Origin of the sequence: Aquimarina muelleri DSM 19832 (assembly GCF_000430665.1) — a bacterium.
GTDB classification, from domain to species: Bacteria; Bacteroidota; Bacteroidia; order Flavobacteriales; family Flavobacteriaceae; genus Aquimarina; species Aquimarina muelleri.
On record NZ_AUML01000001.1, the window covers coordinates 115344 to 285581 of the forward strand.

General features: G+C 31.8%; 152 protein-coding genes, 1 tRNA gene, 1 pseudogene and 3 riboswitches (1 of these 157 cut by a window edge). Of the genes and pseudogenes, 98 read left to right on the top strand and 56 right to left on the bottom strand.

The window, feature by feature from the left end; all coding sequences use genetic code 11:
- The 3 genes from H527_RS21075 to H527_RS0100540 all read right to left on the bottom strand — a co-directional run.
- Positions 1-1589, bottom strand: the start of a protein-coding gene (locus H527_RS21075; RefSeq protein WP_081414526.1) for a reprolysin-like metallopeptidase. 2065 nt of this gene lie to the left of the window's left edge; only the first 1589 of its 3654 coding nucleotides appear in the window; it begins with the start codon at positions 1587-1589; its stop codon lies off the left edge, out of view.
- Between the two features lie 351 nt (positions 1590-1940).
- Positions 1941-4409, bottom strand: coding sequence for a hypothetical protein (locus tag H527_RS0100535; protein WP_027410897.1), 2469 nt, complete (start codon positions 4407-4409; stop codon positions 1941-1943).
- Positions 4410-4531: 122 nt separating this feature from the next.
- Positions 4532-5134 (bottom strand): ribonuclease HII, encoded by a 603-nt coding sequence (locus H527_RS0100540; protein WP_027410898.1) that lies wholly within the window; start codon positions 5132-5134, stop codon positions 4532-4534.
- Between the two features lie 135 nt (positions 5135-5269).
- Here H527_RS0100540 and H527_RS0100545 point away from each other — a divergent pair, with 135 nt between their 5' ends.
- Positions 5270-7264 (top strand): putative porin, encoded by a 1995-nt coding sequence (locus H527_RS0100545; protein WP_027410899.1) that lies wholly within the window; start codon positions 5270-5272, stop codon positions 7262-7264.
- A 20-nt stretch (positions 7265-7284) separates the two neighbouring features.
- Here H527_RS0100545 and H527_RS21080 read toward each other — a convergent pair whose 3' ends face one another.
- The 9 genes from H527_RS21080 to H527_RS0100590 all read right to left on the bottom strand — a co-directional run bounded on the left by H527_RS21080 (position 7285) and on the right by H527_RS0100590 (position 15426).
- On the bottom strand, positions 7285-7686 hold the full coding sequence (locus H527_RS21080; protein WP_035087064.1) for an HIT family protein: 402 nt from the start codon (positions 7684-7686) through the stop codon (positions 7285-7287).
- Between the two features lie 49 nt (positions 7687-7735).
- Positions 7736-8674, bottom strand: a complete 939-nt coding sequence (locus H527_RS0100555) for a sirohydrochlorin chelatase (RefSeq protein WP_027410900.1) — start codon at positions 8672-8674, stop codon at positions 7736-7738.
- Between the two features lie 179 nt (positions 8675-8853).
- The gene (gene cobA, locus H527_RS21085; protein WP_035087033.1) at positions 8854-9573 is read right to left on the bottom strand and encodes a uroporphyrinogen-III C-methyltransferase; all 720 of its coding nucleotides are present in this window, start codon (positions 9571-9573) and stop codon (positions 8854-8856) included.
- Positions 9573-10388: a Rossmann-fold NAD(P)-binding domain-containing protein gene (locus H527_RS0100565; RefSeq protein WP_027410901.1), complete on the bottom strand. Its 816-nt coding sequence runs from the start codon at positions 10386-10388 to the stop codon at positions 9573-9575. Before H527_RS0100565 ends, cobA (H527_RS21085) begins: the two co-directional genes overlap by 1 nt.
- Positions 10378-11199: a (2Fe-2S) ferredoxin domain-containing protein gene (locus tag H527_RS22920; protein WP_051316569.1), complete on the bottom strand. Its 822-nt coding sequence runs from the start codon at positions 11197-11199 to the stop codon at positions 10378-10380. Before H527_RS22920 ends, H527_RS0100565 begins: the two co-directional genes overlap by 11 nt.
- Positions 11200-11310: 111 nt before the next feature.
- Positions 11311-11499: riboswitch (cobalamin riboswitch) on the bottom strand.
- Between the two features lie 12 nt (positions 11500-11511).
- Positions 11512-12036, bottom strand: a complete 525-nt coding sequence (locus tag H527_RS0100575) for an AAA family ATPase (protein WP_027410902.1) — start codon at positions 12034-12036, stop codon at positions 11512-11514.
- Positions 12036-12962, bottom strand: coding sequence for an adenosylcobinamide-phosphate synthase CbiB (gene cbiB, locus H527_RS0100580; RefSeq protein WP_027410903.1), 927 nt, complete (start codon positions 12960-12962; stop codon positions 12036-12038). Before cbiB ends, H527_RS0100575 begins: the two co-directional genes overlap by 1 nt.
- Complete coding sequence (locus tag H527_RS0100585; RefSeq protein ID WP_027410904.1) at positions 12944-13966, bottom strand: pyridoxal phosphate-dependent aminotransferase; 1023 nt, start codon at positions 13964-13966, stop codon at positions 12944-12946. Before H527_RS0100585 ends, cbiB begins: the two co-directional genes overlap by 19 nt.
- Entirely contained in the window at positions 13963-15426 is a 1464-nt protein-coding gene (locus tag H527_RS0100590) for a cobyric acid synthase (protein ID WP_027410905.1), read from the bottom strand. Before H527_RS0100590 ends, H527_RS0100585 begins: the two co-directional genes overlap by 4 nt.
- Before the next feature lie 246 nt (positions 15427-15672).
- Between H527_RS0100590 and H527_RS0100595 the strand changes: the two genes are divergently transcribed.
- From H527_RS0100595 to H527_RS0100605, 3 genes are all read left to right on the top strand, one after another.
- Positions 15673-15894 carry a hypothetical protein gene (locus H527_RS0100595; RefSeq protein ID WP_027410906.1) on the top strand — a complete coding sequence of 74 codons (222 nt, stop codon included), beginning with the start codon at positions 15673-15675 and terminating at the stop codon, positions 15892-15894.
- A 128-nt stretch (positions 15895-16022) separates the two neighbouring features.
- Positions 16023-17147, top strand: a complete 1125-nt coding sequence (locus H527_RS22925) for a pentapeptide repeat-containing protein (RefSeq protein ID WP_051316570.1) — start codon at positions 16023-16025, stop codon at positions 17145-17147.
- A 305-nt stretch (positions 17148-17452) separates the two neighbouring features.
- A complete protein-coding gene (locus H527_RS0100605) occupies positions 17453-18031 on the top strand; it encodes a nitroreductase family protein (protein ID WP_035087071.1) in 579 nt (192 codons plus the stop codon).
- 72 nt (positions 18032-18103) lie between these two features.
- On the opposite strand, the gene H527_RS24350 is transcribed toward H527_RS0100605, so the two are convergent.
- From H527_RS24350 to H527_RS21105, 4 genes are all read right to left on the bottom strand, one after another.
- Positions 18104-18544 (bottom strand): hypothetical protein, encoded by a 441-nt coding sequence (locus tag H527_RS24350; RefSeq protein WP_051316571.1) that lies wholly within the window; start codon positions 18542-18544, stop codon positions 18104-18106.
- Between the two features lie 181 nt (positions 18545-18725).
- A complete protein-coding gene (locus H527_RS0100615) occupies positions 18726-19496 on the bottom strand; it encodes a TIGR03915 family putative DNA repair protein (protein ID WP_027410908.1) in 771 nt (256 codons plus the stop codon).
- Between the two features lie 9 nt (positions 19497-19505).
- Positions 19506-20768 carry a putative DNA modification/repair radical SAM protein gene (locus H527_RS0100620; RefSeq protein WP_027410909.1) on the bottom strand — a complete coding sequence of 421 codons (1263 nt, stop codon included), beginning with the start codon at positions 20766-20768 and terminating at the stop codon, positions 19506-19508.
- Positions 20758-21141: a DUF559 domain-containing protein gene (locus tag H527_RS21105; protein ID WP_155837773.1), complete on the bottom strand. Its 384-nt coding sequence runs from the start codon at positions 21139-21141 to the stop codon at positions 20758-20760. The genes H527_RS0100620 and H527_RS21105 overlap by 11 nt, the downstream gene beginning before the upstream one ends.
- Before the next feature lie 169 nt (positions 21142-21310).
- Between H527_RS21105 and H527_RS0100630 the strand changes: the two genes are divergently transcribed.
- Complete coding sequence (locus H527_RS0100630) at positions 21311-22078, top strand: XRE family transcriptional regulator (RefSeq protein ID WP_027410910.1); 768 nt, start codon at positions 21311-21313, stop codon at positions 22076-22078.
- On the opposite strand, the gene H527_RS0100635 is transcribed toward H527_RS0100630, so the two are convergent.
- Positions 22075-23076 carry an App1 family protein phosphatidate phosphatase gene (locus tag H527_RS0100635; RefSeq protein WP_027410911.1) on the bottom strand — a complete coding sequence of 334 codons (1002 nt, stop codon included), beginning with the start codon at positions 23074-23076 and terminating at the stop codon, positions 22075-22077. The genes H527_RS0100630 and H527_RS0100635 overlap by 4 nt on opposite strands.
- Before the next feature lie 75 nt (positions 23077-23151).
- A complete protein-coding gene (locus H527_RS0100640; RefSeq protein ID WP_027410912.1) occupies positions 23152-25554 on the bottom strand; it encodes a sodium-translocating pyrophosphatase in 2403 nt (800 codons plus the stop codon).
- 447 nt (positions 25555-26001) lie between these two features.
- On the opposite strand from H527_RS0100640, the gene H527_RS0100645 reads away from it, so the two are divergent.
- Positions 26002-26694, top strand: a complete 693-nt coding sequence (locus H527_RS0100645; protein WP_027410913.1) for a hypothetical protein — start codon at positions 26002-26004, stop codon at positions 26692-26694.
- 366 nt (positions 26695-27060) lie between these two features.
- Here H527_RS0100645 and H527_RS0100650 read toward each other — a convergent pair whose 3' ends face one another.
- From H527_RS0100650 to H527_RS0100660, 3 genes are all read right to left on the bottom strand, one after another.
- A complete protein-coding gene (locus H527_RS0100650) occupies positions 27061-27591 on the bottom strand; it encodes an inorganic diphosphatase (protein WP_027410914.1) in 531 nt (176 codons plus the stop codon).
- Positions 27592-27805: 214 nt separating this feature from the next.
- Positions 27806-30301, bottom strand: coding sequence for a DUF5686 and carboxypeptidase-like regulatory domain-containing protein (locus H527_RS0100655; protein ID WP_027410915.1), 2496 nt, complete (start codon positions 30299-30301; stop codon positions 27806-27808).
- A gap of 117 nt (positions 30302-30418) precedes the next feature.
- Positions 30419-31396: a pyruvate dehydrogenase complex E1 component subunit beta gene (locus tag H527_RS0100660; protein WP_027410916.1), complete on the bottom strand. Its 978-nt coding sequence runs from the start codon at positions 31394-31396 to the stop codon at positions 30419-30421.
- Between the two features lie 224 nt (positions 31397-31620).
- Here H527_RS0100660 and H527_RS0100665 point away from each other — a divergent pair, with 224 nt between their 5' ends.
- From H527_RS0100665 to H527_RS0100705, 9 genes are all read left to right on the top strand, one after another.
- Positions 31621-32367, top strand: a complete 747-nt coding sequence (locus tag H527_RS0100665) for an electron transfer flavoprotein subunit beta/FixA family protein (RefSeq protein WP_027410917.1) — start codon at positions 31621-31623, stop codon at positions 32365-32367.
- Positions 32368-32432: 65 nt separating this feature from the next.
- On the top strand, positions 32433-33401 hold the full coding sequence (locus H527_RS0100670; protein ID WP_027410918.1) for an electron transfer flavoprotein subunit alpha/FixB family protein: 969 nt from the start codon (positions 32433-32435) through the stop codon (positions 33399-33401).
- An 89-nt stretch (positions 33402-33490) separates the two neighbouring features.
- The gene (locus H527_RS0100675) at positions 33491-34108 is read left to right on the top strand and encodes a bifunctional nuclease family protein (RefSeq protein WP_027410919.1); all 618 of its coding nucleotides are present in this window, start codon (positions 33491-33493) and stop codon (positions 34106-34108) included.
- 53 nt (positions 34109-34161) lie between these two features.
- On the top strand, positions 34162-35859 hold the full coding sequence (locus H527_RS0100680; protein ID WP_027410920.1) for a NupC/NupG family nucleoside CNT transporter: 1698 nt from the start codon (positions 34162-34164) through the stop codon (positions 35857-35859).
- Positions 35860-35996: 137 nt separating this feature from the next.
- The gene (locus H527_RS0100685; protein WP_027410921.1) at positions 35997-36821 is read left to right on the top strand and encodes a thymidylate synthase; all 825 of its coding nucleotides are present in this window, start codon (positions 35997-35999) and stop codon (positions 36819-36821) included.
- Positions 36822-36843: 22 nt separating this feature from the next.
- The gene (locus H527_RS0100690) at positions 36844-37269 is read left to right on the top strand and encodes an energy transducer TonB (RefSeq protein ID WP_027410922.1); all 426 of its coding nucleotides are present in this window, start codon (positions 36844-36846) and stop codon (positions 37267-37269) included.
- Positions 37270-37383: 114 nt separating this feature from the next.
- Positions 37384-38550 carry an ergothioneine biosynthesis protein EgtB gene (egtB, locus tag H527_RS0100695; protein WP_027410923.1) on the top strand — a complete coding sequence of 389 codons (1167 nt, stop codon included), beginning with the start codon at positions 37384-37386 and terminating at the stop codon, positions 38548-38550.
- Positions 38551-38562: 12 nt separating this feature from the next.
- Positions 38563-39537, top strand: coding sequence for an L-histidine N(alpha)-methyltransferase (locus tag H527_RS0100700; RefSeq protein ID WP_027410924.1), 975 nt, complete (start codon positions 38563-38565; stop codon positions 39535-39537).
- A gap of 26 nt (positions 39538-39563) precedes the next feature.
- Positions 39564-39845, top strand: a complete 282-nt coding sequence (locus H527_RS0100705) for a DUF427 domain-containing protein (RefSeq protein ID WP_027410925.1) — start codon at positions 39564-39566, stop codon at positions 39843-39845.
- A 33-nt stretch (positions 39846-39878) separates the two neighbouring features.
- Here the strand turns inward: H527_RS0100705 and H527_RS0100710 are convergent, their stop codons facing one another.
- Both H527_RS0100710 and H527_RS0100715 read right to left on the bottom strand, forming a co-directional pair.
- A complete protein-coding gene (locus H527_RS0100710; RefSeq protein ID WP_027410926.1) occupies positions 39879-40175 on the bottom strand; it encodes an isoamylase early set domain-containing protein in 297 nt (98 codons plus the stop codon).
- A gap of 124 nt (positions 40176-40299) precedes the next feature.
- Positions 40300-41382, bottom strand: a complete 1083-nt coding sequence (locus H527_RS0100715) for an aminotransferase class V-fold PLP-dependent enzyme (protein ID WP_027410927.1) — start codon at positions 41380-41382, stop codon at positions 40300-40302.
- A 65-nt stretch (positions 41383-41447) separates the two neighbouring features.
- Between H527_RS0100715 and H527_RS0100720 the strand changes: the two genes are divergently transcribed.
- Both H527_RS0100720 and fabD read left to right on the top strand, forming a co-directional pair.
- Positions 41448-42389 carry a dihydrofolate reductase gene (locus tag H527_RS0100720; RefSeq protein ID WP_027410928.1) on the top strand — a complete coding sequence of 314 codons (942 nt, stop codon included), beginning with the start codon at positions 41448-41450 and terminating at the stop codon, positions 42387-42389.
- 112 nt (positions 42390-42501) lie between these two features.
- On the top strand, positions 42502-43383 hold the full coding sequence (gene fabD, locus H527_RS0100725; RefSeq protein ID WP_027410929.1) for an ACP S-malonyltransferase: 882 nt from the start codon (positions 42502-42504) through the stop codon (positions 43381-43383).
- A 177-nt stretch (positions 43384-43560) separates the two neighbouring features.
- Here the strand turns inward: fabD and H527_RS22935 are convergent, their stop codons facing one another.
- Both H527_RS22935 and H527_RS0100735 read right to left on the bottom strand, forming a co-directional pair.
- On the bottom strand, positions 43561-45318 hold the full coding sequence (locus tag H527_RS22935; RefSeq protein WP_027410930.1) for a leucine-rich repeat domain-containing protein: 1758 nt from the start codon (positions 45316-45318) through the stop codon (positions 43561-43563).
- Between the two features lie 13 nt (positions 45319-45331).
- Positions 45332-46606 carry a metal-dependent hydrolase family protein gene (locus H527_RS0100735; protein WP_027410931.1) on the bottom strand — a complete coding sequence of 425 codons (1275 nt, stop codon included), beginning with the start codon at positions 46604-46606 and terminating at the stop codon, positions 45332-45334.
- 364 nt (positions 46607-46970) lie between these two features.
- Here H527_RS0100735 and H527_RS0100740 point away from each other — a divergent pair, with 364 nt between their 5' ends.
- The gene (locus H527_RS0100740; RefSeq protein WP_027410932.1) at positions 46971-47621 is read left to right on the top strand and encodes a PQLLE family protein; all 651 of its coding nucleotides are present in this window, start codon (positions 46971-46973) and stop codon (positions 47619-47621) included.
- Positions 47622-47687: 66 nt separating this feature from the next.
- Here H527_RS0100740 and H527_RS0100745 read toward each other — a convergent pair whose 3' ends face one another.
- From H527_RS0100745 to H527_RS0100755, 3 genes are all read right to left on the bottom strand, one after another.
- Positions 47688-50588: a DEAD/DEAH box helicase gene (locus H527_RS0100745; protein WP_027410933.1), complete on the bottom strand. Its 2901-nt coding sequence runs from the start codon at positions 50586-50588 to the stop codon at positions 47688-47690.
- Positions 50589-50830: 242 nt separating this feature from the next.
- Positions 50831-51964 carry a DegT/DnrJ/EryC1/StrS family aminotransferase gene (locus H527_RS0100750; protein WP_027410934.1) on the bottom strand — a complete coding sequence of 378 codons (1134 nt, stop codon included), beginning with the start codon at positions 51962-51964 and terminating at the stop codon, positions 50831-50833.
- Between the two features lie 191 nt (positions 51965-52155).
- Positions 52156-53955 (bottom strand): T9SS type A sorting domain-containing protein, encoded by a 1800-nt coding sequence (locus H527_RS0100755; protein ID WP_027410935.1) that lies wholly within the window; start codon positions 53953-53955, stop codon positions 52156-52158.
- A gap of 185 nt (positions 53956-54140) precedes the next feature.
- Between H527_RS0100755 and H527_RS0100760 the strand changes: the two genes are divergently transcribed.
- On the top strand, positions 54141-55385 hold the full coding sequence (locus tag H527_RS0100760; protein WP_027410936.1) for a 3-deoxy-D-manno-octulosonic acid transferase: 1245 nt from the start codon (positions 54141-54143) through the stop codon (positions 55383-55385).
- Between the two features lie 303 nt (positions 55386-55688).
- The gene (locus H527_RS0100765) at positions 55689-56555 is read left to right on the top strand and encodes a hypothetical protein (RefSeq protein WP_027410937.1); all 867 of its coding nucleotides are present in this window, start codon (positions 55689-55691) and stop codon (positions 56553-56555) included.
- 73 nt (positions 56556-56628) lie between these two features.
- Here the strand turns inward: H527_RS0100765 and H527_RS0100770 are convergent, their stop codons facing one another.
- Positions 56629-57285, bottom strand: a complete 657-nt coding sequence (locus H527_RS0100770) for a DUF2461 domain-containing protein (protein WP_027410938.1) — start codon at positions 57283-57285, stop codon at positions 56629-56631.
- Positions 57286-57299: 14 nt separating this feature from the next.
- Positions 57300-57914, bottom strand: a complete 615-nt coding sequence (locus tag H527_RS0100775; RefSeq protein ID WP_027410939.1) for a deoxynucleoside kinase — start codon at positions 57912-57914, stop codon at positions 57300-57302.
- A gap of 851 nt (positions 57915-58765) precedes the next feature.
- On the opposite strand from H527_RS0100775, the gene H527_RS21115 reads away from it, so the two are divergent.
- Positions 58766-59947, top strand: a complete 1182-nt coding sequence (locus H527_RS21115) for a heparan-alpha-glucosaminide N-acetyltransferase domain-containing protein (protein WP_035087036.1) — start codon at positions 58766-58768, stop codon at positions 59945-59947.
- 570 nt (positions 59948-60517) lie between these two features.
- Here the strand turns inward: H527_RS21115 and H527_RS0100785 are convergent.
- The 3 genes from H527_RS0100785 to metK all read right to left on the bottom strand — a co-directional run bounded on the left by H527_RS0100785 (position 60518) and on the right by metK (position 63199).
- Positions 60518-60859, bottom strand: a complete 342-nt coding sequence (locus tag H527_RS0100785) for a hypothetical protein (protein ID WP_027410940.1) — start codon at positions 60857-60859, stop codon at positions 60518-60520.
- A 525-nt stretch (positions 60860-61384) separates the two neighbouring features.
- Positions 61385-61741 (bottom strand): hypothetical protein, encoded by a 357-nt coding sequence (locus tag H527_RS0100790; protein WP_027410941.1) that lies wholly within the window; start codon positions 61739-61741, stop codon positions 61385-61387.
- A 201-nt stretch (positions 61742-61942) separates the two neighbouring features.
- Positions 61943-63199 carry a methionine adenosyltransferase gene (gene metK, locus H527_RS0100795; protein ID WP_027410942.1) on the bottom strand — a complete coding sequence of 419 codons (1257 nt, stop codon included), beginning with the start codon at positions 63197-63199 and terminating at the stop codon, positions 61943-61945.
- Positions 63200-63601: 402 nt separating this feature from the next.
- A riboswitch (SAM riboswitch) is annotated at positions 63602-63713 on the top strand.
- A gap of 119 nt (positions 63714-63832) precedes the next feature.
- Between metK and H527_RS0100800 the strand changes: the two genes are divergently transcribed.
- Genes H527_RS0100800 through H527_RS0100820 form a run of 5 tightly spaced genes read left to right on the top strand, consistent with a single transcriptional unit; the run spans position 63833 to position 70185 of the window.
- A complete protein-coding gene (locus H527_RS0100800) occupies positions 63833-65128 on the top strand; it encodes an O-acetylhomoserine aminocarboxypropyltransferase/cysteine synthase family protein (protein WP_027410943.1) in 1296 nt (431 codons plus the stop codon).
- Positions 65129-65150: 22 nt separating this feature from the next.
- On the top strand, positions 65151-66113 hold the full coding sequence (locus H527_RS24765) for an alpha/beta fold hydrolase (RefSeq protein ID WP_027410944.1): 963 nt from the start codon (positions 65151-65153) through the stop codon (positions 66111-66113).
- A 12-nt stretch (positions 66114-66125) separates the two neighbouring features.
- The gene (gene thrA / locus H527_RS0100810; RefSeq protein WP_027410945.1) at positions 66126-68540 is read left to right on the top strand and encodes a bifunctional aspartate kinase/homoserine dehydrogenase I; all 2415 of its coding nucleotides are present in this window, start codon (positions 66126-66128) and stop codon (positions 68538-68540) included.
- 44 nt (positions 68541-68584) lie between these two features.
- Positions 68585-69010, top strand: a complete 426-nt coding sequence (locus tag H527_RS0100815) for an OsmC family protein (protein WP_027410946.1) — start codon at positions 68585-68587, stop codon at positions 69008-69010.
- Complete coding sequence (locus H527_RS0100820) at positions 69007-70185, top strand: trans-sulfuration enzyme family protein (RefSeq protein ID WP_027410947.1); 1179 nt, start codon at positions 69007-69009, stop codon at positions 70183-70185. Before H527_RS0100815 ends, H527_RS0100820 begins: the two co-directional genes overlap by 4 nt.
- Here the strand turns inward: H527_RS0100820 and H527_RS0100825 are convergent.
- On the bottom strand, positions 70151-70378 hold the full coding sequence (locus H527_RS0100825; RefSeq protein ID WP_027410948.1) for a hypothetical protein: 228 nt from the start codon (positions 70376-70378) through the stop codon (positions 70151-70153). The genes H527_RS0100820 and H527_RS0100825 overlap by 35 nt on opposite strands.
- A gap of 338 nt (positions 70379-70716) precedes the next feature.
- Between H527_RS0100825 and H527_RS0100830 the strand changes: the two genes are divergently transcribed.
- From H527_RS0100830 to H527_RS0100870, 9 genes are all read left to right on the top strand, one after another.
- Complete coding sequence (locus H527_RS0100830) at positions 70717-70983, top strand: DUF2061 domain-containing protein (RefSeq protein WP_027410949.1); 267 nt, start codon at positions 70717-70719, stop codon at positions 70981-70983.
- A gap of 32 nt (positions 70984-71015) precedes the next feature.
- On the top strand, positions 71016-71642 hold the full coding sequence (locus H527_RS0100835) for a phosphoadenosine phosphosulfate reductase domain-containing protein (RefSeq protein ID WP_027410950.1): 627 nt from the start codon (positions 71016-71018) through the stop codon (positions 71640-71642).
- 52 nt (positions 71643-71694) lie between these two features.
- The gene (cysD, locus tag H527_RS0100840; protein WP_051316573.1) at positions 71695-72636 is read left to right on the top strand and encodes a sulfate adenylyltransferase subunit CysD; all 942 of its coding nucleotides are present in this window, start codon (positions 71695-71697) and stop codon (positions 72634-72636) included.
- 116 nt (positions 72637-72752) lie between these two features.
- A complete protein-coding gene (locus H527_RS0100845; protein WP_027410952.1) occupies positions 72753-74000 on the top strand; it encodes a sulfate adenylyltransferase subunit 1 in 1248 nt (415 codons plus the stop codon).
- A 106-nt stretch (positions 74001-74106) separates the two neighbouring features.
- On the top strand, positions 74107-76197 hold the full coding sequence (locus H527_RS0100850; protein ID WP_027410953.1) for a HEPN domain-containing protein: 2091 nt from the start codon (positions 74107-74109) through the stop codon (positions 76195-76197).
- A 9-nt stretch (positions 76198-76206) separates the two neighbouring features.
- Positions 76207-76974 carry a uroporphyrinogen-III C-methyltransferase gene (gene cobA / locus H527_RS0100855; RefSeq protein WP_027410954.1) on the top strand — a complete coding sequence of 256 codons (768 nt, stop codon included), beginning with the start codon at positions 76207-76209 and terminating at the stop codon, positions 76972-76974.
- Positions 76975-76994: 20 nt separating this feature from the next.
- On the top strand, positions 76995-77597 hold the full coding sequence (locus H527_RS0100860; RefSeq protein ID WP_035087037.1) for a precorrin-2 dehydrogenase/sirohydrochlorin ferrochelatase family protein: 603 nt from the start codon (positions 76995-76997) through the stop codon (positions 77595-77597).
- Positions 77584-78639 (top strand): NAD(P)/FAD-dependent oxidoreductase, encoded by a 1056-nt coding sequence (locus tag H527_RS0100865; RefSeq protein WP_027410956.1) that lies wholly within the window; start codon positions 77584-77586, stop codon positions 78637-78639. The genes H527_RS0100860 and H527_RS0100865 overlap by 14 nt, the downstream gene beginning before the upstream one ends.
- A 104-nt stretch (positions 78640-78743) precedes the next feature.
- Positions 78744-79064, top strand: coding sequence for a 2Fe-2S iron-sulfur cluster-binding protein (locus H527_RS0100870; protein ID WP_027410957.1), 321 nt, complete (start codon positions 78744-78746; stop codon positions 79062-79064).
- A gap of 4 nt (positions 79065-79068) precedes the next feature.
- Here H527_RS0100870 and H527_RS0100875 read toward each other — a convergent pair whose 3' ends face one another.
- Positions 79069-79494, bottom strand: a complete 426-nt coding sequence (locus H527_RS0100875) for a cytochrome c oxidase assembly factor Coa1 family protein (RefSeq protein WP_027410958.1) — start codon at positions 79492-79494, stop codon at positions 79069-79071.
- A 400-nt stretch (positions 79495-79894) separates the two neighbouring features.
- Here H527_RS0100875 and H527_RS23425 point away from each other — a divergent pair, with 400 nt between their 5' ends.
- From H527_RS23425 to H527_RS0100915, 7 genes are all read left to right on the top strand, one after another.
- Positions 79895-81403 (top strand): M12 family metallopeptidase, encoded by a 1509-nt coding sequence (locus tag H527_RS23425; protein WP_081414527.1) that lies wholly within the window; start codon positions 79895-79897, stop codon positions 81401-81403.
- A 163-nt stretch (positions 81404-81566) separates the two neighbouring features.
- A riboswitch (SAM riboswitch) is annotated at positions 81567-81671 on the top strand.
- A gap of 169 nt (positions 81672-81840) precedes the next feature.
- On the top strand, positions 81841-82845 hold the full coding sequence (locus H527_RS0100885) for a homocysteine S-methyltransferase family protein (protein WP_027410959.1): 1005 nt from the start codon (positions 81841-81843) through the stop codon (positions 82843-82845).
- Between the two features lie 10 nt (positions 82846-82855).
- Positions 82856-83209, top strand: a complete 354-nt coding sequence (locus tag H527_RS0100890; RefSeq protein WP_027410960.1) for a four helix bundle protein — start codon at positions 82856-82858, stop codon at positions 83207-83209.
- 3 nt (positions 83210-83212) lie between these two features.
- Complete coding sequence (gene metH, locus H527_RS0100895) at positions 83213-85942, top strand: methionine synthase (RefSeq protein WP_027410961.1); 2730 nt, start codon at positions 83213-83215, stop codon at positions 85940-85942.
- Between the two features lie 614 nt (positions 85943-86556).
- Positions 86557-87510: a methylenetetrahydrofolate reductase [NAD(P)H] gene (metF, locus tag H527_RS0100905; RefSeq protein WP_027410963.1), complete on the top strand. Its 954-nt coding sequence runs from the start codon at positions 86557-86559 to the stop codon at positions 87508-87510.
- A 108-nt stretch (positions 87511-87618) separates the two neighbouring features.
- Positions 87619-88659 (top strand): acyloxyacyl hydrolase, encoded by a 1041-nt coding sequence (locus H527_RS0100910; RefSeq protein WP_229809231.1) that lies wholly within the window; start codon positions 87619-87621, stop codon positions 88657-88659.
- A gap of 12 nt (positions 88660-88671) precedes the next feature.
- Positions 88672-89487 carry a head GIN domain-containing protein gene (locus H527_RS0100915; protein ID WP_081414528.1) on the top strand — a complete coding sequence of 272 codons (816 nt, stop codon included), beginning with the start codon at positions 88672-88674 and terminating at the stop codon, positions 89485-89487.
- Positions 89488-89510: 23 nt separating this feature from the next.
- Here H527_RS0100915 and gldA read toward each other — a convergent pair whose 3' ends face one another.
- Complete coding sequence (gene gldA, locus H527_RS0100920; protein ID WP_027410966.1) at positions 89511-90413, bottom strand: gliding motility-associated ABC transporter ATP-binding subunit GldA; 903 nt, start codon at positions 90411-90413, stop codon at positions 89511-89513.
- Between the two features lie 313 nt (positions 90414-90726).
- On the opposite strand from gldA, the gene H527_RS0100925 reads away from it, so the two are divergent.
- Positions 90727-92031, top strand: a complete 1305-nt coding sequence (locus H527_RS0100925; RefSeq protein ID WP_027410967.1) for a glycoside hydrolase family 1 protein — start codon at positions 90727-90729, stop codon at positions 92029-92031.
- 142 nt (positions 92032-92173) lie between these two features.
- Here the strand turns inward: H527_RS0100925 and H527_RS0100930 are convergent, their stop codons facing one another.
- Positions 92174-92635: an Lrp/AsnC family transcriptional regulator gene (locus H527_RS0100930; protein ID WP_027410968.1), complete on the bottom strand. Its 462-nt coding sequence runs from the start codon at positions 92633-92635 to the stop codon at positions 92174-92176.
- Between the two features lie 260 nt (positions 92636-92895).
- On the opposite strand from H527_RS0100930, the gene H527_RS21125 reads away from it, so the two are divergent.
- The 17 genes from H527_RS21125 (at position 92896) to dnaG (ending at position 114096) form a co-directional block, all read left to right on the top strand.
- The gene (locus H527_RS21125) at positions 92896-93870 is read left to right on the top strand and encodes an NAD-dependent epimerase/dehydratase family protein (protein ID WP_035087038.1); all 975 of its coding nucleotides are present in this window, start codon (positions 92896-92898) and stop codon (positions 93868-93870) included.
- Positions 93871-93922: 52 nt separating this feature from the next.
- Positions 93923-95110, top strand: a complete 1188-nt coding sequence (gene kbl, locus H527_RS0100940; RefSeq protein ID WP_027410969.1) for a glycine C-acetyltransferase — start codon at positions 93923-93925, stop codon at positions 95108-95110.
- A gap of 554 nt (positions 95111-95664) precedes the next feature.
- A complete protein-coding gene (locus H527_RS0100945) occupies positions 95665-96495 on the top strand; it encodes a prephenate dehydratase (RefSeq protein ID WP_027410970.1) in 831 nt (276 codons plus the stop codon).
- Positions 96492-97688, top strand: coding sequence for a pyridoxal phosphate-dependent aminotransferase (locus H527_RS21130; protein WP_051316574.1), 1197 nt, complete (start codon positions 96492-96494; stop codon positions 97686-97688). Before H527_RS0100945 ends, H527_RS21130 begins: the two co-directional genes overlap by 4 nt.
- Before the next feature lie 6 nt (positions 97689-97694).
- On the top strand, positions 97695-98543 hold the full coding sequence (locus tag H527_RS0100955) for a prephenate dehydrogenase (protein WP_027410971.1): 849 nt from the start codon (positions 97695-97697) through the stop codon (positions 98541-98543).
- A 32-nt stretch (positions 98544-98575) separates the two neighbouring features.
- The gene (locus H527_RS0100960; RefSeq protein ID WP_027410972.1) at positions 98576-99658 is read left to right on the top strand and encodes a bifunctional 3-deoxy-7-phosphoheptulonate synthase/chorismate mutase type II; all 1083 of its coding nucleotides are present in this window, start codon (positions 98576-98578) and stop codon (positions 99656-99658) included.
- Positions 99659-100011: 353 nt separating this feature from the next.
- A complete protein-coding gene (rsgA, locus tag H527_RS0100965; RefSeq protein WP_027410973.1) occupies positions 100012-100962 on the top strand; it encodes a ribosome small subunit-dependent GTPase A in 951 nt (316 codons plus the stop codon).
- A gap of 188 nt (positions 100963-101150) precedes the next feature.
- Positions 101151-101603 carry a D-aminoacyl-tRNA deacylase gene (dtd, locus tag H527_RS0100970; protein WP_027410974.1) on the top strand — a complete coding sequence of 151 codons (453 nt, stop codon included), beginning with the start codon at positions 101151-101153 and terminating at the stop codon, positions 101601-101603.
- 2 nt (positions 101604-101605) lie between these two features.
- Positions 101606-101932 carry a nucleotide pyrophosphohydrolase gene (locus H527_RS0100975; RefSeq protein ID WP_027410975.1) on the top strand — a complete coding sequence of 109 codons (327 nt, stop codon included), beginning with the start codon at positions 101606-101608 and terminating at the stop codon, positions 101930-101932.
- 95 nt (positions 101933-102027) lie between these two features.
- Entirely contained in the window at positions 102028-102186 is a 159-nt protein-coding gene (locus tag H527_RS24355; protein WP_155837774.1) for a hypothetical protein, read from the top strand.
- 1 nt (position 102187) lies between these two features.
- Positions 102188-103417 (top strand): 3-phosphoshikimate 1-carboxyvinyltransferase, encoded by a 1230-nt coding sequence (locus H527_RS0100985; RefSeq protein WP_027410976.1) that lies wholly within the window; start codon positions 102188-102190, stop codon positions 103415-103417.
- Between the two features lie 163 nt (positions 103418-103580).
- Positions 103581-104630 (top strand): tRNA preQ1(34) S-adenosylmethionine ribosyltransferase-isomerase QueA, encoded by a 1050-nt coding sequence (gene queA / locus H527_RS0100990; protein ID WP_027410977.1) that lies wholly within the window; start codon positions 103581-103583, stop codon positions 104628-104630.
- Positions 104631-104920: 290 nt separating this feature from the next.
- Positions 104921-105847 carry a chalcone isomerase family protein gene (locus H527_RS22940; protein WP_155837775.1) on the top strand — a complete coding sequence of 309 codons (927 nt, stop codon included), beginning with the start codon at positions 104921-104923 and terminating at the stop codon, positions 105845-105847.
- Between the two features lie 126 nt (positions 105848-105973).
- Positions 105974-107014: a dual-specificity RNA methyltransferase RlmN gene (rlmN, locus tag H527_RS0101005; protein WP_027410978.1), complete on the top strand. Its 1041-nt coding sequence runs from the start codon at positions 105974-105976 to the stop codon at positions 107012-107014.
- Between the two features lie 131 nt (positions 107015-107145).
- Entirely contained in the window at positions 107146-108123 is a 978-nt protein-coding gene (locus tag H527_RS0101010; protein ID WP_027410979.1) for a polyprenyl synthetase family protein, read from the top strand.
- A 603-nt stretch (positions 108124-108726) separates the two neighbouring features.
- Positions 108727-111729 (top strand): T9SS type A sorting domain-containing protein, encoded by a 3003-nt coding sequence (locus H527_RS0101015; RefSeq protein ID WP_027410980.1) that lies wholly within the window; start codon positions 108727-108729, stop codon positions 111727-111729.
- Positions 111730-112134: 405 nt separating this feature from the next.
- A complete protein-coding gene (gene dnaG / locus H527_RS0101020) occupies positions 112135-114096 on the top strand; it encodes a DNA primase (RefSeq protein ID WP_027410981.1) in 1962 nt (653 codons plus the stop codon).
- Here dnaG and H527_RS0101025 read toward each other — a convergent pair.
- Positions 114093-114725 carry a response regulator gene (locus H527_RS0101025; protein WP_027410982.1) on the bottom strand — a complete coding sequence of 211 codons (633 nt, stop codon included), beginning with the start codon at positions 114723-114725 and terminating at the stop codon, positions 114093-114095. The two genes, dnaG and H527_RS0101025, sit on opposite strands and share 4 nt — an antisense overlap.
- A 136-nt stretch (positions 114726-114861) precedes the next feature.
- A complete protein-coding gene (nadE, locus tag H527_RS0101030) occupies positions 114862-115650 on the bottom strand; it encodes an NAD(+) synthase (RefSeq protein WP_027410983.1) in 789 nt (262 codons plus the stop codon).
- Between the two features lie 125 nt (positions 115651-115775).
- Between nadE and gldB the strand changes: the two genes are divergently transcribed.
- Both gldB and gldC read left to right on the top strand, forming a co-directional pair.
- On the top strand, positions 115776-116795 hold the full coding sequence (gene gldB / locus H527_RS0101035) for a gliding motility lipoprotein GldB (protein WP_051316576.1): 1020 nt from the start codon (positions 115776-115778) through the stop codon (positions 116793-116795).
- Entirely contained in the window at positions 116795-117133 is a 339-nt protein-coding gene (gene gldC, locus H527_RS0101040) for a gliding motility protein GldC (protein ID WP_027410985.1), read from the top strand. The genes gldB and gldC overlap by 1 nt, the downstream gene beginning before the upstream one ends.
- Before the next feature lie 328 nt (positions 117134-117461).
- On the opposite strand, the gene yihA is transcribed toward gldC, so the two are convergent.
- Both yihA and H527_RS0101050 read right to left on the bottom strand, forming a co-directional pair.
- Positions 117462-118070 carry a ribosome biogenesis GTP-binding protein YihA/YsxC gene (gene yihA, locus H527_RS0101045; RefSeq protein ID WP_027410986.1) on the bottom strand — a complete coding sequence of 203 codons (609 nt, stop codon included), beginning with the start codon at positions 118068-118070 and terminating at the stop codon, positions 117462-117464.
- A gap of 15 nt (positions 118071-118085) precedes the next feature.
- Complete coding sequence (locus H527_RS0101050; protein WP_027410987.1) at positions 118086-118856, bottom strand: alpha/beta fold hydrolase; 771 nt, start codon at positions 118854-118856, stop codon at positions 118086-118088.
- A 300-nt stretch (positions 118857-119156) separates the two neighbouring features.
- Here H527_RS0101050 and mraZ point away from each other — a divergent pair, with 300 nt between their 5' ends.
- The 18 genes from mraZ to H527_RS23815 all read left to right on the top strand — a co-directional run bounded on the left by mraZ (position 119157) and on the right by H527_RS23815 (position 137419).
- Positions 119157-119624: a division/cell wall cluster transcriptional repressor MraZ gene (gene mraZ, locus H527_RS0101055; RefSeq protein WP_027410988.1), complete on the top strand. Its 468-nt coding sequence runs from the start codon at positions 119157-119159 to the stop codon at positions 119622-119624.
- 73 nt (positions 119625-119697) lie between these two features.
- Positions 119698-120612 (top strand): 16S rRNA (cytosine(1402)-N(4))-methyltransferase RsmH, encoded by a 915-nt coding sequence (gene rsmH, locus H527_RS0101060; RefSeq protein WP_027410989.1) that lies wholly within the window; start codon positions 119698-119700, stop codon positions 120610-120612.
- Positions 120613-120625: 13 nt separating this feature from the next.
- Positions 120626-120937 carry an FtsL-like putative cell division protein gene (locus tag H527_RS0101065; protein WP_027410990.1) on the top strand — a complete coding sequence of 104 codons (312 nt, stop codon included), beginning with the start codon at positions 120626-120628 and terminating at the stop codon, positions 120935-120937.
- A 6-nt stretch (positions 120938-120943) separates the two neighbouring features.
- Positions 120944-122938, top strand: coding sequence for a penicillin-binding protein (locus H527_RS0101070; protein WP_027410991.1), 1995 nt, complete (start codon positions 120944-120946; stop codon positions 122936-122938).
- On the top strand, positions 122935-124398 hold the full coding sequence (locus H527_RS0101075; RefSeq protein ID WP_027410992.1) for a UDP-N-acetylmuramoyl-L-alanyl-D-glutamate--2,6-diaminopimelate ligase: 1464 nt from the start codon (positions 122935-122937) through the stop codon (positions 124396-124398). Before H527_RS0101070 ends, H527_RS0101075 begins: the two co-directional genes overlap by 4 nt.
- A gap of 44 nt (positions 124399-124442) precedes the next feature.
- Positions 124443-125675: a phospho-N-acetylmuramoyl-pentapeptide-transferase gene (gene mraY / locus H527_RS0101080; protein ID WP_027410993.1), complete on the top strand. Its 1233-nt coding sequence runs from the start codon at positions 124443-124445 to the stop codon at positions 125673-125675.
- A 38-nt stretch (positions 125676-125713) separates the two neighbouring features.
- Positions 125714-127051, top strand: a complete 1338-nt coding sequence (gene murD / locus H527_RS0101085) for a UDP-N-acetylmuramoyl-L-alanine--D-glutamate ligase (RefSeq protein WP_027410994.1) — start codon at positions 125714-125716, stop codon at positions 127049-127051.
- 174 nt (positions 127052-127225) lie between these two features.
- Positions 127226-128428: an FtsW/RodA/SpoVE family cell cycle protein gene (locus H527_RS0101090; protein ID WP_027410995.1), complete on the top strand. Its 1203-nt coding sequence runs from the start codon at positions 127226-127228 to the stop codon at positions 128426-128428.
- Positions 128425-129531 carry an undecaprenyldiphospho-muramoylpentapeptide beta-N-acetylglucosaminyltransferase gene (gene murG, locus H527_RS0101095; protein WP_027410996.1) on the top strand — a complete coding sequence of 369 codons (1107 nt, stop codon included), beginning with the start codon at positions 128425-128427 and terminating at the stop codon, positions 129529-129531. Before H527_RS0101090 ends, murG begins: the two co-directional genes overlap by 4 nt.
- A 13-nt stretch (positions 129532-129544) precedes the next feature.
- Positions 129545-130891, top strand: a complete 1347-nt coding sequence (gene murC, locus H527_RS0101100) for a UDP-N-acetylmuramate--L-alanine ligase (protein ID WP_027410997.1) — start codon at positions 129545-129547, stop codon at positions 130889-130891.
- Entirely contained in the window at positions 130888-131607 is a 720-nt protein-coding gene (locus H527_RS0101105) for a cell division protein FtsQ/DivIB (protein ID WP_027410998.1), read from the top strand. Before murC ends, H527_RS0101105 begins: the two co-directional genes overlap by 4 nt.
- Positions 131608-131613: 6 nt before the next feature.
- Complete coding sequence (ftsA, locus tag H527_RS0101110; RefSeq protein ID WP_027410999.1) at positions 131614-132969, top strand: cell division protein FtsA; 1356 nt, start codon at positions 131614-131616, stop codon at positions 132967-132969.
- 69 nt (positions 132970-133038) lie between these two features.
- Entirely contained in the window at positions 133039-135000 is a 1962-nt protein-coding gene (gene ftsZ / locus H527_RS0101115) for a cell division protein FtsZ (RefSeq protein WP_027411000.1), read from the top strand.
- 170 nt (positions 135001-135170) lie between these two features.
- Complete coding sequence (locus H527_RS0101120; protein WP_027411001.1) at positions 135171-135620, top strand: GatB/YqeY domain-containing protein; 450 nt, start codon at positions 135171-135173, stop codon at positions 135618-135620.
- A 61-nt stretch (positions 135621-135681) separates the two neighbouring features.
- A tRNA-Arg gene (locus H527_RS0101125) sits at positions 135682-135755 on the top strand.
- Positions 135756-135865: 110 nt separating this feature from the next.
- Positions 135866-136306, top strand: a complete 441-nt coding sequence (locus H527_RS0101130; protein ID WP_155837776.1) for a hypothetical protein — start codon at positions 135866-135868, stop codon at positions 136304-136306.
- 225 nt (positions 136307-136531) lie between these two features.
- Entirely contained in the window at positions 136532-136957 is a 426-nt protein-coding gene (locus H527_RS0101135; RefSeq protein ID WP_027411003.1) for a hypothetical protein, read from the top strand.
- A 261-nt stretch (positions 136958-137218) separates the two neighbouring features.
- Positions 137219-137419 carry a hypothetical protein gene (locus tag H527_RS23815; RefSeq protein WP_027411004.1) on the top strand — a complete coding sequence of 67 codons (201 nt, stop codon included), beginning with the start codon at positions 137219-137221 and terminating at the stop codon, positions 137417-137419.
- Here H527_RS23815 and H527_RS24790 read toward each other — a convergent pair.
- Positions 137406-137565: pseudogene (locus H527_RS24790) on the bottom strand (IS91 family transposase); the annotation flags it as partial. The gene H527_RS23815 and the pseudogene H527_RS24790 overlap by 14 nt on opposite strands.
- 206 nt (positions 137566-137771) lie before the next feature.
- Between H527_RS24790 and H527_RS0101145 the strand changes: the two are divergent.
- A complete protein-coding gene (locus H527_RS0101145; protein ID WP_027411005.1) occupies positions 137772-139235 on the top strand; it encodes a potassium/proton antiporter in 1464 nt (487 codons plus the stop codon).
- A gap of 681 nt (positions 139236-139916) precedes the next feature.
- On the opposite strand, the gene H527_RS0101150 is transcribed toward H527_RS0101145, so the two are convergent.
- Both H527_RS0101150 and H527_RS0101155 read right to left on the bottom strand, forming a co-directional pair.
- On the bottom strand, positions 139917-140618 hold the full coding sequence (locus H527_RS0101150) for a Bax inhibitor-1/YccA family protein (RefSeq protein WP_027411006.1): 702 nt from the start codon (positions 140616-140618) through the stop codon (positions 139917-139919).
- Between the two features lie 68 nt (positions 140619-140686).
- Positions 140687-141499: a zinc-dependent peptidase gene (locus H527_RS0101155; RefSeq protein WP_027411007.1), complete on the bottom strand. Its 813-nt coding sequence runs from the start codon at positions 141497-141499 to the stop codon at positions 140687-140689.
- 706 nt (positions 141500-142205) lie between these two features.
- Between H527_RS0101155 and H527_RS0101165 the strand changes: the two genes are divergently transcribed.
- From H527_RS0101165 to H527_RS0101190, 6 genes are all read left to right on the top strand, one after another.
- Positions 142206-142691 carry a MarR family winged helix-turn-helix transcriptional regulator gene (locus tag H527_RS0101165; protein ID WP_027411009.1) on the top strand — a complete coding sequence of 162 codons (486 nt, stop codon included), beginning with the start codon at positions 142206-142208 and terminating at the stop codon, positions 142689-142691.
- A 257-nt stretch (positions 142692-142948) separates the two neighbouring features.
- The gene (locus H527_RS0101170; RefSeq protein WP_027411010.1) at positions 142949-143305 is read left to right on the top strand and encodes a hypothetical protein; all 357 of its coding nucleotides are present in this window, start codon (positions 142949-142951) and stop codon (positions 143303-143305) included.
- An 89-nt stretch (positions 143306-143394) separates the two neighbouring features.
- On the top strand, positions 143395-143550 hold the full coding sequence (locus H527_RS23820) for a hypothetical protein (protein ID WP_155837777.1): 156 nt from the start codon (positions 143395-143397) through the stop codon (positions 143548-143550).
- Positions 143551-144446: 896 nt separating this feature from the next.
- Positions 144447-145055, top strand: coding sequence for an HPP family protein (locus H527_RS0101180; RefSeq protein ID WP_081414529.1), 609 nt, complete (start codon positions 144447-144449; stop codon positions 145053-145055).
- Entirely contained in the window at positions 145048-146127 is a 1080-nt protein-coding gene (locus H527_RS0101185; protein WP_027411012.1) for a sensor histidine kinase, read from the top strand. Before H527_RS0101180 ends, H527_RS0101185 begins: the two co-directional genes overlap by 8 nt.
- 5 nt (positions 146128-146132) lie before the next feature.
- Positions 146133-147485, top strand: coding sequence for a sigma-54-dependent transcriptional regulator (locus tag H527_RS0101190; RefSeq protein ID WP_027411013.1), 1353 nt, complete (start codon positions 146133-146135; stop codon positions 147483-147485).
- Positions 147486-147706: 221 nt separating this feature from the next.
- Here the strand turns inward: H527_RS0101190 and H527_RS24360 are convergent, their stop codons facing one another.
- A complete protein-coding gene (locus H527_RS24360) occupies positions 147707-147886 on the bottom strand; it encodes a hypothetical protein (protein ID WP_189457368.1) in 180 nt (59 codons plus the stop codon).
- A gap of 297 nt (positions 147887-148183) precedes the next feature.
- On the opposite strand from H527_RS24360, the gene H527_RS0101200 reads away from it, so the two are divergent.
- From H527_RS0101200 to H527_RS0101240, 8 genes are all read left to right on the top strand, one after another.
- Entirely contained in the window at positions 148184-149488 is a 1305-nt protein-coding gene (locus H527_RS0101200) for a Glu/Leu/Phe/Val family dehydrogenase (protein WP_035087043.1), read from the top strand.
- Positions 149489-149517: 29 nt separating this feature from the next.
- Positions 149518-149937 (top strand): GreA/GreB family elongation factor, encoded by a 420-nt coding sequence (locus H527_RS0101205; RefSeq protein WP_027411016.1) that lies wholly within the window; start codon positions 149518-149520, stop codon positions 149935-149937.
- Positions 149938-149949: 12 nt separating this feature from the next.
- On the top strand, positions 149950-150372 hold the full coding sequence (locus H527_RS0101210; protein ID WP_027411017.1) for a hypothetical protein: 423 nt from the start codon (positions 149950-149952) through the stop codon (positions 150370-150372).
- A gap of 18 nt (positions 150373-150390) precedes the next feature.
- Entirely contained in the window at positions 150391-150780 is a 390-nt protein-coding gene (locus tag H527_RS0101215; RefSeq protein ID WP_027411018.1) for a hypothetical protein, read from the top strand.
- Between the two features lie 11 nt (positions 150781-150791).
- A complete protein-coding gene (locus tag H527_RS0101220; protein ID WP_027411019.1) occupies positions 150792-151634 on the top strand; it encodes a universal stress protein in 843 nt (280 codons plus the stop codon).
- Positions 151635-151980: 346 nt separating this feature from the next.
- Positions 151981-152574, top strand: a complete 594-nt coding sequence (locus H527_RS0101230) for a Crp/Fnr family transcriptional regulator (RefSeq protein ID WP_248601253.1) — start codon at positions 151981-151983, stop codon at positions 152572-152574.
- 56 nt (positions 152575-152630) lie between these two features.
- Complete coding sequence (locus H527_RS0101235; RefSeq protein ID WP_027411021.1) at positions 152631-152969, top strand: hypothetical protein; 339 nt, start codon at positions 152631-152633, stop codon at positions 152967-152969.
- A 5-nt stretch (positions 152970-152974) separates the two neighbouring features.
- Complete coding sequence (locus H527_RS0101240; protein WP_027411022.1) at positions 152975-153553, top strand: NAD(P)H-dependent oxidoreductase; 579 nt, start codon at positions 152975-152977, stop codon at positions 153551-153553.
- A 448-nt stretch (positions 153554-154001) separates the two neighbouring features.
- Here the strand turns inward: H527_RS0101240 and rpe are convergent, their stop codons facing one another.
- The 8 genes from rpe to tamL form a co-directional block, all read right to left on the bottom strand.
- On the bottom strand, positions 154002-154664 hold the full coding sequence (gene rpe / locus H527_RS0101245) for a ribulose-phosphate 3-epimerase (protein WP_027411023.1): 663 nt from the start codon (positions 154662-154664) through the stop codon (positions 154002-154004).
- A 49-nt stretch (positions 154665-154713) separates the two neighbouring features.
- Positions 154714-155121: a BLUF domain-containing protein gene (locus H527_RS22945; protein WP_051316577.1), complete on the bottom strand. Its 408-nt coding sequence runs from the start codon at positions 155119-155121 to the stop codon at positions 154714-154716.
- A 242-nt stretch (positions 155122-155363) separates the two neighbouring features.
- Complete coding sequence (locus H527_RS0101255; RefSeq protein WP_024772554.1) at positions 155364-156227, bottom strand: sigma-70 family RNA polymerase sigma factor; 864 nt, start codon at positions 156225-156227, stop codon at positions 155364-155366.
- Positions 156228-156452: 225 nt separating this feature from the next.
- Positions 156453-158639 carry a polyribonucleotide nucleotidyltransferase gene (locus tag H527_RS0101260; RefSeq protein WP_027411024.1) on the bottom strand — a complete coding sequence of 729 codons (2187 nt, stop codon included), beginning with the start codon at positions 158637-158639 and terminating at the stop codon, positions 156453-156455.
- A gap of 194 nt (positions 158640-158833) precedes the next feature.
- A complete protein-coding gene (gene rpsO, locus H527_RS0101265) occupies positions 158834-159103 on the bottom strand; it encodes a 30S ribosomal protein S15 (protein ID WP_027411025.1) in 270 nt (89 codons plus the stop codon).
- A gap of 161 nt (positions 159104-159264) precedes the next feature.
- Positions 159265-160122, bottom strand: a complete 858-nt coding sequence (gene accD, locus H527_RS0101270) for an acetyl-CoA carboxylase, carboxyltransferase subunit beta (RefSeq protein ID WP_027411026.1) — start codon at positions 160120-160122, stop codon at positions 159265-159267.
- A gap of 63 nt (positions 160123-160185) precedes the next feature.
- Entirely contained in the window at positions 160186-161253 is a 1068-nt protein-coding gene (fbaA, locus tag H527_RS0101275) for a class II fructose-bisphosphate aldolase (protein ID WP_027411027.1), read from the bottom strand.
- 139 nt (positions 161254-161392) lie between these two features.
- Entirely contained in the window at positions 161393-163945 is a 2553-nt protein-coding gene (tamL, locus tag H527_RS0101280) for a translocation and assembly module lipoprotein TamL (RefSeq protein WP_027411028.1), read from the bottom strand.
- A gap of 37 nt (positions 163946-163982) precedes the next feature.
- Between tamL and H527_RS0101285 the strand changes: the two genes are divergently transcribed.
- Entirely contained in the window at positions 163983-164711 is a 729-nt protein-coding gene (locus H527_RS0101285; protein ID WP_027411029.1) for a TrmH family RNA methyltransferase, read from the top strand.
- 13 nt (positions 164712-164724) lie between these two features.
- Here H527_RS0101285 and porT read toward each other — a convergent pair whose 3' ends face one another.
- Together porT and ubiE are read right to left on the bottom strand one after the other, a co-directional pair.
- Positions 164725-165432: a type IX secretion/gliding motility protein PorT/SprT gene (porT, locus tag H527_RS0101290; RefSeq protein ID WP_027411030.1), complete on the bottom strand. Its 708-nt coding sequence runs from the start codon at positions 165430-165432 to the stop codon at positions 164725-164727.
- Positions 165433-165521: 89 nt separating this feature from the next.
- Entirely contained in the window at positions 165522-166250 is a 729-nt protein-coding gene (ubiE, locus tag H527_RS0101295) for a bifunctional demethylmenaquinone methyltransferase/2-methoxy-6-polyprenyl-1,4-benzoquinol methylase UbiE (RefSeq protein ID WP_027411031.1), read from the bottom strand.
- Positions 166251-166454: 204 nt separating this feature from the next.
- Between ubiE and trkA the strand changes: the two genes are divergently transcribed.
- Together trkA and H527_RS0101305 are read left to right on the top strand one after the other, a co-directional pair.
- Complete coding sequence (gene trkA, locus H527_RS0101300) at positions 166455-167804, top strand: Trk system potassium transporter TrkA (protein ID WP_027411032.1); 1350 nt, start codon at positions 166455-166457, stop codon at positions 167802-167804.
- A 1-nt stretch (position 167805) separates the two neighbouring features.
- A complete protein-coding gene (locus H527_RS0101305) occupies positions 167806-169302 on the top strand; it encodes a TrkH family potassium uptake protein (protein WP_027411033.1) in 1497 nt (498 codons plus the stop codon).
- A 196-nt stretch (positions 169303-169498) separates the two neighbouring features.
- Here H527_RS0101305 and tnpC read toward each other — a convergent pair.
- The coding region (gene tnpC / locus H527_RS0101310; RefSeq protein WP_027411034.1) for an IS66 family transposase at positions 169499-170238 on the bottom strand (740 nt) is incomplete at its 5' end.

Consider the following 170238-nt stretch of genomic DNA (forward strand, 5'->3'; position numbering starts at 1 on the left):
GTAAGTCTAAAATTCATAGTTCTACTTACAGAAGGAACCACCTCCCAGGTAGAAGATGTTTGACCTGCAATTACTGTAGGTAATGCTGGCATATATCTATCGGAAGATGCAGTAGGATTTAAAGATCTAAAAGCTGGCCCGTTAGTAGATGTTGCAACAGGAGGCATAGTAGCTGGTTGTGCATCCATCTGCTCCCAACAGTATGTTAAGTTGTTTCCAGAATTGGCATCAGAACCATTACCTTTTAAAACAAAAGGAGTAGAAGCAGGGATAGTGTAATCTTGTCCTGCATTTGCAGTTGGGGCAGCATTACCAGTATTACTTTGTGTACCACATCTACTATTTCCTTGAGAGATGTTTTGCCACATTTCTTGTATACTTATAGCATGAAAATATGCATCACTATTATTTTGTACATTAGGAGAGCAGATACCTGCATATCCCATAATTGTAGATGCGCTTCCTGGTTCTACAGATGCACTAGATCTTTGACAACTGTTATTTTGAGTGTGATTTCCTCCGTATTGATGCCCCATTTCATGTGCAACATAATCTACATCATAAGCATCTCCAATAGGACGACCACTACCAGTAATCCCTCTTGCTTTAGAATTTGTACAAGGAGATCTAAGTTGTGCTAAACCGCCGCCGCCTGTACTAAATGCATGTCCTATGTCATAGTTAGCAGAGCCAATAACATTATCACATACTGTTTGACTTTCGTTTATTAAAGAACCAGCATTATTGTTACTCAAATTATCTGTATTTGCATCTAAAAAAATGATATCTGTATTGTTGTTTACAAGAACCATTGTTAAAGCCAAGTCTTTTTCGAAAATACCATTTACTCTTGTCATGGTAGTGTTTATAGCCGATAATACAGCTTCTTTTTTTACTTGATCAGATGCATTTGAGCTAATTCCTTGGTTGTTTATATGAAATTGAGAATACTCTCCTGTACATGCAATTGCAAGTCTAAAGGTTCTTAATTTGCCATCATTTGCATTTTTAGTTGCATTATTTTTTTGGTTTGGCAAGTTGGATTGTACACTCTCTTCAACCAAGCATTCAAAACTATTGGGGTCTGGAGGTAAGTCTGATTTAGAATAAGAAATATAGTTTTGCTTATCTTTTGTATATGGATCAATGTAAATGGTAGAATGATTACCAGAAGTTATCATTGCATGTAGCCCAACTTTTGAAAAACTGAATCTTGCAAAAGATGTAGGGTCATCGATACCATAGCCAACAAAAGATTTAATACTAGGAAATCTATTTGCCAAATCTTTATCTAGAACAGAAGCTTCTAGAATTCTAAATTTCTTAAGTACTCCTTCATTAGTAGGAAGAGTCATTATAATTCCAGAATTTTTTTGCTGTGTTCTGGACGGAGTGCTTTGTAAAATAGAAGTTAATTCATTGGTGTTTAAAGTAAATAATTGATACTTAGTTGGTGTTGTTTTTCTAAATTCTTTGGGTTTGGTTTGAGCTTTTCCGGATGATATGGGACTCCATAGTTGTGCATTAATACCAATACTCGTCATTAAAAATGCGAGCACCAGTATTTTGTTAAAAATACTTGTTTTCATAATTGAGTTGAATTTGTGTTAGTAAATATGTGTCATTAAGGGTTACAACTCAAATTGTTAAACTTTAGTATATGTGATAAGTAATTTAACATGTTTAAACAGGTATATTGATCTAAATGAGGAAGATATTGGTAAAATTGTATTTTCTTGTATGGGTTGATTGCTTTGAAAACTAGGGTAAAAAAATGAATGATAAATTCAAAAGGATAAATTGTATAATCCTTTATAAAAAGGCGAACGCATCTCGATAAACTTTAAATACAAATACCTTCTTAGCAAGATTGCTCATTTATTATCCCGAAATTTTTGTTTTGTACTCTCTTTATAGAGTTTGAAAATATTTTCTACAATCTAATTAATTTGATAGATTAAAACACTGTTTTCTTCTCCCTGAACAACAAATTCAATATTAGAATCTTTATCTATATTTCCCATGCTTAATACCGAGTTTCCGTAGACAGGAAAGTTTGGAAATAGCTCTCCGTTACTGTCATATAAATACACTTTTTTAGCTTGTATATCGGTAATTGTAATATATATCTTATTATTAATAAAATATAGTTTTGGTTCTGTATATACGCCAAAATCCAATTCTAGAGTTTTACCTTTTATGGTGAGTTTATTTTCAGAGAGGGTTACTAATGTTTTGTTAGTAGCAACAATTAGATTTTCTTCTTGTAAGTTTAGGTTTTGTTTTACAAAAGAACCATCATTTTGTACTTGGATTAGTTCTCCAGTTTTAGTTGTTGACGTAAGCTTTTCCAGATATGGATACCATTCATTTTTAGAAAAATTAATTTTTTCTTTTACATTTATTCTTGTTCGTCCTAATCGATCTAGAATAGTAAGCTTTCCATTCTTTTCTGGAAGTAAGATATAATCTTTGGATCCTATTCTAATATGTTTAGGTGGTAAAATAAGATCTGCTTCTGTAGCCTTAAATCTAAAACCTTTTACTATATCTGCTTCAGCATTATACATAGTAACAGTGTTTCCTTGAGTAATTAAGATACGATATCGTTTGTTCTTGTCATAATCGAATAAGGCAAGTGGTTGTGTAATAAGTTTTTCAAATTTTTTTGGATAAGGTTTTACATCTTTACCATCACGATCTACTAGGTATAAGGTGCTAGAAGTATTAAATAATAACTGGTAACGACCATTTTTATAGATATCAATTTGTTGAATATCTCCTAATATTTCTCCGTCAATTTGTTTTTTCCAATAAATAGACCCTACATCAGAAATAAGGTATAAATTATTTTTAACATCTTGGACAGCAATATCCATTCCTTTGGTTCTATGATTTTTTACAAGAATGGGTTTTTTTAGAATTTTATCTTCTAGAGTGGTAGAAGCTGTTTGGATTACAGATGTAGCAGATCCTTTAGCTCTGTTTTTTTGTAAGATACAATGAATGTGAGCAAAATCATTTTCTTTAATAATCTGTAATACTCCTATTTGGTATTCATCATCTTTAAGGTTTTTCCATTGCTCTGTATGATCTGCTTCTACATTTTTAGCAATATATTGCTTAATGTTTTTAACAGAACCAGTTATTAATATAGAAGATTCACTAGATAGATCTTTTATAGTAGTTTTATAATATTCTTGATTAAATAGTAAAGTTTGATTTAAAATATTGGCAATAACATCCCGAAGAGAATCCATAGTAGAACCAAAAAATATAAACTCGTCTTTAATAAAATAATATTTTGCATCAAAATTTTTAATCAAAGGATTTAGAATGTTAGAAAAAGAAGAGGGGTTGTCGTACTTATAGATAGAAATATTTCTGTAGGATTCAGCTTTGTTTTCTTCCAGATTTTCTTTAATAGTTTCTATGTCTATGGCATTTAAAACCAGTATATTTTCTTTTTCTAGAAAAATCATTCCAATTTCTGATACATTAGATAATATATCATTTAAGTCTGTTGGAATATCTTCCAGATCTCTATCCTGTGCTTTAGATAAATTCTTTTTTAATACATCATAGTCGTTATAGGTATAGGAGATAAATCCTTTTGCAGTGACAGGAGTGACTTTAGAAATTTTATTTTCCTGAGGTAATGTGTTATCAAAAATCCCTATAGTACTGGATAAAGAGTCTTTTTCGATAGCAATACCATCCAGATAGATTGCGCTTTGTTCTATGGTAGCATCAGCAGATATCCAACCACTAAAATTATGTAGAGGTTTTAAATCTGTATTGGGTAATAAAGTATTATGGATATTCTGTAGCTTTTTTCCATTTAATAATAATGATAAAGTATTTTCGGTACCAGAAACGTCATATACTTTTTGTAAATCTTTATCTATAGGCAAAGGAGCTGTTTGCATTCGTATTGCATTTTCTATCAATAATTGAGAGGAAGAAGCTATTAATACACTATCTTTTTTAGTAGCAAAAAATATTTGATCGTTAGATGTTATTTTATATATAGTACGACTTGAATAGCTAATAGTTTCCACCTTTTTTGAAGGTAAAGAGTCTTTATGAATTAAAGAAGGGTTAAATTTTGAAATATAAGTGTACTCGAAATCATTTTTTCCTAAAGGAGAGAAGCATAATAAACCTTCTGTTTGATTTTTTTTATCTAAAACAGAAAGGTCTTTAAAGTATTTAAAAAACTCTAGACTCTTATTTTTTTTAATAAAATCATTGTCTCTCAGTTTACTGGTAGCACCTTCTAAATCATTGATTTTAATAATAATTTGGCTATCTCTAGGGATATAATCTATTAAAGAGTTAGATTGTTGTGATATGTCGTCACAAGAAATAATAATAATTAGTAAAAGAACAGTAACTATTTTTTTCATTGCGCGAATACGTTTTATGTTTCTGGGTTGGGTTATCAAAATAAAAAATCAATTTTCTGATTTAATAATCGAAAAAATACATTAATATACAATGTATTTTTTATTAAGTTCCAAAGATATAATTATTTAAGATCTAGTGCGAACTGTTCAGGTAATAACCTAAAGCTTTTTCTATGATATTTAGTAATACCATACTTGCGAATAGCATCTCTATGTTCTCTAGTAGGGTATCCTTTGTTTTTTTTCCAGTTATACATCGGATACTCTTCGTGTATTTTTTCCATAAAATCATCTCTAAATGTTTTTGCTAAAACAGATGCCGCAGCGATATTCAAGTACTTTGCATCTCCTTTAATAACGCAAGTATGTGGTATATTATGATACGCTTTAAAACGATTTCCATCTACAATAATATGTTCAGGTTGAGGGTCTAATTGCCCGATAGCTTTTTGCATAGCAAGAATAGAAGCGTTTAAAATATTGATTTCATCTATTTCTTCCATAAAGACATGTGCAACACCATAAGTTAAAGAACAGTCTTCTAATAAGGGTTTTAGATGTATTCTTTTGGTTTCACTTAGTTGTTTAGAGTCATTAAGCATAGTATTACTAAAATCATCAGGCAGGATTATAGCCGCTGCAGTAACCGGACCTGCCAGACAACCTCGACCAGCTTCGTCGGTGCCGCATTCAAGAATATTAGGGTTTAATTTTAATATAAGCATAACACGAAGATACAGTATGAATAGAATACCTAAAAAACTATTTTTAAAAATTGAAAAGAAAGTTACTCTAAACAAACAATGAGTACCCTATACTTTCGTTAAAAAAGTATATTTTTGCCACAGTTCAGCATTCTAATGAGAAAAAACGTAGTATTCATAATTATATTTCTATCTGTTTCTATACTTTGGTCGCAAGATAGAAAATTAGAGGAAACAGAAAAAGGTGCAGATATTAGTACCGAAAGATCCCAAGAACCTAAAACTTCCTTAAGAAGACCTAAGGATAAAAAGGAAAAACCTCCTATAACGGAGTATAAAATTATTACGATAGAAAATGATACCACATATTTAGATACTACACTATCTATACAAAAGGATTATAAATTTAATTATCTGCGTAGAGATGATTTTGAGTTATTACCAATACATAATGTAGGACAATCGTATAATAGTCTTGCTAAGCAAGAAGAAAAAGATCATTTGTTACCTCTTTTTGGAGCCCGATCTAGGCATTTTAATTTTATGGAAGTTGGAGATATAAGATATTATCATGTTCCTACACCTCTTACCGAATTATATTTTAAAACTACTTTTGAACAAGGACAGCAGTTAGATGCTTTCTTTACAATAAATACCTCACCACGACTTAATCTTTCTGTCGCTTATAAGGGAGTGCGCTCTTTAGGTAAATTTCAACATGCACTAACCAGTTCGGGTAACTTTAGAGCAACAACAAGTTATGTAACCAAAAATAATCGCTATAGAGTACGTATGCATTTTGTTACGCAAGATTTACTTAACGAAGAAAACGGAGGCTTGTCTCCGCAAGGTATAAATCAATATCTGGCACAAGCAGAATTTGTTGGAGAAGAAAGTGAATTTAAAGATAGAGGATCTATATCGGTTAATTTTCAGGATGCACAAAATAAACTTTTAGGCAAACGTTTTTATTTGGATCATCAATTTGCAATTCTTAAAAAAACAGATAGCACAGCTTCTGGTATATCTGTCGGGCATATTATGGATATTACCGATAAGCGATATTTATTTGATCAGGCAACAATAGCTCCTAATGATCTTTTAGGAAAATCTTATGTATCAGCAAATCTTTCGGATAATGTAGCCTTAGAAGATTTTACTAATCAAGTGTTTTTAGAGTTTAATAATCAATGGCTAGGAACATTGCGAGTATTAGGAGAGAACTCTAACTATAACTATGGATATAATAGTTTGCTAAATAGAGCAGATGGTTCTGGTAATACAACAAGTATTACAAACCGTATTAAGGGAGATGTGTACACTGTAGGAGGAGAGTATAGTAATACCTATAAAGGTTTTAATTTATTTGCAGATGGAAAATCTATTGTTTCTGGGGATTTTGAAGGTACTTATTTTAATGTGGGTGCTGGTTATGATTTAAATGATCAATATGGTGTTTTAACAAAAATAAGTTCAAGCTCTGTAGCGCCAAACTATAATTTTTTACTCTATCAAAGTGATTATATAAATTATAATTGGCAAAATGATTTTAAAAATACCGAAACTCAAAAACTAGAAGTAACTCTTAAAGCAAAAAGAATAGCAGAATTAGAGGCTAGTTACTCTACTATAAATAACTATTCCTATTTTACAAAAAATGCAGATTTAGCAATTGTTCCATTACAATATGTGGATAATATCGATGTGTTAAAAGTGAAATTAACTCAAGGGTTAAAATATTGGAAACTTGGTTTGGATAATACCATTATGTATCAAAACGTACAGGGAGGAGATAATATATATAATGTGCCAGAATTTGTAAGCCGAAACAGTTTGTACTATGAGGATCATTGGTTTAAAAAGAAGGCTCTTTTTTTACAGGCAGGAATAACTTTTAAATATTTTAGTGGATACAAAGCAGATGGGTATGATCCTGTTTTGTCAGAGTTTTATGTCCAAAATGTAGAAGAAATTGGCGCGTATCCACAATTTGATATATTTTTTAATGGTAAAGTAAGACAAACACGTATTTATTTTAAGTTCGAAAATATAGGAGAAGCTTTTCAGCAAAACAATGAGTTTTCTGCTCCAGGTTATGCTACAAGGGATGCCGTGTTGCGATTTGGTTTGGTTTGGAATTTCTTTTTGTAGAGAAATAAAATATTTTAGTTTTATTTTAGTCTTTCGATCATTGTATCAAAATCTTGAACCCATTCTGGGTGAGGTGTCCATTTAAGATTTTGACCATCGCCCCTTTTTCTAGGAACAATATGAAAATGTAAATGAAATACTTCTTGTTGTGCCTCTGCGCCAGAGTTACTAATAATTTGGATATTATGTATTCCTAGTTTTTCTTCATATAGCTTAGATACTTTTTTTACTATAGAAATTACCGCGTTCAATTCTTTTTCGGGAATATCAAAAATATTAGTGTAATGTTTTTTTGGGATAACTAATGTGTGATATTTGCTTGCTGGATGGATGTCTAAAAAAGCATAAACGTCTTCGGTTTCATAAATTTTCCAAGACTTAGCTTCTCTTTTTACAATTTTACAGAATATACAACTGTTCATATATATGTATTTAATAAAAATTATTGTTTTTTTAGAACATAAACAGGGTTCAAATCCCAAGAGCTTTTTTAATTTTATTACTCAAAGAGCTTTTAATTTCCCCAGGTTTTTCGTCCTCTTCAAACAAAATACCTTTTACATTAAGGTGATGTCCTATTTGTTCTTTACCATAATCCTGTTCAAAGCCTACTACTTGTTTACGATATTTACATAACTGACAATTCATATATGCAGTACCTGATTTAGCTTCTTCTAAACGTTCATCAAAAGCTTTTAGTAGTAATTCATCAGTACCAAAAGGAGCTGTATATATATATTCCTGATTCGAGGTAGAATTCATGTCCGTTACATGATTATAAATACGTTCTAATAATATTCCTGTAAAAAAGAAAAAAGGAATAACAATGGTTCTTTTAAAGCCTAATTTCTCGATCATTTGTAAAGATTCATCTACTTTTGGATATGCAGTACCACTATAAGCTGTGGTTGCAAATCCAAATCCCATTCCTTCCCAAAGCATACTGGTTAGCTTACATACATCGCTATTGGCATCTGGGTCTGTAGTGCCTCTACCAATAACAACCAAACAAGTTTCTTTTCGATCTAGTTTGGATAAAGTAGATTCTGTTTCTTCAATTCGTTTTACAGCAAGATCTAATAAAAAAGAATTTACCCCAATATGTTTTCCCATAGCAATGGTTAGGTCACTATGGTAGCTTTGGATGGTATTTAATTCATATGGAATGTCATTTTTGGCATGTGATCCAGCAAATAAAATTACTGGTAATGCGTATATCTTTCTAATTCCCTTTAGATACATTCTCTCTACAGCAGCTTCATAAGTAGGGTGGTTAAATTCTAAAAAACCATAATCTACTTCATAATCTGTTTTATAACGATCCTGAAGTATGGTAACGAGTTTTTTAAAAGAAGTTACGGCAGCTTCTCTACGACTACCGTGCCCACAAAGTAAAATTCCTTCTTTCATTGCTTTTCTTTTTTAATCTAATTTTATCTTTAATCCACATTGTGGAGTTTAATTCTTCAAGGCTTTCCTCAAAAACAAAATGTGTTTTTTGGAAGCATACCTCATGAGTTTACTCCGAGGTTATTGATTTATAATATAAGTGAATCCTATTTTGTGTTAGTATAACAAAATTTGATATACTAAATAGGATTTGCTCCTATAATTAAAACTACAGGCATCTGTAGGGTACTTTTTTTGATTTTTTCTTCAATATTCCCTAAGGTACCAGTCATAATTTCTTGATTAGTTCTGGATACGTTAGAAGCTGCATTTACAGGGATACTATCATCTTTGCATACCTCTAAAAGTTTTGGGATAATTCTGTTAAGGCTTTTAAGTCCCATGTATATTGAAATGGTATTTCCTGCCTTAAGCATATGTGCAATACCTGTAAGTTGTTCAAAAGAGTAATCTGCAGTATGTGCTGTGCATATAAGCATTGCATTGGATTTGTTTCTTTCGGTAATAGGGATATTAAAAATATTGGCTGCAGCAAGTGCGGCAGAAATACCTGGGATTACCTCAAAAGGGATATTTTTTTCGGTCAAATATCGTGCTTCTTCGGCTGCTCTTCCATAAACATATGGGTCTCCAGATTTTAGACGTACGACTCTCTTGCCTTTAAGGTGATATTTGTGCAATAAATCATTGATTTTTTGTTGTCTTTCTAGTTGATCGGAAGCATCCCCAAATTTACGACCGACATATATTTTTTCGGCAACTTTATTTATTGCTAATATAGGATCAGAAACGAGATTATCGTGCAAAATCACATCAGCTTCTTGAATTAGTCGAGATGCTTTTATAGTTAATAAATCCGGATCTCCCGGGCCGGCTCCTACAATAGTTACAGCATACATTATGAAATTAGTTTTAATGGATCTGGGTAAATATATGTATATCCTAAAAGAGTTTTACTTTTGGTGTTGGATATAATTTTAAAGTCTGTTTCTTTTTGTTGAATAAAATTAGGAGGAGTAAGCCCTATGTTTTTAGCTGCAAGAATATAGTATTCCTTTCTAATAGGATGCTTGTCAGCACAACCATTTATGATTTCCCCCCAAACATTCTTTTCTATAACCGCATTTATCAATCCTATGCAGTCATCTCTATGAATTACATTAATAGGTGCGTCTCCATTTTGTACATTTTTTTTATTAGCAAGAAACCGACCAGGTAAACGATCTTCTCCAATAAGACCAGATAAACGAATAATAGTCACCCGATCTTTTAAATGTTCTTGTAATAGCTTTTCTACAGCAGCAACAGCTTTACCAGATTCTTTTTCTGGTTGTATAGCTAATGTTTCTAAGACTTCTCCATTAGTATTTTGATATACTGATGTAGAACTAATAAAGATTACTTTTTGATCTTCAGAAATAAACGGAAGTATATGTTGTATTTGTTCTTGATATATACTTATAATATTAGGAATTCGTTTAGGAGGAAAATTAATAACGATAACTTCACTTTCTTTTAAAAAGGCGATATAGTTTTCTTGTTTAGATTCCCCCAGAGTAAAAAGATGAGGTGTGATTCCTTTTTCTTTTAAAACCTCTAGTTTATTTGGTGTAGTTGTAGAACCTTTTACGGGATCTCCCTTGGTGATGCGATTTATAGCGAATGGCAACCCTAGCCATCCGCAACCTAATACGCTTATTTTTTTAGACTTCATTATTTATTCTAATATTGTTTGGTGACATAGCAAGGTAAACAGTAAGAATGTGCTCCCATGTAGAGGTATCCTTTTCTTTAATCCAAAGTGTTACCAGATGCTTTCCTTTTTTATTTTTTAGGCGAATTGCCTTGGTAAAGATAGTAGTTTTTTTAAGCCAGATTACCTCTGCGATACTTACTTTTCGATCTGCTATTTCTTCTGAAATGTCTTTAGGGATTCCTGCAATTGCTAATTGCAAATCCACTTCTTTACCTGTAATTACAACCTCATAAAGATCTGTGTAATCTACTTGGTGTGGAGATGTTATTTCAATAATCTTATGATCATACTGTTGTATAGCAATAGGTCTAGGTTCTTGAAATAAGTATTTGAATAATGGATAGAGGTGTTGGTCTGATGCAAAAGATCGGGCAATTAAAACTTCTCCTAATTCTGGATCTATTTTAGAATTGAAAACAACTGGAGCTACAGTTTTTTCATTATTGCTAGTTAACATTGACCAGCCTTCTTTATATAACAAGTATTCTTCTACAGGCAGATCTTTTTCTAAATGAGATTTTAGTATAGATACTGCTTTATCGGGAGTAAGATTTTTGTACCAAAAATTACCAGGTTGTACAATCCATGTTGGAGCATCCTCGCATCTACCATTACATCTGGTTTTTATGGTATGTGTGGTATCCCAAAATTTTTTATTACGAAGATAAGCTCTGGCTTCGCGTATGGCGATCTCACCTTTCGCTTTTTGACAAGATCCTCCGTCACAAAACTGGAAGGTAGTGTTTACTTTACTTATGTTTTTTCCCATGATTAAAAGAAATAAAACAGGAAAAGAAGCTAATACAGGAATATGTTTTTTTAGATACTAAAAAATAATAAGAATCCCTGTTTGTAACCAACTCTTTACCCGAGAGTTACTATTATGTTTCGATACATGGCAGGTCTCCTGACTTTACACAATTATGAAGACCTTCCCATAGCCTTGCTACAGTGGTATATAGATCATAATTTTTAAATGTGTATTACAGTTGCGGGAACAGTTTTGGATTTACACCAAATTCCCTTTTCATCTTTTGTTTCCAAAAGAACCATAAATCATTAGCGAAGATACTTTTTTTGATTAAATAATGGATCGTATAAAATCTACACGTTTTGTTAAAGTTGTTTTTGGTACAATTTTAATGGTAAACCCAAGGTTTAGGTATACTTCTGTAAGATAATAATGTATATGTTCTGCTTCTGGATAAGATTGAGGACGTTGGGGGTCATTTACATAAATTTCTTTCCAGAGGGGAAGGAAGAATACAGTAGAGGAGTAGTATGTTTTAAATGGGAATTTAGATATATATTCTGGGATAGAATACGATTTTGTTTTTAGGTATGCAATAATGTCGGGTAATCCACGATCTACAAAAGTGTTTTCTGAAATAAAAGAGTCTAATTCTTTGATGGTTTGTTGGTATACCAAATCAGCAAATCCACTAAGATCTTCCCAAGGAGTTTTATTGCTTTTTATCTTTTGTTGATGGATAATTGTTTTTCTGGAAATTTCTTCAAAACAAGAATACCCATTTTCTTCTAATGTATGGATTAGACTTGTTTTTCCTGTCCCAGGAGCTCCAGTAATAATGTATCTTTTGTGCATTATAAAAAATAGTAGACACTACAAATTAGGAGTACAAATATAAATGTTACTTTTTGATTGATGCTTGCTACTGTTTTTATTTCCTCATCTTTTAAAATTCGATCATTGTTTCCGATAAAAGGTTTGTCTATTAGTTTGCCATGATAATAATTAGGTCCTCCAAATTTACAATCCAGAATTGCAGCAAGGGCAGCTTCGGGATATCCTGCATTAGGGCTAGAATGTTGCTTGCCATATTGTATTACAAAAGAAATTTTATGCAATTTAAATGTAACTAATAACATTAGAAAAGCTGTAATTCTTGCTGGAATATAATTAGCTACATCGTCTAGTTTGGCAGCAAATTTGCCAAAATTTATATATCTCTCATTTTTATAACCTATCATAGAGTCTAAAGTGTTAATCATTTTATAACTCATGGCTCCTGTTACGCCAAATAAGGCATAATAAAACAGAGGAGCAATTACCCCATCACTAAGATTTTCGGATAATGTTTCGAATACTGCCGTTTTTATTTGTTGCGAATTTAATTGATCAGTTTCTCTACCAACAATCCAGGATAATCGTTTTCTGCCTTGTTCCAGACTTTGTTCTAAAGCTTTAAAAACAGCTTTGCCCTCATCTATTAAACTTTTATTTGCTAATGCATAAAAAACGAATATTGAAGTGTATATATTATGAAGTATAGGATATGGGGTAGCTATGACATGCGTTGAATAAAAAAATAAGATAGTGATAGTTAGCAATAGTATAGTGAGTAACCCGCCTTTCTGAAAAGCAAATGGGGAGGTGTTTAGTTGATCTTCGCCATATTGTATTGCATTGCCAAATATCCGTATAGGATGAGGTAACCATCTGGGATCTCCTAGTAGTAAATCGAGAATGTATCCTATGATTAGAGGAGTAATTATTGTAGTATACTCCATTGCTGTAATGCATTAACTAATAGCTCGTTTTTTTTAGGATCTTGACTTGCAATCCTAATATAATGTTCGTCTAATCCTCTAAAATTAGAAGCGTCTCTGATAAGAAGATGGTGCGTATGTGCTAAATAATTTTTAAGAGAGGAGGCGTTAGGTTTCTCTAATTGAACTAAAAAATAATTGGTTTCAGATGGGATAACAGTTAGTCCTTTTATAGTATTTACTTGTTGTTGTAATTTCTTACAATAGTCAAGGAGTATTGCCATATTTGGTTGTAAATCTTTATAGTTTTCGAAAATAAATTTTCCTGCTTCGATTGCCATAGTATTAACACTCCAAGGCATTTTTGATTGCTGAAGTTTTTCTCCTGTTTGTTTACTACATAAAATATACCCTAGTCTTAATCCTGGTATAGAAAATAATTTAGTTAATGATTTTACAATAATAAGATTATTATATTTTTCTAAAAGCAAAACACAAGATTCTGTTTTAAAAGTAAAATCAATATAAGCTTCATCCACTATAAACATTGTATTAGGAAAATTCTTTACCATTTTTTCTATTTCTAATACTGAATTACTAAACCCGTTAGGGTTATTGGGATTACATAAAAACACCAAATCTTCATTAAAAGAAATATTTGTTACCTCAGAGCGATCATAATAACGAATTTTTAAAGCACTTTTTTTACAAGCATCTTCATACTCAGAAAAAGTAGGAATGCCTATTGCTGCTTTTTTACCCCAAAACACAGAGGTAATGTTGTAAAAAGCTTCTGTAGCACCATTAGTGATTAGTACTTGAAAGGCATCTAACTCATGAAATTCTGCTACTTTTTGCGTTAAAACATCGGCATTTGGAGTGGGGTAATTTGCAATAAGGGGTAATTGTTGCCCTAAATACGACAATATTTTTTTAGAAGTTCCTTCATACCAAATATTAGAACTAAAGTTTGCTTTAAACGGTATGTTGTAACGATAGCCGTCATCTCCATGTCCGTATATCATAATATGGTATGCATTTCAGCGATAATAGAATCAATATCCATGTTTTCTTCTAATAAGTTAGCTAGTTTGTCATAATTTTCTTCTTTATAAGCCTTATAATTAAAAAATGTTTTTTTATTTGTAAAATCATGTAAAAGATCTTCAATCACCTCATTATGATCTAAAATGCCATGAATATAGGTTCCCCAACAATTACCTTGTATCGATCCTTCGGGATTGTTACTTATATAGTTTAACGGTTTGCAATCTTGCCCTATAGTTTGCCCCATGTGGATTTCATATCCCATAAGTTTTTTGGGTGAATTTTTATAAGTAAAACTACATTGCGTAGTGGTTTTTTCTGAAGTTAATATGGTGTGTATAGAAAAAATGCCTAATCCGGGAATTGCTTTAATATCGCTTTCTACTCCCAAAGGATCTTTAATTGTTTTTCCTAACATTTGATATCCACCACAAATACCAATAATAGGTTTTTGTAATTCATTGGCTTCTAATATTACTTTAGCAATTCCTTTCTCCCTAAGAAAAATCAGATCTTGTATGGTGTTTTTACTTCCTGGTAAAATAATAATATCTGCTTTGGCTATGTCTTTAGGATCGTTAGAGTAAAAAAGATGTGTTCTGGGATCTTTTTCCAGAACATTAAAATCTGTATAATTAGAAATATATGGCAGTAATACCACTGCGATATTGATTTGTCCAATTGCTATAGTTTGCTGTTTTTTTTGCAAAGCTACAGAATCTTCTTCTTCAATATAAATATCTTTGGCATATGGTATGATTCCTAAAACAGGGATTCCTGTTAGTTTTTTTAACATACTTTTTCCTTCTTCAAATAAAGAAATATCCCCTCTAAACTTATTAATAATAATACCTTTTATCAATTCTTTTTCCCAAGGTTCTAAAAGCGCGATTGATCCATATATACTAGCGAAGACCCCTCCTTTGTCGATATCTGCAATAAGAAAAACATTTGCTTCTGCTGCCTTAGCCATTCGCATGTTTACAATATCTCTATGTTTAAGATTAAGTTCACTAATGCTTCCTGCTCCTTCTAATACAATGGGATTGTAGCTTTGTTGAAGTCTTGTAAATGCGGCTTTGGCTTCTTCAAAAAGATGCATTTTATTATTTCCTAAAAAATATTCTTTAATAGTTTGATCTCCTATAGGTTTACCATGTAAAACAACTTGAGATTTATTTGCTCCAGAAGGTTTTAATAAAATAGGATTCATATCAGTAGAAGACTCAATTTTACAAGCCTCAGCTTGCACTGCTTGTGCTCTTCCGATCTCTAAGCCATCTGTGGTAACAAAACTGTTAAGGGACATGTTTTGTGCCTTAAATGGGGCAGGAGAATACCCTTTTTGTTTAAGCAGTCTACAGATGCCTGTTACAATAATACTCTTACCAACATCCGATCCTGTACCCACAAACATAATAGGGCGTAATTTTTTCATCTTTATTTATGCAATGAATGAACTTCAAAATTAATTAAATAATTGGGTTGATCTGTTTTTTTTTTTTGAATAGAAAGAAAATTCTGTTTTAGGTATTAAAGCTTTTTTGTGAAATTCTTCAAATCGAATAAATATGTGTTTAATCGAAGATTTATTTCTTTGTTGAATGATTTTTAATCTTTTGAAAGCTAGAATAGTAACTTTATTACATATTCAAAAAGAAACGGTTGCTTAAAAATATATGTGATGAACAAGGATATAGATATTTCTGAAATAAGATGGATCATTCGTAATTTAATTGCATTTATAGCGGTTGAAGGAAAAGACTATGTGAGCGAAGCAAAGAAAAAAGAGTATGTGTCGGCTTATGTACATGTATTAATTAAGACTATCTATCTTATGGATGAAAAGCAAGAGTTTTCTATCATAGAAGATATCGCCGAGGATATTGCAAATTATCTCGAGTAATTTTTTTAGAAAAATCCCCCTATATTTTAGGTAAAGGAAGCTTTTTTGTTCTTGTGGAGAGTTTTCTTTTTTATTGTATCAATAACTTTTATATCTTTTCCGTGTTAAATATCCAAATCTATAACACGGTGAACGAACAAGAACATATAGAAAGATTGAAGACTGAAAATAAGTTGCTTCAAGATAAACTAGATAAAATTAATAAAGGGGATCAGAAAAAAAGAAAATTTAGGTGGTGGCTTCTAAAAAAATCTACAGGACCTGTTTTTGGAAACCGACTTAAAAAAAGTGTAAGTGCAGCTATTACTGAATATAAGGAATATAAAACGGTTTCTGTAGATACAGTTTCTGATGTATCATCCAGTGTAATTTGGAGGTTTACAAGAATCGGTTTGTTTGCATTTTTATTTGCTGTAATACCTTCGTTAGTATTGGTTTTTCAAACCAAATTATTGATGAATCAAAATAAATTAATTACCAGTCAAAATAATTTGGTAGAAGCAGACCGTAGATCATCTTTAGTATTTGTAATGGGAGATGTTTTGGCAGATTTAAACGAAGAGTTAAAATATAAAGGCTCTGGAAGTCGTAATATAAGTAGAACACTAGAGGCTAGAATAATTGGTCTTTGTATGGCAATGAAACCATATCGATATATAGATAATGGAGAGTTAATAGAAAATGCTATTAGTCCAGAACGGGGGCAGCTGTTATTTACATTGCTTAAAAGTGACTTGGGGTTAGAGTCATCACAAGATATTTTAAATTCTGCAGAATTTCAGTATACCAATTTTAGAAAAGTAAACTTAGGAAGAGGAGCTAATCTAAAATATGCTCGTTTAGATTATTCAGACTTTACAGAAGCCCAAATGCCAGAAACTAATTTAGAAAGAAGTGATCTAAAGGAGGTGCAAATGAGTAAAATAAATTTGTCAGATTCTAATTTAAAAAGAGCACGTTTGCAGAATGCTAATTTGCAAAAAGCTGAACTGCTAAGTGTTGATTTTACTAGTGCTAATTTATTTGGAGCAAATCTTACTGGGGCGGATCTTACTGGTGCGATATTATGGGGTACTAAACTAGAAAACACAAATTTAACAGATGCAATATTGGATAATGCAATCGTAGATAGAGAAGATTGGATAGATTATATTTCGAATACTTTGGACTTAAAGGGGGCTAGCGGTATAGAAAAGCGATATAAGATCAAAAAACAAGGAAAAAAACAATTTATTCTAGTTCCTAATAAATGATTTTTTCGACTAAATACATGACAAAGATGTATAGGATATAAGAATGAGTTGATTTATCATTAGGTAGGAGAACAGAATCTGCTATTATAATGATTAAACAAAATAGATTTCAGTATAGTCCAAGGCGACAGAAAATACTTGTTTAGATAAGCATGCGATGTTTGTAATCCATATTCCCATAAGAATAAATTGTTAAGCTGTTTACGCAGGTAAATTAGGGCTTTTAGATTTGCAATACAGATTAATTATTGTGGATGCATATTTTTAATTCTGAGAATAATAACTTTACAGAAAAAATAAATTGTATGTTCAAAGAAGATATAAATGAAATTATTAAAAACAGGAGGTCTGTTTTTCCTGCACAGTATAATGATAAACCTGTTTCTGATGCATTTATTAAATTAGTATTAGAAAATGCAAATCAAGCACCTACACACAGATTGACCCAACCATGGCGGTTTAAAGTACTACAAGGGGATGCAAAAGATAGATTGGGTGTCTTTTTATCGAATACCTATACTGATATTACTTCAAATCAAGATTTTTCGCCATTTAAGTTCAATAAAATTATAAAAAATTGTAAATCCTCGAGTGTAATAATTGCAATATGTATGCAGCGAGATTTAAAAGAACGTGTTCCTGAATGGGAGGAAATAGCATCTACCGCAATGGCTGTACAAAATATGTGGCTTACCTGTAGTGCAAATGGTATAGGGTGTTATTGGAGCAGTCCCAAATTAATTGAGTATATGGATGGTTTTTTTGATTTTGAGGAAGGAGAGCGTTGTCTTGGTTTCTTTTACTTAGGTAATCATGATAAAGATATAGAGTTAGTTTCAAAAAGAGAACCTATAGAAAGTAAAGTAGATTGGTTAGATAAATAGAATAAAAAAACCACCTGGTTTTACAGGTGGTTTATAAAAATCATAAGAAAATTTATGATATTTTTAAATTGACTACTGTTGAGTCATCTCTTGAGCGTACTTTTGCATTTTTTCAGCACTAGCAGTCATATATGCAGTCCACTTTTCAGCATCTTCGCCAGTTAGTTTCCCAGCAACTTCTTGAGCTCCAGCAGAAAGATCTTGTGCTTTTTGACCAAGTGCAGCAAAAGCAGTCATATCTTTACTTTCTGCAGCTTTTTTGTATTCAGCCATATATGCTTCATACTTTTCTACGTATGCTTGTACAGTTTCGTCACTAAAATTAGGAACACCGTCAACAGCATCTTCAATAGTTTCAGAAACCTCTTCTGCAGCTTCTTCTACTTTGTTAGCTGCATCTTCTGTAGCTTCTTCTACATTTTCAGCTGCGTCTTTTGCTTTGTCTGTAGCTTCCTTACAAGATATTACTGTTAAGAACATTAGAGCTAAAGCTCCTAAAAACATTTTTTTCATAATAAATAGATATAGTTAATTTGGTTATTTAACGCCAAACATAATACTTTATTTCGTCTATTCGAAATTTAAAATGGGGAAAAAATACACATTAATTATTTAATAAAATATTCTATCATGTTATAATGTAATGTTTTTAGTAAATAAAATTGAATACTGTCTGATTTTAGAGAAGTATAAATCACTGTGTTTTTTCAATTAGGTATTTCCAGTAACGTTTAGGTAGATGCTGTTTGTGTAATTTATTATTTTTACGAGACTTTATAGTAACACTATTAAAGTATGTACTCCATAGTTTCTGAAAATCTTTCTCCTCTGGCAAAAGTAAATCTGATGAAATCTTGAATTTAGTTTTAGAAAAACTATCTATAGCAATAGTTTCGATGGTTTTTAAATTGTAATAAATACCATAGTTTCTTTTAATATCATAAATAATCCATTTTTGATCTGCATAGCGATCTTTAAAATGGGGAATAATTAATGGTAAAACATTAAAATCTGGTTCAACAGTAGCAGTATATATGGCATCTTTTGTTAATTGAAAACGAACAAATGCTTCCATTCTATGTTTTTCTCTCCCAACCATTTTGGCAACTTGACTAATTTTTAAAATATCTTTATTACTAAAATCAATACCTGTACTTGTTTCTTTTGTAAAAATATTTTGGATATAGGATAGCAAAGTGTTTTCTACCCCTTTAATCTCGCTTAAAAAAGCTTTAAAAAAATCTTGTTGTTGATGGCGTGAAGTTTTCAATAGCAATCCTTTCCATACTCTTAGTGCATTATTTTTGTCTGTAATAATATCTTCAGTTATAGTAAATAGTTGGTTGTTGGCTTCAGATTCCTTTCTAATTATGGGGTTTGTTATTTTATGATGATAAACAAAAAAGACACAGCTTAAAAATCCATCAAAGCTTCCGTCATAAATTAAGATAGTTTGAGGGTTCATGTTTTTGTTTTAAGAAAAAAGACTCAATTGTGAATTGAAATATTTGTCATACTTGCTTTTCGAACTTTTTAAGATTTTATTTTTCAAGTCATAAGAGGAAAGATCTTGTTTGTAAAAGTCTTTAGAATTACAAGTTATAAAATATTGCGCCCTATTCATTGCTATTCCTATAGCTTTAAGATGTGTCCAATCTAAATTTCTAAATTTTCTTGCCTCAAGTATTTTGAATACAGATTGCATGCCTATACCAGGGATTCTGGCTAGCATTTGTTTATCTGCTTTATTGATATCTATAGGGAAAAGATGAAGGTTTCGTAATGCCCAACTTAATTTAGGATCGATATCTAAGTCTAGATTTTTGTGGGTATCATTTAAGATTTCAGAAACAGAAAAACCATAGAACCTCAAAAGCCAGTCGGTTTGATAGAGCCGGTTTTCTCGAAGTACAGGGACTTCAGTCCCTAAAGAGGGCAATCTATTATCATTAATTACGGGTATATAGCCTGAGTAGTATACTCTTCGCATATTAAATTTTTTGTAATAATATGTGGCAGAGTACATAATATCTCTATCACTTTCTCCAGATGCTCCAACTATCATTTGTGTACTCTGTCCTGCGGGAGCATATCTGGGGGTACTTTTTATGATTTTTCGTTCTGCTTTGTATTGTAAGATTTCATTTTTTACTTTTTCCATAGGTTTAATAAAATCTTCATGTTTTTTATCTGGTGCTAATAGTTTTAATCCAGATTTTGTGGGTATTTCAATATTAACACTTAGTCGATCTGCGTATAATCCAGCTTCTCGCATTAATTCATCGCTAGCACCAGGTATAGATTTAAGATGAATGTATCCGTTAAAATTTTCTTCTAAACGAAGTTTTTTTGCTACGGAAACTAGGCGTTCCATAGTGAAATCAGAGTTTTTAAATATTCCTGAACTTAGAAACAATCCTTCAATATAATTTCTTCTATAAAAATGAATGGTTAGGTCTACAACCTCTTGAATTTTAAAAGCAGCTCTTTTTATATCATTACTCTTTCTAGTTACACAATAGGCACAATCATAAATACAGTGATTGGTTAAAAGGATTTTTAGTAGAGAAACACAACGCCCGTCTTCTGTATAACTGTGACAAATACCAAACCCAGTGTTATTCCCTAGTCCTTTTTTATTGTTACTTCTTTTTCCTCCACTACTGGAGCATGAAACATCATATTTTGCAGCATCTGCAAGAATAGAAAGTTTTTGACGTATTTTATCAAACGACATAAATAGAATTTGTAGAAGTGTTTATTTCGTTCTGAATAGCTCTTATTATCTCCTCGATATCTGTTAATATTTGATAATCGGTGAAGCGAAGAACAGTTATCCCTAGAGAAGTAATGAATAATTTTTTAGGAGAATCTAAATTATAAATGTCCGAAAATTCATGAGCATAACTGTCTATCTCTATTGCGATTTTTAATTTGGAACAATAAAAATCAAACTTGTAATTTTTTATAACTTTATTTTTCAGAAAGGGAAACCCTTTTTCAATAAGTTTTTGATGTAACTGCTGGATAGAAGTAATTGAATTATCTAACGAGTGTCGTATAACTTTTTCAGATGCTTTTTGATATACAGGTATGGTGTGAGAAATCATAAAAAATAGTTTATGTTGTAATTTTTCCAAATTTATGGAAAAATTCCATACAAAATAAAATTAAAATATGTTAAAATTGGAAATATTCCAAAATCTTGTATATTTGTTGTAAATTATCCCAGATCACAATCCTACTTTATATGATTAAATTATTAAATTTTTCTATTTTATGGATATTTTAACTGACCAAACCATAAAGCGTTTTAAGCAAATTCGCGAAGAGAACCATTATACTCAATCTGATTTTGCAAAGATTTTACAAATCAAAAATTCTACAGCAGATATAGAAAGAGGCAAAACTAAAATTTCAGGAAAAGTTGTCGCTAAATTACTACAGGAATTTAATATTAATCCTTTGTGGTTATTTGGGGACAGTACCCAGAAAAAAATACAATTGCATCTGGGAGATGTCTCTCCTAAAGTTGTGACTATTGATTCGGATAACAATGAAAATATAGTTTTAGTTAATGTAAAGGCTGCTGCAGGATATCCTCATAACGTACAAGATCTAGATTGGTATCAACAATTACCTGCTTTTGATATCCCGTTACCAGAATATCGAAATGCTACTTATCGCGGTTTTCAGGTGGAAGGAGATAGTATGTTGCCACTGCTAGAGCCTAAAGAATGGGTAATTGGTAAAGCAGTTAATAACCTTTCTGAAGTAAGTAATAATGCGATATGTGTAATTATATTAGAGGATAGTGTTGTGGTTAAAAAAATAAGAAAAAATGAAGATATATCTGTAATAACTTTAATTTCATTAAACTCCGAGTATTTGCCATATAATATTCAAACACATCAAATTGTAGAACTTTGGGAGGTAAATAGTAAGTTAAGTTTTAATATTGATGCAAATTCAGATGTTGCTGGTATGAAACAATTACAAGAGGCGATGTTGGCATTAACCTCTGAGGTGAGAAGTCTAAAAAATTAATTTATAAAGCCATGCTCTTTTACATGTTGAATAGCTTCATTAGAATTATGTACAAGTAGGATGGGAGTAGTTTTAAAAGATTGTATTATCTTTTTAATTCTTTTTTCTTTTTTACTATGATTAACATCTCTTAAATAGATTGCTAAAATACGATCAGGATATTCTTCTGCAATTTTTGTATAGATATCTGCATCTTTCTCTCCGCTATCTCCTATTAAAATAAAGTTGAGGTTTGGGTATAATGTCAATAAATTTATAATTTCAGATCGTTTATGTGATTCTTTAGGTTTTGGTGTTTTATCAAAAGGAGTTCTGAAATCTCTTAGTAAAATTGGGCCTTTTGGGAAATGATTTTTTTCTAAAAAAGCACCTAAGTAGTCGTATAAATTCCAGGGGCTATTACTTACATAAAAGAAAGGGTTAATAGGTTTCTTTTTTGTTCCTATCTGTAGTTTTTTATAAAAATCAACAGTTCCTTCTACTGGCATTCGTTTATCATAATTTTTGAAAAGAGTATTGACAGCTACTCTCCATTTTAAAGTAGAAGCAACTCCAGTGTGTAAAATAGTATCATCGATATCGCTTATAATTGCAAATTGAGCATCGTTAGATGGAATTAGCATTTTACCAGAAAATGTATTTTGATTACTTATCTGTTTTCTTATATCATTTGCTTTATAGTTAATTATATAAGAAACCCAGCCTTTGTCATCGGTTAGGGTAGTAAGGTTAGGGATTGCAAGATTAAAATGGTAATATCCTTCAGAATCTGTTGTAGTTTCAAATGTTTTTCCGTTAGAAAGTTTTAATTCAATAAGAGTATTGGGTATTTCGTCACTCTCTAATTGTTTGTAAATGTTTTTAAGAGTTTTGTAAATATTCTGGTTAGAGTCAAAATTCACATTTTCATCTTCAAGAGCTCTTCCTTTGGCATGAAAATTAGTATCTGTTCCATAGCCTTCATAAGTATTAATACGTAATGTTTTTTTCTTAAACATGTAAAAACAGTTTTGCATAAAAATAATCAACCTCGCTCAAAGAGGGAGGTTGATTATAAAGTAAATTTAATATTTTTATTTTATTAAAATTTTAATAGCTTCGATTTCAGCTTTTACTTCAGATTCGGAGCCTCTTAATTCTTGTGTTTTGCGTTTTATTTTTCCGTTCTCTAAAGTCTGAGTAGTCACAGTAGCAATTGCTAGGTCATTTTCTACGTTCATACTAACTTCTACTTTATTTTTAGAAGAATCATCAGTGTACTCTATTACTTTTGAAGTATTATTAGCGGCAACTATAGTTTCTGAGTGATTTCCGCCTAAAATAGGGGCAATTACAAGACCTATTAAACAGGTTAGTTTAATTAAAATATTCATTGATGGGCCAGATGTGTCTTTAAAAGGATCACCAACAGTATCTCCTGTAACGGCAGCTTTATGAGCATCAGAACCTTTGTATGTCATCTCTCCATTGATTTCGACACCTGCTTCGAATGATTTTTTGGCGTTGTCCCAAGCTCCACCAGCATTGTTTTGAAAAATAGCCCATAATACACCGCTTACCGTAACTCCAGCCATATATCCTCCAAGCATTTCAGCAATAGCTTTAGTATCCATTCCAAAAATCATTGGAACGAAAGCGATTACTAAAGGAAATCCAATAGTTAATAAACCAGGTAACATCATTTCTTTTAAGGACGCTTTTGTAGAAATAGCTACACATTTATCGTATTCGGGTTTACCTGTTCCTTCCATGATTCCTGGAATTTCTTTGAACTGTCGACGTACTTCTTGTACCATTTCCATAGCTGCTTTTCCTACAGCATTCATCGCTAATGCAGAGAATACCACTGGTACCATGCCTCCGACAAATAACATTGCTAATACGGGAGCTTTGAAAATATTAATCCCATCAATTCCTGTGAAGGTAACATAAGCAGCAAATAAAGCTAAAGATGTTAAAGCTGCAGAAGCGATAGCAAATCCTTTTCCTGTCGCCGCTGTTGTGTTTCCTACAGAATCTAATATATCGGTACGTTCTCTTACTATTGGTTCTTGTTCGCTCATCTCTGCAATTCCTCCAGCGTTATCAGATATCGGTCCAAAAGCATCAATCGCTAACTGCATAGCTGTTGTAGCCATCATAGCAGATGCTGCTAATGCAACTCCGTAAAAACCTGCAAAGGCATAAGATGCCCAGATAGCTCCAGCAAATAATAAAACAGATGGAAATGTAGAAATCATCCCTGTAGCTAAACCAGCAATAATGTTTGTTCCTGCACCAGTACTGGATTGTTGTACAATTTTAAGAATAGGTGACTTGCCTAATCCAGTATAATACTCAGTTACAGAAGAAATTAATGCTCCCACAGCTAATCCAACTAAAGTTGCATAAAATACGCGCATTGACGAAATTTCTATAAGACCCTCACCAAAGAATTCCATTTTCATAGTTTCAGGAAGCATCCATTTGCATAGTACAAAACAAGATGCTGCTACTAAAATAATAGATGTCCAGTTACCAATGTTAAGTGCTCCCATTACTTGAGCTTCTTTGGCATCGTTACTTTTGATTTTAACAAGCATAGTGCCTATTACTGAAATGATAATACCTACACCAGCAATAGACATTGGTAATAAGATTGGTCCAATACCTCCAAAAACATCTGTAATCGCACCTCCCATGTCTTTAATTACATAGTTACCTAGTACCATAGCGGCAAGTACAGTTGCTACATAAGACCCAAACAAATCGGCTCCCATACCAGCTACATCTCCTACATTATCTCCTACATTATCAGCTATAGTAGCAGGGTTACGTGGGTCGTCCTCAGGAATACCTGCTTCTACTTTGCCTACAAGATCAGCACCTACGTCTGCGGCTTTAGTGTAAATACCCCCACCAACACGAGCAAATAAAGCAATAGATTCTGCTCCTAAAGAAAATCCTGCTAAGGTTTCTAAAACCACGGTCATTTTATCTGTAGAAGTCCATTCGCCTCCCATAAATACATTGTAAAATATAATAAAGAAAGCAGTTAACCCCAATACCGCTAGTCCTGCTACACCAAGTCCCATTACGGTGCCTCCACCAAAAGATATTTTAAGTGCATTTGGTAAGCTAGTACGAGCTGCTTGAGTAGTTCTAACATTTGTTTTGGTAGCTATTTTCATGCCTATGTTTCCTGCAAAAGCAGAGAATATAGCTCCAAAAATAAAAGCAATCACAATTAGCCAGTGTGTGGTGTCGACTATTAAAGAAACAATAAATAATAAGATGCTTACTATTACGACAAATATTGCTAGTAATTTATATTCTGCATTTAAGAAAGCTAAGGCGCCTTCGTAAATATGATCTGAAATTTCTTTCATTTTGCCATCGCCTGCATCTTGTTTCATTACCCAAGATTTTTTGATTAGCATGTAAACTAGCCCTAGTAATGCCAATACAATTGGCATATAAATCATATTTGATCCCATTCAGTGTGTGTTTAAGTTAATTAGTATCTAAAAGTAGTAAAAATACCCTAAACAAGAAAAAGATAGTTGAATAGCAAATAATTACGATTAATCATTACGGTGAGATATTTGAAAAATACACTGTTTATAGGGTGCTGGCTATTGAATTAATCGTATAGTTTTGTCAATGTTTAAAAATAAAAACGAATAGAACTTTTTGTGATAATAAAAATTATTAAACAATATTTTTTTTCGAAATAGAAGAAATATTGTCTGAAAAAAGTTTAATGATATACTTGATGAATATCGAAAAAAATTGGATGTGGCCAAATAAGAATATAGGTTTTTTTGGAGTGTTTCTAATATTCGATGAGACGAGACGATTGTATCTAAAAGTATATTGAAAATTGTGAGTAAAAATGATGTTTTGTACATCTTAATTATAAGTTTAAATTAATATTGAAAATTATGAAAAAAAGTTATTTGAAAATTGTAAGTAAAGCTGTTTTGATCGGTTTTTTTGGAATGTTTATTGTTAGTTGCGAAGGCGAAGATGGAGTGAATGGAATTGATGGACAGGCTGGAGTTGATGGTGTAAGTGGTGAGAATGGTATAAATGGAGCAAATGGAGCAAATGGAGTAGGTTTTGAGGAGTTAACCAAATATGGAGCTGTAACGTTGAATATTTCAGGAACAAGATCAGATGATGTCGATTTTACTCATGCTGGCGAATTGAAATTTACTCACAATGAGTCAGGTAATAATGATGTGGAATTTAATGATCCTAATGTGAATTATTCAGTCGTACGATTTGTGAATTCCCCTGACTCTCATGATAATAGTTCGGTTAGGCTTAATTTAACTGTTAACGATGCGGGCTTATCGACCCAAAACTTTGGTTTTTTCGTAAATTTTAATGGCTATTCTATTATTTCAGATGATTTAAAGTATTTTGAAATATCTGCTGGATATGCGGATTCTAATACTAGTGTGTCTAATTTTAGTATAACAGAATATAGTTTTGATGAGATGACTAATAATCTAAAATATACTTTTACTATGACTGTTGCAGGTGCGAATAATATAACAGGAAATGATATGATAATATCAGGAACTGTTGATGTTATTGTATTAGAGAGTTTAGGAAGAAGACCAAGATAGAGTTGAATAAGAATTAATGTATGGAAAGAGGTTATCAGAAAAGATAACCTCTTTTTTATATAGTAAATATTTTTTTTCATAATCTAAGTTAGATTATGAAAAAAAAATATTTAAAAAAACGTACGTAAATTTATTAGGTTCTAGTTTATAATAGCGTTGATAGTTGTGAAAAATATACATTTAATTATTCCAAGGTGTTTATCCTGCTCTAAATCTTTTCTTTTGGGAAGGGAATGTGCTGAGTTTTGATAAAATTATTAACGCTATTATAAACTAAAGCCTTACTTTAGTGTTTCAAGAGCATAAAAAAATCGCAATATTTTATATAAAAATATTGCGATTTTTTTATGCTCTTGAAAGAGGCAGTTAGTAAATGCTAAATAGTCCATTTGGTTTATTTTCTAGATCTTCAAAACGTTTTACACATGCTTTGATGATTTCTTTAGCTTCATCAACATTGCCCCATCCACCAACATCAACTTTTTTCTTTTCTAAATCTTTGTATACTTGAAAAAAGTGTTCTATTTCTTTTATCAAATGTGGGTTTAGTTCCTTAAGGTCATTAATTCGACAAGCTATAGGATCTGAAACGGGTACACATATAACTTTTTCATCAGGCCCTTTTTCATCAGCCATATGGAATACACCAATTGGTTTTACTTCCATTACACAACCAGGGAAAGTTGGTTCGGTAACTAAAACTAAAACATCTAGTGGATCACCATCCAATGCAAGGGTTTCAGGAATGAAACCGTAGTCTGCAGGATACATCATGGATGAAAAGATCATGCGATCGTATCTAATTTTTTTTATATCAAAATCGTATTCATACTTATTTCTACTTCCTTTAGGGATTTCAATAAGTACATCAAAGCTTTCGCGAGTGGCTGCGCTCATAATTTTATTCTCTTTTTTTAATGGCAGCAAATATAGGGATTACAAGAGGTTGGTTAAAATTTATTATGGTAAAATATTAAGTTTTATATAAATTTTAATGTTAAGATAATCTATAAAGGTTTCGATAACAAATAGATAAAAAAAGATGGTATAAAACTATATTTATGAATTTAAAGTTGTTGTTTTTTAATTTTAGCTTTTGCCCAAAGAACATTTAGAAATGAAATCCAAAAGATCCAGTAACTCCGAATTTACGAGCATCAGGGTTTTCAAAATAATTTCCTCTAAAATGAAAATCAACTCTAAACACTTTAAAAATATTACCGACTCCTAAGCTATATTCCCAGTAAGCTTTGTCTTTAGGAGCTATTAGAAATTCTCCTGAAGGGCTACTTAATAATTTATTAGCATTAGATAAATCCCCCCATGCAGATCTAAATCCAACCAACTCTCGTAGGTTTAATTTTCTTAGTAAAGGTATTCTTGAAAATATTCTTCCATTAAAATTATGTTCCAGATGTAAGGTTGCATAAGTATCTGTTACAAACTCATAAAAATTTAATAAAGGAAAAGTGTTGTGAATAGAAATATATGTTTGATTTCCTGGTATTACACTTAATAAACCAAGGGGTACGTCTCCAAAGGTTTTACCCACTTCGAGGGTGCTGTTTAATTGCCCGAAACCTCCAATGTTCCAGGGTTGTTGATATAAGAACTGTATTTTTTGATAATCGAAATCACTTTCGATAATATCTTTTATCCCTACTCCGTAATTAAGAAATAGAGTTGCATGATTTCCTGAATTAACTATTGTTCTGTCTACACCGTACCCTGCAGTTTTTCGTCCAGGAAAATAAGCAATTGTAGTTGCTATTTCAGTTTGCTTAATTTTTGTTTTAAGAACATTTGTTTCTGGATCATTAAAATCTAAACTAAATAGGGATTGATCTGCTGGTTTTAAAGTTCTAAAAGATCCAGTAATCCCAATAGTTAAGTTTTTTCTGGGTTCTAATTGCATAGCGACAGCCGATAAATTAATGGAGGTTAATCTGTCGTTATCCCCTGTAGATATAATAGAGGATGAAGCCAAGCTTCTACCTTCTACATCATTTGTGTTTGTTAAGCTGGCTCCTAATTGTTCTACATCTCTTCGATTTCCTGCCGAAACAATAAGCCTAGATTTTCTATCTACTAGATATTTACCAGATAAACCGTATTTAAATTTATTGTCTTTAAAACCATAGGCTCCATAACCTTCAATTCTCCATCGATCATTGGCGGTAAAATAAGTTCGTCCTCCTGCTCGTAATCTCCAACCTTCAATATCATTATATCCAACGGTAGAAAATAGAGGTCCAAAATCGAAGCCATTAAACTCGATATACCCTGTAGCTAGTATAGTGCCAATATTATAAAGCCGTTTAAAAGCTTTTACAGTTTTAAGGGTGTCTAGTAGTTTATATACTTTTTGTTCATCTTTGTTTAAAACTTCCATTCTGGCAGCATCCCAAAAAGAATCAGCCCGATTATAAATATCTTGGTCATAGGGGTCTACTTGACTTTGATAGAATTTTTTGTCTTTTTTTATATCAAATTTATAATTGTCATATAAGGTAGTTCTTTTGCCGTAAATACCTCTGGATTTTTCTTTTTTACTAAAAGCAAAATCAGATTGAAAATAATCCTTAGTGATTAGAAAAATAGAATCATTTAATACATCAAATTCTTGTTCTATATAAAGGTCTTTTACCCAGTTTATGTTTGCGCTTTTAGTTACTTCTAAGTTTATTTCTTTAATAGCCCAAGTAGTGTCATTTACCCAAAAATCTCCTTTAAAAGTTAATTCATTTTTTCTTCTGGGGTAATAAATTATGTTATAGCACCACTTGTTGTCAACATATGCACTGTCGGTAAGAATGTAATTATATACGCTAACGCCTGTTCGAGATAATGGACTGGTAAAACTTTTGTCAAAAAATTTTAAATAATTTTCATAAATATCATAGTCAGAATAAAGGTCTTTAACAAAAGCAATTAAAGTTTGATTATCACTAAATCCAGCATTTTTATTTCCTTTAAGAACTTCTTTGTATTCTTTTATTGTGTTATCACCATAAACGTTTGAAAGAGCTTCATTTAGAAAGATTGGTAAATATGTTTTACCAGTTACTCTTGATGTATCGATATCATCAAAAATGAATTCCATACCATTAAAAATTCTACTATTTATTAAAGCACTATCAATAGTATTTAGGTCAAATTCTAATTTCTCATATTTGTTATAGGTGTATTGTTTGAATTTTTTAACTCCATTTTCTCTACGATTCTTCCATATCTTTCTTAGGATATCAATAGCAGGATTATTTTTTTTAGAGGTTTTGCCTTTATAAATAACAACTTCATCTAGTGTAGAAGCTTCTTCCTCTAGGATGATTTCCATATTATAAGTTACGCTACCAGTTAATTTTATGGTTTTTGTCTGAAAACCAATAAAAGAAACTTTAATACTAGAATACTTTTTGTCTGCTTCCATGTAGAATCTACCATTCTCATCAGTAATTGTACCTATAGTAGAATTTACAAATACAATATTAGCAAATGGCACTGGTTGGTTAAAATTATCATATACTTGGCCACTAATTTTGGTCTGTGAATAAGTGAAAGTAAAGCCAAATATGGTAATAAGTACTCCTAAAATGAAATGTTTCATCTAAAGCTATTAAGATTGTTATTTGTGATAATTATTAAGTCGCCACAACTTGTATTCATTTTTTTAATTAATGGTATTCTAGAAAATGAAGTAATGTGTAAATAAAAAGATTTCTTCTTATTTATACATTACTTTTTTTACAGCTTTAATAACATCCTTACTATTTGGTAGCCATTCTTCTAATAATTCAGGAGAGTATGGAGTAGGAGTGTCTGCTGTATTGATTTTTATAATAGGAGCGTCCAGATAATCAAAAATTTCAGATTGTACTTGGTATGTTATTTCAGAAGAGATATTGGCGAGAGGCCAAGCTTCTTCCAGAATAACTAATCGGTTAGTCTTTTTTACAGAAGTAAAAATAGAATCTAAATCCAAAGGGCGAACTGTCCTTAAGTCTATTATCTCACAAGATATATTTTCTTTAGCAAGCTCATCGGCAGCTTTGTAAGCCTCTTTGATGATTTTTCCAAAAGAAACAATAGTAACATCCGTACCGTCTCTTTTGATTTCAGCAACACCAAGAGGGATGGTGAACTCGCCTTCTGGAACTTCACCTTTATCTCCATACATTTGCTCGCTCTCCATAAAAATAACAGGATCATTATCTCTAATAGCAGATTTTAATAGACCTTTTGCATCTTTTGGATTAGATGGGATGACTACTTTTAAACCAGGAGTATTTGCAAACCAGTTTTCAAAAGCTTGTGAATGTGTAGCTCCTAATTGACCAGCAGAAGCTGTGGGGCCTCTAAAAACAATAGGGATATTAAATTGTCCACCGCTCATTTGGCGCATTTTTGCAGCATTATTGATAATTTGATCTATGCCGACCAAAGAAAAGTTAAATGTCATAAACTCTATTATAGGCCTGTTCCCATTCATAGCGCTACCTACGCCAATACCTGAAAAACCTAACTCAGAGATAGGTGTGTCTATAACTCGATCTGGACCAAACTCATCCAGCATACCTTTACTCGCTTTGTAAGCGCCATTATACTCTGCAACCTCTTCGCCCATTAAATATATAGACTCATCTCTTCGCATTTCTTCACTCATTGCTTCGCAAATTGCTTCTCTGAATTGTATGATTTTCATTTAATTGTTTTTTTAGTCGTAATAGGAAATAATAAAAATATGTATTATTTTTCTTTTCTTTAGCAAAAAAATACTTTATGCTAATAGCGAAGGCAAAAGTAGCAATTAAAACCTTTTTGATAGGATGTAACAGTAAAAAATTTACTATGCACGCATAGTAAATTAGACTTTTTATTTGTACATTCGCTTTTATTATTAAATTCTCAAAAAAACACCTATATAAAATGAAAATATTAGTTTGTATTAGCCATGTGCCAGACACAACTTCCAAAATTAACTTTACAGATGGTGATACTAAATTTGACACTAATGGAGTGCAGTTTGTTATTAACCCTAATGATGAATTTGGATTAACTCGGGCTATGTGGTTTAAAGAAAAGCAAGGAGCATCTGTAGATGTTGTAAATGTTGGTAGTTCTGAAACAGAACCTACTTTACGTAAAGCTCTTGCTATTGGAGCAGATAATGCTATAAGGATTAATGCAGAAGCTACAGATGGATTTTATGTAGCTAAGCAATTAGCGAAAGTTGTACAAGATGGAGGGTATGATCTTGTAATAGCAGGAAGAGAATCTATCGATTATAATGGAGGGATGGTTCCTGGGATGGTAGCCGCACTTATCGAGGCTAATTTCGTAAATACCTGTATCGGTATAGAGATAGAGGGAGATACAGCAACTGTTGTTAGAGAGATAGATGGAGGAAAAGAAACTTCTATTGCTAAGTTGCCACTAGTTATAGGAGGACAAAAAGGACTGGTTGAAGAAAGTGATTTGCGTATTCCAAATATGCGGGGGATAATGATGGCTCGTAAAAAACCACTTACGGTAATAGAACCAATTGAAGCAAGTCAAGGAACAAAAGTTGTTAATTTTAAAAAACCTACACCAAAAGGAGAAGTAACATTAATAGATCCTGAAAATGTAGGGCAGTTGGTAGAGTTGTTACACAACGAAGCTAAAGTTATTTAATAAGGTTCAAAAATAAATTCTAAAATAATGCTGAAAATAAAATCAGTACAAAAAATATAAAATATATGTCAGTTTTAGTATATACAGAAAGTGAAGGTGGAAAATTTAAAAAAGCAGCCTTCGAAGTTGCTTCTTATGCTAAAGAAGTTGCTGCTATGCTTGGTACTACAGTAACTGCTATAAGTGTTAATGCAGTAGATGATAGCGAGTTAGCAACTTATGGTGTGGATAAGGTTTTGGCTGTAAAAAATGATAAATTATCTGCTTTTAATGCAAAGGCATATGCAGATATTATAAAACAAGCAGCGGAGCAAGAAGAAGCTAAGGTAATTGTTGTAAGTTCTAGTGCAGATAGTAAATTTTTGTCCCCCTTGTTAGCAGTTACCCTTAATGCAGGGTATGTTTCTAATGTAGTGGCCTTGCCAGAAAATATATCTCCTTTTACGGTAAAACGTACCGCATTTACAAATAAAGCTTTTAATATAACAGAAGTAAGTACAGAGGTAAAAATTATAGGATTGTCTAATAACGCTTTTGGTCTCAAAGAGAATCCTGGGTCTGCAACTACAGAGGTATTTGATCCATCTCTTTCGGATGCTGATTTTACAGTAGAAATAAAGTCTGTGGATAAAGCTGTAGATAAGGTTTCTATTGCAGATGCAGAAATTGTAGTCTCAGGAGGGCGAGGGTTAAAAGGACCCGAAAACTGGGGTATGATAGAGGAATTAGCAGATGTTCTTGGAGCAGCTACAGCTTGCTCTAAACCTGTTAGTGATATGGGCTGGAGGCCGCACTCAGAACATGTTGGTCAAACAGGAAAACCAGTTGCTTCTAATTTGTATATTGCTATTGGAGTTTCAGGAGCTATTCAGCACTTAGCAGGAATTAATGCAAGTAAAGTAAAAGTAGTTATTAATAATGATTCTGAAGCACCTTTTTTTAAGGCTGCAGATTACGGGATAGTGGGAGATGCTTTTGAGGTAGTTCCAAAGCTTATAGAAAAATTAAAGGAATTTAAGACGAATAACGCATAATTTTCATAAATTGTGCCCAATTAGGGGCTGTTTGAACTTATGTAAAAGTCCGCATGTTCAAACAGCCTTTTTTTTATTGATAAATAATTATGAGTTTAGTTCGACTGAACATAAAAGGAATATCTTACAGTCAAACCCAAAATGGCGCATATGCGCTAATTTTAAGCGAGGTGGATGGAGAAAGAAAATTACCAATAGTTATAGGTGCTTTTGAAGCGCAATCTATAGCTATTGCTTTGGAAAAGGAAATTAAACCTCCAAGGCCACTAACCCATGATCTTTTTAAAAACTTCGCAGATCGATTTGAAATCGTTGTAAAACAAGTGATTATTCATAAGCTTGTAGATGGTGTTTTTTATTCTAGTATTATTTGTGAAAGGGATAAAATAGAAGAAATTATTGATGCCAGAACAAGCGATGCTATCGCGTTAGCATTACGTTTTCAAGCTCCTATTTTTACATACAAAAACATTTTGGATCAAGCAGGTATATATCTTAAAGTTAATCCAAAAAAAGACGATGAAACTGATTCTGATAGTCTTTTGGTAGATGAGCTAGTATCGGATGATGTTGAAATGGTAGGGACAGAAACTAGTTACAAAGATCTGTCTATAGATGAGCTTAATCGAATGCTTGGTCAAGCTGTTGATAATGAGGATTATGAGCTGGCTGCCAGAATTCGTGATGAAATTTCTAAAAGAAGTTAGTTGCACAAATCGGTATTAAAGATCTAATGCATTTTTTAAATCACGTAATTTTTATGAAGAAAGGATTACTTACTTTTCTTTTTTCTCTGTTTGCTCTTAATATAATAATTGCACAATCTATAGAGAAAAAATGGATTTTAGACGAAATTAAAGGAGCTTCAGAAGAAGCTTTTAATGTAGAAAAAGGAGATTATCTTAAGCTAGATCAGGGACAATTTTCTTACTCTTTTGAAGGAGGTTCTAAGATGCTTCAAGGTGATTATCTGCAACAAAATAATATTCTGTTATTTTTTCCTGAAACCGCTCAGGACTCATTAATACGGTATAGAATTACTAGTGTAACAGATTCTACTTTGGTGGTTTCTAAAAAAGGAATTTCATATGCTCTTATAGTACAAAAAGAAGCCCCTGTAGAGTTGCTGAATAAAGGAGAGCAGATAGTGCCAAATCAAGGATTTTCTTTAAATAGTTTATGGCGTGGTGTTTTAGGTATGATGGTTCTTTTGATTATTGCATACCTATTTAGTACAAATAAAAAAGCTATTAATTGGAAAACTGTTGGGATAGGTCTAGGGGCTCAGTTATTTCTGGCTTTTGGAGTGTTAAAGGTGAGTTTTGTTCAAAAAGCTTTTGAGCTAGTAGGCAAGATTTTTGTTTTAATTTTAGATTTTACAAGAGCAGGAAGTGAATTTTTGTTGGGAGATATGATGAACGTTGATAGTTTTGGATTTATATTCTTGTTTCAGGTATTACCAACGATCATATTCTTTTCGGCGTTGACTTCTGTTTTATTTTATTTAGGAGTCATTCAAATTGTAGTAAAAGGTATGGCTTGGATATTGACTAAGTTAATGGGAATTTCAGGAGCAGAAAGTTTAAGCGTTGCTGGAAATATATTTTTAGGTCAAACAGAAGCGCCTTTAATGATAAAAGCTTATTTAGAAAGAATGACTCGTTCTGAGATTCTATTAGTAATGATAGGGGGGATGGCAACCGTTGCAGGAGGTGTTTTGGCAGCATATATAGGGTTTCTAGGAGGTGAAGATCCTGTTCTAAGATTAGAGTTTGCAAAACATTTGTTGGCAGCATCTGTAATGGCCGCGCCAGGAGCTATTGTAGTTTCTAAATTACTGTATCCACAGCAAGAACCAATAGATACAGACGTAAAAGTTTCTACAGATAAGATTGGATCTAATATTTTGGATGCTATAGCAAATGGAACTACAGAAGGACTTAAGTTAGCAGCTAATGTTGGTGCAATGCTACTTGTCTTTATAGCATTTATTGCTATGATTAATTTTTGTTTTGGTAAGTTTGGAGAGTTAACGGGTTTAGATCAATTTCTTGCGAATCACACACCATATAACAAGTTTTCTTTAGAAGCAATTTTAGGAACTGTATTTGCGCCTTTAATGTGGTTAATTGGGGTAGCAAAAGAAGATATGATGCTTATGGGACAATTGTTAGGGATTAAATTAGCGGCTAGCGAATTTGTTGGATATATACAACTAGCAGATTTAAAAAACCCTTCCAATGTATTGCATTTTACATATAATAAATCTGTAATTATGGCGACTTATATGCTTTGTGGTTTTGCAAACTTTGCATCTATAGGTATACAAATAGGAGGTATAGGTTCGCTTGCTCCAGGCCAAAGAAAAACATTATCGGAGTTTGGAATGAGAGCTTTAATAGGAGGAACAATAGCCTCTCTTTTGTCTGCTACTATTGCAGGAATGATCATAGGATAACATAAATTTAACGTTATTGTTGAAAACTATTGAACAACTATCCGATAATCAAAAAGTTGAAAGCTGACTCGTTTCTGATTTTTTGTATATTTGAATATATTTTGATGACGAATTTTAATAAGAAGGAGTAAAGGAGAATGAAGCAATATCTTGACCTTGTACGTTATGTATTAGATAATGGAAATGAAAAAGGAGATCGAACTGGAACAGGAACTAAAAGTGTTTTTGGCTATCAAATGCGTTTTGATCTTAGTGAAGGTTTCCCTTTGGTTACCACAAAAAAATTACACGTAAAATCGATAGTTCATGAATTGCTATGGTTTTTGAAAGGAGATACCAATATTAGCTATTTGCAAGAAAATGGAGTGCGTATCTGGAATGATTGGGCAGATAAAAATGGAGATTTAGGTCCAGTGTATGGTCATCAATGGCGTAATTGGAATGATAATGAAATTGATCAAATTCAAGAAATAGTCGAGACACTAAAAAAAACCCCAGATAGTCGACGTATGTTAGTGTCTGCATGGAACCCAAGTGTATTACCAGATACATCTAAATCTTTTTCAGAAAATGTACAAAATGGTAAAGTAGCATTGCCACCTTGTCACGCATTTTTTCAGTTTTATGTTGCAGACGGTAAACTATCTTGCCAATTATACCAGCGAAGTGCTGATGTTTTTTTAGGAGTACCTTTTAATATAGCATCTTATGCACTTTTTACGATGATGATGGCACAAGTTTGTGGTTATGAAGTAGGAGAATTTATTCATACCTTCGGAGATGCACATATATATAATAATCATGTAGAGCAATTAAAGCTTCAGTTGTCCAGAGAACCTCATGAATTACCTAAAATGATACTCAACCCAGAAGTAAAAAATATTTTTGGCTTTGTTTTTGATGACTTTAAGTTAAAAGACTATAAATCACACCCTCACATAAAGGGAGTGGTTGCAGTTTAGGCCCAAATTTAAAAGAACTAATATGAAGAAAACATTACTAATATTTACCTTGTTTCTTACAGGATTATCCTTTTCCCAAGATTCAATAATTTTATCACAAGAGAATGCTAACGAAAAAGGAATTACGCCAATGTGGCCTAAATGTGACCGATCTAGGCAGACTCCAGCACAATGTTTTGATCAAAAGTTAAGAGATCATATCATTCATAATTTTGAATATCCAGATCTTGCCCTAAGCGAAGGGCTAAGTGGTACAGTCACTGTAGAGTTTATTATCAACAAAAAAGGAAAAGTAGAAGTGCTCGAAGTAGATGGAGGACATAGATATTTACAAAGAGAAGCAATCAGGATAATTAGAGCAATACCAAAGATGGATCCAGGTAAATGGGGTGAAAAACCTATCGCTGTAGCTTATGTTGTGCCAATTACTTTTATAAAGCCAAAATAACAATTAAAGCCAAAATATCTTAATTTTAACATTGGATTAACCCTTGTTAAAGGATGTAGAATTATAAAAAACAGTAAATTTGAGTGTATACGTAAGTCGTATACACTTTTTTTTATGACCATTACAGATAATTTGCGTACCTCTTTGTTAAAAACCAGATCAGATACTGAAAAGATTTGCAGTCCTCTCCAAATAGAGGATTATGTAGTTCAGCCAATAGTAGATGTATCACCACCAAAATGGCATCTTGGGCATACTACATGGTTTTTTGAAGAATTTATTTTATCTAAACACGCACAAGGCTATAAACGTTTTCATCCAGAGTACGCATATGTTTTTAATAGTTATTATGAGAGTGTAGGGAAACGAGTAATACGTACTAATAGAGGAAATCTTTCCAGACCTACTGTAAAAGAAGTGTATAAATACAGAGATTATGTTACCTCGAATTTACAGTTTTTTTTAGAAAAAAATCAAGACCCCAAAATAAGGAAATTGGTAGAGATTGGTATTCATCATGAAAAGCAACATCAAGAATTATTACTTACAGATATAAAATATATATTAGGTAATAACCCTTTATTTCCTAAGTATAATGATACTTTTATAGAAAATTCAGTTTTCGAAGAAATTCAGAGTTATAGTACGGTAAATGAAGGAGTTTACGAAATCGGCTATTCTGGAAACGATTTTTGTTATGATAATGAATATGGCAAACATAAGGTGTTTCTGAAAGAGTATGCTATTTCAAATAAACTAGTGACAAATAAAGAATATTTGGAGTTTATAGAAAATGATGGGTATAAAGATAGTTTACTTTGGCACGCAGAAGGGTGGGATTGGATACAGAAAGAAAAAATTAAGACTCCCTTATATTGGTATAAAATAGATAAAAAATACTATCAATATACTTTACAAGGTTTAGTACCTTTAAACACTAAAGCACCAGTAACTCATTTGTCATATTATGAAGCTTTTGCTTTTTCACAGTGGAAAGGAGAACGCTTGCCAACCGAGTTTGAATGGGAAATAGCACAATCTTTTTTTAAGTGGGGAGAGAGATGGGAGTGGACAGAAAGCGCTTATTCGCCTTATCCTAATTATAAAAAAGCTCCTGGAGCACTAGGAGAGTATAATGGCAAATTCATGGTTAATCAAAAAGTGCTTAGAGGAGGATCGGTTGCTACACCTCAAAATCATACTAGAGCGACGTATCGTAATTTTTTTCACCCACACCTTAGATGGCAATTTACAGGATTGCGATTGGTAAAGGATATATAAACTTATTTTCACATGAATTCTAAAGATCAAAAAGTTTTAGTTTCTTCCTTTGTAAAAGAAGTAAATGAAGGTTTAACTGCATTTCCAAAATATTTATCCTCTAAGTTCTTTTATGATGAGGTTGGGGACGAGCTTTTTCAGCAGATAATGGCATTGCCAGAATATTATCTTACTAGAGCAGAATACGAAATTTTTAAAACTCATAAAGCAAATATAATTCATCATTTCGATGCAAAAAATGAAGGTTTTGATCTTATCGAATTAGGAGCAGGTGATGGAAAAAAAACAAAATTATTATTAGAAGAGTTGCTTCAAAAAGAACATAACTTTACGTATAACCCAATTGATATAAGTGAGAATGCAATTGAAGGATTGGTGAAAGACTTAAATCTAGAGATGCCTAATGTTGCTGTTCAAGGACAAATAGGAGAGTATTTTGAGGTTTTAGATCGTTTAAAACAAATGAGCGATCGTAAAAAGGTGATTATGGTACTTGGGTCTAATATTGGCAACCTATTGCATCCAAGAGCTATTCAGTTTTTGAAAAAATTATGCAATGCAATGCATAACGATGACCTTCTTTTTATGGGATTTGATCAAAAAAAGCATCCACAGAAAGTTTTAGATGCGTATAACGACAAATCCGGAGTAACTGCAGCTTTTAATAAAAATATTTTAGCGAGAATTAACAAAGAACTTGATGCTAATTTTAATTTAGATAAGTTTATACATTGGGAAACATACGATCCAGAAAGCGGAACGGCTAAAAGTTATCTTATAAGTAAAGAAAAACAAACAGTAGATATTAATGGTTTGTCATTACAGATTTATTTTGAAGCTTGGGAAAGTATTCATACTGAAATCTCTCAAAAGTATGATGATGATATTGTAAAGTGGCTAGCAAAAGAATCTGGTTTAAAAATAGAGAAGTCTTTTTCTGATAAGAATAAAGATTATAAGAATTATTTAATTTCTAAGGTTAAATAATTAAAAACAAAGTAAAAAAAAGAAAAATGAAAGCAATTTGGAACGGTGAGGTAATAGCAGAAAGTAATAATACCAAAGTGATAGAAAACAACCACTATTTTCCTCCAGAAACTATAAAAAAAGAGTTTTTTAAATCTAGTAACACACATACAAAATGTCCGTGGAAAGGAGTAGCTTCTTATTATACCATACAGGTAGACGGAAAAGAAAATCCAGACGCAGCATGGTTTTATCCAGAGACAAGTGATCTTGCTAAACAAATCAAAGGATATGTAGCTTTTTGGAAAGGTGTTGAGGTAGTCGATTAATACTTCGCAACACCTTTGTTGATGTTGATAGTTTTATATTATCAATAAACTATTGTCTGTGGCGGCATGATCATTCCATCGATATCCGTCGGCCTCTTTTTCATTAGTCCACTCTCCATCTACTACATATTTAAACTCGAAATTAGTGTTCTTAGGGAGATCGAGGGTTCCTTTAAAATCGCCATTCTTTAATTTTTTTAAAACAGTTGCTTTAGTATTCCACTCATTAAACTCTCCAGCTACACTAACCGAGTTAGCACCTTTAGCAGGGACGATAAAAGTAACTTTGCAAATAGGTTTTGACTTTAAATATTGTTTGGTAATTGCCATGATTTTGTTTAAAATTAAATATTGGTTAATAAAATCAAAACTAAGTTACTATAAAATATTAATAATAACAACTGTAAATATTAGATTTACAGTTGTTTAACAGGTGTTTGGAACAATTTGGATATTAACGGTAATAATGTATTTTTTTTAATACCGTTTCTATATCTTCTATGGTATTATAAAGATGTAAACTAATTCGAAGTCCATTTCCTCTAAGTGAAGTTATGATATTCTGATTTTTTAAGTATGCATGTAGTTTTTGGTCTCCTTTTATATTAAAAATAGTACTATGTTTTTTTCGGTTAGCTACAGTATCTTCTAGTAAATTTAATTTAGTGAACTCAGACTTGGCATAACTGCATAATTCATTTAGATGTTCTTCAATTTTTGAAAGCCCAATTTTGGTTAAAAAATTAAGAGAATACTGTAAGCTTCCAAAATTTAAAGTATCTAAATGTCCACATTCAAAACGAGCTTGTAAACTTGTGTAGGACGGGGCATGACTAGATGTAGAAGCAGCATTAGTATAAGAAATAGGAGTTATTTGGTTAAGAATATTGTCGTTAAACAATATGAATCCATTGCCATAGCCACCCAGCAACCATTTGTAACCACTACAACCAAGTATATCGATTCCTGAAGTGCTAAAGTCAAAAACTTTGGTACCGCAAAATTGTGTGCCATCTGCAATAAAAAGTATGTCTGGATACTGGGCTTTTAGTTTTTTAATAAAATCTAAATCTATTATGATACCATTAAGATATTGTACTAAACTAAAAGCAAAAACATTAGGACTATGTTTTTTTATAGCATCTTCTATATTTTTTTCTAAAGAAATATCTATTTTGGCATAAACAGCCTCAAAGTCCTTGTTTTCTGTAGCAAAGTTAATAGATGGATAGTCTCCTTCTAGCAAAAGCACTTTTTTGCTTTTTTCTAAACCATTTAGTATAGTATTAAAGCCTAAAGAAAAATTTGGGGTTAAAATAAGATTGTTAGAAGAACCCTTAAAAAAGGAGGCAATGGTTTTGCGTACGCTATTTAAAAACAGATGTTGTTCATCTCTAAACATACTGCCACCTACAAGAAAATCGAAATCATGTTCTTGTCTAAAATCTAAAAGCGAATCATATAATAATCCTGAAGATGCGGTATTGAGATAAGTGTTTTGGGCTAAAATCGGGAATTCTTTTCTTAAATTCTTCATAACTAACTTTAATGCTTTTTAGTAAAAACTATATCTTTACTAGTCGATACTAAGGTAACATTAATATGTTTTTAAAAAAGAAAGAAATCTCACAAATTGACCCTCAACAACGTGAGTTATATGAACACGCTCGTAAACGTGTCGTTGAGAAAAAAAAACTATTCAGACATTTTATAGTTTTAATAGTTGGCTCTGTATTCTTTATTCTTCTTAATCTGGTTTTTGGTTATGGAAAAGGAATCACATTTTTTGGAACCGATTGGTTTGTTATTGCAATATTGTTTTGGACATTTTTCTTTGCGATACATTTTTGTAACGTATGGTTGTTTAGTGCATTTATGGGTAAAGAGTGGAGCGATCGCCAAATAACAAGATTAGTAGCTAAACAAAAAGAAGAAATTATTTTACTACAAAAAGATGTAGATTTAATGTATCCCAAAGAAGAATTAATTAAAAAGAAAGAGGATTTTATACAAGAAAGAATATCTAAGCCTGTAGAAAAACCAGAAAAACCTAATCGTGTTATTACTATGATTGCAGCGGCAGGAGAAAATAATGCTTTAGGTAAGAACGATGATTTAATATGGCATTTGCCAGATGATTTTAAACGTTTTAAAAAACTTACTACAGGGCATCATATTATAATGGGACGCAAAACCTTTGAGACTTTTCCTAAGTTACTTCCAGATAGAAAACATGTTGTAATTACTCGGGATAGATACTATCAGGCAGAAGGAGCAGTAGTTGTGCATAGTATGAAAGATGCTTTAGATGTATCAAGACGAGATCAGCAGCCATTTATTATCGGTGGTGGCGAAATTTATAAAATGGGTATGGAATATGCAGATTGCATAGAACTCACCAGAGTACATGAAACCTTTGAAGCAGATACATTTTTTCCTGAAATTGATCCCAAAGTATGGGTGATGGTAAAAGAAGAATTTCATGATATTGATGAAAAACATAAATATCCCTTTACGTATTTAACTTATAAAAGAAAAAGTTAGAAAGACCAGATATAGTCTTTAATTTAGTAACATTTCGGACTTCTAAAACACGAAGATCAGCGTTGTAAATATAATCCTTACTTTTGTCGAAATTTTAAATATACGGTATTTTATGAACGCATACGTATTTCCTGGGCAAGGAGCTCAGTTTTCAGGAATGGGTCTTGATTTATATGAAAAATCAGACATAGCAAAAGAACTTTTTGATAAAGCTAATGATATCCTGGGGTTTGAGATCACTAAGGTTATGTTTGAAGGTACGGCAGAAGAGCTAAAACAGACTAATGTTACGCAGCCTGCAATATTTTTGCATTCAGTTATTTTGAGTAAAGCATTAGGAGATAGTTTTAAACCAGATATGGTTGCGGGGCACTCTCTAGGTGAGTTTTCGGCATTAGTAGCTAATGGTACTTTAGGTTTTGAAGATGCTTTACGGTTAGTTTCTAAAAGAGCAATGGCCATGCAAAAAGCATGTGAGTTACAACCTTCAACTATGGCAGCAGTATTAGGTTTAGAAGATGAAGTAGTAGAGGAAGGATGTAGTTTTATAGATGGTGTTGTTGTAGCAGCAAATTACAATTGCCCTGGGCAATTAGTGATCTCTGGCGAAATAGATGCTATTGATAAAGCTTGTGAATGGATGAAAGAAAAAGGAGCTCGTCGTGCTTTAGTTTTGCCAGTAGGAGGAGCGTTTCATTCTCCTTTAATGGAACCGGCAAGAGAAGAGTTAGCAGCAGCTATTGAAGCTACTACATTTAATACTCCCAAATGCCCAGTGTACCAAAATGTAACTACAAAAGCAGTTACAGATCCTGAAGAAATTAAAAAGAATCTGATCGCTCAACTTACAGCTCCTGTAAAATGGACTCAAAGTGTGCAGAATATGATAAAAGATGGAGCGATATCATTTACAGAGGTAGGACCAGGTAAGGTTTTATCAGGACTAGTGAAAAAGGTAGATCGATCTATGGAAACAATTTTAGCCTCAATTTAAAAAATAAATAAAAACAAACCCCAAAAAGAAACGTATTTCTCTTGGGGTTTGTTTTTTATATAATTTGTGATTTTAGTTTTTTTCTATCCAAAAATATACTTCCCGATATAGATTAAATATCATAGAAATAATATACGATATCTTTTAGGAGTTATAATTAATAGAAAGTTATGAGTGTTAGTATGAGCTGACTTTAATTTTTCTTTGCCTTAAATCTTTTATGATTTCCTTAGAAAAATTCATGTCGTTAGTTCGTTTTAAGTTTGGTAGGTAATCAATATCTGCAATGGAGATAACATCAAATTCATTGTCTTCGCCATCCCAAAAAGGAATAATCTGGCTATGAATTTCATCTCCACCATCAGGATTTAATTCGGTGATATCAATTAGTAGTTCCATAGGGATAGCAAGTTCTTTAAAATATGTAATTGCTTCAGGGATTTTATGATAGCCCTCTGCTTCTATATCTATTTTTCTTGCAGTATAAGTTTCTGTAAATTTCCAGATATCAAATTTAGGAAGCAAGACTTCATCTTCATACATTAGCTTTTGTATAATCATTAATTTAAAATTGAAATCCTTTTCAAAAAAACAATTTCCTTTTGGATACTTATCTATTTTAGCTTTTACATCATCATCATACAAAGCTTTAAATCGTTCTTCTAAATGTAAGACTCTCTTTTTTATTTTTTTAAATCCTTGAGGTAAGTCTTTAAATTTATTTTTTTTGATGCTTAAAGATTTAAGATTTAGTTGTAGGATGGACTCAGGTAAAGTGTCGAGCTGGTTTTGGGTAATATCTAAAGATTCTAAATTGTTTAATTCTCCAATCCAATCAGGAAGTTCTTTTATAGTGTTTTTGTTAATGTTTAAAACCTTTAGATTTTTTAGTTCTTTAAGTTCTATAGGTAATTGTGTGATTTTATTATTACTAAGATGTAGTTCTTCTAGAAGCTTTAATTCTTTAATATTGGCAGAAATATTTTCTAGCTGATTATTACTTAGATCCAGTATTTTTATTTTTTTTAATTTACAAATTTCGCTCCAGTCTTTTATAATGTTTCCACTTAGATAAAGCTCTTTTAGGCTACGTAGTTTGTTTAATTTAGGAGGTATTTGTTCTAATTTATAGTAATGCTTGCTAGAAGATGTAATACTTAATGAAGTTAGAAACTCTAATTTATGTATAATATTTAACATTTCTGGATCAACAACATGAAGATTGCTTATAGATAAACTATTTAAGTTTTCCCATTGTATAATTTTTGAATTTAAATCAGGATCTACCATATTCCAGACTGCAAATTCTCTAAGATTAATACAGGTGTAGATAGTGTTGTCTAGTTTACCATGGTCATATCCATAGTATAGTTTGTTTATAAAAGGAGGAGTAACTTCATTTAATCGGTTTAATGGGTATACATCTTTTATTGCATATGGGTGGTTTCGTATATAAGCTTTGATGTTTTGAAGATATAAAATAATATCTAATTTTTGACTTTTAGGAGATATATCATAATTATTGCTGCCAAAATAGGCGTAGACTTCATTATTAGATAATGAACCATACTCTAGAGTAGCTTTATCAAATAAGTTATAGCGTAATATATATTCTTTACTTTTTTGGTTATTAAAAGATTGATTTAAAAAATCAAGCATTCTTTTTTCGGATAATGCAATTATGCTTATTTTAAAATGGAAATGATAATCTCTTTTACTAGTATTGTTATGATATTCAATCAAAAGAATAGAATAGACAGAGGTGCCGTCGTTGTTAATTTCTTTGATTATAATATCCCCAAAATGACAGATAGCAACAGGTGTTCTGGTCTTATGGTCTGGAAAAATTAATTCAATTAATTCGGATGTTAGTTTTGTAACCTCTGGGGATAATATTGGTTTTTTATTTGAAAACCAGTTGAATATATTCTTCATCTAAAAAAGATAATTAGTTTTTATATATTTTTCCATCTTTCATAACAAATACTACATTTTCCATAGTATTTATTTTTTGAGTAGGATCCTCATTTACAGCTATAATATCTGCAAAAAAACCAGGAGCTATTTGTCCTAGTTGATCTTGCATATTAAGGATTTTTGCATTGGTAGTAGTTGCACTTTGTAATGCAGCCATTGCTGGCATGCCAGCTTCTACCATATATCCAAATTCTTTTCCGTTTTGACCATGTTTAAATACTCCAGCATCGGTACCAAAAGCAATACTTACTCCACGATCGTATGCTTTTTTAAATGTATTTTGTATTTTAGGACCAATCTCTAAAGCTTTAGGAACAATGATGGCTGGATAGTATCCATCTATAGTTGCTTTTTCTGTAACTTCTTTACCAGCAGTAATAGTTGGTACCAGATATGCATCATGTTGTTTCATTAAATCCATTGTTTTTTCACTCATTAAAGTACCATGTTCTATAGTTTTTACACCTCCTAAAATGGCACGTTGCATACCTTCATCGCCATGTGCATGTGCTGCTACATGAAATCCATAGTCTTTTGCAGTTTCGCAGATTGCTTTTATTTCTTCTACAGTAAACTGTGGGTTTGAGCTACTTTTGGCTACACTTAAAACGCCTCCTGTAGCAGTAATTTTAATAAGATCAGCTCCATTTTTATAACGTTGTCTTACTGCTTTTTTTGCATCTTCTACACTGTTTATCACACCATCTTTAGGGCCTGGATTTCCAATTAAAGATCTTTTATTGCCATTGGTTGGATCTGCATGACCGCCTGTAGTAGCTAAAGATTTACCAGCAGTAAATATTCTTGGACCTTCTATTTTTCCATTTTGTACTGCTTTTTTAAGCGAAATATTTACACCACTCCCTCCTAGATCCCGTACTGTAGTAAATCCAGCCATTAAAGTTTTTGTAGCAAAAGTAACTGAGTTATAAGCTATATCTGCTTCGTTATCTGTATATTTTTGTAGATAAGCCTTAGGGTTTGTTTCTCCTTCTAGATGTACATGCATATCTATTAGCCCAGGTATTACTGTCTTGTTTTTAAGGTCAATAGTGATATCTTTTTTTTCTCCGGTAATATACCCATTTTCGATTTTGGTAATTTTATTTCCCGAAACGATAATAGTTTTTTCGGTTAATACTTTTCCAGTTTTAGTGTCAATTAATTTTCCGCATTGTAAATAAGTATCCTGAGCTAGAAGTGTAGAGTATAACAGTATAAATACTAATGTGTATATGTATTTCATTGTGTAAAGATTTATTTAAAAGTATATCGGTAAAAGCAACAATTTATAATAAATAGTCGTGATTTAGGAATAGATTAAGATTTCTTTTGGAAAAAACAGGTATAAATGGATACGTTTTTTAGGGATTGAATTTGATACATTACTCTTTTTGGACTATTTCTTGTTTGTTTACTTCATAAAATTTTTAGACTTTGAGAGAAATATTTTTCTGAAAAAAATCAAAAGTGTCGAAAAATGAAACTAAGATAATGTATACTTGTATTTTAATTTTAACAAATAACCTCTTGTTGTGAACAGAGGGTCTTTCTAGTCGATAGGTGAATAATATTTCTAAACATAAATTTTTTAATTTAAATACATATTTATGGTAAATTCAAGAAAATCAGAAGTCGCTTTATTAGAGCAATATCGTATAGTCTTAGAGGGTACCAAAAATCAACCACAAATTGTGTCAGAAATGGAAAAACTAAACTATGACACCAATAAAATAACAGAAGGGCAAGAGTTATTATTACAAGCTCGCAGAGCTTATAATTTTAGCAAACAAGAAGATAAAAAAACGATAAAGGTGTCTGAGGTTTTTAAGAAAGAAAAAGAAATCCTGAATAAACAATTTAAAAAACATCGTAAAAAAGCAAAAACAATATTTCGTAAAAATCCAGAAATCCTTAAAAAACTAGGAATAGATAGTATCGTGCCCTATGTATATATCAATTGGATAGAAAATACTCGTAAATTTTATAAAGAAATAGATTTTGGTATACAACAAAGGTTGATATTATTGAAAATTACAGAACGAGATGTAGCAGATAGTTTGGTACAGGTCGAAAAAGTAGAAATGGCAAGAGCAGAATATTTGCGTGAAAAAGGAAAACTACAAAATGCCAATAAACAAAAAAGAGCTGCTATTGTTAAGGTAACCGATTGGATGTTAGAGTTTTATTTTATTGCAGAGATCGCTTTAGAAGACCACCCGAAACTTGTGGAAGCTCTAGGGGGGAAAAGAAAAAGTTAAAAATGGTATGAGATCTTAGTTTGATATAAGATAAATTATTTTATATCAAACTAAGATTTTTTATCATCATTTTAATAATTCCTCGAGATTTTGTTCTATATATTGTGGAATAGTATTAACATCAATGATCTCATCAGACAATCCTTTTTTCTTTTCTTGAAGTTGTATTATTTTCTCTTCAATAGTATTTTTAGTAATAAATCTGGTGACCATTACATTGTCGGTTTGCCCTATTCGATGGGATCTGGCAATAGCTTGTTTTTCTATAAAAGGGTTCCACCAAGGGTCTAATAGTATTACATAAGATGCTTTGGTAAGGTTTAATCCAACACCACCAGCTTTTAAAGAAATAAAAAATAAAGATACAGCCTCATTTTTTTGAAATTCATATACTACTGCCTCTCGATCCGTTCCTTTAGTTTTTCCTGTTAAGGTTACATACGTTATATTGTGTTGCCTACACCACTCTTGGTATAAGTTAAGGTGAGAAACAAAAGAGCTAAAAACTAATACTTTTTTATTAGCTTTTACCAAAGTACTTAAATAATTAGTAACATCTTGAAATTTACCAGAAAGATTATCAGAGTCAGAGTCTGTTAGTTTTGGATGATTAACAATTTGTCTTAACTTCATTAAGGTATTGATAATGTGTATTTTGTTTTTTTGAGTTGTGTCGATTCCTAATAGTAAATTTCTTGCTGCAGACTTTTGGGATTCATACTCTTTTTCCTGTTCAGAAAGCATTTCGGTATATATAATCTGCTCTGATAATTTAGGAAGATCTTTAGCAACCTGCTCTTTAGTTCTTCTTAATATAAAAGGATCTATAAGGTTTTTTAATTCATTAATGCGTTCTGTGTCCTGATGTTTTTCTATTGGGGTTTTAAAATGATCCTTAAAAAAAGAATAACTACCAAGCATTCCTGGGTTAATAAATTCCATTTGCGACCAAAGGTCTGATAAAGAATTCTCTATAGGAGTACCGCTCAAAGAAATTTTATGAGTAGTATTAATAGTGTTTATTGCTTTAAATATTTTAGACTCTTTATTTTTAATCTGTTGACTTTCATCTGTTATTAAATAAGTGAAATTCACTTTTTTTAATGAGGAAATATCTTTAGATACAGTAGCATAGGTAGTTAAAATAATATCATAGGTTTCTAGATATGGTGCTATTTTTTTGCGATCTGACCCAGTATATTTTACAATAGTGAGATGTGGTGCAAACTTTAATATTTCATGTGCCCAGTTAAAAACCAAAGAAGATGGTAGAACAATAAGAGCTTTAAGATAGGTTTTTACCTCTAAGGGGTCATTAAATAAATCCAGTCTAACCTTTTTAACCTCTTCTTTTACAGGGGTTAATTGTTCTTTTGCAAAAAGTAACATTGCAATAGTTTGTAAAGTTTTTCCTAATCCCATATCATCTGCCAGACACGCACCAAGTTTATGATGATGGTGATTAACTAACCATTGCACTCCCTCTTCTTGATAGGGACGTAATGTGGCTTTAAGTTTAGAAGATTGGGTGTATGGATTTTGCAGAGTATCTTTTATTGGGATTTCTTCTGGAGGGATAACATCTTTTAGTAGTGTATAATTGCTTTTGGGAAGCTGTATGTTTTTGTCTGTTACCTGAGCGAAATCTACCATTTTTTTATACCGGGTCATCCATTCTTTTGGAATAATAAATACGGTGTGGTCATCAATAGGAAAAAAACGATCATTTAATCTTATGTATTTTACAAATTTAGAAAAAGGAATCTCTTGCTCTCCAATAGTAACAAAACCTTTAATATCAAACCAATCTTTTTCTTGTTTACTATTTAAATGAATATCATAAGTAGATGTACTAATAGTTTTATCTTCTATTAACGGTGGTTTTATAACAAACCCCTCTTTTTCCAACTGAGCTTTGTGTAATTTTAACCATTCTAGAATTTCAAAAGGATCATCAGAGTTTTTTGTTTCTAATAAAATATTGCTGTTAATTTCTAAGCCTTTGGATGTTAATAAGCTAATGACTTTATTTTCGGCATCACTATCTCTTTTGATTTGAGTAATTTCTATTTGCTCTCCTTTTTTAAAATCTACATTAGAAACTGTTGTTTTTGTGCTATTATAATCAAATAAGGCTTCGCCATATTGAAAAGTAGCTTTTAATACATAGGTATTTTGAATAAAATCTTGGATTATTTCAATTCCATACGATGTGATATCGTTAGTACTTCTGATATCAAAACCATGCGTTATAACATCTACGTTTTTAATTATAGGAATAATTACCTTCTCTAGATATATCTTAATATGTTTTTTGGCAATAGTAATTTTTTCTTTATCAAAAAAAGGTTTTAGTTTATTAGCATTAAGGTTTTCAATTTGATACATACACTTATCTATAATGATCCAAGAAGGATCATTAAGCAGTATTTGTATATCATGATTTTTTGGAATCAAAAGAGTGTCTTTGTCTTTAAGAGAAAAAGCATACTCAATACCATCTTCTGTTTTTGTAAACTCTAGTATTGGTTGCAAAGCATTATTGCTAATAGAAAGCCTATGGTTTTGAAAAGGATCTTTTCTTTGTGCATTAAAACTTATAGGAAAATCATTAGCAGTAATCAAAGAGTAAAATAGGTATAATTTTTTTTGGATATAATTTAATAAAACATCTTTTACTTTAGGGTCTTTTGCTATCTCTGCAAGAGGTAAATTTTTTCTTCTTTTTGTAATTACAAACCGCTGTTCTAGTGCGCTAATTTTTAATTCAGAACAGATATTTAATAATTGCTCGTGTGGGGTGTCGTTATATATAATTTTGAAACTCTCTAAAGTTTGAGAGGTAGCTTGTTTTTCTCCATATCCAAGATGATTCTCCGTTATTGGTACAACATAAGCGTCTGGTAAGGCGGGAATTCCTGGTAAATTATGATCAACAAGATTATAACAAATACAAAATGAATCCATGTAAATAGATAAAGGGGTTTGAGAGATTAGATATTGAATGAATTAATGTTTTCTAATATTTAAAACAAGATTATAAGAGTGTTGTAAAAGTTCAAAATAACATAAATTACCAAACTAAGCCTATCGAAGATTAATTTATAACCCATTGGTTAAAATCCTATCAGGTTTAGTTTGATGGCTGTATATTACTTTTTAAATATCTTATAATCCTGTTTTTAGATACTTATTAAATAGTAAAAAAATTATTTGTTTACAAAACGGATAACAGTTTTGGTAATAAAATCGATTTGGTCATTATCTAATTCTGTATGCATTGGCAAAGAAATAACCTCTTTTATTAACTGATTAGTCACAGGAAAATCTGCTTCATTATAACGATCATCCTTATATGCTTTTTGGCTGTGCAAAGGAATAGGGTAGTATATTCCATGAGGAATATCATTATCATTAAGATGTTGTGCTAAAGCGTCACGTTTACCATTAGTGATTTTTAGTGTATATTGATGATATACATGAGTGTCATCTGATCCAATAATATTAGGAGTAATAATATGTTCTTGATCTTTAAAAGCATCAGTATATTTTTTTGCTGCATCCCTTCTTGCGGTATTATAATGATCTAAATTAGGAAGTTTTGCTCTTAGTACCGTTGCTTGTATAGAATCTAAGCGAGAATTTACACCGATAACATCATGGTGATATCGTATATACATACCATGATTTACTATACCACGAAGCGTATGTGCTAAATCATCATCATTGGTAAAAATAGCACCACCATCACCATAACACCCTAAGTTTTTAGAAGGGAAAAATGAAGTAGAAGCTACATGACCGATGGTTCCAGATTTAGAAATATTTCCATTTTTAGAATGATAATTTCCTCCAATACCTTGAGCATTGTCCTCTATCACATATAAATTATGCTCCTTGGCGATTTCCATAATAGCATCCATATTTGCAGACTGCCCAAATAAATGTACTGGCACAATAGCTTTAGTTTTAGGAGTAATTGCTTTTCTAATCGCTTCGGGATCAATATTAAAAGAATCTGGTTCTACATCTACTAATACAGGTGTTAGCTGTAGTAATGCAATAACCTCTACGGTTGCTGCAAAAGTGAAATCTGCGGTAATAACTTCATCTCCAGGTCGTAATCCTAACCCCATCATCGCAATTTGTAAAGCATCTGTACCATTGGCACATGGAATGACATGTTTTACATCCAGATATTCCTCTAATTCTTTTTGAAAACTATGAACTTCTGGCCCATTAATAAAAGCTGTTGATTCTATAACATCAAGGATTGACGAATTGATACGCTCCTTGATTTGCTCGTATTGACCTTTAAGATCAACCATTTGTATTTTCTTCATGAATGTATTTGTTGTAACTCGACGAAAATACAAAATAATGATACGATTGCCAATGAGATATATAGATTTGATGTGTTTTTTTTGAAGTTAGTTAAACTTTGTATTTAAAATGTAAAAAAGATTCAAGTTAGCGTGCGAAATATATCTTTATAGCTAGAATTAAAAGATTGAATGACGATTTTAAAATATGTTTATTCTTTAAAGAATTTTATGGTTTTGAAATCTCCAATTTTTAGTAGGTAAATGCCTCTGTTTAAGGATTGCATTTTTTCTGAAAGGTTATATTGTGAATCTGAATTTGTTATGATTATAAAACTCTTAATTTTTTTGCCTGTAATATCATATATTTTTATAGGGAGCTTTTTGGGTAAAGAGTATCCATTTATAGATAAAAAACTTTTGTTTTTAAAAGGGTTTGGGGTTATTTGAATAGACTTTTTTGATTTGTAAAAAGGCTTTTCCTCTTTGTTTGTTATACCTTTTGTAATATCTCCCACTACAAATCCAGAAATAATACTTCTTCTAAAATTATTTTTATTTTCTGAATTTAAAAACAAACTATAAATACCATCATCCAGGGTTTTAGTGTCAAAATAGAAACTATTATTCTTTTCATTAAAGAATATAACCTCAGGTTCGTTTTCTAATAGAGTGCCATCAATTTTAGAAGTCTTGATAATTATACCCCGAACTTTACTACCTATAAGTAGTTGTGTATCCTTTTTGTGAGAATAAAGGTTCACTTTTAATATAGGGTGTTTCGCATTTGTAATCTGTTCTAGAGACATTTTTATTCCGTTGTTTTGTTTTACAAAGGCAGCAAATCTAGAATTACTTTCTAGGGTTATTTTATTTTCTGAAAAAGGAATAACTGTTTTGTGTTTGTGAGTACTATGTTTTTTGAACGATTGTATTTTTTTATGATTCTTATCAAAAGTTTGAAAGTTAGCAGTTGGTTTTTCATGAATAATATCGGCTATAGCGTATTTTGAATTTTTATCCAAGATTATTTTATCATATTCATTTTCAGAATGAATGATGTAATAATTACTTTCAATTTTAATGGGGTTGTCTGTGTTTTTAGGGATAATAGGATTTTTTTTAGAGTTGTTTTCAATATATGCTTTTATGTATGACCAGCTAAATTGACCCAAGCTAATATTCAGATGATCAAAAAGTGCTCTGGGATCATTTTTTTTAAATATATAATCAGCGCCTGGCCTAAGAGTGCTTTTGTATGCCGCGACCCCGTCATTAGCTCCTTCAATAGGAAGTAATAACCCTCCTGTCAATAAAAAAGCAGGAGCAGCGATGGTAGATCCTTTATAGAATCCAGATGCTCCCAGAGTAACAAATTTTTCTGGCTCATTATCAGGATGGTTGTCTAGGTATGGTCGAACTACGTCTCTGCAATAATAGGTGGTGGAGGTTCGTGCACCTTCGTTTAATCCGGTAAGTTTCCACGCCCAGTTTAACCAAGGCATTTGAGAAATGTCTGCTAAGTGTGTGCCCCAAAACGGAGTGCCCAAAGCAAAAGCTTTTGTTACTTTATTCTTTTTCCCATATCTAAACATAGCGGCTTCTGAGGCTTTCCCTCCATTACTATGTGCTACCAGGTAAACTTGGTCGACATTAAATTTTTGAGTAATAATATCTATAGATTCGGCTAATAGCTCCCCGTTTTTCCAAATGCCTCCGCCTCTGGTAGTCGCAACAAAAACAGCTTGATACCCATTTTTATAGGCTTCTCGGTAAAAAGAATTATCAAATAAAAATTGAGATTGATTTAAATCAATATATCCATGATTAAATAAAATAACCTTTCCGTTGTAGTTAGGAGGGATGGCGCCATAATGAATAGTAGATTTAAGTATTGGGCCTATAAAAAAAGGATTCAATTTGTCTGGTTTAGGAAGTTGTACTTCCTTAAAGTTTTGAGCGCACAAGATGGTACATGAAAATAGTGCAATTAAAGTAATTTTTAATTTCATAAGTATTGAGTTTGTGTAAATATTCTATTAAGTTGTTATTAATTTAGTAAAAAAAACAGGATTAAATTATATTTTCTGTATAATGAGTAGTTGAATTCAGATTTTGTTGTTTTCTTTTTTAGTGTTTTCACATTATTTTTTACAGTAAAGAACAGTATTTTAGCAATTCATAAAAATTAAGATTTTTGAGCATTTTATATAACATTTTTATTGCAATATTTAATAGGTTACTTCCTGTAATAGGTCTATTAAGTCCTAAGCTTGAATTATTTGCAAATGGAAGGGAATTAGTTTTTCAGGTATTAAATAAGAAGATCCTCGCTGAGGATCGTGTCCTCTGGTTTCATTGTGCTTCTTTAGGGGAATACGAACAAGGGGTTCCGGTTATGGAGGTTTTAAAGAAAAAATACCCAAATCATAAATTATTGGTAACTTTTTTTTCTCCTTCAGGATATGAAGCAAAGAAAAAAAGTACTTTGGCAGATGTGATTGTGTATCTTCCTTTGGATACCAGATCAAATGCTAAACGATTTATAAAGCTTGTAAATCCAGAATTGGCAGTGTTTGTAAAGTATGAGTTTTGGCCTAATTATTTAAAAACACTACAATCTCACAATATACCTACGGTATTTATTTCGGCAGCATTTAGAAAAGATCAGGCATTTTTTAAATGGTATGGAACTTTTATGCGAAATGTATTAAAAACTGTGGATCACTTTTTTGTTCAGGATGTAATATCTAAAACCTTAATGGAAAAACAAGGTTTTGTGAATTTAACGGTGAGTGGAGATACTCGTTTTGATAGAGTCTCCCGCCAGATTGAAATGGATAACCATGTAGATTTTATATCAGATTTTGTTAATAACAGACTTTGTATAGTGATCGGTAGTTCTTGGCAGCAAGATGAAGAGGTTTTTATAGATTTTGTAAATCATGCACCAGATACTCTTTGTTTTATTATTGCACCTCATGAAATAAAAGAAAATAGTGTTTCTTTATTACAGCAAAAAATCAAAAAGAAAACAGTTTTATATTCAGAAAAAGATGAAGTGATACTGAAAAATAAACAAGTGTTTATTATGAATTCTATAGGATATTTATCCAGAATCTATAGTTATGCAGATATAGCATATGTTGGCGGAGCAATGGGAACAGGAGGGTTACATAATATTTTGGAGCCAGCAACTTTTGGAATCCCAATTATTATAGGTAAAAACTTTGAGAAATTTAGAGAGGCGATACAGCTTCAAAAACTTGCAGGGCTATTTTCTGTTTCTAACGCAGATGAATTTGCTATAATTACTAATAAACTTATTGAAGATAAAAAATTCAGAGAAAAAACAGGTATGATTTCAGGGCACTTTATCAATAGCAATACGGGTGCTACAAGAACTATTTTAGAGTATTTATCTAAATTGATACACTACTAATTTTGTGCAAAATGCTTTTTCCCAGTGCATTTTAAACTCTTGTTATATGTTACTTCTTTGCTTGTTATATCATAGTCGTTTTTTAACAAACAACAGTTTTACCGTACAAATATTTAGTGTTTTAACTTATTTTTATTAGTATAAACCTTGTTTTTTTTAGGGTTGTTTCCCTTTGATATACAGTTGATTAACTCTGTTTTTTAATCAATTTTGATTATAAATTTGTTTTGGGGATTTAGGTAGTGTTTAATGCTACCAATTTTTAAATAAAACAAAATTAATAACTCTAAAAACTTATTAATCATGAAAAATCGATTTTTAAAAACAGTAATAATTGTAATTGTCCTTAGTATAGGATTTATTGCTTGCGAAAAAGAAGAGGTTGTAGAACAGCAACAAATAGTATTAAATGAGGAGCCAACTAAAGATGCTGTGCTTCCTACCGATGTATCCATGCATTCACGTCTTGTGGCAAAAGTGCAAAAACAAGGTCACGAATTTAGCTTTATAGCATTAGGAGAAGAAGATGATATAGTGGTTATAGAAAGATTATATGGGGATGCATTTAGTAATCAAGAAAAAGGGGTAATAAAAAATGAAGAACTAACTCCGTTTGATGTTTTTGTGCAGGTTACTGATAATAATATTGAAGTGCCAGATAGAATTGCAAAAACAGCTAGTAAAGAAGCTTTAAAAGCTTCTAATCGACAAATCCAGAAGTTTGAGAAGCAAGTAGAAATTTTGGATGCTAATTATGTCGAATTGAACCAAAAAGCAGCTTGCTATGATGTAGGGGCAACTAATTTCAGAAATACTTATTGTTATGCACCTGTTTCTTCTACACCTTCTAATATTGAGTTTTGTGATGAGGGAGCAAGAACATCTGCATTAACCAGAGAATCTTATTTTGGTGGATCTTGGAGAGAATTAGATGATACACGTACATGGACAAATGTGATATGCGGAAGAGTTAGAGTGCAATTCTACGCATGGGAAAAAGATGGAATATGGCCTTGGTCTGATTATAAATGGTTTTTAAAATATCAAGTTGATTTTGATAATGGAATATGGTATGCAAATTATTTAACATCAAGTAATACAGAAAGAAAAGTTGTAAGAAAAAGAACTTCTGGTACAGGTTCTTATAGATCTTATACTAGATTTCATTAATTTCTTGAAATCAATTTAGATCAAAAACAAACAAGAGATGTAAGATTTTTTATGTCTCTTGTTTATTTATAAATTATACAGTTACGGCTTGATTAAAATATCGCCTAAATGGAAGCATTTCTTTGTAAACCTTTATGATTTTATCTGTAAAATTGTTGCTAAGGATATCTTCTTTAGATAAAGGATGAATTACAGCAAAAGTTCGATGCTTAAGTAAGTCAATATGCTTATGGTTAGCACTATATCCTTTTGGTGCTGTTTTTAACATGTTTTTATCAAATAACATCCCGCCAAAAGTGGCTTTGAAACTATTTTTATTAAGAATTTTAACTAATTCTTCACCATTATAATCAATAGCTTCTCGAATACTATTAAGAGTTTCATTATCAGGTTTCCAATAGCCACCAGCTAATTCACACTCGTTAATACCTATTTGGATATAAAAATCTCCTTGCTTTGTTCTTTGGTCTAATCCAGCAGCAAAATGATCTTTATACACTGGTTTATTTGGGTGAAAAAGTAAATTATTATTAATACGATTTATCCCTTTTTTTCCAGAAGTAGGGTAGTAAGTAGGATCTATAGCTGCAAATTTGGTGTCTAATTCATCTAACCATTGTATAAAAGAATTTCGAACATCTTGATATCGTTTTCGGTTATCATCCATCCATTCTTTATGATTATTATTTTGTAAATCCTGTAAAAATTGGAAAAGAGTAGTGAAATCCATTTTGCTTTATTTTATTAAAACAACCCATTTAGTTCTGCATCAATACGGTTAATGATATTACCTAAGTCTTCAGGGTTATCTACAAAATTAATATGATCTACATCTACAATAAGAAGATTTCCTTTATCATAATCATGAGCCCATGCCTCGTAACGTTCATTAAGCCTACTTAGGTAGTCAATACTAATTGTGTTTTCGTATTCTCTACCTCGCTTATGGATTTGATTTACCAAGTTAGGAATACTACTTCTAAGATAGATTAAAAGATCTGGACCTTCAACAACACCTTCCATAAGATCAAAAAGAGATCTGTAATTTTCATAATCGCGATTTGTCATAAGTCCCATTGAATGAAGGTTTGGTGCAAAAATATAAGCATCTTCATAAATAGTTCTGTCTTGGATAATATCTTTTCCGCTTTCACGAATTTCTAATATTTGTCTAAAACGGCTATTAAGAAAGTAAATCTGAAGATTAAAAGACCAGCGTTCCATTTTATTATAAAAATCCTCTAGATAAGGATTTTCTAATACATCTTCAAAATGGGCTTCCCATTTATAATGTTTAGCAAGCAATCGGGTCAATGTTGTTTTTCCGGCTCCGATATTTCCAGCTATCGCTATATGCATAATAGATTTTTTTCTTGAGGTGTTTTTGTGAAAAAGGTGTGCTAAATTGGGTGTAAATATAGGGCATTTTATAAGTAACATAAAAAAAAGGATACAAAAGAATTTTGAGGTATTAATAGTTTTATGTATTTCTGGCTTTGTTAGTTTGTAACATAGTATTAGATAATGTTTTTAGGGGGGGCTTAAACAGATATTTAATAAAAAACACTATTCGTCTTTTTGATTAAGTGAGTAATCCCTTCAAGATTGTCTTCGAAAACAAAATATGATTTTGCTCTGAGGTTATTGTCCAAGCAACATGTTTAGAGTTAGTTGTAAAGATTTTTATCGCAACCAAAACATGTGATGTTTCGATATGGTTTTAAGTTTTATTACTGAAGTTTATAGGTGTGGTTTCAAAAGTAGTTATTGATATTTGATTGCTCTATTTTTTATTATAGATCAACTATTTAGAATTTAGATCTTTAGATGAGTTTAGTGGCTTGCTTTTATCGGTTCTTACGTTATAGTTGTATTATGTTTAATATTTAAGCTTAGTTCATAGGTGTTGTTTGATTTTACAATTACAGAGCTATTCTTAATTTATAGGTAGAATAATGTGCTCTTTATCTAAAACATTGTTTGAGTTAGATTTCTGAATAAGATAGATGTTAAATGTTATTGTAATATGTAGAAATTTGTTTGAAAAATAGAGGTGTTCATTGTGTTTGACAATAGAGAAAGTGTATTAATTGTAAATACTTAAAAATCAGTATAGAAATACAAATAAAAATTGGTTAGCTTTGCGCGCTTTTAAGCAATAATAGAACCCAGAACTCGTTTTTGGGAATGACTAACCAAAGATTTCAATAATGACTAAAAGCAATAGTCGATTGCATTTTATGGATGCAATACGGGCATTCGCAATTATTATGATGCTTCAAGGGCATTTTGTGCACTCTCTTTTGGGAGATGTGTATCGGGATAAAAATAACCTTGTGTATACTATATGGGAGTATTTTAGAGGGATGACTGCTCCTACATTTTTTACGATAACTGGTTTTATTTTTACGTATCTATTACTAAAACAAAAAATTACTGGGTTAGAGAATCCCAGAGTGTTAAAAGGAGTGAAACGCGCAATTAAAGTTGTTTTTTGGGGCTATTTGTTGCGATTAAGTTTTTATGCTCTTTTTACAGGAACTGTTAACGCCTCATTTTTTTATGTAGATGTTTTGCAATGTATAGGTACTTCATTGTTGTTGTTGACAGGTATTTATCTTGTTTTGTATCGCCTTAATCAAACTTGGTTTCGAAATACAGTTTTTGGTTTAGGGTTTTTTATCTTTCTTTTTCAGCCTATCTATAGTAGTTTTATATTAGAATCTTTACCTCAAACAGTAGCTAATTATTTCACAAATAAAAATGGATCTATTTTTACATTATTACCTTGGTTTGGTTATGTGTGTTTTGGTAGTTTTATGTCTACTTTTTTTTTAAAGCATGGGGATTGTAAAAGATTTTATTTCTGTGCAACGATAGTTCTTTTTTTTGTTGGGATTTTGTTAGTTTTCTTTTCATCACCAATTTTAATGCTTTGGCATTCATTTACAGAGGTTGAAATTTTTAAAGCTGTAGCCTATAATAATTTTTTGTTTATAAGATTAGGAAATGTGTGTATACTTTTTTCTTTGTTCATTCTGGCGAGAGATTATCTTACTAATAAAATAATAACAAAAATAGGAGGACGAACATTATCTATCTATATCATTCATTTTTTTGTTCTTTATGGAAGTTGGTTTGGGTTAGGACTTAGTAGATTTTTTTATCATAGTTTATCCCCAATACAAGTTTTTGTTGGGGCGTTGATATTTATAGTAAGTATATGTTCGTTGGTTTTGTTTTATTATAAAATTGAAAAAAAACTAAAATTGGGGACTTATAATTTGTTAGATAAGACAATTCAAAAAACTAAAATTATGTCTGAATTTTCTGGAGATTTATTAAGTGATATTATTCGAAAATTTAAAAATAGTAGATATATAAGGAGATAGATTTTTTTTTAAAGAACATCTTATAGTTTTGTAATCAGCTTATTATACTTGGGCAAACAATAAGACTGTTAAATAAAAGGAAATATGTATGCGTATTAGTTTAGGTTTATTTGTTAAAGGATAACTTTATAAGTAATATTTAGGTTTTAGTATAGCTTATTGTTAAACCCATTTATAATTCATTATGTAGCCAAGTATATTTAATAAAGGTGTTCTTGTTATTTTTGGATAGTTAGAATGGGGTTAGTAATGGCTTAATTTTATTTATAGGGGGGATTAGTATCTTTGTAAGAGTTGTTAAGTATGGTAGTAAACCTTATTTTGGTTAGTGTATCCTATAGGTGTATGTTTTTTGTTTGAAAGACAGAATAACAATAGGTGGGCTTTTTAATCCATATTGTGGAGTTTAATTCTTCGAGACTTGCTTCGAAAACAAAATGTATTTTCGGGAGCATACTTCATGAGCTTCCTCAGAGGTTATTGATTCATTGATTTTGACATGACTTTTTAGGTAAAGTTATGTTAGTAGTTTATTCTGTTTTTTACTTTTAGACGTGTTCTTTGTTTTTTTTACCACCCAGATAAAAGAGATTCTTTACTTGTGTGTATATATACGGTGTCTATCTTTCTTATAGAATGAATAGGATTTTTTGCATTAGAAAATCTTTTTTTACTTTTTTTAATTTGCTTTTTAATCTTTCGCCATTCTTTTTCGTTATAAGATTTAATCCTTATAGGTTTGTTTGTAGTTACTGTATCGTGCTTGATTAATTTGTTATTAATTTGATTATCGGATATTTGTAGATTACTTTTGTTAGCTGTATTGATAAGTTTATAATTGATAATACTATTTTGCCCTATAGACATATTGAATACTAAAAGTAATATAATAGTAGTGAAAAATGCTTTCATTTTTTTTTAGATTTTTAGATATTAATAATTTAAAAAATAAAACTTTTATTTAGTTTAAATATAGTGTGTGCTAAATAAGTGTCTGTATTTCAGTTACTAATATAGCTATACTATTTTAATATCAATTATGGTAAAACCACAATATATTATAAGTGTTTATCCCCTAAAAGAGCTTTTTAAACACTATGTTTACTCATTTTTTTATTCAAAAAACACATAAAAAATTGAGCGAATAAAGGTGTGATTTTTTTTTAAAAATACCTTTTATACGATTTACGAATAAAAATCTCGCATATAATCGCATTCTTTTTCTACTATATTTTCTTCATAAAATGAAACAATAGCTATGACTATTCTTTAATTTGATTCATCAATCTAGCGAAAAACCTTTGCAATTATTTATATGTAATTCTCATCCGTAAATCGTATTAGAGAAGAAAAGTTTGTTTTATAATATTAAAAAAAGGAGTTAATCAACGTTGATTAACTCCTTTTTTTAATATTTACAATTAATACTAATTTATTTTACCATCCCGATAAGCGTGATTCTGTACTGTGATCTGGAACATTTAAATAGATAGTATCTATTGTCTTAGAAGAGTAGATATTATTCTTTATGTTAGAAAATCTTTTTTTATTTTTTTTAAGCTGCTTTTTTATTTTTTTCCATTCTTTTTTGCTATAGAAGCTCTTATCTTTTTTTACTGAAGGAGTTTGTACTATTAGTCTATCCGTAGTAGAAATTTTATCAGTACTATATTCTTCTTCCAGAATCTGATTATCAATGTTTTTTACTGAAGTAAATTCATTTTCAAAATTTTGACCAAAAGAGATGCCACACAGTAATAAAAAAGTGATATTTATTGCAAATTTTAATTTCATTTCCCTGGATTTTAATGTATTAATTAATAATGATACATTGAAACTATAAAAAAAACATATCAAAATATTTCCCTCTAAAATAGATATGTTTATATTAACGCGATAAATGTAGTAATATTACTTGATCTTATAATACGAATGAGTCGCATTTTTAAATGGTTTATTAAGAAATAGATAAAAATACAACAAGAACGAATTTTCTTAAATTTCAAAAGCTTTTTTAACCGTGTCTACATAATCTAGTTTTTCCCAAGTAAATAGCTCTACTTTCTTTTCGACTTTACCCGAATATGGACTTTCAAAAACTTTGGTAATAGTTTGAGGCTCCTTACCCATATGCCCATAAGCAGCAGTTTCTTGATAAATAGGGTTTCGTAATTTAAGACGTTTTTCTATTGCAGAAGGTCTCATGTCGAATATCTCTTCTACTTTTTTAGCTATTTCGCCATCTGTCATTCCAAGAGTACTAGTTCCGTATGTATCCACAAAAATAGAAGTAGGCTTAACTACACCTATTGCATAGGATACTTGAACCAATACTTCGTTTGCCACACCTGCAGCAACTAGATTTTTGGCAATATGTCTAGAAGCATAAGCAGCCGATCTATCTACTTTACTTGGGTCTTTACCCGAAAAAGCACCTCCGCCATGCGCTCCTTTTCCTCCATAAGTATCTACTATTATTTTTCGTCCTGTTAAACCTGTATCTCCATGTGGACCACCAATTACAAATTTTCCAGTTGGATTAATGTGGTATGTAATATCGTCGTTAAACAGCTCTTGTGTGTACTGAGGTAACTGTGCAATTACTCGTGGTATTAAGATGGATATGATATCTTTCTTAATTTTACCTAACATTTTATCATCATCCTTGTCAAAATCATCATGTTGTGTAGATACAACTATTGCTACTATTCGTTGAGGTACATTATCATCACTATACTCAATAGTAACTTGGCTTTTGGAATCAGGGCGTAAATAAGGTATATCAACACCTTCTCGTCTTAGTTTAGCTAATTCTATTAAGATTTTATGAGAAATATCAAGAGCCAAAGGCATGTAGTTAGCAGTTTCTTTGGTAGCGTAACCAAACATCATTCCTTGATCCCCAGCACCTTGTTCCTCTTTGTTTTCACGATCCACTCCTTGATTTATATCTTGTGATTGCTCATGAATAAGAGAAATCACACCACAAGAATCCCCACTAAATTGGTAAGCTCCTTTTGTGTATCCAATCGTATTGATTACTTCTCTTGCAATATGTTGTACATCAAGATAGGTTTTGGATTTTACCTCTCCAGCAAGAACTACTTGTCCTGTGGTAACTAAGGTTTCACATGCTACTTTAGAGTCTGGGTCAAAAGCTAAAAAGTTATCTAATAATGCATCACTAATTTGGTCTGCTACTTTATCTGGGTGTCCTTCAGATACACTCTCCGAAGTAAATAAATATGCCATTTTTTATTGGTTTTATTGAGATTTGTTTAAACGAAGTTGCGAAATAAAGCTTTCGATTAGTTTTAATAAATCGAACTGCTTTAGCATTTTTTATACTATTAATCTAGGATTAAGTATTTTGGGTTGCAATCAGTCAAATTTTTCCCGTAAAAATATTTATCAAAGGTAAAAAAAATGATAATACTTAAAAGTATTTAACGTATCATTAATTTTGGGAATATTTCATTTTCTAAAAATTTTGAAGAAATAATAAAGATTTACTTTCTATAAGAAAAAATGATTATCAATTTAGATTATGTAGTTTGATATGGGTTTTCTTTTTAAAAATAATTTTTTGCTAAAAAAGTACGTCGTTTAAAAATATTTACTAGATTTGCTGCCAAGTTTCTTATACATATTAGTAAGTTATTAAGAAAGGTGGAGGGAATAGACCCTGTGAAACCTTAGCAACCCTTTAATTTATTTAAAGAAGGTGCTAAATTCTATCCTATTGATTAATAGGAGAAGATAACTCGATATAATTACATTTTATTAGTAATTGTTATATCCCTTTCTTTTTAATTTTCTATATCCACTCACTGTAAACAGTGTTTGATGTATTTGAATTTTATTTAAAATTTAAAATAGAAAATTATGAGTACACAAAAATTTGCAACAAAAGCTTTACATGCTGGTCATGACGTTTCTGCTAATGGAGGTACCAGAGCAGTGCCTATTTATCAAACTACATCGTATGTTTTTAAAGATTCAGATCATGCAGCCAATGTATTCAATTTATCAGAATCAGGGTTTATTTATACCAGATTAAACAATCCAACAAATGATATTTTAGAGCAGCGTCTCGCAGCTTTAGAAGGAGGTATTGGAGCAGTAGTAACCGCATCAGGTACAGCTGCAATTAATACTACATTACTTACATTGCTTAAAGCAGGAGACCATATAGTTGCTTCTAATAGTTTATATGGAGGGACTTATAATTTATTAAATGTAACACTTCCAAGGTTTGGAATCACTACCACATTTGTAGATCCCTCTAGGCCTGAAAATTTTGAAAAAGCAGTACAAGAAAATACTCGGGTATTTTTTGTAGAGTCTTTGGGAAATCCAAAGTTGGATGTATTAGATTTAAAAGAAATATCATCAAAAGCAAAAGAAGCTAAAGTGCCTTTAATAGTAGATAATACTGTAGCCACACCAGCATTGTTAAATCCGATTGAATACGGGGCTAATATAGTGATTCATTCACTTACCAAGTATATTAGTGGTAATGGAACTTCTCTTGGAGGGGTAATTATTGATGCAGGAACTTTTGATTGGTCTAATGGTAAATTTTCAGAATTTACAGAGCCTTCAGCGGGATATCACGGACTAGTATATCATGAGGCATTAGGCGCAGCTGCTTTTATAGCAAAGGCAAGAATAGAAGGGTTAAGAGATCATGGTGCAGCCTTAAGTCCATTTAATGCATTTCAAATTTTACAAGGCTTAGAAACATTAGAAATTAGAGTTAAAAAACATAGTGAAAATGCTTTAGAATTAGCTAAATGGTTAGAAAACCAAGACGAAGTAGTGTGGGTAAAATATCCAGGACTTAAAAATGACACTTATTACCAGCTAGGACAAAAATATTTGCCAAAAGGACAAAGCGGTATTATAACTTTTGGAGTAAAAGGGGGATTTGATTCAGCAAAAATAATAGCAGATGAAACAAAACTTTTTTCCTTGTTAGCTAATATTGGAGATTCTAAATCTTTAATAATTCATCCAGCAAGTACAACACATCAACAGCTAGATGAAAAACAACAAGAGTCTACAGGAGTAAAAAAAGATTTGATACGCCTATCTGTTGGGATAGAAGATGTAGAAGATCTTAAAGCAGATTTAAAAGCAGCATTTGCTAAAATAATTACAACTGTTAAGTCAAACTAAAAGATACTATCTCGATTTTATTATGCTTCAAAAATTAGATATTTCAAATTTCACTACAATCAAAGGTAAGTGTATTGATAAAATACCTCTTACATATCAGGTATTTGGAAAACCTCTTTATCAAGCACCAATTGTTTTGGTGAATCATGCTCTTACTGGTAACTCTACAGTGTGTGGAAAAGATGGTTGGTGGAGTGGGTTAATAGGAAAAGGTAAATGTATTGATACAAATAAATATACAGTTTTATCCTTTAATATTCCAGGAAATGGATACGACGGTATAGCAGAAAATCTAATAGAAGAATATAAAATATTTAATGCTAGGGATATCGCGGCAATTTTTTTAGAAGGATTAAAATCTTTAGAGATTGATAAGTTATATGCAACAATAGGAGGATCTGTTGGAGGAGGCATTGCTTGGGAGTTAGCAGCTCTTCATCCAAAACTAATAGAACATTTAATACCAATTGCGACAGATTGGAAATCTACAGATTGGTTAAAGGCAAATTGTTTAGTACAAGAACAGATTTTATTAAACTCTAAAAACCCAGTTTATGATGCCAGATTACATGCGATGTTAATGTACAGGTCTCCCGAGTCCTTTAAACAAAAATTTAATAGAACATATAATCAAGAAAAAAACATATATAATGTAGAGAGTTGGTTATTACATCACGGAGAAAAATTAGATGGCAGATTTGCACTTTCCGCATATAAAGAACTAAACTATATCCTTGCAAATATTGATATAACCAAAGGAAGGGAAGGGTTTTTGGAAGTAGTTCAAGAAATAGAGTCTGATATTCATATTATAAGTGTAGACTCAGATATGTTTTTTACCGTTGCAGAAGATAAAATTACATTTGAAAAACTTAAACAAGTGAAACAAAATGTGAATCACAGAATTATTAATTCAGTTCATGGTCATGATGCTTTTTTAATAGAATATGAACAATTAAGTACGTTGCTAAAGGACGTTTTTTAAAGAGAAGAAAAAATGAAGATTTTAAAATTTGGAGGTAAATCTCTGGCTAACGGAAAAGGAATTGAAGCCGTTATCAATATAATCGAAAATAAAGTAAAAAACAGAGAAGATATAACTGTTGTGCTATCTGCAAGGGGTAATGCAACAGATGAGCTAGAAGAGATACTTGATAAAGCAGTTAAGAATCAGGAATATCAAGGACAATTAGAGGCTTTTAAAGAATATCAGGCATCTGATTTTTCAGGAGTTGATTTTACAAAAGAATTTGAAACCTTAGATAAACTTTTTGAAGGAGTTTCGCTTTTAGGAGATTATAGCAAGCGCATAAAAGATCAGATATTATCACAAGGAGAAGTTATCTCGGCCAAATTGATAACTCAAATTTTGAAAGAGAAAAATATTAAGGCACATTTTACAGATAGTCGAGAACTTATTATAACCGATGGTCAATTTGGAGATGCACAACCATTAGATAAACTATCTAAAGAAAACGTAATAAATCATTTTCAAAAATATAATGGAGATACAGTAAACATTGTTACTGGCTTTATTGCATCTAATACTAAAAATGAAACGACTACTCTAGGCAGAAATGGTAGTAATTATACTGCGTCGTTATTAGCAAATTATTTGGAAGCAGAAGAGTTACAAAGTTTTACACACGTAAATGGAATTTATACTGCAAATCCAGATTTGGTGCCAGAGGCAAAAAAGATCGAAAAATTATCATTTACAGAAGCAAATGAACTAGCGTATTTTGGAGCCAATATTTTACATGCCAAAACCATTATACCTCTTATCGAAAAAAACATCCCATTACGAATACTAAATACGTTCGATCACGAAAATCAAGGAACCTTAATTACGGGAGAAGCTAGTGAGAAAGGAATTAAATCTCTTTCGGTTTTAGAGAATGTAGCTTTAATAAATTTAGAAGGAAGAGGATTGTTGGGTCGAGTAGGTGTGGATGCCAGAATATTTAAAGCATTAGCAAATAAAAATATTAGCGTTAGTATTATTTCTCAAGGATCCTCAGAACGAGGTATTGGTTTTGTAGTCGAAGCAGATAAGGCAAAAGAAGCAAAATCTATATTAGAACAAGAATTTGAATCTGATTTTTATAAACGAGATGTTAGTGGGATAACGATAGAAGAAGCGGTTTCTGTAATCTCTATAATAGGTCAGGATCTAAGTACATTTCATAAGCCATACAACGCTTTAATAAAAAATCAGGTGGTTCCATTATTGTTTAATAATACGGTTACAGGTAAAAATGTAAGTTTAGTAGTTAGAAAAGAACAATTACATCGAGCATTAAACGTTATTCATGGTGAAATCTTTGAAATTTCAAAAAAAATAAATGTAGCAATATTTGGTCATGGACTGGTAGGAGGTACATTAGTGGATCAAATTTTGAAATCTCGTGAACAAATTGAAAGTAGAAAAAAAATAAAATTGAACATTTTTGCCATAGCAAATTCTAGTAAAATACTTTTAAATGCGAATGGAGTAGATCAAAATTGGAAAAATGATATAACCAAAAAGGGAGTCTCATATACAATTAATGAAGTGATTAAATTTGCAGACGATAACCACTTAGAGAATCTGATTGCTATTGATAATACAGCAAGTCAAAAATTTACAGAGAATTATATTTCTTTGGTAGAAAGTGGTTTTGATCTGGTATCATCTAATAAAGTAGCAAACACACTGAGTTTTGATTTTTATAAAAAAATAAGAATCAAACTTGAAGAAAATCAAAAGCAGTATCTGTATGAAACAAATGTAGGAGCAGGTTTGCCATTAATTGATACTATTAAGTTATTACATTTGTCAGGAGAGAATATTACCCGAATCAAAGGTGTTTTTTCTGGGTCATTAAGTTATTTGTTTAATACATTTTCAGTAGAAGAAAGACCGTTCAGTGAGGTGTTACAAGAAGCAATAGATAAAGGATATACCGAGCCTGATCCAAGAGAAGATCTTTGTGGTAATGATGTAGGTAGAAAACTTTTAATTTTAGCCAGAGAGTTAGATCTCAGTAATGAGTTTGAAGATATTAATATTCATAATTTGATTCCTGAACCTTTAAGAAAAGGAGAGTCAAAAGAGTTTTTAGAAAAGCTTACAGAATTAGATAAGGTGTATGAAAAAGTTAAACAAGAACAAAATCCAGACCATGTATTACGATATATTGGTGATCTTTGGGGAGATTTATCTCAAGAAAAAGGAAATCTGGATGTAAAATTAGTTTCTGTACCCAAGAGTAGTGCGTTAGGACAAGTAAAAGGATCAGATTCTATTTTTGAAATATACACAGAGTCTTATGGTGATCAACCTATTGTGATTCAAGGAGCTGGAGCTGGAGCAGCGGTAACAGCAAGAGGAGTATTTGGCGATATATTGCGATTAGCAGAAAGAGGATAATAAAATATAAAAACCAATATTATAAAATATAAAAACACAAATAAATGAAAATACAACTTAAAAGAATAGATAATGATTTTTATTTCGAGTTAAAAAATGAAAGAGGACATGTAACTCATATAGATAGTACAGCTCAGGTTGGGGGGCATGATATGGCACCTAGTCCAATGGAGTATGTGTTAATGGGAGTAGCCGGTTGCAGTGCTATTGATGTGATTTCTATTTTAAAAAAACAAAGACAAGAAATTACAGATTATAGAGCTGAAGTAGATGGTACTCGCGAAGAAGTTAATGGAGCAAAGCCTTTTAAAAATATTACAGTAATTGTTTATTTAGAAGGAGATATTGATCCAGAGAAAGCAAAAAGAGCAGCAGAATTATCTTTTGAGAAATATTGTTCAGTTTCAAAAACGCTGGAACCTACTGCTACCATCGAATATAAAGTGATAGTTAATAATAAAGTAGTATGAGTCAGGATAATTTATATTTTGAAACACAAGCAATAAGAACGCAAACCGATAAAACGCAATTTTTAGAGCACTCTACGCCATTGTATTTAACTTCGGGATTCGTTTTCGAAGATTCCGAAGAGATGAGAGCAGCTTTTGCAGAAGAAAAAGAACGTAATCTGTATAGTCGTTTTAGTAATCCAAACACCACAGAATTTGTAGATAAGATTTGTAAATTAGAAGGAGCAGAAGATGGTTATGCTTTTGCTACAGGAATGGCAGCCGTTTTTTCTACTTTTGCCGCATTGTTAAATGCAGGAGATCATATCGTTTCTGCACGATCTGTTTTTGGTTCTACACATACATTGTTTACTAAATATTTTCCGAAATGGAATATAGAGACTAGTTACTTTAGAGTAGACGAAGTAGAGAAATTAGAAAGTCTAATACAGCCAAATACAAAAATTATATACGCCGAATCCCCAACAAATCCAGGAGTAGATGTGTTGGATTTAGAGCTATTAGGCAAACTGGCTAAAAAGCATAATTTACTTTTAGTAATAGATAATTGCTTTGCAACACCTTATTTACAAAACCCAATAAAATTTGGTGCGGATTTAGTAATCCATTCAGCAACGAAATTGATTGATGGTCAAGGAAGAGTTTTGGGAGGAGTAACCGTTGGTAAAAAAGAATTAATACGAGAAATTTATCTTTTTTCTCGAAATACAGGACCATCTTTATCTCCTTTTAACGCGTGGGTATTATCTAAGAGCTTAGAAACATTGGCAGTTCGTGTAGATCGTCATTGTGAGAATGCTCTAAAATTAGCACAGTTTTTAGAAATACACCCTAAAATAAATTGGGTAAAATATCCATTCCTAAAATCTCATCCACAATATGAAGTAGCTAAAAAACAAATGAAATTAGGAGGTAATATTGTAGCTTTTGAAGTAAAAGGAGGAGTGACAGGAGGGAAAACCTTTTTTGATAGTGTAAAAATGTGCTCACTATCTGCAAATCTTGGGGATACCCGAACGATAATAACCCATCCAGCTTCCACTACACACAGTAAATTGGCAGAAGAAGATAAATTAGTTGTTGGTATTACAGATGGTATGGTTCGTTGTTCTGTGGGATTAGAATATGTCGAGGATATTATCAATGATATTGACCAAGCATTAGAGCAAATATAATACATGAAAAAGAGGCTGAATTATTTGTTTTATAACTTAGAATTCGGCCTCTTTTAGTTATTTTTCTATCTTCAGGTTTTGTTTCAGAAAGACTCCATTCTCCAGCTACCAAAGATGCATCTACTTTAACAGGAGAATCATCATCATTTTTACAAGATAAAAATAATGAGGTAGTTGCTAAAAATAAGAACATAACATTTTTTTCATTTTTAAATATATTTTGGGTTACTACTTAAATTTATCAACGAAGTGTATATTACCATGTAGTTAATTCCTTAAGGAGGATTGCTTTTTGGGATCTTTTTAAGGGATATTGATAAAAATATAATAGATTTTTTTTAAAAGATTGTTTATGTAAATAGAGTTTGTATTGATAATCTACTAGGTTACTAGGGTTTTTGTTGAGTATATCATAATTCTGTTATTTTTTTGTAAGAACGTTCTTGTTTTTTGCACTATAAATAAAATATTATGTATACATTTGTTTTATAATCTACTAATCCGATAGGGTAATAGAGTTTTTTTAAAAAAATGATTATAGATCAAATGATATTAGATAAGGTAGCTGCGCAAAAATCAACGTATCAGGATGATAAGTCCACAGAAAAGCCAGTACGTAGTATTGTAAAAGCAATAAGCTGGAGAATAGTAGGTACATTAGATACATTAATTGTATCTTATTTATTAACAGGCGAGATGGCGCTAGCTACATCGATTGCATCTATTGATTTTGTTACAAAAATGATTCTATATTTTTTCCATGAAAGAATTTGGAATCGAATCAAATGGGGGAAATAATTGTTGTAAAAGAAAAAGAAATTTATCAAATCATGAGTTTTACAGAAAAAGAAATAGAAAGCTTAAATAAAACCCTAAAGGATAAAACTCCTTTAGAAATTGTACAATGGGCAGTTTCAAATGCGAAAACGCCTGTAGTAACTACTAATTTTAGACCTTATGAAGCCGCAATTCTAAATGTATGCTCAAAAGCATTGTCTGATATGCCTGTTATATGGTGTGATTCTGGTTATAATACACCTAACACGTATCGACATGCAGAAGAAGTAATTAAATTATTGAGTTTAAATGTTCAGTTGTATGTTCCAAAACAGACTACTGCACATAGAGATGTTATTATGGGAATTCCTGATGTCGAAGATCCTAAACATAAGATTTTTACAGAGCAAGTAAAGTTAGAGCCTTTTAAAAGAGCAATGACAGATTTTAAACCAGATGTATGGTTTACTAATCTTAGAAAAGGACAAACGGCATTAAGAGACTCTCTAGATATACTAAGTATGGGTAAGGACGGGGTATTGAAAGTAAGCCCCTTTTATTATTACAGTGATGCTGAATTGGACACATATTTAGAAGAAAATAATTTACCAAACGAGTTTAAATATTTTGACCCTACAAAAGTATTAGAGAATAGAGAGTGTGGATTGCATACTAACTAATTTAATAGCTTTTTAGAAAATAATATCAAAAACGTAATAGAATAGAAATTAAATGGAAGTGATTGAAAAAAATATAAAAGAACAGGTTACAGGTAAAAAAGTATTAACTGTAAACCCTTTAGAAAGCGAAGCAATTTATATTTTTCGAGAAGTAGTAGCACAGTTCGAAAAGCCAGTATTACTTTTTTCAGGAGGAAAAGATTCTATTACGTTAGTGCGACTGGCACAAAAAGCATTCTATCCAGCAAAAATACCTTTTCCGTTATTACATATTGATACAGGGCATAATTTTCCTGAAACTATAGAATTTAGAGATAGATTGGTAAAAGAACTAGGAGTAGAACTTATTGTTCGTAATGTTCAGGACTCTATTGATGCAGGTAAAGTAGTAGAAGAAAAAGGAAAATATGCCAGCCGTAATAGTTTACAAACCACTACACTTTTAGATGCTTTAGAAGAATTTAAATTTGATGCAGCAATTGGTGGAGCACGTAGAGACGAAGAAAAAGCAAGAGCCAAGGAACGTATATTTTCTGTTAGAGATGATTTTGGACAATGGGATGAAAAAAATCAGCGCCCAGAATTATTTGATCACCTTAATGGAAAAATTGATTTAGGACAGAATGTACGCGTATTTCCTATCAGTAACTGGACAGAGTTAGATGTATGGAGCTATATCGAAAAAGAAAATATTGAAATCCCATCTATATATTTTGCGCATAAACGTAAAACATTTGTTAGAGATGGCATGATTTGGTCTGCAGAAGATGGTGTTGTTTATAGAGAAGAAGATGAGGTGGTAGAAGAAAGATTAGTGCGTTTTCGAACCGTAGGAGATATGTCTTGTACCGCGGCAGTATTATCTGATGCAGTTACCATACATAAAGTCGTAGCAGAAATTAGAGAATCTACAATCTCAGAAAGAGGAGCTCGTATTGATGATAAAAGATCCGAAGCTGCAATGGAAAAACGTAAACAACAAGGATACTTTTAGAGCTTTTTTGTCATTCTCGGCATGTTACATTGAACCTGTCGAAATGCAAAATTTAGCAAATACTAGAATTGAAAATAAAACTAAAACACTCTCTATTAAGAGAAAAATAAATAGCTATGGACGTATTAAAAATAGCAACAGCAGGAAGTGTAGATGATGGTAAAAGTACCTTGATTGGTCGTATCCTATATGATACAAAATCATTAACTACAGATAAATTAGAGGCAATAGAAGCCAGAAGTAAAGCTAATGGATTTGATTATTTAGATTTTTCATTGGCAACAGATGGATTAGTAGCAGAACGAGAGCAAGGAATTACTATTGATGTAGCACATATCTATTTTTCTACAAAAACAAAAAGTTATATTATAGCAGATACTCCCGGACATATCGAGTATACCAGAAACATGGTTACAGGAGCGTCCACTTCACAAGCTTCGATTATTTTGGTCGATGCTCGTAAAGGAGTAATAGAACAAACGTATCGCCATTTTTTTATTAATAACTTACTAAGAGTTAAAGACGTTATTGTAGCAATTAATAAAATGGATTTAGTAGATTTTTCTCAGGAAAAATATGAGGCTATTAAGGCAGATTTCGAAACGTTAATCGCAAAAAGTGATTATAAGGAACAAAACATAACTTTTATTCCAGTAAGTGCTTTACAAGGAGATAATGTTGTAGATAAATCCGAAAATACACCTTGGTATACCGGGCAAACTTTATTACAACATTTAGAAGAGTTAGATGCACAAGATGTATATGAAGAAGCACAAGTTCGTTTTCCTGTACAAACGGTAATCCGTCCTAAAAAAGATGAGTTTCACGACTTTAGAGGATATGCAGGTAAAATATATGGAGGAGATCTTTCTGTAGGAGATGAGGTAACGGTTTTACCTTCATTAACTACTTCAAAAATAAAAGAAATATACTTTTTTGATCAAAAATTCGAAACAGCAGGCAGAGGAAGCTCTTGCACAATTACATTAGAAGACGATGTAAATGTAAGTCGAGGCGATATGATTGTAAAATCATCTGAGAAACCAAGAGTAGAAAAACAATTAACAGCAACCGTATGTTGGATGGATAGTAAAAACTTAAATCCAGGAACAAATTATTATATACAAAGCGGGAGTAGTAGGATTTTAGCCAAAATAAAAAATATAAGCGGTACTATTGCAACAGATTTTTCTGGAGAAGATACTACCAAAAATACATTAAGTTTAAACGAAGTAGGAAAAGTGCAGATACAATTAAGTAAACCTTTAGCTATCGATTCTTATAGTAAGAATAAAGCTTCGGGATCCTTTATTTTAATAGACTCACAAAACAATAATACTTCTGGGGTCGGCTTTATCGAGTAGATAAAAGCCGATTAAAAAAAGAAAATAACACCTTTTTTTAAAGTAAAAATACATCATACAAAAGTCATAACTATGTCCTTTTTTGAGGATAGAAATACGAGAAGAGATGCAAAGTTTTAGAACCGAAATAGAAAACCCAATTGTAGAGAAAGACATTATAGAATTAGCTAATAAAATTGAGCAATTTCATAATGGCAAGATCGATGAAGAAAAGTTTCGTAGCCTTCGTTTGGCTAGAGGGGTATACGGTCAACGTCAGGAAGGTGTACAGATGATTCGTATTAAATTACCGTATGGTAAAGTATTAAGCAATCAATTAAGACGTATTTGTGAGGTATCCGATGAGTATTCCAGAGGTCGTTTGCATATTACGACACGTCAAGACATTCAGATACATTATGTAGACCTTAACAGAACGCCAGAGTTATGGGCAGAACTAGAAAAAGATGAGGTAACTTTAAGAGAGGCTTGTGGTAATACGGTTCGTAACGTAACCGCATCAGAAACAGCAGGGATCGATCCAAAAGAGCCTTTTGATGTTTCTCCATATGCAGATGCATTATTCCGTTTCTTTCTAAGAAATCCTATTTGTCAGGAGATGGGACGTAAATTCAAAGTGTCCTTTTCAGGAACAGATGAAGATACAGGATTATCCTATATGCATGATTTAGGTTTTATAGCTAAAATCGAAAACGGAGTACGAGGGTTTAAAGTAATGTTAGGTGGCGGTTTAGGTTCGCAACCAAGACATGCAGATGAGCTATATAGCTTTTTGCCGTCAGATAAAATTATTCCTTTAATGGAAGGCGTATTAAGAATATTCGATCGTCATGGCGAGCGTAAAAGTAGAGCCAAAGCCAGAATGAAATTCTTAATTAAAGATATTGGTTTAGAAGCTTTTAAGGAGTTGGTAGAGGCAGAGCAAAACGCAATAGTGCAAAAAACAGTTGCGATTGATGCAGACGCTTATAAAACTTCAACTCCAGTAGAAGTGGAGATTCCAAAAGCTGAAATTAAAGATCAAAAAGCTTTTGATTTATGGAGGTCTACGAATGTAATCGCTCAAAAGCAAGAAGGATATGTGGCAATAGGAGTTAAAGTATTATTAGGAGATTTTTATACCGATAAAGCTAGATTATTAGCAGATTTGGTAGAAAAATATGCAGCAGGAGAAATACGTTTGTCTCTGCGTCAAAATATCTTGATTCCTTTTATTAAAGAAACTGCATTACCATTTTTTTATCAGGAATTAGAAAAATTAGGATTTGTAGAATCAGGATATAATAAAGCAGTAGATATAACGGCATGCCCGGGAACAGATACTTGTAATTTAGGAATAGCAAGTAGTACAGGTATAGCAGAAGAGCTGGAAAGAGTTATAAAAACAGAATACCCGCAATATCTTCAAAAAGAAGATTTAGTTATTAAGATTAGTGGGTGTATGAATGCTTGTGGACAACACAATATGGCAAATATTGGTTTTCAAGGAATGTCAATCCGTACGAAAGACAAATTAGTAGCACCAGCATTACAAGTGTTATTAGGAGGAGGAAACCTTGGAGATGGTAATGGCCGTTTTGCAGATAAGGTAGTAAAAATACCTAGTAGAAGAGGTCCAGAGGCATTACGCAGGATTTTAGATGATTATGAAGCAAATGCAGAAGGAAAGCTTTTTGTAGACTATTATGCAGAGAAAGGAGAAAAGTATTTTTATGATCTTCTTACCGATTTGTCTAATGCAGATAACCTAACGCAAGAAGACTTTATTGATTGGGGAACACAAGAAGAATATGTAAAAGCTATTGGAGTAGGAGAATGTGCCGGTGTAGTTATTGATTTAATTGCCACCTTGTTTTTAGAAAGTGAAGAAAAAATAGAGAATGCCAAAATCTCTTTTGATAATGAAGTATATTCAGATGCAGTATATCATGCGTATAATTCTTTAGTAAACTCTGCAAAAGCATTACTATTAGCAGAAAATAAAAAGACCAATACGCACGCAGGTATTATAAGTCAATTTGATGAAGAATTTGTAGCAAATGGCAAAATAAGTATAAAAGGTACTTTTTCAGATTTAATATACCAGCTTCAAAAAAATGCACCTACAAAAGATTTTGCAGTAGATTATATAAAAAGTGCAAAACAATTTTTACAAAAAGTACAAGAATTTAGAGCAATCGAAGTAGAAAACGCTTAAGGTAATAAGATGATTAATAAAACACCAAAATTAACAGTAGTAGGAGCAGGGCCAGGGGATCCGGATCTGATCACACTCAAAGCTATTAAAGCTTTAAGTTCTGCTGATGTGGTGTTGTATGATGCACTCATTAACGAGAGTTTATTGGATTATGCTACTGAAGCAGAAAAAATTTTTGTAGGTAAAAGAAAAGGCTGTTACGCATACCAACAAGAACAGATTAATGAATTAATCGTTAGTAGAGCCAAAAGTCATGGTCATGTAGTACGATTAAAAGGAGGAGACCCATTTATTTTTGGTAGAGGAGCAGAAGAGATAGATTATGTAAGACAATTTAACATAGAAACTAATATGGTTCCTGGGATATCCTCTTCTTTAGCAGTACCAGCATATCAAGGAATACCGCTAACAAAACGAGGTTCCTCAGAAAGTTTTTGGGTAATCACAGGAACAACAAAATCCCATAAATTATCACAGGATGTATGCCTGGCAGCAAAATCAAGTGCAACTGTGGTAATTTTGATGGGGATGAGTAAGTTAAGTGAAATAGTTAGTATCTTTGCAGCCGAAAATAAGCAGGACACCCCTGTGGCAATTATTCAAAATGGAACCACAAAAAATGAACATTTTGGATTCGGAACGATAAAAACAATAGAACAAGTAGTTAAAGATAAAAAACTATCCTCTCCAGCAATTATTGTAATAGGAGAAGTTGTTAAAAAAAGAGTAAAACTTACTTCTATCTATAAAGAGATAAAAGAAGAAATAGTATCTTAAAAGATTCGTATCCCTTTGTGATGGAAGAAAGAAATAATTTATACCCAGTTTTTCTGAAAGTTAAAAACCTTGAAGTACTTATTGTAGGAGGAGGTAATGTAGCAGAGGAAAAACTTATGTTCTTATTAAAGTCCAGTCCAGATGCAAATGTAACTATGGTATCTCCTATGTATAGAGATAATACCGTAACATTGGCAGAAAAATTTGGAGTACAAAGGATACATAAAAAATATAATAAACGTTTTCTAAAAGGGAAACATATTGTAATAGCTACTACAGATATTCCAAAAATTAACATACAAGTGTATAAAGATTGTAGGAAGAAAAGTATATTGGTTAATGTAGCAGACAATCCATCATATTGTGATTTTTATATGGGAGGAATTGTAACCAAAGGAAGTGTAAAAGTGGCAATTTCTACTAATGGAAATTCACCAACCACTGCCAAACGACTACGTCAATTTTTTGAAGAAGTAATACCCGAAAATATTGACGATTTAGTTAAAAATTTAAACGAATATAGAAAAACAATAAAAGGGGATTTCGAAGAAAAAGTAGAAACACTAAACGAATTCACCAAAGGATTAATAGGAAAAAAAGAAGTTGCAAATGATAAAGACTGATATTTTAATAATCGGAGCAGGGCCAACAGGATTATTTACTGTTTTTGAAGCAGGATTACTTAAGTTAAAAACACATCTTATAGATGCATTACCACAACCAGGAGGGCAATGTTCAGAGATATATCCTAAAAAACCGATATATGATATTCCTGGGTTTCCAGAAATACTTGCAGGAGATTTAGTGAATAATCTAATGGAACAGATAAAACCTTTTGAACCTGGATTTACATTAGGCGAGAGAGCAGAAACTATCGAAAAACTAGAAGATGATACGTTTTTAGTAACTACCAATAAAGGAACTAAACATAATGCACCAGTAGTAGCCATTGCAGGTGGATTAGGTTCTTTCGAACCACGTAAACCTCCTATCCCAAATATCACAGATTTTGAAGATAAAGGAGTAGCGTATATTATACGAGATCCAGAGGTGTATAGAGATAAAAGAGTGGTTATAGCAGGAGGAGGAGATTCTGCCTTAGATTGGTCTATTTTTCTGGCAGATGTAGCAAGCGAAGTAACATTGGTGCATAGACGAAATGAATTTAGAGGAGCTTTAGACTCTGTAGAACGAGTAGCAGAACTTTCTAAATTAGGAAAAGTAAACCTGATTACAGAAGCAGAAGTAAAAGAATTAAAAGGAGAAGACCATTTAACTGCAGTTGGTATTAAACATAAAACCAAAGGCGATATTCACTTCGAAACAGATTACTTTATTCCATTATTTGGATTATCTCCAAAATTAGGGCCAATAGGAGATTGGGGATTAGAAATCGAAAAGAATGCTATCAAAGTAGATAACTCTTACGATTATCAAACCAATATACCAGGTATTTATGCTATTGGAGATGTCAATACATATAAAGGAAAACTAAAATTAATCCTTTCTGGGTTTCACGAAGCAGCAATTATGTGTCAAAGCGCATATCAAAAAATTCATCCAGACAAAAAGTATGTAATGAAATATACAACAGTAGGAGGAGTAGAAGGATTTGATGGAACCAAAAAAGAAGCTAAAAAAGAAGTTGTAAAAGCAATTAATTAAGTATAAAAAATAATACTTTTGACCTCACAGACTTGTGCCAAATCAATTTTGGTATCTAAAACTGTGAGGTCTTTACTTATATTTGCGTACAGAAATAAAAAGATATGTCAGACATTACCATAAAAATAAAAGATAGAGAAGGTGTAGTACACGAAGTCTTAGCGCCAACAGATATGGCTATGAACTTAATGGAAGTTTGTAAAGCTTACGAATTACCTGTTGAAGGCACTTGTGGTGGTATGGCAATGTGTGCTTCTTGCCAATGCTATGTTTTATCAGATCATACATTGCCAGAAATGGGTCAGGATGAAGACTTAATGTTAGCAGAAGCCTTTTATGTCGAAGATAATAGTAGATTAGGATGTCAAATCCCGATTACCCCAGAATTAGACGGACTCGAAATAGAACTCGCACCAGAATCATAAGAAACTATTCTAAAACTATAATAGTTTCTTTTATAGGCTTTTTTATTCTTACAGTAATTTTTTGATAGTTCCAGTTTAATCCATTTTTATGTGCTAGAATATCCATTTTAGCCTTTCCCTTTGTGCCTCTAATTCCAACAGTAAGAGCAACTATAGTATTATTGTTGCTATAAGTAACATCCCCTTCTAATAAAAGAAAAAAATCAACAGGAGATAATTCGCCTAGTTTTTCGACTACGCGATTATTTTTTTTAACTATCTCCAAAGCATTGTTTGTTAACGCTGGTTGCGCAAGAACAGAAACATATCTATGCGTAGCATTACCCGTAATCATAAAAAATATAGAAATACAAGCCAATATTCCTATACTTGGTAATAACCATTTCCAGTTTCTTTCCCACCAGTTTCTATTCACTATTAATTCATTCATAAATATCTGTTATATGAGTGCTGTGTATAAAAGACATCTTTTAAAAAGTAATTGTTGCAGGATAGGGATTATACCATGCTCCTTTAGTAGAAGTAGTTACGAATAATTTTTATTGGTTATATAAAAAAATAGCTGATTTTCTTTTCTAGTAAACTCAAAGTAGAACTGCTCAAATAATCGATTTTTTCCTATCTCTAGATATACTGTTAATAATGTTTAGGGCATAAGCCCCACAAAAGAAGAGTTATTACCCTATGCATAAAGGGGGCTTGACCTCTGTTTTAGATACTTTTTGTATACTACTTTTAACAAAAAATACAATTGATTTCCGGACTATCAATTTACAATTTATCGTCTAATTGCTTTACACAAAAAATTAGAACAATAAAAAACTAACAACATGAAATTAAAAACATTTTGGTTGAAATCAAGGATTTCAACCTTAGTACTAGGGGCATTATTAATATTCACTAATTGTGAAAAAGAGAATGAACTTTTTACAGAAGAAACTTCTGAAGAAATTATTGTAACACAAGAAAAAGATATCACAGAGAAAGCTTTTCCAGATAAAAAAGGAAAAGTAACTGAAATAACCTATCAGGGGCAACAATTAATGGTAGAAGAAATGGATGGGGTATATGTGTTTGAAGGAGATATACTCATTACGCCCGAAGAACTTCAAAACGCAAACAAAAGTACAGGGAGAACACAAAATCTTTGGCCAAATTGTATTGTATATTATAGTATAGAAAGTAGTTTACCTAATAAACAGCGGGTATACGATGCAATAGCACATTGGAAAAGTAAAACCAATCTTCAATTTATAAAACGAACCAATCAGACCGCGTATGTAAATTTCCGTAAAGGAAGTGGATGCTCCTCTAGTGTTGGGCGTACCGGAGGAAAACAAAATATTAATTTAGCAGATGGGTGTTCTACAGGTAATACCATACATGAGATAGGACATGCTATTGGGTTATGGCATGAGCAAAGCAGAAAAGATAGAAATACCTATGTAAATATCAATTTTGCAAATATACAAGCAGGTAAAGATCATAACTTTAAAACCTATGTGCAAAGAGGAGAAGATGGAGACGAATATTCACCTACCTTAGATTTTGGTAGTATTATGATGTATGGCTCTTATGCCTTTTCTAAAAATGGAATGCCCACTATTACCAAAAAAGATGGAAGTACTTACAGCGTGCAGCGTACAGCGCTATCTGCATGGGATAAAATAGGAGTCTCGAGAATGTATAAAAAAGTATGCGGTACCGTACCCAACATGAGCGGCTATTACAAAGCAAACGATGGAGGGCATTATTACGTTAGGCATATTGGGATCGATGTATATTGGTTTGGAGAACATCCAAATGGATCATGGGCTAATATATTTAAAGGGAAGCTAGACGGAAATAAAATAACGGGTAATTTTTATGACGTGCCAAAAGGTAAAATACAAGGATCAGGACAACTAAAATTAACCGTTAATTATAACAGTACCAAGATCACTAAAACACAAGGAAGTAACTTTGGAGGATCTGTTTGGAATAAAATGGCTCGCCCGTCTAGTCTTCCAGGAACCAGAACCGCTGGATTTGGAGTACGAAACAATATCAATAATCTAACCGCAAGATGGTATGCTAATGACGGAGGCTATTATTATGTAAGACAAGTAGGAAGTAGGGTGGTATGGTTTGGAGAACGTCATTTTACATCAGGAAGACCAGCTTGGGCTAACGTAGGGTATGGTATCAAAATAGGAAATAATATATACTTGAATTGGGCAGATGTTGCTAAAGGAAACGCCAATGGAAACGGAACTTTGCAACTAAAAATGAATGGAGCTAATACAATGACCAGAGTGGCAGTTACAGGAGGATTTGGAGGCTCAAGTTGGAGCAGATAATAAAATAAGGTACACATATTTATAAAGGCTGTCTGTTTTGGATAGCCTTTATTTTTTTGTATTATAAATAAAATTGATAAAATAAACTTGCATAACAAAAGAGTATGCCTTTTATTTGTAGTCACATTAGCAATTGATGCTATTTAGTTCATAAGTATATAAAATGTTATCAAGAAAGGTGGAGGGAATAGACCCTATGATACCTTAGCAACCCTTTACCTGTTAAAGAAGGTGCTACATTCTATCCGTTAAACGGTATAGATAACGAAAACACATAGCTCAGCTATTTTTTTCCATTTGTTTTTCTTGATACATATATTATTATTCTCTTTTTAAAGAAAGGATGCATTTTGTTGTTTCCAATAATTTGAGGAGGAATACTTGTAAATGATATTTGATAGCATTAAACGAGGTAATCAAAATATTAAAGTGGCTATATGAAAGATATAAACAAAATATTAGAAGAAAGAATTCTTGTTCTGGATGGTGCTATGGGAACCATGTTGCAAAGACACAAGTTTACTGAAGAAGATTTTAGAGGAGAGCAATTTAAAGATTGGCCAGTATCGGTACAAGGTAATAACGATTTACTTAGTATTACACAACCAGAGGCAATAAAAGAAGTACATCGTTTATATTTTGAAGCAGGAGCAGATATAGTCGAAACTAATACTTTTTCTGGAACCACAATTGCTATGGCAGATTATGAGATGGAAGAATTAGTGTATGAACTTAATTATCAATCAGCGAAAATAGCTAAAGAAGTAGCAGAAGAATTTACAGCAAAAGAGCCTCATAAACCACGTTTTGTAGCAGGATCTATTGGCCCGACAAACAGAACCGCAAGTATGTCACCCGATGTAAATGATCCAGGATACAGAGCAGTAACTTTTGATGAATTACGAATAGCGTATAAACAACAAGTAGAAGCATTATTAGATGGTGGAGCAGATATATTATTAGTAGAAACCATTTTTGATACCTTAAATGCCAAAGCAGCACTTTTTGCAATTGAAGAAGTAAAAGACGAAAGAAACATAAAAGTACCGATAATGATAAGTGGTACGATAACGGACGCTAGTGGCAGAACATTATCTGGTCAAACCGCAGAAGCCTTTTTGATTTCTATATCACATATCCCTATGTTATCGGTTGGTTTTAATTGTGCCTTGGGTGCAAGTCAATTAACACCACATTTAGAAGTTCTTGCTCAAAAAGCAAATTTTGCAGTATCAGCACACCCTAATGCAGGATTGCCAAATGCATTTGGTGAGTATGATGAAACACCAGAGCAAATGGCAGAACAAATCAAAGAATATATGGAGAAGAATCTGGTTAATATTATTGGAGGATGTTGCGGGACTACCCCAGAACACATAAAAGCAATAGCAGACTTAGCAAAAAAGTATACACCCAGACCGTTGACTGTGGATAGTTTTTAGTGGATAGATTATGGAGTATAAAGAGTTAGAAGTTTGGAAGAAGTCAAGAATATTAGTTAATAAGCTTTATGAAATTACAAAAACGTTTCTTAAGGATGAATTATATGGATTAACAAATCAAATGAGAAGAAGCGCGATTTCAATACCGTCAAATATCGCTGAGGGATGCGGAAGAAGAACTTCTGCAGATACACTTCAGTTTTTACATATTTCAAGAGGTTCATTGTATGAATTAGAAACACAATCCTATTTGGCTTTGGATCAAAATTATTTTGAAATAAAACAGCATCAGATCCTGTTAGCCCAAATTTTAAAATGTAAAAAGTTATTAAATGGATTTATCAACTATTATAAAAACCTATAAGTCATGATAGAAAATAAATCACAAAACCTATCAACCGACAACTCTAAACAATCAACCAGAAAATACTTAAAACTTTCTGGTTTAGAACCCATGATAGTTTCTGCAGAAACTAACTTTATTAATGTAGGAGAACGCACTAATGTAGCAGGATCGCGTAAGTTTTTGCGTTTAGTAAAAGAAGAAAAATTTGATGAAGCTTTAGATATCGCTAGGCATCAGGTAGAAGGAGGCGCGCAAGTTATCGATATTAATATGGATGACGGCTTGATCGATGGTAAAGAAGCAATGGTACGGTTTCTTAATCTTATTATGGCAGAGCCCGATATTGCCAGAGTACCTATCATGATCGATAGTTCTAAGTGGGATATTATCGAAGCAGGACTACAGGTAGTGCAAGGAAAATGCGTTGTAAATTCGATAAGTCTTAAAGAAGGAGAGGCCGAATTTATTGCACATGCAAAAAAAATAAAGCGATACGGAGCAGCAGTAATTGTGATGGCTTTTGATGAGGTAGGACAAGCTGATAATTACGAACGACGTATAGAGATTTCAAAAAGATCTTACGATGTACTAGTGAATCAAGTTAAGTTTCCTCCAGAAGACATCATTTTTGATTTAAATATTTTTCCGGTAGCAACCGGGATGGATGAACATCGTAGAAATGCTATCGATTTTATTGAAGCAACACGATGGGTAAGAGAAAACTTGCCGCATTGCAGTGTTAGTGGAGGAGTAAGTAATGTTTCTTTTTCTTTTAGAGGTAATGATAGGGTTAGAGAAGCAATGCATTCTGTGTTTTTGTACCATGCAATCAAAGCAGGAATGAATATGGGGATTGTAAACCCTGCAATGCTCGAAGTATATGATGATATTCCTAAAGATCTTTTAGAACATGTTGAAGATGTTATTCTGGATCGAAAAGAAGATGCTACAGAAAGGTTATTAGATTTAGCAGAATCTGTAAAAGGAACTAGTAAAGAAAGAGTTATTGACCTTTCATGGCGAGAAGAGCCTTTGCAAGATAGGATTACAAGAGCTCTGGTAAAAGGAATTGATCAATATATTGTAGAAGATGTAGAAGAAGCAAGACAAAAAGCCGATAAACCTATCGAAGTAATAGAAGGAAATTTAATGATAGGAATGAATGTAGTCGGAGATCTTTTTGGTTCTGGTAAAATGTTTTTGCCACAAGTAGTAAAATCTGCCAGAGTGATGAAGAGAGCAGTAGCTCATTTATTGCCCTATATTGAAGAAGAGAAAAAGAAAAATCCTAAACCAGTAGAAGGTAATGGAACAAATGGGCGTATCCTAATGGCTACCGTTAAAGGAGATGTACATGATATAGGTAAAAATATTGTATCAGTAGTATTAGGATGTAATAATTATGAGATTGTGGATCTTGGGGTTATGGTACCAGCAGAAAAGATTATTCAAACAGCAATCGATGAGCAAGTAGATATAATAGGATTAAGTGGTTTAATAACCCCCTCATTAGATGAGATGGTACACCTTGCAAAAGAAATGGAACGTAAAAATTTTAATATTCCATTGTTAATTGGTGGTGCAACTACCTCTAAAGCACATACTGCAGTTAAGATCGATCCACAATATAAAAATGCGGTAGTGCACGTTAATGATGCATCTAGAGCAGTAACCGTAGTAGGAGATTTATTAAATAAAAGAAGCAATCAAAAATATATAGGAGATTTAAAAGAGGATTACGATAAGTTTAGAGAAGGATTCTTAAAAAGAACAAAGAAAAAAGAGTATTTAAGTATTGTAGAAGCTCGAAAAAATAAATATATAATAGATTGGCCAACTACTGAAATTACAAAACCAAACGAATTAGGTATTAAGGTAATAACAGAATTTGATTTAAAAAAACTAGAACCTTATATAGATTGGACTCCTTTTTTTAGATCCTGGGAGTTACATGGTAAATATCCTGCTATTTTAACCGATGAGGTAGTAGGGGAGCAAGCAACCTCTTTATTCAAAGACGCTAAAGAATTATTACAAAAAGTGTTGAATGAAAAATTGCTAGGTGCCAGTGCTATTTATGGGCTTTTTGAAGCAAATACAGTTAATGATGACGATATAGAAGTTTCTACTGAAGAAGGAGATTTTACATTTAGAACACTTCGTCAGCAATTAAAAAAACATGCAGGCAAACCCAATTTTGCATTGTCAGATTTTATAGCACCAAAAGAAAGTGAAGTTCAGGATTATATAGGATGCTTTTGTGTTACAACAGGATTTGGAACCAAAGAATTAGCTGAAGCTTTTGAAAAAGATCTGGATGATTATAACTCTATCATGATTAAAGCACTAGCAGACAGGTTAGCAGAAGCATTTGCCGAATATTTACATAAAAAAGTAAGAAAAGAGGATTGGGGGTATGCAAATGAGGAAACCTTAAGCAATGATGAATTGATAAAAGAAGCATATAAAGGTATTCGTCCAGCACCAGGATACCCTGCTTGTCCCGATCATCTCGAAAAAATAACCATTTGGGAAATGCTTAAAGTAAAAGAACGAATAGGGGTAGAATTAACCGAAAGCATGGCAATGTGGCCTGCAGCATCCGTATCTGGATATTATTTTGCAAATCCCGAAGCAAGATATTTTGGGTTAGGAAAAATAAAAGAAGATCAAGTAAAAGACTTTGCAGAACGAAAAGATATAGATTTTGAATATGCAAAAAGATGGTTGGCTCCAAATATAGTAGACTAGATACTATATTTTAGGTATACAGCTACATGTGTGCCTGCTTGCAGGCACAAACAAGAACCTCGGAGTACAAAGAAAGAACCTCGGAGTACAAAGAAAGAACCTCGGAGTACAAAGAAAGAACCTCGGAGTACAAAGAAAGAACCTCGGAGTACAAAGAAAGAACCTCGGAGTACAAAGAAAGAACCTCGGAGTACAAAGAAAGAACCTCGGAGTACAAAGAAAGAACCTCGGAGTACAAAGAAAGAAGTAGATAGATAAACAGGGCAAACACATTTAAGATCAGTATATGTTAAGCAGAGGGTTTTTGATTTTTTTTTGTAGGATTTTGTCATTCCAGCGTAGGCTGGAATCTATTTTTCAATCAAAAAAAACGAGACCAAACCTATGTAAATTCAACTTTTCATCTCTAAAATGAAAATAATTTTTTAAATGTGTTTACCCTGATAGATAAAGCATGGATTAGCTTAAAAGAAAATATAAATAATGCGTGAGGGATAGGAGCAAGCTACCATGTAGCGCGGATAGCCCGACCGAAGTGTAACGTAGGGCACGCCATAATAAATAGAAAAATTAATTTTTTTGAATATCTAGAAATTACAGAAATAAAATAAGTAATGAAAGTAACAGATCACATAAAAAATGCAAAAGGAAAAACTTTATTTTCTTTTGAGTTAATACCGCCACAAAAAGGAAGAAGTATACAAGAGTTATACAATAATATAGATCCATTAATGGATTTTAAACCCCCTTTTATAGATGTAACTACTTCGAGAGAAGAGTTTATTTATATAGACAGAGAAGGTCTGTTGGATAAAAAATTAACAAGAATGAGACCCGGTACAGTTGGTATTTGTGCATCGATTACTCATAAATATAATGTAGATGCTATACCGCATGTTTTATGTGGAGGGTTTACCAAAGAAGAAACAGAATACCTATTAGTAGATTGCCATTATCTGGGGATCGATAACGTAATGGCATTACGAGGAGATGCTATGAAGGAAGAAAAGTACTTTACTCCTGCAAAAGGAGGACATGCCTATGCTAATGAGTTGGTGAAACAAATCGTAAACATGAATAAAGGACAATTTCTGCATGAAGTTATAGAAACTGGAAATAAATCTGATTTTTGTGTAGGTGTGGCTGCGTATCCCGAAAAACATATGGAAGCCCCCTCTATGGATTCTGATATTAGAAGGTTAAAAGATAAAGTAGATGCAGGAGCAGACTATGTAGTAACCCAAATGTTTTTTGATAATAAAAGATATTTTGATTTTGTAGAAAGAGCAAAAAAAGCAGGAGTTAATGTGCCTATTATACCAGGGATAAAACCAGTAGCTGTAAAAAAGCACTTACAGTTATTACCACAAGTATTCAAATTAGATATGCCGGATGAGTTAGTTAGAGCAGTAGAAAAATGTAGCTCGAATAAAGAAGTTCGAGAGGTAGGGATAGAATTTGCTATACAACAATCTAAAGAGTTAATGGAGTATGGAGTGCCAGTATTACACTACTATTCAATGGGTAAATCTGATAATATAAAAAAGATTGCAGAAGCTATTTTTTAAAAATATCTTTAAGACTTTGGAAACTATGAAGGGCTATCCTACTTTTGCCAAATGATAAAAAAGATTTGTTTGATTTTTTGTATAGTTCATTTTAGCATCTATAGCCAGATGGATTCTAAAAAAAACTATACCTTGGATGTCAATAATTTTTATGGCACCATATTAAATCACAACCCTGGTATCTCTCATTTAATAACAGGGCATCCATCTGGAATGTTATTATCTTTTCAGCGTAAAACATTTGGAGACGAAAAATGGCAACGACTGTATAATTATCCGGATTATGGAGTTTCGTTTATATATCAAGACATGGATAATGAGTTTTTAGGAACACATTTAGGGCTGTTTGTTCATTATAACTTTTATTTTTTAAAACGATATGCGAATCTAAGAATAGGACAAGGAGTTGGATATAGTACAAATCCATACGATGAAGATGATAATTTTAGGAATATAGCACACGGCACCCATTTATCTAGTGCAACATATGCGCTGTTAAACCTTAGGAAAGAAAATATCTTTAAAAGATTTGGAGTACAAGCAGGATTGGGAGTGGTTCATTATTCTAACGGAAACTCTAAAGCTCCGAATAAAAGTACAAATACCTTATTTATAAATGCGGGAATTACCTATAACCTAGAAGAGAGTAATCCAGAGTACATAGAAAAAGAAAAAGATGCGAATAAAGGAGCAGAGCCTATAGGGTATGGTTTTGTTTTTAGAAGTGGGGTTAATGAAAGTGATGTAGTAGGGTCAGGGCGATTTCCTTTTTATACTTTTGCTGCTTATGCAGATAAACGGTTAAATAAAAAAAGTGCATTACAGTTAGGTACAGAAGTGTTCTTTTCTAAAGCTTTAGCCAAATACATCGATTATAGAGCTGCTGGAGGATTCAATGATGGAACAACAGGAGAGGAAGATTCTAAAAGAGTCGGGATGTTTTTTGGGCATGAATTAAGAGTAAATAAAATTTCGGTAGTGACCCAATTAGGGTATTATGTATATTACCCATACGATTTTGAAGGACAAATGTATCTTAGGGCAGGAGTTCGATATCATTTCACTAAAAATATATTTGGTTCCTTAACTGTTAGATCCCATGCAGCAAAAGCAGAAGCAATGGAGTTTTCGATAGGATACAGATTATAAAAATATAACAATATGTATCTTAGTTTAAGAAAAGAAAATATAAAGACAATAGTATTAGACCCTTTTTTAAAATATACCGTGGTTAGAATTATATTAATTTTAGGAGTATTGTTTTTGTTTAGTTGTGACTCTGAAAATGCTTCAGATTGCTTTCAAAGAACAGGTACTATAGTAAGAAAAGAGATTGTAGTTTCTGATTTTAATCGAATTTTGGTAAACCCAAACATAGAGCTTGTTTTAAAAGAAGGAATAAGTACTTCGGTTATAATTGAAACAGGAGATAATCTTTTAAATGATGTTTCTGCAGCAGTACAAGGAGATCGCTTAACACTTAGTGATGCTAATAATTGTGGGTTTTTTAGAGGTTTTAACCAAACAAAGATTTTTGTTACCGCTCCTAATGTGACCGAAATACGAAGTAATACTCAGTTTGATATTTCTTCAGATGGAGTATTACAATACCCTTCATTGACATTGTTGTCTGAGGATTTTGGGGAAGACACCACAAATACAAATGGGACTTTTACTATGCAGGTAGACAATACCTCTGTCTCGATAGTAGGTAATAGTATAGCTTCTTTTTTTATAAAAGGAATTACAGAAACTTTAAATGTTACTATGGCTTCTGGAACTGGAAGGTTTGAAGGAAGGGGTTTAGTAGCTAAAAATGTTTCGATTTTTCATAGAGGAACCAATAAAGTCATAGTACATCCACAAGAATCTATTACAGGAGAAATACGAAGTACAGGAGATGTGATTTCTGTTACCAAGCCTCCAGTTGTAACTGTAGAAGAGTTTTTTACAGGCAAGCTTATATTTCAATATTAAATAAGTAATAAAACTTAAATAATTTAGGTGTTTTTATTAGTTAATTCTCTAAATAAACTTTCCAGATTTTTATTTTTTCTGGCTAGTTGTAAAATCTTTAACTTATTGTCATGAGCAAAATCAAATACTACACTACGCATATCTTTTGTAGTGTCAAAAATAATTAGGTAACAAAACCCATGTGTATTTTGTACTTCTTTAACATTAGGTAAACCTAATAAAAAAGCTTCTTCAATTCGGTAGTCAAATTCTACCTCTATAATCTGTTCCTTTTTATCTGCTATTTCATTAAGATGTTTATCGGCAACAATTTCTCCCTCATTAATGATAATGACACGGTCACACATTGCTTCTACCTCTTGCATAATATGAGTGGATAAGAATACTGTTTTTTCTTTACCAATAGATTTAATAAGCTCTCTGATTTCTATCAATTGGTTCGGATCTAAACCAGTTGTTGGTTCATCCAGAATTAAAACCTTTGGGTCGTGGAGTAATGCACAAGCCAGACCTACTCTTTGTCGGTATCCTTTAGAGAGTTGATTAATTTTTTTATTAGCCTCAGGAGTTAAGCCTGTTAATGTAATAACTTCTTCAATTCGTGATTTTGAAATTTTGTATATGCGAGCATTAAACTCAAGATATTCTCGAACATACATCTCAAGATATAAAGGGTTATGTTCTGGTAGATAACCAATGCTTTTTTTTACATCAATGGATTTAGATTGTGTGTCAAAACCGTTTACTATAGCTGTTCCTTCAGTAGGGTCAAGATAGGTAGTTAAGATCTTCATCATAGTTGATTTTCCTGCGCCATTTGGACCTAAGAAGCCTACAATTTCTCCTTGTTTTATTTCAAAAGAAATAGAATTAAGTGCTTTTTGAGTATTATAAAATTTAGAAATATTAGATACTACTATGGACATATAAAATGCATATAAATAGGGTTATCTTCAAAAATACATATTTCACATCTGTATTTTATAATAAAAATAGAAAAAAAGACCTTAACACTAAAATAATATTAAGATAAAGAAGTATGAGGTTTTGTGAACTATTTTTATAAGTATAAGAGTACTAGATATGTTGAGATATAAAATACATTGCCTGCTTCAAAAATTAACTTGTAGGGTTCAACAAATCCTTTTTTTAATAATATCACTATTTCTCAAAAAAGGATTGTTTAAACACTAGTTAGATGTCGAGATTCTATTATGTTTCCTATATTTTTTGTAGGAAATGAATAAAAATAAAAACTTCAAGTGGGGAGTTACAATTTCTGCCGCTCAAACCGAAGGGGCTTATGATAAAGATGGAAAAGGTTTTTCTATTTGGGATACATTTACGCAGAAACGTTATAAAATAAAAGATAGATCAAATGCTAGGATTGCTACAGATTTTTATCATAAATATAAAGAGGATATTGACTGTGCTGTAGATATTGGGTTGCAAATATTTCGTTTTTCTATTTCTTGGGCAAGAATATTGCCAGAAGGTTTCGGTAAGATAAACTCAAAAGGGATTGAATTTTATAATAAAGTGATTGATTATTGTTTAGAAGTAGGTATAGAACCTTGGATTACTACATACCACTGGGATTTACCACAAAAACTACAAGATAAAGGAGGTTGGTGTAATAGAGATGTTGTAGACTGGTATGCAACTTATGTAGCTATACTAAGAGATAATTATGCCGATAGAGTAAAATACTGGATATTAATAAATGAAGGAATTGTGTGTATGGGGGCGGGGTATTTTTTAGGAGTACATGCTCCTGGTAAAAGAGGGATTGATAACTTTCTATCAAGTGTACATCATATTTTGTTAGCGCAAGCGGAAGGTTTTAGAGTATTAAAAGAAAAAGAAGGACTTCAAGTAGGAACAGCGTTAAGTTGTACTAAAATTGAAGCTTATAGAAACACAAATGCAGATCAAAAGGCCGTAAATAGAATAGATGCATTAATGAACCGTTTATTTATAGAACCTCATTTAGGTATGGGATACCCCCATGAAGATTTGCCTATTTTAAAACGAATTCCAAAATACTATAAAGAAGAGGATTTAGAAACATTAAAAGTTGATTTTGATTTTTTAGGAATACAGACATATACAAGACAAATCGTTAAATCGGCATGGTATGTTCCTTATTTAGGAGTAATGCAAGTAAAGCCTAAAAAAAGAAATGTAGAAACCTCTATAATGGGTTGGGAGACTTACCCTGAGGGAACACAGTATTTTTTAGAAAGATTCTCTACATATAATCCTGAAAAACCATTGTGGCTATCAGAGTGCGGGATTGCTCTATCAGATAAGGAAGATGATCAGAAAAGAATTGATTATTATAAAAAAGTGATTGATTTAACCAAATCGGTAATGGATAAAGGAATTAACGTAAAAGGGATTTTGCTATGGACCTTAGTCGATAATTTTGAGTGGGCAGAAGGCTATATACCTAAATTTGGAATAATTAGTTTGAACAGAAACACCTTACAACGACAAATGAAAAAATCTGCAATTTGGTTAAAAAAGTATATAAAAGAGTGATAATGATGAATATTAGACACATATAAAATGGTTGTTTTTATTGTGACCATATAAATCATTTTAAGTTTATAGTTTGCAGATGTTTAAGTTTGGTATAAATTTTTATTTCTTGAAGCGGTAGCGATCTTGAGTCTAATAAAAATTATATATAAAATTCAGAAGTGTGTTTTATCTCTTTTAGAACAAACGTACTGTTTAAGACCCCAATGTTTTCAATTTTTGAAAGTTTTGTTTTTACAAAATCATGATACTCTTCGAGACTTTTAGTATGTATTTTTAGAATAAAATCAACCTGACCAGCCATATGATAGCACTCCTGTACTTCTTGCAGGTTTTGTATTTGTTCTTCGAATTTTTCTATAAAAGCTTCATTATGATATCGCATAGAAACCTGACAAATAGTAGTCATGGAGCGATCGATTAACTTTTTATCTAATATAGCAACATACTTTTTGATAAATCCGTGTTTTTCTAATCTTCGTATTCGTTCGTAAACCGGAGAAGTAGTTAGATTAAGGATATTAGCAATTTCTTTAGCTGTTTTTTTAGAATCTTCCTGTAAAATTCTAAGTATAGTAAGATCTGTAGGGTCTAATTCTTCCATTTTATTTCAAAAAAATTACTTTAAAAACATAGTTAAAACCTAATTGAAAGTAAATGTAGCGGATAATATTTAAAAAATAAGCGATTATTACTTAATTTTTAGAGATATATAACTGGAAAATCCTTATTTATTACTTTAGCAAGGGAATAATACTTTGTATTGTCATAATTTTAAAGCAAGAATATATTTTAAAGATGGGCTTTTAAATATTTTTATGGTTTTAATTTTTTGACTTTAATTAATTAAAAGTTTTTGGAAATATGAAAACGGTAGTTTTAGTAATAGGAGCAAATGGTCAGTTAGGATCCGTTTTAACAGAATCTCTTAAAGAAAAATTTGGGAGTCTTAATGTAATAGCTTCTGATTTAAAGTCTAGAGAAGATTATATTGGTAATTTTGAAATAATAGATGCCACCAATATAGAAAGAATTGAAGAAGTAGTTATTCAATATAAAGTTACTCAGATATATCATCTGGCAGCAATTCTTTCTGCCAAAGGAGAAGAAACACCTTTGCAAACCTGGAACATTAATATGCAAACATTATTTAATGTATTAGAGATTTCTAGAAAAAATAATATTGAAAAAGTATTTTTTCCTAGTTCTATTGCAGTTTTTGGAGAAGGCGCTCCTTTAGATAATACTCCTAATAATGCTTATTTGGACCCAGCTACAGTATATGGTATTAGTAAGGCAGCAGGAGAGAACTGGGCACAATATTATTTTATGCGATATGGATTAGATGTTAGATCTATTAGATATCCTGGAGTGATAGGATACCAATCGTTGCCAGGAGGAGGAACTACAGATTATGCAGTAGATATTTATCATAAGGTAGTACTAAACGAAAAATTTAGTTGCTTTTTAAAAGAAGATGCAACACTACCTATGATCTTTATGGAAGATGCAATACGTGCAACTTTAGAATTGATGGATGCGCCAAAAGAAGATATTAAACTAAGAACTTCTTATAATATTTCAGGAATTAGTTTTTCTCCAGCAGAAGTAGTAGCAGAAATTCGTAAATTATACCCTGATTTTAAAGTTACTTATGCTCCTGATTTTAGACAAGAAATTGCATCTCGATGGCCAAACTCTATAGATGATTCTGCGGCAAGTAAAGATTGGGGATGGAAACCTAAATTTGATCTAGAATCAATTACAGAAACTATGATCCAGAAACTAAAAGAAAAATATAAAACAGGATCTAAGAATCAAGAAAATTTAGCATATTGATTTAATATATTTTTTACAACAATACATAAATAATTAAAATAGTTAAGAAATTATGTTCTCAAATATAAAAGACGATTTACAAAAAGAACTAGACGAAATTAAATCTGCTGGTTTATATAAAACAGAAAGAATAATTACAACTCCACAAGGAGCAAAGATTGATACCACAAATACAAAAGATGTTTTAAATTTTTGCGCAAATAATTATTTAGGATTGTCTTCGCATCCAGAGGTTATCGAGGCAGGTAAGAATGCTATAGATTCTCATGGATATGGTTTGTCATCAGTTCGATTCATTTGTGGTACTCAAGATATTCATAAAGAGTTAGAGAGTAAAACAGCTGAGTTTTTAGGAATGGAAGACTGTATTTTATATGCAGCAGCCTTTGATGCTAATGGAGGAGTGTTTGAACCTATTTTAGGAGCAGAAGATGCTATTATCTCTGATGCATTAAACCACGCTTCGATTATTGATGGGGTTAGATTATGTAAAGCAAAACGCTTTAGATACGAACATAATAATATGGAGGATCTCGAAAAGCAGTTAAAAGCGGCAGAAGGATCAAGACGAGTACTTGTGGTAACAGATGGTTCTTTTTCTATGGATGGCACCATTGCACAATTAGACAAAATCTGTGATCTGGTAGAAAAGTATGGAGCAATGATTATGATAGATGAGTGCCATTCTACTGGTTTTTTAGGAAAAACAGGTCGAGGTACACATGAGTATCGAGATGTAATGGGGCGTATAGATATTATTACAGGTACCTACGGTAAAGCGCTAGGAGGAGCATCTGGAGGATTTACGGCTGCAAGAAAAGAAATTGTAGAAATGTTAAGACAGCGTTCCAGACCTTATTTGTTCTCTAATACAGTTGCTCCTTCTATAGTAGGAGCGTCCATTAAGGTATTAGATATACTATCGTCATCAACTACGTTACGAGATAAATTAGAAGAAAATACAAAATATTTTAGGTCAGAAATGACTGCTGCAGGATTTGATATCATACCAGGGGATCACCCAATAGTTCCGGTAATGCTTTATGATGCAAAACTTGCACAAGAGTTTGCTGCAAAACTATTAGAAGAAGGGATTTATGTAATAGGCTTTTTCTATCCAGTAGTTCCACAAGGAAAAGCAAGAATTAGAGTTCAGCTGTCCGCAGGACATGAACGTATTCATTTAGAAAAAGCAGTGAAAGTCTTTACTAAAGTAGGTAAAGAGCTAAATGTAATATAATCTCATATAGCTTTAAAAAAGCAGAAATTATATAAAACAAACTACCCTGTTCATATAATAATGAACAGGGTAGTTTGTTTAAAAAGTATCTAAAATGTTCTTTTTAAGAATTAATTAGTTGAATAGGTTGCTGTTTTTTTTGTAAAGGTCTGATTTAGTAGTGTTCACGAACGTTTGTTAGCAGTTTAAAATGTAGAAGATTCTCAATATACTTATATTTTTGTTTAAAATATTTCACAAAAACGATGCTAAATATTTAGATTTGATGATAATTCAAGTGAATGGATTAAAAAAATAAAAAATATTTTGATTCGTAATAGTTTTAGCTACTTTAGCAATGTAATAATGATACAATAATGAGCAATTTATTTACTTGGAACCGATTTTATTTTTTCTTCTTTTATTTTAAAAGCAAGATCGGGATCACTATGTAAATAGATAAACAAAAATTTATATAACTAAAATCCCGACAAAAAATCGGGATTTTTTTTTGGAATAGATTCATTAATAATATCTGAATGTTTAAAATTATTGAAAAATAATAAAATAAATAAATGAAACAAAAGGTAGCTATACAAGGGGTAAAAGGCTCTTATCATCATGGAGTTGCTCAAGCATATTTTGGAGAAAATGTCGATGTAAAAGAGTGTATGTCTTTTCAAGAATTAGTACTTAGTCTAGAGAACGAAAAAAGTACAGATGCAGTAATGGCTATCGAAAACTCGATAGCAGGATCCATTATTCCTAATTACGCATATATCGATGAGCATAATCTTACTATTAGAGGAGAGTACTTTCAGCCTATTCATCATTGTTTGATGGCATTAGATAATCAAGAGATTTCTGATATAAAAGAGGTGTATTCGCATCCCATGGCTTTGTTACAGTGTAAAGAGTTTTTTAAAGGGCAACCTCATATCAAACTAGTAGAAGATGCAGATACGGCAGATGTTGCTAAAAGAATTCATGAAAAGCAACTAATAGGAATAGCGGCAGTAGCTGGTGAAACAGCAGCAAATATTTACAATCTAAATATTTTAGCAAAAGAGATTCAGACTATAAAATCAAATAGCACTCGTTTTTTTATTTTAAACAAATACAAAGAAATAAAGGTAGAGAAGAAAGAAATAAATAAAGCATCCTTAAAATTTCTAACAGATCATAAAAAAGGAAGTTTGGCAACTGTACTTAATGTAATGAGTGATTGTGGATTAAATTTAACGAAAATACAATCCTTGCCAGTAATTAGTATGCCTTGGAAATATTCTTTTTTTGTAGATGTAACATTTACTGAATATAAAAATTACGAAAAGGCGATGTCAATTTTAAAAATAATGGCACTAGAACTTAAAGTACTAGGAGAATATAAAAATCAGAACGGATGAGGATATCAACTGCAAAAAGATTAGAAACTATAGAAGAGTATTATTTTTCCAAAAAGCTAAGAGAAGTAAGAGAGCGCATAGCTTCAGGAAAACCAGTTTTAAATATGGCAATAGGAAGCCCTGATCTAGACCCTCCAAAAGAAGTAGTACAGGCTATTCAAGAAGAAGCACTTATAGAAGGGGCTCACAAGTATCAAAGCTATCAAGGGATTCCAGAGTTACGCAAAGCAATTTCAGATTTTTATAAAGCAAAATATAAAGTCTCTTTAAATCCAGAAAATGAAATTTTACCTTTAATGGGATCCAAAGAAGGGATTATGCATATTTCACTAGCATATTTAAACGAAGGAGATCAAGTGTTAGTTCCTAATCCGGGATATCCTACTTATACAGCAGTAGCTAATTTAATTGGAGCGAAGCCACTGTTTTATGATTTGGTAGAAAATAATAACTGGGAACCAGATTTTCATAGCCTTTCAAAAATGGACTTAAGTAAGGTTAAAGTGATGTGGGTTAATTATCCAAATATGCCAACAGGATCTTCTGGAAGTATTAATCTTTTTCAAAAACTGATTGATTTTGCTAAAAAACATAGCATCCTATTGGTTAATGATAACCCATATAGCTTTATTTTAAATGAGTATCCTATTAGTATTTTTTCAATAAATGGAGCAAAAGATGTAGCTTTAGAACTTAATTCGTTAAGCAAAACTTTTAATATGGCAGGATGGCGAGTAGGGATGGTAAGTGGTAGCTCTGATAAGATCGAAGCTATACTTAAAGTAAAAAGTAATATGGATAGTGGTATGTTTTTGGGTATTCAAAAAGGAGCTATTGCAGCATTGCGTATTAGTGATTCTTGGTATGATAACATGAATCTAATTTATAAAGAAAGGAGAGAACTAATATGGAAATTAGCAAGTTTATTAGGAGGTAGTTATGATAAAACTACAAAAGGAATGTTTGTTTGGGTTAAGCTTCGTGATGGGGTAAATGCAGTAGAATTTATCGATAATATCTTATATCAAAATGATATTTTTATTGCTCCTGGAGATATTTTTGGAAGCAATGGGAAAGGGTATATACGTTTTTCATTATGTATAGCTAAAGAAAATATAGAAGAAGCAATACAAAGATTGCAAAATAAAAAATTACATTTTATAACTGATATACCGATGATAAATCAAAACTAATAATAGATGAACGTATTCGTAATAGGAGTAGGGTTAATAGGAGGATCATTTGCAATAGATATAAAAGCAACTTTTAACGAAGCTATGATTTATGGTGTAGATAAAAATGAAGAAAATTTAAAGCAAGCATTATCATTAGGGTTTATTGATTGTACGTCTGATTTAGAAAGTTTAGAAAAAGCAGATATTGTTATTGTAGCAATACCAGTAGATGCAACTGTTGAAATTTTATCGATTATTTTAGATAAAATAGGGGATGATTGTTTGGTCTTTGATGCAGGTTCAACAAAGAAAAAATTGTGTGAAACAATAGAAAGACATCATAAGAGAAGAAATTACTTGGCAACACATCCAATTGCAGGAACAGAGTTTTCTGGACCACAAGCAGCTATTGCAAATTTATATAGAGGAAAAACTAATATTATTTGTGAAGTAGAAAAAACAGCATTTAAATTACAAGAAAAAGGGATGGAGATTTTTTCTAGACTAGGAATGCGAATTAGGTATATGGATCCTGGATCACATGATAAGCATATAGCTTATGTCTCTCACCTGTCTCATATTAGTTCTTTTATGCTAGGTAAAACGGTAATAGAAAAAGAAAAGAATGAAAGAGATATTTTTGATATGGCAGGAAGTGGTTTTGCTTCTACCGTTCGTTTAGCAAAAAGTTCACCAGATATGTGGACACCTATTTTTAAACAAAATAAAGAAAACATATTAGAAACTCTAAAAGAGTATATAGCTAATCTTACACATTTTAAAGGATTAATAGAAAATGAGGATTTTTTAGCAATCCATAAAGAAATGGAAGAAACTAATTATATAAAAACAATTTTAAAAGGAATTGCATAGTAATAACACACACACAATAAATAAAAATTAAAATGGAGAATAAGAAAGAACTTAGAAACTGGCTTGATGATTATAATTTAGATCACCCTTTAGTAATAGGTGGGCCTTGTAGTGCAGAAACAGAAGACCAAGTAGTTAAAATAGCACATCAGCTTAAAGATTCTGATGCCACAGTATTACGTGCAGGTATCTGGAAACCAAGGACAAGACCAGGTAACTTTGAAGGGGTAGGTGCTTTGGGGTTAAAATGGCTACAACGAGCTAAAGAAGAAACAGGTATGAAGATAGCTACAGAAGTAGCAAGCCCTCATCATGTAGAGTTAGCTTTAAAACACGGAGTTGATGTTCTGTGGATAGGAGCAAGAAGTACAGTTTCTCCTTTTATTGTTCAAGATATAGCAGATGCTTGTAGAGGAATAGACAACCCCGTATTGATAAAAAACCCTATTAATCCAGATTTATCGTTATGGTTAGGGGCGGTAGAACGTTTTTATACAGCAGATGTAAAAAATCTAGGGGTTATTCATAGAGGGTTTTCTACTTATGAAAAAACTAAATATCGTAATATCCCAGAATGGCAAATACCAATTGATTTACAAAACCGTTTTCCCGATTTACCATTAATATTAGACCCTTCTCATATTGCAGGAAGAAGAGATTTGATTTTTGATTTATCTCAAACAGCATTAGAACTTAATTTTGATGGATTAATAGTAGAAACACATTATGATCCAGATAATGCATGGAGTGATGCAAAGCAGCAGATAACACCAGAGACATTAATTCAGTATATGAAAGATTTAAAAATCCGTAAAGAAGTTGGGGTAGATGAAGCATATCAAAAAGCACTTAGTGAGTTGCGTGCTAAAATTGATATAGCAGACAACCAGTTATTAGATGTTTTATCAAAAAGAATGAGAATTTCTGATGAAATTGGTAAAGTAAAAGCAAAACAGAATGTTGCAATCTTACAATCTAAAAGATGGAATGAAATATTAGGAAAAATGATTCTCGAAGGAGAAGAAAACGGATTGAGTGAGGAGTTTATGCTTCGTATTTACAAAGCAATTCATCAAGAATCTATTAATCATCAGAAAAAAGTGGCGAAAGGATAAAAATAAAGCCATCTGCTATATTCTTAGCAGATGGCTTTATAAAATACACTTTATAGAAGGTTATTTTGTGTTAAAGAAGCACTAGTAATGCGTTATTATCATGGTTATCGTAACGAAAATCACTACAGGATTAGTGATAAAAGCGGATATCCTAGCTTTCAAAAAAAAATATAGTATTTGTTTTTGCTACGGCTACTAAATTATTGATAACTGTATTTTGAAAACAAATTTTATCTCGTAGTTAATTAAAAAATCAATATTTATACAAGGAAATTATATATCAATATGGAGTTTTTTAAATTAAGAAAAAAAATAATAGCTTCAAAAATATTAATATTTGCATCTTTGTACTTATGACAGGTATTGTTTATAAATCTACAGGGAGTTGGTATACGGTTAAAGCCGATAACAGTAAAATATATGAATGTCGAATAAAGGGTAAGTTTAGGATAAAAGGTATTAAAAGCACCAATCCTATAACTGTAGGAGATGTAGTTGATTTTAGATTAGATACAAATAGTGATCAGGAAACTGGGGTTATTGAAAATATTCACGAAAGACAAAATTATATTATTCGAAAATCAGTTAACTTATCCAAACAGACACATATCATAGCATCAAATATAGATGTAGTCTTTTTGTTAATCACTTTAAATAATCCAACTACATTCACAACATTTATAGATAGATTTTTAGTTACTGCAGAGGCATATGGTATTAAAGCTATTTTACTTTTTAATAAAATAGATACTTATAACGAAGAGGAGCTTTTAGAGGTGAAATATTTAGCAGCATTATATAGGAAAATCGGTTATGAGTGTATTGGGATTTCTGCAAAATCTGGTAAAAATGTGGATAAGGTGAAAGACGTTATGACAGGAAAAGTCAGTATGTTTTCTGGACATAGTGGAGTCGGCAAGTCGACATTAGTAAATGCTATTGCACCAGAGTTATCTTTAAAAACAGCAAAAATTAGTGATCAGCACCAACAAGGGCAGCATACTACAACTTTTGCAGAAATGTTTGATTTAAGTTTTGATGCTAAAATTATTGATACACCAGGTATAAAAGGCTTCGGAATTGTAGATATAGAGAGAGAAGAGATAGGAGATTATTTCCCAGAGTTTTTTAGATTAAAATCAGAGTGTAAGTTTAATAATTGTTTACACGTTAATGAACCAAAGTGTGCAGTCAAAGAAGCTTTGGATGCTGAAGAAATTGCTTGGTCTAGATATAAAAGCTATCTCCAAATTTTGGAAGGAGAAGAAGAGCATTATAGGAAAAATAATTATGATGAAGAATAGACTTTATTAGATGTAATTATAAAATAATGTCGATTCCTTAGAAAAGTAAAACTCGAATTATAAAAGAAAATTATTGATTCAAATAATTTTGGATTTATGAGAGGCGTAAATTATATGAAACCCCTAAAGAAAGGTTGTTTTTGTATAAATAGATGTCAATAAAAGTTGTTTAAATTGTCAATTAATAAATGAGAGCAGTAATTCAAAGAGTTTCTAGTGCTTCGGTCACTGTGGATAGCAACATTATTTCAAGTATAAACCAAGGGCTACTTATTCTGATTGGGATAGAAGAGGGAGATTCTGAAGAAGATATATTTTGGTTATCAGGAAAAATATCTCGGCTTAGAATATTTGAAGATGAAAAAAGAGTAATGAATAAAAGTGTGATAGATATCTCTGGTGATGCTATAGTCGTAAGTCAGTTTACCTTACATGCTAGTATTAAAAAAGGTAACAGACCAAGTTATATTAATGCAGCAAAACCTGAAATAGCTATTCCGTTATACGAAAGTTTTATAAATCAGTTAGAATTAGATATGCAAAAAAAAGTTGGTACAGGAGTATTTGGTGCAGATATGAAAGTATCTTTATTAAATGACGGGCCAGTTACCATAATTGTTGATACTAAAAATAAAGAATAATAATGAATATCCAAAATGCACAACAAACCGTAGATGATTGGATTAAAGATCACGGAGTTCGATATTTTAATGAGTTAACCAATATGGCTCAATTAACGGAAGAAGTAGGAGAGGTAGCTAGGATCATAGCAAGGCGTTATGGGGAGCAAAGTGAAAAAGAGAGCGATAAAAATAAAGATCTTGGTGAAGAATTAGCAGATGTTTTATTTGTAGTATTATGTCTGGCCAATCAAACAGGAGTAGATCTTCAAGAAGCTTTTGATAAAAAATTAGATATCAAAACAAAACGAGATCATGATCGCCATCATAATAATGAAAAATTAAAATAATGTTTATTTCTATAATTTCATCTAAAAAATATTGGCTTTCCGTCTGTTTCATAGGGCTTGGTTTTGTGTTTATATTTAGCCTTATAGAATATTTTATGCAATACGGCGTAAGCTCTTTAGATACTTTTGTCGAGCAACGAATCTATAATCAACAATGGATTAGATATATGTTATCCCGACTTGTTGGAGGATTAGCGTATGGTATGATAATGGGGTATTATTTTGAATTAAGAAAAAGAAAATCAAATCGATAGTATGAATTTGAAATTAGACTATATTTCTAATATAGAAAACAAAACACTACAAATTACAGGATCTAAAAGCGAAACGAATAGATTACTTATCTTACAAGCATTATATCCAAATATAAGTATCGAAAATGTATCGAATAGTGATGATTCAGAATTAATGCAAAAAGCATTAAGGAATTCGGATACTATAGTAGATATTCATCATGCAGGAACCGCAATGCGATTTCTTACCGCTTATTTTGCAATAAAAGAAGGAAAAGAAACTGTGCTAACAGGTAGTAAAAGGATGAAGGAAAGACCAATCAAGATATTGGTCGAAGCATTACAACAATTAGGCTGTGAAATCACATATGAGAACGAAAAAGGATATCCGCCAATTAAAATTCACGGAAAAAGCCCAACTACAAATAGTGTTTCTCTGCAAGCAAATGTTAGTAGTCAGTATATATCTGCCTTAATGTTAATTGCTTCATCATTATCAAATGGACTCGAAATTTTTTTAGAAGGAAAAGTAACCTCTGTGCCGTATATTAATATGACATTAAGTTTGTTAAGTGATGCAGGTATAGAAGGGCGTTATGAGAATAATAAAATTACAATAAATTACCATAAAGAAATTTTGCCCAAAAATATAGTTGTAGAATCAGATTGGAGTTCAGCATCTTATTTTTATAGTATAGTGGCATTGTCAGAAAACGGATCTGTAACTATAGGTAGTTATAAAAAACAAAGCTATCAAGGAGACTCTTCTTTAGTTGAAATATATAAAAACCTTGGAGTAGATACTGTTTTTAATCAAAATACAATTACCATAAAGAAAAACTCAAACAATATTTCTGGATTTCCTGAAGCATTAGATTTATCTAATTCACCTGATATTGCTCAGACTATAGTCGTAACCTGTTTTGGATTAGGAGTAGAGTGTTGTTTAACAGGATTACATACACTAAAAATAAAAGAAACAGATCGACTTGAAGCCTTAAAAACAGAAATAGAGAAATTTGGAGGTAGAGTTAATATAACAAAAGATTCTTTGTACTTGGAATCTCATCCAGTATCTATTAAAAAAGAAGTTTATGTAGAAACATATAATGATCACCGTATGGCTATGGCGTTTGCTCCTTTGGCACTTAAAACCTCTTTGTTTATTAAAGATGCCAATGTCGTTTCTAAGTCCTATCCTGATTTTTGGTCAGATTTAGAAAAACTAGGTTTCAGAACGAGTAAATACTAATACGGATTTAGAGCATTTTAATACTAAATTAAGTGATAAGTAAGATGTATTTTATTTAAAAAGAGAAGGGTGGTTTTATTTAAAACAATAAATATATTCTAATTTACTTGACAACGCCTATCTCAAGATTGTATATTTGCATCTTCCAAAAAAACAAACACGAATGAAGTTATCACATTTCAATTTTAACCTTCCGCAAGAATTATTAGCAGAATATCCTGCAGAAAACAGAGATGAATCTCGGCTAATGGTTCTTAATAGAAAGGAACAAACCATAGAACATAAACAATTTAAAGATCTTATAGATTATTTTAGCCCTAATGATGTAATGGTTGTTAATAATACTAAGGTTTTTCCTGCAAGGTTATATGGAAATAAAGAAAAAACTGGAGCTAGAATTGAAGTGTTTTTATTACGGGAACTAAACTCAGAAACACGACTTTGGGACGTACTCGTTGATCCAGCAAGAAAAATACGTATTGGAAACAAATTATATTTTGGTGACGATGAAAGTTTAGTAGCAGAGGTAATCGATAATACTACCTCAAGAGGACGTACTTTACGATTTTTATATGATGGTTCCTATGATGAGTTTAGACAAAAACTTACAGACTTAGGAGAAACACCTCTTCCTAAATACATAAAAAGAGAAGCTGAACCCGAAGATGAAGAAAGATATCAGACCATTTATGCTAAAAATGAAGGAGCTGTAGCTGCTCCCACAGCAGGACTTCACTTTTCTAAACATCTTATGAAAAGATTAGAAATAAAAGGAGTTGATTTTGCTGAAATTACCCTGCATGTTGGTTTAGGAACATTTAATCCAGTAGAAGTAGAAGATTTGTCTAAGCATAAGATGGATAGCGAAGAGGCATATGTTACAGCTCAAGCTGTGGATACTATAAACAATGGAATTGCTAATAAACAGAGGATTTGTGCTGTAGGAACTACAGTAATGAGAGCTCTAGAAAGTTCCGTGTCTTCAGAAAGAACGCTAAACGAATTTGGAGGATGGACTAATAAATTTATATTTCCTCCCTATGATTTTAGTATAGCAAATAGTATGATTACAAATTTTCATACCCCTAAATCAACTTTATTGATGATGGTTTCTGCATTTGCAGGGCATGATTTCCTTAAAGAAGCGTATGAACAAGCTGTAAAAGAAAAATATAAGTTTTATTCTTATGGCGATGCCATGCTAATCATTTAATCATAAAATGAGAGAACATAAAATACCCCCGCTAAATCTTGATTTAGGTGGGGGTTTTTATATGTTTTTAGAAATTAATAAGTAAATAATGTTTTTTGTATGAAAAAGTATTATTTTCGACGCCTTAAAATATTACGGCATAGCCATAATTTATTAGATGCCATAAAACGGTAAATAGTGGTTTTCATCGAAAAACACTTTATGTAGAACTAATAAATGAGGTTTTTATAGATTTGTATTGTTTTTTTGTGTACCCAAATTATAAAAAGAATAATAAACCTAATTATAGTATGAAGAAAGTAATTTATTACATAGTATTTTTGAATGCTCTTTTTTCTTTTTCGCAAACCAAAGTAGGCGATATTCATTTTAATGACATAGATGTTTTTGATAATGATACTGAGTTGATGCTTAACGGAGCAGGAGAAAAAGACAAATTATACGCAATGGCACTTTATCTGGATTTTGAAGTAGATGGCGTAGAGGATGGAATAATGGTAGCAGAAAAAGATGTTACTATGGCGATAACTATTAAAATAATTTCTTCTGTTACGGATAGTGATTTTAAAGAAATTATTAGAAATGGTTTAGAGAGAGCTACCGATGGTAATAGTTATCTGCTAGAAAATCAAATACGTGATTTTTTAAATCTTCTTCCTGGAGAAATAAATAAGTTTGATATATTCAGGATTCTATATGTTAAAGGAGGAACCTTATCTTTGTTTAAAAATAAGGAGAAATTAGGCACAATTAATAGTAAAGAATTTAAAAAAGCACTATTTAAAATCTGGTTGGGAGAAAATCCTGTAGATTTAGAGTTAAAAGAGAATTTATTAGCATCTTATGAACCAAACCCTATTTTAGGTAAATGGAAAACATACGATAAAAAAACAGGAGTTGCTATTAATATAATACAGCTCTATATTATTAAAGATAAGGTATATGGTTCTATACAAAGAATGTTACGTATATCAGAAAGAGATGCCATCTGTTATGAGTGTGAAGGGGCGGATAAAAACCAAAATGTAGAAGGATTAGTAATTTTAAAAAGATTGCAATTAGAAGGAGATAGATATGTAAACGGTAAATTTACAGATATAAATACAGGCAAGGTGTCAGATTGCCAAATATGGATTGATCAGGATGATAAAAATATACTTTATGTTAAGTATAAAGGTGGTGGCGGAGTTCATGAATGGAAAAGAATATTAGATTAGTACTCTATAATAGAAGCTAAGCTAAAAAAACCCTGATAAATAAATATCAGGGTTTTTTTAGCTTATTATAATAAAGAACGATGATGTGGTTAAAGTACCATTTTATCTTTTACTTTTGTAAATAATATGAATGTGAAAAAAAAAGATATAAGAGCGTTAACCAAAGAAGAACTACGAGTTTTCTTTGAGGATAATAATGATAAAGCTTTTAGAGGAAACCAAGTCTATGAATGGTTATGGAGCAAAGGAGCTCATAGTTTTATGGATATGACTAATATTTCTAAAGAAACCCGAGAAATGTTAGAAAAGAATTTTGTTATCAATCATATAAAGGTAGATCAAATGCAGCGAAGTACAGATGGTACTATAAAAAACGCTGTAAGATTGCACGATGGTTTAATAGTAGAATCAGTATTAATTCCTACATCAACAAGAACAACAGCTTGTATATCATCACAGGTTGGTTGTAGTTTAGATTGTAAATTTTGTGCAACTGCTCGCTTAAAAAGAATGAGAAACCTTAATCCCGATGAGATATATGATCAGGTTATGGCTATTGATAAAGAAAGTAGATTGTATCATAATAGACCATTGTCTAATGTTGTATTTATGGGTATGGGAGAGCCTTTGATGAATTATAATAATGTATTATCGGCTATTGATAAAATCACCTCTATAGATGGATTAGCAATGTCCCCAAAAAGAATAACATTATCCACATCAGGGGTTCCAAAGATGATCAAAAAAATGGCGGATGATCAGGTTCGATTTAAATTAGCAGTATCTTTACATTCTGCAATTGAGGAGGTTAGAACGTCTATAATGCCTTTTAATGAAAATTTTCCGCTGGTAGATCTTAAAGAATCCTTAGAATATTGGTATCAAAAAACCAAAAGTAGAATTACTTATGAATATGTAGTTTGGAACGGGATTAATGATAAAAAAGAAGACATTGATGCCTTAATTAAATTTTGCTCTTATGTACCTTGTAAAGTTAATTTAATCGAATATAATCCAATTGATGATGGGGTTTTTCAGCAAGCTTCAAAAACGGCAACAGATAATTATATTAAAGCTTTAGAATCCAGAGGTATTGTAGTAAATGTTCGCCGTAGTCGTGGAAAAGATATTGATGCAGCTTGTGGTCAATTAGCGAATAAGTCTTAAAAAAAACAATTGTTTTTTATATAAATAATTAAGTAGTTAAAATTAATACCTATATATAAGGTATCGGTTTCAAAGAAAAACTATTTGCATTATATTCGCATAAGTTAAGAAACAGAACTAATTACGGTATATTGAAAGTTGTAGAACAAATAAAACTACCAATCGTTGATGAAATGGAACTTTTTGAGCAAAAGTTTTCACAATCAATGACCTCTAAGGTTGCCTTGCTTAATAGAATTACTCACTATATTGTAAATAGAAAAGGGAAACAGATGAGGCCTATGTTTGTCTTTTTAGTCGCTAAAATGGTGTCTGGAGGAAAGGTAAATGAGCGAACATATAGGGGAGCTTCAGTTATAGAATTAATACATACAGCAACTCTAGTTCATGACGACGTTGTCGATGATTCTAATCAAAGGCGAGGTTTTTTTTCTATAAATGCGTTATGGAAAAATAAAATAGCAGTTTTAGTAGGAGATTATTTACTTTCAAAAGGACTATTATTGTCTATAGATTATGGAGATTTTGATCTTTTAAAGATTATTTCAGTTGCAGTTAGAGAAATGAGTGAAGGAGAGTTATTGCAGATTGAAAAAGCAAGAAATCTAGATATTACAGAATCTATATATTATGAAATTATACGTCAGAAAACAGCAACGTTAATTGCAGCTTGTTGTAGTCTTGGGGCTTGTTCTGTAGAGCCTGACTCCGATAGTGTTAAAAAAATGAGAAAATTTGGAGAGCTTATAGGAATGGCTTTTCAAATAAAAGATGATTTATTTGACTATGGAGATACCGTTATAGGTAAACCAACAGGAATTGATATTAAAGAGCAAAAAATGACACTTCCTTTAATTTATACTTTAAACCATTGCTCTAAAGAAAAGAAAAAATGGCTTATTAACTCTGTGAAAAACCATAATAAAGATAAAAAAAGAGTCAAAGAGGTTATAGAATTTGTAAAAATGAGCGGAGGACTAGAATATGCCATTAAAATAATGTATCAATTTAAGAACGAAGCGCTTTCTATCTTATCAGAATATCCAGAATCAGATTATAAATCTTCCTTAGAATTGATGGTAGGTTATGTTATTGATAGAAAAAAATAATACTATAACTATCACGTATAATAAATTGCAATAAAAAATTAATGATAACACAGATGTCTAATTAGTCTTATTATAATATTTTTAGCAATGATTGTAAATCAAGAGTTTAGTTTTGAAATTAAAAACTAGATTTTTTAGTATAAGTAAAGGGTACACAATCAGAGTTTTTGAGACCTAGAAATGAATTTTTATAGGTTGAGGTTAGATTTGCTTATTAAAAAAAATCAAAATAACTCTAAATCATTCAAAGTTTAGGTTAAGCTACCTTAAAAGTTCTGCATTAAGGTTTTTAAAAAACAACCGAAATTAGTATTATACCTGTTGTTGGAGTTATGTGTGTTTACCAGTAAATTTTATTAAATCAATAAAAAACAATTATCCCGTGGTTTAATTACGGTATAACTGTATCTTGTTGTTTACGAATGTTTTATAGTGTTTATTTTTTTATTTACTACCTAAATACACTATATTTATTGAAGTCATAGTTGAAATAATTTTTGTCATATTTATTTAGCGGCTTTACATTTTTGTCTCAAAATGTAGTCGACACTACTTATGCTGAAAACGGGTATTGAATTGAACAATTAACCAAATTTCACATATATGAAAACAAATTTTATTTATTTCACATTATTCTTGTTTTGCAGCTTTGGGCTGTTTGCACAAAAAGGAGGAGTTGTTAAAGCTAACTCAGTAGGTAAATCTGTTTATAAAAAGGATATTCCTGCTTTTTCTCAAATGAAAAATATTATTTCTGCTAAAGGTTTAGGACATGTTGCTCCACCTAAACGTAAAGGAAGTAATACTGTAGTTCCAGGGAAAGGATTTCCTAAAGGAAATGATCCACTTATTGAATTTCAAAAAAAAGCTAATAAAATTGCTATTAGTGCCCCTTTAGCATCTTTTGATGCTCATGTAGGAACAGTTTTAAATGATGCAACAGGAGCGATTGGCCCTAACCATTATGTGTATGCATTTAATTCTGGTTTTGGGATTTTAGATAGATCTGGTAATGTTTTACTTGCAGAAGCATCGTTAGCTACCTTGTTTCCAGGAGAATCACTTGGGGATCCAGTAGTTGTTTATGACAATTTTGCAGGTAGATTTATTATAATGCAATTTAGTAATTCTCCAAACGGATTTTTGATAGCGGTATGTAAAGGACCAGATCCTATCAATGATGGATGGTCTACTTATAGGTTTAATACAGGTACATTTCCTGATTATGAAAAACTATCTATTTGGAGTGATGGGTATTACATTACTGCAAACAAAGATCAAAATGCTCCGGATACTAATAATGTAGTATTTGTAGTAGAGAGAGATAAAATGATTGCAGGAGCAGCTTCTACACAAATGATTAGTTTTCCATTGCCAGGAGCAGAAACTAACGGCTTCTATAGTCCAGGAGGGTTTAATGCGACAGGAACAACACTTCCTCCTGCAGGTGTAGGATGTTCTATAGTGTATATACAAGATGATAGTTGGGCAGGTATTTCAACAGATCATTTAAAAGTGTGGACTACTAGCGTAGATTGGACTACTCCAGCAAATTCTACCATTTCTCAACCGCAAGAGATCACAACAGCCCCTTTTGATAGTGTGTTTGATAACGGATCTTTTCAAAACCTGGATGAGCCAGGAAATGGGCCAGATATAGATGCATTGCAGGCAACTATGATGTATATGACTAACTACAGACGTTTTGGTACTCATAACTCAGTGGTTATGAATTTTGTTGTAGACTTAGATGGTAACGATAGTCTAGCAGGTATACGTTGGTACGAACTTAGGCAAACTGCTGACGGGCAGCCATGGACAATCTACCAGGAAGGAACATATACACAACCAGATGGACTAAGTGCATTTTGCGGAAGTATTGCTCAAGATTCTCAAGGTAATATAGGATTAGCATATACTGTAGTAAGCAGTAGTGTTTATACTTCTTTAAGATATACAGGTAGATTAGCAAGTGATCCAGTAGGTACAATGACAGTCGCTGAGCAAGTTTCAGCTAACGGAGATAGCCAAAATAATAGAAGTGATGGTAGATATGGAGATTATGGGCAAATCACTATCGATCCATTAGATGATAAAACGTTCTGGCATATCAGTGAGTATATGAAAGGACCATCTCCAAACGTTAGAAAGAGTCATGTAGTGGCTTTTAAAATCGAACCAGCAGTAGTAGATAATGAGCCTCCATCTACACCAGCAAATTTATCAGCTTCAGGAACAACTGCTAGAGAAACTACGCTAAGTTGGGAAGCTTCAACAGATAATATCGGGGTAACAGGGTATGATATATATCAAGACGGTACAGTAGTAGCTAATTCTGCTACAAATAACTATACTGTTAATGGGTTAGCTCCCCTTACTACATATTCATTTTATGTAATAGCAAAAGATGCATCAGGAAATCAATCTTCAGCAAGTAATACAGTAAGTGTAACTACTTTAGAAAGTACAACAGGGCCAGGATGTTTAAATGGACTAGTAGCACCTTATAATGAAAGTTTTGAAAGTAATCTAGGTGCATGGACTCAGGCATCTGGAGATAATCTGGATTGGACAAGAAAATCAGGTGGCACTCCCTCTAATGGAACAGGACCTGCAAGTGCAGCAGACGGATCAAATTATTTATTCGTTGAAGCATCAGGAAATGGTACAGGATATCCAAACAAGCGAGCTATTCTTAATTCTCCTTGTTTTGATCTTAATGATGCTACAGCTGCAGTTTTTTCATTCAAATACCATATGTATGGAGCTACTAACTTTGGCTCTTTAGATGTAGAAGCAAGTAATGATGAAGGAGTAACATGGACTAGTATTTGGAGTAAAAGTGGAAATCAAGGAAACTCTTGGCAGACAGCTACCATAGATTTAGCAGCATATCTTGGTTCAGGATTACAATTACGATTTAATCGTTTAACCGGAAACACTTGGCAAGCAGATGTTGCAATAGATGCGATATCTCTTACAGCAGGTACAACTGGAGATAATTGTGCTACAGGCAACTTAACTTTGACTATAACATTTGATAATTATCCAGAAGAGACTTCATGGGTGTTAAAAGATGTTGGAGGAACAGCAGTAGCATCAAAAAGTTATTCGTCATCAAATCCAGACGGGTCTACAGTAACAGAAACTATTAACGCTTTGGCTTCTGGTAGCTATACTTTTACAATATCCGATTCTTTTGGAGATGGGATATGTTGCCAATATGGTAATGGAGTATATACGTTATCAAGTAGTACAGGGGCTATAGCATCAGGAAGTCAGTTTACAAATTCTGAGACTACTGAATTTTGTGCACAAGGGTCAGCAACAAGGTTGGATACTTATGAGTTAACCGATGTTAATACAAACGAAGAAAGGTTTAAATTGTATCCAAATCCAGTAAGTGGCGTTTTAAACATTTCGATAGGAAAAACACCTATCCAAAATTTACAGATTTTTTCTATGTTTGGACAGTTGATTCATAGTGTAGATAATCAAGGAACAAAACAGCAAATAGATGTAAGTGATCTTTCAGCAGGAACATATTTTGTTAGAATTACAGCAGATGAAACTATTGTTACAAGAAGTTTTGTGGTTAAAAAATAATCTTACATAAGAAAAATATAGTTTTAAATAAGGTTGCCTGAAAAGACAACCTTATTTTTTTTGATAATGATCTCATACGATTTACGGATGAGAATTACGTATAAATAATTGCAAAGGTTTTTCGCTAGATTGATGAATCAAATTAAAGAATAGTCATAACTATTGTTTCATTTTATGAAGAAAATATAGTACAAAAAGAATGCGATTATATGCGAGATTTTTATTCGTAAATCGTATCAGTACGAGTTTAGGAAGAATGCTTCTAAAAAAGTATATTTTATTTTTAAGGTAAGTCTAAGGAATTAAAAAAAAAACTCAATGAGGGATTAAAATTAGAAGAAGGGATTGTGTTTGCTGAATTATCTTATTTTTGTTGCATACACAAAAATTAGCACCCCCAGTTTTATGATTCATAAATCGACTATAGATTCAGTATTTGAAGCCGCCCGTTTAGAAGAGGTTATTGGGGATTTTGTACAATTAAAAAAAGCAGGGAGTAACTTTAAAGGATTGAGTCCTTTTAGCGACGAAAGAAGCCCTTCTTTTATGGTGTCTCCTGTAAAACAAATATGGAAAGATTTTTCTAGTGGCAAAGGAGGAAATGTTGTTGCATTCTTGATGGAACATGAACATTTTACATATCCAGAAGCTATAAAGTATTTAGCAAAAAAATATAATATTGAAGTAGAAGAAACGGAGCGAACAGATGAGCAAAAGCAACAAGCAGACGAAAAAGAAAGTATGTATCTGGTTAGTGAATTTGCAAACACTTTTTTTCAAAAAACATTACTTAAAACAGAACAAGGTAAAGCCATAGGGTTATCTTATTTTAAAGAGCGTGGATTCACAAAACATACTATAGAGAAATTTGGTTTGGGATACTCTCCTGATACTTGGGATGCTTTTACTACAGAGGCTATCAAAAAAGGATATAAATTAGAATATCTAGAGAAAACAGGGCTTACTATAATAAAAGAAGAAAAACAATTTGATAGATTTAAAGGTAGGGTAATGTTTCCTATACAATCGATGTCTGGGAGAGTGTTAGGTTTTGGAGGTAGAATATTAACTAACGAGAAAAAAGCAGCAAAGTATCTTAACTCTCCAGAAAGTGATATCTATCATAAAAGTAAAGTGTTATATGGTATTTATCATGCCAAACAAGCAATAGCGAAAGAGGATAACTGTTTTTTAGTGGAAGGATATACAGATGTTATCCAGTTTAATCAAACAGGAGTTACCAATGTAGTTTCTTCATCAGGAACAGCTTTAACATCAGATCAAATACGTTTGATTAATAGGTTAACCAAAAATATCACAGTACTTTTTGATAGTGATGCAGCAGGGATGCGAGCATCTTTAAGAGGTATAGACCTTATTCTTGAGCAGGGAATGAATGTAAAAGTATGTAGTTTTCCTGATGGAGAAGATCCAGATAGCTTTGCTAAGAAAAATACATTAGAAGAATTGACCTTGTATTTAGAAGATAATGCTAAAGATTTTATAAGTTTTAAAGCTTCTTTGTTATTACAAGAATCTAAAAGTGATCCTATAAAAAGAGCAGAGTTAGTTAGGGATATGGTAACAAGCATATCTAAAATACCCGATGTAATTAAGCAAGAGATTTATGTAAAGGAATGTTCAAGAATAATGGATGTTTCAGAGGATGTTTTGTTTGATACTCTGGCACAAATGCATAATACAGATGCAAAAAGTCAACATAAGCAAAAAGAACAGCAACAAAAACCTCTTGAAGTTGTGCGAGGTGAAGCACAAAAACAACCCAAAGTAAATAGACAGTATATATTAGAACGACATATAATAAAAGCATTGTTAATGTATGGTGTTCTCGAGGCAGATTTCGAGGATTTGATATTGAAGGAGAATGAAGAAGGAGAACTTATTTTAGAGCCAGAAATACATAAAATAAAGGTTTTTGAAAAAATATATCTAGATTTACAAGATGATGAAATAGAATTTACAGATCAGATTTTTAAGGACATATATAGAATTTTAATCGAAGAATTAAACTTGGTTGATAAGTTTAAAATAGAAAGTTTTATAAATAAAATTCAACCAGAAATAGCTTCAGAGATTACAGAAATTATGATGAGCGAGGATCGTTACGAGCTCCATAGATGGGTGGATAAAGAAATTCATGTAAAACAAAAAATAGATTCTGTTGCAGACTATGTAAATAATATTATACTAAGTTTAAGAGGGTTTTTGATAGATCAAAAAATAAATGAGCTTTCACAAGAAGTGAAAGCTCAAAATTTTGAAAATAATACGAGTGTTTTAGAAGATATTCGAGATTATCAAACTCTCAAGAAATTATTATATAAAAAGCTAAATCGAGTGATTTAACTAATATGTAATAATCTTGATTGATGAATCAAATCTGCAAGATTGTCTACTTTTAGTTTTTTTAATAGCCTTGTTTTGTAAGTGCTTACTGTTTTTTCATTAATAGACAAAGTGCTTGCAATATCTTTATTTCTTTTTCCTGAAGATAATAAGTTAAGGACCTCTATTTCTCTTGAGGATAATTTCTTGTATTTCACAACCATGTTATTTTCACTGGCATTTCCATTAGCCAGTTGTTTTGTAAGGTTGTCATTTAAGTAAATACCTCCTCTTGCAACACGTTCGATTGCTTTTTTAAGAGTTTTTGTAGGAACTGTTTTTGCTAAATAAGCAGAAGCACCTGCTTTAATAGCACTTAGAGCATACATTTCCTCAGGGTGAGAACTAAAAATAATAACTTTTATTCCAGAAAATTCTTTTTTTATAGTTCTCAATGCCATAATTCCATTGATTTGAGGTAGATCTAACTCCATAATGAGAACATCAGGAGTGTTAGTTTTCAAAACATCATACATTTCGTTTCCATTACTTACTTTACCAATGATTTCATAATCTTCAGAATTGCGAAATAAAGAAACGATCCCCTTCCTAGTGATTGGATGATGATCTGCGATTAATACGGTTGTCATTCTTGTTTGTGAGTATTTTAGTTTAATTTAAGAGTTTAACATTCTTTAGGCTAGGGGTAATTTAAATCTTTGTGCAAAATTACTAAGAACTAGTCCTCATAAACTTTTTTTTATTAATTTATCGACAAAAAGATAATTAAAGCAGTTCAATGGGTATATTACAGACAGGAATAGGGTTCATTTTATGTTGGTTTACGGTATTTAGGTGGATAAAAATTTTAAAAACTTCTTTTTCTCTCCCTTTAAAATCATTGCTATTTTTACCTTCTTCTTTCATTTTCATAGCCCATTCTAATTCATCATAACTAGCTCCGATTTGATCTTCATCACTTCTGCTATCTCCAAATAAACCGTCGGTTGGTGCGGCATTTTGTATAGAAACAGGTACTTTCAAAAACTTAGCAATAGTGTATACTTCACTTTTTAAAAGATTAGCAATAGGGCTTAAATCAACACCTCCATCACCATATTTGGTATAAAATCCTACGCCAAAATCCTCTACTTTATTACCAGTTCCAGCAACTAGATATCTATGTAAACCAGCAAAATAGTATAAAGTAGACATTCTTAACCGGGCTCTGGTATTTGCAAGAGATAAGTCTAATTGTGCGCTATCAGGGATTTTTGGGAATACAGACTTTAATTCTTCAAAAACTGGAGTTAAATCAACATTGGTATTCGATACATTTGTATATTTTTTTTTAAGTTGTGTAATGTGTTCTTGTGCTCGAGTTACTTGGCTTTCTGCTTGATGAATAGGCATTTCAACGCAAAGAGTTTTTAATCCAGTTCTTGCACATAAAGATGAAGTAACAGCACTATCAATCCCTCCGCTAATACCAACAACAAAACCTTCCATATTTGCGTTTATAGCATACTCTTTTAACCAATTTACAATATGATCAATTACTTTTTCTGTTTGCATACTTTATGTTTGTGAATAATATAATTAAAATAAGTTTAATTCAAAAAAGGATACTTGACTATCCTATACTTTGTACTTCGCAATAGGATATAGTATCTTTGCGATCATAAAATTAATAAAAAAAGATGGCGTTCTGGAGGAATAGAGATAATTTAGATAGATATTATAATTTACAAAGGAATATCATTAAAATCTTAAAATTTACTTTGGTTTTTTATGTATTTATTTCTTGTTCAAACGAAAGTGAAGTTAAAAAAGAAATTTCTAAAATACCTATAGAAATAAAGATAGAGCGTTTTGATACGTTATTTGCAAAGGTAACCCTAGAAACTCTTCCTGATCTTAAAAAAGAATATCCATTTTTGTTTCCAGAAAAATATGCAGACAGTATCTGGATTAAAAGGTCTCAGGATACAATACAACAAGAAGTAAATATAGAGGTAGAAAAAACTTTTTTAGACCTTTCTAAAGAAGAAACAGAGCTTTATTCCCTTTTTCAACATATCCAATATTATTTCCCAGAAATTAAAACACCAAAAATAGTTACAATCATTAATGATGTAGATTATCGAAACAAAATAGTACTATCAAAAGGATTATTAATTATTGCTTTAGATACATATCTAGGAAAGGATCACCATTTTTATGAGGGAATACAAAAATATCTAAGACAAAACTTTGAACGAAAATATATGGTTCCAGATATAGCTTCTATGTATGCTAAAAATCAGGTAGGCCCAATTAGAGATAGAACATTTATAGGTAATTTAATCTCTTTTGGAAAAGAGCTGTATATAAAAGATTTACTGTTGCCTGAATTTACTAATGCAAGAAAAATAGGGTATACTGAAGAACAGTATTCTTGGGCAATAACTAATGAAGAATATATATGGAGGTATTTTATAGATAAAAAATTATTGTATAGTACCGATAGTTCTTTAATGCCTAGATTTTTGTATCCAGCACCTTTTTCTAAGTTTTATTTAGAAGAAATAGATAAAGAGGCCCCAGATAGAATAGCTCAGTTTATAGGGTGGCGAATTGTGGATTCATACATGAAAAATAACAATGTATCTTTGCGACAATTAATATTAGCAGATGCTGAAACGATTTTTAATAGATCAAAATATAAACCTAAAAAATAATAACAAGCGTGCATAAATCAGAAATTAGAATAGATATAGAGTTAGATGAAAATCGTATTCCAGAAAAATTAAAATGGACAGCAAAAGATGGAGGTGTAGAGAATCAGGAGACTAAAGCAATGCTTTTGTCTGTTTGGGATAATAAAACAAAAGAAAGTCTTCGGATAGATTTATGGACAAAAGATATGCCTGTTGATGAGATGAAAATATTTTTTCATCAAACATTAGTGGCTATGAGTGATACTTTTTATAAAGCTACTCAAGATGAAAAAATGTCTGCTACTATGAAGGATTTTTGTGATTATTTTGCTGAAAAGTTAGAATTAGAACAAAAATAATCTCAAAACTACTGAAGTCTCGTTGAGGTGTTTTTGAATATATATACTTTTTATATACAATATAAAATCAAATATCGAGGTAATATCATGAGGTTATAAGTGCAAGAACTTGTTTTTATAGTCTTTAGAGTATTGCGTAATATTTTTTTTAAAGAATAAAAAGTTTTTATAGAAGATGCGTTTCTCTCATTTGTTTAAATGAAATCACTGTAAAGAGAATCAGATTATTTTTGGTTTATGCGAAAAATAAAATTTAGATATAGGCCTTCTCGCTATTGATCTGTCTTATTCTAAAAGGCTAGAGATAGAGTGTGTAAAGAAAGATGTCTTAAGAGGATTTTGCTAGCTGATTATTAATGTCTTCTATGTATTTAAGGACATCTTCTTGTCCCAATCCAGAGGATGAGGAGGTTATGAAATAATTAGGCATTTCTTCCCAATAGTTTAGCATTTCATTAATGTAGTTATTTATCTGAACAGGTAGTTTGGTTTTAGTAAGTTTATCTGCTTTGGTAAAAATAATAGAAAACGGCACTTGATTTTCACCTAGCCATTGCATGAATTCCAGATCTATTTTTTGTGGTTCGTGACGACTATCTATCAATACAAAGGCAGAAACAATCTGAGTTCTTTTAGCAAAGTAAGCGGTAATAAACTTTTGAAATACCTTTTTTGAAGATTTAGAAACCTTTGCATACCCATATCCAGGCAAATCAACTAAAAACCAATTTTTATTAATGATGAAATGATTGATTAATTGTGTTTTTCCAGGTCTTCCAGATGTTTTAGCAAGATTTTTTCGATTGGTAAGCATATTAATTAAAGAAGATTTTCCGACGTTGGATCTTCCAATAAATGCATACTCAGGGAGTTTGTCTTTAGGGCATTTGGCAACGTCGCTGTTACTCATTATAAATTCAGCGCTGCTAATCTTCATAGTACTTAATTAAGGTTAAAAGTTGCGTTCTTGTAACCAGTTATGTAATAGTCGGTTAAATTCTTGAGGATGTTCCATCATGGCGGCATGTCCACATTTATCTATCCAGTATAAGTTAGAGTCAGGTAGTAGTTTATTGAAATCATTAGCTACTTCTGGAGGAGTGACATTGTCATTTTTGCCCCATATGATACAAGATGGGATATCCATTTTAGGTAAATCTTTTGCCATATTGTGCCGAATAGCACTTTTAGCAATGGCTAAAGTTCTGATTAATTTATTTCTATCATTAACTGTATTGTATACTTCGTCTACAATTTCTTTAGTAGCTATAGTTGGGTCGTAAAAAACATTTTCGGCCTTAGCTTTAATGTATTCATAATCACCTCGCTTAGGGTAACTTTCTCCCATAGCGCTTTCGTATAGTCCAGAACTTCCAGTTATAACGAGTGCTTTTACTTTTTCAGGAAACATTTTAGCGCATAAAAGTGCTATGTGTCCTCCTAGAGAGTTACCAAGAAGAATTACTTCTTTATCACCATAACCTAATTGATCTATAAAATCGTTAAGATACTTGGCATATGTACTAACCTTGGTTTTTAGTAAAGGCAACGTATAAATAGGTAATTCAGGGATCAGTACCTTGTATCCATGTTCAGGAAAATAAGAACCAACACCTTCAAAGTTACTTAATCCTCCCATCAACCCATGTAAGATGATGATTGGTGTACCTTCTCCCAAATCTAGATAACTAAATTTTCCGTCTTTTTGTAATTCGTGCTTCATTAATACTTCTTACAAGAATTAAACGCAAATATAGCATTTTCATAATTAGTTTCGAGTTTTTTTATGAATACTACAGAATGATTTTTTTATTTTTTTAAAGATGAATTATTTCTTCTTCCTATTCGTTAAAGTCGAGAATTTATAAGCCTTGTTGTAGTGTGTTGATAAACAAAATCTTAAAGTTTAGCAGGGTGGAAGATTGTTGTTTTTGATCACAACTTATTAACAATGTGGTAGATTGTGGTAAAAAGTGGTATTTTTTTCAATATATTTGACTTATTAAACGTTTAGGGAAGTAAAGTGGTAAATCTAATTGGTACATACGAGTGCAAAGCAGACGCTAAGGGACGTTTGATGATGCCTGTTGCTTTTAAAAAGCAACTTTCGGGAGTACTAAAAGATGGATTTGTATTAAAAAGAGCAGTTTTTCAGCCTTGTTTGGAGTTGTATCCTATGGCAGAATGGAATCTTTTAATGCAGAAAATGAATAAACTTAATCGATTTAAAAAGAAAAATAATGACTTTATCAGAAAATTTACCGCAGGAGTTAAAGTGGTAGAGGTGGATACAGCAGGTCGTCTTTTAATACCTAAGGATTTAATAAGTTTTGCTGGTATTACGAAAGATTTGGTGTTGTCGTCGGCTGTAAATATAGTTGAGATCTGGGATAAAGATCAATACGAAAAAGCAATTGAAGACGTGGCAGATGATTTTGCAGATTTAGCAGAAGAGGTCATGGGGTTTGATGATGATATAAGTCTTGATTAGTAGTCTAGATAAAGGATAATTGAAGTGTGCGAAAGGGGATTGCCGCTATTGATAAAAAAAGAAATAAAACAGAATGGAGTATCATAATCCGGTTTTGCTTAAAGAAACAGTAGATGGGTTGGTCATCAAGCCAAATGGAACATATGTAGATGTTACATTTGGCGGTGGTGGCCATTCTAAAGAAATACTTAATCGATTAGGACCCGAAGGTAAATTGTTTGCTTTTGATCAGGACTTAGATGCTTTAGATAATACGATAAAAGATGATCGTTTTATTTTGATAAATGAAAATTTTAGGTTCATAAAGCGATTTTTGCGGTTTCATGGGGTGAGAAAGGTAGATGGGATTCTTGGAGACTTTGGGGTTTCTTCTCATCAGTTTGATGTAGCAGACAGGGGGTTTTCTACTCGATTTGATGCGGATTTGGATATGAGGATGAATCAAAATGGAGAGCTGTCTGCATACAATGTAATTAATGACTATGAAGAAGCAGATTTAAAAAAGATGTTTCTAGAATATGGAGAATTAAGAAATGCTCCAAAATTAGCAAGGACTATAATAGCAGCTAGAAAAGAAGAGCCGCTAAAAACAAGTATAGCGTTAAAAGAAGTATTGAAACCGTTTTTACCAAAACATAAAGAACATAAAATACTAGCGCAAATTTATCAGGCAATTCGCATAGAAGTAAACCAAGAAATAGGAGCTCTTAAGGAGCTTTTGATGCAGACTACAGAGCTTCTTAATCCTAATGGAAGAGTTAGTTTTATATCCTATCACTCCTTAGAGGATAGATTAGTAAAACGGTTTATTCGTAATGGAATGTTTGAAGGAGAACCAGAAAAAGATTTATATGGTAATGTATATGTTCCTTTTAAAAAAGTAGGAGGATTAATTATTCCAGATAATGATGAAATCAAAGAAAATAATAGAGCACGAAGTGCAAAATTAAGAATAGCGGAAAGAGTAAAAGAAGAAAACCCTGCCTAGAATGGAGAAGAGTATGAAGCAAACAATTTATGACATATTAAAAGGAAAGTTTCTTATCGCAGACGATGCGATGAAAAACTGGCGAATGTTATTGTTTCTTTCTTTTTTAGCAATAATAATGATTGCAAGTTCTCATAACGCAGAAAGTAAAGTACATGAAATAGCAAAACTAAATAATGAGGTAAGAGAGTTAAGAACGCAATTTGTAGATGGAAAGACAGAGCTAATGAGGTTGAAAATGGAGTCGTCTATAATAAAAAAGATGGCGCAAAAAGGGTTAAAACGTCCAGCAAAACCACCAAGAAAAATAATAGTAAAAAACTAAACTATTTTGGCAACAAAAGAAAAAAACATATTGAATCGGTTGTATTTTATAGCAGCTTGTATGTTCATCTTTGCAATTGTAGTATTGGTGAAACTGGTAAATATACAATTTGTTGAAGGGGATGCATACCGTAAAAAAGCTCAGGAACGAGTTTTTAAAACCTTTGATATACCTGCAAATCGAGGAAACCTATATGATAGTAAAGGTAATTTGCTTGCGACCTCAGTTCCAAAATATGACATAAGATTTGATGTGCTTACAGTTACAGATAAAGATTTTAGAGTACATATTAAACCACTTTGTGAATCCTTGTCTAAAGAGTTCGGAAAACCTGTTTCTTACTACAATAAATTAATAAGAACCGCAAGAGCCAATAAAAACAGGTATTTACTAATTCGTAGAAATTTGGGTTATTCTCAGTATATGAGAGTTAAGCAATTTCCTTTGTTTGCGTTAGGAGCTAATCGAGGAGGGTTGATCGTTGAGCAACGTACTGTGAGAGAGCATCCTATAGGTAAAATAGCAGAACGAACTGTTGGTTATGAAAGAAGAGACGAAAATGGATACTACACTAGGGTAGGGTTAGAAGGAGCTTATGGGCCTTTTTTAAGAGGAAAAGAAGGCAAAAGAAAAAAACAAAAAATAGCAAAAAATCAATGGAAACCTATTGGAGATGCCAATGAGGTAGAACCTCAGGATGGATATGATGTAGTTTCAACAATAGATGTAAATATTCAGGATATATCTCATCATGCATTATTAGCACAATTAGATAAATATGATGCAGAACACGGTACCGTTGTAGTAATGGAAACCAAAACAGGAGAGATAAAAGCAATCTCTAATTTGGGACGTACAAATAGCGGAAAATACTATGAAAAGCTAAATTATGCTGTAGGAGAAGCTCATGAACCAGGATCTACATTTAAGTTAATGACAATAGTCGCAGCTTTAGAAGATAAAGTAATTGATTCAAGTTATGTTATTGATACAGGAAATGGTCGTGTAAAATTTTATGATAGAGTAGTAAAAGACTCTAAATGGGGAGGGTATGGTAAAATCTCTGCAGCCAAAGCATTTGAATTATCCTCAAATACAGCTTTTGCAAAAATGATTGATGAAAACTATAAAGGTAATCCCAGAAAATTTGTGGATCGATTAATTAATATGGGATTAGGAGAAACTTTAGGATTATCCATTAAAGGAGAAGGAAAACCTAAAATTCCTTACCCAGGAGATGATGATTGGTACGGTACAACGCTCCCGTGGATGGCACATGGATACGGTGTTGCAATAACTCCTTTACAAACATTAGCATTCTATAATGCAATAGCTAATGATGGCGAAATGGTAAAGCCAAGATTTATTAAAGAAGTAAAAACCTGGGATAAAGTTAGAGAGAAATTTGATAAAGAAGTTCTAAATCCAACAATATGTTCTAAGCAAACAGCAAGAGTTGCTAAGGAAATGATGAAAAATGTCGTAAAAAAAGGAACTGCAACTAATATACAAACAGATAATTTTGATATAGCAGGAAAAACAGGTACATGTTGGGGGAATTACGGAAGAGATAAAGAAAGAGAGTATATATCCTCTTTTGCAGGCTATTTTCCTGCGGATAAACCTATTTACTCCTGTATTGTAGTAATACATAGGCCGAATAAAGAAAAAGGGTATTATGGTAGCGAAGTTGCAGCTCCTGTTTTTAAAACAATTGCCACAAAAATATATAATGATATACCAGTAATAGACGAAGTGTCTTATGCTGCTGTAGAAAGTACACCTGTTGTAGAGAGTTACGATAAATACTATCACAATGTTCAAAAGTATAAAACCATAATGCCAAATGTAACCGGAATGCCAGCAATGGATGTTATTTCGCTATTAGAAAATATGGGATTAAAAGTAGAGATAAAAGGATCAGGAAGAGTTAAAAAACAATCTATAGAACCTGGAGTAAAAGTAAAAAATAACCAAACTATAAGATTAGAATTATCGTGACAGAGTTAAAAAATATATTGTATAAAGTAGCTATTAATGCTGTGGTTGGTAACACAATTACAAATGTTAATAAAATAGAGTTTGATTCACGAAAAGTTGGTCAGGAGGATGTATTTGTGGCGATTCGGGGCTCGGTCTCTGATGGACATGATTTTATTGAAAAAGCAATTAATCAAGGGGCTTTAGCAGTAATTTGCGAAAAAACACCTGATGTTATAGTTAATGGGGTTACTTATGTAGAGGTTCAAGATACCCAATCTGCATTAGCAATAATGGCATCTAACTATTATGGTTCTCCGTCAGAGAATTTAAAATTAATAGGTGTTACTGGAACAAACGGAAAAACAACAATAGCATCCTTATTATATATGCTTTTTAAGAAAGCAGGCTTTAAAGTAGGTCTGTTATCAACAGTAAAGATCATGGTAGATATAGAAGAGTATAAGGCAACACATACAACACCAGACTCTTTAATGATTAATCATTATCTCAAAGAAATGAATAAAGCAGGAGTAGAGTACTGTTTTATGGAAGTAAGCTCTCATGGGATTCATCAAAAACGGACAGAAGGATTGGCGTTTGCAGGAGGTATTTTTACTAACCTCTCTCATGATCATTTAGATTACCACAATACATTTAAAGAATATAGAGACGTAAAAAAAATATTTTTCGACAATTTACCAGAAAAAGCATTTGCATTAGTTAATAAAGATGATAAAAATGGAGTTTTTATGCTTCAAAATACTAAAGCAAAACAATATACATATGGTTTAAAATCATATGCAGATTATAGAGGGCAGATTTTAGAAAATAGTTTAGGAGGACTATTGTTAAAGTTAAATGATCACGAAGTTTGGGTAAAGCTAATAGGGACTTTTAATGCGTATAATTTGCTTGCTATTTTTGGAACAGCAGAATTATTAGGACTTGAAACTATAGAGACCCTTCAGTTATTAAGTGATCTGCATAGCGTGAGTGGTAGATTTGAGTATATGATTTCGGAGAATAAAATTACAGCAATAGTAGATTATGCACATACTCCTGATGCTCTAAAAAATGTGTTAGAAACAATCAATGATATAAGAACTAACAACGAAACCTTAATTACTATTGTAGGATGTGGAGGAGATAGGGATAAAACAAAAAGACCAGTAATGGGTAACATTGCAGCAAAGCTAAGTAATAAAACAATTTTTACAAGTGATAATCCTAGAACAGAGAATCCTGATAAAATTATTGAGGATATAGAAAAAGGAGTAGAACCGCAGCACTATAAAAAAACATTATCCATAACAGATAGAAGGCAAGCAATTAAAACAGCATGTCAATTAGCAAATAAAAATGATATCATACTTATTGCAGGTAAAGGGCATGAGACGTATCAGGAAATTAATGGTGAACGTATGGATTTTAATGATTTTGAAATCATTAAAAAAGAACTAAAAAAATTAAACAAATAAATCCTTTTATTCTCTTTAAGAGAGATAATAAAGGTAGGTAATTTATGCTATATTATTTATTTGAATATTTAGAAAGTGAATATCAGTTTCCTGGAGCTACACTGTTTCAGTTTATCACGTTTAGGGCTGCAATGGCAATTATACTATCCTTGTTAATTTCTACCATTTATGGTAAACGAATCATAAATTTTCTAGGAAAAAAACAAATGGGTGAAAGTATCCGCGAGTTAGGACTAGAAGGACAAGTAGAAAAAGCAGGGACGCCAACGATGGGAGGTGTCATAATTATCCTAGCTACACTAATTCCTGTATTGTTATTAGCGAAACTAGATAATATATATGTTATTTTATTGATTGTTACTACATTATGGATGGGGGCTATAGGGTTTGCAGATGATTATTTAAAAATTAAAAGAAAAGATAAAGAAGGGTTAGCAGGAAGGTTTAAAATCATAGGGCAAGTAGGTTTAGGGCTTATTGTAGGGTGTACTATGTACTTGCATAAAGATATTACTATAAAAGAAGAAAAAGTAAAAACACAAACAGAACAAGTATCTTTAAAAGTTGGAGGAGAATCAGGGTTTAATCCCGCAGTAAAATCTACAAAAACAACCATACCGTTTTTTAAAAATAATGAATTTGATTACTCAGATTTAATTACGTGGATCAGTCCAGAGTTAACAAAATATGCATGGTTGATTTTTATACCTATTGTAATCTTTATTGTTACAGCAGTATCTAATGGAGCTAACCTTACCGATGGAATTGATGGCTTAGCAGCAGGATCTTCTGCAATAATAGTTTTAACATTGGCTTTGTTTGCATGGGTCTCTGGTAACATTATTTTTTCGAATTATCTTAATGTAATGTATATCCCCAATTCTGGCGAAATGACTATTTACATAACAGCGTTTGCAGGGGCTTTAGTAGGGTTTTTATGGTACAATACATATCCAGCTCAAGTTTTTATGGGGGATACAGGTAGTTTAACCATTGGCGGTATAATAGCGGTTATAGCTATCGCTATACGAAAAGAGTTTCTTATTCCGATTTTATGTGGGATTTTCTTTATCGAGACAGTTTCAGTAATGATGCAAGTAAGTTGGTTTAAATACACCAAGAAAAAATTTGGAGAAGGGCGTAGAATATTTTTAATGTCACCTCTACATCATCATTACCAAAAAAAAGGAATACATGAAAGTAAGATTGTTGCAAGATTTTGGATTGTAGGTATTTTTCTGGCAATTATAGCAGTGGTTACACTTAAAGTAAGATAAGGTTAAAACAATAAGAAACAGTGAATCATAATTCAAAAATAAAAAAACGTCTTGTCGTTTTGGGAGCAGGAGAAAGTGGGGTAGGAACTGCTATTTTAGGTAAAAATAAAGGTTTTGATGTTTTTGTTTCTGATAAAGGAGTGATCGCCGAAAAATATAAAGAAGTTCTTAGAAATTTTGAAATAGAATGGGAAGAACAGCAGCATACAGAGAATGAAATTATGAACGCCGATGTTGTTATGAAAAGTCCTGGAATTCCTGATAAAGTAGAATTAATAAAAAAACTACAAAAAAAAGGTGTTCCAGTAATCTCAGAAATAGAATTTGCTGCTAGATATACAACTGCTCAAATTATAGGAATTACAGGTAGTAATGGTAAAACAACTACTACAATGCTTACATATCATGTGCTTAAACAAGGTGATTTAAAAGCGAGTATGGCAGGTAATATAGGAGATAGTTTTGCAAAACAAGTAACAAAAAATGACGCCTCCTTTTATGTATTGGAGTTAAGTAGTTTTCAATTAGATGGTATAAAGGACTTTGCTCCACATATTGCAGTGCTAACGAATATTACACCAGACCACCTGGATCGATATGACTATAAGCTAGAAAACTATGTAGCATCAAAGTTTAGAATAGCAATGAATCAAACAGAAGAAGACTATTTTATCTATGATGCAGACAATAAAATAATAGAAGAATATTTAATAAAACACCCCATTCGTTCGAGATTATTGCCATTTTCATTAACTAAAAAATTTGAAAACGGAACATATTTAGAAGATGGAAATATAAAAATAACAATAGATAACAATAAAATAATTATGCCAACAACAGATTTAGCTTTAGAAGGAAATCATAATGTGAAAAATGCTATGGCGGCTTCCACCGTATCCCATTTATTAAAAATAAGAAAAGCCACTATTAGAGAAAGTTTAGAAAATTTTCATGGAGTAGAGCACAGATTAGAAAAAGTTTTAAAAATTAATAATGTACAATACATAAACGACTCTAAAGCAACTAATGTAAATGCTACATTTTATGCTCTAGATGCAATGAAATCAGCTACTGTTTGGATAGTTGGCGGAGTAGATAAAGGAAACGACTATTCAGAGTTATACCCTTTGGTAAACGAAAAGGTAAAAGCAATAATTTGTTTAGGAGTAGATAACTCTAAAGTTATTAATGCATTTGGCAATTGTGTAGATAACATTGTAGAAACACAATCGATGAAAGAAGCTGTAGAATTAGCATATAAAATAGCAGAAAGAAACGAAAACGTACTATTGTCCCCAGCATGTGCAAGCTTTGATCTGTTTAAAAATTATGAAGAAAGAGGAAGACAATTTAAAGAAGCAGTAAGAGAATTATAAAGCAGTAAAGTAGTGCTAATATCCGACCTCTGAGGCACTCGAAGAGGTAGGAGCACAAGATTGGCGTTGAGGAGCGGAACATTAGGGTTGAGGAACACAAGATTGGAGTTGAGGAACGTAAGATTAGAGTTTAGGAACACAAATAAAAATACAATTTAGATAACAAAATATTAGATGACTAAATTATTAGCAGATATAAAAGGAGATAAAATGATATGGGCTGTTTCAGCCTTGTTGGCGTTATTTTCATTTTTACCCGTATATAGTGCTAGTAGTAATTTGGCATATCTATATGGCGATGGTAATACTTTTATTTATCTTATAAAACACTTTGCACATTTAGTTCTTGGGTTCTTGATTATGTACGGCATTCATAAGATACCCCATCATTATTTCAAAGGACTTTCCATTATTATGATACCAGTTGTAGTGATATTATTACTGGTTACAATGGCGCAAAACACAACTATAGAAGGTGCTAATGCAAGTAGGTGGATTCGTGTGCCATTCGTAGGAGTCACTTTTCAAACTTCTACTCTAGCGGCAGTAGTTTTAATGGCTTATGTAGCTAGGTATCTTTCAAGAATTAAAGATAAGGTAGTTTCGTTTAAAGAAACATTGTTACCACTTTGGCTACCAGTTTTTCTAATATTGATTCTAATTTTACCTGCTAATTTTTCAACAACAGCAATACTATTTTCTATGGTAATGGTCTTGGTGTTTTTAGGAGGATATCCATTAAAATATATCGCAATAATTTTAGGTGCAGGGTTTTTGATCCTTACTTTTTTTGTTTTGTTTGCTAAAGCATTTCCAGGGGTTTTTCCAAATCGTGTGGATACTTGGGTGAGTAGGGTAGAAAATTTTGTAGATGATAAAGATACACAAGAAGATTATCAGATAGAACGTGCGAAAATAGCGATTGCCCGTGGAGGAATTATAGGAGCAGGTCCAGGTAAAAGTGTACAAAGAAATTTTTTGCCGCAATCTTCTTCTGATTTCATTTATGCCATTATAATCGAAGAGTGGGGCTTTGTAGGAGGTATTTTTTTAATGTTGTTATATATAATGTTATTACTAAGGTTGGTAATTGTGGCGCATAAAAGTGTGGATATTTTTGGAAAACTGTTAGTTATAGGAGTAGGTCTTCCTATTGTTTTTCAGGCATTAATAAACATGGCAGTTGCAGTAGAGTTGTTTCCAGTCACAGGGCAGACATTGCCACTTATTAGTAGTGGAGGAACATCTATTTGGATGACTTGTTTAGCAATCGGAATAGTATTAAGCGTAAGCGCTAAAAGAGAAGCAATTCTGGAAGAAGAACAAATAAAAGAAAAAGAAGAAAACCCATTAGAGGTTTTGAGCGAAGTTTTATGAGTAAAAAACTGAAAGTTATATTATCAGGAGGAGGAACAGGAGGACATATCTATCCTGCAATATCTATTGCAAATGAAATATGTAAAAGATATCCAGATGCATCGATATTGTTTGTTGGAGCAAAAGACCGAATGGAAATGCAAAAGGTGCCCGAAGCTGGTTATGAAATCATAGGGCTTTGGATAAGTGGTATTCAAAGAAAACTTACGTTAAGTAATCTTATGTTTCCTCTAAAACTGTTAAGTAGTTTATGGAGATCCAGAAAGATTATTAAAAAATTTAACCCCGATGTAGTAATAGGAACAGGTGGATTTGCAAGCGGGCCTTTATTAAAAATGGCTAATGTCAAAAATATACCTGCAGTGCTTCAAGAACAAAACTCATTTCCTGGGATCACTAATAAATGGTTGTCAAAAGGGGTAGATAAGATTTGTGTGGCGTATGATGGGATGGAACAGTTTTTTCCAAAAGATAAAATTATAAAAACAGGAAACCCAGTTCGTCAAGATCTATTAAAAACAGAAGATAAGAGAGGTCGATCGATATTAAAATATAATCTTGATCCAGAAAAGAAAACAATATTGATTATAGGAGGGAGTTTAGGAGCAAGGAGAATCAATCAATTGATAGAAAAAGAACTTGATTTTTTTAAAGAAAAAAATGTTCAGGTAATATGGCAATGTGGTAAGTTGTATTATTCAGATTATAAAAAATATACAAATCAAAAAAATGTACAAGTCTATCAGTTTTTAGATACTATGAATCTGGCATATGCCTCGGCAGATGTGATTATCTCAAGAGCAGGAGCTAGTTCCGTTTCAGAATTATGTATTGTAGCAAAACCGACATTGTTTATACCATCGCCAAATGTGGCAGAAGATCATCAAACCAAAAATGCAAAAGCTATTGTAGATAAAGATGGAGCTTTAATGTTAAAAGAAAGTGAGCTTGAAGATAAATTTCAGCGTACAATTTCAGAACTATTAGAATCAGAAGAGTTACAAAATAAATTATCAAAAGCTATAAAAAAATTGGCATTACCAAATGCTACTTTAGATATAGTCGATGAAATTGAGGAATTAATAAAAAATACAACGAAGTAGAACTAGAGAATAAATGAATAAAAGTTTAGAGAACATACAGAATATATATTTTATAGGTATTGGCGGGATTGGTATGAGTTCTCTTGCTAGATACTTTAAGTCTCTTGACAAAAATGTAGCAGGATATGATAAAACCCCTAGCAAAATTACTTCTGATTTAATTACTTTAGGGATACCTATCCATTTTGAAGATAATATAGATTACATTCCTAAAGAATTTTTAAATATTAAAGACACATTAATAGTATATACCCCAGCAATTCCAAAAGAACATACAGAATTTGTTTACTTTCAAAACAATAGTTTTTTTATAAAGAAGAGAGCTCAAGTTTTAGGGATTATTACCAAAGGGGTCTATACACTTGCGGTAGCAGGTACACATGGAAAAACTACAACCACAGCTATTCTTGGGCATTTGCTAAAAGAATCAGGGGTAAAAGTAACTGCCTTTTTAGGAGGGATAAGTGAAAATTATAACTCTAATTTAATTTTAGAAGGAAATGAGGTAATTGTGGTCGAAGCAGACGAGTTTGATAGATCCTTTTTGCAACTATATCCAGATATTGTAGCAATTACTTCTATGGATGCGGATCACCTTGATATTTATGAAAAAGCAAATGCATTAGAAGAATCTTTTGTAGAGTTTTCTCAAAGAGCAAAAGATCATCTTTTAGTTCGTAATGGATTATCACTTTCAGGAATTACATTTGGTATTGAAGACGATTCAGATTACTGTATTAAAAATATAAGAATAGACAATGGGGTGTATGTTTTTGACCTTAAAACACCCCAAGAATTTATTGAAAATTTGCATTTAAACCTGCCAGGTAAACACAACTTGTTAAATGCTATTACAGCCTTTGCCATTGCGATGCTTTATGGCACCCCAACCAGCTCCTTGGTAAAGGCTTTATTTTCGTTTAAAGGAGTACAAAGAAGATTTAGTTATCAAATCAAAAAAGAAGAAATAGTGTATATAGATGACTATGCACACCACCCTACAGAGATTAATGCATTGCATCAGGCAGTAAGAGAAATGCACCCTAATAAAAAGGTACTGGCAATTTTTCAACCACATTTGTATAGCAGGACCAGAGATTTTGCTTCAGATTTTGCACAAAGTTTAAGTCAATTCGACCAATTATTACTTTTGGATATCTATCCAGCACGAGAATTGCCAATTGAAGGAGTAAATTCGGACTGGTTGTTGAACATGGTAGATATGATAGACAAAAAAAAGATTAAAAAAAACAAGCTAATTACAGAAATAATGAATAGTGATGCTCAAGTAATTTTAACTATTGGAGCAGGAGATATTGGAGAAGAAGTAGGTAGGATAAAAGAAGCGTTGTTGGTATGAAAAATAAATTTTTTACATATTTAAAAATTAGTGCTTTATTGGTGGGAGTTATTATTCTTTTTGCTTTTACTAATAAACGGAATGAGCAAAGAAAGATTAATAAAGTGCTAGTAGAGTTTATTGAAGAACAAGATCCCTATATAAATGAAATAACGGTTAATAAATTGTTAATACAAAATCGTAATAGAGTTACGAGCGTGGGCAAAGAAATTTTAGTTTTGAATACTGTAGAAAAAGAACTAGATGCACATGAAATGATTGAACATTCTGATGTGTATCTTACTGTTAATGGAGAACTTAGGGCAAAAATAAAGCAACGCACTCCAATTGCGAGGATGGATGCGGTTGCTCCTTTTTATATTGATGTTACAGGAAATATTATGCCTTTGTCTGATAGTTATTCGGCACATGTGCCAATAGTTAGTAATGTTTCGGAACGAGAAATATCTAATGTATTTCCATTATTGAAAAAAATTCAGGAAGATGAATTTTTAAAAAAGCATGTTGTAGGAGTAGATCTCAATGCAGATAATGATTATGAGTTAGATTTACGGGTGTATACATTTAAAGTAGTTTTAGGAAAAGTGGAAAATTTAAATAGTAAGATTAGAAATTTTAAAGCATTTTATCAAAAAGCATTAAAAGACAAAAGTCTTGATGCATATAAAAAAGTTAGCTTACAGTTTAGTAATCAAGTGGTTTGCACAATAAAATAATGCCTTATGGAACGAGAAATAAATGAAATAGCGGTAGGGTTAGACATAGGGACAACTAAGATTGTTGCTATGGTAGGAAAATATAACGAGTATGGTAAGATGGAGGTATTGGGTATTGGCAAATCTAAAAGCTTAGGAGTACATCGTGGTGTTGTAAATAATATAACTCAAACAATACAATCTATACAACAAGCAGTACAAGAAGCAGAAAGCGTAGGAGGAGCAAAGATTAGTAATGTAACTGTTGGTATTGCTGGCCAGCATATTCGTAGTTTACAACATAGTGATTATATTACCAGACCAAATGCAGACGCCGTTATAGATGAAGATGATATAGAAAAATTGATTAATCAAGTACATAAATTAGTTATGTTACCTGGCGAAGAAATTTTACATGTTTTACCTCAAGAGTATAAGGTAGATGGTCAAGCCGAGATAAAAGAACCTGTCGGGATGTATGGAGGGAGATTAGAAGCTAATTTTCATGTAGTGGTAGGACAAGTGACATCTATTCGTAATATAGGAAGATGTGTTAAAAGTTCTGGGTTAGAATTGTCGGATGTAACTTTAGAGCCATTAGCATCAGCTAATGCAGTTTTAAGTCAGGAAGAAAAAGAAGCAGGAGTAGCACTAATTGATATAGGAGGAGGAACTACAGATCTAGCTATTTTTAAAGATGGTATTATTCGTCACACAGCAGTAATTCCTTTTGGAGGTAATGTCATTACAGAAGATATCAAAGAGGGATGCTCTATCATTGAAAAACAAGCAGAACTGCTGAAAATAAAGTTTGGATCTGCCTGGCCAGGAGAAAATAAAGATAATGAAATTGTTTCTATTCCAGGACTTAGAGGAAGAGAGCCAAAAGAAATTACTTTAAAAAACTTATCTAAAATTATTCATGCTCGTGTAGTAGAAATTGTAGAGCAAGTTTTTTTAGAGATTAAAAATTATGGACACGAATCTCCAAAGAAAAAATTAATAGCAGGGATTGTTCTTACTGGAGGAGGAGCCCAGCTTAAACACTTAAAACAGTTAGTAGAGTATATTACAGGCATGGATACTAGAATAGGGTATCCAAATGAACATCTGGCAGGAAATAGCAATTCAGAAACTACCAGTCCTATGTATGCAACTGCAGTTGGACTAGTAATGGATGGTTTGGTGCACATGAAAAGACAGAAAAAATTAAATAAAAAAGAAACTGTTGTAAAGGAACCAGTAATTGAATTGAAAGAAGAAGTTTTAGACAACAAAACTGTTACCGAAGAAGAAAACCCAAGAGTAGATCTAAAACCAAGGAAGAATATTTTAGAAAAATGGACAGAGAAATTTAAGGAATTTTTAGATAACGCAGAATAATAAAGTATAGTTCTTGATAGAACAATAAAATATATAAAAAGTAGTAGGAGAACCAGAAAATTAGCAATTATGAGTAATAACGAGGAGTTCGAAAATATTTCGTTTGATTTACCCAAAAATCAATCTAATGTGATCAAAGTAATCGGAGTAGGAGGAGGAGGTAGTAATGCCATTAACCACATGTTTCAGCAAGGAATTAAAGGAGTTGATTTTGTTATCTGTAATACAGATGCCCAAGCATTAGAGAATAGCTCTATTCCAAATAAAATACAATTAGGAGTATCATTAACCGAAGGGTTAGGAGCAGGAGCAAATCCTGAAGTGGGAGAACAATCCGCTGTAGAAAGTTATGAAGAGATAAAAAGAATGTTGGATACCAATACCAAAATGATTTTTATCACTGCAGGTATGGGTGGAGGAACTGGTACAGGAGCAGCTCCGATTATTGCTAAAATGGCAAAAGAGCTGGATATTTTAACAGTTGGTATTGTGACTATCCCTTTTCAATTTGAGGGACGTATGCGTAATGAGCAAGCACAGTTAGGGGTAGAAAAACTTCGAGCTCATGTAGATTCCTTAGTTGTTATTAACAATAATAAACTAAGAGAAGTGTATGGTAATCTTGGTTTTAAAGCTGGGTTCTCTAAAGCAGATGAAGTTCTTGCTACTGCATCTAGAGGAATAGCAGAGGTTATAACACACCACTATACACAAAATATAGATTTACGCGATGCTAAAACAGTACTTAGTAATAGTGGTACAGCAATTATGGGGTCTGCTAATGCCTCTGGTAATAAGCGTGCTCATGATGCTATAGTAAAAGCTTTAGATTCACCTTTACTTAATGATAATAAAATAACAGGCGCCAAAAATGTACTTTTATTAATTGTATCGGGTAAAGAAGAAATTACCATAGATGAGATAGGAGAGATCAATGACCATATCCAACAAGAAGCAGGGCATGGAGCTAATATTATTATGGGGGTTGGAGAAGATGAATCCTTAGAAGACTCCATCTCAGTTACAGTTATCGCTACAGGATTTGATGTAGAACAACAAGACGAAATTGTAAATACAGAAACTAAAAAAATTATTCATACTCTAGAAGATGAGCAAAGAACTGCCGTACAAGATTTGTCTCCTAAATCTACAGGTACACGTACGTCATTGCCTATAGTCGAAGAAGTAAAAAAAGAAAAAATAATAAAACATGAACTAGTAGATGAGGATGAAATAGAGCAAGATACCGGTCTTATACCTACCACAAATCTATTAAAAAACATAGATGTTTCTTATGAAGTAGTAGATCCCTTCTCAGTAGATAATGACTTTGTGATCATTAATGCACAGGATATTATCAAACAGATAGAAGTTAATGATGAAAAAGAGATAAGTAAAGAACAGGAAAAGAAAGATCAATTTGCACTAGCTTTTGATATGCCAGTAGAAGAAAATAAAGAAGAGATAGAAAAAGAAATAAGCTCTTTTAAAGAAAATCCTACTGAAAAAATAGAAGAAGAGAGAGCTATTGTTTTTGATTTAAGTGATGATATTTTAGACTTAGAAGTTAAAGATCCTATAGAAGTTATTCCTTTAGGAGAAAAAGTAGAAGGAGGGGGGCGTAAATATAGTCTAGAAGATTATATGGAAGAAGAGAAACGATTAACAGAAGCAAAACCAGTAAAAGTTATAGAAGAAGATAAAGAAATTCTTTTAGAAAAGAAAACTATTGCCCCTTCTCCTAAAACAGAAAGCACAGAAGATGTAGATCCCATAGATCAGCCTATTTCAGAAACGTTAAAAGCCAGAGCAGCAGAGCGTAGAGCTAAGATGAAAGAATTTAATTATAAATTCAGAAATAGTTCGAGTATTGAAGATATAGAAAAAGAACCAGCTTATAAGCGAGCAGGAATAGATGTAGACAGTAGACCTAATGATTCTGGGTTATCCAGAACTTCTTTAGGAGTAGATGGTAATGATGATATTCAATTACGTAAAAATAATTCTTTTTTACATGACAATGTAGACTAATTAGTTTTCGATGTAAGATATATAAAATTAAATATTTTGAAGTTTTGTATATTTTACTTTCAGAAATACTTAAAAATATTTGTTAAGATGAAACTAAACCGGTAATCCTAGAATAGATTACCGGTTTATTTTTTATCTTCGCAGACCAAAAGATTAAAATCAAACATATCATGAGTTTAGAGCAAAAGGTGATGACCGCAATGAAAGAAGCTATGAAAGCTAAAGATAGCAATGCATTAACATCACTACGTGCAATAAAATCAGCGATTTTATTGGCTCAAACAGAGAGTGGTGCAAAAGAAGATCTTACAGAAGATCAAGAGTTAAAGCTATTGCAAAAGCAAGTTAAACAACGAAAAGATAGTGCCGCTATTTTTACAGAACAAGGACGTAGCGATTTAGCAGAACCAGAATTAGCACAGGCAGCAGTTATTGAACAATTTTTACCAGATCAATTAAGTGAAGAAGAGGTAGAAAAAGTAGTAATAGCCATCATTGCTAAAACAGGAGCATCAGGAATGAAAGATATGGGTAAGGTAATGGGAATGGCAAATGCAGAATTAACAGGAAAAGCAGATGGAAAAACAATCTCTACAATAGTAAAAAATAAATTATCATAACCTAGACTAGGCTTCACAGACCTTTAAAGATCTGAGAAATCTATATTTATAAAAATAAAATGGCCGCGTGGCGCAACTGAATAGCGCATCAGATTTCGGCTCTGAGGGTTGGGGGTTTGAATCCCTTCGCGGTCACAAATCGGACAATATTGTCCAAAGCCAGACAATATTGTCTGGCTTTTTTGTTAGTTATTGTCACCTTAGTGTTTAGAAAACATATCCAATTGAACTTAATGTTTCAAAAAATGAAACTATCCAAACATAATATCAATACTTTCTTATTATCTGCCAATCAAAAAATTGAAGAAAATGCGGAATACGTTTCTGATAGACTTGTCAATGGTGGCGAAATGGATTTTGTTACTTATCCGCCAAATTGCGGTTTTACCCAAGAAGAAAATCTCTCTTTGGAGAAATTAAAAAATGACCCAAATCTAAAAAGTGCGCTAAGAAAAATTTTGGCGGACAACTCAGCAAGTGTTTTATTTGATTTATTCAATATAATTGACGGGACATCAGAACCTGACGAGAAGTTTGGTGAATGGACTGAAATCTGTTTCGTTGACAAAACTGATGAACTGGCTGAAGACTTGTACTTCTTGCATGATAAATTAGGTTCCGCATATTGGGGCTGGAGAGAGTTAAGACCTGATAAAGGTTGGAAACCAGACATATATGAAGGGTAAAAAAACACTAAGTACAACAAAACCTATAATTAATGCGGTGGTTTGGTTTTAGTCAAAAGACTTGCGTATATTTATGGTGTGGCCAAATCTATTGGATTTGACATTTTAAAAATAAAACGCAAACAAAAAGCTTCAGCTTAGCGCAAAGTCGGAAACTTTACAGTTTCTTTGGATCCGCACTAATCATAGCTCAGGTGTTGTGCTTCATGCTTAAACTAAACGAAAATGTTTGAAGAATTAGAAGAATACGAATCAAATGGACATTTCTTTTTTGGAGAGAATGATGAACTTGGAAAGGTTTGTAATGCGCCTAAAAACGGAATCGGAATTTATATTGTTTACGCTTTAAAAAATGGAAAAATTGAATTGATTTACATTGGCTCTTCAGGAAAAATCCATCAGAACGGAACTAAAAAAGTGCGAAAAGGAGGAATTTATGACAGTTTAGTTAATGAAAAACAATTTGACAAACCGAGAAAAACAAGTTGGAAAGAAAAACTGAAAGCAGAAAAAATAGAAGCTTTGGATATTTATTGGTACGAAACGTTTGATGAGAATAACACTGGTATTCCAACAACGATTGAGGGAATTATTATGCAAAGACATTTTGAGGTTTTTGGAGCTTTACCTAAATGGAATAAGGAATTTTAAAAGATAGTAAAAATTGATATTATGCATATATTAGATGCCATTTTATTAACTGGAGTCATTTTCGCTATTTTATGGTTTGTTTTTTTGATCTCTTGTAATGGACAAAATGTAGAAAAAAGACAAACTTACCAATAAAGCTTTAAAGGCTAATATGACTGACAGCAATTTTGAAAGTATAATAAAAAAAGAACTTCAAACATATACGAAAACCCAAAGAATCGGGAAGCTAGTGGACTAAACTCGTCTGAACATTCAGTAATTTTGATTATCAGAAAAGCTACGAATGACTTCCTTAAAAAACTTGAAAAAATTTATAATTCAAATGAATCTTCAGAAACTAAGCTCAAACAAGTTTCAAATATTGTGGATGAACTTCCATGGGACAAATTGGATACTGAAGAAAAAGAACTTGTCGCAGAAGAATTAGCGCCAGCGATTGAAGCCGTAGGGGTTGATCCATAGGCGATTTGGCATAAACTGCCCACGCTGTTTTGAATAATTTATTATATAAACTTTGTGGTAATTCAGGGAGTGTTTTTCGCAATTTAGACACAAACAACCCTCTAATATTTTATACTCATTGCTTCTACTGAAAACAAAAAATCATCTTAAAAACTTTGTCCTTAAATTTATTAGGTAGCCCAGTATATTTATTTATTCGTTGTTTAGGAATAAGTACAAAAGTAATTTTTTAGTAATTAAAGCGAGATGCACTAAAGTGCATAGTTTTAACTAAATTTGAGATCAATAAACTATTTAATAGTTCTGGATTACAAAATACTTAATTTATAATGGTAGATATAAGAGGATAAAAATGAATTTAGCGATTGAAAATATATTATTAGTTGGCTCTATATTACTTTTTATAAGTATTATAGTAGGTAAGACTTCTTATAGGTTTGGCGTACCGACTCTAATACTTTTTTTAGTTATCGGAATGCTAGCAGGTTCCGATGGTATTGGCGATATACATTTTGATGATTCGAAAATCGCACAATTTATAGGAATTGTTTCTCTAAATTTCATTTTATTTTCTGGTGGACTAGATACTAATTGGACCTCTGTAAAACCAATTCTAAAAGAAGGATTTGTTTTATCAACGCTAGGTGTTTTGCTAACAGCTGTTTCACTTGGGACATTTGTATGGTTTGTTACAGATTTTACTATTTATGAAAGCATGCTTTTAGGATCTATTGTTTCATCAACAGATGCAGCAGCGGTGTTTTCCATTTTACGCTCTAAAAATCTAGCTTTAAAAACCAATTTGCGACCAACATTGGAACTAGAAAGTGGAAGTAACGACCCAATGGCGTATGTGCTGACTATTTCTTTTTTAACTTTAGTAGTCAATCAAGATTTAAGTATTGGTTCGATTATCCCATTTTTCTTTAAGCAAATGTTTTTGGGAGGCCTTGCAGGTTTCTCTTTTGGGCGATTTAGTAAATTAATAATTAATAAAATTAAACTTGGATTTGAAGGACTTTACCCAGTTTTGGTTATAGCCCTGATGTTCATTACCTTTTCGGCAACTGATTTTATGGGAGGAAATGGCTTTCTTGCCATATATATATGTTCCGTTTATTTGGGTAATCAAGACTTGATACATAAAGCCACTATTTTAAAAATGTTTGATGGGATGGCGTGGCTCATGCAAATTGTTCTGTTTCTTACTTTAGGTCTACTTGTTTTTCCTTCTCAAATTATTCCTTATATGGGTATAGGACTACTTATTTCGTTATTCCTAATTATAGTTGCCCGACCAGTAAGTGTTTTTTTAAGTTTGATGTTTTTCAAGATGAAGCTTAGAAGGAGATTTTATATTTCGTGGGTCGGTTTACGTGGAGCTGTTCCAATTGTGTTTGCAACCTATCCGCTTTTGGCAGGAATTGAAAAAGCAAATATGATTTTCAATATTGTATTTTTTATTTCAGTTACCTCTATTTTAATTCAAGGAACAACCTTATCTATTTTTGCTAAATGGTTAAATGTTGCTTTACCAGAAAACACAAAACCCATTTTAGAAAATGACAGATATATTCTGGACTTACCAAAATCGGCAATGAGCGAAATATCGATTCCTCCTGAAAGCTATGCTGTTAACAAAAGAATTGTTGATCTGCATTTTCCTAAATCTGCTTTTATTGTAATGATTAAGCGAAATAAAAAATTCGTTCCTCCAGGTGGAGCTACCATTATTCAAGCCCACGATATTTTAGTTATTTTGTTGGATAAAAAGGAATGTTTAGAAGAAGTGAAGAAAGTGCTTATTGAAAATTAAAAAGTTTAAACAACTAAAATCCTACTAGTCAATAGGTAGAGTTTTTATACTTATATATACATAGCTTGTGTCTATAATTTTGAATGTTATAATGTAAGTTTTATAGGTTTCTTCAACAATAAATATTTCTATCTATGAATAAGAATAGTTCATTTTTTTTTGAAATCCTTATTTAAGGATTTTTTGATATATGATATTTTTATTTTTGAGTTTTATATCTTTTGTTATTTCTTTAATTTTTGTCGTATAGTAATACAGGTTAATGATGTGTAACCCATTCTTATAATAATAATTTTGGGTTGTAAATGTGTATTGGTGGTGGTTTTCTGAAGTTTCTTGGCGGTTCCAAAAAATAAAGAGTCATTAATTTTATATTCGAACGGTGTTTACCTCCCATCATTGAATCTGATATGAAACCACAGCAGAAGGAAGCGAGTCTAGATTTTCCTAATATAGCAATGGCAAAATACAGGTGTAACAAGAGCTTGAATGGTATCAAGATTAACTTATTTGTAATATTCCCAAAATCATTTTTGAATAATATCAACCAGAATATCAAATACAACTATGGCAAATAATATTATTACAATAATAGATCTTGGGATCTTTTTTTGTTTTTGAAAAATAAAGAGCAATACATATAGTAGTTGCGATGGTTTTTCGGATTATTTATAGCCTTAATTATTCTCTAGACAGAATACTTAATATATACCAAAACAGTAACATTAACGAAGCAAACAATCCTAAGGATGCTCCTACATATTGATCTTCAGAATATTTGTGTATCATATTTGAAGTTTGGTATAAGATAGAGCCAGAAGCTAAAACAACCATCCCTACACTAAACCAAAGACCTAAATTAAAACCAAAAATCATTCCTGCAACAATCAATCCTATAGCAATAAAAAAACCAATAGCTAACATTGATTTCAAGAAAGAAAAATCTTTTTTAGTAACCAAAACAACCGCCGAAAGACCTGTAAAAAGAGATAGAGTTAAAATCGCAGCCTGATTAAGAATGTTAGTTCCTCCGCTTTCAGCTATCATCATTGCCATACCTATAAGAGGTATAAAAATAAAAGCTTCTGCTATTACATAAATCAACAAACCTAAGTATTGTTGGTTTATATTGTGGTTTTTAAAAGCCATTTTTTCTGCATAGTTTGTAGCTAGCATAAAACCTCCTAACATGATTAGCCATCTCCAACCTTGGGTCATAGAAAAGGCAAAGTTTACTAGAGGTTCTATTTGAAAAAACACCCATTCTACAATTATAAAAAGTAGAACGGCCATAGCAAGATGCGTATATGTTTTTTTATAAAACGCAACTCTTTTTTCATCAGTAAGAGAACTAACAGGTAATATTTGCTGAAATTCTTCCATATTTAAGATAATTAATTAAATTTATTTTTGGCTATAAAGATAGTTGTTTCTTCATAATGACATTTATATTATTTATCGAAATATCTAAAATTAAGCATTTGTAAAACATAAACATAAATTTGAGGAAATTTGCTTTTTAATTCCTTTGGAGACTCCATGAATACTTCGACTAGCACTGCTATAAATTCAAATTTATCGGTATACGCATAATCCCTCAATATCTTTGTTTCTACTATTCTTTTTCGTAACTCAGCAGAACCCAGATGTTTTTCTAACATCAAAAATGTGTCATAAAAAATTTCGCTACTAATGTTACTGTTTTTAATAGAATTGTAATGAATAGCGTGTGTCATCTCATGTATCCCTAAACTTTTTCCTTTATCTTGATGTAAATTTCCTTTTTGAAAATCTTTCCAAGACAGAACCAAAGCTTTAGATCTTGGATTATACTCTCCTATGTTTTCTGTTTGACTTAGAATAGAAAAAAAAGATGTTGGATACAGGATGATAGTACTTAGATACTCTAATAAATAATGTCTCATTCCAAAGGTAAGTTGCGTTACCATTATTGTAACTTGCATGCGCATAAAATCATCAACTACTAATCCTTCTCTTCCTACAAAATTAGTTTTTTCTAAAAACCTAACAGCTCTATGCTCAAAATACTGTTTCTTGTTTTTGTCTAAAATCTTATAAAAATTATTTTCTTCCAAAAATTTTTGTAAATGGATTGGTAATTTTTTGAGAGTAGGATAAAAATGAATAAAGTAGGGTTTACTTTTATACTTTACATAAATCGATTCTGTGTATCGTAAAACATAATATACACAGATCAAAATCACCCCTACTGTAACCGTGATTCCTAATATATTTTGGAACATTGTGTTTTCAGGTAAGACCTCTTGAATAAGTAACAAAAAAATAATTCTATATATATTCAAAAAAAGTAATATGGATTAAGATTAATAAAAATAGTGTTTTAGAAATAAAAGCAATAGTAAAACAACTATTTAACACTTATATCTTATATTTCTTTTATTATCATTAGTGAACAAATAATACTTTTGAAATAGGCTACAATACAAAAAAATAAAATTATATTTTGTGATATTTTAACAATCACAATAGTGTTTCGGAATGAAATTTGATGAATGACTAAGATAGTCAATAGTCCGTTTTAATAATATTTTTATAAAACTTAAACTATGTATTAAATGTTTTCATTTTACAAACACCCAAAAAAAACATTAACTTGTATAGATAATTTATACAATAGTACGATCTCAAAATTACCAACTGAAAATCGAATTAGATATTGTGAATCATTAATTTACCGTACTACAGAGGATTTATCAAACTCGAAATGTGTTATGCAAAAAAAGAAGTTAAACAAGATTTTAGATGCAGCAAAAAAGGAATTAAAAAAACTAAAAAAACTAAATATGTAAAACCACTACTATATCCATAATTTTGATTTAGTTCTTACTGTTTTTGGAAATTTTCAACCCTAAACCCAAATCTTTTTTCATTCTTTATAATTGGTATTTATAATAGTATTATATTGGATTTTATTAAAGGAAATAAGTTTTGAAATACATAGAAATTTTAGTAAAACTGCGCAAAATTATTCGTTCTATTAATTTGGAGAGCAAAAAAATTGAAAAAGAATTAGGAGTAAGTATACCACAGCTTCTGGTGCTTCAGTACCTATCTGACCAAGACGACTACAAAGCTTTTGCTAAAGACATTAAAGCATATATTAATTTAAATGCAAGTACTGTTTCTGGGATTATATCAAGATTAGAAAACAAAGGTTTTGTTGCTCGATTACCCAAGCCAAATGACAAAAGAGCCATATACATAACTCTTACAGCTAAAGGCGCTGAACTGATTCAGAAATCTCCCACCACACTTCAGGAAAAGCTATCCCAAAAATTAAAGAAACTCACTCCTTTACAAATTGATGAGCTAGATAAAAACATAGAGTTATTAACTTCTATTATGGATGTAGAAGATATTGATGCTGCTCCCTTACTTACTATAAAGGAAATGACTAATTCTTCTGAAGAGTAACAATATTTTTCTTTTAATTTAATCCATATTGTGGAGTTTAATTCTCTCAGGCTTGCCTCGAAAACAAAATCTATTTACGAAAATATACCTCGTGAGCTTGCTCCGAGGTTATTGATTTACAAAAAAAGAAAATGTTAATAAAAATTAAAAACACATGTTTAAACTCAAATAGTTTGTATAGAAACTATTTATTTCCTATTTTAGCAAAAGGCCTTTAAGAAAAGTAGGTTTAAATATTGTTTCACTAAAACAAATAAATGAATAAAGATGAGTATCTAGAAAAAGCAATTGCATGGGCAGAAAAAAAATCTACAGTTTCTTTAAGAGCTACTCATAAAGCCTATAAAAGTCCTAAAATATTCACAAGCAAATCTACTAAAGAAATTATTCAAGCTGACTTATCTTTTACAACACACGGAGGAGCTAAACACTATACAGCAGTAGCTTTAAAAGAGGAAGATCCAAAAACGGTAGTTGTTAAATGGAAAGTACTTAGTTTTATGGCTTCTATGAAAAGAGGACAACTACACCTACTTACTCCAAAGGGGCACAAATCATTTACTGAAAAGTTAGTAAATCTTCACAATATAAACGCAATTATTCATTCAATCTAAAAATAAAGCTCTTCTAGAAAACACTTGAGTTTTTAGGTTAGCATACTAAACCCTTAATAAATAATTTAAATTATAATTAATATATAAATATGTCTCAAAAAAACGGAGTATCCGGAGAAAAAAAAGATTCACAAATCATAAGAAAAGAAATTAATTATTGGAAAGCACAAAGTAAAAAAAGAAAGTGTTCTGATTTTTCTGAAATGTCTTATTGGGAAGTGATGAGTACAAACAGTGCCTTATAAAAAATAATAAACACGCATAGTCTCTTTAACAAATTCCAATTCATATTTGTTAAAGAGACTATGCGTGTTTTACTTTTATGTTTTCTTTCAAAAAAATACCAATAACAAATCAATAGTCTAGTACAATACTTTAATTTAAGTAAATCTTCTTCTATTGTATTTATTATATTTCCTAACAGTATTTTTCTTTAGGACATATTGCCGCTTACTGTTGGAGTCTCGTTAGCTTAAATTAAGCTTTTAAAGCTATTAACAATATAACTAAAGCTATCTAACCAGTTTCTATGCTTCTTTATCAATAAGAATCACTTTTCCTTTATCTAATGTATTCTTAACATGATTATATACTACTTCAGAAACATAAGATGATATTGTAGATAACTATATCAATCTTTCTTTAATCCACATTGTGGAGTTTAATTTTCCGAAACTTGCTCGAAAACAAAATATATTTTCGGAAGCATACCTTGTGAACTTGCTCCGAGGTTATTGATTTTTAAAATACTTCATATACACAATTCTAATATTTATAGAATATCATAAATACATTAAAAAAAGCTTTTCATTTTTTTGTTGTAATTGAAAAATTAATCTGGTTAGCTGCATATATTCTAGTTAATACTACTAAAGTAACACTTTCGATTTAAAGAAAGAACCAGAAGAATTTTGAATACGCTAATAGATATTACACTTCTACATACTATTATTCGTAATTTTGAAACCAAAATGAGTTTGGTGAATTTATCGAAATAGATATCTTTTTATAATGGAGCTATAAAAGCGTGTTTTAACATTGTGAAAATTCATTTATACCCTATAGTAAAAAAACAGTTTTATATAAAAAACGAAAAATAAAGCAAAACTTTAAAAAGAGAAAAGCCTTAATATATTAAAAAATGAGTAACAGAAAGATTATAACCGAAAAAGCTAAACGTAATTTTAGGATAACCCGCTATGTTATCTACAAAGAAACAGCAATAGATGCGCGTGAGCAATCCTGGTCATTTTTAGGTGCTTTTATTGGTATTGGTTTGATCGCTTTTATCCAGTCTTATCAGTTTTCACGATTAGAAAACATACTTTTAATAGGCTCATTTGGAGCTGCTAGCGTTCTTATTTTTGGTGCTATTCAAAGCCCACTTGCACAACCCAGAAATTTTATTGGAGGTCAATTAATCTCAGCAGTAATTGGAGTAAGTGTCTTTAAGTTTTTACCTGATATCCTTTGGATAACCGCACCACTTGCGGTAGCTACATCCATTATAGTAATGCAAATGACCCGAACACTTCATCCACCAGGCGGAGCAACAGCTTTAATAGCTGTTATTGGTACAGAAAAAATTAAATCATTAGGATATTTATATGTAATCTCACCTGTATTTACTGGCACATTTATTTTGTTTATTACCGCTATTATGTTTAATAATATGACTAAATATCGTAGTTATCCTACTAATAAAAAATGGACAAGAATTTTTAAAAGTAAGTCAGCGCAAGATGAGTAAAACTGAAGAAGCTTTAAAAGAACGCATCAAAGAACTTACTTGTCTCTATGAGATCTCGTCTATCATTGTAAATGCAGATTTCGAAGAGATGGAAGGAACACTGCGGGCTATAGCATTGAGCTTAAAAAAAGGATTTCAATTTCCAGAAACTACCGAAATTGCTATTGAGACTCCCATCAACTCTTATGAAACAGGAGCAATTAATAAATCGAATTATCTGACTTCAGACATCATTATTTTTAATAAAGTAGGAGGTTGCATCATAGCATCACACAATGATGTTAAACCTAAGTTTCTTAAAGAAGAACAACCTCTATTAGATAACGTAGCTATGAAATTGGGTAATTTATTAGAACGTATCGAAATTCAGAAAAATGAAACGTCTCTCAAAAGACAAATGGAGCGTGCTGATCGTTTAGGCATTTTAGGAGAGTTAACTGCTGGTATCGCTCATGAACTTAATACACCTCTTGCTAATATTTTGGGATTTGCTGAGTTATTGAGAGATGATCTAAAAGAAAACAAGAGAGTCTCAGAAGATCTAGACAAAATCATTCACAATGCAATATTTTCAAGAGAAGTAGTAAAAAAATTAATGTTCTTTGCTTGTGAGATGCCACAAAAAATGCAACAAGTAAATATTGTACCGAGCATTAAAAACGCAATAGCATTACTAGATGCCTCTTTCAAGAAAGCAGAAGTTAAATACATTGTTAAAATTGAAGATGAAGAACTTTTGTTACGTGCAGATAATATTCAATTGACACAAATTATTTTCAATTTGATTATTAACGCCATTTATTTTTCTCCAAAAAATGGATTGGTTACAATTGAAGCATTTCAGACAAGGAAACATATTATTTTGAAAATTTCTGACGAAGGAACAGGGCTAACTGAAGAATCATTAGACAAAGTATTTCAACCTTTCTTCACTACAAAACCTACAGGAGATGGTTCTGGACTTGGCTTGAGTGTTGTACACGGTATTGTTGCCAGTCATAACGGAACTATCGTTGCTGAAAATAACACAAAAAAAGGGGCAACTTTTACGGTAAAACTCTTAAAATCATAAATAAAATGAAATTAAAGAAAGAAAACATACTTATCGTAGATGACGATATCAATATATTAGAACTATTACAAAGACACTTACAATCTTGGAACTACCATACATACAAAGCGATTTCAGTAAAAGAAGCAGTAACAATTCTACGAGATACCCATATAGATTTACTCATTACTGATTTGAAAATGCCTGAAATCGGAGGTTTTGAACTTATTAAGTTTGTTTCAGAACATTACCCTAAACTCCCTAAACTTGTTGTTACTGGCTATCCCTCAGTGCAGGAATCACTCACAGCGATTAAATCTGGGGTGGTAGAATACCTCACAAAACCATTTACAAAAGATGAATTAAGAGCTGCTATTGACAAATCTTTTACAGAGAAAACAAAAGGTGAGTCCTCTGAAATTCATGCTGAACGAAATGGAGGTATGAAAGATGAAATCAAGAAAGATAATGTTTATGGAGAAATTATAGGGAAATCAGAAAAAATTAATAATATAATTCAAACCATCGAACGTGTAAAGGATAACAAAGCTACAATCTTTGTGAGAGGCGAAAGTGGTACAGGGAAAGAACTTGTAGCCCGTGCCATTCATTATCAAGGTAAATTCTCGAGAGCGCCATTTATCGCAGTAAACTGTGGTGGGATTCCAGAAAACCTTTTGGAATCTGAACTATTTGGTTATACAAAAGGTGCTTTTACAGGAGCGGATAAGGAACGAGATGGTTTTTTTCAAGCAGCTAACGGTGGTACTATTTTTCTTGATGAAATAGGTAATGCCTCTACTTCGGTTCAATCTAGGTTATTACGAGTACTTCAAGAAAAAGAAGTTGTAAAAGTAGGTGCTCAGAAAGCAGAGAAAATAGATGTGCGAATTATCGCTGCGACTAATAGCGACTTGAAGGAAATGATTAAAAAAGGAACCTTTAGAGAAGATCTGTTTTATAGACTTACAGTAGTAGAAATAATTGTTGCTCCACTACGAGACCGCAAAGAAGATATATCATTGTTGGTAGATAAATTTCTCTTTAAATATGGTATAGAATACAAAGATCGATTTGTAAAAATAAGCCCCGAAACTTTGTCTGTTTTACTACGTTATGATTGGCCAGGAAATATTCGGGAACTGGAAAATGTTATCCAGCGTGCTGTTATTATGTGCGACAAAGTTATCAAGATTGAACATCTGCCCGACTCATTAAAATTCAATATTGAGTTTCCAAAAGATAAACTACTCCCACTTAAGGAAATTGAGAAACGTTACATACAAAAAGTACTCAATGCTACGGATAACAATAAAACCAAAGCTGCCGAAATTTTGGGTATTGATCGCAAAACAATACGACAAAAACTTTTAGAATAACCCCTTCTTAAGCGATACGATTCTACCCGATAGGGTAATTTTGTACCAGTAGTTATTTCTTTTACATATTAGCTAAAACCAGAAAGTCCTTGCTCCATAAGGGTTTTCTGGTTTTTGCGTTTTTTATGGCATCTAGTGGCATGCACATTGCCTTTAGTATATAAAACATAACAATTATGTATTATGAAATCAAATCCATTCAATATTTGCCCCACTTGTGTTCATGAAAATACTTGTGTACTAACCACCCAAAAAAGCCAAGTATGGTCGTGTAGCGAATATGACGAAGAAACAGTCACAATTGCGACAAAATTAAAACCTAAATCAATAATGAAAAAAGAACCTAAACCAGAGATGGCAATATCATAACGAATTAAATGACAAGTATTATGTTTTATCATAAATCATAAAGATAAATACTATAAAATCAAAGTAAAAACAACAGATGATTTTTTAATATACCTCCAAGAAGGAAATCTTCCTTAAAGATATCTCGAGAATAGGAGAAGTAAACATGACATAATAATTTAAAAATTTAATCAACATGAATTTAAGTTCAATACTAACCACATTTATTCATAAAAAATCAAAGAGCGAAAGTTCAAAAAGTAACACAAACAATAATGCTTTCGCAAATAAATACCAACAAAGACGTATAAGCAATCGTCTTTTTAAATAACGAATTAACAAAAAAAGTAATGGCAATAATAACAGTAACCCCAAGTAAATCAGTGAAAAATGTATTGGTAAAAGGTATGATGGACAATGTGATGGAGCAATTTAATAATGCTGCGGATCATATTAACCTACACCCTAATATTCGTAAAATATTAAGTATTACAAATAATGAGATTATTGTACATTTTCCAGTAAAAATGGATAATGGTGAAGTGGAAATTTTTACAGGATATAGAGTACAACATAATAATGCTTTAGGTCCTTATAAAGGCGGTTTACGTTATCACCCAACGGTAGATATTGATGCCGCAAGAGCACTTGCAATGTGGATGACTTGGAAAACATCTCTTGCTGGTTTGCCTTATGGAGGTGGTAAAGGGGGGATTCAGCTCGATCCTTCTAAGTACTCAGAAGGAGAATTGGAACGCATTACACGTAGATTTACATTTGCACTCGCTGATAATATTGGCCCAGAACATGATATCCCTGCTCCAGATGTAAATACTAATAGTCAAACAATGGCATGGATAGCAGATACTTATATGAGTACACGTCCACCTGCAGAACGTACAGCAAACCAACATGTAGTAACTGGGAAACCAGAAGGAAGTGGTGGTTTAGAAGGTCGTGATCGAGCGACTGGCTATGGAGTATTCTTGAATATAAAATTCTGGATAGAAAATAAAAATGAGACATTACAAGGCAAGAAATTTATTGTTCAAGGATTTGGAAATGTAGGATATTGGGCAGCACATTTCTTAGAAGAACAAGGGGCAAAATTAGTAGCTGTACAAGATGCCTTTGGAAGCCTTGAAAACCAAAATGGTATAAAAGTAGAAGATCTTTTCAACTATAGTAAAGCCAAAAAAGGTAGTATCGTTGATTTTCCAGAAGCTTCTCCTTTAGATACAGAAAGTTTTTTTACTACTGAATGTGACATCTGTATTCCGGCAGCGTTAGGAAACCAGATTACCAAAGAAAATGCTTCTACGATTAAAGCAAAACTAATTGCAGAAGGTGCAAACGGCCCAACAAATGTGGAAGGTGAGAAAATTTTATTAGAGCGAGGAATAACAATTATACCAGATATCTTATGCAATTCTGGTGGTGTAGTAGGAAGTTATTTTGAATGGCTACAAAACCGTAATGGTGAAATGTGGCAACTTGACGAAGTGATAACCAAGCTTGATAAAAAAATGAGAGAGTCTTTCAATAAAGTTTATGAGTATTCAGAAACAGAAGGAATAGGTTTACGTACAGCTGCTTACTGCATTGCTATCAAACGTATAGAGAAAGCATATGTACAACGAGGAATTTTTCCTTGATTATATATTCAATAATAAAAAGAAAAAACATGAAGTATGGAAATTTAATCTTAGAGAAAAAAGAGTATGTGTTTCTAAAACGCATACTTAATATCTCAGGGTATGTAGAAGATTTGAAAATACAAGAATCACTACTTCGTTTGAGTAATGAACTTAAAAATGCTCAAATTGTAGATGACTGTGATATGCCAAAAGACATTATACGCTTTAATAGTGAGATAATGGTTCGTTCAGAAAATGGATGGATAAAAACGTTACAAGTTGTTACTCCAGTAGAGAAAGATGCAAAGCGAGATAAAATATCAATACTCACTCCTATGGGAGCAGCTCTATTTGGGTATTCACAAGGAGATACAGTAATTTGGGATTTTCCTTCCGGAACACAACAGCTTGAAATAGTAAAGGTTACCCAAGACAAAAGTCTCACAAAAATTGAAGTACCTATTTAAAAATCATTGGAAATGGAAGCTATAACGACACAAATTTATAATCACGATACAGACATAGATGTTACACATAAAATAAACACCATAGAGCTAGACAACTGGATCAATCACTTAAAGTATATTAAAAATGAGTTAGCAAACCTTATTGGTTTATGTGGAGATGATTTAAGTAATAAACTTGATACTGAAAATGTTCTTTTAAAATTTCAAAAGAAAGAAGATGAGAACGACAATCTACTTAACGCACTTCATAAATATATGAGTTCAAGAAGAAATATTGTGGAATGCGAAGATACAGAATGTGATATGATCTTTATTACAGAACACGAAAGCTATAGAAGAAGTTATCTCTATCATTTGGATAAATACAGACGGCTAAAAGATGAATTTTTTAGCAAGGTACAAGGTAAATTTACTTTGCTGAATATGAAGCCTTAAGAATAAATATATTATCTATTGGAAACTGATTTGCCATATAAAATTGATACCCAAAGGAGGTTGTGTATCAAAAAAGATCTTATTGAATTGAGTCAATGGATCGATATGCTCTCAACAATTAATGATGAATTAGATTTATTAAAGATAATTGAAAAGCAGTTATTAAAAACTAGTCGTATTGAAGCTAATCTTCAAGCATTACGTAGAAAAAATACATTGATTATGGGTGTGCTTTGTAAATACGAACAAGAACTTAATAAGGAATATGAATATGGGAAAAGAGAATACGATATTATCCGGGCAAAAGAGCACGAAAAAAAACGTGATATCTATTCCGTATTAATTCAAGAATTCTTTCAACTCAAAAAAATGATTTACCATAACCTATCAAAATATCAACGAGGATAAAATCAAAAAAGATGAAAAATATTTTAATCCCTATAGATCTTAAATTTAATAGTTATGATGCTATTGACTATGCTGCTAATTTTTTTAAACACAAGAAATGTCATTTTTACTTTCTAAACACCTTTACCTATGATATTAAGGACTTAAATGCTATAAACCTACTACAGGCAGATGATGATTGGTATGAAAAACCTAAGCAAGATTCAAAAAAAAGTTTGGAACGTGCTATACAAAAATATGTACTCAACAATATGAATAAAGAACATCGCTTTAGTGCCATTTCAGAATGCGCAGACCTAGTTGAGAGCATGAAAAAAACTATCAAAGAAATGGATATCGATTTAGTCATCATTGCAAGAAAAAAGCAAGTTGACGGAAACTATAAAAGGTATAAAAAAAACACAAAGCGTATTATTGAACAGATCAGAGAATGTCCTGTAATGATTATTCCTTCATCTACACATATACAAAAATATCCTGAATTCGTATTGGTTTCAAATTTTAAAGTAGAACTACCAAAAGTTGAACTGGAAAATTGGCTTGAATTAGTAGAAATAGTCAAAGGCAATGTTAAGATAATGGCTCTTACAGGAAAAGAGCAAATGACACAACTTCAGAAAGCAAATCAAAATCGAGTTCAATGTTTGATTGAAAAAATTTCAAAACCCCCTGTTATTGTAGAATATCTAAAAACTACACAAGACCTCAAGAATTTTGCTGAATATAGTTCAGATTATATTATTTGTCTAATGGATAGAAAGCCTAGTTTTTGGAGAAAATGTGGATTAACTCATTCTCTAATCACTAATTTAGGACCTCTTCAAAACACTCCTTTAATCGCATTACATCGCTAAAACTATAAAAAAAATGAGTAATCATAAATTTAATATGTACATAGCTATAATTGGAATAGCAATTATTGGATTATTAAACTGGTTAGTCCCTGCACCTATTTTTCAATAACAATAAATTTAGTTTGCTAACTTTATTCAGAAATTTTTTATATTTAAAAACTTATAATGATACTCCATCGCTATTATCACAACAGACAATATAAGTTTCTCCACCTACTCACAAAAATATTTGCGAATTTTCTATTCAGTTTGTATTTACTAAATTAGTTGTTTAAACAACATAAATAATCTTATACAAGTTCATTGTAAATATTATAACAAACCTATGTTAAACCGAAAAGGGGTAGTGAATAAAAAAATAAATATTGAAAAAATATTAAATGAAATCGGAGAAATTTATTCCCCATTATCCAATGAATGCCAACAGGAATTTATTGGATATTCAAAAGTTTGTACATTCAAAAAAGGGGATATTGTAGTTCGTGAAGGGCAATTTTCTGAAAAAGCGTACTTGATTATACAAGGTTCTGCTAGAGCCTATTATCTAAAAGATGGAAAAGACATTTCAGACTGGTTTACTTTTGAAAATGAGATTATGGCTTCAATAGTAAGTTTTTTTAGTAAAGTGCCCAGTCCTCATTATGTGGAGTTTGTTGAAGACTCTATTGTTCTTGAGTTTTCAAAAGATAATGCTGATAGTCTTTGTAGTAAATATCACGATTTTGAGCGCTTTATTAGCAAAGTTGTTACCCAAACTATGTTAGGTCTGTGCGAAAGATTATATACTATTCAATTCAACAAAGCCGATGAAAGGTATAAACACTTGTTAAACATTTATCCTAACATAACAAACAGAATTCCATTAACTCATATTGCTTCCTATTTAGGAATTACACTTGAAACTTTGAGTAGAATAAGAAACCCTAAAAACCGAATTTGATTTATATCAAATGATACTTCTTTCATTAGTTTGACATTTGTTAAAACAATAAAAAAATGAAAGAAAATAATAAACAACTAATATCAATTTTTGGAAAATGGTGGGAACCTATTAGAAAATGGTTTTACCCAACGTGGTTACTCTATGAACTTTCAGTTCGTTTTTACGATTACGCAGTAGATGTTCATAATTATTTTATTGAAAAACAAGGTTATTTCGTTTCATACATCGGAGAAATAGGTACTCAAACTTTAGCTGTTTTTTGTAGCATAGCTACTTTTGTAATTTGTACAGCTTTTTTAACAGTGTCTGCTTGTTTTATTCTTTATAAGTTTTTTAAAATCAAAAACTTAACAGATGTTAAATTTGAAGAGAAGATTAAAAAATATTTCTAAAGCAGATGAAAAAAATACTAATTATAAATGGACATCCTGATAAAGAAAGTTTCAATTTTGGGCTTTCAGAATCATATAAAAAAGGGGCTAAAAAATCAAATGCTGAAATAAAAGAAATTAATATAAGAGAATTAAACTTCAACCCAAATCTTCAATTTGGATATAGAAAGAGAACAAGTTTAGAACCAGACTTATTAGATGCTCAAATCAAATTAAAGTGGGCAGACCATTTAGTTTGGGTATACCCTGTTTGGTGGAGTTCTGTGCCTGCAATAATGAAAGGATTTTTAGATCGAGTTTTACTTCCTGGATTTGCTTTTAACAAACGAGAAAAATCATTATTTAGTGACAAGTGTTTTACGGGAAAAACTGCAAGAATAATTTGCACATTAGACCAACCTGCATGGTATTACAAATGGATTTATAGAAACCCTAGCCATAACGCCATGAAAAAAGGAACATTGAGTTTTATTGGGGTAAAAAAAGTACGAATTACAACTATTGGACCTATAAGACTTTCTAAAGAAAAGGTTAGAGTAAAATGGTTGAAAAAAGTTGAAAAATTAGGACAAATGAATAAGTGATAATTGACAGTAGCAATAATTACATAAGAAGAGGTGTTGTTCTTTATATTTACAACAATAACTTTTTTAAATAAATTAACATTTTAAATTATTAGAGGTTACAATTCTTCGATAGTGATCTCATGCTTTATTACTAATAAATGGAATTTTATCTATCTCCAGTTTTTATGAAGATGAAAAAAATGCATGATAAGTGGATAATTATATAAAGAATTGGTAATAGTATCTTTTTCAATAGTTAAGTAATCGACACCTTTTTTTGCGTTTCTAAGACATAAGTAATACCAATAGAATCACTTTCTACACTAATTAGATCCGTATGTTTCATTAGGAAATTATATTTGTTGTTTTATTACTCTTGTAAATCTAAGAGTTTTGGGGGTTATTTATCAAAAAATGTAAGTTTCTATTTTAGAAACTTACATTTTTTGATAAATTTTTTATAAGCTTATATAGCTATAATTTCTTTCAATTCTTTAATAGTTTGAGCAGGGTCAGAGCTTTTAAAAACAAAACTTCCTGCAACCAGTACATCTGCTCCTGCATCAATTAATTTTTTTGCATTTTTGCTAGTAACGCCTCCATCAATTTCTATAATAGTATTAGCATTATTTCGTGTAATGATTTCACGTAATTGGATAATTTTTTTATAAGTGTTATCAATAAATGATTGTCCTCCAAACCCTGGATTTACACTCATTATACATACCAAATCAATATCATTAATAATATCTTCTAAAAGACTTACGCTAGTGTGTGGATTAATAGCCACTCCGGCTTGCATTCCTTCCGCTTTAATCGCTTGTAAAGTTCTGTGTAAATGTGTACAAGCTTCATAATGTACAGTTAAGATATTACTGCCTAAATCTGCAAATGTTTTAATGTATCTATCAGGATTAACAATCATTAAATGTACATCAATGGTTTTATTTGCATGTTTTACTATATCTCGCAAAACAGGCATTCCAAAAGAAATGTTAGGTACAAAAACACCATCCATAATATCTATATGAAACCAATCGGCTGCACTATTATTAATCATTTCTACATCGCGTTGTAAATTAGCAAAATCTGCTGCTAGTACCGAAGGGGCAATACGTTTTAAAGCCATAAAAAAGGTTGTTTACGGCAAAAATACTATTTAAGTTTTAAATATAGTATTAAGTAAGCTTCATAAATTTTTTAGTAAGATATGATATACTATCAAAATGCTCTGGATTATTTGTTTTTTCTTTGTTTAAAAATTGTTGTAATTCTTTTTGATTATAATGGTCGGATATTACGGTAAAAGAAGGATTGTATTTGCGAAGAGTAGGGGTTTTTATTTCCTTGTCTAGCATTTTAATAATGTTATAATGCCTTGCATCTTTCTTTATTTTATTAAAGATCATTTTTACAAGGTGTTTTTCTCCCTCAAGGATTTGAAAAAAATTTCTGTCAGAATATATTAATATCCCTATAATGTTTAATTTGTTATTATTGGTTTTAATAAGATCCATAAGCTGTGCTATATCATAACTTGATATTTTGGAGGTAGCTGTGCTAACATAACTGATTACATATCTCATAGTAAAATTTTAAAGAAACCTACTTAAAGGTACAGGTTTTGAGGATAGGTAACTATGGTTTTTTAAGTTAAAGTATTAAAAAAAACGAGTATTTACTTGTTTATTTATTGATATTTATGGGTTACCGTAAAGTAATTAAGAATTGCCATAAAAAAAACCTCCGGTAATCAGCCGGAGGTCATTCATCAATCAAAAAACGAACAGTTATGTTATAAAACTGTTTGTAGTCGCAATTTAGGTATTTATCCTAAATAAGTCTTCAATATTTTACTTCTGGATGTGTGCTTTAATCTTCGTATAGCTTTTTCTTTAATCTGTCTTACACGTTCTCGGGTTAAGTCAAATGTTTCTCCGATCTCTTCAAGAGTCATAGGATGTTGGTCACCAAGCCCAAAATATAGTCTTATTACATCTGCCTCTCTAGGGGTTAATGTTTCTAACGCACGTTCTATTTCTGTTCTTAAAGATTCATGTAATAATGTTCTGTCTGGGTTTGGGGATTCTCCAGAGTTTAGTACATCATATAAGTTAGAGTCTTCACCTTCAACTAGTGGTGCATCCATACTTACATGGCGACCAGAGTTTTTCATAGATTCTTTAACATCATTGATGGTCATATCTAATTCTTTTGCAATTTCTTCTGCGCTTGGAGGGCGTTCATGAGATTGTTCTAAAAAAGCATATGTTTTATTGATCTTATTGATAGATCCAATTTTGTTTAAAGGTAAACGAACAATACGAGACTGTTCTGCTAAAGCTTGTAGAATAGATTGACGAATCCACCATACAGCGTAGGATATGAATTTAAACCCTCTGGTTTCGTCAAAACGTTTAGCAGCTTTAATTAATCCTAAGTTACCTTCGTTTATTAAATCAGGGAGAGTAAGTCCTTGGTTTTGATATTGTTTAGCAACTGATACTACGAATCTAAGGTTAGCCTTGGTTAATTTTTCAAGGGCTCTTTCGTCTCCAGCTTTAATGCGTTGCGCTAATTCTACTTCTTCATCTGCTGTAATAAGATCTACTTTCCCTATTTCTTGCAAATACTTATCTAGCGATGCAGTTTCACGATTCGTTACCTGCTTCGTAATTTTAAGTTGTCTCATCTATTTTACCTTGAAATTTAATTATGAATATTATGGGGCTTTATCTTTTATACGTAAGATGTTATATAAATGTTACAAAATAATTGTCTTTTTTCTTGATTGACTATAAAGAGAAACTGTATGAAATTAATTTTTTACTATAAAAAAATTAAATATGTTTTATAAAAAAATCACTTTTACGTTTTGTAAAAGTGATTTTTTTTATAATTAATAAAAAGAAATAAATTACTCTTCTCTTTTATTTGGTCTAGGTTTTCTGTCATCTCTAGGCTTGTCTCCTTCTGGTCTTGGAGGTCTAGGTAATAGAGCCTTTCTAGAAACTTTTTCTTTACGCGTTCTAGAGTCAATACCAAAATATTTCACATCAAATATATCTCCCATATTTACAACATCACTAACATTCTCAGTACGTTCCCATGCTAATTCTGAAACGTGAAGTAAAACTTCATTACCAGGAGCTTCCATATATTCTACTACTGCACCAAAATCTAACATTTTGATAACTTTAACTTCATAGACGCTATTTACTACTGGTTTAAATGTAATAGAATCAATTTTTGCTAACACAGCATCAATTCCTTCTTGACTTGTACCTAAGATTTCAACTAATCCTTCTTCTGTGATAGGATCTTCATTAATTACAATTGTAGTTCCAGTTGTTTTTTGTAATTCTTGAATTACTTTTCCTCCAGGTCCGATTAATGCACCTATATATTCTCCAGGAATAGTTTTGGTAACCATTTTAGGAGCGTGTGCTTTTACATCTGTGTTTGGTGTAGCAATGGTTTCTATTAATTTACCTAGGATATGTATACGGCCTTCGGCAGCTTGCTTTAGTGCGTTTACTAAAATTTCATAAGAAAGACCTTTTACTTTAATATCCATTTGGCAGGCAGTAATTCCATCTGCAGTACCAGTAACCTTAAAATCCATATCTCCTAAATGATCTTCATCTCCTAAGATGTCAGATAAAACTGCATATTTTCCTGTTTCACTATCAGAAATTAACCCCATAGCAATACCAGAAACTGGTTTTATCATTTGTACCCCAGCGTCCATTAAAGCCATAGTTCCAGAGCATACAGTTGCCATAGAAGAAGAACCGTTAGACTCTAATACTTCTGATACTATACGCACAGTATATGGGCAATCAGCAGGAATCATTCCTTTTAAAGCACGTTGTGCTAAGTTACCATGACCAACTTCTCTACGAGAAGTTCCTCGTATAGGTCTTGCCTCTCCAGTACAGAAAGGAGGGAAGTTATAGTGAAGGTAGAATGTTTCTTCTCCTTCATAAGAAGGCATATCAATTTGATTAGCTTCTCTAGAGGTTCCTAAAGTTACAGTGGCTAATGCTTGGGTTTCTCCTCTTGTAAAAATAGAAGAACCATGAGTAGAGGGTAGATAATCTACTTCACACCAAATTGGTCTGATCTCATCTGTCTTACGGCCATCTAAACGTAACCCTTCATTTAATGTTAAATCACGAATAGCAGCCTTTTCTGCTTTAGAATAGTATTTAGATACTAAATCTCCAAAGTCTTCCAATTCTTCTTCAGAAAAAGTAGCTTTTATTTCTTCTTTTATTTCTGAAAAAGCTAAACCGCGCTCTTTTTTTGAAGAACCCGCTTTAGCAACATTGTATACTTTATCGTACGCTAAATCATGAATTTTCTTAGCTAAATCTTCATCTTCTCTTTCTGGATCGTACTCTCTGGTTTCCTTTTTTCCAAAGGCTTCTGCTAATTTAATTTGCGCAGCACATTGTATTTTTATATGATCATGAGCGAATTTAATAGCTTCCACCATTTCTTCTTCGCTAATTTCTTTCATTTCGCCTTCTACCATCATTACAGAATCTGCAGAAGCGCCAATCATCATATCGATGTCTGATTCTTCTAACTGTGCTCTGGTAGGATTGATGATAAACTCACCATTTATGCGACCTACACGAGCTTCTGAGATAGCACACTCAAAAGGGAAGTCGGATAATTGTATTGCTGCAGAGGCTGCTAATCCTGCCATTGCATCTGGCATAACATCATCATCATGAGACATTAATTGAATCATCACTTGTGTTTCTGCGTGGTAATCTTTAGGAAACAATGGACGCAGTACGCGATCAACTAATCTCATAGTTAATACCTCTCCATCACTTGGTCTTGCTTCTCTTTTAAAGAAACCTCCAGGATAACGACCTGATGCTGCAAATTTCTCTCTATAATCTACTGTCAAAGGTAAGAAATCTACATCACTTTGTTTGTAATTTGAAACGACTGTACATAATAGCATACATTTGCCTGATTGTACAACAACAGAACCATGTGCCTGTTTTGCTAATTTTCCGGTTTCAATAGAGATTTCTCTACCGTCACCAAGGTCAATGACCTCTTTGTAAACTTTTGGAATCATATTTTTTTTTGATTCTAACCTATCGCTTTTATCAAAATGATAAAACTTGATACGTTTAATTAAACATTGGTTTCCGTCTTACTCGGACGGACAAGGTTGTGTTGTTGTAGTTGTACGACCAATGAAAAACTAAGGCATAGATTAATCTTTTTTATTATAAAAACAAAAAAAGAGGCGGGAAGCCTCTCTTTTCATTACTTTCTTAATCCTAATTCCTTTACTATTGCACGGTATCTTAAAATATCTTTTTTAATGAGATAATCTAATAGATCTCTACGCTTTCCTACTAATTTTACTAGAGAACGCTCTGTGTTGAAATCTTTACGATTCTTTTTTAAGTGTTCAGTAAGATGAGTAATTCTGTGCGTGAATAATGCAATTTGACCTTCCGCAGAACCACTGTCATTTTTTCCTTTACCGTGTTTAGCGAAAATTTCTTCTTTAACTTCTTTTGTTAAATACATTCCAATATTATTTAAATGATTTTTATGTATGTCCATAGCACTTTACTATGAGCGTGCAAATATACTGTTTTTTGCTTTATAATTATATTTTGTCTAAAAAAACATAAAAGCTATATTTTATTGTAAATATATTTCTTTTTTATTTTTAGCTTCAATACTTGTTAGTTCATTAATGGGCGATTAAGAATCAAGTTTAGGTATAAATTTATTCTTTGTTTTAGTTCGTGTCTTGGGGTTATGAAATCTAAGAAGCCGTGCTCTTTTAAAAATTCGGCAGTTTGAAATCCTTCAGGAAGTTCTTTTCCTGTGGTGTCTCTTACTATACGAGGTCCTGCGAATCCGATTAATGCTCCTGGTTCAGCAATATTGATATCTCCTAACATAGCGAAGGATGCAGTCGTTCCACCTGTTGTTGGATCTGTGCATAAAGATATATATGGTATTCCCGCATCTGCTAATTGTGCTAACTTTGCAGAAGTTTTGGCTAATTGCATTAGGGATAATGCTGCTTCCATCATACGAGCACCTCCTGATTTGGAGATAATCATAAACGGAATTTTATGTTTTAGGGAATAGTCTGCTGCTCTGGCGATTTTTTCTCCTACTACGCTACCCATCGAGCCTCCTATGAATGAAAAATCCATGCATGCAATAACTAAATCGTTTCCACAGGATTTACCTACTGCTGTTCTTACTGCATCTTTTAGATTTGTTTTGTCTTGTGCTTCTTTAAGACGGTCAACATATTTCTTTTTGTCTTCAAATTTAAGAGGATCTTTAGAGGTGATGCTTTTGTCTAATTCAGTAAATTTTTTACCATCAAATAAGATTTCAAAATATTCTTTGCTTCCAATTCTTACATGATATCCGTCTTCTGGACTAACGTAGAAATTTTTTTCAAGTTGTTCCGCATCTACAATTTTTCCTGTAGGAGATTTGTACCAAAGCCCCTTAGGGACGTCTTTCTTGTCTTCGGTAGCTGTTTGTATACCTTTTTGTGTTCTCTTAAACCAAGCCATAAATTTATATTATATTAAGAAAGCTGAAACTTTGTAAAAAAGTTTCAGCTCTGGTTTTAGTGTTTACAATGTGTTTACATTGTTTAGATCCTCAAATGCTTTTTTAAGACGAGTTTTAAAAGTAACTTCACCTTCTCGTAGCCATTTTCTTGGATCATAATATTTTTTATTAGGTTCTTCAGATCCCTCTGGATTGCCTATTTGTGTTTTTAGGTATTCAATATTGTTTACCATATAGTCGCGTATACCTTCGTTAAAAGCAAACTGTAGGTCTGTATCAATATTCATTTTAATAACTCCGTATCCTATAGCCTCTCTTATTTCTTCTAAAGTAGAACCGCTACCTCCATGAAACACAAAATCGATGTGGTTATGCTCGACTCCATATTTTTCTGAAATAAATTCTTGAGAGTTTTTAAGAATTTTTGGGGTTAATTTTACATTTCCTGGTTTGTATACACCATGTACATTACCAAAAGCAGCAGCAATAGTGAATTTATCACTTATTTTACTTAACTCTTCATAAGCATATGCAACTTCTTCTGGTTGTGTGTATAGTTTAGAGTCATCTACGTCACTATTGTCAACTCCATCTTCTTCTCCACCAGTTATACCAAGTTCAATCTCTAAAGTCATCCCCATTTTACTCATGCGAGATAAGTACTCTTTACAGATTTCTATGTTTTCTTCGATTGGTTCTTCCGATAAATCAATCATATGAGAACTGTATAAGGATTTCCCTGTTTCTTTATAAAACTCTTCTCCAGCATCTAATAAGCCATCGATCCATGGAAGCAGTTTTTTTGCACAATGGTCAGTGTGTAAAATAACAGGAACTCCATAGGCCTCTGCTAATAAATGTACATGTTTTGCTCCAGCTATTCCTCCAGCTATAGCAGCTTTTTGATTTTCATTAGATAATCCTTTTCCTGCATTAAACTGTGCTCCACCATTAGAGAATTGAATAATTACAGGAGAGTTTAATTCTGCTGCGGTTTCTAAAACGGCATTTATAGAATTAGAACCGATGACATTAACAGCAGGTAATGCAAAAGCTTTTTCTTTTGCATATTTAAAAATAGCTTGCACTTGATCTCCTGTTGCAACCCCTGGTTTGATGTTGTGACTCATAATTTAGTTTTGGTTTATAAGCTTACAAAAATAGTAAAATTATACGGAAAGCGATAAGAATAAAATAATCATTAAAATTTAGGGTTAAACATTCTGAAAATTTTAGAGATAGGGGATGTTGGTTTTGTTATAAGCTAAATTAAAAAGGATAATTAATCCCAAAATTACGGGTAGCTTCAGATAATCGGTATCCTTTAAACCATCTTTGATCTTCGTCGTTAGCAGGATTGAAAGTTTTAAAACCAAGGTCAAATCTTAAAACAAAAAAATTGAAATCATAACGAAACCCTAAACCAGTTCCTACGGCTATTTCTTGTAGATCATCAAGGCCTGAAAATACAGCGTCTTCATCTTCGACATTGTCTAAAACATTCCAAATGTTACCGACATCAATAAATAAAGCACCATGCAGAGATCCTAATATGTTATATCTATATTCTAAATTTAATGCAATTTTCATGTTAGCTTCATTAAATTGGTCTCTTCCTCCTGTACGCCCTGGTCCTAAATCATATACTAACCATGCTCGATTATCATTTGGACCTCCTCCAAAAAAACTTCTGGCAAAGGGAATACTATTTGCATTGCCATAAGGTATTGCTATCCCGCCAAAAGCTCTGAATGCAATTACATTTTTTCTACCTAAGTCCCAGTGCTTTATGTAGTCTATTTCTGTTTTGATATACTGAGAAAACTCAACACCAAATATTTCAAAACGCTTATTAGAATTTTCTTTTAATCCAGATATGCTTGATACAGTACTTAATAGATTACCAGCTAGTTCAATTTTAGTCCTAAACCTAGAGTAATTTTCATCATAAAGATTTTCTCTATTGTTTTTTATAAAGGTGTAGTTTGATGCAAAAATTAGGTTATCCTCGGTTAGACGAACTTTTCTTTCATTAATATTGCGTATTTCTTGTAGCTGATTTTGAGTTAGACCTGTTCCAGAGTTTAAGGATTGTGAGATGAATCCATTTGCTCCAGATGGTATGTTTAAGGTATTAGAATTTGGTTTGGAGAAAAAAGGAGAATTTGGTTCAAGAACTTGAGTAGCAATGTTATTTAACTTGTTAAATGAAGTGTTGTAAATGTTGAAATAATTGCTGGTGTTTAAGTTTCTAACATATTGAACATTAGTGAGGTCTAATGTGTTTGTTATGGTATTGTTTGGTTTCCAGCTATAACCAAATATACCTGTAGCATTCTGTTTGTCTAATCCAATGTTTTGTTGCACATTTATTCCAAATGTTAGATTTGTAGTAGGAGACATGTATTTTGGAATGATTTTATTGACCTTAAGAGGAAAAAGTATTTTAGGGAAGGATAACCTTAGATCAGTTCCTATTTCTGATATATTAAAGAATTTTTTATCGCTATCAACAACGTCATTAGAAGATCCTATGCTTCCTCTTGCAGAAATTTCTAAAATCTCTGCGCCTCCAAAAAGATTACGTATTAAAAGAGATCCTCCAAAACCTGTTCCAAACGCTTGAATATTTGAAGTCAAAATATCAAAATCTATATTTGTGCTATATTTTTTTCTGGGAGTAAGTAAGATGTTTGCAATAAGATCTTCTCCTTTTGGGTCATTTGGATCAGTGTCAAATCTAATATTAGGGTATTTGAAAGATTTTAAGTTGCTAATTTGGTTATAAGTAAGGGTGCGATCTTTGTCTCTGAAAATTTCACCAGGAGTTATTAAGACAGAATTTGTAATTGATTTGCGAGTAAACTTTATTTTTTCATACCCATAAATGTTATACCCTTTGTAAATAGTGCTATCCTTGGGTTTTTGGTTTCGGTTTTGATACGAATAATCTGTAAATATGTTTACTTTACTTATTTTGTGTACTTTAAACGGGGTTCTATAGGTAGAGTCTCCGTAACTTATAGAGCGGTTTTTTATAAGTAGATTTAGATTTACTTTATGATTTGTGTTAATAGTATCTGCGTCAAATTTGATAAATTCTTTTTCAAAGTGGAAGAGTCCAGAATTTCGGTATAAAGAAGTGAGTCTTTCTCTTTCAGATTCTATATCTGAAGTTTTGTATTGTTTGCCACTAATAATAGAGGACTTGTTTATATGAAGTTTATATATAGAATCCGCAACCTTAGATTCTATTTTTGTGTTTAAAGAATCTATGAAATATGGTTTATTTGGCTTTATATAATAATCTACTGTTGCTGTTTTGTTGTTTTTTTTATGGATTTTATAATCTGCTTCAATGTTAAACCAGCCATTATTCCAATAATATGCATGTAGTCTTTTGATAGATCGTTTTACCTTAGATTCATTAATGACAGAGGGAGGTTCACCAGTACTTTTTAGCCATTCATTAATTCGGATTAATCCAATACCTAAACGATCAACTTGTTTTTTAGAAAGAAAATTCACCATTCGTTTTTCACGATTGGGTTTTCTTGTGAGCCAGTCTTTGTATAAAGAATCTTGATTTACACTAGCAAGATTATAGATATGAAGTCTAATAGGTATGCCTAAAAGTTTAGTGTTAGGTTTTTGGGAAATTTGATTGTAGAGTTTAGAATCTTTAGATTTGATGCTGTCTACAAAAATCGTATTTTTCTCCAATAAAAATTCCTGTTCCTTAACTCTTTTTATCGCATTACACGAAAATAAAAAGATGGTAGTTAAGGTAATTAATAATATTTTTGTCTGAAAGTGTTTCAATCCTTATTCATTATTGATCCAAAAATACACTATTTGTATGGTTAGTAAAAACCAAAAGAAACTAATAAAGAGTTTATATCAAAAAAAGTACCGAAAACAATATGGATTGTTTGTTGCTGAGGGTAAAAAAGTAATAAATGAGCTTTTAGAAGAAGGGGTAAAGCTTTATTCTCTTTTTACTATTGAGGATATTTTTGATGTAGATCAAGCAAGTAAATATATTGTTACAGAGGAAGAGCTAAAACAAATTAGTTTTTTGACTACTCCTCAGATAGTATTAGCTGTATTTTATATTCCTTATAATGGTGGTATTGAAGAAAGAGGTTTAATTTTAGCATTAGATGATATCCGGGATCCTGGCAACTTGGGGACTATAATTCGCTTATGCGATTGGTTTGGGATTAAGGATTTAGTTTGTTCTATGCAAACTGTAGATTGTTATAATCCCAAGGTAATTCAAGCGACTATGGGATCTATTACCCGAGTAAATATTAATTATGTAGACTTAAAAAGTTTTTTGACTACAAAAGCTAAAGAGTTTAAAGTGTATGGAACTTTTATGGAAGGTAAGTCTATTTATAAAGAACAGCTTTCTGAAAATGCTATTCTTATAATGGGTAATGAGGCAAATGGAATTTCTGAGAGTATTCAAAATTTTGTTCAGGATAAGGTAACTATACCTCAATTTGGAATAAATAAAAAAACAGAAAGTCTTAATGTGGCTACAGCAACAGCAATTGTTTTAAGTGAGTTTAAAAGATCTTAAAAATAAATAGGTTTTATTGAAATGTGAAATTTATAAAAATCCCTCTGGTAGACATTTTGTCAATAGTAGCTGTGTATGGGCTATCTGGGTCATTATCCTTTACTAATTCATCAGACATGGCAAATACTCCTCTTATAGAAGGGGTGAATTTGAAATAATAAAGATAGAGGTCTATCCCAAAACCTATTTCATAATAATTAGTATTGGTTTTCATTCGAAATTGTCCTACACTATTATCATCTGGGTTATCTTCATTACTAGAAAGGTTGATAGAGGTGGAAACTCCACCAATAATAAAAGGTTTAATATTGTTAATTCTTTTGGTAGATATTTTTAGTAATAAAGGGATGTGGACGTATGTGGAAGGTACTTCTCTGGAAGATTCAAAATCAGATTCAAATTCAGGATTCGAAAATTTTAGGTTTCTTGTATTGAATATTACCAATGGCTCTAGTCTAAGATCTAAGTAGTCATTTATTCTAAGATTTCCTAAAAGACCTACGTTAAAACCGAGGGAAGCATCATGTATGATATCAGTGTCTGAGGCATCTGCAGAATAATCAAAATTAAAATCATAACTATTAAACCCAAGGATATAACCATAGCTAAACCTTGGCTTGTCGAAGTTTTGAAGATTTTGTACCTTTTCTTTAGAAAATAGCTGTGCACTCATATTTTGAGTGTATGCTAAAACAACGATGAGGATAAATATTCTTTTCATTAAAATTAAATTAACCTTTTAAATGGTTTTAAAAAAACCTTAAACGTTTCGGATTCGTTACTTTTAAAAACACTATCATAACTTTTAAGTTATTTTGTAGCGGTATAAATGGTAGCGACACCAAAAGTTTGTGGAGCGTCTTTGACTTCTATAAACCCAATTTTTTTCAAAATATTGTTGAGCTCTTCTCCATATGGAAAAGCTGCGGCACTTTTACTAAGATAAGAATATGCAGATTTGTCCTTAGAAAATAGTCTCCCTATCAAAGGTAAAATTTTTGATGAATATAATTTGTATCCTTGTTTGTATGGCGTTTTTGTAGGGATAGAGGTTTCTAAAATAACAAAAATACCTCCGGGTTTAAGTACTCTGAAAATTTCTGAAAGGCCTTTTTTTAAATTTTCAAAATTACGTACTCCAAAAGCTACAGTTACAGCATCAAAATAATTTTCAGGATAGTCAATGTTTTCACTATCTCCTTGTACCATATTGATAATGGAATCTAGTTTTTTTGTACTAACCTTTTGTTTACCTATTTTTAACATTCCAGAAGAAATATCAAGACCTATTATTTCTGAAGCCCCTGTTTTCGATAGGTTTATAGCTAGATCTCCAGTTCCTGTTGCAACATCTAAAATTCTTTCAGGATTAGATTTTTTAACAAGATTAACTACTTTCTTACGCCATTTAAGATCTATTCCAAAAGAAATAACGCGATTAAGACCGTCATAATTCTCTGATATGGTATCGAACATCTCAGCAACCTGTTCTTTTTTAGACCGGTTTTCGTTTTTGTATGGTGTTATTTTTTCTGACATTCAAAAAAATTTAGGCAAATATACATTATTTGATATGGATCGTCAGAATAGAATCGAATTAAGTTGAAGATAAACAAATTTTACTAGTTAGTCAATTTACGTTACCTTTGCATACTTTTACATTCTAAGATAATATTAAATTACTTTTTTTAAGTAGTTATTCTTAGTTTTATTTTTTTTTATGAAAAATAATATACAAAACCAATGAAAATTATTATTGCCGGTGCTGGTGAGGTAGGGTTTCATTTGGCGAAATTACTTTCTTTTGAGTCTCAAGACATTACGCTTATTGATACAGATAAGGAATGTCTTAATTATGCAGATACACATTTAGATATCAGGATTATTAAAGGAGATTCTACTTCAATTGCTATTTTAAAAGAAGCAAGAGTAGAAAACGTCGATATGGTAATAAGTGTTACTTCTAGCGAAACAACTAATATTACTATTTGTGTATTAGCAAAACAGTTAGGAGCTAAGCGTACTATTGCAAGGATTTCTAATACAGAATTCATAGGTAATAAAGAGGAAATAGGATTTGCTAAGTTCGGAATTGACGAACTAATTTCTCCCGAAGCTCTTGCTGCAAGTGAAATAGAATTACTCCTTAGTCAATCTGGATTTCATGATAGTTATGAGTTTGAGAACGGAGCGTTAACGATGGTAGGTACTACCTTGTCTAAAGAGGCCTTGTTTGTAGGTAAATCAGTGAGGGAAGCGGCAGAGATATTTCCAGAATTACATTTTATGCCAATAGCAATTCAACGTTCTGGAACTCAGTATACATTGATTCCTAGAGGAGATACTACCTTTAAAGATGGAGATCAAGTTTATTTTGTTACATCCAAAGGAGGTGTCGAAGAGTTATATAAATTAATAGGAAAAGTAAAAGAACAAATCAAAAAGGTTATGATTTTAGGAGGTAGTAAGATCGGTTATAAAACCGCACGAGACCTTTGTAATCATAAATTTAGAGTAAAACTTATAGAGAAAGATAAAGATAAATCTTTTGATCTGGCAGATGAGTTGCCTAATGCTCTAATCATTAATGGAGATGGAAGGAATGTAGAGCTATTAGAAGAAGAAGGGATTGACGGGATGGATGCTTTTATAGCAGTTACAGGAAATTCTGAAACTAATATTATGTCTTGTCTAGTAGCTAAATCTAAAGGAGTTAGAAAGACTATAGCATTGGTAGAAAATATGGATTATTTTCAATTATCTCACTCTATTGGTATAGATACTTTGATTAACAAAAAACTTTTGGCAGCAAATAATATTTTTAGATTTATTAGAAAAGGAGAGGTTGTTGCTATGACCAAACTTAATAATATGAATGCGGAGTTGTTAGAATTTGTTGTTAAACCTAGGTCTGAGGTAAGCGATAATTTTATCAAGGATTTAGATTTTCCTCGTTCTGCTATAATTGCAGGAGTTATTAGGGATGAAAAAGGAAAGATTCCGTTAGGGGATTTTTATATTCAAGCAGGAGATAGAGTAGTAGTATGTTGTTTACCAAAATCTATTAAGAAAATAGAAAAGCTTTTCCTTTAAGATGTACAAGTTAAATTATAAAATTATTTCTCATATAATGGGGCTTTTGTTACTTTGTAACGGGGGGTTTATGCTTATAGCTACCATAGTTAGCTTTGCTTATAAAGATGGCGTTACTTTGCAAATAATGATGGCATCCTTAGCAACTATGTTTGTTGGGATTATGTTAATGTTTTTTACAAAGGAGCATCAAAAAGAAATTAATAAACGAGACGGGTATATTGTAGTTACCTTTGGTTGGATATTTATGTCTTTAAGTGGTGCTTTGCCATATTTGTTTTCTGGGGCAATACCCTCTTTTACGAATGCTTTTTTTGAGACCATGTCTGGGTACACTACAACAGGGTCTACGATTCTTAATGAAATAGAAATTATTCCTAAAGGAGTTTTATTTTGGCGAAGTCTAACACACTGGATTGGTGGTATGGGAATAATAGTTTTAGCAATAGCTATTTTACCATTATTGGGTATAGGAGGGATGCAATTGTTTGCAGCAGAAGCTCCTGGGCCAAGTGCAGATAAGTTACATCCCAGGATTACAGATACAGCAAAAAGACTTTGGTTAATCTATTTTGGTTATACAGTAGCAGAAACTATTCTTTTGAAATTAGCAGGAATGAATTTTTTTGATGCTATAAATCATGCGTTAAGCACATTGTCAACAGGGGGGTTTTCTACAAAAAATGTAAGTGTAGCATATTGGAATGATCAGCCTATAATACAATACATAATTATATTGTTTATGTTTTTGGCAGGAATGAATTTTGTTCTTAGCTATTTTGCATTTAAAGGCAAGATGAGTAAAATAATAAAGGATGAAGAATTTAAATTCTATACCTTGTTTACTATAGGGTTTACTTTGATAGCAGCTCTTGTGATTTATTTTAAAGCGGACCCTTCGTTGTCATCTATCGATCACCCTATGGTTTGGGGAGAAGCTGAAAGTGCGTTTAGACATGCTCTATTTCAGGTGTTAGCAGTTATAACTACAACTGGATTTGTAACTGCAGATTTCACTATGTGGACCCCTTTTCTCACAATTCTTTTCTTTGGAATCATGTTTCTGGGAGGATCTGCAGGATCGACATCAGGAGGAATAAAAGTAATGAGGCATTTGATAACTATTCGTAATGGGATTTTGGAATTTAAAAGAACCTTACACCCCAGGGCAGTACTGCCAGTAAGATATAATTCTAGAGCAGTTTCTAAAGAGATAGTTTTTAATATATTGGCATTCTTTATTTTGTATATGCTTGCATTTATTATAGGCTCTGTGGTATTGGGAGCTTTGGGTCTAGATTTTGAAACAGCAATAGGTGGTGCAGCGTCCTCGTTAGGGAATGTTGGTCCAGCGTTTGGAAAACTAAGTCCTGTTCATAACTTTAATGTATTGCCAGCTTTTGGCAAATGGTGGTGTTGTTTTCTTATGCTTATAGGAAGATTAGAGCTTTTTACAGTGCTTATACTTCTCACACCATTCTTTTGGAGAAATAGGTAGTCTTTAAAAATATTTAGTTTTTATCAATTTAATAAAAAATGAGTTTTTCTATAAAATAAAGTATAGAAAAATTTGTTTGAATTAATCAATATTATTGAATGTAATCCCTTAATTAATTATTTATGTTGGCTGTAAGGAAGTTTTTAACGTTGAAGATGTCTAAAAAACGGTATAAATAACGTATGCATCCGAGCAACTACAATATAGAATTTTCTTGATATCCAGGTAGTAATTCTTCTAATTTTTGTATGCTATGATCTGGTATTTTTTCTAAGGTATTAGCGAGCCATTCTCTTGGATTTATGTTTTGCATTTTGCAACTTCCAAAGAAAGAATACAGCATTGCTGCATTTTGTGCTGCTTTGTGTGATCCACAGAATAGATAGTTTTTTCTACCTATAGACATTGGTCGTATGGCATTTTCTATTTTGTTATTATCTAGCTCTATTTTTCCATCCAGAAATATATTCTGGAGTTTATGATATTGGTTCACAAAATAGGTCATTGCTTTCCCAATAGCGCTTTTAGGCAACACATTATATTGTTCTTCTGTAATCCAACCCTTGATCTGTTGCAATAACGGTTGTATCTTTTCAAGGCGTAATTGCTTGATTTTTTCAACATTTTGCTCTGACTCTTCTTTAATAGTTCTTTCTTGGAGATAGATTTCTCTGAAAATAGCTAATGCTTTTTCTGCACGTTTTTTATCATTGTCCAATGCATCGTAGAACTTTCTTCTGGCATGTACCAAACATCCAGCAAGTGTTATAGCAGGATCTGCTCCAATTTTGTCATATACTGTATACCCATCGCATTGCAAATACCCTGTATAGTCTGCAAGTAATTCTTTTGGACCGTTTTGCCCACGCCCTTTACGATAATTAAAAAGTACTAGTTTGCCTATGGGATCGTGATAGACCCATTGATATCCTTGAT

Excerpts from the sequence above, each read along its gene's own strand:
- H527_RS0100535 (WP_027410897.1), bottom strand. The coding sequence starts at position 4,409 with ATGAAAAAAATAGTTACTGTTCTTTTACTAATTATTATTATTTCTTGT.
- H527_RS0100540 (WP_027410898.1), bottom strand. The coding sequence starts at position 5,134 with ATGCTTATATTAAAATTAAACCCTAATATTCTTGAATGCGGCACCGAC.
- H527_RS0100545 (WP_027410899.1), top strand. The coding sequence starts at position 5,270 with ATGAGAAAAAACGTAGTATTCATAATTATATTTCTATCTGTTTCTATA.
- H527_RS21080 (WP_035087064.1), bottom strand. The coding sequence starts at position 7,686 with ATGAACAGTTGTATATTCTGTAAAATTGTAAAAAGAGAAGCTAAGTCT.
- H527_RS0100555 (WP_027410900.1), bottom strand. The coding sequence starts at position 8,674 with ATGAAAGAAGGAATTTTACTTTGTGGGCACGGTAGTCGTAGAGAAGCT.
- cobA (WP_035087033.1), bottom strand. The coding sequence starts at position 9,573 with ATGTATGCTGTAACTATTGTAGGAGCCGGCCCGGGAGATCCGGATTTA.
- H527_RS0100565 (WP_027410901.1), bottom strand. The coding sequence starts at position 10,388 with ATGAAGTCTAAAAAAATAAGCGTATTAGGTTGCGGATGGCTAGGGTTG.
- H527_RS22920 (WP_051316569.1), bottom strand. The coding sequence starts at position 11,199 with ATGGGAAAAAACATAAGTAAAGTAAACACTACCTTCCAGTTTTGTGAC.
- H527_RS0100575 (WP_027410902.1), bottom strand. The coding sequence starts at position 12,036 with ATGCACAAAAGATACATTATTACTGGAGCTCCTGGGACAGGAAAAACA.
- cbiB (WP_027410903.1), bottom strand. The coding sequence starts at position 12,962 with ATGGAGTATACTACAATAATTACTCCTCTAATCATAGGATACATTCTC.
- H527_RS0100585 (WP_027410904.1), bottom strand. The coding sequence starts at position 13,966 with ATGATATACGGACATGGAGATGACGGCTATCGTTACAACATACCGTTT.
- H527_RS0100590 (WP_027410905.1), bottom strand. The coding sequence starts at position 15,426 with ATGAAAAAATTACGCCCTATTATGTTTGTGGGTACAGGATCGGATGTT.
- H527_RS0100595 (WP_027410906.1), top strand. The coding sequence starts at position 15,673 with ATGAACAAGGATATAGATATTTCTGAAATAAGATGGATCATTCGTAAT.
- H527_RS0100605 (WP_035087071.1), top strand. The coding sequence starts at position 17,453 with ATGTTCAAAGAAGATATAAATGAAATTATTAAAAACAGGAGGTCTGTT.
- H527_RS24350 (WP_051316571.1), bottom strand. The coding sequence starts at position 18,544 with ATGAAAAAAATGTTTTTAGGAGCTTTAGCTCTAATGTTCTTAACAGTA.
- H527_RS0100615 (WP_027410908.1), bottom strand. The coding sequence starts at position 19,496 with ATGAACCCTCAAACTATCTTAATTTATGACGGAAGCTTTGATGGATTT.
- H527_RS0100620 (WP_027410909.1), bottom strand. The coding sequence starts at position 20,768 with ATGTCGTTTGATAAAATACGTCAAAAACTTTCTATTCTTGCAGATGCT.
- H527_RS21105 (WP_155837773.1), bottom strand. The coding sequence starts at position 21,141 with ATGATTTCTCACACCATACCTGTATATCAAAAAGCATCTGAAAAAGTT.
- H527_RS0100630 (WP_027410910.1), top strand. The coding sequence starts at position 21,311 with ATGGATATTTTAACTGACCAAACCATAAAGCGTTTTAAGCAAATTCGC.
- H527_RS0100635 (WP_027410911.1), bottom strand. The coding sequence starts at position 23,076 with ATGTTTAAGAAAAAAACATTACGTATTAATACTTATGAAGGCTATGGA.
- H527_RS0100640 (WP_027410912.1), bottom strand. The coding sequence starts at position 25,554 with ATGGGATCAAATATGATTTATATGCCAATTGTATTGGCATTACTAGGG.
- H527_RS0100645 (WP_027410913.1), top strand. The coding sequence starts at position 26,002 with ATGAAAAAAAGTTATTTGAAAATTGTAAGTAAAGCTGTTTTGATCGGT.
- H527_RS0100650 (WP_027410914.1), bottom strand. The coding sequence starts at position 27,591 with ATGAGCGCAGCCACTCGCGAAAGCTTTGATGTACTTATTGAAATCCCT.
- H527_RS0100655 (WP_027410915.1), bottom strand. The coding sequence starts at position 30,301 with ATGAAACATTTCATTTTAGGAGTACTTATTACCATATTTGGCTTTACT.
- H527_RS0100660 (WP_027410916.1), bottom strand. The coding sequence starts at position 31,396 with ATGAAAATCATACAATTCAGAGAAGCAATTTGCGAAGCAATGAGTGAA.
- H527_RS0100665 (WP_027410917.1), top strand. The coding sequence starts at position 31,621 with ATGAAAATATTAGTTTGTATTAGCCATGTGCCAGACACAACTTCCAAA.
- H527_RS0100670 (WP_027410918.1), top strand. The coding sequence starts at position 32,433 with ATGTCAGTTTTAGTATATACAGAAAGTGAAGGTGGAAAATTTAAAAAA.
- H527_RS0100675 (WP_027410919.1), top strand. The coding sequence starts at position 33,491 with ATGAGTTTAGTTCGACTGAACATAAAAGGAATATCTTACAGTCAAACC.
- H527_RS0100680 (WP_027410920.1), top strand. The coding sequence starts at position 34,162 with ATGAAGAAAGGATTACTTACTTTTCTTTTTTCTCTGTTTGCTCTTAAT.
- H527_RS0100685 (WP_027410921.1), top strand. The coding sequence starts at position 35,997 with ATGAAGCAATATCTTGACCTTGTACGTTATGTATTAGATAATGGAAAT.
- H527_RS0100690 (WP_027410922.1), top strand. The coding sequence starts at position 36,844 with ATGAAGAAAACATTACTAATATTTACCTTGTTTCTTACAGGATTATCC.
- egtB (WP_027410923.1), top strand. The coding sequence starts at position 37,384 with ATGACCATTACAGATAATTTGCGTACCTCTTTGTTAAAAACCAGATCA.
- H527_RS0100700 (WP_027410924.1), top strand. The coding sequence starts at position 38,563 with ATGAATTCTAAAGATCAAAAAGTTTTAGTTTCTTCCTTTGTAAAAGAA.
- H527_RS0100705 (WP_027410925.1), top strand. The coding sequence starts at position 39,564 with ATGAAAGCAATTTGGAACGGTGAGGTAATAGCAGAAAGTAATAATACC.
- H527_RS0100710 (WP_027410926.1), bottom strand. The coding sequence starts at position 40,175 with ATGGCAATTACCAAACAATATTTAAAGTCAAAACCTATTTGCAAAGTT.
- H527_RS0100715 (WP_027410927.1), bottom strand. The coding sequence starts at position 41,382 with ATGAAGAATTTAAGAAAAGAATTCCCGATTTTAGCCCAAAACACTTAT.
- H527_RS0100720 (WP_027410928.1), top strand. The coding sequence starts at position 41,448 with ATGTTTTTAAAAAAGAAAGAAATCTCACAAATTGACCCTCAACAACGT.
- fabD (WP_027410929.1), top strand. The coding sequence starts at position 42,502 with ATGAACGCATACGTATTTCCTGGGCAAGGAGCTCAGTTTTCAGGAATG.
- H527_RS22935 (WP_027410930.1), bottom strand. The coding sequence starts at position 45,318 with ATGAAGAATATATTCAACTGGTTTTCAAATAAAAAACCAATATTATCC.
- H527_RS0100735 (WP_027410931.1), bottom strand. The coding sequence starts at position 46,606 with ATGAAATACATATACACATTAGTATTTATACTGTTATACTCTACACTT.
- H527_RS0100740 (WP_027410932.1), top strand. The coding sequence starts at position 46,971 with ATGGTAAATTCAAGAAAATCAGAAGTCGCTTTATTAGAGCAATATCGT.
- H527_RS0100745 (WP_027410933.1), bottom strand. The coding sequence starts at position 50,588 with ATGGATTCATTTTGTATTTGTTATAATCTTGTTGATCATAATTTACCA.
- H527_RS0100750 (WP_027410934.1), bottom strand. The coding sequence starts at position 51,964 with ATGAAGAAAATACAAATGGTTGATCTTAAAGGTCAATACGAGCAAATC.
- H527_RS0100755 (WP_027410935.1), bottom strand. The coding sequence starts at position 53,955 with ATGAAATTAAAAATTACTTTAATTGCACTATTTTCATGTACCATCTTG.
- H527_RS0100765 (WP_027410937.1), top strand. The coding sequence starts at position 55,689 with ATGAAAAATCGATTTTTAAAAACAGTAATAATTGTAATTGTCCTTAGT.
- H527_RS0100770 (WP_027410938.1), bottom strand. The coding sequence starts at position 57,285 with ATGGATTTCACTACTCTTTTCCAATTTTTACAGGATTTACAAAATAAT.
- H527_RS0100775 (WP_027410939.1), bottom strand. The coding sequence starts at position 57,914 with ATGCATATAGCGATAGCTGGAAATATCGGAGCCGGAAAAACAACATTG.
- H527_RS21115 (WP_035087036.1), top strand. The coding sequence starts at position 58,766 with ATGACTAAAAGCAATAGTCGATTGCATTTTATGGATGCAATACGGGCA.
- H527_RS0100785 (WP_027410940.1), bottom strand. The coding sequence starts at position 60,859 with ATGAAAGCATTTTTCACTACTATTATATTACTTTTAGTATTCAATATG.
- H527_RS0100790 (WP_027410941.1), bottom strand. The coding sequence starts at position 61,741 with ATGAAATTAAAATTTGCAATAAATATCACTTTTTTATTACTGTGTGGC.
- metK (WP_027410942.1), bottom strand. The coding sequence starts at position 63,199 with ATGGCATATTTATTTACTTCGGAGAGTGTATCTGAAGGACACCCAGAT.
- H527_RS0100800 (WP_027410943.1), top strand. The coding sequence starts at position 63,833 with ATGAGTACACAAAAATTTGCAACAAAAGCTTTACATGCTGGTCATGAC.
- H527_RS24765 (WP_027410944.1), top strand. The coding sequence starts at position 65,151 with ATGCTTCAAAAATTAGATATTTCAAATTTCACTACAATCAAAGGTAAG.
- thrA (WP_027410945.1), top strand. The coding sequence starts at position 66,126 with ATGAAGATTTTAAAATTTGGAGGTAAATCTCTGGCTAACGGAAAAGGA.
- H527_RS0100815 (WP_027410946.1), top strand. The coding sequence starts at position 68,585 with ATGAAAATACAACTTAAAAGAATAGATAATGATTTTTATTTCGAGTTA.
- H527_RS0100820 (WP_027410947.1), top strand. The coding sequence starts at position 69,007 with ATGAGTCAGGATAATTTATATTTTGAAACACAAGCAATAAGAACGCAA.
- H527_RS0100825 (WP_027410948.1), bottom strand. The coding sequence starts at position 70,378 with ATGTTCTTATTTTTAGCAACTACCTCATTATTTTTATCTTGTAAAAAT.
- H527_RS0100830 (WP_027410949.1), top strand. The coding sequence starts at position 70,717 with ATGATTATAGATCAAATGATATTAGATAAGGTAGCTGCGCAAAAATCA.
- H527_RS0100835 (WP_027410950.1), top strand. The coding sequence starts at position 71,016 with ATGAGTTTTACAGAAAAAGAAATAGAAAGCTTAAATAAAACCCTAAAG.
- cysD (WP_051316573.1), top strand. The coding sequence starts at position 71,695 with ATGGAAGTGATTGAAAAAAATATAAAAGAACAGGTTACAGGTAAAAAA.
- H527_RS0100845 (WP_027410952.1), top strand. The coding sequence starts at position 72,753 with ATGGACGTATTAAAAATAGCAACAGCAGGAAGTGTAGATGATGGTAAA.
- H527_RS0100850 (WP_027410953.1), top strand. The coding sequence starts at position 74,107 with ATGCAAAGTTTTAGAACCGAAATAGAAAACCCAATTGTAGAGAAAGAC.
- cobA (WP_027410954.1), top strand. The coding sequence starts at position 76,207 with ATGATTAATAAAACACCAAAATTAACAGTAGTAGGAGCAGGGCCAGGG.
- H527_RS0100860 (WP_035087037.1), top strand. The coding sequence starts at position 76,995 with ATGGAAGAAAGAAATAATTTATACCCAGTTTTTCTGAAAGTTAAAAAC.
- H527_RS0100865 (WP_027410956.1), top strand. The coding sequence starts at position 77,584 with ATGATAAAGACTGATATTTTAATAATCGGAGCAGGGCCAACAGGATTA.
- H527_RS0100870 (WP_027410957.1), top strand. The coding sequence starts at position 78,744 with ATGTCAGACATTACCATAAAAATAAAAGATAGAGAAGGTGTAGTACAC.
- H527_RS0100875 (WP_027410958.1), bottom strand. The coding sequence starts at position 79,494 with ATGAATGAATTAATAGTGAATAGAAACTGGTGGGAAAGAAACTGGAAA.
- H527_RS23425 (WP_081414527.1), top strand. The coding sequence starts at position 79,895 with ATGAAATTAAAAACATTTTGGTTGAAATCAAGGATTTCAACCTTAGTA.
- H527_RS0100885 (WP_027410959.1), top strand. The coding sequence starts at position 81,841 with ATGAAAGATATAAACAAAATATTAGAAGAAAGAATTCTTGTTCTGGAT.
- H527_RS0100890 (WP_027410960.1), top strand. The coding sequence starts at position 82,856 with ATGGAGTATAAAGAGTTAGAAGTTTGGAAGAAGTCAAGAATATTAGTT.
- metH (WP_027410961.1), top strand. The coding sequence starts at position 83,213 with ATGATAGAAAATAAATCACAAAACCTATCAACCGACAACTCTAAACAA.
- metF (WP_027410963.1), top strand. The coding sequence starts at position 86,557 with ATGAAAGTAACAGATCACATAAAAAATGCAAAAGGAAAAACTTTATTT.
- H527_RS0100910 (WP_229809231.1), top strand. The coding sequence starts at position 87,619 with ATGGATTCTAAAAAAAACTATACCTTGGATGTCAATAATTTTTATGGC.
- H527_RS0100915 (WP_081414528.1), top strand. The coding sequence starts at position 88,672 with ATGTATCTTAGTTTAAGAAAAGAAAATATAAAGACAATAGTATTAGAC.
- gldA (WP_027410966.1), bottom strand. The coding sequence starts at position 90,413 with ATGTCCATAGTAGTATCTAATATTTCTAAATTTTATAATACTCAAAAA.
- H527_RS0100925 (WP_027410967.1), top strand. The coding sequence starts at position 90,727 with ATGAATAAAAATAAAAACTTCAAGTGGGGAGTTACAATTTCTGCCGCT.
- H527_RS0100930 (WP_027410968.1), bottom strand. The coding sequence starts at position 92,635 with ATGGAAGAATTAGACCCTACAGATCTTACTATACTTAGAATTTTACAG.
- H527_RS21125 (WP_035087038.1), top strand. The coding sequence starts at position 92,896 with ATGAAAACGGTAGTTTTAGTAATAGGAGCAAATGGTCAGTTAGGATCC.
- kbl (WP_027410969.1), top strand. The coding sequence starts at position 93,923 with ATGTTCTCAAATATAAAAGACGATTTACAAAAAGAACTAGACGAAATT.
- H527_RS0100945 (WP_027410970.1), top strand. The coding sequence starts at position 95,665 with ATGAAACAAAAGGTAGCTATACAAGGGGTAAAAGGCTCTTATCATCAT.
- H527_RS21130 (WP_051316574.1), top strand. The coding sequence starts at position 96,492 with ATGAGGATATCAACTGCAAAAAGATTAGAAACTATAGAAGAGTATTAT.
- H527_RS0100955 (WP_027410971.1), top strand. The coding sequence starts at position 97,695 with ATGAACGTATTCGTAATAGGAGTAGGGTTAATAGGAGGATCATTTGCA.
- H527_RS0100960 (WP_027410972.1), top strand. The coding sequence starts at position 98,576 with ATGGAGAATAAGAAAGAACTTAGAAACTGGCTTGATGATTATAATTTA.
- rsgA (WP_027410973.1), top strand. The coding sequence starts at position 100,012 with ATGACAGGTATTGTTTATAAATCTACAGGGAGTTGGTATACGGTTAAA.
- dtd (WP_027410974.1), top strand. The coding sequence starts at position 101,151 with ATGAGAGCAGTAATTCAAAGAGTTTCTAGTGCTTCGGTCACTGTGGAT.
- H527_RS0100975 (WP_027410975.1), top strand. The coding sequence starts at position 101,606 with ATGAATATCCAAAATGCACAACAAACCGTAGATGATTGGATTAAAGAT.
- H527_RS24355 (WP_155837774.1), top strand. The coding sequence starts at position 102,028 with ATGCAATACGGCGTAAGCTCTTTAGATACTTTTGTCGAGCAACGAATC.
- H527_RS0100985 (WP_027410976.1), top strand. The coding sequence starts at position 102,188 with ATGAATTTGAAATTAGACTATATTTCTAATATAGAAAACAAAACACTA.
- queA (WP_027410977.1), top strand. The coding sequence starts at position 103,581 with ATGAAGTTATCACATTTCAATTTTAACCTTCCGCAAGAATTATTAGCA.
- H527_RS22940 (WP_155837775.1), top strand. The coding sequence starts at position 104,921 with ATGAAGAAAGTAATTTATTACATAGTATTTTTGAATGCTCTTTTTTCT.
- rlmN (WP_027410978.1), top strand. The coding sequence starts at position 105,974 with ATGAATGTGAAAAAAAAAGATATAAGAGCGTTAACCAAAGAAGAACTA.
- H527_RS0101015 (WP_027410980.1), top strand. The coding sequence starts at position 108,727 with ATGAAAACAAATTTTATTTATTTCACATTATTCTTGTTTTGCAGCTTT.
- dnaG (WP_027410981.1), top strand. The coding sequence starts at position 112,135 with ATGATTCATAAATCGACTATAGATTCAGTATTTGAAGCCGCCCGTTTA.
- H527_RS0101025 (WP_027410982.1), bottom strand. The coding sequence starts at position 114,725 with ATGACAACCGTATTAATCGCAGATCATCATCCAATCACTAGGAAGGGG.
- nadE (WP_027410983.1), bottom strand. The coding sequence starts at position 115,650 with ATGCAAACAGAAAAAGTAATTGATCATATTGTAAATTGGTTAAAAGAG.
- gldB (WP_051316576.1), top strand. The coding sequence starts at position 115,776 with ATGGCGTTCTGGAGGAATAGAGATAATTTAGATAGATATTATAATTTA.
- yihA (WP_027410986.1), bottom strand. The coding sequence starts at position 118,070 with ATGAAGATTAGCAGCGCTGAATTTATAATGAGTAACAGCGACGTTGCC.
- H527_RS0101050 (WP_027410987.1), bottom strand. The coding sequence starts at position 118,856 with ATGAAGCACGAATTACAAAAAGACGGAAAATTTAGTTATCTAGATTTG.
- rsmH (WP_027410989.1), top strand. The coding sequence starts at position 119,698 with ATGGAGTATCATAATCCGGTTTTGCTTAAAGAAACAGTAGATGGGTTG.
- H527_RS0101065 (WP_027410990.1), top strand. The coding sequence starts at position 120,626 with ATGAAGCAAACAATTTATGACATATTAAAAGGAAAGTTTCTTATCGCA.
- mraY (WP_027410993.1), top strand. The coding sequence starts at position 124,443 with ATGCTATATTATTTATTTGAATATTTAGAAAGTGAATATCAGTTTCCT.
- H527_RS0101090 (WP_027410995.1), top strand. The coding sequence starts at position 127,226 with ATGACTAAATTATTAGCAGATATAAAAGGAGATAAAATGATATGGGCT.
- murG (WP_027410996.1), top strand. The coding sequence starts at position 128,425 with ATGAGTAAAAAACTGAAAGTTATATTATCAGGAGGAGGAACAGGAGGA.
- murC (WP_027410997.1), top strand. The coding sequence starts at position 129,545 with ATGAATAAAAGTTTAGAGAACATACAGAATATATATTTTATAGGTATT.
- H527_RS0101105 (WP_027410998.1), top strand. The coding sequence starts at position 130,888 with ATGAAAAATAAATTTTTTACATATTTAAAAATTAGTGCTTTATTGGTG.
- ftsA (WP_027410999.1), top strand. The coding sequence starts at position 131,614 with ATGGAACGAGAAATAAATGAAATAGCGGTAGGGTTAGACATAGGGACA.
- ftsZ (WP_027411000.1), top strand. The coding sequence starts at position 133,039 with ATGAGTAATAACGAGGAGTTCGAAAATATTTCGTTTGATTTACCCAAA.
- H527_RS0101120 (WP_027411001.1), top strand. The coding sequence starts at position 135,171 with ATGAGTTTAGAGCAAAAGGTGATGACCGCAATGAAAGAAGCTATGAAA.
- H527_RS0101130 (WP_155837776.1), top strand. The coding sequence starts at position 135,866 with ATGAAACTATCCAAACATAATATCAATACTTTCTTATTATCTGCCAAT.
- H527_RS0101135 (WP_027411003.1), top strand. The coding sequence starts at position 136,532 with ATGTTTGAAGAATTAGAAGAATACGAATCAAATGGACATTTCTTTTTT.
- H527_RS0101145 (WP_027411005.1), top strand. The coding sequence starts at position 137,772 with ATGAATTTAGCGATTGAAAATATATTATTAGTTGGCTCTATATTACTT.
- H527_RS0101150 (WP_027411006.1), bottom strand. The coding sequence starts at position 140,618 with ATGGAAGAATTTCAGCAAATATTACCTGTTAGTTCTCTTACTGATGAA.
- H527_RS0101155 (WP_027411007.1), bottom strand. The coding sequence starts at position 141,499 with ATGTTCCAAAATATATTAGGAATCACGGTTACAGTAGGGGTGATTTTG.
- H527_RS0101170 (WP_027411010.1), top strand. The coding sequence starts at position 142,949 with ATGAATAAAGATGAGTATCTAGAAAAAGCAATTGCATGGGCAGAAAAA.
- H527_RS23820 (WP_155837777.1), top strand. The coding sequence starts at position 143,395 with ATGTCTCAAAAAAACGGAGTATCCGGAGAAAAAAAAGATTCACAAATC.
- H527_RS0101180 (WP_081414529.1), top strand. The coding sequence starts at position 144,447 with ATGAGTAACAGAAAGATTATAACCGAAAAAGCTAAACGTAATTTTAGG.
- H527_RS0101185 (WP_027411012.1), top strand. The coding sequence starts at position 145,048 with ATGAGTAAAACTGAAGAAGCTTTAAAAGAACGCATCAAAGAACTTACT.
- H527_RS0101190 (WP_027411013.1), top strand. The coding sequence starts at position 146,133 with ATGAAATTAAAGAAAGAAAACATACTTATCGTAGATGACGATATCAAT.
- H527_RS24360 (WP_189457368.1), bottom strand. The coding sequence starts at position 147,886 with ATGATAAAACATAATACTTGTCATTTAATTCGTTATGATATTGCCATC.
- H527_RS0101200 (WP_035087043.1), top strand. The coding sequence starts at position 148,184 with ATGGCAATAATAACAGTAACCCCAAGTAAATCAGTGAAAAATGTATTG.
- H527_RS0101205 (WP_027411016.1), top strand. The coding sequence starts at position 149,518 with ATGAAGTATGGAAATTTAATCTTAGAGAAAAAAGAGTATGTGTTTCTA.
- H527_RS0101210 (WP_027411017.1), top strand. The coding sequence starts at position 149,950 with ATGGAAGCTATAACGACACAAATTTATAATCACGATACAGACATAGAT.
- H527_RS0101220 (WP_027411019.1), top strand. The coding sequence starts at position 150,792 with ATGAAAAATATTTTAATCCCTATAGATCTTAAATTTAATAGTTATGAT.
- H527_RS0101235 (WP_027411021.1), top strand. The coding sequence starts at position 152,631 with ATGAAAGAAAATAATAAACAACTAATATCAATTTTTGGAAAATGGTGG.
- H527_RS0101240 (WP_027411022.1), top strand. The coding sequence starts at position 152,975 with ATGAAAAAAATACTAATTATAAATGGACATCCTGATAAAGAAAGTTTC.
- rpe (WP_027411023.1), bottom strand. The coding sequence starts at position 154,664 with ATGGCTTTAAAACGTATTGCCCCTTCGGTACTAGCAGCAGATTTTGCT.
- H527_RS22945 (WP_051316577.1), bottom strand. The coding sequence starts at position 155,121 with ATGAGATATGTAATCAGTTATGTTAGCACAGCTACCTCCAAAATATCA.
- H527_RS0101255 (WP_024772554.1), bottom strand. The coding sequence starts at position 156,227 with ATGAGACAACTTAAAATTACGAAGCAGGTAACGAATCGTGAAACTGCA.
- H527_RS0101260 (WP_027411024.1), bottom strand. The coding sequence starts at position 158,639 with ATGATTCCAAAAGTTTACAAAGAGGTCATTGACCTTGGTGACGGTAGA.
- rpsO (WP_027411025.1), bottom strand. The coding sequence starts at position 159,103 with ATGTATTTAACAAAAGAAGTTAAAGAAGAAATTTTCGCTAAACACGGT.
- accD (WP_027411026.1), bottom strand. The coding sequence starts at position 160,122 with ATGGCTTGGTTTAAGAGAACACAAAAAGGTATACAAACAGCTACCGAA.
- fbaA (WP_027411027.1), bottom strand. The coding sequence starts at position 161,253 with ATGAGTCACAACATCAAACCAGGGGTTGCAACAGGAGATCAAGTGCAA.
- H527_RS0101285 (WP_027411029.1), top strand. The coding sequence starts at position 163,983 with ATGGTTAGTAAAAACCAAAAGAAACTAATAAAGAGTTTATATCAAAAA.
- porT (WP_027411030.1), bottom strand. The coding sequence starts at position 165,432 with ATGAAAAGAATATTTATCCTCATCGTTGTTTTAGCATACACTCAAAAT.
- ubiE (WP_027411031.1), bottom strand. The coding sequence starts at position 166,250 with ATGTCAGAAAAAATAACACCATACAAAAACGAAAACCGGTCTAAAAAA.
- trkA (WP_027411032.1), top strand. The coding sequence starts at position 166,455 with ATGAAAATTATTATTGCCGGTGCTGGTGAGGTAGGGTTTCATTTGGCG.
- H527_RS0101305 (WP_027411033.1), top strand. The coding sequence starts at position 167,806 with ATGTACAAGTTAAATTATAAAATTATTTCTCATATAATGGGGCTTTTG.